This is a genomic window from Rossellomorea sp. NPDC071047 (assembly GCF_050270195.1).
GTDB lineage: Bacteria > Bacillota > Bacilli > Bacillales > Bacillaceae_B > Rossellomorea.
This window is the reverse complement of the sequence record NZ_JBNNJT010000004.1, coordinates 173015-403700: the sequence shown is the minus strand read 5'-3', so window position 1 is coordinate 403700 and position 230686 is coordinate 173015. Positions and strand designations below refer to the sequence as shown.

Below are 230686 nucleotides of genomic sequence, written 5' to 3'. Positions count from 1 at the left end.
CGATTGGAGAACATAATGGTGGCTACTCCGAACTTTCGCTCGACCCACGAGTGCTTCACAGTCACCTGCTGGATCCGGTCCCTATGGGTGACGTAGGTTTCGTTCAACCAGCCTCCCTTTCGAATTTGGACGGTTTGATCGTGGCGGGTGTAGCTTGTAAACCAGTAATCAAGGATTCTCAGGAGGATGGATACTCCAAAGACAATGCCTGCAATCCATATCCATTCCCTCTTAAGGATCCATAGGCCAACTACAGCAGCAATCGTCAAATAATACGGTTGGAAAAGCTTCAGCCAAAGAACCTTTAGTGGGAAGCGTTCCATCTCTTCTTTGATCGGGTAGTGGGGAAGGATGGTGTGCAGCATATCATAAGCTTCGCGTTTTGGCATAAAAGGATATAAAGAACTTATTTCCTCTTTTTCACCTTCAGAGGAGCCGGCACTGATCAACTTGATGGACACAAGCCCGAGTATCCTTTTCACGATGGATTGTTCCACTCTGACAGCTTGTACTTTATTCTTTGGAATCGAATAGCTGACCTCATTCCCTATCCCTTTTTCAATATAAATCCGTTCCTGTTCATCACTAATGACATAGTTTCCATACTTCATATACGTTTTGACAAAACCGATGAAGATGGACAGGATCATGGCAGCGAGAAAAAGAACGATCAGGATCCACACATGATCGAGCAAGTAGTGCCAGGCACTTTCTGCTGATTCTTCGATGGAAAAGAAATCGGCCAGATTGAAATAGATGGCACTCAGTATTGGGAATATCGCCAGGAAACTGAGTGAAGTGAAGGATGCTTTAATCAGGTCTTTCCTGGTTGCTTGGAAGTGTACCGTGCGTTCCGGCTTTATACCATCTTCTGATTCATCTCTGTTTTGCTTCTGTTCGAGATAAGATAAGATGCGATCCTTCTCTCCTTGTGTGATGACGGGAAATTGAAATTGGGCATTTTCTCCACTAGTCCCTGTTTCCATCGTTAAAGAAGTTAATCCAAACCAGCGATGAATGAACGTTGTATTGGACCTGTGGCTGTGGATCCGATCCCAGGAGACCGTGTTTTGTTTTTTAACGACCATCCCTTCTCTGAAGAGGATGGTTTTATTTCCTAATTCATATCGGTTGAAAAGCCACTTAGCAAAGATGGACATTACAGCCCCCACTGTGGCAACCAACAGGGCGTAGCGGCCCCATATCACCCACCCGGCTGTTGAATTCGCTTTAAGTAGGAACAGGAGGATATAGAACCCGAATAGGCCCTTCGCGGTCGATACTAATTCCACGATGATATAGGCTGGGTGATATCGTTTGGCAGTTTGGATCATGCTCCCATTTCTCCTTCCTTTGGTTCTTTATCCCGAATCTTTGCGAAGGTGGCAATTTCTGCTTTCAATATCTTCGCTACATTTGCCGGTATGGCAGGTATTTTGTGACTGGAGGTAGTAGTCCCGATTTCAAGGTCATAAAGGTCATAGCGCCGCATGATGGGTCCCTGCTCTGTCCGGACGTATTCCACTTTCTCCATGGGTATCAGGATATGCTGCTGCTGAAACTTCCCGAATTTCAACTGAACGAATTCCTGATCGACCTGATAGCGCCAGGTTCTTTGCAGGTAAATGGGTTCAATGACGATGGAGAAAATGGAAGAGACAATGAACAGCCCTCCAAGGATATAAAGGACGATCCCGATCCAGTCGTACCAATCGAATCGGTCACTGCATATTATCAGGGCTCCTATGATGAGCAGTGCTGTTGTATGCCCAATCGTGTTGGATATTCTCCACACTTTAGTGGCTTTTATTGATATGGTTTGTGTTGGTTCAGGTATGTTTATGTACATTTTTTCACCTCTGATTTAAAATACGTGTTTAATATAAGAAAAGTTTCAGAACCTGGAAAATAATAGTTGTGAAATAGGTTTCATTTTACAAAAATTGTGATACTTAATTAATAGTTCGTATTATTCATTGATAAATAATATATCGAATAGGTAAAAAGGATTACTTGCGTATACTAAAAATAAACAGATTCTATCATTCTGACAAAATTTCATCCATGTTATAGTTAAAAAGATTGGAAAATTTTATGAATAGTAATCAATTGAGGTGAAGGTCCTTGTCTTTATATTTTTACTACGGGTTGTTAAGGGAAAAACGTGAGCAACTTCAAAGGCTTCAGGCGTGTCAGAGCAAACTTCAAGGCAACAAACAGGAATTTTCAAGTTATCGGGAATCCATTACAAATCCTGAATTATCTGCATTCACATGGCAAGGGACGCTTGCAAATAAATTTGATGAAATAAGGTTTGAAGGAATGCTTCATTACTTTACAGATATTGAAAATAACCAGTTTAGTGAAGTGTTTTCTATGCTGAGCAGTAAGATGCAAACTATAAGAAGTGAAATCCAGGCGATTGAACAGACCATTCATAGGTTGGAATCTGAAGCTGAAGCAACAGTTGATTAGAAAGAAAAGTATTTAATATAGCGGGAGGTAGCTTGTATGGGTAATGAAATCAGAGTAGTGCAAGGTGAGATAGACCACCACCTTTCAAAAATTAAATCCTCTGCAGAATCTCTTCAACCGGATGTACCTAGTCACATTGGACATGAAAATCGCCTGGAAGTGGTAACAAAATTGAACGAGTTGAATCAAAGCATGGAACAGATGGTACAGAGTTATAAAGAATTGCTTATGCGAAATGAAGAATTGACACGACAGGCTGTCCAGGATATGGCGGATGCCGATCAGGAACTGTCTTCACATATCAAAGCCAGGTAAGGAGAGAAGTTGGGATGAAAACACTGGATGTCATGTCTCTGGATTCAGGAATAGAACAAGTGCTTCGAAAGTTAACCCAGCAAAAAGAACAGATGATCGAAATCGAATCAGCCATAAATGACTTTATTTCTCAAGATGCCTCTTTTAAAGGAAAAGGGGGTCAATCGATACGGTCTTTTTATCAGGATTCTCATCAATCCTTTCTGGAGTTCTATCAGCAAATGGTGACAACATATGAATCTACCCTGAAAGCTATTAAAAATGAATTACAAGGGTTGGAGCCAGCCCAAAATGGATATATACAGGAAAGCTTTTTACAGAATGATATGGAAAACGGATTGAATCGGGGAAGAGATGTGGTCATGGACTTAACAAGTGAGTCCAATGAAACGATTCAAAGTGTTCAGGATATCGTCTCCTTACCAAGATTACAAGACGGTTCCTTCCTTCAGCAGGTTCACGTTGCGAGGCAGCAAAAGGATCAAACCGTTGAAAAACTTCACCAGTTTGATCAAAGTCAGTCTGCTAAGCTAGAGCCAATCCAACAGGATGTCCACACGATGAACCAATACATTCACCAAATTCAAGGTCTCTTCTCCAACGGGAAAATCTCAATCGATACGTATCAGCCTAATAGCTGTTACAACCCTCAATATAAGGCTGAGAACGGGTCGACAAACCCTTATTTCGAGCTGACCAACAATCCCCGATTTGTCGAGAATGGGGTTGAAGCGGCTGATACGGTGAATGGACTGCAACCGGGATGGGATCCCACACCGACATTAGGGATCAATTTTGATCAGTGGCGAGATCAGCCGATTAATGCGGCGACGAATTTGGGTATTGCGACTGCTGCCGGGTATGGGGCGGCGAAAGGTGTGAACATTGCTCAAAAAGGATTCGGGGCAACCAAAAGTTATTATACGACGGCTCAAGGGAAAAGACGTGTTCGTGTTTCATTAACTAATCCTGAACTGATGGACTTTAAGAAAAATAACTATAGCGGGACCAACGCTACTAATTATCCTAAGCTTTATAAGTTAGTTGACCCCATGACAGGGATAAAACAATCCTTTAAATGGGCTGGAAATAAAATTGGATATATTGGAGTTGGAACTACTGTGGTCGGTGATGTTGTACATGGCATTCAACATGATCAATCAGCGAGTGAAATTGCGGGGAATGTTACAGGAGATGTTGCCGTAGCTGGTGCATCTATCGCATCATCAGCATATATCGGTGCACTAGCAGGTGGAGCTATCGGTGGCCCGGTTGGTTTGGCTGTGGGGGCTGTTGCAGGTGCTGCTGTTGGGATGATAACAACATCATTACTAAGTGATCTTAAATTTATGGATGTTGATAATGATGGTAAAGGAGATTCTATCGGGGACGCTATAAAAAAAGGTACCACTGGAATCATTGATAAAGTAGGATCTTGGTTTAGCTAGTCACACAGATTCCAATTATTGAGGTGAAAGATTTTGAAAAGACACGGAGATATTGATGATATTACATTGTCATATCTAAATAATATGCAGTTCCCTAAGGAGAACAGAAGAAATGTAATAGGGTTTTTATTAATACTTTTGGACTTTATAGGGTTACTGCCATTACTGAGCATCCCTTTTTTTGCGCCCTTTTTTTGGGCTGCACTGATTCCAATCATAGGTGTCCATCTATGGGCAATGCTTTATATATTCGCACCTTATAGATTTGAAAAATCTTACTATTTATTTATTGGTGTTTTTGGGGTTGTGAACACGTACGTATATTTCCTTGTTATTCAAAAGTTTTTGTATAAACATATTGGCGTAGAGAGCAGTAGCTACTTCTATATAGGGTTGCTTCTTATGATTTTATTATTGGTTTTCTTCCAGGTTTTCAATGTGAAAATGTTTTATTCAGGTACCTATGCCAAGCTTCAAAATGGGAAATCAAAGTTTAACATTACTCCTATAGTAGCTTTTTCAAGCTTTGGGTATGTGGTTGCACAGTTTCTTATGTCCTCTCTGGTTACGGACTCAGCCTTTATGATCGCATTGATTATCGCGTATTCGATTGTATCTATTGTCACTTCTTATTTAGCGACTTTTATTCATAGATTTATATACATACAAAAAAATTATGACAAGGTGCTGAAAGTGTATCCTGAGTTCGGGAAACCCAAATCATTAAGAAAATTCGGTTAAGGGGGATTATGATTGGCTAACTGGACATTAACTAACAAAGATTTATATTTACTTGTAAAAATGTTAGGTGGAAAAGTTCTGATAGGTATATCTAACCCTTTTCCAGATTACCGGGATGATGAATTAGAAGAAGAATGGGAAATGATGTTTAAAAAACTGCATAAGTTTGAACTGGTGGATCATATTGAAGGTGAACTAAAATTCGAGAATCAATTCATTGAAGCCATGTGGGTTATTGCAAGGAGCAATTTGGTGGCAGAGATTGTAACGGATCAGCTGGAACAAAGTATTTTCTACTTCAGTGACGATCAGGTCATCGAGTGCATGAAGGAGAATGAAACAAGTTATAAAATCTATACACACCCGGCTCCCGAATGGACCTTGAACGAAGTCATTTTTCCTAGAATGCTTATTGGTGTTGAAAATCGATCTATACGTTTAAATGATCTCTTATACATACTCCCAAGTGACTATCTTCTCTACTGTAAAGAACAAGCCATATTTAACCTTGATGAATTATCTTTAAATAATGGAATAGACCAAGATAGTTTAATAATCAAACAGTTTAATAGATCATTACAAAGGAAAATTCATACCACTCGATTAATGATATTCTTTAAAGATGAACTTGACTGGAATATTGAAGGTGTACATGTCCTCTCCTCACCCTCCTATAATTGGACATTAAGAATGGTCAGTAAAGACGGTATGGAGTGGTTGAGTACACGTCAGGCAACAGGAGAATCGTTAGTAAAAGAAATAGCTGGAGTTTTTGAGAGGGTAAAATTGAAAAAAGAAGTGAATTAGAAGGGTGGCTTAACATTGTTTTTAAAAAAGAAGGATACAGAGGATATTTTTTGTATAGCTGTCTTTCCAGAAAAAGAGTTAACGTTTGAGGAGCTAGACGAATATAGTGACAGGTTTGAAGAGGCGGGGAACATTGAGGTGGTTTCTGAGGTGAATCTATCAGAAAGAAATATAGAGATTCTATCAAAAAAATTCCCTGAAGCTGAAATATCTTCTCCAAGCTTTGCGGTGCTTAAGTTGGACAGGGATCGGATAAAAGAAGAGACAAAGAAAATGGAGAGAAAATTCAAGTGGAAAAAGCTTTTTAATTCAATTCCTCATGAAGAATATCTTATCGTCGAAACAAAAACCATGTTTGATTTCCGGTATGCCCTTCTTTATACAAGGGATGTTGAAAAAGTCGTTACTTTTTTAGAAAAACAAAATTAAATTTGAATGATGTTGTTAAAGGGGGATTGTTTAGTTGGAGCAAGAAAAAATAGATGGCATTACAATATCTTATTTGAAATTACAATCACCCCGAGAAAACAGAGGGAATATACTCGTGTTCTTTTTAATATTTCTGGATATCATAGGTGTGCTTTTCCTCTTAGGTGAACCAATGCTACCCATATTTTTTTGGTCTGGTATCATTCCGGTGATCTTAATTCATTTATGGGCAATTCAATATATTATTGCCCCTTATACATTCGAAAAATCATATTACTTTTTTTTCGGAGTGTATGGTGTCATTAATACCTTTGTGTACTTTTTAGTTATACTAAAATTGATATATGCCCATTTTCAAGTTAATGGAGTAGTGCCTTTGGTTATAGGGTTAATCATGTTTATATCCCTCCTTCTCATAATAAATTGGATGAACATCCATTTATTGTATTTCGGCACGTACTCGCGCCTTCAAAAAGGAGAGAAGATTGTAAACCTTTCCCCCATTACTGCAACCACAGGCATCGGCTATGTACTGGCACAGGTGATTCTATCGTCTTTCTTTGTGGAGTCTCTGAAAATACTTATTATCATAGGGGTTTTATCTTTACTCTCCGTGGCTACGGCTTTCTTCTCTACAAGCATTCATAAATATTTCTATATTAGAAAGAACATCGAAAAGGTCAAGCAGGTATATCCTCAATTTGGTCTGCCGAAAAGGCAGAGGATACAAGGATAAACTAGCTGCAAACGATTAGAGAAAATGCAAAGTGGCCCCTCTAAAATTCCGGAAAATAGAATAAATCTTAAAGACATGTCCATAATAAAACCAAATATCAGGAGGTGTGGACATGCCAAATCAAAATGATAACAAACTTAAAAAAATCCAATCTGAAAGTTTCAAACAAGGGAAATCTCAGGAAGAATACGCTGCCGAGCTTGAAATGAACAAGATGAAAAGCCAAAAAAGGAAGTAACCTCGGTCTACATAAAAGAGCCATCCCGATTTTTAACGGGATGGCTCTTTCCATTATAGCGATGATTTAATCACTTTTTTATAATAAAGTACCGATAATACACCAAAGATTGAATACAGAATCGTATATAACCCCATTACAATGATCATCGGTGTCCAAACCTCGGCACCGAACAGGAACCATCCGGATTGAACAGCGAAGTAACTGTGCAGCAGACCGATGAGGAGAGGGATTCCGAAGCTGAAGAGCTGCTTGGCTTGAATGCCTTTCAACAAGTCACCCTGAGTGAAGCCCAGTTTTCTTAAAATCGTATAGTTCGGTTTCTCATCTTCACTTTCGTCCATTTGCTTAAAGTACAGGATGCATCCGGATGTGATCAGGAAGGTGAGACCAAGGAACCCGACGATGAACATGATGAGTCCAATATTTTGTTTCTGTTCTGCTTTCATATCATACTGGGAATCGTTTGCCCATCCTTCGTCGAGGCTTAACTCATGAAAGAGGTCGTTTGCTTTCAAGATATCTTTTTCTTGTTCAATCGTCACCCCGATGTAGAGAGAAGATTCCTTCTGGATAGCAGGATCTAAATCATTCTTCAGGCGTTTGAATATATTGTCATCCACGATCACAACAGGTGAGCCCCCTGCTGTAAAATACCATGAAATCGGGTATTCATCCCTCATTCCCAAGTAATTAAGCTTGGTGACCTCCGTCTTTCCTTTCAGTTCCGTCACCCCTGAATCATGTAACGGAATGACCTTTTGAAGTAAGTCGCTATATCCTGTAAAGACCGTTTCGTCTTCTTTTACATCGACGCCTTCAACGTCTTTCTCGCTGATGACCGAGTTCGGCATGGCATCCAATGAACCGTTCAGTTCCCCAAATTCAGAGTCTGTAATGCCTTTCAGGTTGACCAACACTTCAATGACTTCGATTTCTTCCTTCTTGAATTCGATGCCATTGTCCAGTAGGGCATCTTTAAAGTGTTGGAAGTCTTGTGTATTTGTAAATGAAAAATCGGTCGGAACATTATTTTGAGCTGTTTTTTCAGCTGAGTAATAGCCGATATAGCTTAAGGATAATAAAGCGATAGCAAGAGCCGATACGGTCGTGATGATTGTCAATAGTAAGGCATTGGATTTCATCCTGAACATGATGGATGAAAGGGATAGTACCTCATTGATGTTCAAGTAGCCATCTTTCCTTTTTCGGATCACGTTGAAAATAAAGCTGACGGACCCTTTATAAAAAAGATACGTTCCGAGAATGACTGAGCCGAGTATAACTAGCATGGCTCCAAACAGTTGAGGCATGGTGGTGAAGTCCCCGCCAAACAATTTGGAAGATACGTAGTACCCCGAGGCAACCAGGATCATTCCCAAAATCCCGATGATGATCTCAAACCTGGACATTTTTTTAACTTTGGTTTCCGTTGATGAACGTACCCTGAACAGTGATAATATACTTTGCCTTTTAATAAATACAAAGTTCATCATCATGATCAGCAGGTAGATCGCGCAGAAAACAAGGATGGTCTGGATAAGTGCATGGGTTGAGAAGTGGAGTGTGGCGATTGCCTCGACCCCGGTTATTTTGAATAAGATCATGATGATCAATTTTGAGAAAGAGAATCCGATCAAGATGCCGAGTATCAATGACCCGAAATAAAGGATGAAGTTCTCCACGGTCAAAATACGAAAGATTTTATTTTTTGTCATGCCGATTAACTGAAATAATCCGATTTCTTTACTTCTTCTTTTAATAAAGAGCGTATTCGCATATAAAAGAAAAATAGAGACGATAGCGACAAGTAAAACGGAAGCCGCACGAACCGCTGCGCCGCCTTTGATGGATCCCTTTGTTGCATCCATGGATGGATCATACTGCAGGGTCACAAAGGCGAAGTAAAGCGCGACACTAAAGACCAGAGCAAATACATACAGATAATAATTCTTAATGTTTTTCTTCAGGTTTCTGAAGATGAGGGTATTAATGTTCATTCTGCACCCCGCCGAGCACCCCTTGGGTTTTCATGATGTCCTTGAAGAAGTGCTGTCTTTCCTGTTCGCCTTTATTTAATTGAGTATAAATTTGCCCGTCCTTGATGAAAATCACCCGACTGCAGTAGCTTGCTGCCACGGGATCATGAGTCACCATGACGATCGTCGCTTTCAGCTTATGATTTAACTCACTAAGCTTATTTAAGAGATCAGAGGCCGACTTTGAGTCAAGGGCACCTGTTGGCTCGTCGGCGAAAATGATGCTTGGTTCATGGATGAATGCCCGGGCGGCTGATGTACGTTGTTTTTGTCCGCCTGAAATTTCGTTCGGGTACTTATCTTTCAATTCAAGAATCCCAAGCTCTGAAGCAAGGTCATTGAATTTCTGGTCGGCTTCCTTTTTTGGTGTCTTTGTGATGGACAATGGCAGAAGGATATTTTCCTTCACCGTTAACGTATCGAGCAGATTGTAATCCTGAAAGATAAAGCCCAGGTGATTCTTTCGGAACTGTGCGAGCTGCTTTTCTTTCATCATCGTCATTTCATTGCTTTCAATCTTTATCGAACCCTCACTCACTTTGTCGATAGAGGAAAGGACATTTAAGAGAGTGGTTTTGCCGGAACCCGATGCCCCCATGATACTTACGAATTCACCTCTTTGGATCGACAGGTCGATTCCCTTTAAGACTTCCTGCTTATTGAATTTATTGCCGTAGCTTTTATGAAGTTTGGTTGCTTCTAATATCGTCATCGTGAAAAACTCCTTTGATTTGATACCCTTATTATAAAAAGCAGGAAGTTTCTTTTCCTTTTATTGTTCGAACAAAACAGAAAAGCATGTGACATTTTTGTCACACGCCGGTAAGTTGGACGAAATCATTCTTCTGGGGGAAGGTGAGGGTGACCCGGGTCCCTTCGCCTCGTTTAGACGTAACATGTATAGAAATCAGTAAAGGTTCTGAAACTCTTTTGGTTAAATATAATCCCATTCCGGTAGATGCGTGATCATTGTGCTCGATGGTCGAGGTGAAGCCTTTGTCAAAGATCCTCGGCAGGTCCTTGGGATCTATGCCTCTCCCGAAATCCTGGATTGTGACGACAGCTTTCCCGCCATGCTCTTCACTTTTAATAATTATATCCGATGACGCACTATATTTTACGGCATTGGTTAAAAGCTGTCTGATCATAAAAGCAAGCCATTTCGCATCGCTCAGCACTTCTGTGATATCCAGTTGAATGTCAAATCCAATACCCTTTTGAATACACCAGGATTGCAGCGTTTTTATTTCCTGAAATATAACTGTTTCAAGATCGGTTTTCTCGATATATAAATCATTCTCCATAAACGACATCCGTTTATGATGGAGCTGTTGATCCAGCAGAAGGTGGATCCGCAGCCATTCGTATTTTAATGGAGCCTTTAAAGATTGGTTCTCTAAACGCTCAATCATCAAATGCATGGCAGTCAGTGGGGTTTTCACTTCATGGATCCAGGAAAGGAGGTCATCCTTTTCCTGTTCGAGCAGCATTCGATTTTCAGATGCTGCCTTCCTCAGAAGGTTCGCCTGCTCTGATAAACTATCTGAAACGATTTCTTCAAATGGAGTATCGGGGGCATTCACTCCTGTAATATTGAGATTAGGATCCCATTCTTTTAGTCGTTTAAAGAAACGGGTTTCCTTCTGATATCGAATGAAAACGAAGACGATGAAAAAGAGCAGTGATATGAACACCATATAAAGGATCGGTTGTAGGGGGATGGCCGTATCGATATACGCAACGAAGATCCATAGCAAGTGAAGAGCGGTAAAGAACAATATCCAGCTTTTTCGTTCCCATAAGTATGTTCGGATCATGGTGACTCCTCTTCAATGGCCATATACCCTTGCCCCACTTTGGTTTCAATGAAGCGGCCCAATTCAATCTCTTCAAGCCGTTTCCGAAGTCGGTTCACATTGACGGTCAACGTGTTATCGCTGATGAACCGTTTATCATCCCAGAGGCTATTAATCAACGCATCCCTGCTGACAATCTTATTTTTCTGCTCAATTAGGAGCTTTAAGATGTACATTTCATTCTTCGTCAATTCGATGGCCCCCCGTTCATTGTCTATGGTGTTACGCTCATAATCAACCGTTGCCCCGCACCAGGTCTTGATGCTTATCTGCTCCGTGTTATAGTTGTACACCCTCCGAAGTGTCGCCTGTACCTTTGCGATCAGAACATCGAAATGAAAGGGCTTCTGGATGAAGTCATCTGCCCCAAGCTGCATGGACATCACCATATCCGTAGGGTGATCACGTGAGGATAGGAAAAGGATCGGCACATTGGAGTGTGTGCGGATCATCCGGCACCAGTGAAAACCGTCAAATTTGGGTAATTGGATATCAATGATCACAAGATCCGGTTTCACTTCGGTGAACTCCTGCATGACGTTATTGAAGTCCGCGATACCATATACATCATAGGACCACTGGGAAAGCCGCTCCTTGATTTCATTAAATAGGGTTGTGTCATCTTCGATTAGTAATAATTTCAATTTAGTCACCACACAATCTTGCTGTTTACATAAATTGTATAGGAAATTATATAGGTTTGCCATATGACTGAAGAAAGGAACTGTTTTATTTAGAAGTATTTTGATTATTTTAACAAAATATGGGTATTTAACTCCTAAAAGCAATTTACCGAATTGCATAAGAAAGGAATTAAATCATGAAGAAACTTCTAGGGTTTTCAGTGATAACGGCGGTTTTGTTAAGTGGATGTGGGGAAGTGCAGATTTCGATTAATAAGGACCAGGATGCGGAGTCCAAAGAGGCGGTCAGTAATAAGAATGATAATGACAAAGTAGAACTAATGAATGATGGCTCGGAAAGTGAAGAGATGACAGATGCTGATAAGCAAAAGGCTATTCTTCAATTCATCAACAAGGATATCTATAAGGTGGCAGAATATGAAGTCATCGCCTTCCAGTCACTGGCATCGGTTTCTGGTGTCAACTATACGGATGATCCAACCGTCTACAATGAGCTGATCAGCAACACCATTCCTGCCTACGAGAAAGCCTTGAAAGAAGCGATGGGTATTGAGGCGGAGATTCCTGAGCTTGAGGTAATGACTGACCGGATCGTAACGGCCACTCAAACTTTTTACGATGCACTCATTCTCGAAAAAAAGGCGATTGAAGATCAGGATGAAAGCTTGATTAATGAATCCAATGCTAAAATGGAGGAATATTACAAACTGGTGGAGGCTTACCATTCGGATATGAAACTTCTCGCAGAAGAATATGGTGTGACGTATGACTTGAATGAACCGAAACAAAATGTAGAGGAATTATAAAAATGAACAGATATTCTTTTAAGTTCATTCATTACACAAAGAGCCTTACTCTTAAATAAAGGAGTAAGGTTCTTTATGTTGACGAATACACCTTTTATAGAATTTCTTCTTAAGTTAATTTTTAAAAAATAAATGGTTTATAAAAGTAAAAATAAGGATATATAGTAAGTACTTGTAACTAATGAGTCGAATCCTTCAATAAGTAATCACCTATAAATGTTATTAAATGGAGAGTCTCTAGTCTTTTTTAGCACTATTTTCCTAATATCATCAAACGATTCTTATACCAAATGACCTGAAAGTGTTTATTCCTGTAGTTATAAAGTTTCCTTTTCGCTGTAAAAATTGTGTTTATATGTATGTTTATAATAGTATGATATTGGAAGTGTGGAAACAATTGTAATAAAAAGGATTTAGATGATAGAAAACGGGTTACATAGTTTACAAGGTTCATGTTTCTTATATGGGTATTCTGATTTGATATAGATGATTACCACCAACAATTTCAATTAAGGGAGAGGAATTACATGTCAGGAATTATTCGTGTTACCCCAGCAGAATTGATTAGTATGTCGAACCGATACACAAGTGAAAGCAGCCAAGTAGGAGAACAGATTTCACGCCTGGATAATATGATTTCTGAGCTTGAAGGTATGTGGGAAGGTGAATCAAGCCGCGCGTTTGGAGAGCAATACCAAACTTTACGCCCGTCATTCCTGCAAATGCAGCAACTGCTTGAAGACATCTCAATGCAATTGACTAGCACTGCTAAGTCTCTTGAAGATGCAGATGCTCAAATTGCCAATCAAATTCGCGGATAAGTTTATCCCCAACTATTTTAAACATGAAGGAGCGCTTATCATTATGTGGCGCTCCTTCCTTATGAGGTGAAACCCGACATGTATATAGAAATTACCATCGATTTAGGACATTATGAGGAGAAGAGCTTCGATCTTAGATTATCAAACTACCATACTGTTAAAAAACTGATCGATCTTGTGTGGCAGTCTCAGAAACTTACAACCGATCCCAGAGAGGGTTGTTGGATTCGGATTGTTAATAAACAAAAGGTGGTTCCCGGTCATGTAAGGTTGATAGATGCAGGAATTCATTCTGGAGATCGAATTGAAATATTATAAAGGAGACCAATAGAATGTCACAAAAAAGTGGATCATACTTACAAGAAAAGCTCGAAGCCGTTGTACATAAAAAAGAAAATAAGATGACATTTATCTTTCAAAAAGAAAAGATAAAATTGGATCAAATAGCGGAAATTCACTTCTTTAAGAACATTAACCCATCCATACAAAGAGAAATCACGATGGAAAATGATGAATTATGCATCGTGAATACCATACCTGACTCCTTCTCTTTTTATCCCCAATTAAAAGCGAATGAGAAAGAAAGGTTGATGTCTGCCTATCAACTGGTAGAGAAGGTACGGAACCATACCTTATCACGTCTCCATCTCATTATTTGTCCTGAAAATATTGTATTTGATCAGGGACTGACTCCCCACTTTATCCATTATGGTGTTAAGGAGAGTCTTCCCCCTTACGAAAAAGATGAAGATTTGTTGTTAAAACAGACAAAAGCTACTGTCGCAGCTATTGTGGATCGGCAGCATACATTTGATGAATACTTTAAGTTCAATGAAACGTTAAAATTGTCGTCAATGACTAAGGATGTTTTGGAGGCCGAAAGCATCGAACGTGTCGGAGAAGTGTTGAATCATTTTATAAAAGAGGCCAAAAAGTCTGATTCCCTACTTATGACTGTGAGTAAGAAAAAGTGGAAACTCAATCGTTATGTACTGCTCGGAATATCATTACTCTTAGTACCGGCAATTATTTACTCTATATATTCTCTATTCTTTATATTTCCCAAGCAGGAAAGGGTAGTAGCGGCTCAGGAGAGTTTTCTCCTAAATAAGTACAGCGATGTAGTAACTGAACTACAGCCTTATGAGGTTGAAGAAATTCCGAAGGTCACTCAATATCAACTTGCACTCTCATATATTATTAACGAATCCTTGACCGAAGACCAAAAAGAGAATGTACGAAATACTGTCTCCCTTCAATCAGATCCACTTTATTATGAGTATTGGATCAATATCGGAAGAGGAAAGGCTGAAGAAGCATTAGAAGCAGCCAGGTTCCTGGAGGACCGGGATTTAATTCTGTTTGGACTTCTTAAGTACCGAGAGCAGGTCAAGGCAGACGGAGATCTTGATAGCGAGGAAAGACAGCAGGAACTGGATGAGATTGAAAGTGAAATAGCTGAATACGAGGAAGAAATGAAAGCGTTGGAAGACGAACAGCCATCACAACCGGCACAAACAACGGAAGAACCGCAAGAGAATGAGGAAAAAAAGACACCTGAACAAAAACCGGCAGAGACTGATGGAGAGAGTTCCACCCCTCCAACTCAGCCTGATAAGAAGGAATCCTGACAAATAAACTAACAGGGGAGGTGAGCATATGTATGCCCTTTGGGTTTTTCACGATCATTACTATCAGTCAATCATGATTGAGGATGAAAATAAAAAAATTACATTAGGTCCACGATTGGAAGATTCAATCACGATTCTTTCGTTGCCATCTTCAGCCGAGGCCATTTTCGTAGAGCACTCTGGCGATACTTTCAAGCTATATCAAGACGGGAAAGAAGAAAGGATTCTTAAACCAGGCTGCAAAGAATCTTTGCTTGCAGGTGATAAAGAACTGCACATAATGGTCACGCCATTACCATTAAAGTCTCAAATCTATTATGTCGGTCATAAAGAAGAAATCAGTATATCTACTGAACAACCGGACGCAACCATTTATTATGAGAAAAAGGATCTCATTCAAACTTGTCATTGGTATAAAAATGGCGATGATGAATGGGTGATGGATGCTGATGAGGCGTCTTCGCTTTATCTAAACGGACATCAGGTCAAAGGGAAGCAAAAGCTTAAGGTTGGAGACATTTTATTTTCTCCTTTTTTAACTATTACCCTATTAGAAGATGATTTAATCGAGATACATAGTATCGATGATTATCAAACTGAATTAATGGCTTCAATACGTCCTACATCAGAAATGCAGAAGAAATATCCCAATTATCGCCGAACGCCACGCATGATTTATGATCTTCCTGATGATAAAGTTCAATTATCCTTTCCGAGTCAGGAATCGAGCGATACAAATCGCAGTTTATGGTTGATTATTCTTCCCCCATTGATGATGTTAATTGTCATGGCCATTGTAGCGCTCGTGATTCCACGTGGAATATTCATTATTATCTCAATGGTGATGTTTACAACCACTTTAGTAACGTCAACCGTACAATTCTTTAAAGATAAGAGTAATAGAAAGAAATCCAAGGAACGAAGGAAACGGATCTATACTCATTATTTGGAGAGTAAGAGAAAAGAACTTCAGGAGCTTGCTGAGAAACAGGCAGATGTTCTGCAATTTCACTTCCCTACTTTTGAAAGAATGAAGTATCTGACAGAGCAGCTTTCCGATCGTCTTTGGGAAAGGACCCTTGAAAGTCCGGACTTCCTCCAGTTTCGGTTAGGAAGTGGGGAAGTACCTGCAAGCTACAGTATTTCAGTGAATTCCTCCGATATGTCAAACCGTGAAATGGATGAGTTGTTGGAGGAGTCCCAGAAGTTAGAAATGGTTTATCGTGAGATTGATCAATTACCTGTTTCAGCGGATCTTCATAAAGGTGCAATAGGACTGATCGGTAAGGAATCCGTCTATAAAAATGAGATTCACCAGCTGATCGGGCAATTAGCGTTCTTTCATAGTTACCACGATGTACGGTTTGTCTATATTTTTCATGAGGAAGAGTATACGGATTGGGAGTGGATGAAGTGGTTACCACACTTTCAATTACCACAGTCCTTTGCTAAAGGGTTCATTTATAACGAGAAAACCAGGGATCAAATTCTTTCTTCCATATATGAGGTCCTTCGTGAAAGAGATATTGAAGAGGACTCAGATAAAGTACGTTTTTCACCACATTACGTTTTTATCATAACCAACCACCAGCTTATTTCAGACCATGTGATTCTCCAGTATTTAGAGGGGGAATATGCTCATTTAGGAATGTCCGTCATTTTCGCTGCAGAGGCGAAAGAGAGCTTGTCTGATAACATCCACACTCTCGTTCGTTATATCAATGACAAGCAAGGGGACATTCTGATTCAGGATAAAAAGGCGGTTAAGATTCCATTCGAAATGGATGAATACAATCATGAGGGCAATGAGCAGTATGCAAGAACCTTGCGGACTCTTAATCATCAGATCGGCATGACTAACTCCATCCCTTCAAGTGTTTCTTTTCTGGACATGCTTCGGGTGAGGGAGGTTGATCAGCTTCCCATTCAAGAGAACTGGCTATCCAGAGAATCAGCTAAATCCTTAGCAGTTCCCGTTGGTCTAAAAGGAAAAGAGGATATTGTCGAGCTGAATCTGCATGAGAAGGCCCATGGCCCCCATGGATTACTTGCCGGAACAACCGGTTCAGGGAAGAGTGAATTTTTACAAACGTATATTCTATCTTTAGCGGTCCATTTCCATCCTCACGAAGTAGCATTTCTATTAATCGACTACAAGGGTGGAGGAATGGCACAGCCCTTCAAGAATATCCCGCATTTATTAGGGACGATAACCAACATTGAAGGAAGTAAGAACTTCAGTACGAGGGCACTCGCTTCAATTAAAAGTGAATTGAAACGCAGGCAGCGCTTATTCGATCGTTACGAAGTGAATCATATCAATGACTATACACGCCTTTACAAGCAAGGCAAAACGGAAGAACCCCTTCCTCATTTATTCTTAATATCCGATGAGTTTGCTGAACTTAAGAGTGAAGAGCCGGAATTCATTAAAGAACTTGTAAGTGCAGCCCGTATTGGGAGGAGCTTAGGAGTTCATCTTATCCTTGCAACTCAGAAGCCTGGAGGAGTCATCGATAATCAGATATGGAGTAATGCCCGTTTCCGCGTCGCTCTTAAAGTACAGAATACGGAAGACAGCCGTGAAATCCTTAAAAATGGGGATGCAGCCTCGCTGACCGTAACAGGGAGAGGGTATTTACAGGTCGGGAATAATGAGGTGTATGACCTGTTTCAATCCGCATGGAGTGGAGCTCCCTATCAGGAGGAATCCTTTGAATCAGAGGATGAAGTTGCGATTGTTACGGATTTAGGGCTGATTCCGTTATCGGAAGTTTCGACTAATCCGAGCCACCAGAAAGAAATGGTCAGTGAAATTGACGCTGTCGTCGATCGAATTGAAGCTTTACAGGATCAGATGAAGTTAGAGAAGCTTTCCAGTCCATGGCTCCCTCCTCTTTCAAATCGCATCTACCGTACTTCATTTGCACAGAGAGAGGAGAATAAGATCTTACTTTCCATGATTGATGAACCTGAGAAACAGAGTCAGACCCCGTACCATTATGAAGTGATTGAGGACGGGAATGTCGGTGTCTTTGGATCTTCAGGGTATGGTAAGACTCAGACGCTAATCACCTTATTGATGGGGATGGCCACTCAATTTTCACCTGAGGAAGTTCATTATTATCTTCTTGATTTTGGGAACGGTGGCTTACTGCCTTTAAAGCAGCTGCCGCACACCGCAGACTACTTCCTCATCGATGAAGAAAGAAAGATCGAGAAATTCATCGGCATATTGGAAGATGAATTAGCCCGCAGAAAGCAGCTTTTCCAAAAGCAGGAAGTAAGCTCAATTAAAATGTATAACACCATAAGTGAAGAAAAACTTCCTCTCCTATTTGTAACAATCGACAATTTCGATTTGGTTAAAGAAGAGATGCAAGAGCTTGAGACGCAAATTAATCAATTTGCAAGGGATGGTCAGTCACTGGGAGTGTATATGTATTTTACAGCTACACGGGTAAATTCAGTCCGTCAATCGTTAATGAATAATTTAAAGACTAAAATTGTTCACTATCTGATGGACAGCTCAGAGGCTTATACGATGCTTGGGCGACTACCATTCACTCCGGAAGCCATTCCAGGTAGAGCGATCGTTAAGAAAGATACAGCTTTCTTTTCTCAAGTATTCCTTCCAACAGAAGGGAAGGACGATTATGAGCAGATGAATCTCCTGAAGGAAGAAATTCAGTTATTGAAAGAAAAGTATAAAGGATTAATGTCGCCTGATCCGGTGCCTATGCTACCGACAGAGTTGACGATGGTCAACTTTACCCAATATACAGATTCAGGCAGGAAAGAAGGGTTGCTTCCGGTTGGCTTAGACGAAGAATTAGTTAAGCCGGTGTATGTAAACTTTAAAAAGACGAAGCATTGTCTGGTATTGGGTCAGGCCCAAAAAGGAAAAACGAACGTCCTGAAGGTTTTAGCCAATACGGCGTTATTGCAGGATAGTGAGCATATTGCGATATTCGACTCCATTGACAGAGGACTTTCAAACTTAATGAAAGAAGAAAAAGTAGTCTATATGGAGAACAAAGAACATATCACAATGTGGCTTAATAGAGTGGAAGAATTATTTAGTGTAAGAGAAGGGCAATATAATCTGTCCATACAAAAGGGAAGTGCACTTCCATCCTTCTCACCTGTCATCCTCATTGTAGATGGTTATGCAAGGTTCCTGCAGAATCTGGATGCACTGCTTCAGGACAGAATTGTTAAGTGTATGAAAAATTATAGTCACTTAGGGTTCTGCATGATTGTTTCCGGAAACAACAGTGAATTAACAAAGGGATATGACACTTTAACAGTAGAAATGAAGCAGGTTCGTCAGGCTCTTGTCTTGATGAAGAAATCTGAACAAACCTTGTTCACGCTCAGCTATGATCGAAGAGAACCAGAAATTCAACCAGGATTTGGTTATTATGTAGAAAATGGTAAAGAAACTAAAATTCAAATACCACTTATGGTAACGGAAAGGAAAGTACACGCATGACAGAGAAAGTAAGCCTATTTAAACTCTTATTAGCGGTCATGATGATTCTTGCCACTCCTCTTCTTTTCTTCCGGTCAGTGGGAGAAAATCCTCTGAAAGTAAAAGAAAACGCTACTCAGTCCATCGCCATTGTGAACGAAGATGCCGGAACAGAATTGGATGGAGAGACGTTGGCATTTGGAGGGGATGTTACGTCCATTCTGGAGGATCAATCATCCTTTGAATGGTCAGTTGTAGGCAGAAGTGCAGGAGAAAACGGTCTTCAAAGCTCTAAATATGATGCCGTTGTGTATATACCTTCAGACTTCTCTGACAAAGTGATGACATATGATGAGGAAAGACCAGTAAAAACAAATCTTAATTATAAAGTTCAAACGCAACTGAATGCTGTAAATAAAGAAAAAGTCCTTTTAGAGATTGAAAGGGCTACTAAAAGAGTGAATAACAAGATGTCCTCACTCTATTGGAATTATGTATCGGCAGACATGGAGAATATCCGTGCTGAATTCGATGAAATCCTACAAAAAGAGCAGGCTTTCCAAGAAACGATGCTGTCATTCTATAAACCGAGCTCGAAAGATTTGGCCGGACAAATCCAACAACAGACCTCAATGCTTTCTAATTTACAGAACTCGATTCAGCAGGCAGACAGCCGTGCACCCGAGCAACAAAACACGCTTTCATCGTTTGAACAAAGTCTTTCCAGCTTTGTTGAATACGTCAACCAGTATAGAGAATATCAGGATAATCAAAAGCAATTACTCGCAGATATTCAATCACAATCGGTTGAAATGATCAACGCGTCAACTGAAAACCAGCAGCCAAGATATTTGAAAGCAAAATCGCTATTCTCAGAACAAAGTGAGTCCCTTGCTGCAGGAATGACCCAACTAAATAGTAATATGGAAACGAACCAGACGGTGTTTACAGATTTACAAGAACGCAGGTTTGAAGAAGTAGGAAGGCAGGTAGAAGATTTTTACTCATTCCAGGAACGGGTGTTGAACTTCTATCAGCAATTGCAGGACACCACGACCTTAAATAACCTGCAAGGAAGTATTTTTGAACTTAACAATAAGCTGGCTGAAGGTGACGGGGAGATTTTTAATCCACCCGCTCCTCCTGAAGTTCCTGAACCACCAAAAGACGGAGAGGAACCCGACCCTCAACAGGTCATCATTTCCTCTCAAGAAGGTGAGCCCGGGACAGGGGAACCAAGCGATCCCCCTCCTGCACCACCGAATTTAGATCCGGAAATAAGTGAACTGACAGCCATTTCAACAGAAATCGATGCGTTGAAAGAAACACTGACTAATTTAACAGAACCAACACCTGAAGCTATAACCGAGGCAGTTACCAATATTCAAACAATCAATGATCGCATCCTGCAGGTTCGAACGCAGCTGCAAGGAAAAAATAATAGCTCAGAAAATCCTCTGCAGGCTGAAGTGGATAGACTGTTGGGAGAAGTATCAAGACTTCTTGAAGATAATCAGACATTGATTGATAAAATCGATGAATTGACCAAGCAAGTTGAAACTCTTACAACAGAAAATCAAGAACTTAAAGATCAGGTTACGACATTGACTGAGACGAATGAAGCTTTGATTAACCAATTGGAGATGTTCTCTGACAATATTTCGAATATCGTTGACGAAATCGAGGATAAAGAAAGCTCCATCCTGAACTCAGCTGCATTATCTGAAAGTAGAAGAAACACACTATATGGTTATTTTTCTCGCGGGATTAATAACTATAAGCTTATGGATCTTCTACAATATTACTCTTACCTGGATCGGTATGAAGCGACTCTTAACAGTATGTTAACGGAGAATGGAGTAAAAGCTGCCGTTCTTCAGGATGAAGAGCTGAAAAATGAGGTAAATGAGATTCTGAAAGTAAGTCAGACTGAACAAGCGGAGTGGGAGCAGTTAAATACAGGGCTGCCGAATACAGAGGATGCTCTTAACACGCTTCAAGACTCATTTACCGTGTTTGCGGCAGAATACAACCAAACTCTTGATGATCAGCAATCTCAGCTTACAGAGAGCCTGAATGCGATCAATCAAGAAGCTACGAACGTTCTAAATCGTATACAACAGCCTGATCAAGCGGCTCCAACTCCGGTTTCAGGGGCTACAGGACCAGATTTAGTGGGGAACCAGAAGCAAATTGGAAGTGAAATTAAGTCTATCCATTCCTTCCTGGATACAGTGAGTGAGAGCCAAAATACAATTGTTTCCTACACAAATGAGCTTCAATCCAATGTATCCAATGTTCAAAGTGACGCGGATACACTGAATAATAAGTGGGCAACAAATGTAGCCTCCACTCAATTAATTCGTGATGATGTGTTTAGTGTACTGGGGAATGCGTTCGTTGACGGACAATCCAATGGTTATGTTTATGATTTCTTGACGAATCCTCTTAATGTAAACGGAGATGTCCCGGAAGAGAAGAAAGCAAGTGCCCTGCCACCAGTAGTGATTTTGTTTATTATCTTGTTATCCAGCTTGCTTATCGGATACACAAGCTATTACTTCCAAAATGCTCCCCTTTGGATTCAAGGGGTGATATTCCTACTGTTAAATCTCATTGTAGGGTTTGTTATTAGTCTTTATGGATTGGACATTTATCCTCTAGTTGAATCCCGTTCAGTTGAGTGGACGATCTTTACCATTCTTCTGCTATTAGCAGGATCAGGATTAATCCGTGTTGCTTTTGTCACACACCGGTTATTGGGCTGGTTTGTCGCTGTAGGACTGGTAGCACTGTTCGTGACGCCATTATTGGCATTAACAACACCTAATTTTACATTTAAAGACCCGATGTCCACCGTATACATGTCGATTCAATATGGATCAGACTCTTTATTTAATCAAGCTGTCATTGTACTGGGACTGATTGTTATCGGGTTAACCATCGTGCAGGTGATATTAGACAAACGCTCTAATAGAACATCTGATGAGGGCACGGAAGCGTATGAGGGGTAAAATACTGATTCAATTGTTATTAATAGGGGGCTTTGTCATCATGTTTGTGCCCCCTATTTCGGCCAATACAAACATTAAGGATTTAATCCCGAATGACTATCAAAACAATGATTTCAAAAAGAATACCGACCTCATCCATGACCAGACGCTCACAAATGAAAAGATAAAAATCCCTGAAGAACAAAAAAGTTTAACATTTGAAGGGATTTCCAGTAACAAATTGAACGATCTTACTGATAAGTTATTTAAAAGTGAGGAAAAAGATACAAATACAATTAAAGCAAAAGCAGAAAACCTGAAACTGTTTAGTCAATCCGAATCGGCGAGATTAGGGAACCTGGAGGAAAGAAGTCAGACTGGTTCCTCCCTCTCTATATTGATTGCTATGTTAGTAGGAATTTGTGTGTTCCTTCTTATCACTGTTATTGTCATTTGGAATAGAACGACTCAAGGAAGCAAAGGTTGATATGAAAAAGAAGAGGAGCCCGTTTTTTACGGGCTCCTCTTCTTATATTAATTTCTTCCTTCACTCATCATCGAATGCGTATGCCCCTCTGAATCCACAAAGAGCATCTTCCACGTTTCATACCATTCATCTAAAAACGTATTATTGGAGATGCAATTTCATTGACTGGAGAGAATCTACTGGACATAATACGTTTATATGATTAAACGTTTAAACTATAATTCGATAAGGGTGATAAATATGAAAGCCATGACCATAAATAAATACGGAAAAAATACCCCATTAGAGCTCACAGAGCTTTCTTCCCCGGAAATCGGTGAACGGGATATGTTAGTGGAGATTCATGCAGCAAGTATTAATCCCATTGATTTTAAAATAAGGGATGGTAAGGTAAAGATGCTATTGAACTACAAGATGCCATTGATGTTGGGGAATGATTTTTCGGGGAAGGTGATCCAAACAGGATCCAAAGTGAGCAAATTTCACATAGGGGATGAAGTGTACGGTAGGCCACGGAAGAATCGGATCGGAACGTTCGCAGAGTACCTTTCTGTCCATGAAGAGGATGTTTCATTGAAACCGGAAAACCTTACGTTTGAAGAAGCGGCGTCCCTTCCTCTGGTGGGTTTAACCACATGGCAGGCATTCCATGAAATCCTTCAGCTGAAATCTGACCAGAAGATCCTAATCCACGCCGGAGCCGGGGGAGTCGGGACTTTTGCCATTCAGCTTGCGAAGGAAATGGGGGCGTATGTCGCTACAACGGCAAGTGAAAAGGGGTTTGATTTAGTTTCCTCTCTCGGAGCAGATAGAGTCATCAACTATAAGGAAGAGCAATTTGAGGAGGTTCCAAACGAATATGATGCTGTGTTTGATACGTTAGGCGGTGATTCCCTTAATCGTTCGTTCCAAATACTCAAGCCTAATGGGAAAATCGTATCTGTTTCTGCAGTGCCAAACCGCAGATTTGCCGTAGAAAACAATCTTGGGCTTATAAAACGTCTCTTATTTTCTGTAGTTAGCAGAAATATAAGTGCTCTTGAAAAGAAGTTTAACGTAGACTATCACTTCTTATTCATGAAGCCCAGCGGGGAACAGCTGATGAAAATCAAACATCTTGTCGAAAAAGGGAGTATTCGACCTGTGATAGACAGGGTGTACTCCCTTGAAGAGGCTCAGGAGGCCATTCAGTACGTCGAAACGGGCAGAGCTAAGGGTAAGGTAGTCATTCAGGTGAAGAAGCCAAAATAACGCATTCTAACGACATGAGACCTATGAGCGACTTTGACATGTTGAATGTCGAGGTTTTTTTCGATTTTTTTGTTATCTTTTCCGTTTGACGAGTCCTTTTTGCTCCAATAGTTTCTTCAATTCATTTGATAATCTTTATCCTCTTTCATACCTGATAATTTTATTTTCATATCTACTAATAGATTTCTAGATAGCTATCATTTATCACCATTTTTTATGTAAAAAAAGTAGATTCCTAGATTCATAAAATAGTAGAATGAGCACAATTCTAAGTAAAAATATGTAAAAAAATTATAGTTTACAAAAATGTATACATGTAAACAAAAATGTATACTACTGTGTACGAAAATGTATACAAGTGTACAAATGCGTGTACTTGTTGATATATATGTATGTGTACAAATAATGTATACAACGATACAAAAATGTATACAAGTTCACCCTCTCTTAGCACCTGTATTCGATAGAAAAGTAGGATTGACCGCAGACGAGAAATTGTATACTCTGAGAGTAAGAGTTGAAATTTTTTGACAAATTCTCACTCATGAATGAAAGGATGATTTTAATGACGAATTCAAGAATTGCAGCCATTGATGTTGGTAATGATTCTTTAAAAGGTATTTTTGGGAAAATGGACGCTGAGGTGAATATTCCGAACGTCATCGCAAGGGATGTTGAAGACCGTCCTATCATCGGTATAGAGGAGCTGGATACACAGGACCCACTAGACGGCATACATATCCGTGTCCACTCCCCTGCTCTGCAAGACAATAATGCAATCTATCGTGTCGGAAATCTTGCGACAAAGAGCAATAACTCGACTGAACTGGATCCGGGAAGCAGTAAATCAGAAGAAGATCAAACATTGGTCATGCTGTTTGCTTCTATCGCTTTGGATGCAGCACGTAATGGATCAGATTTTAAAAGGAATAATAATGTAGTAGAAGCAAACTACACGCTCGGAACAGGTCTTCCCCTACGTGAAGTAAAGGAAGGAAAAGATGTTGGATATCGATCAAGATTATTAGGTTCGGTTCACCAGGTCGAGTTCCTTGTCACTCCACGCTATCAAGGCATCAAAGTAAATATTAAGTTTGATGAAGTGAAGGTGTATCCTGAAGGATTTGCTGCTTTTATCAACCTTGTGATGGACAATAATTCAAATATCATTAACAAAGATTTGGTTGACAAGCGCATCTTGATTCAGGATATTGGTGGATTATCAACAGATATCGCGGTCATCAAAGATCGAAAAGTAGACGATGATAAAGCCCAAGGATTTAACCTTGGTGTTTCTGAATCACTTGAATTAATCCGTGAGGAAATTCGCTCAAGACATGGCATTGAGCTCGACAGCCGACGCGATGTGGTAGAAATCATCACGAAGAAAAATGATCGTAATCATATTATGGTTAAAGGAAGTCGTACAAGCGTACACGACATCGTTGACCGTATTATGCTTGAACTTGCTAAGAAGCAATACCGTCACCTGCGTAATATGTGGCAAAAGAATTCTCAAACGGAAATCTGCTACTTCATTGGTGGAGGTTCAAGCGTCCTGAAAGAGTATATCAAAACGCTTAATAACAATCTTGATGGGTACAATATCGACTTCTTTGAAGATGAGAAGGAAAGCATTTGGATGATGGCCAATGCTTATTACAAGCTGATTGCCGACTTCTCAAGAAAAACTCAAAAACAACAATCCCAGAAAGAAGAACAAAAATTAGCGAAAACCAAATAGGGTGATGGTATGAATGGAAAAGGGATGTCGAGGGGACAACCGATTACGTTTCGAATTCCTTCAGATACACCTGATCATGTATTAAAGCATTTACAAAAGCTAAAGGAAACGGAAAAACGAAATTTCTCCAGTAAAATTGCAGAGCTAGTATTAAATGGAGTAAATGATACGATTTCCAAACAGAGAGAAGCCATTACGATCCCCCTTCCTAAGGGATTGGATAAATCCCAGCGTGACTGGTTGAAGCATGAACACTCCGAAGCGCTGTTGGGAAGTATCGTGTACCAATTGCTTTCAAACCCGGTTCGTACAGCCTCTCTTCTGGCTTCCTTAAGCAGCAATTCGTTGGATATTGATGAAGCTCTCTATCTTCAGGAAGAATCTGCAGCAAGTCACGATTCATCAAGGGAGTGGTCCCTTGATGAAGTGATGGATGATGCACAGGATGAAGATGTAATAGATGAGCGTTCTTACTCGACTGACGAAGAATTGGACAACTTTGACTGGGATAGTGCCATGAAGCCCCAGGAAACCGTTGAAGAAGAACCTAAAGAAGAAACGATGGAAGATCTCTTAGGCGATTTTCTTTCTCAAATGAATAAATAGGAAAAGAACCAGAAGCAAGCTGAAAAGCGTGATGCTTCTGGTTCTTTTTTATGCAAAGGTTTTTCAGGAGAATCATTTCCTCTCTCCTTCCCGATGAAAATCACATTCTGCCTTTGATTTCAACCCGATTTCTCCTTCAGAAAATGTAATCAATTTGTCTTATTTGAATTATTTTTTCTCCAAAAAACCTTACAAGCCATATACCTGTAAGAGAGAAATGTTACAGATTGAAAAATACATATTAAAACATGTATAAAAAATGGCAGTTTATTTCAAATGATTCCCATGACCTAGTTTACGGTGGGTACAAAAGGAGGTAAACACCGATTAAACCGAATATAAAACTTGCACCCAGTCATTGGCTACACCAATTAAGAGGAGAGATTCGATGAGTATTCAAAAAAGCAACGATAGCTCAAGTCTCGCAGAAGTAATTGATAGAATCCTGGATAAAGGAATAGTCATTGATGCATTTGCCAGAGTTTCCTTAGTGGGAATAGAAATTCTTACAATAGAAGCGCGAGTCGTCATTGCAAGTGTAGATACATGGTTACGATATGCAGAGGCAGTTGGGCTTTTAAGAGACGAAGTTCAAGAAGAAGGTTTGGCGAAGCAGGAAAACGAAAGAGGAACAGCGTTTAGCATTTAAACAAGTAAATTAAATATAGTTTTACTATTTTGGTAGAAAAGAGGATGGATATGGCAGAGACAAAAAGCAGTCAACAAGCAGAGGAAACGAAAAGCAATGAACAAAACGAAGAACAAACAGCTGAAAACAGACAATCCATGAATTATGCGATTATCGGTGGTGTGGTAGGAGCCGGTATCGGACTACTTTCAAATCCTGGTACAGGGAAGAAAGTCGTTGACAGTTTAGGGAAATCAGAAGTGATGAAAGCCGCAAGTAAAGAACTTAGAAGATCAGCACAGGAATTCCTGACAGAACAAGCCATTATTACGTTAAGACAATCCGCTACCGGATATATGAGCAAATTGGAAGGTGGCTTGCTTACACCAAAGAAGAAAAAAGAAGAGCTATCGGAAAAAACAGATGCAAAGGCAGATAGAGGCGAGAAGTCTTCCAATCAATCAGAAGAATTAGAAGAAATCAAAGAAGAAAACAAGAATTTGAATGAGCGTTTAGAACGTATCGAAGAAATGCTTAACAGCTTAGTGGAGTCTAAGAAATAATCGCATCCCCAAAGGGGGCATTACATGAGTAAGCCGATAAAAAAAGCAGTTGGCAAGATGGCTAAAAAAGCATACGATCATGCTCCAGAGCCCGTAAAAGAGAAAGTAAAAGATACGATGAAAGAGAAAGCGAAAGAAACATTTGTGAACAGTGTTGAAGGCGGTATTCAATCAAAGGCCAACGAAGCATCTGAGAAATTAGAGAAGGCGAAAGAGAAAAATGCTGAAAATGTTCATACCAAAGCTGAAGAAGCAAAGGAAAAAGTCCAGGATGTCCTGCTTTCCGTTCGGGAAAAGTTAGGAAATGCCAAAGAAGCAGGAGAAGAATTCCAAAAGAAAATCTCTTCATCAAATGATAAACAAACAAAAATGAATGGCGTGGGAAGTATTAAAGGAGCAAGTGACATCAAGAGTTCCTTTAACATCAAGAGTTCTACTGAAATAAAAAGTTCGGAAAATATTAAATCATCTAAAGACATTAAAACCATCTGTTCATAAGCACCGGAAGGAGAATAACAATTGGCTATTCAAAAAAGTAATAATAGTTCAAGTTTAGCAGAAGTAATCGACCGTATTCTTGACAAAGGTATTGTCATTGATGCATTTGCAAGAGTATCTGTTGTTGGAATTGAAATTTTAACGGTTGAAGCAAGGGTTGTCATTGCCAGCGTAGACACATGGTTACGATATGCAGAAGCAGTAGGCCTGCTTCGAGATGATGTAGAAGAAAACGGTCTTGCAACTCAACAAAATGAAAGAAGCTCCCAATTCAGCATTTAAGTAAAGTGGCAGTAAAAGAATGAGAGTGTGTTTGAAGGGGGGCCATTTTTGGCGCCCTCCCCCTTCATCTACAGTAGGAGGCGACTATGGTAATCAAAGAAATCATGAATAGTGTGACGGATTTCTTCAATGAACATGTAGCACCCGTTCATAAGATCACGTCGGTGGAGTTGACAGAAGAAGAAGGATGGAAGCTTCAGGTGGAGGTGATTGAAGAAAAAGAATATATGAAGAAATATGCTAAAGACGAAATGCTTGGAACGTATGATGTTCTTCTCAATAAAGAAAAGGAAGTCACATCATTTAAACGACGGGATATCCGTTACAGAAGTGCTATTGGACAGGAAATGTAGTGGATGAGCGAGTAGGAGGGAATTGTACGTGACGGTCTTAACAAAACGGATCAAAAAGGATAGCAGGGCATTAATACAAGACGATGAAACGAAAGAATTGCTTTCGCGTTCATTGCAATACCTTAAAGCTGGATATCCTGTACATTTTACAGGTCCTTCCGGAGCCGGAAAAACGTCTCTTGCACTGGCACTTGCCAAGAAGAGAAAAAGACCGGTGATGCTCATGCACGGAAATCATGAACTGAATAATAAGGATTTAATCGGTGATTTCACAGGTTATACAAGTAAAAAGGTGGTCGATCAATATGTTCGATCTGTTTACAAAAAGGATGAAAGTGTCACCGAGACATGGAGAGATGGACGATTACTGGAAGCAGTAAAGAATGGCTATACCCTTGTATACGATGAATTTACAAGATCACAGCCGACAACGAATAATATCTTTCTATCCATTCTGGAAGAAGGAATCATTCCTTTATATGGATCAAAGCTAACGGAACCATTTATTCGCGTACACCCGGAATTTGCAATCATATTTACTAGTAATCCTGCAGAATATGCAGGGGTTTATCAAACACAGGATGCTCTCCTGGATCGGTTAATTACCATTAACGTAGATTACAAGGGAGCAGAACAAGAGGCAAAGATTGTATCCGAAAAAGCAAACTTGGTTATGAGTGAAGCAAAAGCGATTACAAACCTAGTCTCTACATTACGCGATCAATGTACCAACGAAATGAACGGACCGAGCTTGCGTGCTTCCTTGATGATCGCAAGGCTCGCCATTGAATCAGACATTCCCATAGACGGTAAGGATACAGATTTTCAACGTCTATGTATTGATATAGCAGCACACAGTGTAAGTCGATGTATCGACGGAGAAAACCCACAACAAAAAGCAGAACAATTAATTATAGATGCATGTAAACAAATGAAGGTATCTGAGGAATAAAGGAGAGTTTCAAATGAGTAATGAAGAAATGGGAATTTATATATTCTGTGCCATTCAAACAGAAGAAGACGATCAATTTGGTTCCATTGAAATAGAAGGTGAGGAACGAGAGACGTTCACGATCAGATATAAAGACGCCGCTATGGTAGCAGCGGAAGTACCGATGAAAATATATCATCCCAAGAAGCAGAATTTACTCATGCATCAGGGTGCTGTATCAAGGGTGATGGATCAAAAGGATACGGTCATCCCGATCAGCTTCGGGAATGTATTTAAATCAAGAGACGACGTAGAGGCCCTCCTAGAAAACCTCTATCCTCAGTTTGAAACTCTTTTCCCGGCAATTAAAGGGAAAATCGAGCTCGGCTTAAAGGTTATCGGTAAAAAGGAATGGCTGGAAGCGATGGTCAAAGATAATCCGCAGGTAGAAAAAATAGCATCAGCCGTTAAAGGGAAATCTGAATCTGCCGGGTACTATGACCGCATACAGCTTGGAGGAATGGCTCAAAAGCTATTTGCTTCCCTGCAAAATGAAATCAAGGAGGAAGTCTATGCCCCCCTTGAGGAAGCAGCGGTGTCGGCGAAGGCAAATGACCCTTCAAGTGAGAAAATGCTACTCAACGCCTCTTTCTTAATTGATCGGGACCAGGAAGAATTGTTCGATCAAAAGGTCAATGAAGCCCATGAAAAATGGAAGGATAAGGTCGACTTTAACTACACCGGCCCTTGGCCCGCATACAATTTTGTCAACATACGCTTAAAGGTTGAGGAAGGCTGATGATTCATAAATTGGTGAGCGCACCAATTAATTTAGTCATAAAAGTCGGCGAAAAGATTAAAGAAGAAGCAGACAAAGAATTATACGACCTTCCTACCATTCAACAAAAATTGATTCAGCTTCAAATGATGTATGAATTAGGTGAAATTCCTGAGGAAGCATTCCAGGAAAAAGAAGATGAGTTACTAGCACGATATGAAATTGCGAAACAGATGGAAATGGAGCAATGGGAAGAACTAACGAAAAAGAAATAAGGGTGATCAGATGAGCGATTTACTTTATTTATACGGCTTAATCCCAACAAAAGAAGCAAATGAAAAATCCCTTCCCTCCATGAAAGGATTCGATGGAGAAGGTGAACTATATACGATTGAAATCGGTGAAGTGACAGCAATTGTCTGTGATCTGCCATCGAATGAATACTCAGAAGAGACCATTAAGGACAAAGTCGATAACGACATGGACTGGCTTCAGGAAAAGGCGTTTCATCATCACGAAACCGTCCTGATGGTTTCGAAGATGTATACCATCATTCCCCTGAAGTTCTGTACATTGTACAAGAACGAGGACAGCCTTAAGTCCACGATAGAAGGCAACCGAAACAAGCTGGAAACGACCTTTGAACAGCTGAATGGTAACGAAGAGTGGAACGTCAAAATCTACTGTGACGATAAGCTGCTGAAGGAACAAGTAAGTGAAAGCAATCCATCCATCGAAGCTAAAAGGAAAGAAATCAGCGAGTTACCAAAGGGCAGGCAGTTTTTTGAAAAGAAAAAAATCGATCAGCTGATCGATCGGGAGCTTGAAAACGAAAAGAATCGACTCTGTGAGGAGGTTCATGAAAAGCTGAAAGAACATGCGCTCCATGGAAATATCAAAAAAAATTGGAGTAAGGATGTCACAGGCCGACAAGAACATATGGCTTGGAATAGTGTTTTTCTCCTTCCAGTGTCCAATGTTGATGGATTTGTAGAGGAGATTAAGCAATACGAAGAAGAACTGGGACACGCAGGTTGGAAGATTGAAGCATCCGGCCCTTGGCCACCTTATCATTTTTCAAGTTTTTCTTAATCACAATATAAGGAATGAGAATTATGACAGTCAGAGAATCGATAGAGAACAAAGATATAGCCCTTATAGATATTTTAGATGTCATTCTCGACAAAGGTGTGGCGATAAAGGGAGATTTGATTATATCCATTGCAGGTGTCGACCTCGTGTATCTCGATTTGCGAGTGCTGATTTCCTCAGTTGAGACATTGGTTCAACACAAGCAGGGAACGCGTAAAACGGTAACGTCCGATCAATTCGATAAAGAAAGGGAGGGATTGATTCATGCAACAGGCCAGCGGGACAAATGGGCGAATTAATTTCGACCCGGAAAAAGCAGAACAAGGATTGGCACAGCTTGTATTGACCGTTGTAGAACTATTAAGGCAAATCGTCGAAAGACATGCCATGCGGCGTGTTGAAGGCGGTACTTTAACGGATGAACAAGTGGAGAATTTAGGCATAGCCCTAATGAACTTAGAAGAAAAAATGGAAGAGTTGAAAGAGGTATTTGGTCTTGATGCAGAAGACTTGAATATAGATCTTGGTCCTTTAGGGAGCTTAATGTAATGCCGATTAGGGAGGTTACATGATGGGAATGGAGCATCCGGTACAATCCAATACAATCGTGGATGTATTAGAAAAGATATTAGATAAAGGAGTTGTCGTGGCAGGTGATATTACGGTGGGAATCGCCGATGTCGAGCTGCTGACGATAAAGATCCGCTTAATCGTTGCTTCTGTAGATAAAGCAAAAGAAATAGGCATGGACTGGTGGGAAAATGATCCCTACTTAAGTTCCAAAGCCGCAGATAACAACACTAAAGCACTTGAAGAGGAAAATAAGAAATTACAGGAACGATTGGAATCGCTTGAAAAGAAACTGGATACGAACCGTCTTAACCAGGCGGAAACAAACTAATTGGAGGTTTTACCGATGGCAGAAAAAAATACGCAAAACACAACAGTTGAGAATCAAGGACAAGAAAAGAATTCAACAAACGAGAACAAGGCAAGAAGAAGTGGGCCTATCAAGAGAACCGTAGCAGGAAGTCTGTTGGGAGCAACTGTAGGATACCTGGCAACACCTGAAAACGGAAAGAAACTTTTAGATCGTATCGATCAAGAGAAAATCAAAAGCAAAAGCCTGGACTTCGGGAAAGCAGCAAAAGAAAGATCCAGAAAAGCGGCTGTGTCACTAAAATCATCAACAGCCAACCTGTTTAAGCGTGATAAAGATGAGGAAGCTTCTGAAGACGCGGAAACGGCCGTAAATTCAACTGAATCGAATAGCTCTGAAGAAGAAGAGTCCAACCAGGATTATGATGCCCTTAAACAGGAAAATGAGGAACTTCAGAACCGTTTGCAGCAATTAGAAGAGAAAATGAATCAAATTGCCGCGACACGTGAAGATGGAAGTGATGAAGACGAAGACGAAGACGAGGATGAAGAAGAAACCTCTTCTAGAAAGAAAGCTTCTAAAAAGTCTAAAGAAGTAGCGACAGATGAAGAGGATGAAGACGACGAAGACAGTAATGAAGATGAAAACGAAGAAGATGAAGATGATAGCGATGATGAGGAAGAAGCTTCTAGCAAGAAGAAATCAAACGGTAAATCAGGTTCTAAGGGGAAGAAACGTTCTACCCGCAAGACAAGCGCTAAAAGTAAAAAATCTGCTAAAAAAGATGATGATCAAGACGAAGATCAAGAAGAAGATACAACACTCTCTACCGAAGACGATACAGTAGCTTAACGTAAAAAGGAGATGTGAAGATGAGTTTAGAATCAGGTACAGGGAAGGATAGCATCTTAGAATTTTTTGTACAAGCATCAAACAAGCATGACTTTTCATTAGACATCACGTTAAATGTTAAAGGAGCCGTCATAACGGGTACACTCGTTTCCGCAAAGGAATACTTTGACTCATTGAGTGAAACCTTCGAGGATGGCAGTGAGGTAGCTCAAAAGTTGAGTGAAGAACTTGCCAGAGCCGGAGAATCTGTTGAAGAAAACCAAAGTGCTGAAGCCCATTTTGTTCACTTAAAGAACACAAAGGTTTATTGTGGCGACAGTAAGCCGACCCCTTCAAAAGGGAAGATTATGTGGCGAGGTAAATTAAGTGAGATTGATGGATTTTTCTTAGGGAAGATTTCAGAGTCGAAGAGTAGTAAGTAATAGGTGAAAAGCAAATGGCTTAATCGTCATTTGCTTTTTTACACCCAGAATAGTTTATGGCAGGCCGGGGTGGTTCCAGTCCTATGCGGAAACATCAGGCAGAGTATAGCTTGTATGACAGTTTATTACCCCCATTATTTCCCGGGAGAAGTAATTAGATAAATATCCATGCTTTCAAAAAGAGGTTTTTACCTTTTGAAAAACGGGTAAACAAACTATAACAAAGGAGGTTACCTTTATGAAACGTTTAATTGGAAGACTGATCAAATGGGGACCTATCATTTACCCGTTTTATAAGAAATATCGAAATAAAAGAAGACATAAAAAATCTATGACGTATTAAGAGGGCAGCCAACATTGGCTGTTTTTTTTATATATTTAAGGGCAAATGAAAAACCCCTGGAATCCAGGGGTTTCAGTGTTTTTAATGAGAAGTCTTTCTCATTCCTCTTAAGAGTAAGCTTAACAGGAATACAAAAATGATTGCTCCGAGTAAGGCTGGAATAATAGCGATTCCTGCAAGTGATGGTCCGAAGCTTCCCAGAAGCTCCCCGCCGATCCAAGCACCGATAATACCTGCGATGATGTTTCCGATGATTCCACCAGGAACGTTTTTACCTAATATAAGACCAGCTAACCAACCGATGATTCCACCTACGATTAAGTACAAAATAATACCCATTTTTCTTACCTCCAAGTAATGTTTTTTGTGATATGTTGTTACTGATTTAATTCCCTTTTATAGTGGAATTAAAACCTAATAGGTCGTCACTTGGAAGATTTTTTGCAAGATATACATGACATATTTAAAGGCAGGCAGTTTATCCTGATATTTCTCATATTTTACGGTGTAGGTGCCATTTTCGTTGTTCCAGATACTGTTGAAATACTGATCAATATTTGACATGGTTTTGCTGTCAGTTGGGGCCACGATCTTTATGTTTTCTTCTAAGTTATAATCATCCAGGTTTCTAGATGTGTAATTACTGGATCCTCCGATGACGGTACTCTCTTTTGCCCCTTTTATATATATGAACTTAGTATGGTATTGTTCCTTATTCGTGTTGTACCAGCGAATCGTAATATGATCATTGTCCAAGTTGTGCAGCTCTGATGCGATTGGCAGGTTGGGTAACCCGATCTTTTCCTGACCGAAGGCATTCTGATTGGGGTCCAATACTAATCGTACCTCTACTTCACGATCGGCAGCATTCCCTATGGCATCGATAATGTCCCGATCTGCAAGATAGAACATCCCGATCCAGATTTCGTCCCCTTTATTTGCTTTATTCATAGCATCTACGACACTCGTTTGAACTTTCTTTTCAGTAAGGATCTGTGCTTTAACGGAGGTCTCTGTAGAAGAAAGTTTATTAATTGACTGATCTAAGTCTTCCTCGGTAGGAAATGCCTCTGTGTTACCCCCTGAAAATGCAGCCACTGCCTTTTCGGCTTTCACCATGTCCTTAAGAATGTCCCCTTTGACTTTGAACCCCATGTTTGAGTGGAAACCGCTGGCGTCATGGGGGTTGGCGGAAAGAATAAGTCCCGTGTTCTCTGTTATCACGACTTTACGGTGATTTGCTTTTACATTTAATAGTTTCAAATACGATCTCATGGTTACCTTGGGTGCAGTTGAAGCCATTGGGTTGGGGAGCCAACCATAGCCATCCTGACCAAACCAGCCCAGTGCGGCCCTCCACACCCCTGAGTATAAAATGTTGGGATCCCTGAGGCGGTTTAAATCGGTGTAAATGACTTCAGCTCCAAGATCTTCTAAAGGTTCCAATTGTTCAGCGGTATGGGATCCATACGTGGTATTGACAACGTCACTGATGAAGACCACCTTCAAATCAGGTTTCTTTTTCATTTGTTGTTGAATCGTTTTCGATAATGTTTCACTGATTCTGGGGTAATCACGATCACCCTTTGTGTAACCATTTACTAAAAATAAGTCCAGAATAAGAAAATCCTCTGCTTCTTCTATGGTTCGATAGACTTCATCAAAGATCGAATGGTCATAGTGCTCTTTCCCGTCCTTTTGATATGTAAGGTCGTATAAGAACTCTACATCCTTTTCGGGTATGGTATAGATGTTGCCGGCATAGGATATCCCCGGGGGTAACGGCTTTACCCGGTGGTAAAACATGATGACTGTAAGGATCAAAATAATGACCCCTCCGATCCACCAGCTTTTCTTCTTATACCACTTTTTCTTTGTTTTCAATTGAATTCCCCTGTTCTACTGTTTTTTCTTACTATACCCTTAATGATAGCGGAGGAATCCATGAAGGCTAAGATGAGCACGGTTTTTTTACAAAGCTCTTCTCGCAAAGATTGTTTTTTTCTAGTATAGAATCTGCGAGGGCTCTGTCAACCAGTTTATGCTGGATAGTGAGGGGAACTGCTCCGCTTGCAGCTAGCGTTCGGCCGAGACTCCCCAGCTTACCCGAACGGGGTATCAGCACGCCCGTACTTCTGCAGGAGTCTGCGCTGTTCCCCTCTCGATATTTAACAAAATTTTCTCTACGGAGCTTCAAGGTGTGCAAGAAAACAAAGTTACTAATAAAATTCTTCTTTCTTATAAGGTAATCAATCTCTACTTACCTTAAATGAGATTGTTTGCTAAAATTCTTGTTTTAATTGTTTTCCATTTAAGGATTCATGCTTAGAAAGTTGATTGGAGTGGAAGGTTGCTCGACTCCTGCGGGAATAGCTGGACAGGTGAGACCCCGGAGGCGCAGCCGAGGAGGCTCACCGCCAGCCCCGCGGAAAGCGAGCATCCTGTAGCGGAAATCAACTATTACTTTCTCCCTCTACAATAAGCTACAATTTTTACGAAAAGAGCCTTTTATAAAAAATAGGTCCAGGCAAATATCTGCCTGGACCTGATCTTATTGGTGGTTGATTCTTTGGCGGTATAAAAACAATAGAAAAAGGGATAACGTCATTAATACGATCAACACAAGGAATGTATTCTGAAAGGAACTTACCGGAAATTCTGCTCCGCCCATCTCGACAATGATTCCTCCCAGAACAGACCCAGACGCACTTCCTACGAAATGGGTAAGCTGTTTCATGCCGATTCCTGAAGCAATCAGCTCCTTACTCATGACACGGGATACTTCGTTGGTCGTGCTTGACGAAAGACTTGAGAAGCCAAAGCTTGTAAACATATAAGCCAGCATAATCATGTATTCACTTTGGGGTGATAAGATATAAAAGAGGACGGTTGAAATGATCAGAAGGATATGTGCAAGGAACATCACCCTCATATTTCCATAATGATCAATCAGCCTTCCGACATAAATAGCTGCCACTGCTGACAGCATCGCACCCGGAAAGATAATGAATCCGACGGCTGTCGGGTTTTTACCAAATACATGCTGAAGCATAAGGGGCATGACGATTAAAATCGCAAAGTGAGTGGCAAAACCCAGGAAACTCATATATAAAATCTGACGGTATCCTTTGTCCCGAATCAAACTGGGTTGAATAAAGGGTAGTTCGATTTTATGGATCCGAATCCCCAATCCTCCAAAGAATACAACGGCACCTGCGAAAAAATACCAGTGGAAAGTTGAAATGAACAGCAGAAAGAACGTAATTCCGATTCCGGTTAAAAGGCCTCCCCATATATCAAAGTACCCTTTCCTGGTCGTCTCATCCGGCAGGAAGCGGTATAGGACAGGTATCATTCCAAGGACACATAACGTGATTAAAAATAAATAATTCCAACTTAAATAATCGGTAATCACGCCACCTACGACCGGCCCTAATCCAAAGCCCAGGGAAGAAGCTGAGGCAATCATAGCCAATGCCCGGCCGCGTCTTGCCATCGGGACAAATCGTCCTGCGAACACCATGGATAGCCCGGGAATGGCTGCAGCACCTGCCGCTTGGAATAAACGGGAGAGTAATAGCCAGGTAAAGCTATGAGCAAAGAAACCTATGAACGATGCAAGCCCGAAAATGGAAATGCCCAGGATAAGAAGCCTCCTGATAGGAATGTAGTCTGCCAGGCGCGTATATGTAATGGTGCAAATGGCGAGTACGATAGAGTATCCCGATACAATCCAGGCTCCTTCAGAAGGGGCTAAAGAGAAATCCTTTAAAACATTGGGGAGTGCTACATTAAACATGGTGGTATTCATGACAACCAGCCAGACGGTTAAGCTCAAGAACAGAATCGTCTTTGTATAGGAAGGAGATGCCTGTGCATGTGGTTCTGCATTCATTGTGACCACCTCCATAGAATATTTAGATACTCGAAGTAATATATCATAAAATGCGTGTATGTGAAATGAATTCGCTTTACAGTGAAAAAGTTTAATTTATACCAATTGGTCTATTATATAAGGAGAAAGGAAGAGGTGGATACGTATGTCAAATCTCAAGATAAAAGCTTTTGTATTCGATGCGTATGGAACGTTATTCGATGTTCATTCCGTCATAGAAAAATGCAACCAACTTTTTCCGGATAAAGGGGAACAAATTAGCCAGGTATGGCGTCAAAAGCAGTTGGAGTATAGTTTTTTACGTCAATTAATGGGCACGTATACGAACTTTTTTATGATCACTAAGGATGCGCTCCATTATGCCTGTAAGCAAGTAGGGGTTGACCTTACTGACGAAAAAGAAAAGGAATTGCTGGATGCTTATTTAGAATTAAACAACTATGAAGAAGTAGGGAGTGTATTGGAAGAACTGAAACCCTATCAAAAAGCCATTTTTTCCAATGGTTCCTTGGACATGCTTTCACCTCTGGTGGAGCAATCTCCCTTTGGGCATTTATTGGATGAGGTTTTGACAGTTGATGAAGTGAAACAGTTTAAACCGACCCCGATGTCTTACCAGCTTGTTCTTGAAAAGCTTGGGGTCAGAAGAGAAGAAGTATTGTTTATGTCCTCTAACCCATGGGATATTGCAGGTGCGACGAACTTTGGATTCTATACGGCTTGGATCAATCGTCAGGATAAAGTGATGGATGAACTAGGGGTGAAACCACACTTTGAATACAGGGATTTAACCGGTATTCTGGAACATATGAGTTAAGAAAAGGGGCGGAAGGTTTTAGCCCCTGTTTTTTTGTGCAAATGAATAGGCTACTGTGCCTTCCGCTTCCACAACAGTCTCGATTGCTTCAACTTCAAGAATCTTCCCCCTCCCTTTCTTTTAGAATTCATTGTATAGTACAGGTAGATTAATCGACTAAGAATGAATGGGAAATATAATTTTTTTGTAGGAATATCGGCTATGTATATCGAAATCTACTACGTAAATAAAAGGGAGGATGAACATGACTGAAAGGTTGATTCCTGTATCCGGCGTAGAAGTGGACTCTAAAACGAAATGCAAACATTACCGAACCCAAAAAGATATCATCGCGATTAAATTTAAGTGCTGTAACACCTATTATCCTTGTCATACATGTCATGACGAAGTGGCAGATCATGATCCTATCCTTTGGTCAAAGAACGAGTGGAATACGAAAGCAGTTCTTTGTGGTGAATGCAAAAACGAGTTAACCATTTTACAATATATGAATTGCCAATCTGTCTGTCCTCATTGTCGAGCCTCCTTCAACGCGGGGTGTCAGAATCATTATCATCTTTACTTTGAAGGATGAATTTTGGTGGGAAATCTATAACCGATGAGTGTTTCACGTGAAACGAAAGAGGTGAAGAAATTGGAACTGGCGACGTTTGCCGGGGGCTGTTTTTGGTGTATGGTCGAGCCTTTTGATGAGCAGGAAGGAATTATACAAATAGTATCCGGCTATACAGGAGGGAAACCCGCAAATCCGACATATAAAGAAGTGACCTCAGGGGAAACAGGACACTATGAAGCGGTAGAGGTCACGTTTGATCCTATTCAGTACCCTTATGAGAAACTGCTGGATCTATACTGGAAGCAAATTGATCCCACTGATTCAGGGGGACAGTTTAAAGATCGTGGTCACTCGTATCGTACAGCGATTTTTTATCATACAGATAATCAAAAAAAGCTTGCGGAAAATTCAAAACGAAAATTGGAACAGAGTGGCATTTTTGCAAAGCCTGTGGTGACGAAGATTCTACCTGCAAGCGAGTTTTATCCTGCTGAAGATTATCATCAGAATTTCTATAAGGAAAATGCTTTTCGATATGCTTTATATAAGCGTGGATCCGGGCGAGAAGATTTTTTGAAAAAGCATTGGCCAGAAGATCGATCCCATTTAAAGGAACAGCTGACAGAAATGCAATACTTCGTTACCCAGGAAAATGGAACAGAGCCACCTTATGAAAACGAGTATTGGGATAACACGGAAGAAGGTTTATACGTTGATATCGTTTCGGGTGAACCTTTATTCACTTCCAAAGATCAGTATGATAGTGGGTGCGGCTGGCCCAGCTTTACAAAGCCGGTCATGGATGCAAGTGTCAAAGAACACTATGACCTGTCGCATCGTTCGACCCGTATGGAAATTAGAAGCAGGGAAGCCGACTCTCATCTTGGGCATGTATTCAATGACGGACCTGGTCCTAAAGGTCTTCGTTATTGTATCAATTCTGCATCTTTACGATTTATTCCTAAAGAGAAATTAGAAGAAGAAGGCTATGGGGATTTTTTAATCTTGTTTAAAGCCAGATAAAAAGACATGGCAGCACAAGAGCCGCCATGTCTTTTTATCTTTTTATCTTTTCTTCAACCTTTTCCCAAAGATTCTCGATTCCCTGCACTCGCTTAATGGATGTAATGGTTCCCTGGTGCAAGCCCTCATGCCAGTTAGCGAAGGAAAGAACTTCACCTAAAGTGGTAAACGTAGTATGTTCACCAAGGACGAAAGGTTTCTCTCCTGTTTCGTCCAAACGACCGGAGAATGCCTCTTTCATCCTTTGAGGTTGCGCCTCCAATTTCTCACGAAGTTCCTTCAGTGTGGGCGGTGTGAGCGTATTCCAGGTGTCTGGGCTCGTATTGAAGCCAAATAGCTCTCCGTATTCAGGCGGAAGTGCTTTACGGTTGTTTTCCCCCACAAAGGAGAACAGCAGGTTTTCCTGAGAAAGTAGGATATGCCCTAAATTCCATCGGATTGAATTTCTGAATCCAGGAGGCATTTCATCCGCCTGCTGTTCTGTTGTCGCATCGAGAGCAGCGAGTGTGCGAAGCCGGATGAATTCCATTTGTTGAAATAACATTTGTTCTTGCATCATATATTCCTCCTATTCAATTTCTCTATAACGTATTCGAGGTTGGGATTGAGATTCCTCTACGAAAAGATGAACGGTTCAGGAGAAATAAAAAAAGAATAACCTGACGCAGTGTTACTGCCGGTTATTCTTCAATTTATCAGCTAGTCGTTACTAGTCTTGTGGTCGGTTTTTCTTCGTATTCGCTTGCCCGGTTGTAAACTCCACTAATTCAGAACTTGTTCGGTTTTGTTTAGCATTTGTATTACTTTGAGCATTACGGTTACCTTTTTTAGTACGTCCCATTCAGAATCCCTCCCAAAATAGTAACTCAAGCACTTATAGTTTAAGACATAATCGAGGAAATATTCTTCTGTGTATTGCGACAAAATATGTCAAATACTTTTAGGATCCGGTTTATTTCCCAGGCTATATTCGACAATAATCGGTAGTTTCTTTCCAGAGGTCCGTCCCTCAGTCGGTCACTTCAAACCTTGTAAGAGGTTTTTTCGCGGGTCCTTCTATCACTTCTCCATCAATGGAGAAGCGTGATCCATGACAAGGGCAGTCCCATGTGTGATCTCCGTGGTTCCATTCGGTTTCACAGCCGAGGTGGGTACAGGTGGTGTCTACGACGTGCAGCTTTCCTGTTTCATCCCGGTATCCTCCACAGCGTCGTCCATTGAGGTTCACGACGTCGCCTTCCCCTTTTTGGAGTTCCTCCGGCTTTTTAGTTGGTATTTGAAGCTTTCCTTTAATGAGTTGTCCAGCCACATTTATGTTCTCTTTGAAAAAATGTTTGATGCTGGGGTCGGCAACAAATCGAGAAGGAGTGTACACATCAGCATAAATATGATGATTGCCTAGAATTTGATCAGAAATAATCTGGCCGGCTAGTGTACCGGAAGTCATGCCCCATTTATTAAAACCGGTCGCTACAAAAATAGCAGGGTGCTTTTCCGTTAATTTCCCGATGTAAGGTACTTTATCTAATGTGATCAGGTCCTGGGCAGACCATCTGTATCGAATTTCTTCAATACCCAGGACTTCTTCCCCGAATTCCTGCAATGCCTCATAGTGATCCATTGTATCTTTTCCTTGCCCGGTTTTATGTTTATCCCCACCGATTAAAATGAGTTTTTCCCCATTTTCATCGTTTTCATAACGGAGGGAACGGGTGGGATCTTCTGCACTTAAGTACATGCCTCCCGGATAGTCCTTTTTCGCTTTTACTCCAAGGATGTACGAGCGTTCAGCATACATCTTTGTGAAATAAAAACCCATTCCATCATAAAAAGGAAAGTGAGAGCAGATGACAACATGCTCGCTATCCAGATGATATCCGTCTGAGGTCACAACTTGAGTGGAGTCTCCTTCGTTAATGGTTTTAGCCGCCGTACCTTCAAATATTTGACCGCCAAGTCCCGTATAAGAATCAATCAAGGCTTTAAGATATTTTAAAGGGTGAAACTGTGCCTGGTCTTTCATCACGATTGCGTTTTTAATGGATAGATCGATCGGGAGTTTTTCGATGAGCTCTCCCTTAATCTCTAACTTCTGATACGCCTCGTACTCCTTCTCGATTTTTGTGGCGGATTGGTCTGTAGTCGCGTAAACATACGAGTCCTCTTCTGTAAAATGACAATCTATATTTTCACTGGAAATCGTGTCTTTAATAAACTGAAGAGCCTTCGTTTGTGACAGATAGTATTTCTTTGCGAACTCTTCTCCAAAATGCTGGATGAGCTCATCATAAAGCAATCCATGTTGTGCGGAAATCTTAGCCGTAGTATGTCCCGTCGTTCCATTCAATAAGTGATCAGCCTCAATGAGAGCCACTTTTTTCCCGCCTTTAGCTAACAGATAGGCAGTGGTGATTCCCGCTATCCCGCCGCCAACGACGGTTACGTCCACTTTTATGTTTTTATCAAGCTTTTTAAATAGGGGGAGTTTGGTCGTTTCCCTCCAATAGGGCTCAGGTGTTTTAGAAAAAGCATTTTGGTGTTGTGTGTCCATATGAACGCTCCTTTATCTTTCTATTCCTTACCATTCTTTCCTGAAATGTAGAAAAAATAAGTCCGAAATAGGAAAAAAGAGAGACCGGGACAAAACTAAAGGACGCAGACATAAAGATGTACATTTACAGTGTCGGTTCTTAATCCCGCTAATGATTTCCGTGCAAGACTACGCTTTCCGCGGGTAGCCCGTTGCGGGGTCTCACATAAGCTACTCTTCCCGCAGGAGTCTTCGTCTTGCACTCCAATCAACCGCCGGAGAGAGCTGAAATCTAAATATACATTGAACAAATTAAAAACCCGACCTAATTTTCCTTCTAGGAGGCAAATCAGGTCGGGTTTTACTTAGACTAGAACACTTTTGTTTTAGCCTACCTTAATGGATATCTTTATGAATGTTCAAGAACAGAACCATATTTCTCGGCAGAATCAACGGTCTGTTTTAATAGCATGGAGATGGTGACAGGGCCTACTCCACCTGGTACAGGAGTAATCGCGCTCGCTTTTTCATAGCACGCCTCATAATCGATGTCTCCAACGTTCCCTTTATTATAGCCCGCATCAAGAACAACAGCACCGGCTTTTAACCAGTCTCCTTGAATGAAGTTAGGTTTACCTACTGCTGCCACCACGATATCTGCAGTAGAGAGAATGTCAGGCAGGTTCTCTGTATAAGAATGACATGTCGTCACCGTTGCGTTTCGATTCAACAGCATCATGGACACAGGCTTTCCAAGAATCGGGCTTCTTCCTACAACGACAGCGTGTTTACCTTCAAGAGACACACCGTAGTAATCGATGATACTCATGATTGCAGCAGGTGTGCACGATGGATATTCACCAAACCCCAATGAATTTTGACCGAAACCGAGGCTCGTGACTCCATCAACGTCCTTATTAATGGAAATAGCTTCAAAGGCAGCACGTTCATCAATATGTTGAGGTACAGGATGCTGCAAGAGAATCCCATGAACGGAAGAGTCTTGATTAAGCTCCTGGATCACGTCCAACAGTTCATTTGTTGTGGTTTCCTTAGGAAGATGAATTCTTCTTGATTCCATTCCGATCTTCGCGCAGGCATTACCCTTCATCTTCACATAGGTAGCAGAAGATGGGTCGTCTCCAACAAGTACCGTAGCAAGACATGGGGTAATACCATTCTCCTTTAATACAGCAACTCTCGACTTTAGGCTTTCTTTTACCTCAGATGCAACAAGTTTCCCGTCTAATACTAGTGGTTCCACTGCAATCCCTCCTGATTATAGTAAAAGAAGACAAGGGTATCCCCCTTGCCTCCTGCCCAGGCGAACGGCTAATGGCTAATGATTTATAAGATTCGCAGCTCCCTTGTGGTTGATTCCACATTTTCGCCAGTCACTGCTTTATTTATTTTCAATTTGATTATAACACGAATATAAATTATATATCTAGTATTAATGTTCGTGTTTTTGTGAAACTACATCAAAAGGCTGATAAGCTGCTACTTCTAATTTTCTATGTCACCAGACGCCATATTGACGATTTGTCGAAGGGAGATTTTTCATAAACTGTGAGTAACAAGAGTTAGGGAAGGGGAAATAAAGATGTTGAATAATAAAGTAGTCATGATAACAGGAGCCTCAAAAGGGTTGGGCAGGGCCCTTGCTATACAATGTGCCAAGGGAGGGGCAAAGCTTGCGATCTGTGCACGAATGGCTGGACCTCTTCTGGAGGTTGAGAAAGAATTGAAGGAGTTAGGGGCAGAGGTGGTAGCTTTGGAAGCCGATGTTTCTCATTCCAGGGATGTAGATCGTTTTGTTTCTGTAACGGAGGAAGTATTGGGGGGAGTGGATGTTCTTTTTAACAATGCTTCCGTATTTGGCCCTGGTCCGCGCTTGCTGGCTGATTACCCTGAAGAAGAATTTTTAGAGGTGCTAAGAATCAATGCATTGAACCCATTTTTAGTAACAAAAAGAGTCCTTCCTGGAATGGTCAGCCGGGGGAAAGGTTCAATCATAAATTTAACGTCAGAAGCGGGTAAAACAGGGTTTGCCGAGTGGGGAGCATACGGGGTTTCGAAATTTGCCGTCGAAGGATTGACTCAAACATGGGCCGATGAGCTGAGTGATACAGGGATACGGGTGAATATGGTCGATCCGGGGGAAATGGATACGGACATGCACGATAAGGCTGTCCCGGGATGTGATTATCCACTTGCGAACCCTAACGATCACCTTGACGTCTTTTTGTATCTGGCTTCCGACGCTTCAGAAAACGAAAATGGGAATCGGTTTGAAGCACAGGAATTTCAGTGGAATAGAGGTGGGAATAATGAATGAACTGGCTAAGACTTTTGATATCCCTTCCCATTTAAACGCATCGACCCCCATTGAGCTTCAAGGGTTCGAAAGAGACGAAGTAAAGCTGATGATGTTGAACCGGGAGACCGGTAAATGTGAACATACAAAATTCAAGAAGCTACCGGAATTTTTAAATAAGGGGGACGTACTTGTTTTAAACAACAGCCGTACCATTCCTGCAGATCTAAAAGGGAAGCAAGGAAACAGACATTTCGAAGTTCGTTTATCCAGAAAAATAGCTGATGACTGCTGGGATGCGCTTATCATTGGAGACTTCTATCAAGCGGGGGAACCGATTTGTTTTTCAGAGGAAGTCCAGGCCAGCATGATTGGTGAAGGAAGTGAAAAGCCATTGGTAAAATTGAAATTTAACAAGAGTGGTGTTGAGCTTTTTGATTTTATTTACCGAAACGGAGATCCGATCCGTTATGAATATATTGCTTCACCCTGGCCGCTTGATTGCTACCAAACCGTATATGGATCAGTCCCGGGGTCTGTGGAAATGACATCTGCCGGGAGGGCCTTTTCATGGAAGTTGATACAATCCTTGAAGAAGAAAGGAATTGAAATCGCGTTCATACAGCTTCACGCAGGCTTGAGCTATTATGGTGATGATCGTTGGCCGACTCCAAGAAATCATCCTGAAGAATACCATGTAGGTTCAGGGACAGTGGACAAAATCCTCAAGGCAAAGAATAGTGGGAAGCGGGTCATTGCAGTGGGTACTACAGTTGTTCGAGCCCTTGAAACCATCATGACGCAATATGGTCAGCTAAAGCCTGCTGAAGGGGTAACAAACTTATATATATCGGGGGACACCCCACTTCAACTCACAGATGGGCTCATTACGGGGCTGCATGAACCGGAAGCGAGTCATCTGGATCTCTTAAAGGCATTTATTTCAGAAGAAAAGTTATTGAACGCCTATCAAACAGCCCTATTAAAAAACTATAAGTGGCATGAATTTGGAGATATGAATGTAATTTTGTAAGGAGAATGGATATGAGGCTTCATCATATGGGGATGAATGTAAAGAGTTTATTGCGGTCGAAGGAATTCTATCAATCTTATTTTGGGTTTGATGAGGAAACGTATTTCGAGTGGGGTAGTGAGAAGATACTATTTATGATAAAGAACGATTGTCGATTGGAGCTCATCGAAGAACCTGGGGAGGATAACGGCTCGAAGCGGACATTTCTTCATATTGCCATGGCAGTCATCGATTTGGAGACGGAGGTTGGTCTATTAATGGAGAAAGGGTTAGTACCTGTTGAGGGCCCTGTTGTTCTTGAAAATGGCTGGAAAGTGGTCTTTTATTTTGGACCTGATGGGGAAATTATTGAGTTGGTTGAAGGGTAGAGGATTTTTTTGGTGAGCTGATCTGATTTCATGGAGAAATTTACTTTTTCAGCTTGGTTTCTATTGTTTTATCAAGGAAGAATGAGGATTTAAGTAATTTCAAAGTGTCCTCTGCTTTTTTTCGAGGTGCAGCTTAGTGAATCCCGCCGTTTTTCGTGGAAATCCGGCGGGAATTGTCATAAAACCAGCCGTTTTCAGTGAAAATCCAGCGTAAATCACAAATAATCCGGCCGTTTTACAAAATATGTAAAAGAAGAAGAGGGAATATACGGAATTTCCAACAGTAAATTATCCCCACCAACCCCATAGGTTTTATGAAATTTTTTTGTTTATTATTCTGTGATACAGTTATCCGGGTAATAAATGAAATGACTATGGTGTAGGAAGGGATTTTCATGAATAGAGAATTAGTTTTACGTTGGTCGTTCTTCTTTACTGGCCTCCTTGTACTTGCGTTTGGCATAAGCTTGACGATCAAAGGAAAAGACCTTGGAATCGGACCTTGGGATGTGTTTCATTATGGGCTCTTTTTGCAGCTCGGATTGACGATTGGTACATGGTCCATTATTGCGGGCTTTGTCATCTTGTTCGTGACGGGGATTGGAACGAAGTCATTCCCTAAAGTCGGTGCTTTTATTAATATGCTGTTAATCGGTATTTTCATAGATTTATTTAATTATGTACTTCCTGACCCCCAATCATTATTGGCACAGTCGATCGTGTTTGCTATTGGGATTGTGGTGATCGGGTACGGAATCGGACTATATGTGTCAGCTGACTTGGGGGCAGGACCACGTGACAGTCTGATGCTGCTCGTAGTTGAAAAGACGGGCTGGAAAGTTCAGTGGGTACGAAATGGAATGGAGATCATAGTGTTCTTCTTCGGCTGGTTACTTGGTGGTCCTGTCGGGATCGGGACGGTCATTATCGCACTGGGACTCGGTTCCATCGTTGGATTTTCATTACCTCAAAGTAAAAAGCTTCTTCACTTTTTCCTTATGAGACAAATGACAAAAAGAGACAATCCTTTAGCAAGCTGAGGGTTGTTTCTTTTTTTGTTTGGCTCTTTTCGCAAAGATTGTTGTTTTTTAGCATAGAATCTGCAAGGGCTCTGTCAACCAGGTTTATGCTGGATGGTGAGGGGAACTACTCCGCTTTCCGCGGACGTTCGGCCGAGCCTCCTCAGCTTCGCTTCCGGGGTCTCGGCACGCCCGTACTTCCGCAGGAGTCTGCGCAGTTCCCCTCACCATCTTTAATAGGATCTTTGTGACAGAGCTTCAAGGTGTACCGGAAAACAAATAACTAGAAAAAATAATTCTGCTTCATTAAGGCAATGAATCTCTACTTAACTTAAAAGAGAATGTTTGCTAGAAAGCTGGTTTTAATTGTTTTAGATTAAAGATTCATGCTCAGAAAGTTGATTGGAGCGGAAGGATGCTCGACTCCTGCGGGAATAGCTGGACAGGTGAGACCCCGGAGGCGCAGCCGAGGAGGCTCACCGCCAGCCCCGCGGAAAGCGAGCATCCTGGAGCGGAAATCAACTATTACTTCCTCCTCTACAATAGCAACAAACTATACGAAAAGAGCCTCTTGTTTAAAAGAGGTATTTTACCCGATATTAAAGAAGTATGAAGAGAGTTCTCAGAGACGGGAGATGTTTTGATTGAAGAATATACTGGATGATCAATTTAGTGAAAAGGAATCTGTTAAGAAATGAAAGAACTGGTAGACTACTGTTACCTTTGTCAAAAGCCTCTTTACTGTTTAGACGGGTTCTTTAACGGTGTACAAAAGGAGAACGGGAAAAGCAGTTGTTTTGAATGCGAAGAACAAAATAATAAAGGGGAGAAAAAGGATGGGGCATGAGTATTCAGATAAAATCATCACTCTATTAAAAAATCATCAAAATAGTGAAAATCGAGAAGCTATGGAAGCGTATATGAGGAATCAATTTCAGTTCTTTGGCATTAGGACCCCGGAACGTAATGCTTTATTACGGGACTTTCTGAAGAAACACGGTAAACCACAAGTAGAAGAATTGCCTGACATTGTTCGTTCCCTTTGGTCTGAACCGCAAAGGGAGTGTCAGTATTTCGCTCTTTCCCTTCTGGATAAACAATCCAAGCATTTAACGAAAGAGCACCTGCCACTTTTAGAAGAATTGATAACAGATAAATCCTGGTGGGATACGATTGATCACATTGCTCCCAATCACGTAGGAAAAATCTATCAAACGGAAGAAGATGACGCATACTTAGAGAAATGGATTCATTCCGATAATATGTGGTTGAATCGGATCTCTATTTTGCATCAATTGAAATATAAAGGAAAAACAGATCAGGATCGTTTGTTCAGGTACATATTGTTCCATAATGAATCAAAAGAATTTTTTATTCAGAAGGCAATCGGCTGGGCGCTCCGGGAGTATTCAAAAACGGATCCGGAAGCGGTTCAGCAATTCATCGAATCAGAAAAGCTGGCACCGTTAAGTATGCGGGAAGGAATGAAACATATACACAGAAGGGCTAAGGAAGGGAAAACAGTTGAAAAGTATTGAGTGTATGAAGAGTCTGGACATGACACTCAGCTAATTTAAGTAAGGGGGATTACTATTTTAAAATTAGGTATTCACCCCGTCCTCAATCTAGTATAAAGTAAGGACAGATATATGTGAGAGGGGTTAGGATATGAATTGGAATGATTGCATCGAGAGAACAAACACTCACTCTGTGAAATGGTCGTTTCCTGCCGAGGATGTGATTCCTATGTGCATTGCAGATATGGACTTTCAAGTGTCTCCTGCCATTGTAGAAGCCATGAATCGCAAGGCTCAGCATGGCATATACGGCTATACGACATTTAGTGATCGATACTTTGAGTCTGTCATTTCATGGTGGAAGAGACGCTTCCATATGGATATAGAGAAAGAGTGGATCAGCTTTAGCCCTGGAATCATTCCGGGCATCAATGTATTGTTATCCGTGTTAACGGAGCCTGGAGACGGTGTAATCATCCAAGATCCCGTTTATTATCCTTTTTACAGTACGATAGAGAACCATGGCTGCTCGGTAATGAAAAATACGTTGCTATATGAGGATGGAGAATACTCGATTGATTTTGACGATTTAGAAGAGAAGGCGAGTCATCCGAGAACGAAACTTCTCATTCTCTGCAGTCCTCATAATCCGGTTGGACGGGTATGGACGCAAGAGGAATTAATGAAAATAGGTTCGATCGCTAAGCGGCATGACCTATGGATCATTTCAGACGAAATGCATGGAGATCTGGTATACAAAGGACATGAACACGTTCCTCTGTTTAAAGGGGATGAAAGCTTAGTAGAGCGAAGCATTCTATGTGCGGCTCCAAGTAAGACCTTTAATATCGCGGGGCTTCAAACCTCCATCCTTCTCATTCCGAACAAAGACTTGAGAGATAAGTATAATGAAAAGCTTACGGGCTATGGACTGATGAGACCGAATGTGTTTGGAATTGAAGGAACAATTGCGGCTTATGAGGAAGGTGAACCTTGGCTTAATGAGCTATTGATGGTGCTTGAAGAGAATAAACAGTATGTACTGAATTATTTAGAGCAACACCTTCCAGAGGTGAAAGGCATTACCCCACAGGCTACACACCTTATTTGGATGGATTGCACGGAATTAGGCATGGCAGGTGAAGAGTTGTGTACGTTTTTCTTAGAAAAGGCCAAAGTGAAATTTGATGAAGGCTTTAAATTTGGTCAGAGCGGGCACACCTTTGTCAGAATGAACATTGCCTGTCCGAAAGAGCGGATCGATTTGGCACTAAGAAGAATCCACGAGGCGATTCTGGATTACAGGGTCAACCGTAACATCATGAAATAGAACAGAGGATGAACCAATGAGATGTAATTGGTTCATCCTTTTTCTTTATAAGAAATAAAGAACGAAAGCTCCGAGACTCCCTGATAGCAGAACATATAGTAACATCGGGACCACGGTTATCCGGATGATCTGACCTTCTTTTCCGCTAAGCTGAACGACAGAAGCAGCGGCTACTACATTCAGGACACATACCATGTTTCCAGCGTTGGCTCCAAGCACCTGTAAGGATAAAACCGTTTGCTGGTCTGCCCCGATTTGATCGGCGACACTAAATTGAAAGAGAGAAAACATCATGTTACTAAACGTAGCGCTCCCAGAGATAAATGATCCAAGGGCTCCAATGAGAGGAGCGACAAAGGGCCATCCTTCACCCGCTAACCCTGACACTAATGTGGCCAGTTCCATTGGCATACTCACTAAATCACTGTCGTTCACACCTGAATTAATGAAAATCCTTACCATTGGAACGGCAGCCATTAATGAAATGATACTTCCTTTAATCGTAAATAGAGATTGTCGGAAAGTCTCTTCGATTTGGAGCCTGTTCATTTTATGAATAAGGAATGTCAGTGCCATGACTAATAAAAAGATTGTACCCGGAAGGTAAAGCGGCTCAAACTGAGTGGAAATCTCTGTTCCTAAAATATTACTCCATCCCACTTTCACGCTTCTAAGCCACTCTTTAATAGGCAGAAGATCCAATCTCGTTAAAACCAGCAGGACAGCAACAAGCAAGTAAGGAATCCAAGCTAACCAAATCGGCATTTTCCTATCAGGGACGAATTCGGTCTTAGGTTCTTCCTGTGCTTCAAAGTCCCAAGTCTCATCGGGTAATAAGAAACCTTTCTTCGCTGCAGGAATGACGATCATCAACCCCACTAATCCACCAATGATGGAAGGAAACTCCGGACCTAAGAAAGTGGCTACAAGTAATGCAGGTATTGTAAACGATAGACCTGCAAAGAGGGAGAATTTCCACAGAACCAGTCCTTCCTTCCAAGAACGATTTTGACCGAAAAAACGGGTCAGCATCACAACAATCAAGAGAGGGATCAAGCTGCCGATGAATATGTCGATACTCATGGCCCGACTCGCTACGCCGCTTAAATAATCGATCATTGACTGAGCCCCTATCGCTTGTTCCACCTGACCTGCAAGGGTTCCTCCCTGTCTCAATCCTTGATCGATCCCTACCATAACAGGAGTACCGACCGCACCAAATGATACAGCACTGCTATCTGCAATAAGAGCGAGAGAAACGGCTGCGAGGGGCGGAAACCCTAACGCGACAAGTAATGGTGCTGCCAGGGCAGCAGGCGTCCCGAAACCGGCTGCACCTTCAATAAAAGAGCCGAATAACCAAGCGATTATGATGACCTGTACACGACGGTCCGGGGAAATCATAGAAAATCCATTGCGGATCGTTTCCATGGCACCGCTGTTTTGCAAGGTATTTAAAAGCAGGATCGCACCAAAAACAATCCAAAGTATAGTGAAAGCAATAATCATTCCCTCAACCGTGGCAGCACCGATCTGTATAAAAGGGACCTTCCAGAATACAAGACTTAAAATGACTGTCATTAAGAAGCTGACAGGCATCGCAACAGAAGCGGGTAACCGCAAAATAACAAGAAATATAAGAACGGCTAATACGGGAGTCAATGAGGTTAAGAGTTCAACAACAGACATTTCCATCACCTGCTTTAAGGTTATATATCTATTTTATTATATGTTTGTGAATAATTTCACAAACATATATGAATAATTTATGAAAGATGAAGAAAAGATAAGAGATTATTGTTTTTTTATAGGTTCTGTATCAATAAAATTCAGGTGAAGATAGGTTGATGTTTGAAATATACTCTATATATACTTCTATCCTTCATTAGCATTCAGAATGTAAAAGCACAGAGTGGATTGTAGCGGAAGGCACTTATCTCCTGCGGGCAATAGAGGAAAAGTCGAGACCCCACAGGGCAAAGCCCGAGGAGGCTCGACTTCCTCCCCGCGGAAAGGAAGTGCCTGGAGCGGAAAGGAACGGTCCATCTTTTCGCTCTATTCCTCATCCAAAAGTAGAAATGTTTTACTCGGGTGATTGCATGAAGTCCCATATAGAAACACAAACTAAAAGGATAAGATATATTTTGTCCATCACAAAAAAACATGTTAAACTAAGAATCAGAATAATCATTAGCAATTATAAAGAGTCAACTGATAAATGGTGTGTTTTTGGAGTGGACATTTGTTTTTAAAACGCTTACATAACAGGAGGATACGTATATGACTAGTAAAACATTAGATCATTTTTTACAGGAAAATCTTGAAGACCTTAAATCACGCGGTTTATATAATGAGATCGATCCATTACAAGGTGCAAACGGACCGGTGATTACGATCAATGATAAGAAACTTGTGAATCTTTCTTCTAACAATTATCTTGGACTCGCAACGGATGAGCGCTTGAAAAAAGTAGCGATCGAAGCAGTAAAAGAATATGGTGTAGGGGCTGGAGCCGTCCGTACAATCAATGGTACCCTTGATCTTCATGTGAAACTTGAAGAGAAACTGGCGAAGTTTAAAGGCACAGAAGCTGCCATTGCTTATCAGTCAGGATTCAATTGTAATATGGCTGCGATATCTGCGGTTATGGACAAGAATGACGCCATCCTTTCTGATGAATTGAACCATGCGTCGATTATTGATGGCTGTCGTCTTTCGAAAGCAAAGATTATCCGGTTTGGTCACTCAGATATGGAAGATCTTCGTGCGAAAGCAAAAGAAGCAAAGGAATCGGGTCAATACAACAAAATCATGATCATCACCGACGGAGTATTTTCAATGGATGGGGATGTATGTAAACTTCCTGAAATCGTTGAAATTGCTGAGGAATTTGATATCATGACGTATGTAGATGACGCTCACGGTTCGGGTGTCCTTGGAAAAGGTGCAGGAACGGTTAAACACTTTGGCCTGTCAGACAAAGTGGACTTCCAAATGGGTACGTTATCGAAAGCAATCGGTGTAGTTGGTGGATACGTGGCAGGAACTCAAAACCTGATCGACTGGTTAAAGGTCCGCTCACGTCCTTTCCTATTCTCTACATCCTTGACTCCTGCGGATGTAACGGCTTGTACAGAAGCCCTTGATCTCATCATGAACTCTACAGAGCTTCAAGATAATATGTGGGAAAACAGTCGTTATCTGAAAGAAGAGCTGACGAAGCTTGGCTTTGACATCGGAAACAGTGAGACGCCTATCACTCCGGTTATCATCGGTGAAGAGCAAGCGACCCAGGATTTCAGTAAACGCCTATATGAAGAGGGTGTTTATGCCAAATCCATCGTGTTCCCAACCGTACCAAGAGGAACAGGCCGTGTGAGAAACATGCCTTCAGCAGCACACACGAAAGACATGCTCGATCAAGCGATTAAAGCATATGAAAAAGTCGGTAAAGAAATGGGAATTATTTAACCCCCCTTAATAAATAACGTGATAGGGTCTGGCTATAAAAGTCAGCCCTATCTGTATGAATAATGAAATCATTCTATCACCATAGGAAAATGCAGGAGGAAAGACGATGAAAAAGATTTTAGTAACGGGTGCCTTGGGGCAAATCGGTTCTGAGCTCACCAATAAACTTCGTACTGTGTACGGTTCTGATAACGTCATTGCGACAGATATCCGGGAAACAGACAGCCCGGTCGTAACGGACGGCCCTTTTGAGCAATTAGACGTGACCGATGCCGAAAAAATGTTTGACATTGCCAAAACGAATAAGGTGGATACCATTATTCACCTCGCAGCTCTATTATCTGCAACGGCGGAAGCAAAACCGCTTCTTGCCTGGAATTTAAACATGGGTGGATTGGTAAATGCCCTGGAAGCAGCAAGAGAATTGGAATGTCAGTTCTTCACACCAAGTTCAATTGGAGCTTTCGGTCCATCAACGCCAAAGGATTCAACTCCACAAGATACCATCATGCGACCTACGACCATGTATGGAGTCAACAAAGTGTCAGGAGAACTTCTGTCTGATTATTACTTCACTAAATTTGGGGTGGATACGAGAGGACTGCGTTTTCCAGGTCTGATTTCATATGAAACCCTGCCAGGTGGCGGGACGACTGATTATGCAGTAGAAATTTATTATGAAGCAATCAAGAATAACCAGTATACTTCATACATCGGTGAAGGAACCCATATGGATATGATGTATATGCCTGATGCACTTAATGCGATCATAGACCTTATGGAAGCGGACGGTTCAAAGCTTGAGCACCGTAATTCCTTCAATGTATCTGCCATGAGCGTAGCACCTGAGGATATTGCAAAAGCAATCCGCGTACACCAACCGGACTTTACGCTTGATTATAGCGTAGACCCAGTTCGCCAAAACATTGCCGAAAGCTGGCCGAACGCCATAGATTCCAGCGCAGCCATGAACGAATGGGGCTTCAAAGCAGAATACGACCTAGCCAAAATGACCGCTGATATGTTAGAAAAATTAAAAACGAAGTAAACAGAAGGATCCCTGGGAAGCGATAGTTTCTTAGGGATCTTTTTTATTCCTTAATCTCTTTTATTTTGGTTTTTTCGCAAAGTTTGAGGCTATCTTAGATAAGAAAGTAGTAGTTGATTTCCGCTACAGGATGCTCGCTTTCCGCTCCAATCAACTTTCTCAGTATGAGTTTTTTAATGAAGTCACTAATTTTTTGAAAATAATATTATTAAAAAGATCAGTGGTCCATTTCCTTATAAGGACAAGTAATTCTGGTCTCTATTTGATTGTTTTGTCATCCTTTAGCCCTGTCACTAAAATTCTCTTATAGATGGTGAGGGGAACTGCGTAGACTCCTGCGGAAGTACGGGCGTGCCGAGACCCCGTTCGGCTAAGCTGAGGAGGCTCGGCCGAACGCTAGCTGCAAGCGGAGCGGTTCCCCTCACCATCCAGCACACACTAATTGGCAGAGCCCTGGCAGTTCCCAAGTTATTAAACAATAATCTTTGAGAAAAGAGATATTTTATAATACGACAAAATATGACAATAATTGATAGTGAATTGGAAAGAAAATGATATACTGAAACAGAATGAATAAATGAAACCAAGCTCCTTTTTGTGGAAAAAAATGGTGATAACCTATATAAATTGTGCTAAAATTCAGAAGTCTAAGGATTTTACATAAGGGGGATTCAGATGAGAGAAAAATTGAAAGTATTTGGGATACCTATAGGAATCATGCTTCTATTCATTGCTGCTTTATTCTTTCACCAGCTGTTGTTAGTGAAAGAATTACCTCAGCCGAACTGGAGCCGTTCACTACCATTAGATTACACATCAAAAGAGAGACCACAGGTGTTTCAAAACAATGGGGAACTATACATATCAAGTAAAGGGAAGATTCATGCCTTTACAATCAATGATGAATTGAAAGTAGAAGATGAAAGAGTCATTGATACCACTATTACCAGAGGGTATCCATTTTGGACCGATGGCAACGAATTCATCTACTATAAAGATGGAAATTTAGTTTCGACCCAGGACAAGAAAGATCAAATCCTTTCGAAAGAGATCACGGGTCTCGGAGCAAGCGCAAACGACATCTATTATTGGAGTAACGAACAACTATATGAATATAATGTTAAAGAAGGATCTTCTAGGGAAGTCTATACTTTCCCGTCTGAAATTTCCGAGATTCACGCAGGAGACAACGGAAGTGCCATCATTCAGGTTAAACAAGATGATACTCATGATTTCGTCTACTATATGAATGAAAGCCGTGAAGTAAGTGATAAGCCTTTTTTGCTAGTAAATACAGCACCCAATAAAAAGGTGGATGGTTTAACGTTTAAAGTAACAGACGAGCAGCTAACCTTACTGTACAATGAGAAATCACGAACACAAGGCACGCTTTCGTACAGTACATACATGGTGAAGGCTCCATTACTGGAACTTGGATCATCGATTTTAACCGGGAGTAAGGTTGAATTGGTAAATAAAGATACCGGAGAAAAGCTGGCAAGTGCCGGTGGAGTACAGTTTGTAAACGTTGATGGGAAAGAATCCGTGGTGTTCACTTCAGAAGGACAGCGTATTGGTGATAATGGTGCGATGAGCCTGTACGCCGCTCCTTTTCAAGATAAGGGGACTCTGGAGGGTTCTCCTCTTAGTACGACAAAGCATGTCACATATTCACCCGTGCAATTAACTGACGAAACACTGGTTTGGTTTAATTATGATGGTGGTACATATGAACTATACGGGGCGTCACAGAACGATCAAGTCGTTTCAGAAAGTACAAACTGGTCGAAAAGATCAGTGAAAGAGGCATTGAACAACGGAGTTCTCATGATGTTCAGCAGCCTAGTGACAGTATTGACATCCTTTTACTGGGTGCTTCCATCACTCTTTCTATTAATCTTACTGTATATATTCAGACCAAACGCGTTTGAAAAAGACGGGATCAGCTGGGCAGAATATGCATCGATCATCATTTTTATGCTGATGCCGATCAGCTACACAAGCAACGCTATGAACGCATATTTTTATCAAGTGGCACCGGAGTATTTAGTGTTTCCTGGAAGTGGCTACGCGTTATTATTGTTGATTAGTGTGATCACTTGGGTGATTTGGAAAATAGGACGGGACCCTGATTGGGGATCCTTTGCAGGTGCCTTTTACTTCATGGGAATCTATATTTTGTTCTATATTACCTCAATCGGTCCATATATATTTAACTTATTTTAACGAATAAAAGTATGAGTGGGACGGGTGACTTGGATGATGGAGAAAATGAATCATATGATAAAACATACATTCTACAACAAAATAATGATACTCATGGCTCTATTTATCTTACAGTTCGTCTTTTTACTCTTGATTGACAAGCCATGGAATGTAATCTCTGCCCTACTGGTAACGATTGTAGGGATAACGGTCCTGGCACACTTGTTAATAAAAGGGAAAACTTTTCTGGCAGAGCACCAAAAATTGCTGGAAGAAGAAAATCAGCTTTCCACTCTTCTTCACTCCCTGCCGGATTTTGTGTGCTTTAAGGATGGACAGGGCCGCTGGTTAAAGGTCAATCAATTTGGCAGAAAACTGTATAACCTTGAACGAATTGATTATGTGGGGAAGACTGACAGGGAATTAGGAGAGCTGGTTCCCTTTTTTAAAGACGCTTTCGATTATTGTGTTGACTCCGATGAACAATCTTGGAAAGCCGAAAAGGTAACAAGATGTGAAGAAGGCTTCTTTCTTCCGAGCGGTGAATACAAGACCTTTGATGTCATAAAAGTCCCGTTGTTTCATTCGAATCAGACACGAAAGGGATTAGTCATCATTGGCAGGGATATTTCTCAGCAGAAAATAGCAGAAGAAATGCTGTTAAGGAAAGAGAAATTATCTGTGGTCGGGGAGCTTGCGGCTGGAATCGCCCATGAGATCCGGAATCCCCTTACGAGCATCAAGGGCTTCATTCAACTGCTTGAAGAGAATGAACATGTATCCGAAAACTATCTTAATGTCATGTCCTCTGAGATGGATCGAATCAACCAAATTGTAGGAGAGTTACTCATTTTATCAAAACCTCAAATGAGGGAATACCAGGTCTTTGATATGAATGAGGTGTTAAACTATGTGATAAAGGTAATGAAGCATGAAGCAATCCTCAAAGGAATCACATTAAATGTTCAAGTGCCATCATCCTCCATACACGTATTTGGAGACAAGAATCAATGCGTACAGGTCTTTATAAATATTATAAAAAATGCAATCGAATCGATGGATGAAGGGGAAATCAGCGTCGACTGGAACGTTCTGAACGAAACGATCATCATCTCGATTCAAGATCAAGGGATGGGAATTCCACCTGAACGATTAAAGAGACTGGGAGAGCCCTTCTTTACCTTAAAAGAAAAAGGAATGGGACTCGGACTGACCATCAGTCAAAAAATCATTGAAGACCATAAAGGGTCTATACACATTGAATCAGAAGTGAACAAAGGAACAAAAGTAGAAGTAACCCTACCGGTGAAACATATATGAAGTTCAAGGCTGCCTCATTGTGATGCAGCCTTTACCTATGTATAAGGTAGAATAATTGGAATGGTTATGATGATTAAAAAGGGTTCTTCGCACCTCCATTATATAAGACCTAAGGATGGATTAACTATGAAGGTTGGAAAAAGGGATAACGGCTTGTAAGTAAAGCCTGTTTTCTAAAAGGTCGATGGTTCATAAGGGTTTAATAACATAACAATGGGTTTTTTTGATCATTTGTATATCTATCCATGTATATAAGCAGTATGAAGGTAGAAGCACAGAGTGGATTGTAGCGGAAGGCAATTGACTCCTGCGGGAAATAGAGGAAAGGTCGAGACCCCACAGGGCAAAGCCCGAGGAGGCTTGACTTCCTCCCCGCGGAAAGCAATTGCCTGGAGCGGAAAGGAACGGTCAATGTTTTGTTCATAAACGATCCCAACAAAAAACCCAGGTTCGAATTCGAACCTGGGTTTCTTTCATCAAAAAATCATATGAGCAATCGCAACAATGACAAGTAAAGTCAAGAATGTACGCTGTAAGAAGATGATCACTAAGTCCTTGAAATCAACCGGGATCTTAGAACCTAGTAACAGTCCACCAACTTCAGACATGTAGATCAATTGTGTTACAGATAAACAAGCAATCACAAAGCGTGTCAGCTCACTTTCAATTCCAGATCCAAAGATGGCTGGAAGGAACATATCGGCAAAGCCGACAAGGATCGATTGAGACGCTTCTGCTGCCTCTGGAATTTGAAGTAGCTCCAGTAAGGGAATAAGCGGCATACCGATATATTCGAAGAACTTTGTATTCTCGGCTACGATCAGCGCCGTTGTACCGATCGCCATAACAATTGGTGCAACCCCCATCCACATATCCAACACATTCTTCATTCCATCAGCGAAAAACTTAGAAGTACTATTGTTATTCTTCGCTTGAACAAGAGCTTGCTCGTATCCATATCCTACGCGGCTATAACCTTCTGGAATGACTTCCATCGTATTCTTGCCTTCTTGATCATTATAGTAAGTGTCAGGCTTACGGGATAATGGCGGGATTCGTGGTAGCACGATCGCGGCGATAATTCCTGAAATTGCTACTGTTATATAGAAAGGAATGAAGTATTTTCCGAGACCAACCTCAGAAATGACGACTAAACTGAAGGTAATGGATACAACAGAGAATGTCGTACCGATGATCGCTGCTTCCTTCTTCGTATAGTATCCTTCTTCATATTGCTTACTTGTCAGTAGCACACCGATTGTTCCGTCTCCTAACCAGGAAGCTAAACAATCGATGGAAGAACGTCCGGGCAAACCGAATACGGGACGCATCACTTTCGTTAAGAGAGCACCGAATAATTCAAGTAGACCGAAATTCAATAATAAAGGTAGAAAAAGTCCGGCAAATAAAAATACAGAGAATAGAATAGTGAGAAGTCCATCCGGATTTAATAGAAGTCCCCCCGTTGCGTCTGACCAGACCCATTCAGGCCCTAATTTAAATAGAGTCATGATCGCAAACACAGCACCCAGTACTCTGACAAAGACCCAAACAGGTCTTACATCGAACAGGCTTGTGAAAAACGGAGATTTTTCAATGAAAGCCGGGCGTACGAACTTAGTGATAAAAGTCCCTAATACGGTAAGGATGATTAAACCTGTCATGATCGCAGGTACATAGCTTCCAATCCAATCCTGCAGTAGTCCTGAAAGGATGGCGATTGGTATCGTGATTCCGTCTTCCTGTGGAATCGGAACCATAAAAAGAAAAATTCCCAACAGGGAAGGAATGATAAATCGTAAATGACTTGTTAATGTAAAGCGATGTTGTCGATTCATAAATTCACCTCAGATGTAGTTATAACGGAAAATGAAACATTATTCATTCTAATGCATACATATAAATTTGTCCATAAGAAGTTCCCACAAGGGAGATTATGCATTACCTAGCTGTTTTTCCCAAACGGTGTGAAAGTGAAACATTAAATTTTGAATGGTCGATCAAGTAAATGAATGTATACAAAGAAGAAAGCGCTATCTTTCAGTACCTCTCTATTTTACTAAAATTTTTAAAAATTTCAATTATAAGCTGAAAAACATTTTTATTTCTCGCATTTCGAGTAAAAGTCTGATGTTTGGGGGAATTATTACCTAAAAAAATTAATTAATTTTTTTGATAATGAGGTTTAAGTAGTATGAAAGAGGGTATAAAGAATTCATACCTTGGTAAGTCAGGAGTTGTAATCGATGACATCTTTAACGATACTTACGGAAGAACAATTGGCTAATGTCTATCAATTAGCACAGGAAGAAGGATTAGAAGAAGAATTTATTGAGATGTTAGAAGGGGAGCTGGAAAGAAGGGAAATCGCTCGATAGGACCAAGAAAAAAACAATGAAACTCCATACATAACGGCTGATCTCTTCCCGGGGGGGTCAGCCTATTTTTATTGTAATAAGCCAAAAATGCCTTAGAGAGTCTAAAGGCAAAGTCTAAACACTCTAAGGCACTTTTTGTTTTTTTTATAGGCTCTTTTCGTAAAGTTTGTTGCTATTGTAGAGGAGAAAGTAATAGTTGATTTCCGCTCCAGGATGCTCGCTTTCCGCGGGGCTGGCGGTGAGCCTCCTCGGCTGCGCCTCCGGGGTCTCACCTGTCCAGCTATTCCCGCAGGAGTCGATCATCCTTCCGCTCCAATCAACTTTCTGAGCATGAATCCTTAATGGAAATCAATAATAACAAGAATTTTAGCAAGCAATCTCACTAAAGGTAAATAGAGATGAAATTTCATTTTAAGGAAGAAGAATTAATTTTTTCTATTTATTTTTTTTCTTGCACACCTTGAAGCTCTGTCATGAAAAAACTGTTAAAGATGGTGAGGGGAACTGCGCAGACTCCTGCGGAAGTACGGTCGTGCCGAGACCCCGGAAGCGAAGCTGAGGAGGCTCGGCCGAACGTCCGCGGAAAGCGGAGCAGTTCCCCTCACCATCCAGCATAAACCTGGTTGACAGAGCCTGGCAGATTCTATGCTAGAAAACAACAATCTTTGCTAAAAGAGCCATTTTATAAGAATAGTAATCCAAGGGAAATGACGACTCCACTAATGACAAGGATAATGACGCAGTAACCCATAATATCTTTCGCTTTTAATCCTGCAATCGCTAAAGCAGGCAATGCCCAGAACGGCTGGATCAGATTGGTCCAGGCGTCTCCCCACGCGACAGCCATAGCGGTCTTAGCTACAGAAGCATCCAGTGTTTGGGCGGCATCAAGCATAATAGGAGCCTGGACTGCCCACTGTCCTCCCCCGGAAGGAACAAAGAAGTTCACGATCCCGGCGCTGAGGAAGGCGAAGAAATAAAAGGTCACATCATTTGAAATCGATACAAAAGCCTCGGACATGACGACAGCAAGACCAGATGCGGTCATCATTCCCATGATTCCTGCGTAGAATGGGAATTGAATGACAATCCCGCTCGCGCCTTTGATCGCTTCCTGAACAGCCGCAAGAAAGCGCTTCGGCGTCCCGTGAAAGAGAATGCCCAGGAATAAGAATAAAAAGTTGACGATATCTAAATTGAGGGCGAAACCGTTTTGAACAAAATATGAAAATAGGAACGCAATCCCGAGAACGGCAACAATGATGGATAAAATCATACTGTTTTCGAGACGCTCGGCAGGTGTCAATGCCCCTTTTTCAAGAGTGGCGGCAGTTTCATTGAAGATTTCAGGGTCTACGGTTACCGTCTCTTCTTTAGATGGCATCAGCATTCTGTTGATGATGGGAAGAACAACAAATAGAGCTAAAACAATCAGAACATTGAACGTAGCGAAGATCGTCTCACTTGTCGGGATGACTCCGATCATATCCTGGAATGGATGATCGGCTGTTGCAATGGATAACGGTATGGAACCCGAGAACCCTGCGTGCCAGACAATAAATCCGGAATAAGCACTGGCAATCAGCAATCGGTAATCGACACCTTTCACCCGTTTTGCCAACTCTTTCGCAAATAATGCCCCGATTACAAGCCCAAATCCCCAGTTGATCCAGCTGGCAATCATCGAAACGACAGTCACAATGACAATCGCGGAACCAGGTGACTTCGCAAATGAGGCCAGGAAACCAAGGAACCGTTTAAACAATGGACTGCTTGCCAGTACATACCCCGTAACAAGCACAAGGACCATCTGCATGGAAAAGGCAAGCAGACTCCAGAATCCGTTACCCCAATACTGAACCATTTCGAGGCTTGAACTTTCAGTGAAAATAAGACCAAATCCAAATACGGCCAGTGTTAAAATGACAACAAATAAAAATGGATCAGGCAGATAGCGTTGCATGATTTTGTTCGATAATGATATAAGTGCTTTCATCTTTTCATCCCCCTTATTTAATACACACCCTTTCTATTCTTCTATAATGATATATGAAAACCCTTTCAACATATGAAAATGATGTCCAAATCAAAAAACGCCTGACTCATTTTAAAGAGATCAGGCGCTTAAGCTTATTTCTTTATGGGTCGGGACGCTTCCTTCTTTTCTTTGCGCAGAAGTCTAAATAACGTCACACACATCAAGACAAGGATGACAGTGAATGGTAATGCAGAGACGAGAGAGGCGGTTTGTAAGCCTTCCAGTCCACTGGACACCAGTAAAACGGCGGCAATGGCGGCAATGAGCACCCCCCAGACGATTTTCACTATCATAGGAGGGTTCAAGCTTCCCTCCGTCGTCATACTGCTTAAAATATAAGTCGCTGAATCAGCAGATGTAATTAAAAAGGTAAAGATCAACAAGATGGAGATAACCGACAGGATCATGGTAAAGGGAAGTTCCCCATACGTTGAAAATAATGCACTCGTGACATCTTTGTTGACCCCTTCAGCAATGGAAGTACCATTAAATAAATCCAGGTGAAGAGCTGTTCCCCCAAAGACGGCAATCCACATAAGGGCAATCAGTGGAGGCACCACAAGGACTCCTATGATAAACTCCCTTATCGTTCTACCTCTTGATACCCTGGCGATAAAAGCACCTACAAATGGAGACCAGGCGATGGCCCATGCCCAATAGAAAATTGTCCAATCCTGTACCCATGTTCCTCCCTGATACGGCGTCAGACGTAAACTGTAGCGGATGAAGTTGGAAATATAGTCACCGATTCCAAGAGTGAATGTGTTTAATATAAAGACGGTCGGCCCGACGATGAATACAAATAGCATCAAGAAGAGCGCCAAGGATAAATTTACATTACTGAGCCATTTAATCCCTTTATCCAGGCCGGTTGTGGAAGATGCTAAATAAAGGATAAGCAGAATGAACACAATCAATAGTTGGGAAAGGGTGTTGTTACCCACTCCAAATACGGAGCTTAACCCCCCGTTTATTTGGAGAATCCCTAATCCCAATGAAGTCGCAACCCCCATGACGGTTGCGATGACAGCAAGGATATCGATGGTATTCTTAATCCCATTCACCCTCTTTTGTCGACCGATCATGGGAGAAAGAGAGGTGGAAACCAGACCATTCTCCCCTTTTCTAAATTGAAAGTAGGCAATGATCAATCCGACAATCGTAAAGACAGACCATTGACTGACCCCCCAATGGAAAAAGGAATAACCCATTGCAAGTCGGGCTGCTTCTTCCGTTTGCGGCTCTACACCTGGAATGGGGGTTTCAAAGAAATGACTCATCGGTTCAGCAATCCCCCAGAACACAAGTCCGATTCCAAACCCGGCTGAGAATAACATGCCAATCCAGGTGAAGAAAGGATATTGCGGTCGTTCATCATCCTTTCCCAATCGTATCTTCCCGTATTTACTTACCATAAGAAAAAATAGAAATAATACAAAGAAAAACACGGCAGCAAGATAAAACCATCCAAACGAATAGGTAGTGAAACCAAAGGCTGCATTTGCCCCTTTAGCAAAAAGTTTTGGAAAAGCAGCCCCAAACACAACCAAGATGGACACAATAATAGCTGAAATCCAAAACACTTTGTTTAAATATGTACGATTACCCATGAATAACCCTCCTGACATAGTAGACGAACGTCTTCTATATTTTCATACCCTAAATCTACAGGGTTATTCATTAGCAGGAGGTGGTTCAGTATAACTCGGGAAATGTTTCATGATACAATGGGTAAAATTATGAACATTAACAACAGGAAGGTGTCTACTTATGATTACATGTATCGCAACGGATATGGACGGAACGCTTTTAAATGAAAAACAGGAAATCAGCGAAGCCAACAAACAGGCTATCCTGGATGCGCAGCAGCAAGGAATAGAAGTCGTTGTTGCAACAGGGAGATCATATGAAGAAGCCCGCTATGTCATACAGGAGGCCGGCATCTCATGTGATATCGTTTGTGCCAATGGAGCAGAGATTCGAAATAAAAAGGGTGAAATCGTCTATCAGGCAGGCATTGAATCAGCACAAGCGAAAAAAATTGCAGCTGTCTTAAACGAAACCGGTATTTACTTTGAAATCTATACAGATCAGGGAACATACACCGAAAATTATGAAATGGGCGTTGAGTTGATTGTCGATATTTTCACGACAGCCAACCCTGAAGTATCAGAAGAGCAGGTGAGAAAAGCAGCCAAGGAACGATTTGATAAAGGTCATATCAAATTAGTAGAAGATTACGGGGTACTGTTCGAGGATGCTTCCCAACTTGTTTACAAATTCCTTGTTTTCTCATTTGATGAAAAGAAATTAACAGAAGCGAACGAAAAATTAAACCAAGTAACTGGCATCGCCATCAGCTCATCGGGTAAAGAAAACATTGAAGTGAATAGCCTTGAAGCACAAAAAGGAGTGGCTCTTCAAAAGCTTTTGAACGACAAAGGCCTTTCAGCAGAAAATGCCATGGCAATGGGTGATAACCTTAACGACCTATCCATGATGAAAGCTGTGGGAAGACCGGTGGCCATGGGGAATGCCCTGGATCAGATAAAAGAATTCTGTCCATTCATCACGGCAACAAACCGGGAAGACGGTGTCGCAAAAGCGATTCAGGAAGCTCTTCAACAGACGGCAAACTCATGAGAAAGTATTCCGTTGTCCATACTGGTTAAAAAAAGTGAATAAGGAGCTTGAATAAATGAGAAACCGAATCAGAAGTCGTTCGTTCTTATTCGTCATTGGTCTTAGCTTGCTGCTTAGTGCCTGCTCAATGGGACAGCCAGATGAACAACAGGAAGAAAGTGAATCCGTCAGTAAACCTAGTGTCGAAAGCAGCGTGGTCGCACAGAATCTCTCCATTCCCTGGTCGATTCAAAAGCTGGATGATGTATTCTACATCACCCAAAGGACCGGGGATATCATTGAAATAAAGGATGGCAGGAAAAGCGTTGTGAAAACCAATCTTTCAGAGCCATTATCCAACCGCCCTGAAGCGGGTTTACTGGGATTTGTGCTTCATCCCGACTTCAAGACCAATCAGAAGGCATATGCTTACTACACGTATGATGAATCAGGAGATCCATTCAACCGTGTCGTAGTATTGAAACGGACGGAAAATCAATGGAGCGAGGAAAAACTGTTGCTGGACAGAATCCCAAGCGGTCAATACCACCATGGTGGACGGTTGGAAATCGGTCCGGATACCAAGCTCTACATCACGGCAGGGGATGCCACTCAACAGGATAAGGCCCAGGACCTCTCCTTTCTTGGAGGGAAAATTCTTCGGATGAACTTGGATGGTGGAATACCAAAAGACAACCCATTTAAGAATTCTTACGTCTACAGTTACGGTCATCGTAATCCTCAGGGACTTGCATGGAACAAAGCTGGAGAGCTATATGAAACAGAGCACGGACCGAACGGATATGATGAAGTGAACCGTATCGAAGCCGGCAGCAATTATGGATGGCCGAAGATTACCGGGGATGAAAAGGAAGAGTCATTGATTTCTCCTCTCGCTCACTCCGGGGAACCTTCATGGGCCCCATCAGGAGCAGATTTTTGGAATGAAGATTTAGTGTTTGCTTCTCTCGCAGGTCAAAGTGTGAAGCGATTCGACCCTGAAACCGGCAAAGTATCGGACTTGCTGACAGGATTTGGTCGTATTCGGGACGTGCTTGTGGAAGGTGACACTCTTTACTTTGTATCGAATAACACGGACGGACGCGGGATCCCCCGGGAGAATGATGATAAATTGTATGGGGTTGATTTGAAATCATTGACGATTGAAGAATAAGATAGGAATACTTTCCTTAGCTTTGAGCCGGGTAGGTATTTTCGCAAAAAAATAACACGCTAAAGAGCGTGTTTATGAATTCTTATTCTCATCATTGTCTTTATATTTCAGAATAGCGATCACAAACATCCCAAAGCTGAGCATCAGAGATAATACTTCAAATGTATTCATGGATACATCGCCTCCTTACTCTAATGCTTCCCTGATCCAGGATTGTCCTATACGCTTCAAAAAATAAAAAAACATGAAACCACTGAAGTATAGGTTTCATGTTTTTTTGTCTTTATCTTGTTAAAACATCCAGTACATTTGACAGAAATACATCCTCATCGATGGCAACGGCAATCCGTGAACAGCCTGTCCCAAAGCAGTCTGTACTTCCCGGTCTGAAATCCGCGATGCTCAATCCGTTGGCATAGTTTTCTTCATGCTGTACGCGGATCGCCCTCTTCTCATAAGTGAACAGCCCATCGATGGCCGCGGCAGCCATGACGGCAGAGAGATCATGCTGTGGAGTCCCGGCTATGCCCGGCTCAAGCTGCTGATACGCTTCGTAATAAAAGTCCAGGATGGGTTTGATGGTCTGATCCAATGGGGTCCTTGCCCTGGAATGGATGAAATTCACTTGAGCAGGTGTTATAAGGGCCAACCTTGTGACATTCAGCGGGATCACTGTCAGATTCGGAGCATTTCTGCACACAATGTCCGCTGCCACTGCATCCCCATAAAAGTTTGCCTCTGCTACTTCTGTTACATTTCCCGGAACAAAAAATGCCCCTCCCATGATATAGGTTTCCTTCACCAGTGACATGACGTCAGGGCTCAAGAGCCAGGCGATGGCAAGGGATGTACACCTCCCCACACCAACAATCGTGAGTTCCCCGGGATTCTTCTTGATCAGTTGGAATAGCTTACTGAAATTGGTTTTGTTCCCATATCGTTCTTCGGGAATTGGAGGGGAGAGGGGACCAAGCCCTTCCACACCATGAATATCCGGGAAAAACTCGGGTTCCTCCCCATTAAGTGGCCGGGTGCTCCCCGCAATGACGGGAATTCCTTTTTGGCCAGCTAATTTCAGTAGATATGTTGCATTCCTATAGCTTTTGTTCCGGTCTGTATTACCGAATCCACTGACAATACCCACGACTTCGATGTTTGGGTCTTTCAAGGCATAGATCAGCGCAATCGCATCATCTATACCGGTATCTGAAAATAGAATGATTTTTTTAATAGAAAACACCTCCTAATATCATATATGTAGGAGGTGCGAAGATTGCTTGTTGTAATCACTAGATTCATCGATTTATTTGTTGGAGTCTGGTAAAAAGAACAATACTTAGCGATAGAAAAGTGAAAGTGATCCAATGCTGATGGTTCATCAAGAGGAGGGTCAAGCTGACGCAGCTCAGGAATATGGCAGCCCATCCCCCGATTATCTTAATCAATTCATATACCATCCGTCTATTTCCCATTATCATTAAACGATTTTGAAAGAGCATGAATGGCGAGTTCTAGCTGTTCCAACTTTTTCTCAAGTTTCACTAATAGAAAGAGTGTGACGGCAATGGGAAATCCGAAATTACCAAGTAATTGAACAAAAACCGAATAATCCATTAGTGCTCCTCCTTTATAGGGCAGGCTGGCCTGCTAGAGATTCAGTGCCTTCCCGATGCCTGATGCTATTGCGTTAGAAATTCCCGTGAGGAAGGTAGGGTCTTTTAAGAGATTGGTATCATTCACACTATCGATAAAGAGATTTTCAAGTAAAATCGCAGGCATGGCCGTTTCTCTCAATACGGCGAAGTTCGCTTCCTTTTGACCTCGGTCCCTTAATCCAAATCCAGTGAGGAACTTCATGACTTCTCCGTGCAGGACGTCCTGGCGTCTTCCTGTTTCCGAAGAGCTTGTACCGGGATAGATAAAGCTTTCAAATCCGGTGCCTCCACCTGCATTATGATGAAGGGAGACGAAGTAAGATGCTCCTAAGTTATTGGCGAAATCAGCCCGCTCCGACAGCTCTATAAAGACATCCGTTTCTCTGGTTAAACGCACATCAACGATATAATTTGCCTCCAATAATTGCTTCACCTTCAATCCGATCGTCAGGGTAAGATTCTTTTCCTGAAGTCCGTTTCCAATAGCGCCAGGGTCTGTTCCCCCGTGGCCGGGATCAAGTACGATGATTGGCATATGTTTTTCCCCCCTTTTCTTCTTAAGCCCAGTAATACGACCCGGCACCATACGGGTATTCGACCCGGCTGTCATTATGAACGAAGGTAGAATATTTGATTATCCCGCTGAAGCCGCATGTTTTAGCAACTTCCGCAACTTGGGCCGGTGTCTTTCCTGAGGGATCTACATCTGCTGCGATACCGTACGTATGCATACTGTTAGAGGCACCGCCGACATTTCGGTTATGTGTGATGCTTCTGAATCCGGAATTAATGACAACGGGTGGATTCCCCAGTTTTTTTCGAAGGGCCTCGAGCTTGTACATCAGTCTTCGTACATTCTCTCTTACCTGTGTCGAGCCGGTATTCCCTCCAGAGAAGCCGCTTCCGTCCTTTGAATAGAATTCACTGAATGCAAAGTTGACCGTCGATCCATCGCTGTCTTCTAGACTATTCAACAGGTTATGGGTTTGCGGTCCTGCAATTCCATCAGCAGAAAGACCGTACGCACTTTGGAATCGTTTGACAGCTGCTTCCGTTCCGGGTCCGAATGCCCCATCCACCGATACATAGGTTTTCGAAGGGGAACTTGCCGCCCAGCCGGCAACGCGGATTTGAAGTTCCAGTACATCGCTTCCTGAATCACCTTGTCGTAACGTTCGTGTCCAATTCATTCAACATCTCTCCCTTTATGGTTATAGGCAAAAGGATGAAGCGGAAGAAAGACCATCTCAATCTCTCTCACTCTTTGTTGTTTGCCTTACACTGTATAAAGAAGAGTTCTAAGGGAAAAAGACAACCTGCAGTCAAACATTTATTAAAAAGAAATACAGACAAAAAAAGGACAAGCGCCACAGGTTTGTGAGCACTTGTCCTATCTTTATTGTTCATTTATATCAAATAACCTTGGTACTTTTTCTAGTGAGTAATCCCGGACATACCGGATCAATTTGATCTTTAACTCCTGTTCGAGATCATCCCTATTTTCGACCCGGGTAAGATACAAGGATTTCTTGATCTTCGGTTCAAACGTCCGGATGACCTTCGTTTCATATTCCGAGTTGCCCTTCGCTTCTTTTATTAGATCATATAGAATTCCCATAGATTATGATTCTCCTTTTTCTAGAATGGATTTTAATAAGCGTAAAGCTTTTCGATGAGTTTTGGAGATCGCTTGTTGTGATACGCTCAGCATTCTTGCGATTTCAGTATCAGATAATTCCTGCACATAGGCTAAATCCAGGATATGCTTCTGTTTGTCGGTCAACGTTTTATAAGCCTGCAAGAGTTCTTCGTTCTCCACGCATTCCATTAAAGTCGAATAATTGGTAAAAAGCGCAATATCCGATGCCGGATCCGGAACAAGATCGACATACGATCCACCATCTTCATCCGCCTGGTTATCCAAGGTCAGAGGATGTCGTTCGCTATACTTTCTTGTATGTTTGTCAAAGTTCACACTGTGAAAATAAAGGGATGAACTGACGTAAGAGGTAAACCGGATATCAAAATAATGGGCTTTAAAAGCTTCGTTTAAACGTTCTTCCCTACATGCACTGGGGTGACGTAAAAAATTTTCGACTAACTTCTGGTTATCCGATTGACTGATAAAGGACTCAACGGCTTTATTCTGTTTGAGATGAGGATAATGACGATAAAATTCACTGACTAATGAATCCATTTTTTTCACCACCAATAGAACGTATGTTCGGTTTTAAAGTAAAAAAAAGAGGAGAAAGATCTCTCAGCTTTTACTTTATAAAGAAGTGGAAGGGGACCCTTTTCACAACCCTCTTCACTAATATCGTTCCATAGTACTATCTATTAAACCATATATTACAGAATGAAGTAAGTGATGAATGCACTAATTTTGCCTATTTATCCCTTATTAGCTGCAATTCTGATTTTAAAAAGGGGTTAGAGGGTATTTTATATAATATAGTATACAATGGTTCATTCTCTTTGAAAGGGAAGTGATGACGTGAGTGGTAAATGGATGTTCGCATTTCTTTTGGTGCCCTTATTACTGAATGGATGTACTGCAGACGGTCAGAGGAACGATCAAGATTCTACTGAAGTCAACTCTGATGTACCTGATGAAGAAACCGAACAGCCAGCAAACAAGATAGACGTTCTGGCTAACGATGAAAAGATTATAGAAATGTTAAAGAAGACCGGAGTCATATCGGAGGACGCCTCACATGAAGAGATTGAAAAAGCCCTTCAAAAATATCTCCAAGATAAAAACAGTGACCTGCTGAACAATGAAAAAGAAAAGAAAAAATATATTGAGGAGATCAAAAAGAAAATTCAAGAGGGCAGCTAGAAACCTAGAATGGGTTAACCGGGGCAAGGATAAAAATCCTTGCCCGTTCTTTGTTCAACCAAGGATCAGCGCATGACGCTTCCCCCTGAAATTTTGACCGATTCCCCGACAATGTTTTCGGCTGCATCACTTAATAGATAAACAATCGTATTTGCCACTTCAGTAGGGGAGGTAAGCCGTCCAGAAGGAATACTGTCTTTCGCGATCTCCAGTTGCTCCTCATACCTTCTGCCTTCACGTTCGCCTTTTGATTTTATTGCGCTTCTCCCCATATCGGTATCTACATAACCCGGGCAAATGGCATTTACTCTTACGTTGTGTTCAATCGCCTCATGGGCAAAGGATTGAGTGAATCCGATTACAGCAAACTTAGATGCACTGTATGCGCTGTTGCCATGAGTCCCTCTCAATCCTGACAGGGAAGAGATATTGACGATGGAACCACTTTTTTTATCTTTCATTTGGTTATAGACGGCCTGTGAGAGCTGGACCAGTGAGAAGTAGTTTAACTCCATGATATTTCTCAGGTCTTCCTCGGATAGACCCTCGACCATATCACCGCCGCCTATCCCGGCTGAGTTCACGAGACCAGTGATGGGGCCATGCTGGTTTCTCGCGGCTGATAGAAGATTTTTGCGATCTTCAGTGTTGGTAAGATCCGCTCTATATATGAAGACCTTGTCTGATTCCCGGCATTCATTTTTCAGTTGCTTCAGCTTCTCTTCATTTCTACCTGTAATCGTCACCCTGGCGCCTGCCTCGACGGCTATTTTCGCCGTTTCATACCCGATGCCGCCTGTCGCGCCTGTGATGAGGATATGCTGGTCTTTCAATGTGTTTTCGTGGAAAAGGAAACTCATTTTTTTTTACCTCCTAATGATGTATAGTAGGTTTTACCCGTTTGGGGAGGAGGAAAACAGGTGAAGATGAGGTGGGCTGTCGGTTTTGAAAATAAATTCTATGTTTTAAAAATAAATGGTGAAGAATTGAAAATAAAAATGTAAATTTGAAAATAAGTAGGGTGAAATTGAAAATAAAACCCTCATTCATGAGCAAGACGAATGAAAATCTGCTTCCAGTATCCATTTTCAGTCCCAATGGTCACTTTACAGCCAAAAAAAAGAACCCCAAATCTCTCATTTGGAGTCCTTTCTACACGTTTATCCCTTACCAATTCCATTCACAATCATCTGCACCGTCATGTCGATCTCCTTCTCGTCATCCCAATCGGCTTCAGGAAGGAAGAGGTACCGAACAAGCAGCAATCCGAAGATACTCGTGGCCGAAAATCGCACGACAGTGTATGAAGGCAGGTCAATGATCTGTCCCTTTTCTTTATAATGATCGACTAGCCTCACGAATTTCTCGATCACTTTTTCAGCGATATGCTCTTTGAATTGTTCCTTCAGCTCAGGATGAAAAGGGATTTCCTGTATCAAAATCTTAAATGCCGTCATATTCTCTTTCAAAAACTCCTGCCTATTCAAAATCATTGCTTTCAGGAAATCTTCATACCGATCATACTTCGCATCGAGCACTTTATTGAGATCCCGGATCACAAATGGAGCGATCAGCTTGGCCATCGTAGGGGATACAATCGAAAGAAGCAGGTCCTTCTTCGTTTTGTAATGCCGGAAGATGGTTCCTTCTGCGACGCCGGCTTTTTTTGCGATTTGACTGGTAGAGGTGGAAGCGTAGCCTTTTTCTGCAAACATTTCAATGGCTGCCTCCACGATTTTCTGTTGCTTTTCAGTCAGTGTTTCTTCTTGATCAAACAGCTGTTTAAATATATTCTTTTCCTCAGTCATGCTTTAAACCCCTAACTTGTCGTTCATTACTTACCTATATTTTACGGTATTTTCTGAGGGCTGCAACATTGAGAACGATAAAGAGTAGAGAAAACCCAATCAATACCGATAAGTTAAAAAGCAAATCCTCAAACGCAAATCCCCGAATCATCACATCTCTTAAAGCATCCGCAGCATAATAAAGAGGGGTGATTGGACCGATCCAGCTCAGCCATTCAGAGATTGTATCTAAATTGAATAACCCTGAAAAGAATATCTGTGGTACGACCACAATCGGAATGAACTGCATCATCTGTAATTCATTCTTGGCAAAAGCCGATAGCAATATCCCAAGCGTCAAGGCCGTGAATGATAATGAAACAATGATGATCAATACATTGAAAAAGCTTCCTTCCATCATCATATCCAAAACATAGATGGCATACCAGGAAATCAAGGAAGCCTGAAGGAGGGTGACGATACCGAAACCAAGGACATAGCTTACGACCATTTCCCAAATCTTGATGGGGGAAGCAAGCAACCTCTCAAGTGTGCCTGTCGTTCTCTCTCTCAGGAAAGATACCCCGCTGATCAAAAAGACAAAGAAGAAGACGAAAAAACCCAGAAGGACTGGTCCAAAGGAGTCAAACATCTCCATGTCCCCGCTTCCGTACACGTACTCAATCTGATCTGATAGCTTTTGAGAGTCGTCGGGAAACAACGATTGAATTTTTTTCATCACAGCCCCGTTGACAGTGGGGTCACTTCCTTCGATGACAATTGAAGGGGAAGTAGAGCTCTCGAATGATATATAGCCATCCAGCTCACCATTTTTAATATCTTTCATGGCCTTATCGGGACTCGCATAAGATTGAAACTCCTTCGTATCGAATTTCGCTTCCAGTTGCTGTGGAAGATCGACAATCGCCACCTTTGCATCGTAATCCTCAGAGTTAAATACGAGCGAAAGCATACTGAGTATCAATAATGGAGCTAAGAACATCAGAGCCAATGTTCGTTTGTCCCTGAGGAGCTGTTGAAGAATCCGAATGACAAAACCCCTAATCCGCAATGGAAACACCTCCATTTTTCAAAAATACCTCTTCAATCGAAGTTACCCCATACGTTTCTTTAATGGCATCAGGCGTATCGCTTGAAATGATTTCGCCATGCTGCAGGAGGCCCAAACGGTCACATCTTTCTGCTTCATCCATCACATGGGTTGTAATGATAAGGCTTCTGCCTTCTTCCTTAAGACGGTGAAAGCTATCCCATATTTCCTTTCTTAAAACGGGGTCGATCCCGACAGTCGGTTCATCTAAAAATAAGACTTCGGGATCATGTAAGAGGGCAATTGCAAGGGACAGTCTTCTTTTCATGCCTCCTGAATACTGATGAACAGGCTTATTAAGGTGAGCGAGAAGGTCGACGGTTGTCATCACTTTCTCAATTTGTTCGTTTCGTTCCGTTTTCCTTAATCCATAAAGAGATGCCATGAAAGATAAATTTTCCTTCGCAGTCAGCTCATCATATAGGGCATCTGATTGAGCCATATATCCGATGGTTGGGTACATCTCTTTTGCCTTCAGCTTGTTCCCTTTGAAGGTTACACTCCCTGTCGAAGGGGTTTCGAGACCGATCATTAGCTTGATCAAAGTCGTCTTGCCCGAGCCAGACGGGCCCAATAATCCATAGATATTTCCTCTCGGGATGTTAAGAGATACATTTTTTAACACTTCTTGAGAGCCGAATGACTTGGACAGCCCGTTCAATTGGATGATGGAATTCAATTGAATCACACCTTTCGAATGTTAGTAAGTGATTACTCACTCCTAATATAAAGTATGCCGAGTAATTTGTAAAGTGAGTAATCACTCACTCTCTGGTTATATTTATTCTATTCACAAAACGATCCCTTAGAAGAGCACAAGAAAAAAAGAGCTTGAGCAAAGCCCAAACTCATTTTAAAATCATTATTCTACTGTGTCATTTTCCCATTGATAACTCCAGAATCGCTCAACGGTCACCCATTTTAATGCTTCAGGGTCATTTTGCTGAATGCCTTTTTCTAAATCCTTGAGCATCCATGCTGTTTGGGAGATATGTGCCTTCATGGCATCAATTTTTTGATCTTTAACCGGTGTGATATCAACAAGGATATCAGGCTGTCCTAACGCTTCTTCGCAATTCTTGGAGAAGGCAAGGCAATGGAGCTTCGGTCTTGATGCTTTCGGAAGGCGTCGAACGGCACGAACGACGGCTCTTGCTGTTGCTTCGTGATCCGGGTGAACGGAGTAGTCCGGATAGAAGGTGATGATGAGTGATGGGTTCAATTCTTCAATTAGCTCAGTCACCATGTTGGACAGCTTTTCATCATTTTCAAATTCAAGGGTTTTATCCCGGTATCCCATCATGCGTAAATCCTGTATTCCCATCACATCGGCCGCTTTTTGCAGTTCTTTTTTACGAATCAGTGGAAGCGACTCTCTTGTTGCGAAGGGTGGGTTCCCCAAGTTTCTTCCCATTTCCCCTAATGTGAGGCAGGCGTAGGTTACGGGTGTTCCATTATTCACGTGAGTGGAAATGGTTCCTGACACACCAAATGCTTCATCATCGGGGTGGGGAAAGATGACAAGTACTTGTCTTTCTTTTTCCATTTTGACCTCTCCTTTTATATAGATTCAAGTGGTTTAGTTGAAAGGTGTAGGGCTGATTTCAAGGGCTACGGCCAGTTTCCCGTCGGCACCATGACCTGCAAGTAACAGGCGACCCTGTTCATCGAACTCATAATGAGTCAGGCCTTCAGCATAAATCCAGCCGATTTCAATTTTCAAACCGACACGGTAAGGTCCGTCCCCGATGATCTTCCCGTGCTCATAGTTGACTTTCGCGTTGCGGATATAGGCTCCGGCCGAAAAGAAGCCCTCATTGAAGTGAGACGCATAGGCTCCGTTGGTGGTTTCTAAATGTATATAAACGTCCTGACGTGCAAGCTGGGTAATGATTCCTTGCACATCAGCAATCTTGATTGGTTCCATTCTTTTTCCTCCTTAAATACAGAAAAGACTCTTAACCATTATGTACTATCTTACTAAAATTCATGAATGAATGCGAAAAGTATGATTGGGGGAGGGACGTGCTTTTTGGAAGGTCCGTCCCTCAAAAAAAGTGCCAGGCACGAGATCATTCATTCGTGCCTGGCACAAGCCGGTGATTATTTTTCAAGACGATTGTAAGCCCCGTGCATAACTGGTCCTACGTATTCGTTCAGTTTGAATCCGTGTTTGATGGCTGCCGTTACGAAGGTTTTCGCGTTTTGTACAGCTTCTTTCACGTCTTGTCCATTTGCAAGGTTAGAAGTGATGGCTGCTGCAAAGGTACAGCCAGCACCGTGGTTATACGTCGTTGCTACTTTCTCTTCTTCGAGGAGAGTAAAGTCGTTTCCGTCATAGAATAGATCAAGGGCTTTGTCATGTTGCAATTGCTTTCCGCCCTTGATGACAACATTTTTCGCCCCAAGGTCGTGAATTTTCTTTGCGGCTTCCTTCATTTCATCAATGGTTTTGATCGGGCCTGACCCGGCAAGCTGTCCTGCTTCGAACAGGTTAGGAGTAACAACGGTAGCGCGCTTGAGCAAATGCTCCCTCATGGCATCCGTTGTTTCAGGGTTTAATACTTCATCTTCGCCCTTACATACCATTACAGGGTCGATGACGACTTTATCCAATCCGAATGCATCGATTTTCTTCGCTGCAAGCTCAATGATCTCGACTGTACCAAGCATGCCTGTTTTCATTGCGTCGATTCCGACAGAAAGAACCGTTTCCAGTTGTGCTTCCAATGTATCAATGGATAATGGATGAACCTGGTGGTGCCAATGGTTGTTCGGATCCATCGTAACAACCGTTGTAAGAGCCGTCATGCCATACACGCCATGCTCCTGGAATGTTTTAAGATCAGCTTGGATCCCGGCTCCACCGCTTGTATCGGATCCAGCGATCGTCAGGGTTTTTTTCAATGTCATAGTTGCATTCCTCCTAAGAAAGTCACTCGTTATAATTGTAAAAGTCTGACTAAAGAATATAATAACGGACGGGTAAATACAAATTCTTTTGGCTATTACAAAAAAAGACGCCGGGAATGATATCCTCGACGCCTTTTTGGATTGGATGAATCGTTAAAGCTTAGAATGGTTTCGCATCATTACTTGTTGCTTCTTTGGAAGCGACGATGACAAGCTTTCCTTTATCTAGTTCTTCTTCATAGACATCTGCTTCTGCCTGGTTCATCCCCACTGACTTCATTTTCGAACGTAATTCATCTCCGCGGCTGTTGAATAGGTTACTCATGGATTCAATGATTCCTTGTTCTTTTATACCGGTTGATTCTGTATGGGTTGCTTCTGTGATATGTTCAGAACGATGTTTGTCATGGGCGAACACATAGATTTCATCTTTAGAATAACCTTCACTTGTAAACATTTCAATTTCTCTTTTCGCTTCCACCACATTTTCAGCAGTTTGAACTTTATACATAATTATTACCTCCACTTTTCATTTAATGTCTTGTCCTTTCTTTTCCCGGTTGTACAAAAATAAAACTTTCCATAATATAGAAATGCTTTTGAGAGAATAATTGTTTCCAAGATTCTACATTATTTCCTATAATAGAAGAGAGGAAGGTGAAGCATTTGACAAATCAATACAAGAAAATACAAGAAATTGAAGCACTTTTAGCAGATTTGAAAGCGAGTGAAAGAGAAACCGGTGCCTCTTTGGCGTTTGAAAATAGAAGCAGTAGACGTTTTCCGGCTTGGAAATTAACAACATCCATTCTGTCCTTTTGGAAACATAGAGTGTTGTTGATTCTCCTTCTTTTCATCCTATTAGTTGGAGGAGTATCCATAGGGGTCTATTCGTTGTTATCCGGATCCACCTTTACAGAGGAGAAGGGGGCGTTTGTCGAACGGATTCAAGAGATGAGTTCCCTGGCCACGGCTCAAGGGTTTATAAAGGCCGTCATCGAGCAGGAGGATAATCAATTATTCGGGAAAGACATCAATACGGATATACCCGGGACAAAACGTAAGCTTCTGATGGTGGTCCCTGGAACCGTCCTGGCAGGAGTTGATTTACAGGGAATCGATGAAGACGATATTGTAGTTGATGAAGAGAAGAAAGAAATTCAATTAACCCTGCCACGTGCTGAGATTCTCCAAGACCCTTCCATTGATACTGAGAACATTAAGACCTTCTCCGTAGAAGGGATTTTCAGAAATGATGTGGATTGGAACGAAGGGTTTGCTCTTGCGGAAGTGGCAAAGGACCAAATCAGTCAGGAGGCGGTTGAGCAAGGGTTGCTTCAAGCCGCGGAAAAAAACGCAGAGAAATCGTTGAAGGGTTTCTTTGTGCAATTGGGCTACGACATTACGATTCAATTTCAGGACTAGAAAGGATGTCTAACAGTGACAAAGATTTTCCAAAACGATTGGGCAGACATTCTGGAAGGTGAACTTCAGAGGGAGTACTATCAGACCTTGAGAGAATGGCTTAAAGGGGAATATGAAACGAACACGACGTATCCTTCCATGCATGACATCTATAATGCTTTTCATTACACAGCATACGAAGATGTGAAGGTTGTATTGCTTGGACAAGATCCGTATCATGGACCGAATCAGGCAGAAGGTTTAAGCTTTTCGGTCAAAAAAGGAGTCAAGATCCCGCCGTCGTTACGAAATATGTACAAAGAGCTTCAGGATGATATCGGATGTCCGATTCCTGCCCATGGATCACTTGTAAAATGGGCAGAGCAGGGTGTCCTGCTGTTAAATACCGTCTTAACCGTACAAGATGGGAAGGCACACTCCCACCGTGGAAAAGGGTGGGAACCATTCACGGATCATGTCATCTCGATCCTCAATGAACGAGAGAAGCCGATGGTGTTTATTTTATGGGGGAAACCTGCTCAGTCGAAGCAGGCCCTCATCGATTCTTCCAAGCACTATATCGTGACGGCTCCTCATCCGAGTCCTTTATCTGCACACCGGGGTTTCTTTGGAAGTAAACCATATTCACAAACAAATGAGTTTTTACGGAAACAAGGGATAAACGAGATTGACTGGTGTATCGAATAACCGAATGTTTCACGTGAAACAGTGTATAGCCCCTCGTATGTGGAGGGGTTTATTTTGTAGAAGGGGGGCGCCAAATGATAAATGAGAAGCGTATCAACTGCTTTCAATGTCAATATTTTTATACAACTTGGGAACAGGCTCATCCCCGTGGGTGTAAAGGCTACGGGTTCAAAACGAAAGCCATGCCTTCACTGGTGGTTTTCCAATCCTCAGGAAGTCCCTGCATGAAATTCAAGCCTAAAGTGAAATGACGACGAGAAGATATTTGCGAAATCCTTCATTTAGAATTAGGATAGTGATGTAGGTACAACAGAGGAAGTACATATTGTATGTAATCACGTACGGAAAGACTTGTGGAAGGAGTCATCAATTGTGAATATCCCACATCAATCATTAATAAAGAAAATGGAACATGAGCTCGGAAAAGCAAAATCAGCCGAAAAGTCACAGCAAATCCGTGAGCATGTGTATTCAATAAAGGCTCTATGTGAAGTTTTGTTAGAGGAAAACCACGGGGCAGCTACTGCAGCACCTTCGTTTCAACCTCAACAAACAATGCCATATTTACAGGAATCACAACCGAGTCAGAAGCCTGTCACCATCCAGAAAGAAGAGCCTATGGAAACGGATGACGGAGCGAATGGAAATTCATTATTCGACTTTTAATCACTAAGTGAACGAAAGAACAGGAGGGCCATCATGAAAACATTTATCATTATCGGAGCTATCAACGCCTTTTTATCAGTCGCTTTAGGAGCTTTCGGTGCCCACGCATTGGAAGGGAAAATCTCACAGAAGTATATTGATATTTGGAATACCGGAGTTCTCTATCAGATGTTTCACGCCATCGGAATCATCATTGTCGGGGTACTGATGGGGAATGTGACACCAACCTCATTACTGTCCTGGTCCGGCTGGCTGATGCTGATCGGAACGATTTTATTCTCAGGAAGCCTATATGTACTGAGCCTGTCCGGAATTAAGGTACTTGGAGCAATCACACCACTTGGCGGCGTCAGTTTCTTGGCAGCATGGGTGCTTCTGATTGTCTTTGCAGCGAAAACGTTATAAAAAAGATACCCTGACAGAAAAAATCTTCCTGTCAGGGTATTTTTTTTATCGCTGGGAATAACTTTGCATAGAGCCTCCAGCTCCATACGGATATTCATATTCAATTTCTTCATCAAATGTAATGTAGTCTAAGTAAATCATTGGGATGAGGTATCTGGTCCCCGTTTGTGGATCACTAAGGATAAGGTGATCCCGGCCAGCGGCTTCAATGATTCCTTTGAAAACCTTCGCATTCCATTCCTTATTGTTTTCAAACGTAGTGTAAACAGTCGCTACTTTTCCTTTGTTCAAGCGAAGAATATTCTCGATATACGATTCTTCAATCGGCAGCATCCCCTGAATGTTTTGAGTAGGGGCTGGAGCATTCGTCGGTGAAGGTACCTGGAAACCTCCACCACCTTGCTGTTGGGGATAATACTGTTGACCCTGAACTTGCCCTCCTCCGTAATACTGACCATATGGATTATACCCTTGCATATACGGGTTTGATTGTTGATTCGCCAAACCGAATACCTCCTTTTAATAAAGTTAGAATACTTTCGGACAGTCTCTTTGAGCAGGCTGATGGAAACAACGGGACTTCAAGAAGTTTCACTTCCTTCTCGTGATAAGGAATAACAGCCACCTCACTTTAGAAGATGCTATATATCTCACTATTTCATGTCTATGTAAGGGGAGAAAAATATATTCGTTCGTTTTGTGAATGAGGGAGACGAACTTTTTTTATAAAAGTTCTTTTCGTAAACATTGTGTCTTTGCATAATTTCCCAAAAATGAATTTCTGTTTTAGATGAGGGGTAGTGTGAAAATAGGGACCGCTACTTTCCGCTCCAGGCACTTGCTTTCCGCGGGGAGGAAGTCGAGCCTCCTCGACGTTCCGTCTGTGGGGTCTCGACCTTTCCTCTATTGCCCGCAGGAGTCAAGTGCCTTCCGCTACAATCCACTCTGTGCTTCTCCTAATGACAGGTGGCCAAAACAAAAAAAGCTCCTATTGTAGAAATATTGAGCGTTTGTTCCCCCAATAACTATCTACAAAGAAGTAATAGAAAATTTTATGTTAACTCATAAATAGAGGTATCCTTGAACTATCTTTCAAATGAACCAAACAATGCTTCCACCGAAAATGAACTCATTTAAAGAGAGCAGTAGACCGTTTTCTATATTAAGCTCTGTCATGAATTTTTTTATGGATGGTGAGGGGAACTGCGTAGACTCCTGCGGAAGTACGGACGTGCCGAGACCCCGGAAGCGAAGCTGAGGAGGCTCGGCCGAACGTCCGCGGAAAGCGAAGCAGTTCCCCTCACCATCCAACACACGCTTGTTGACAGAGCTCCAGGCAGGTCTTATGTTACAAAACAACCATCTGAAAAGAGCCTAAAAAAACGACAAGCCACAAGGACTTGTCGTTTATCAGTATATTTAGTTCACGTGAAGGAATTTTGCAATTCCTTCTTCTTTTAATAGGTTACCTACATAGAAGGTACCGAATTCGCCGTAGCGTGCACTTACTTCATCAAAACGCATTTCGTATACAAGCTTTTTGAATTGAAGGACGTCGTCAGCAAATAGGGTCACACCCCACTCGTAATCATCAAAACCAACAGAACCTGTGATGATCTGTTTGACCTTGCCTGCGTATTGGCGGCCGATCATTCCATGACTTCTCATCATGTCGCGACGCTCTTCCATCGGCAGCATGTACCAGTTATCATTTCCCTGGCGACGCTTGTCCATCGGATAGAAACAGATATGATTCGCTTTCGGAAGGATCGGGTAGATGCGCTCCTGTACATATGGATTATCATAAGGATCACCCTCAGATGGCATATAGTTGCCAAGTTCCACTACAGAAACATAAGAGTATGTCGGAATCGTGAATTCAGCGATCTTCAGCTTGTTGAATTCATTTTCCAGCTCATTTAATTCTTCCATTGTAGGACGAAGGATCATCAGCATGAAGTCTGCTTTTTGACCAACGATCGTGTAAAGAGCGTGACTTCCTTCTTTCGCATCCTGCGTGCTGTTTAACTTATCTAAGAAACGGTGGAATTCAGAAATCGCCGAGGATCTTTCTTCACTCGGAAGCATCTTCCAGGACGTCCAATCCATCGCGCGAAAATCATGCAGGGAATACCAACCATCTAACGTTTGTGCCGGTTCTGCCATCGTAATCACTCCTTAAAGTACTTTTTCCAACTTTACTATATCATAGTTTGGCCCTGGAGTAAGAATACAAAACCCAATGTCGTTAAAATGGCACAAATGGTGGATAGGCAAGGGATATCTGGAACACACTATCCTCGTAGATTATTACATGGGCTTAGGGTTGTAGAAGAAAGGGTAATAGGAAATAGGAATTATTAGAAAACAAAGACTTTTTCTGTGAAACCGATATCATTTCTCCTTTTCCTTGAATTCCTATATGAGAAGAGTATTCTAAGATTGGATATGTATAAATCAAGGAGGTTCCTCTATTGAGCAACTTATTTACAACATTAACTGATAAAGTAAAAGGTAAAGAGTTAAAAATCGTTTTCCCTGAAGGTACAGACGAGCGTATTCTAACAGCAGCCTCCCGTTTAGCGGGGGACGGCATCTTGACGCCGATCGTAGTCGGAAACGTGGACGAAGTCAATGCAAAAGCCGACCAGCTAGGTGTGAAGCTTGCCGGTTGTGACGTTGTAGACCCGGCATCATTCTCTGGAATGGACGAGCTTGTGAAGGCATTCGTAGAGCGCCGTAAAGGAAAAGCTTCAGAAGAAGATGCGAAAAGAATCCTCTTAGACGGAAACTATTTCGGAACGATGTTTGTATACACAGGCAAAGCTCACGGTCTCGTAAGTGGAGCGGCTCATTCGACAGCTGATACGGTACGCCCGGCTCTTCAAATCATCAAAACAAAAGAAGGCGTCCGCAAAACGTCCGGTGTCTTCATCATGGTACGTGAAGAAGAGAAGTATGTATTCGCAGACTGTGCGATCAATATTTCACCTGACAGCCAGGATCTTGCTGAAATCGCAATCGAAAGTGCGAAAACAGCTGAAATGTTTGACATCGATCCACGAGTGGCAATGCTAAGCTTCTCTACAAAAGGTTCGGCTAAATCACCGGAAACGGAAAAAGTGGTTGAAGCCGTTTCGGTTGCAAAAGAAAAAGCACCGGAATTGACTGTCGACGGTGAATTCCAATTCGATGCAGCATTCGTTCCATCTGTTGCAGAGAAAAAAGCACCGGGTGCCGACATCCAGGGTAATGCGAACGTATTCGTATTCCCGAGCCTTGAAGCAGGGAACATCGGATACAAAATCGCCCAACGCCTAGGAAACTTCGAAGCAGTAGGCCCGATCCTTCAAGGATTGAATGCACCTGTGAACGATCTTTCACGTGGCTGTAACGAGGAAGATGTGTACAAGCTGGCGCTGATTACGGCTGCTCAGGCTCTGTAATTTTATAGATGCTGTGAAAGAAGCCGGAACCTTTAGGGGTTCGGCTTTTTTTCGTATGTGTGTGCCCCTTTGGTGCTTGGCATTTTGTGATATAATGAGTTCGCATGTTGTAAGTGAAGGAGAAGCGTTATGGATAAGGAAAAAGCGTATGCACTGCTTCGTCAAGATAGATGGAGAGTGATTGATCAATCTAGCTTGGGACCGATGTTCGGGGCCCTTCAGTCGTTTGCCATGGATGATACGTTGTGCACGGCAGTTGGAGCAGCTCAGTCAGACCCGACGGCACGCTCATGGGTTCACCATCAAACGGTCGTACTGGGCATTCAGGATACAAAGTTGCCGTTTCTTTCTGATGGCTTGAAAGTATTGGAAGAAGAAGGCTATCAATATATTGTAAGAAACTCCGGAGGCCTTGCCGTTGTATTGGATGAAGGAGTATTGAATCTATCATTGGTTTTCCCCGATTCTGAAAAAGGAATCGATATTAACCGTGGCTATGATGCCATGTGGTTGCTTGTTGAGGATATGTTCAAGGACTTTGATGTGAAGATCGAGGCGAAGGAGATCACGCAGTCCTACTGTCCTGGAAGTTATGATTTGAGTATCAATGATCAGAAATTTGCGGGTATTTCTCAACGAAGGATTCGAAATGGGGTAGCCGTACAGGTGTACCTCTGCGTCAATGGAAGTGGTGCTGGACGAGCGAAGCTGATTCAGCGTTTATATGAGACAGGGTTGAAGGATGGAACGACGAAGTTCACATTTCCTGTTATTGATCCTGAAGTGATGGCCTCTTTATCGGAGCTGCTTGGAGTCGAATTATCGATTCAAGATGTGATGCTCAGGTTCCTGCAGTCGTTGAAAGGATTCAGCGGTGAATTTTATAGCAGTGCCCTTCAAGGGGAAGAGTACGGAATGTATGAAATGTATTATCAGAGAGTCGTTGATCGGAATGAGAAGTTTTTAGGATAGAAAGATAAGCTGGACTTCGATTGGTTTGGAGTCCGGCTTTTTTGGTTTTGTGGGAAATGGTTAATAATGGTAAAATACGCATAAAATAAAAAAACGACGCAATAACCTCTCATTTTGACGCATAAAAAGAAAAAATGACGCATAAATCAAAAAAACGACGCAATTACGACTCCTCTCTACTACTTTCCAAGCACCAATTCCTATCGTGAGAACAATTTTTAGCGTGTGAGCCTTATTTTCATCTGAAAAGGTCTTAAAGTAACTGTATTTTTACAAAAAAATAAATCTTTTGCATTCTTTTAGTTTTGTAGAAAAAGGTTTGTTCATACATTCACAAGCTCTTCGGAACCCCTTTATACTCTAAAGCCTTCCTACAATCCCTACCTCTAAACCATCAACAAGGCACTATACTGTCACAACCCAACTAAAAAAACCAGCACGCCCAAAGGCGCACTGGTTGGGAACAACATTATTCAGCTACTTTTTCTAGATTGCCGTTACGATCCATTTTGAAACGTGGGGCTTTGGCATCGTCTTCATCGAATAGAACAAGCTTTCTGGCACGGTTCATGATTTGCATAAGTGTCTCGTAGTCTTCCTGCATCGTGACGGAATTGTTTTCAAGAGCTTTGACTTTCTTTTCAAGCTCGCTGTTTTCTTTTCTGATTTCAGCGATTTCCTGCTTCAATCTCTGATTCTCAATTTTTACATAGTCGGAATTCATGTTGGTGTGAGCCAGATTTTGCAGGAAGGCAATGACTTTCTCGAGTGTCACTTCACCTTTTAATCCTGAAGGCTTCACCACATGGTTAGCGGCAGGCGCCTGCTGTGTGACGTAGGCGGGTTCCTCGCTTGCTTCCATTTCGTATTTCGGGGCTTCTTCTTCGGAGTCTTTCCCCAGCTGTTCCGTTTCCGGCACATAGTTCTCGTACTCAGCGAATTCCATTTCTTCTTCGGCTTCAGACATTGATAGAGACATAGCATCTAAATCTTCGAATGAAGGCGTTGGTGGCTGATACAATAGCTTTTTCTTGCCGCCCTGATCTTTACCGAGGATGCGGTGGCGCTGTTTGCGTTGTTTTTTTGCTAGTTGAAGAGCTTTCTCATATTGGTGACGCACCACTGCGTTCCAGCGGAATCCGCATGCGGCAGATGTGCGGTTCAGTTTGTCCCCGACTTCTTCAAAGGCATTTAATTGTGTGCTGCCTTCCCGTACATGACGTAGGACCGTTTCTGCCAATAATAAATCATTTTCTTCCGTCCAGGCATCCTGTCTAGTTTTCATCATCATTTCATCTCAACTCCCATAGTTTTCTTAAATGATTCGTTGGTTAAAGGATGGACAGTTTTATAGGTTTTTATACGAATATGTTAAATTTATTTTTTGTCTGCTAGTTTCGTTGTATAAGTGGGCTTCCTATAAGCTGGAAATGATGTTCTCTTGCAAAACATTGCAGAAAACTGTATTCTATAAATCGATGTTTACGACGAATAGAATTCATTTCAATAGATAGAAAGGGTTGTTGACAGATGGCAAACGAATTTCGTGTTTGCGATGATTGTCAGGCCGTTAACCTCAAGACCTTGATTCCCAAATTAAAAGAAATCGACCCGGACGCACCGATCGATATTGCGTGTCAATCCTATTGTGGTCCAGGACGCAAGAAGACATTCGCTTTTGTGAATAATCGTCCTGTAGCGGCGTTGACGGAAGAAGAACTGATGGAAAAAGTAATCAAGAAAATAAAGAAATAAAGGAAAACTTCCAGTGAGGGAGTTTTTTCTTTTCTGCTGAATAAAAAAATATAGGTTTGGCTCTTCTTGGAAAAGGAAACTAGTTAGAGGGTAGAGAATAAGTAGGGAAAGCGCAGGTTTTTGTCAAGCGTGCCAGAAAGCTGAAATTTTTCTGAAGGAAATGGAACGCTTGGCACCGATCATTCAGAAGCCAATTACCTATTTTTTTCGACAAAATTCGAGATGAATACCAGGATAAAAGTCGCTATAATAGAAATATGCTAGTTTAGGAAGAGGGTAGAAGATGGAGTATGCCAAGCAGAAATTACATGAAGAAAAAGTATTTAAAGACCCTGTTCATCGGTATGTTCATGTAAGGGATCGCGTGATTTGGGATTTGATTGGAACGAAAGAGTTTCAACGACTTCGCAGGATCAGACAGCTGGGAACCACTTACCTGACCTTTCATGGTGCCGAGCATAGCCGGTTCAATCATTCTCTTGGCGTGTATGAGATCATCCGACGAATCGTGGACGATGTCTTCGCAGGCAGACCGGAGTGGAATCAGGATGAGCGGTTATTGTCCCTTTGCGCTGCGCTATTGCATGATCTTGGGCATGGACCGTTCTCCCACTCCTTTGAAAAAGTGTTTCACCTGGATCACGAGCACTTCACTCAAGCCATCATCTTAGGGGATACAGAAGTGAATGAGGTTCTAACGAAAGTGGGTCCTGACTTTCCGAAGCATGTAGCGGAAGTGATAGCGAAGACGTATAAGAACAAGCTGGTTGTCAGCCTGATTTCAAGTCAAATCGATGCGGACCGAATGGATTATTTGCAGCGTGATGCTTATTTTACCGGAGTCAGCTACGGTCATTTCGATATGGAGCGAATTCTTCGTGTTATGAGACCCCGTGAGGACCAGGTAGTGATCAAACAGAGCGGAATGCATGCAGTGGAAGACTATATCATGAGCCGCTATCAGATGTATTGGCAGGTATATTTCCATCCGGTCACCCGGAGTGCTGAAGTGATTTTAACGAAGATCCTACATAGGGCGAAGGAGCTTCATGAAGAGTATTACTCTTTTAAGCAAAGCCCGATCCATTTTTACTCCCTGTTTGAAGAAGAGGTTTCACTCCAGGATTATTTAAAGCTGGATGAAGCGGTCATCATGTATTATTTTCAAATTTGGCAGGAAGAAGAGGATCCGATTTTACGGGACTTATGCGAGCGGTTCATGAACCGAAATTTATTTAAGTACGTGGAATTTGATCCGGCGAAGGAATATAAGAAGCACAGTGAGCTTGAAGTTCTGTTTAAAAAAGCGGGGATCGATCCTGACTATTATTTAGTGGTGGACTCATCTTCAGACCTTCCATACGATTTCTACAGACCAGGCGAGGAAGAAGAACGGCTCCCCATTCATCTGTTAATGAGGAATGATGAGCTGCGCGAGTTATCGAGGCAATCGGATATCGTCGATTCTATTTCCGGAAAACGCCGAACCGATCATAAATTATATTATCCAGTGGATTTACTATATGACGAATCAACAAAGAAAAATATTAAGAGACAAATACGTACGATTCTAGAACTAACATGACAACCGACACAATGAGGATCTACAGACGCAATACTAGGAGTAGGAGATGACGTACATTGTTGAAAGATCATGCAAAACTAATGAGTGCTTTCTTAGCCTCAGGTGAAGTGGTGGGAAGAAAAAAGCTTCAGAAGATGATATTCATCGCGAAGAAGCTTGAATTCCCGTTTCAGGAAAAATTTCAGTTCCATTTTTATGGACCATACTCGGAAGAGCTTACCCTAAGGGTTGAAGAGCTCTGCAATATGGGGTTCATCTCCGAGGTGAAGGAGAAAAAGGGTGGATATTATCAATATCGGTACACCGTCACCCAAGAAGGGGAAGATTTCCTGCAAATATATGAAAAAGAAATGCCCTGCTTAGAAGATTGCCTGACGGATATGAACGTTCAATCAGCACGCTTTCTTGAACTTGTTTCGACAGTATTATATTTTGATAGCCTTCCTAAAGAAGAAGTCGTGGAGAAAGTATTCACGCTTAAGAGCAAGCAGAAATATACAACAGAAGAAATCGACGAAGCCTTCACATACATTGAAGGATTAAAAATGAAAAAAATCGTCCAATAAAGGGCGTTTCATATGAATGGCGGGGATCACTCGAAATGGGTGATCCCCTTTTAAATGAACAAAAAAATCGTCACTCATGAGCGTAACGATTTTCATCACTTTATTTAGGTGTTTGATCCATTTTTTCTATAATCTGATCAAGCTTTTCTTCAATTTGTTTATCATGCTTCCACTGCTGGGTCCTTCGATTTCTAAAACTTTTCGCAACCATGAAAGCGACCACCACAATGGCTGCCAGGAAAGCCATCATGAACAATTGGAAGAGTACATCACCAGTATTTATGTCCATTTCACTCCATCCTCTCCATAGGGGTTTGGTATATCGTATTCATCAAAGTGAGGATTTACCCCTTTTTTACGTTTAAGTAGGCTTCATAGCCGAATGTGATGACCAGTCCGGTAAAGAAGGTGAAAGCTGAGGAAAAGAGGTCCCTGCCTAATATCAATGAAGACATATAGTTAACGAAGAGTAACCCCATATATGTATAGAATCCCAGTACGGCACTTTTGTTCCAGTTGGTCTTTTCTTTAGGGGACATGGGTTTGAAGAATTTCATATGAGCGCTCCTTCGTATAGAATACAATTTGAGCCTGCGATCGGTCTGATGGCAGGCTTGTTGTCCTTAATTCTTATTGATCACTGAGTCTCTTACCGCCGACTGCATAGTGACCTTTCGTCATTTCTTCAATGAAGACAACGATTTTTTCTTCAGGTGCTCCGGTTGTTTCGCTTACTGCTTCGGTTACTTTTTCGACGAGGGCGCGTTTCTGTTCTTCTGAACGGCCTTCGAGCATTTTTACGGTGATATAAGGCATTATGGTTCGCTCCTTGCATATGGATTTGGTACAATCTGTGGTAGGCATGATCGTTTAGCCCACCTTTTAAATGTAAAGGGTAGGGGATGTGAGAGCAAGCTTCTTATGGTGGGAAATTGGAATTGTTCTATAGAGTGGTCATGAAGGCAGGAATTTTTCTGTATACTATGGAATAAGAAAGTAAAACATTTTTTTAAAGGAGTACATACTTTGGATACATTTAGCTCTCTTTTTGAGTCCATTTCCGTCTTTCGGTTGGAAGAGCTTCCGTTTGTGGTGATTGCCCTGGTCATGGCCTTTACGGTTCATGAGTTTGCCCATGCATTTGTGGCATACAAATTTGGTGACACGACAGCGAAGGATCAGGGAAGGCTCACGTTAAATCCGATTCAACATCTGGATCCCCTGGGAACCATATTGATTTTAATTGCGGGGTTTGGCTGGGCGCGTCCTGTGCCGGTCATGAGATCCCGATTTAAAAACCCCCGTTTGGCAGGGGTATTAGTTTCAGTGGCAGGTCCGCTGAGTAATTTCTTACTAGCATTCATTGCATTTGGATTTTTTTATTTTTTTGTAGGAGTGACTGGTGGAGTCGGGGTTCCTCCCTTTGTCATCGATCTCCTGCAGATGATTGTGTATCTGAATGTGTTGTTATTTGTATTTAATCTGCTGCCGTTCCCCCCACTGGATGGGTACCGGATCATAGAGGATTTATCACCGAATCATATCAGGGCAAAAATGACTCAGTACGAACAGTATGGAGTCGTATTATTTCTGATCATCGTGATAACACCCCTTGATGAGTATACGATCTGGCCGCTGTTACAAGGCGGGATGACAGCAACAAACCAGGCTTTCAGTGCGATATTTACAACTGTTTTTTCAGTCTTTAGCTAAGAATGTCAATGAGAAGGAGTGAAGATACATGGAAAAGAAAAAGAACATAGGGTTCAATATCATCAAAAGTGATCCTACTGACGGCCACGGTGGCTATGGGGTAGGCTCATTAAGTCTTGATAATGTTTCCCCGGTGATGATTGATGTCGAAGAAGGGGAAGCGACGATTGAAATCGGAGCGATGCATGCCAGGAGCCCGATTGAAAAAGGGATTAAATTCACGAATAATCGGGAAGATTCAGCAGGCGGTAAGCCTTACTGGTTAATCTGGATAACCATCGACCGTATGGAAAATGGACCATACTACGCGGGTGTGACGGCTTGTGAGCTGGTCGTAAACCGTGAGAAGCGCAGAGGATACAAGTCCATGCCGGAGCATGTGAATAATATGGATAAATCGATTAAACGTAAAATTGTCCTCGATCAACTGGACGACAAATCGAAAGGGATTCTCACTGACTTCCTGAAGAAACATGATGAGGGTATGTGGGAACGCTCAAAAGGCGAACTAAAGGAAGCTTTAAAAGTTTAGAAACCTAGAAAAAACTTCTTTTGTGAACAAACTATGACATTTTTTTGAATATGTCGTTCACATCTTGCCCTTATGCTTGAAAAAAAGTACACTTAAATCACAGTTTGCACATAAACTAGGACATGAAAAACCACGGGTTCGCACAAACCCGTGGTTTTTCGTTTTTTTATAGAGATTTAGGGTTATTCTATCAAAAGATCCAATCCTTAACCTTTTCGTACCAAGGCTTATCTTCTTTTTTTGCTGGCACCTTTTCTTTTGGTGTTTCTTTTTCACCTAAATGTTCATGGCAGTACTCAGTAGGTTCGGTTCCTTTTACGAAATAAGTGAAGCGCTGGACGGGACAATCCTCTGTAGCAAGTAATCCGTTATGAGGATTCACGGCTACACCGACGACGCCTTTCGTCGGCTTGAAATTTTTGACGGGTTCATCTTTCAGGGCTTCCTCCATGAAATTCACCCAGAGTTTCTTGGCCAAATATTTATCGTCGACCAGGGAGATTTCTTTTTCTTTGTCATATCCGGTCCACACCCCTGCTGTGAGCTGAGGAGAGTAGCCGATCATCCAGTTATCTGTGTTGGTGGTACCTGATTTTCCGGCATAGGGACGGGTGGCGTCTTTCCGGATCTGGATCCCCGTTACCGTTGAGTAATCATTGAGCTTTGGATCAAATATACCACTCAGCATATGCGTCATGACATACGCTTGATCAGGGTCCAAAACTTGTTCTTTTTCAGATTTATTTTCGTAAATGACGTTACCGGACCAGTCTTCCACTCGAGTAATGAATACCGGTTTGACCCTATAGCCTCCGTTAGCGAAGATATTGTAAGCGTTGACCATATCGATGACTCTTGCCCCTGATGTACCGAGTGCAGAAGAAGGATACTTTTTTACCTTTGTCGTTAATCCAAAGGTATCCTGTGCTGTTTTCGTTAATGTATCTTGACCAATGAACAGGTGAGTCTTCACTGCGTACACATTATCTGAAAGAGCTATGGCCTGGGCGAGGGTGATGTCATCCCCAGCATATTTATTGTTGTAGTTGTGAGGTGTGTATTTCGCTTTGCCATCATCAAATGTGAATGAAGTCAGCTCACTTTTCATCGTTGTAGATGGGGTGAAGCCATGCTCCAGGGCAGAATAATACAGGAGCGGTTTAATCGTGGATCCAGGCTGACGAATGGCCTGAACCGCACGATTAAACGGGCTTTCCTCATAGCTTCTTCCTCCGACTAGCGCTGTTACATGACCGTTCTTTGGGTTCATTGATACAAATCCCAGCTGAATATCAGATTCATCAGGGATTTGTTCCTTCACGACTTTTTCTGCGACTTTTTGATGGTCGGGATGAAGGGTTGTATATACCTTCAGTCCGCCCATTTCAATGGTCCGCTCTTCGATGCCTAAGTCAGAGCGCAGAATACTTTTCACAACGTCTTGAAAATAAGGAGCCGTTTCTGCCTTATGGTGTGCATGCTCGCCTGTAATTTTGATGGGAGTCGCCTTAGAAATGGCCTGTTGTTCTTTAGTAATGAAGCCGTCCTCGGTCATGGACTTAAGGATCAGTTCCTGTCGCTTCTTGGCGTTCTCCATATTGGCGACGGGTGAATAGTACGTCGGTGCCTTCGGAATTCCCGCAAGCATTGAAGCTTCGGCTATGGTCAATTGGTTGGCGTCCTTACCGAAATAGTATTGACTTGCTGCCTGGACCCCGTAGGCTCCGTGGCCATAGTAGATGGTATTTAAATAGCCTTCCAGAATCTCTTTCTTCGAATAGTTCATTTCGATACGAATCGTATAGAGGGCTTCTGAGATCTTTCTTTTCCATGTCTTGTCATGGGATAAAAATAGATTACGAGCATACTGCTGGGAAATGGTACTGGCTCCTTGCACCTTTGCCATGGCTTTCAAGTCGGCAAGTGCTGCTCCCGCCATCCGTTTGATATCAAAGCCATAGTGCTGATAGAAGCTTTTGTCTTCAATGGAGATGGTCCCTTCGATGAGCGCAGGGGAGATTTCTTTCAGGCTCACCCAGTATCTTTTCTCTCCTGTATTCGTTTCCCCTATAACCGAACCGTCCTCACCGTAAAGCAAAGTGGATTGAGGCACGGCAAGCGGAGGGGGCCCCTGAATTTTAGCGTATATTAAAATTCCGATCAGCCCGGCAAGAATCAGGACCGAAACCAATAAACCTGCAACCACTGCCAATCTGGCATATTTTTTTGTTTTCTCCATCCGTGCCATCAGTTCCATACCTTCCCCACCTTCTCCTCCCGAGGTCCGCTCATCTTTAGGGACGGACCCTTAGTATGTATTGGACAATAGTAAACATCCTATATTATGTTTAGCGTATAGTATCAGTATGAAAAGTTTTGCGAGTTTTTAAACGTCAAAGATTTAGAAAAAAATTTCACTTGAAATTTTGCTAGATTCCACTATACTTTTTCTCATGTTTGTATTTATCATGATAGGGAAGGATAAAAATGACGTCTTTTGCGGACGTTTTTATAAATAAGAGTAAAGCCCGTTATGTCAGGCTTTAGCTTAACTAAGTGATCTATTTTGTCCTGAGATGAACGTGTGAAAACTCAAACTAGTGGTATATGATTTTTACAGAGAAGAACGGAAATTGCGGGAAAACCGATAAAAAACAAGAAGGGAAGTTGAAAAAATGAGTGGACTTTGGTACACAGAAAAACAAACAGAAAACTTCGGAATCACGATGAAAATCAAGAAGACTTTACATACAGAGCAAACGGATTTTCAATATCTTGAAATGGCAGAGACAGAAGAGTGGGGTAACATGCTATTTCTTGATGGAATGGTGATGACAAGCCAAAAAGACGAGTTCGTATATCACGAAATGGTAGCGCACGTGCCTTTATTCACGCACCCTAATCCTGAGAAGGTATTGGTTGTCGGTGGCGGAGACGGTGGCGTCATCCGTGAAGTGTTAAAGCACCCAAGCGTGAAGAAAGCGGTTCTTGTTGAAATCGACGGAAAAGTGATCGAGTACTCCAAGAAGTATCTTCCGGAAATTGCTGGAGAGCTGGAAAACGAGCGTGTTGACGTACAAGTGGACGATGGCTTCATGCACATCGCGAAAAGTGAAAATGAATATGACGTCATCATGGTTGACTCGACTGAGCCGGTCGGTCCAGCTGTAAACCTATTCACAAAAGGTTTCTATGCAGGAATTTCGAAAGCACTGAAAGAAGACGGAATCTTTGTCGCTCAATGTGATAACCCTTGGTTCAAAGCGGATCTTATTCGCCAGGTACAAAGCGATGTAAAGGAAATCTTCCCGATTACACGTCTGTACACAGCGAATATCCCGACATACCCAAGCGGCCTGTGGGCATTCACGATCGGTTCGAAAAAGCACGATCCAATCGAAGTGCCGGAAGACCGTTTCCATGACATCGAATCTAAGTACTACACACCAGAACTGCACAAAGCAGCATTCGCTCTGCCTAAATTCGTTAAAGACTTAACAAAATAAATTTGAGGGACGGACCTTAAAATTTATTGAAAATAGTTCAAATCCAACAGGGACGGACCTCGGGAGGTGCTATGCACCTCCTGGAGGTCCGTCCCTCTAAAAAGAGAGGTTGAAGAGTATGCGTTTTGATGAGGCTTATTCAGGTAATGTGTTTATCAAGAGTCACCCTTCGTATGAGGATAGCCAGGTGGTTCTTTATGGTATGCCGATGGATTGGACGGTAAGTTACCGCCCGGGATCCCGTTTTGGTCCGGCTCGTATCCGCGAGGTGTCGATCGGCTTGGAAGAGTATAGTGCGTACCTCGACCGTGAGCTTGAAGAAGTGAAATTCTTTGATGCCGGGGACATCCCATTGCCATTCGGTAACCCGCAGCGAAGCATCGATATGATTGAAGACTATATCGACGGTCTTCTAGGAGACGGGAAAATCCCATTTGGAATGGGTGGAGAGCACTTGGTCTCATGGCCGGTCATGAAAGCCGTCGCTAAGAAATACCCGGACCTTGCCATCATTCATATGGACGCTCACACGGATCTTCGTGAAGAGTATGAAGGAGAGCCATTATCCCACTCCACTCCGATCCGCAAGATCGCCGAGCATATCGGACCGAAGAATGTCTATTCATTCGGAATCCGTTCCGGAATGAAAGAAGAATTCCAATGGGCGAAAGAAAACGGCATGCACATTTCGAAATTTGAAGTACTAGAGCCATTGAAGGAAATTCTTCCGCAGCTGGCTGGTCGTCCAGTGTACGTGACGATTGATATCGATGTATTAGACCCTGCCCACGCTCCTGGTACAGGAACCGTGGATTGCGGAGGGATTACGTCTAAAGAATTACTGGCATCGATCCATGCGATCGCTCACTCTGACGTGAATGTAGTAGGTGCAGACCTTGTAGAAGTTGCTCCAATCTATGATCCGTCCGAGCAAACAGCCAATACAGCAAGTAAGCTGATTCGCGAAATGCTCCTTGGATGGGTAAAATAAATTCCCCAGGCCTCTTCTAAATGACAGAAGAGGCTTTTCTTTTACCATAAATCCGCTTACATCCACTCCGGAAGATGAAAACTCCCCGTGTTCCATTGCAATTTCCCACAATACTTCTTATACTTAATTAGTTAGAAGGAAGGGACGTCTAAAAGAGGGACGGACCTATCACTTGATCGGACCCTAAAATAGAAAAGGATGTGAGTGGTTTGACGGCAAAAACAGATTACACCCCTGTCAAAGTTCACTTGAAAACCAAAATCACAATAGGAGATGAAAGTGACTCTTTTGAACTGGTATCATTTGGTCGATACTACGAAAAAGGAGATGCCGTTTTCCTGAAGTACGATGAGGTGCAAGAGGAAGGAACCACCCATACGATTGTTAAAGTCTCGGATCAACAAGCTCTCATTCTCAGAAGCGGTGCAGTGAAAATGAGAATGGCCTTTAACGAACGGGAGGAACAAAATGGTTCTTATGAAAGCCAGATGGGTACTCTCTTACTTACAACCAAAACAAAGAAACTTTCACATACACAAAGTGACTCAATACTTGAAGGGGATTTCAACCTTTCTTACGAGTTAAAGATGCAAGACAGTCCAGTAGGGGATTATGTTATGTCCATTCACTATAAGGAGGAAGCATAGCGATATGAATATTGTCGAAAAAGTACAAGAAAACCTGAAATCCGAAATCAAAGCAGCGGTCCTGAAAGCGGGACTCGCAACAGAGGATCAGATCCCTGATGTGATTCTAGAAATTCCAAAAGAAAAATCACATGGTGATTACTCTACCAATATGGCGATGCAGCTTGCACGCGTAGCGAAAAAAGCGCCGCGCATGATTGCAGAGGACATTATGGCGAACTTCGACCAGTCCAAGGCATCCATCGAAAAAATGGAGATCGCGGGACCTGGATTCATTAACTTCTACATGAACAATGAATACCTGACCGACTTGATTCCATTGATTCTTGATCAAGACCAGCAATATGGTCAATCAAACGCTGGGAATGGGGAGAGAGTGAACGTGGAGTTTGTATCTGCCAACCCGACAGGCGACCTTCACCTTGGACATGCCCGTGGAGCGGCGGTTGGTGATTCCCTATGTAACGTTCTTGAAAAAGCAGGCTATAAAGTCACGCGTGAATACTACATCAATGATGCAGGAAATCAGATCCATAACCTGGCTATTTCAGTGGAGGCCCGTTATTTCCAAGCTCTTGGAGAAGACAAAGCGATGCCTGAAGATGGATATCACGGGGCGGACATCATCGGAATCGGGAAGAAACTGGCGGAAGAATTCGGTTCGAAATATGCGGAAGTAAGTGACGAAGAGCGCTACAAGTTCTTCCGTGAGTACGGACTGAAGATCGAAATGGCCAAGCTTCAAAAGGATCTGGAAATGTTCCGTGTGCCATTCAACGTGTGGTACTCTGAAACATCCCTCTACGAAAACGGAAAAATTGATGCTGCGTTAAAAACATTAAAAGACAATGGTCACGTTTATGAAGAAGACGGCGCGACTTGGTTCCGTTCGACTGAACTTGGGGATGACAAAGACCGTGTGCTCATCAAGAATGATGGAACGTACACATACTTGACTCCGGATATTTCCTATCACCAGGATAAATTCGAACGCGGACACGATGTGCTGATCAATATTTGGGGTGCTGACCACCACGGATACATCCCTCGTATGAAAGCGGCGATTGAAGCACTTGGCTTTGACCGTGAAAAATTAGAAGTAGAAGTGATTCAACTGGTTCACCTTTATAAAAATGGCGAGAAGATGAAGATGAGTAAGCGTACAGGTAAAGCAGTCACTTTACGTGAGCTTGTAGAAGAAGTCGGCCTGGATGCAGTACGTTATTTCTTTGCCATGAGAAGTGCTGATACGCATATGGACTTTGACCTGGACCTTGCTGTGTCTCAGTCAAACGAAAACCCTGTGTACTACGCTCAATATGCCCACGCGCGTATTTGCAGCATTCTTCGTCAAGCAGAAGAGCAGGGACTTGCTTCAGAAGATAAGATCGACTTAAAGCTGATCGGTACGGAAAAAGAAGTGGATTTACTGAAGAAATTAGGTGAATTCCCACAAATGGTCGCCGATGCTGCGGAGAAACGTACACCTCACCGTGTGGCGAACTACATTAACGACCTGGCATCAGCTTTCCACAGCTTCTACAATGCCAATAAGGTTCTTGATGAAGAAAACCGTGAACTTACAACGGCTCGTCTGGCTCTTGTAAAAGTGGTTCGAGTCACATTACAAAACGCTCTTGCATTAATCGGAGTTGCCGCTCCGGAAAAAATGTAATGACGATAGATGAAAAAGGTCCGTCCCTCGGGGTGGACCTTTTTCTTATATTTCTCCAGCTTTAACGTATAATAAAAGTAGACATATCGTTCAGGAGGATGTTATGAAAACAGTTATTTTAGCGATTGTGACCGGCTTCTTGGTTGGTTTTATTTTTGCTCTATTTAAACTTCCGATCCCTGCACCGCCTGCCTTGGCCGGGATTGCAGGAATTGTAGGCATTTATCTTGGATTTAAAGCCTTCACAGCGATTCAGCCTTGGATTGAATCGGTCTTTAAATAAAATTTACATAGGAATCGATTTCAGGAACCGGCAGCTTCCAATGCCCTTGAAAGTTACCGGTCCCTGGAATAAAAAAAGACGAACAATAGCGTGTTCATCTTTTTTGCCTTTACCATTCCAATGCCCCGCCACTAATCCGCTTCACTCCCCGGATCGATGAGAGATCCTCTATCAGCTTCAGCATGGCCAGATCCTTATGCTTTGCTTCAATCATAAAGTCAACGTCCTGATCAAACGCCTTGAGTGTTCTGAAAAACCCCTCAACGAAGCCCGCATCGACCAAATCAGCGTGAGAGCGGAATGCTTTTTCCGATTTCGGCGAGGAAATATGTATTTTGGGAACCAAATCTCTCTTATTCCATGTGGCAAAAATCGGTTCAAGATAATCTTCCAGAGGCTTCTCACTAAGGTTGGCCTCGTGATGATGGATATCGAGGACCATGGGGATGTTTTCTTTTAGACAAACACCTAATGTTTCTTCAACTGTATAGGTTTTGTCGTCATTCTCCAGAGTCATGATCTCTTTCACATCAGTCGGGAGGCTTTTCAAATTCTCATGAAAGCGTACCAGCGTTTCTTCCTTATCGCCATAGCTTCCACCGATATGAATGTTTATGACGGAGCTATCCTCAATCCCCATATATTCAAGCATCCGGTAATGATAAACCATATCCTTTACGGCGTTGTCAGTGACATGTTGCTTGGGACTGGTGAATAAAGTGAACTGATTGGGGTGAAAACTTGCCCTGATCCCAAAGTTCTTGATTAGATCCCCAAGCTCTTTCCATTCGTCTTTAAAGGGGGAATGGAAGTCCCATTCGACTTCGGGATGAGTGGCTAAAGGAACGAGTGAGCTTGATAGCCGGTACAATTCAATTTCGTGAGCTGCACAAAGATATAGAATGCGCTTTGTATGCGCCAGATTCAACCTCGTAACTTCTTTCAGGCGATCCATCCGTTCTTCTTTTGGCAGCTCTGTATATCGTTTGTAGGTCATGGTTTTGGCAGGGCTCGCGTCCCATAAGGAGAGGGAATTAGCAACGAACCCCAGTCTGACTTTCATGTGATATCCTCCTAAAGCAAGATTGAAATGGATGAAGCGACACGCTCTTTAATACGGGTGAGCAAGGAAACATTTGCAAGATCGCTTTCGCTCAGCATGTCGGATGCTTCCATATCTTTTGCCATTTCTTTTTTTAATGTATGGATAAATTCTTTGTCGTAAATAAGGTTGTTGATTTCAAGATTGATAAAGAAACTTCTTTTATCAAAATTGGCCGTGCCTAAATCACAGAAATAGTCGTCTACAATCATTACCTTGGCATGGTAAAATCCGTTCATAAATTGATACACCTTTGCCCCTTTAGCCAGTAGGGTTCTAAAGTAAGGGAACGCGGCCTCCTTTACCAACATATGATCGGCATTATTTGGAATGATGATCCTTACAATGACGCCCCGATCCAAGGCATCACATAGTGACTCCATTAAAATGGGGGTGGGGATGAAATAAGGAGTCCCGATGATGACTTCCTCCTTGGCTTCATCGATGAACTTACTGAAGAAATCCTCGATATTCACCCCTTCTGTCGGGAAAATCTGATGTGTAATGCTTCCTATTTCAGCCGGAGGAAAGTATTTCCTTTCGTCTTTCAGGTCCTTTTTCGTCCCCCTGAACCAATCGATGCAAAATTCTGTTTGTAAATCGTGAACACCTTCACCCTCTAAACGGAGATGATAATCCCTCCAAGGGGACAGCTCGGGTATGTCATTTTCATCAATATATTCTTTCCCGACGTTATAACCGCCCAAATACCCGATCACCCCGTCAATGACCGTGATCTTCCGGTGATTCCGCTGTTGGGAGGAGAAGAATAAGAAGGGGAGACTCACTTTTTGACAGAAGGCCACTTCCACACCGGCGTCACGCAGCATTCTCACTTTTGATTTAGGTACATTATGACTCCCGATCTGATCCATTAACAGGCGGACCTCTACGCCTTCTTTTGCTTTATCCTTCAATAATTCCATAAACCGTAAAGCAAAATGGTCATCTTGTACGATATAGAATAAAACATGAATGGAAGACTTGGCTTCTTTCATTTCTTTAAACATCTGATCAAAAAGCTCGGGACCTCTGGAAAATAATTTAATATTGCTATTTCGCTTTTCATAATCTCTTCGTGTCCGTGTCCGGATGAAACGACTTCTGCCCAGCTTAAAGTCGATCATTAACCAGCCTATGACTACAACTACTATGAACAGTAGGATGAACCACCACATATAATCACTCTCTCATCTGCATTGACATTAGTATGTCCTTAAATCTTATCTACTTTGCACTCTTTCTTTACCTTAAATGATTCCTATTGAAACCTGTAGGGGGTACAAAAAGTCCTGGTTACTTCCGACGAATGAATGACTATTCATGTAAAGGTTTTCATTTTTCTTGGTGAAAACCATTGACTGAATGCTCATTCATAATATAATGGATATATGAACTATTCAGAATATTAATTTGGTTTGTAAAAGTTTGAACAAAGGGGAAGTTCAATCGAACCAAAGAAGGGGGAGTGTTTTTCAATGAATGGGTTACTCATTCTCAATTGGGTTGCATTTATTCTTGTGACCGTTTACGCACTTAGTCTGTTTGTGTATGTAGTAAAGACGAGAATTGAATATATTAAGCTCGGTAAGAAGGTGGAGTTCGACCAGCGATTCAAAGAACGATTCCAGAAGATCGTGGTCAATGTCTTCGGACAAAAGAAGCTCTTGAAGGATAAGAAGAGTGGAGCGATCCACGTCATGTTCTTCTACGGCTTCATATTAGTCCAATTCGGAGCCATCGATTTCATCTGGAAAGGACTGGAACCAGGGAGTCACTTACCGTTGGGGCCATTATATCCCGGATTCACGTTCTTCCAGGAGCTTGTCACACTCATGATCCTGGTAGCGGTTGTTTGGGCCTTCCACCGCCGCTATGTGGAGAAGTTGGTTCGTTTAAAAAGAGGATTTAAATCAGGATTGGTTCTCCTATTCATCGGGGGATTAATGCTATCGGTTCTTGTAGGGAACGGAATGGGCCTTATCTGGCACGGCGAAGAGCTTGCCTGGACAGAGCCTGTAGCGTCACTTATTGCAGGAGCGCTTGGGGCCATTGGAGAAACAGCTTCCATCGTCATCTTCTATGTAGCCTGGTGGATTCACCTGCTATTCTTACTGGCATTCCTTGTATATGTTCCACAATCCAAGCACGCTCACTTAATCGCGGGTCCTGCGAATGTCTACTATAATCGATTAGACAACCCTGGAAAGCTGAAGCCCATCGACTTTGAAGATGAGTCAGCCGAAAGCTTCGGGGTAGGGAAAATTGAAGAATTCACGCAACATCAAATGATCGACTTCTACGCTTGTGTGGAATGTGGTCGTTGTACGAATATGTGTCCTGCCACAGGGACAGGGAAAATGCTTTCCCCAATGGATTTAATCGTGAAACTGCGTGATAACCTGACGAATCATGGTGCAGTGGTAACGCAGAAAAAACCGTGGGTGCCGACCTTTGCATTCAATGGCACGAAAGGGAATCAGCTCGCCATGGCGAGCGCCACTCAAGCAGCAGAAGAAGCGGCTGCTGGAGCTACGTACAGTCCTAGTCTGATCGGAGACGTCATCACAGAAGAGGAAATCTGGGCATGTACAACGTGCCGTAACTGTGAAGACCAATGTCCGGTCATGAACGAGCACGTGGACAAAATCATCGACCTTCGCCGTTACCTGGTCCTGACAGAAGGAAAGATGGACGCAGATGCACAACGCGCTATGCAAAACATCGAACGCCAGGGGAATCCTTGGGGTCTTAACCGTAAAGAACGTGAAAACTGGCGTGAAGCGAGAGAAGACGTTCATATTCCTACGGTGAAAGAAATGAAAAAAGCGGGAGAAGACTTCGAATACTTATTCTGGGTCGGATCCATGGGTTCATTCGATAACCGCAGCCAGAAGATCGCGTTATCCTTTGCCAAGCTGCTGAATGAAGCAGGCGTGAAATTCGCAATCTTAGGTAACAAAGAGAAGAACTCCGGTGATACACCGCGCCGACTCGGTAATGAATTCCTATTCCAGGAGCTTGCCGGTCAAAACATCGCCGAATTTGAAAAGAATGAGATCAAGAAAATTATTACGATCGATCCGCATGCGTATAACATTTTCAAAAATGAGTATCCGGACTTCGGTTTGGAAGCGGAAGTGTATCACCATACGGAGCTTCTGTATGACCTGGTAAAAGAAGGGCGTCTGAAGCCGAAATACGAAGTGAATGAAACGATCACCTTCCACGATTCCTGTTACCTGGGACGTTACAACGAAGTATACGATCCACCACGGGAAATCCTGAAATCGATCTCCGGCGTGAAATTGGTTGAAATGGAACGTAACCGCGAAAAAGGCATGTGCTGTGGAGCTGGTGGAGGACTTATGTGGATGGAAGAAGACGCAGGCCACCGCGTGAACGTTTCCCGTACAGAGCAGGCACTTGAGGTCAGCCCATCGGTCATCAGCTCGGGGTGTCCATACTGCCTGACAATGCTATCTGATGGAACGAAAGCGAAGGAAGTAGAAGAAACCGTCTCTACTCAGGATGTGGCAGAAATCCTTGAAAAAGCGGTATGTGGCGATCAAAAAGATCAGCCGGCAGCTTCGTAAAAAGAATATTATCTGTTTTATAATGAAAAGTCTGCTTCTCAGTAGTTGAAGAATCGGGAGTGAAACAAAAGCCTCTATCTGCGTTTCACTCCTATTATTTTCCTACAATAATAAATTTAATAGAAAAATAAAAACTTTCTAAAAAATCATTACGTTCTAACCGAATATGAAGTACAATAAAGGTATATAAGGGACAAAAACTGTCCCTTCTCTTTTGGGGACTGGTTGAGCGAGCGTTCAGTCGAATATGGTGAGTCCTATTTTTTTAAGAGCAGTTGAAAGCGTATACAATTTGTTTTTGTCGAATCAAATCATTCAGATATAAAGGAGAGCGATTGAGATGGGAAAAACGGTTATTTTAGATGGAGCGAGAACGCCATTCGGTAAATTTGGTGGAAGCTTAAGCAGTTTTACAGCTTCAGAGCTTGGCGGTTTTGCTGTGAAGGAAGCCCTGAAGCGATCAGGCATAAATGGTGAAGAGGTAGAGGAAGTGATCCTCGGATCTGTATTACAAGGGGGGCAGGGACAGATCCCTTCCCGACAAGCATCACGTCATGCCGGATTACCGTGGAATGTCAAAACGGAAACCATCAACAAAGTGTGTGCTTCAGGAATGCGAAGCGTGACAATGGGTGACCAGATCATCCGTGCAGGTGACGGCGAAGTCATCGTGGCGGGCGGAATGGAATCCATGTCAAATGCACCGTACATCCTTCCGAAAGCTCGCTGGGGCTTCAAAATGGGGGATTCCCAGGTGAAGGACTTAATGGTTCATGACGGATTGACGTGCAGCTTCAACAATGTCCACATGGGAACGTACGGAAATGAAACAGCAAAAGAGTTCGAATTATCAAGAGAAGAGCAGGACGGGTGGGCGCTTAGAAGCCATGAACGTGCTCTGAAAGCGACAGACTCAGGTGTTCTGGGGGAAGAAATCGTCGCGGTGGAAGTACCGCAGCGTCGAGGGGAACCAATCGTAGTCAGTAAAGATGAAGCCCCACGCAAAGAAACGTCCATCGAAGCTCTGGCCAAATTAGGTCCTGTCTTCGGATCGGAAGGAACGATCACAGCTGGGAACGCACCAGGGGTAAATGACGGAGCGGCTGCCATGGTTCTCATGAGTGAAGAGAGAGCCGTAAGAGAAGGGAAGAAGCCATTAGCTACCATCCTTGGACACACAGCAATTGCCGTTGAAGCAAAGGACTTTCCGAAAACACCGGGACTCGTCATCAATGAACTGCTGAAGAAAACGGGCAAATCACTTGAAGAAATCGACCTGTTTGAAATTAACGAAGCATTCGCAGCCGTTGCCCTGACAAGCGGGAAAATCGCCGGGTTAGATCCGGAAAAAGTCAACGTGAACGGTGGAGCAGTCGCCCTTGGTCATCCGATCGGAGCAAGCGGAGCGCGTATCATCCTGACACTGGCTTATGAACTGAAGCGTCGCGGAGGCGGAATCGGAATAGCGTCGATCTGCAGCGGCGGCGGTCAAGGGGATGCGATTATGATTGAGGTGGCGAAGCAGTAGATTATCAGGCGCAAAGTTGCCAGAGCAGGTTTGCCTGTAGGGTGTACCAGTCTACAAAATGGATTCAGCTGCTGAATTTTCGAAATGAATCAGCTGCTGATTTCGCGGCATATTTCAGCAGCTGAAGTAACACCAATAATCAGCAGCTGAACAACTGAACAAAACAAATCCATATTAAAACTAAACCAACTAGATTACTAGTGTTAGCTATAACAAAGGGGAGAATATCATGAACATCAAAAAAGTAATGGTCATCGGGGCGGGACAAATGGGATCAGGGATCGCTCAAGTATGTGCGCAAGCAGGATTCGATGTCTACCTGAACGATTTGAAAGCAGAATTTGTACAAAAGGGAATCGGCGTGATCACAAAGAACCTGACACGCGCCGTTGAAAAAGGAAGAATGTCAGAAGACGATAAAACAGCTACAGTGAACCGTTTAACGGCTTCAACCGATATACACGACGCGAAGCAAGTAGACCTTGTCATCGAGGCAGCGGTTGAAAACATGGATATCAAAACAAAAATCTTTGCTCAACTGGATGAAATAACACTGGAGCACACGATCCTTGCTTCTAACACTTCTTCACTCCCGATTACTGAAATCGCTGCAGCGACGAAGCGTCCCCAGCAAGTGATCGGAATGCACTTTATGAACCCGGTACCGGTTATGAAGTTGGTTGAAATCATCCGTGGCCTTGCGACGACTGATGAAGTGTATCAAGTGATCGAAGACATGACGAAATCTCTCAACAAAGTACCCGTTGAAGTAGAAGATTTTCCTGGATTCGTCTCTAATCGTATCCTTATGCCGATGATCAACGAAGCGATCTATACGCTGTATGAAGGGGTCGCGAGTAAAGAGGCGATTGATGAAGTGATGAAGCTCGGTATGAATCATCCAATGGGTCCTCTTACTCTGGCAGATTTCATCGGACTTGATACGTGCCTATACATCATGGAAACACTGCACGAAGGCTTCGGTGATGACAAATATCGCCCATGCCCGCTACTTAGAAAATATGTGAAAGCCGGCTGGTTAGGTAGAAAAACAGGGCGCGGCTTCTATTCATACGAGTAACAACGACGAACATCAGGGAGGAACCATTCATGGAGTTACGATTTACGGAAGAGCAACAGATGATGAGAAAAATGGTACGGGATTTTGCTGAAACGGAAATCCAGCCGTTTATCGAGAAGATGGAAGAAGGGCAATTCCCGAGGGAGATTTTGAACAAAATGGCGGAACTCGGGTTGATGGGAATCACGATCCCTGAGAAATATGGCGGCTCTGAAATGGATTTTACATCCTATATCATTGCCATACATGAGCTGTCCAAAGTAAGCGCAACCATAGGGGTGATCCTGTCTGTGCATACTTCAGTGGGAACAAATCCGATTCTTTATTTCGGAAACGAAGAACAAAAACAAAAGTACCTTCCCAAGCTTGCGACCGGGGAATATTTAGGCGCTTTCTGCCTGACGGAGCCTAGTGCGGGATCGGATGCGAAAAGCTTGAAAACGAAAGCCGAAAAACGTGACGATCACTATGTATTAAATGGCTCAAAAGTCTTTATTACAAATGGTGGCGAAGCGGATACGTATATTGTCTTTGCCGCAACGGATGCGTCAAAAGGGAGCCGGGGAGTATCAGCCTTCATCGTAGAAAAGGATACACCGGGACTTGTAATCGGAAAAGACGAACATAAAATGGGTCTCCATGGTTCGAGAACGGTTCAGTTGACCTTTGAAGATATGAAAGTCCCGGCTGAAAACCTTCTAGGTCAAGAAGGGGAAGGCTTCAAGATCGCCATGGCGAATCTCGATGTCGGCAGGATCGGGATCGCAGCGCAGGCGTTGGGAATTGCTGAAGCGGCTTTCGACTACTCCACAGCTTATGCCAAAGAACGCGTACAATTCGGTAAGCCGATCGCAGCCCAACAGGGGATCGGATTCAAGCTTGCAGATATGGCGACGGCTGTTGAAGGGTCGAAGCTTCTTGTGTACCGGGCTGCCAATCTTCGTTCGAACAATATCTCTTGTGGAAAAGAAGCAAGCATGGCAAAGTTATTTGCTTCAAAAACAGCGGTTGAAGTGTCGACCGAAGCGATCCAGGTTTACGGTGGGTATGGTTATACAAAAGAATATCCGGTTGAGCGTCTGTTCCGAGATGCGAAGGTGACGGAGATTTATGAGGGTACGAGTGAGATTCAGAGAATGGTGATTGGGAAAAATTTGTTGGTTTAGTGGGCTTGGATTCTTGGAGAGGTGTATTCGTGCACACGTTCTGAAGCGTGTCAGGCACCTGATATAGATTGCGGTGTTTCGTGGCGTAAAGGGGTTTGTTGCTTTGCTTGCATCGTAAGGGTGCCAGACCCGGTATGAAGTAGATTATAGGAGGAATTGAGATGAATTTTAAGTTATCGGAAGAGCATGAAATGATACGTAAGATGGTGCGTGATTTTGCGCGGAATGAGGTGGCGCCGACTGCTGCCGAGCGTGATGAGGAAGAGCGCTTCGATATGGATTTATTTAAGAAGATGGCTGAGCTTGGGCTTACGGGGATTCCTTGGCCGGAAGAGTACGGTGGGATCGGGAGTGACTACCTGGCATACTGTATCGCAGTAGAAGAGTTATCAAGAGTGTGTGCGTCTACAGGAGTGACTCTTTCCGCTCATACGTCTTTAGCAGGATGGCCTGTGTATAAATTCGGTACAGAAGAACAAAAGCAGAAATACCTTCGTCCAATGGCACAGGGTGAAAAAATCGGGGCTTACGGATTGACCGAGCCGGGTTCAGGATCTGATGCAGGCGGTATGAAAACGACGGCCCGTTTAGAAGGTGATCATTACGTATTGAACGGCTCTAAAATTTTCATCACGAACGGTGGGATCGCCGATACGTATATCGTATTTGCTTTGACAGATCCTTCTCAACGCCAGCGTGGAACGAGTGCATTCATCGTTGAGGCAGACTTCGAAGGGTTCTCTGTTGGAAAGAAAGAGAAGAAGCTGGGAATTCGTTCATCTCCAACGACTGAGATCGTGTTTGAAGACTGTAAGGTACCGAAAGAAAATATGCTTGGGAGCGAAGGCGATGGATTCAAGATTGCCATGATGACTCTTGATGGCGGACGGAACGGAATCGCGGCTCAAGCAGTCGGGATTGCCCAGGGAGCCCTTGATGCGTCTGTCGATTATGCAAAAGAGCGTGAGCAATTCGGGAAGCCGATTGCAGCGAATCAGGGAATTTCATTCAAGATTGCCGATATGGCGACGTCCATCGAAGCTTCCCGTCTATTAACCTATCAAGCTGCCTGGTTGGAGTCAGAAGGTCTTCCGTACGGAAAAGAATCGGCGATGTCGAAGCTGATGGCCGGGGATACAGCGATGAAAGTGACAACGGAGGCGGTTCAGATCTTTGGTGGATATGGTTATACGAAAGACTATCCGGTAGAGCGTTATATGCGTGATGCGAAGATTACTCAGATTTATGAGGGGACGCAGGAGATTCAGAGATTGGTTATTTCGCGGATGGTGACGAAGTAGGAATTTGATTGGGGCCTCGTGTGTGGATTTTTTAAGAGGATCTCCTGGTCGTCCTGAAGCGTGTCAGGCACCCGATAGGTTCTACTATGCTTCATAGCGTAAAGGGGTTCTTATCATCGCTTGCGTCTTTAGGGTGCCAGACCCGGTCTGTATAGATATGTGGTTAGAGAGAGAGGACCTTCTGCTTTGTTGGGGGATAGAGCAGGTGGCTTTTGTAAGAGGGATCAATGGGAGAAATGGATAGTAAAGGCGGTCGGTTGTTGTGAATAAGAAGAGGGAAGTTCATGCTTCGGTTAAGGATGAGCGTTTGGTAGAAAAGCGGCGTGATCAGATGATTCGTGGGGCCGTCTCTCTATTTAAACAAAAGGGGTTTCATCGCACCACGACTAGAGAGATCGCAAAGGCCGCCGGATTTAGTATCGGAACGCTATATGAATATATTCGGACAAAGGAAGATGTCTTGTATTTAGTGTGTGACAGCATCTATGAGCAGGTTCGGCTGGAGCTTGAGGAGCTGGATGTCGGAAAAGGGACACTTGAGAGCTTAAGGCTTGGCATCGCTCATTATTTTAAAGTGATGGATCGTATGCAGGATGAAGTCCTCGTCATGTATCAGGAGGCGAAATCCTTATCGAAGGACGCCCTTCCGTATGTACTGCGTAAAGAACTTGAAATGGTGGGGATGGTGGAAGATCTCATCATAGGCTGTGTCGAGAGTGGAAAGCTTGTGCTTGATGAAGATCAGATCCACATGCTGGCTCAAAATGTATTCGTCCAGGGACAGATGTGGGGATTCCGTCGTTGGGCGCTTCAGAAGCGGTTTACACTCGATGAATACATCAATCTTCAAATCGAACTCACTTTTGCAGGCGTCATAGGGTTTGAAAAACAAGGGAGAACAGGGGGAGTAATATGAGCACGGTTGAAATTTATAAACCAAAGCACCATGTTCGTTTTGTCACGGCTTCGAGTCTGTTTGACGGACATGATGCGTCGATCAACATAATGCGTCGGATTATCCAGGCAAGCGGGGCAGAGGTTATCCATCTGGGTCATAACCGCTCCGTGGAGGAAGTCGTCAATGCCGCGATTCAAGAGGATGTACAGGGAATCGCGATTTCGTCCTACCAGGGCGGACACGTTGAATACTTCAAGTATATGTACGACCTTTTGAAAGAAAGAGGAGCGTCTCATATCCGCATTTATGGCGGTGGTGGGGGAGTGATCATCCCACGTGAAATCAAAGAGCTTCACGAATATGGGATTGCCCGTATCTTCTCACCGGAAGACGGTCGTAAGCATGGTCTTCAAGGGATGATCAACAACATGATCGAAGAGTGTGATTTCCCGACGATCAAGGGAAGCGTGAATCAAGAGGTAGAAAAGCTTTCGACCGGCAATGTGAACACGGTTTCGAAGCTGATTTCACTTGCAGAGTATCAAGTCGGAGCGAATGAAGAAGTGGCGGCGACGGCCCAGACCGTTTTTTCTGAAATAAAGAACTTAGCGAAAAAAGTTCCTGTCCTGGGGATCACAGGAACAGGTGGAGCAGGGAAGAGCTCCCTGACGGATGAGCTGATCCGTCGTTTCATCAATGAGCTTCCTGAAAAGAAGATCGCGATTCTATCCATCGATCCTACGAAACAAAAAACAGGCGGAGCCCTTCTTGGGGACCGCATCCGTATGAATGCCATCTTCAATCCTCGCGTCTATATGCGAAGCCTCGCTACCCGTGGGTCGAAAACAGAGCTTTCACTGGCCATCAAGGATGCCATCAATGTGGTCAAGGCGGCAGGCTATGATCTGATCGTCGTTGAAACAAGCGGGATCGGTCAGGGGGATGCGGAAATCGCTGAAATCTGTGATATGTCCATGTATGTGATGACAAGTGAGTTCGGTGCTCCGTCCCAGCTTGAGAAAATCGATATGATCGATTTTGCCGATCTTATCGTCATCAATAAATTTGAGCGTAAAGGCTCGGAGGATGCAAGACGCCAGGTCCAGAAGCAGTATCAGCGCAGTCACTTGCTTTTTGATAAAGACTTAGATGACATGCCCGTATACGGAACGATCGCCAGCCAGTTCAACGATCCAGGTACAAACGCGTTGTTCGCTGCGATCGTCGAAACTGTGAACAAGAAAATGGAACTGGATTGGAAAACGGGCTTCTCCAAAGACGTGGACGTGGAAAAGCAAAATGTCATCATTCCAAACAATCGCCGTTATTATCTGCGTGAGATTGCGGAAACGGTCCGGAACTATCATAAAAAAGCCGAAGAGCAGGTGAACCTCGCCCGCAGATTGTTCCAATTGGAAGGGGCAATCGAAGCCCTTAACGAAAAGGAAACGAATGATGGGGTCCTCACATCTCTTCAGACATTGAAAGATGAAATCGAAAACAAATTAACAGCCGAGTCGAAACAGATTTTACAAAAATGGGATGGGTTAAAAGAAACCTATAGCAAGGATCAATTCATCACAAAAATCCGTGATAAAGAAATCGTCACTGAATTAAAGACTAAGAGCTTATCGGGACTCGATATTCCGAAAGTTGCCCTTCCAAGATACAAAGACTACGGACAGATTCTGGATTGGGTATACAAGGAGAATGTTCCAGGTTCGTTCCCATACACAGCAGGAGTATTTCCATTTAAACGAAAAGGGGAAGATCCGAAGCGCCAGTTTGCCGGTGAAGGGACTCCTGAACGGACGAATCGCCGTTTCCATTATCTTTCTAAGGATGATGATGCGAAACGCCTGAGTACAGCCTTTGACTCTGTAACCTTATATGGTGAAGATCCGGATCACCGCCCTGATATTTACGGTAAGGTCGGAGAGAGCGGCGTGAGCATCTGTACACTTGAAGACATGAAAAAGCTGTACGCCGGCTTTGATCTATGTGCGCCTTCTACATCTGTATCTATGACGATCAATGGTCCGGCACCGATCATCCTTGCCATGTATATGAATACGGCCATCGATCAGCAGATCCGCATGAAGGAAGAGGAGCTTGGCCGAGTCCTGACAGTGGAAGAATACGTGGAAGTGAAGGAACAAACGCTGCAGGTCGTCCGTGGAACGGTGCAGGCAGATATTTTAAAAGAAGATCAAGGACAAAATACTTGTATCTTCTCGACTGAATTTGCCCTTCGCATGATGGGTGACATCCAGCAGTACTTCATCGATCATAAAGTACGTAACTATTACTCTGTATCGATTTCCGGCTATCATATCGCTGAAGCGGGAGCGAACCCGATCTCACAGCTTGCCTTTACGCTTGCGAATGGCTTCACCTATGTAGAGTATTATTTGAGTCGTGGAATGGATATCAATGCGTTTGCACCAAACTTATCCTTCTTCTTCTCGAACGGACTCGACCCTGAGTATACAGTGATCGGACGTGTGGCCCGCCGCATTTGGTCAACGGTGATGCGTGATAAATATGGCGCCAATGAAAGAAGTCAAAAGCTGAAGTACCATATTCAAACATCCGGGCGTTCTCTTCATGCCCAGGAGATTGATTTCAATGATATCCGTACGACGCTTCAAGCCTTGATGGCCCTGCAGGATAACTGTAACTCCCTGCACACCAATGCTTATGATGAAGCGATCACGACACCTACAGAGGAATCGGTCCGCCGTGCCATGGCGATTCAGATGATCATTACGAAAGAACACGGATTATCGAAAAATGAAAATCCACTTCAAGGATCGTTCATCGCAGAAGAGCTGACCGATTTGGTGGAGGAAATGGTTCTGACAGAATTTGATCGCCTGAATGATCGAGGCGGCGTTCTTGGATCGATGGAAACTCAGTATCAACGAGGCAAAATCCAAGAAGAATCCATGTACTACGAAATGAAAAAGCATTCCGGGGAACTTCCGATCGTAGGAGTGAACACGTACCTGAACCCAACTCCACCTTCAGAGGAACAAATGGACAGCATGGAACTTGCACGTGCAACGAAGGAAGAGAAAGAAACACAAATTCATAACCTTCGAGACTTCCAATCACAGCACAAGGACAAAGCTGAAGAAGCACTGACCCGCTTAAAACAAGCAGCCGTGAACGGAGGAAACATCTTTGAAGAACTCATGGAAACAGTAAAAGTAGCCAGTCTCGGCCAAATAACACGCGCCCTCTACGAAGTAGGCGGGCAGTACCGTCGTAATATGTAACAGATATTGAAGAAGATGAGACTACTGTAGAAGTGCAGTGGTCTCTTTTTCTAGATACCTCTTCTACAGGGGGGTCAATAAACATATCAATAACTCTAGGGCAAATAACGAAATAGGTTTAAAAAGTCCATAAACAGTCTATCCTTTAAACAAAATCAACCAATTTTTAACACGAACTTAATAGTAGTCGGTTATCATTTCCTATATAATGAGAATTGTCAGATAAGTGAGAGGAAGAACGATACATACGTTTGGATGTGAGACTGTGAAGACCATTTTTCGTTATATACTATTAGCCACCATCATATTTGTTGCCATACTTCTATATCAATTGCAATTAGGAGCGATTCCTTTTTTTCTACTCTCTTTCTATCTTTTCTATGAAGCGTTCCGTGTGATTCGAAACGGTGAAAAAGAGGAGAAATGGGAAAGCGGCAGACCCTCCTGACCCCAGTTGTGAAAAAAATGCAACAAAATCCAGATAGGTATAGCATAAAGTCTTTTCTATTGTTTATAATGATGAATATGGTTAAAATTGATAATGGAGAATTTTTGCCCTTTTTTACTCTACTTAGTAGAGTGTGAAATAGAGAAAGGAAGTGCGTTAATTGAGTCTTAAGCAGTTATCCAAAGAAGAATTACGTCAAACATCATTCATTGAGCTGGCACACGAGATCTTAACAGAGAAAAAGAAAGCCATGCCTTTCGAAGACATAGTCAAAGAAATTAAAGGTTTGCTTGAAATCTCTGAAAAAGAGGTTCGCAGCCGCTTACTTCAATTCTACACGGACCTTAATGTCGAGGGACGTTTTATTGCCATGGGCGATAATAGTTGGGGATTAAGAGAATGGTATCCGGTGGATCAAATCGAGGAAGAAACGGTTCCAACGATGAAATCCAGCAAAAAGAAAAAAGCAAAGAAGAAAGACGACGAAGATTTAGATCTTGATGATTTCGATGATCTGGACGATGAAGATCTTGATTATGATGATCTTGATGATACGGACGATGACGATGATTTGACAGATGACGACGACGATGTAGATGTTGAAGATGCAGATGAAGATCTGGACATCGATGAAGACGATGAAGAACTTGAAATCGATGAATTCGATGAGGTCGATGATGAAGAAGACGATGAAGATTTAGAAGAGGAAGAGGAAGAGAAATAATCCCTTCTGCCAGAATGGCTCCCCGCAATGCTACTTGCCTTCGGGGAGTTTTTTATGTGTTAGAAATGATTGAAAATTCTATTCTTATTCTGTGCTTGACTTCTTCTGCGCAGGAAGGTAGTATTTTATTTGGGCTCCCTAAAAAGGGACGAATAACGTATATCACGCTCCCCTTACATGATTGTAAGCGGGGCGTTTTTTGTTTTTATAAGAAGAAAGCTACAACATGACAAGGTTTTATGTGCGGCGGATTGATTCTTTAAAGACCCCTTACATCTTGACGTATCTTGATATTAAGAGGCTGTCTTTTAGCTGGTGTATGCAGATGAATTTATTTAAAGAGAATGGACTTGTCCTTCTTTGAACAAGATAAATTCATAACATACCTACAATAGACACCCTCTACTTTTTTTGAACCAAACTTACTTTGAAGGGGGACATATACATGACTAAGTATATTTTCGTAACAGGCGGCGTAGTGTCGTCACTAGGGAAAGGGATCACAGCAGCGTCCCTTGGAAGACTATTGAAAAACCGTGGAGTGAGTGTCACGATCCAGAAGTTTGATCCATACATCAACGTGGATCCGGGAACGATGAGTCCCTATCAGCACGGTGAAGTATTCGTAACAGATGACGGTGCGGAAACGGATCTTGACTTAGGTCACTATGAGCGTTTCGTTGACATTAACCTGACGAAATACAGCTCTGTCACAACAGGTAAAATCTATTCAACTGTATTGAAGAAAGAGCGTCGCGGTGATTATCTTGGTGGTACTGTACAAGTTATCCCACACATCACAAACGAAATCAAAGAACGCGTATACCGCGCTGGACGCGAGACGAATTCAGATGTCGTAATCACGGAAATCGGTGGAACGGTCGGGGATATCGAATCTCTTCCTTTCCTTGAAGCCATTCGCCAGATCAAGAGCGATGTAGGCCGTGACAATGTGATGTACATCCACTGTACTCTTGTTCCTTACATCAAAGCAGCGGGTGAAATGAAAACAAAACCGACTCAGCATAGCGTAAAAGAGCTTCGCAGTCTAGGTATCCAGCCAAATGTCATCGTCGTTCGTACAGAAATGCCAATGACTCAAGACATGAAAGACAAGATCGCGTTATTCTGTGATATCGATAAAAATGCCGTAATCGAAGCAATGGATGCAGACACCCTATACTCTGTACCACTTGCTCTTCAGGATCAAAAGCTTGATGAAATCACATGTCAGCACTTGAAACTGAACTGCCATGAAGCAGATATGACCGAGTGGAATGAACTCGTAGATCGAGTGAAAAACCTGTCCCGTAAAACAAGAATCGCCCTGGTAGGGAAATATGTTGAGCTTCAGGATGCGTATATCTCAGTAGTGGAAGCCCTTCGTCATGCCGGTTATCATTTCGATAGCGACATCGAGGTAAGATGGTTGAACTCTGAGCTGATCGACAGCGCAAACGTAGCAGAAAAACTGGCAGATGTAGATGGAATCCTTGTACCAGGCGGTTTCGGTGACCGTGGAGTAGAGGGGAAAATCGCTGCCACTCAATATGCCCGTGAAAACAAGGTACCTTTCCTTGGAATCTGCCTTGGAATGCAGCTGGCATCTGTAGAATATGCGCGTAATGTACTTGGTTTGGAAGGAGCTCACTCAGCAGAGTTGAACCCTGAAACGCCATACCCTGTCATCGACCTTTTACCGGAACAAAAGGACATCGAAGATCTTGGTGGAACACTGCGCCTAGGACTATACCCATGTAAGCTGACAAAAGGTTCAAAAGCCTATACAGCCTACGATGGAGAAGTGGTTTACGAGCGCCACCGCCACCGCTTCGAATTCAACAATCACTACCGTGAGCAAATGGAAAAAGCCGGCTTCATCTTCTCAGGCACAAGCCCTGATGGCCGTCTTGTAGAAATCATTGAGCTAAGCGACCACCCATGGTTCGTCGCATCTCAATTCCACCCTGAATTCACATCACGCCCGACACGTCCACAGCCTCTATTCAGAGACTTCGTGGAAGCGTCACTTGCGTATGGTGAGAAATAAGATTTGATTTTGGAACTGCTCTCCCTGGTTTGGGAGGGCGGTTTTTTTATTTTATATGGTGCAGGTGTCCGATTTTTAAGGGGGATATGAATTTATCGACCGTTATTGAGATTTATCAACCGTCAATCCGAAATATCGACCGTTATTCAATTTTATAAACCGTATTTTCAATATATCAACCTAATTTTCAGGATATCGACCGTTCTACAATAAACGACAAATTTCGTGAATCTCCTCTTTATTCCTGTCTAGAAAATTTTCCTAAAAAGAATATTGACAATATTCCCACATATCGTTAATATATCGTTTATAGCGCATGCGAACTATATCAAATTTCATATTCTCTTATAAAGAGTTGGCAGAGGGACTGGCCCGATGACGCCCGGCAACCTACCGTTTAAGCGGAAAGGTGCTAAAACCTGCAGGAAGAATTTCCTGAGTGATAAGAGTACGTTTATTTATACATAAACCTCTTTTCTCTTGGGAAAAGGGGTTTTTTATTTGCAAAGACTGTTTTCGTAAACTTAGTTGCTTTTAAAGGGAAAGTGCTGGTTGATTTCAGGGCTCCAGGCGCTCGCTTTCCGCGGGGCGTGAGTTGAGCCTCCTCGGGCTTTGCCCTGTGGGGTCTCAACTTTCCCGCTATACCCGCAGGAGTCGAGCACCTTCCGCTCCAATCAACTCTAAGCATGAGTCATGAAAAATAGACAAATATAAATACCTACAAGACAGAAAAACTGCATTTTTCAGATGTACGGAGGTCGATAATAGCTTTTAAAGTAGAGATGCTTTTTAGATTTCTCTGTCCTACTGAGCTCTGTCTCACCATCCAGCACATACTGGTTGACAGAGCCTTTGCAGATCCCGGTTTTAAAACAACAACTATCTTTATGAAAAGAGTATTAAAAAAAATTGAGGCAAATCACCTCGGGAGGAGAAAAGAACGATGAAAAAAGCAGCATCAATACTCGTATTACTCGCACTTATTCTCAGTTTAGTGGCTTGTCAGCCAAAGGTTTCCCAGGAGGCGGACGCAGACAGTGGAGATAAGAAGGAAGCAACTTCCGATCATCCGTTAGCCAATAAAAAGATCGCACTTATTATGCAAATCAATTTAGGGACTTTTTCCGCTCAATACATAGAAGGTGTCAAAGAGCAGGTGGAAAAGTTTGGAGGAAAGGTTCAAGTATTTACGTCTGAAGGAGACCTGGCAAAAATGTCTTCCAACCTGGATGCGGCCATCAATCAAAAGTTTGATGGGATCCTCATCGATCATGGAACGAAGGAAGCGCTGCAATCAGGGGTGGAAAAGGCGAAGGAACAAAACATTCCGGTTGTCGTGTTTGATGCGGATGTTGCTTCAGAAGAGGTGACCGTGCTCGAGCAGGGGGACCAACAAATGGCTGAACAAACCTTGACGAAGCTTTCAGATGAGATTGGCGGCAAGGGGGAGATCGTGAAGATTTGGGTTGCAGGATTTGCCCCGATGGAAAGACGCCAAGTGGCCTATCAGCAATTTTTAGAAAAAAATCCTGATATTAAAGAGGTGGCGGCCTTTGGAGCGGCTACTCAGAATACAGCACTGGATACACAGGCACAAATGGAGGCGATTCTGAAACAGTATCCGAACAAAGGGGACATCGATGCTGTCTGGGCAGCCTGGGATGAATTTGCAAAAGGTGCCGTCCGGGCAATCGAAGCAGCAGGGAGAGACGAAATAAAAGTCTATGGAATCGACATGAGTGATGAAGACCTGCAAATCATTCAAAAAGATGGAAGCCCGTGGGTTGCTTCAGCAGCAGTTGACCCGAAAGATATCGGCCGCGTGCAGGTCCGTTTCTTATATCAGAAGCTGGGTGGCCAAGAAACGCCTGAAAAAGTAAAGCTTGAGCCGGTCTTTATTGAAAAGGAAGCATTGCCTGAAGAAACGATCACGACCGATCAATTACACGAGCATGTAGATGGCTGGGGAGCAAGTGAGCAAGGCTATACAGATGAATTGAAAAACCTTGAAGGATCGTTCACAGAGTAGAAAGGAGTTAGAAACGATGACGTCTCCACTGTTAGAAATGATTGATATCAATAAAACCTTCTCAGGAGTGAAAGCCCTAAAGGCTGCAAGCTTCGATGTGAAAGAGGGAGAGGTTCATGCTGTGTTGGGGGCGAATGGCGCAGGGAAAAGCACGATAATGAAGATTTTATCAGGAGCCTATGTACAGGACAGCGGAGACATCATCCTTCACTCCGAAAAAAGAGACTATCAATCTCCGAAAGAAGCGAAGGAGCATGGCATCCATTGCGTATACCAGGAAGTGGACACGGCCATTGTCCCGGAACTTTCTGTAGCGGAAAATATCGTCCTTGATCAGTTCTCACAAAAAGGCTCCTTCTTTATTACCAAAAAGTCATTAAAGAATGAAGCGTGGGTGGCACTTAGACGAATTGGGGCAGAAGCGATACCCCTCTGGCAGCCGGCGTCACACTTAAGTCTCGCTGAAAAGCAGCTGGTGCTCATTGCCAGGAGCCTGCTTCAAAAAGCGAAAGTATTGATTTTGGATGAACCAACGGCACCTCTAAGTTCATCTGAGACGGAAAAATTATTCCGTGTCATAGAAGATTTAAAGAAAGAGAGAGTAGGGATCATTTTTATCTCTCACAGGCTTCCTGAAGTATTTCAGCTTTCCGATCGCATCACAGTCATGAGAGACGGGGAGACCGTTGGAACGTACGGAACATACGAAACAACCTCGCAGAAGATCATCGACGCCATGCTTGGAGGAACATATAGAGAAGAGTTTCAGAAAAGAGGACTTCCGATTGGTGATACGCTTTACGAAGTGAGAGGACTAAAAGACGGTCAAAAGGTGAAGGATGTCCATTTATCCGTTAAGGCAGGAGAAGTAGTCGGAGTGGTCGGGCTTGTGGGAGCGGGGAAAACCGAGCTTGCCAAAGCTTTATTTGGAGCATCTCCTGTAGAAGCTGGTGATCACTTTCTCAAAGGAAGAAAGCTTCGGATTCACTCTCCTCGAGACGCGGTCCAAAATGGATTGGCGCTCGTCCCGGAAGAAAGACGAAAAGAAGGATTGTTCATTCATGAATCCGTTCAGCACAACTTGAGCTTCCCTTCATTAAGAAAAGTCTCCAACTGGTTATGGATCAACGGACGCAAAGAACGTGAGCTGGCTCGTGAAAAAATCCAATCCCTTGGAATTAAAACCGCTTATGAAGGAATCCAGGCCAACTTTTTAAGTGGGGGAAATCAGCAAAAGGTTTCAATCGGAAAGTGGCTATCTGATGAAGCATCGGTGTTTTTATTTGATGAACCGACGAAAGGTGTGGACGTGGGAGCGAAGAAGGAGATCTTCTCCCTGATTCAATCCCTTGCAGAAAAAGAGAAGGGCATTCTCTATTTTTCCTGTGAAATTCAAGAAATTCTGGCGATCTCGGACCGGATACTCGTCATGTATGATGGACGGATTGTGAGAGAACTGACAAAAGAAGAAGCAACTCAAGAACGTATATTGTTTTATGCTTCAGGAGGGACCCAAGCGAATGAAAGGCAAGCTAATCGACTTACTATTTAAATACGGTGCCATCGTATTGATGGCTGCAATTCTTCTATTTTTTAGCTTATATAACCCATTTTTCTTTACATATGGAAATCTATCAGACATTCTCCGCTCGATTTCCATCGTCACATTGGTTGCCATCGGGGTCACTTTTACCCTCGTCGTCGATGGCTTTGACCTATCGGTGGGATCGACGGTATCCCTGTCTACTGTTGTGACAGCTTCTTTGATGGTCTGGTATGAAGCCCCGTTGTGGATCGTGCTCCTTGTTCCATTGTTGGTGGGAGCGGGAGTCGGGTTATTCAATTCGCTATTGATCGTGAAGTTTGGAATTCCGGATTTGCTTGCAACATTAGGGGCCATGTATATCATTTCAGGTGTTCATCGGACGTATACAGAAGGATACTCGATCTACAATAATATGCCGATGACAACTGGTGGGACAGCCCCTGGGGAATTTTCCGAAGCATTCCTCTGGATCGGCCAGGGAAAGTGGCTCGGATTGCCGGTACCGGTATGGATCATGCTCGTGCTGGTCGGAATCGTCTATGTGATCATGCATTTCACGAGGTGGGGAAGGATTTTGTATATGACAGGAGGCAACGCGGAAGCATCACGCTTATCTGGTGTCAGAGTGACGAGGGTTAAATTGATTGCCTACGTTCTCTCAGGTATATTCGCATCGATTGGAGGAATCCTGTTCACGGCCCGGGTCGGATCAGGGCAAATGGATGCCGGTGCCCCGCTCCTGATGGAAGCAGTCGCCGCGGTGTTTGTCGGCTTTTCCGTCTTGGGTGCTGGGAAACCGAATATCCTCGGAACCTTCTTTGGGGCAGCGTTGATCGGAGTCATGCTGAATGGATTGACGATGATGAATCTACCATACTATGCATTTGAGATTATTAAAGGAAGCGTGCTGGTATTGGCATTGGCGGTGACGTATGTGCATGCCAGGAAGGTGCGTGGGGCTTGAACTCGTTGAGGGGAGAGGTGCCTTTTAATGGTGCCTCTCTTTTTTGTGTGTGAAAATCAACCTTTAGTGCCACATGGAATCCAGTAGAAAGGTTATAGACCGTTATTCGGATTTATCAACCTTCATTTGAATATATCGACATTCATATCGTTTTATCAGGCGTTCTTTCATTATATCAACCATATTTTCAAGATATCGACCGTTCTACAATAAACGACAAACTTCACGCGCATCTCTCAGACTATATCCATGAAAAAAACCCGCCCCCAACCAGGAACGGGTCTATCTACTATTCCTCATACTCCTCCAACATCTCACGGATCACGAACCCCAGGGCGAAATAAAGATAAAGGGCCGCCATGCTGGAAGGAAAGCTCACCCGCTCACCGATCTCATCACCTGGAAGCATGCCCTTGATCAATTTTGTATCTAAATGAACATCGGCTATGTCCACCAGATTCTCTTCTCCCTCTACCAATCCAGAGACGGCCACGAACGGCACACCTTCATCAGCCAGTTTTTTTCCTAACTCTACGGCATCCTCATCAGTTGAAAAGCGGCTGACGACTAATACACGATCAGCTTCCGTCAGCCCGGTGGAAACATCGTATCTTTTAGCGGAAGGAAGAGGTTCAGCGCCAAACAAGGCCTCGGCTGTGACAGCCTCCATCTCCCCGTGGCCCTTAATATAGATATTTCCTTGTCCGATGGCGGCTTGGGCCAGCAGGCGGGCACCGTCTTCGATTTCGAATTCCTGCTTATCATAAATGCGTTTGAACAGTCCGGTTAACTGTGTTGTGAACATTTTTATCATGGAATAAACTCTCCTTATATATTTAGCTTCGACATTTGTCATCGTAACGCTTATTATAAAGGGGAAAAAGGTCTTAAGTAAAATCTTGATTAGAAGCAGGATTTTTTACAGTAAAAAGAGAATTAGTAATAAATATACATTTATTAGCCGGTTAGTTAGCTCAGTAATACATAACTTACTTTAATATGAAGGGGATTGGGATGGATGAACGAGAAAATTCTTATTGTAGACGATCAATTTGGTATTAGGATTCTATTAAATGAAGTGTTACAAAAGGAAGGCTACCAAACATTTCAAGCAGCGAACGGAATCCAGGCTCTTGAAATTGTAGATCAGCATTCCCCTGATTTGGTTTTGCTGGATATGAAGATCCCAGGTATGGATGGGATCGAAATTTTGAAGAGAATGAAGCAGAAGGATGCAGATATCCGCGTCATTATTATGACAGCGTACGGGGAACTGGACATGATTCAGGAAGCAAAGGATCTGGGAGCGCTTACTCACTTTGCGAAGCCGTTTGACATCGACGACATCAGGCAGGCCGTGAAACAATATATTCCAGCTTGATAGTATTATTTGAATAGTGAAAATAGTAGTATTTTTAACAATTCGCCTCTGCAGTTGGTAAAATCAATTCTGTTTTGGTATGATACAAGTGAAATTGTAAACAATGTCACATGGTGCTATAAATAACACCGCCATTTCTACTAGAATGGTTCACTGACTGAATAAAAGGAGGAAATTACTATGCCTTTAGTTTCAATGAAAGACATGCTAATTCAAGCAAAAGAAAATAGCTATGCAGTAGGTCAATTCAACCTGAATAACCTTGAGTTCACTCAAGCGATCCTACAAGCTGCTGAAGAAGAAAAATCACCTGTCATCCTTGGTGTTTCTGAAGGGGCAGCACGTTACATGAGCGGTTTCAAAACAGTTGTGAAAATGGTCGAAGGTCTTATGGAAGACTTAAACATCACAGTACCTGTTGCGATTCACCTGGACCACGGTTCAAGCTATGACAAATGTAAGGAAGCAATCGATGCAGGTTTCACTTCTGTCATGATCGACGCTTCTCACGGTCCTTTCGAGGAAAACATCGAAATCACTTCTAAAGTGGTTGAATATGCTCACTCTAAAGGTGTTTCTGTCGAAGCTGAGCTTGGAACTGTAGGTGGACAAGAGGATGACATAGTGGCAGATGGCGTTATCTATGCAGATCCTAAAGAGTGTCAAGAATTAGTAGAGCGTACTGGTATCGATACACTTGCTCCTGCACTTGGTTCTGTTCACGGTCCTTACAAAGGTGAACCGAATCTTGGATTCAAAGAAATGGAAGAAATCGGTGCAGCGACTGGAGTACCTCTAGTACTTCACGGTGGTACTGGAATTCCGACAAAAGACATCCAAAAAGCGATTTCTTACGGAACAGCGAAAATCAACGTAAACACTGAAAACCAAATTGCTTCAGCAAAAGCGGTACGTGAAGTACTTGCAGCTGACACAGAAGTATATGATCCACGTAAATACATGGGTCCTGCCCGCGAAGCGATCAAAACGACAGTTGCTGGCAAAATGCGCGAATTTGGTTCTTCTAACCAAGCTAAATAGTAGGTAATGTTTGGAAAGTTCTTCTTGATAGATTACAGGCTTTCCGAATGTGGTAGAAATAGAATGAAGCTGTAGGATGGGACTGGCACCAGGAAAGGGTTGATACCTTTTTGGGTCAGTCCCTTCCGTTCATTAAAAGATGATTGAAAATTTTGTCGAAAATGGGGTATAGTTAATGAAATTTTTCATAGACACAGCAAACATGAGTGAAATCAAGGAAGCATTTGAATGGGGTATCATTTCAGGAGTGACAACGAATCCATCGCTTGTAGCGAAAGAAAAGAACGTGACTTTCGAAGACCGATTAAAGGAAATCACGGACTTAGTCCCTGGTTCCGTAAGCGCTGAAGTCATCGCGTTAGATGCTGAAGGCATGATCAAGGAAGGCAGGGAGCTTGCGAAGATCGCGCCGAACATTACGGTGAAGCTTCCAATGACACCAGATGGTCTGACGGCTGCATCTACTTTTGCTAAAGAAGGGATCAAGACAAATGTCACGCTGATTTTCAGTGCGAACCAGGCGCTTTTAGCGGCTCGTGCCGGAGCGACATACGTGTCACCTTTTTTAGGAAGGTTAGATGATATCGGTCATGATGGACTGGAGCTGGTCTCCCAGATCGCTGAAATCTTCGCGATTCACGGACTGGAAACAGAAATCATTGCGGCTTCGACCCGTCATCCACAGCATATTACGGAAGCTGCCTTAAGAGGGGCTCATATTGCGACAGTGCCTCTGAAAGTGTTGAAGCAATTGTTCCAGCATCCCCTGACGGATAAAGGAATCGATGCTTTCCTGAATGATTGGAATAACCGCTGAACCTAAGTCAATTGGTCCAGCAAAAAAAATTCTTTTATCCTATACATGTTTTGACGAATTATGTATACACTAGTAGACAATACCTCTTAGAACGTCTTCTTTTGGAAAAATAATCCTTTTTGTTTTTGATGTGCGGGGTCTGACAGCCATTGGGGCTTCCTCATCAATAAACAGTGGAAGGGAGTTTAATATGGAAAAGCTAAAAATTGCAGGAGGTTATCCACTTGAAGGGACCATTAAAGTCAGTGGGGCCAAAAATAGTGCGGTAGCCTTGATCCCGGCAACCATTCTTGCTGATTCACCAGTCACAATCGAAGGGTTACCAGACATCTCTGATGTGCGGACACTGAAAGATCTATTAGAAGAGATCGGTGGTTCCGTCAACTTGGAAGATGGGGATATGAGTGTAGATCCAAGTCAAATGGTGTCCATGCCTTTGCCAAGCGGGAAGGTAAAAAAGCTTCGTGCTTCTTATTATTTAATGGGAGCGATGCTTGGACGATTCAAAAAAGCGGTCATCGGATTACCGGGTGGATGTCACCTTGGTCCACGTCCGATTGACCAGCATATTAAAGGCTTCGAGGCTCTCGGAGCGGAAGTGACGAATGAACAAGGTGCTATTTATTTGCGTGCCGACGAATTAAGGGGTGCACGTATTTACCTTGATGTCGTCAGTGTAGGAGCAACAATCAACATCATGCTTGCCGCTGTACGCGCAAAAGGCAGAACGATCATCGAAAATGCGGCAAAAGAACCTGAGATCATTGACGTAGCGACATTACTAAGTAACATGGGTGCGAAGATCAAAGGGGCAGGAACCGACGTGATCCGTATCGATGGTGTGGACGAGCTTCACGGCTGCCGTCACACAATCATCCCTGACCGAATTGAAGCGGGAACGTTCATGATCCTTGCAGCAGCAGTCGGTAAAGGTGTACTTGTTGACAATGTCATCCCGTTACATATGGAATCGGTCATCGCCAAGCTGCGTGAAATGGGCGTTCCTGTTGAAACAAACGACGACCAGATCTACATCGGAAGAGCGGACAAGCTCAAATCCGTTGATGTAAAAACATTGGTATATCCAGGTTTCCCAACAGATCTGCAGCAGCCGTTCACGACATTATTGAACAGGGCAGAAGGTTCTGCTGTCGTAACGGACACCATCTATTCAGCCCGCTTCAAGCATATCGATGAACTGAGAAGAATGAATGCGACGATCAAGGTAGAAGGTCGCTCCGCCATCGTCAATGGACCTGTACAATTACAAGGTGCCAAAGTGAAAGCAAGTGACCTGCGCGCAGGCGCGGCTCTTGTAATCGCCGGCTTAATGGCAGAAGGAATCACTGAAGTGACCGGCCTCGAGCATATCGACCGAGGATACAGCGACCTGGTTGCCAAACTCGAAGGCCTGGGAGCCACAATCTGGCGTGAAAAGATGTCAGCTGAAGAATTGGAGCAGATGAAGTCATAGTTACAGTAAAACTTTATAGCTTTCGTGAAATTGTTGCTTTTACTCTTATGTTTTGAGGTAAAGCATTAAATATCTAAGTTGATTGGAGCGGAAGGTGCTCGACTCCTGCGGGAATAGCGGGAAAGTTGAGACCCCACAGGGCAAAGCCCGAGGAGGCTCAACTCACGCCCCGCGGAAAGCGAGCACCTGAAGCGGAAATCAATCACTACTCGCTGTTGGTGAACAGCCACTTACTTTTCTGGAAATATTCACTGTATTACCAGAAATTTTCGGCTGAAATGAACCATTGTGTCCTACTTTTTTCGAAAAAAAGTCTCTCTAATCGTTTCAATGTGTTACAATAAATCTGTTAATATGTTATACAATTAAAGAATATTGTAAAACAAAAGGGAATACGGGAGGCTATATACATGGAAAGAAGTTTATCAATGGAGCTTGTTCGAGTAACAGAAGGGGCTGCCCTTGCATCAGCCCGCTGGATGGGTCGCGGTAAGAAGGATGAGGCGGATGATGCTGCAACCTCTGCCATGCGCGATGTATTCGATACAGTACCGATGAAGGGGACAGTTGTCATCGGTGAAGGTGAAATGGATGAAGCTCCAATGCTTTATATCGGTGAGAAACTAGGGACAGGCTATGGTCCACGTGTAGATGTGGCCGTCGATCCGTTGGAAGGAACGAATATCGTTGCTTCCGGAGGCTGGAATGCACTGGCGGTACTCGCGGTGGCAGACCACGGAAACCTACTGAACGCACCGGATATGTATATGGATAAAATCGCAGTAGGACCAGAAGCGGTTGGGGAAATTGATATCAATGCTTCTGTTATCGATAATTTGAAAGCCGTTGCAAAAGCAAAGAACAAGGACATCGAAGACGTAGTTGCAACCGTCTTAAATCGTCCTCGTCATGAGCATATCATCCAGCAGTTGAGAGAAGCGGGAGCGCGCATCAAGCTGATCAATGATGGTGACGTAGCAGGAGCTATGAACACAGCATTCGATCATACGGGTGTCGATATCTTATTCGGATCCGGTGGGGCTCCAGAGGGAGTACTTGCTGCCGTTGCGCTGAAATGCTTAGGCGGAGAAATCCAAGGAAAGCTTTTACCACAGAACGATGCCGAGCTGCAGCGCTGTATAAGCATGGGGCTGGATGTGGACAAGATCCTTCGAATGGAAGACCTCGTCTGCGGTGACGATGCGATCTTTGCGGCAACAGGTGTAACGGACGGCGAACTGTTAAGAGGTGTTCAGCTTAAAGGGACATACGGATTGACTCATTCAGTCGTTATGCGTGCGAAGTCTGGGACTGTCCGCTTCATAGACGGCCGTCACAGTCTTCAGAAAAAACCAAACCTGGTCATGAGATAATAAATAGATATAAGTAACATTGAGAGAGAAACCAACTCTTCTTAATAAGAGATGAGGGATGGGCAGAGTGTCTTACCATTTCTGCCCATGATCACTCTTATCACTCACTTTTTTTCTTCATAGGTGAAAAAATGCTGCCTATCTACAAATTTACCTTCCTTTTTTTACCCAGTCATTGATTCTTGATTAAAAGTATGGTTACAATAGATAAGGTTTTTATCTTCAGCATTTTTTCTATTAGTTTATGCTTCAACATATTTCTTCATTTTTAGAAAAATCTACCCTTCTTTTTATATATTTTAGGTAGGACAAATTAATAAAGCGTGGTGTCATGATGGAAGAGTTAACAATCTCTAGCTTAGAAAATATGAAGCTTAAAGAGCTTTACGAGCTAGCCAAACAATACAAAGTTTCCTATTATAGTAAATTAACAAAAAAAGAATTGATATTCGCCATCCTAAAAGTTCGTGCAGAACAAGAAGGCTTCTTCTTTATGGAAGGGGTTCTTGAAATCATCCAATCAGAGGGGTTCGGTTTCTTACGACCGATCAACTATTCTCCAAGCTCTGAGGATATTTATATCTCTGCGTCCCAGATCCGCCGTTTCGATCTTCGTAACGGAGATAAGGTATCGGGAAAGGTGCGCCCTCCGAAGGAAAACGAGCGTTATTTCGGACTGCTTCATGTTGAAATGGTCAATGGAGAAGAGCCAGAATCTGCGAAAGAACGTGTCCATTTCCCAGGTTTGACGCCTTTATATCCTGACCGTCAAATGAAACTTGAGACAACACCAAACAAAATCTCCACGCGTATCATGGATCTTATAGCGCCTGTAGGTTTTGGACAACGTGGATTAGTCGTAGCTCCACCTAAAGCTGGTAAGACGATGCTGATTAAAGAAATTGCGAACTCGATCACAACGAATCATCCTGAAGCGGAATTAATCATTCTTCTGATCGATGAGCGTCCAGAGGAAGTAACGGATATCGAACGTTCGGTCGAAGCAGAAGTCGTAAGCTCAACATTCGATGAAGTGCCGGAAAACCACATTAAAGTGGCAGAACTCGTTCTTGAACGCGCCATGCGTTTAGTGGAACACAAGCGTGACGTCATTATCCTGATGGATAGTATCACTCGTTTGGCCCGTGCGTATAACCTGGTCATCCCTCCAAGTGGACGAACTCTTTCCGGGGGTATCGATCCTGCTGCGTTCCACCGTCCGAAACGATTCTTTGGTGCTGCACGTAACATTGAAGAAGGCGGAAGCTTGACCGTTCTCGCAACAGCGTTAGTGGATACAGGATCCCGTATGGACGATGTGATTTATGAAGAGTTCAAAGGAACAGGAAACTTAGAACTTCATCTTGATCGTTCCCTTGCTGAAAGACGTATCTTCCCGGCCATCGACATCCGTCGTTCCGGAACTCGTCGAGAAGAACTTCTCATCAAACCGGATCACCTTGAAAAGCTATGGGCGATTCGTAAAGCGATGTCCGATCAGCCTGATTTCGCAGAAAAGCTTATGCGCAAGCTGAAGCAATCAAAGACGAATGAAGAGTTTTTCAATGTGTTGACAGAAGAGTCGAAGAAGCGTTAATCTAGTAATCGAATGATTGGAACTATGTCTGTAACTTCCAATTTTACAGGTTGCAAATATCATTTGTCCTTGTTATAATAGTGTCAATGTGTTTTAAAAAATGGATGTGGTAAGGGGCTGGCTATAACTCTCATGCTTATGCTCATATCACATATATCTTCGTAATAAATTACTCTGTCTCAGATGATTCAGGGCGGAAGGAGATGAAAGAAATGAAATCAGGAATTCATCCTAAGTACAACACGATCAAAGTTAGCTGTGCTTGCGGTAACGAATTTGAAACTGGTTCTGTAGCGGAAGAAATGCGCGTTGAGGTATGTTCTGAATGCCATCCATTCTACACAGGACGTCAGAAATTCGCTGACGCTGGTGGACGTGTTGACCGTTTCAACAAAAAATACGGTCTTAAAAATCAACAACAATAATGAAGAGTCAGAAGGCCGCATCCAACGCCTTTGTGCGTAGGTGCTAATCCTTCTCTTCTATTAGAAAAACAGGCAAGGATCTTCTGCTTGCCTGTTTTTTATTCTCTTTAAAGCAAATGGTTGAAGAAATAGAGGCAGTTCCAATTGAGCTGTGCCTCTTTTTTTCTGCCAAATTACTGATACTTGAGCATTTTTCCCGTACATAAAGGAATGCTTTATACTAAAGAGTAGTCCGTTTTTACTAACAGTCAGACTGTTTTATTATAGAATATTGCATAAGGAAGGAGAGGCGCTTTCGTGTATGTCATGAAACAAACGGGTTGGGTAGAAGTCATTTGCGGCAGCATGTTCTCAGGAAAATCCGAGGAACTGATCCGCCGGGTAAGACGCACTCAATTTGCTAAACAAAAAATTGCTGTGTATAAGCCAAAACTAGATAATCGCTATAGCGATGAGTCGGTTGTATCTCATAATGGTACCTCTGTCATCGCCAAAGCAGTAGAGGGTTCAAATGTGATCCTCGATGATCTGAATCCAGAGGTGGATGTCGTTGCTATTGATGAGGTTCAATTTTTTGACGAAGGCATTGTAGAGGTCGTCCAAAAATTAGCAAACAGTGGATATCGTGTCATCATAGCAGGACTCGATCAGGATTTCCGCGGAGAACCATTCGGTCCGATGCCGGACTTAATGTCCATTGCCGAACAAGTGACAAAACTTCAAGCGGTTTGTGCAGTATGCGGCTCTCCGGCAAGTCGAACACAACGATTAATCAATGGCGAACCAGCCTGCTACGATGATCCCGTCATCCTGGTTGGTGCATCTGAAGCCTATGAGCCAAGATGCCGCCATCACCATGAAGTTCCGACAGGGATGAGTGTTACACCTGATATGGTGAAGGAAGTTTAATTAATATCAATGAAAAGTCCCATGTTTGGGGCTTTTTTTTATTTCTGGTTATGGGCATTTGCCGAGTCTTGCCATCACTTTTGTATGAATAAGCACTTTCCTGTGGGAAATCCTAAAAGCAGGAGGTGTGAAACCATGAAAAAATTAGTATTAGTTTTATCCTTTACAGTATTCTTCATTTTAATCACCGCGTGTGGAGTGAATCAGGAATCCGAATTTGGTAGGCACGAGGATCAAAATGGGACACGATTCATTGATAATCGAAAAGATGATATGAATGATCGTCAAGATAGAAGCGTCAGAAATACGACAAATGAGAATCCGAACTTCCCTAACCTGACGAACTCACCAGGCACAACATCGACGACCACGGGTGTGTATGAAGATAAGGCACGAGAGGTTGTGAAGGAGTATTCCAATTTCGAGCCGGATGAAGTATGGATCAATGGCGAACAAATGTGGGTGACGGCCCATACCCAAAATGAAATGAGTATGGCTGAAACGGATAAAGAAGAAGCGATGTTAAAAGAGAGACTGGAAAAAGCCATTCCAAAGTACGATATAAATGTAAAAATTACCGAAAGATAATAAAGTGCAAGCAGGTCTGGATGCTGATCTGCTTGCCTTCTACATATGATCCACCGGTTTATGCCTCCTGCCCATTCCCGATCTTCCTTGTGTTTACATACACCATATAATATAATTATACTGTTATGGACTAAAATTGAGGTGAATAGCTGTGTTCGATCGTTTACAAGCAGTGGAAGATCGCTATGATAAGTTAAATGAACTATTAAGTGATCCAGAAATTGTGAATGACCCAAAGAAGCTAAGAGATTATTCGAAAGAGCAATCAGACATCCAAGCAACGGTAGAAGCATATCGAGAATATAAAGAACTTACTGGTCAGTATAAAGACGCTAAGGCGATGCTGGATGATAAGCTTGATGCTGATATGCGTGAAATGGTGAAAGAAGAAGTTTCCGAGCTTGAAGAACAAATTGAAGCATTGGAAGCCCGCCTGAAAATATTATTGATCCCGAAAGACCCGAACGATGATAAGAACGTAATCATGGAGGTCCGGGGTGCTGCAGGTGGAGATGAAGCAGCCCTGTTTGCCGGTGACCTATACCGTATGTACAGCCGCTACGCAGAATCACAAGGTTGGAAGACCGAAGTGATGGAAGCGAATTCGACTGGCGTTGGTGGATATAAAGAAATCATCTTTATGATCAACGGAAATGGCGCATTCTCCAAAATGAAATACGAAAACGGGGCACACCGTGTGCAACGTGTACCTGAAACAGAATCCGGCGGACGTATCCATACCTCGACCGCAACGGTTGCCTGCCTGCCGGAAGCGGAAGAAGTCGAAGTGGATATTCACGATAAAGATATCCGTGTCGATACCTTCGCATCCAGTGGCCCGGGAGGACAAAGTGTCAATACAACCATGTCTGCTGTCCGTCTGACTCACATGCCGACAGGTGTAGTCGTGTCATGTCAGGATGAAAAGTCACAAATCAAGAACAAAGAGAAAGCAATGAAAGTATTGCGTGCCCGCGTTTACGATAAATTTCAACGTGAAGTACAAGCTGAATACGATGCAAATCGTAAATCAGCCGTTGGTACAGGTGATCGTTCCGAGCGTATCCGTACGTACAATTTCCCACAAAACCGCGTAACGGATCATCGTATCGGATTGACGATTCAAAAGCTTGACCAAATTCTTGAAGGAAAGATGGATGAAGTCATCGATGCGTTAATCATCGAGGATCAATCCAAACTTCTTGAGAGACTGGAAGAATAATGACGTCTGTTACCATATTTGAAGCCCTAAAATGGGCTTCTTCTTTTTTAATCGAAAATGGCCGTGATGAAAATGTGGGAGAAATCTATTTGCGGCATTTAGTGGGGATGTCCCGTTCAGAGCTGTTGGCTGAACAGCGGAGGTCCGTCCCCGGGGAAAAGTGGGAAGAATTCCAGGATGGCATTCGCCAGCATGTCGGTGGAGTACCGATTCAGCATATAATCGGGGTTGAGGAGTTCTATGGTCGGGAGTTTGTGGTGAATGAGCATGTGCTGATTCCAAGACCTGAAACGGAAGAACTGATCTATTATGGAATGCAGAAAATGAAGGGTCTGTTTGGTGATTCGGACACTAGTTTGCAGGCTGCTGATGTTGGAACGGGTAGTGGGGCGATTGCGGTTACGTTGAAGCTTGAGGCGGATCGTTTCCCTCTTGATATGATGGCTGTTGATATTTCTCGTGAAGCGCTGGCTGTTGCCCGTGAAAATAGTGAGAGACTCGGAGCTGAGGTTCGCTTTTTTGAAGGGGATTTACTGCAGCCTTTCATTGAAGAAGGCGTGAAGCTTGATATCCTTTTATCGAATCCACCATATATTCCACTGACAGATCGTGAAATGCTATCAGATGTAGTCGTTGGTCATGAACCTGAACTGGCTTTGTTTGGCGGCGAAGATGGCTATGACTTGTACAAGAGATTAATGGACGAACTGCCGTTGATCATGAAGGAAAAATGTCTGATCGGTTTCGAAGTCGGAGTCGGTCAGGGAGAGACAGTGGCTGATTTACTTCGGAATACATTCCCTGGTGCAGAAGTAGAAGTCGTTCATGATATCAACGGGAAAGATCGAATGGTGTTTTGTGAGAGAAAATAAGAATGTGAGCCCTCGATTCGTATGATCGGGGGTGTTTTTTGTTGAAAAAGAGTCAGTTTTGGGATGAATGCAGGCATTGTCAGCTTGGATATAAAAAGTTGTTTTCATTATTTATCTCTGTGAAAGATAGATTCTAAGAAAGTTGATTGTAGCGGAAGGTGCTCGACTCCTGCGGGAAAAGCTGGACAGGTGAGACCCCGGAGGCGCAGCCGAGGAGGCTCACCGCCAGCCCCGCGGAAAGCGAGCACCTGGAGCGGAAATCAACCAGCACTCGCTTTTTTAAAAGCAACTATATTTTCAAAATTGAAATTCAGCAGATTTTCCAAACAAAATGTTATTTTACTAGTTTAAGATTTCCCCCTTTTGACCAGACTGTTTTACTGAGGGGGAGAGGAAATGAAAACAAAACATACGGTTTTATTGTATATCTTGATTCTATCATTAGGAACGATTCTAAGTTTATATATACCAAAGCAGGAACTGGCGGCTCAGGAGACGATGGTGATTCCGGAAGAAGCGATTCGACTGCGGATCCTGGCAAATAGTGATTTGGAGCAGGATCAAAATGTGAAGAGACTCGTCCGTGATGAAGTAAATAAAGAGATTACGAATTGGGTGGCGACTCTTACATCACAGGATGAAGCGAAATCAGTGATTCAAGCAGGCTTGCCGCAGCTTCAGCAGATTGCAGAAGAGGTTGTCGCTGAGCAGGGTTTGGATCAATCGGTGAAAATTGATTTTGGAAAAGTTGAGTTTCCTACCAAATTATACGGTCAGTATCTGTACCCGGCAGGAGAGTATGAAGCGGTGTTGATCACACTTGGTGCAGGAGAAGGGGCAAACTGGTGGTGTGTTCTTTATCCTCCTCTATGCTTCCTTGATTTCTCGACTGGAAATGCGGTAAGAAGTCCCGGGTTTGAAACGAAAGTGGAAGCGAGCGGGAATGAGGTTACTGAAGTGGATCCAGAAGATGAAGTGGTTGCAGAGATGGATTCGAATACTGAAGAAGTAGAAACGCAATCTCCTGAAATCGTCATGGAAGATGTTATTGCTTATAAAGAGGTTGAGATGGAAACAGTGGAAGCGGCAGCAACGGAAGAGACAGTAGTGGTTGAAGTGACTCAAAAAGAGGAACTTCCCGTAAAAGAAGAGATTGAAACGGAGACAGCACAAGAAGAGCCAGTCTTCGTCGAAGAAGGAGAAGAGGAAGAAGTAGAGGTTCGGTTCTTCGTAGTCGATTTTTTCAAAGGATTATTCAATAAGTAAAATGTAAGGCTTCATCCACCTGAGATGGAGCTTTTATTATGTTCGAAGGAAATCTATCGTTCTAGTATTTTTTCGCATCAATTTGTTCTATTCTCTTTTTCCCTTCATACATTAACACTAGGGGATGATAGAAAAGGGAGGATGAATTATGATGTTAAAAGTGATTCGCCAAGCAACACAGGAAGATATCCATGAAGTTGTAGCCTTCTTAATGAAAGCAGGATTGAGCACAGAAGGCATTAAAAATAGCATTGATTGCTTTTTAGTAGTAGAAGACTCGGACAACCAGCTAATTGGGACTCTCGGTATTGAGGTCCAAGAGAAGATTGGGCTCCTTCGCTCCCTTGTTGTGACTTCATCTTTTGAAAGTGAAGAATTGTTTGCTCTTTTCCAAGAAATATTAACATTGGCCAAAGAAAAAGAACTTACTCGTCTTTACTTGATCTCCAATCGAAAAGCGTCGCTGAACTTCTTTGACCTTCTGGGTTTTCAACAGGAAAAGGAGCCTTTTGTGGATGAGTTGCAGAAGTTTGTGCATGCACAAAAGTTATCCACAGTGGATAACTGTATTACGATGAGGCTTGACCTTTAGGTTGATAGGAGGATTTCGACAAATTCCAACTAGAATAAATTATTTTGCTATAGCACTCTGCTAGTAGACTGAATCATTTTTATTGAAAAATGATTCAGTTTTTTTATGTGAAAAATTCGACAAAATGCGTGAAGTCCCGATCACTAACGTAAATATCTCTTTTTTCAGAATTATTCACACCATCCACAGGTTTATCCACAGTCTGTAGAGTATTAATCGTCTTTTGTGGACAATACTTGAGAATTTGTGGGGTTTCTTTTATACTTTCAAAAGAGTAAAGTAGTTGAACGCTTGTTAATTCTGTATCTATACACAGAAATGAGTGTTGATAATAGAAGGTGGATGACGGAAATGATGAAACATTGGATTGTGGAAAGTGATGTGGATAACAATGAAAGTTATCCACAAATTGTGGATGCAGCGAAGGTTCTTCAACAGAATGAAGTGGTGGCATTCCCGACAGAGACGGTTTATGGTCTTGGTGCCAATGCGAAATCGGATGAGGCTGTGGGGAAAATCTTCGAAGCGAAGGGAAGACCATCGGATAATCCACTGATTGTCCACATATCAAATATAGATCAGCTGGATGAACTGGTGGAGGGGGTTTCTGATGATGCAGCGAACCTCATCGATGCTTTCTGGCCGGGTCCTTTAACGATTATTTTTGAAAATAAGGAAAACGTACTTTCTGAAAAAGTAACAGCGGGATTGCCCAGCGTAGGGATCCGGATGCCTGATCACCCAGTAGCCCTTGCAATCATTGAAGCGTCAGGGCTCCCGATTGCGGCCCCAAGTGCCAACCGCTCGGGAAAACCAAGTCCGACAACGGCTCAGCATGTCATCGAAGATTTGGAAGGCCGGATCGCAGGAGTGGTCGACGGGGGTGAAACGGGTATCGGTGTGGAATCGACGGTAGTGGATTGTACAGGACCAAGCCCGATGGTTTTACGTCCAGGAGGAGTCTCGGTCGAACAGCTGGAAGAAGTACTCGGTAGAGTGGATGTAGATCCTTCTTTAAAAGAAGGAAAGGGGGCTCCGAAATCCCCGGGCATGAAATATACGCACTACGCACCTGATGCTCCTGTGTATTTAGTGGATGGTACGAGGACAGATCTTCAGAAATTAGTGGATAACAAAAAAGCAGAAGGTCTCAAAATTGGAGTGTTAACAACGGAAGAATTCATGGATGACTACTGTGCAGACGTCATTCTCTCGGTTGGACGAAGAGAGGACCTGACAACAGTAGCCCGAAATCTCTACGATACACTGCGTGCTTTTAATAAAAAGGACGTGGATATCATTTTCGCTGAAATGTTTCCCGAAGAAGGGGTCGGACTGGCGATTATGAACCGGCTTCAGAAAGCTGCCGGTTATCGTGTGATAAAAAAATAATCGTTAGCCCTATGGTTTTTAGAGAACTGTAGGGTTTTTTTGTGGGAGTCAATAATAACCAATCTTCAAACCCATTTACCATTCTAATTCCCTTTGGACGTGCATAAATTTGTTCTGTAGGCATGTCCGGAGGGGGAAAAACAAAAATGACAACGATAATTGGTGAACTGATTACCTTGATGTTAATGGCATTTGCTCTTGGTATGGATGCCTTTTCGATTGGAATCGGGATGGGGATGTTTCAGCTGAGATTAAAGCAGATCTTCTATATAGGATTGGTTGTCGGAATCTTTCACGTCTTGATGCCCATGCTCGGGATGATGACGGGGAAATTTTTATCAGAAACGTTCGGTGCCTTTGCGGGGTATGCCGGCGGGCTCCTTTTGATTGTGTTAGGAATACAAATGTTCATGTCCAGCTTTAAAGAAGAGGAGACGACGCTCATTTCCCCGGTAGGGTTTGGTTTATTGCTCTTTGCTTTGAGTGTAAGCTTGGATAGCTTTTCGGTTGGGTTGACCTTAGGGATATTCGGTGCCAGAACTGCGGTTGCCCTCTTCTGTTTTGGAATAGCGGCGACGGTGTTGACATGGGCTGGTTTATTGTTAGGGCGTAAATTTCAAGGGGTGATCGGGACGTATAGCGAAGCTCTTGGGGGAAGTATTTTGTTTGCGTTTGGGATTAAGTTACTGTTGCCGTTGTGAAAGGAAAATAATGAGTTTTGAGGTCAAGGTCCGTCCCTCATAGGGTGGACTTTTTTCAATTTCTAAGTGAATGAGCTAGGTGAGGTTTGGAAAATATTTTATAATAGGTTGTAAGGAGGATGACGTGATGAATATTTTATTTGTTTGTACGGGAAATACGTGCCGAAGTCCTATGGCAGAGGCTGTTTTGAAGCATAAGGGTGCAGGGAGATTTGATGTGAAATCTGCAGGTGTTTTTGCCATGGACGGAAGTGATGCGTCATTTCAGACTAAAGAAGTGCTGAAAGAGAACGATATAATACATAGACACCAATCGAGTTCGCTTACGAGAGAGAACCTGGATTGGGCTTCCTATATTTTTACGATGACGTCGAATCATAAGCGGGCAATTGTGGATCAATATCCACATGTGGCGGACAAAATTTTCACATTGAAAGAATTTGTCCAAGAGAATCCTGCAGATTTGGATGTATCGGATCCGTACGGGGGAAGTGTGGACATCTATAGACATACATACAGAGAGCTGGATTCATTGATTGAGGAGTTAATCAAAAAGCTGGGTTGAGACAGGGAGAGAGAAAGAATGGGGAAAGAGAGAAGCTACAAATCAGGTCTTAGAAAGAAATTGGTTTTCTTTATCACGCTTCTTGCCGTGGTGACGTATTCCACAAGTGCACTTTTTATTTATTTTATCAAACCTACTTTTGCACCGGACATGAACGAACTTTTATTTACGAGCATGACGCTTGGTATGGGTGTGTTCTGGTCAGGTGTGCTTGCTTTTTTTGCAGCGGGATTCATCGTCAAACCACTTCAGCGTTTGGAACAGGCTGCGTTGAAAGCGGCTGAAGGGGACATTGCCGTTGAAGTGGAGGTGCCGAAGTCGGATGATGAAATCCGGTCACTCGCATTGGGGTTCAATCGTATGTTGCATAATTTGCGCGACATGGTGTCCAGTATCGACGAAAATTTCACGAAAACGAATTCGAATGTCATCGAGTTGTCGAAAGCATCGGAATCAGCTTCCATTCAAGCGGATTCCATTTCCAAAACGATCAGCGAAATTTCAGCAGGTGCCGAAAGCTCGGCGATGGCGATTCAAACGACGGCTGAATCTGTTGAGGACGTGATCCGGATCGCGCAGGAAGTACAGAATCACTCCAAATCATCAGAACAAATGTCCAAGCATATGGTGACGGAGCTTCAAGGAAGCAAGGAAGTCATTCATTCCCTGGTAGAAGGCATCAGTCGACTTGCAAGAGGAAATGAAGATTCCTTGGACGCCGTTCGCCGATTGGAAGACAATGCGAAAAAAGTGGAACAGATCATTCAATTGGTCGGGGATATCGCGAACCAGACCAATCTTCTCGCCTTAAATGCCTCCATTGAAGCGGCACGTGCAGGAGAGCACGGTAAGGGATTTGCAGTTGTCGCCGAGGAAGTCCGCAAACTGGCAGATGAAAGCGGCAAGGCCGTTCAAGGCATCTCGGACCTTATCAAAAACATTCAAACTGAGGTTGGAAATGTAGTTGGACAAATCACCACTCAAGTGGACTCTGCAAATTCTGAAGTGAAAAAAGGGACACAGACAAATGAGATGATTGAAACAATGACCAAAACGATACATGAAGTAGCGGATGCCGTTCAAAATATTTCCGTTCTTGTAGATCAGCAAATGGCCAGCATTCAGTTGACTTCCCAACAATCACAGGAGGTTGCGGCCATCGCAGAAGAAACCTCCGCGGGGGCGGTGGAAGTGTCAGCCTCCACTAAAGAACAAGCGGCTGTGATGGGTGATGTAGAGAAGCTGGCGCTAAATCTGAAAGAGCAGGCAGAATCATTGAAGGGTACGATCACGCGTTTTCATTTGTAACATAGAAGGACATGAGGGACGGACCTCATGTCCGCTTTTTATTGTTGACCGGCTTTCGACTCATTCCCTCAAAAAACAATCCGAAAAACTTTATATAATCATGAGTGTGTGGCAAAATAATACGTATCAAAGGCTATAGGGAGTGTGATTAATTATGAAAATTGCAATTGCATCCGATCACGGCGGGGTAAATATACGGGAAGAAATCAAATCATTACTGGAAGATCTGGGCCTCGAATATGAGGATTTCGGTTGTGAGTGTGGAACATCCGTTGACTATCCGGACTATGCGGTGCCTGTTGCGGAAAAGGTAGCCAGCGGTGAATTCGATCGCGGCATCCTGATTTGTGGAACAGGAATTGGTATGAGCATTTCAGCTAATAAGGTCAAGGGAATCCGTTGCGCACTTGTACATGATGTGTTCAGTGCAAAAGCAACGCGTGAGCACAATGACAGCAATATGTTAGCCATGGGTGAACGTGTGATTGGACCAGGACTTGCGCGTGAAATTGCAAAAACGTGGTTAGTGACAGAATTTGAGGGTGGCCGCCATGCCAACCGTGTAGGGAAAATCACGGCATACGAAGACAAACAATAGGGAGTGGATTTCATGGAAATCGCTCAAATGAAGGAAGAACTGCAAACGATCCTGCAAGATTTCAGCGAACAGGTACCAATGAAAAAAGGACAATTGTTTGTTGTGGGATGCTCAACATCAGAAGTGATGGGGGAGCGGATCGGAACATCGGGAACGATTGAAGTAGCGGAAATGATTTTTGATGAGTTAAAAGGATGGGCAGATTCCATAGGTGTCTCGCTTGCTTTTCAATGCTGTGAGCACTTAAATCGTGCCATCGTTTTGGAAAGAGATGTTGCAGAAAGAAAAGGCCTGGATGAGGTCACGGTCATTCCTGTACGAAAAGCAGGAGGGGCGATGGCGACCCAAGCGTACCATTCCTTTGAAGATCCCGTCATGATCGAGCATATTAAAGGTGACGCAGGCATCGACATCGGGGATACCTTTATCGGCATGCACCTGAAACACGTAGCCGTCCCGATTCGGGTATCACAGAAAAGCCTAGGCGAAGCCCACGTCACCCTGGCCAAAACCAGACCGAAACTCATCGGCGGAATCAGAGCCGTATACGAATAGAATCATCAATATGAAGAAGGTCCGTTTCTCTTGTTTGAGGGACGGACCTTTAATTCGGTGTTGGCATAATTCCATTTGTGAATCCCGAACTATAAAGGGAGGCATGGAGAATATGATTATGATAAAGGTAAGTGGAGGAAAAGGGGAGAGGATAATAAATTATCAGTACGTATTCACCTCCATTCGACAAGGATAGTCATAATGCTGCTTTTAGGGGCATGGAAGAAAGCGGTGAAGGTGTTTGTGAATAACATCACACGAGGTCCGTCCCTCAAAAAATGTTCTAAACACGAACATTACGTTTTGACTAGAGGTTTTTATTTCGCGTTTTGCTGAATCGTGTTAGAATGAGAGTGAATGAATCAATGAGGCACCTAGAGCAGTTGGGCCTATGAATTAAAGGGGGATATGTATGAGTAAGATTGCCAAGCAAGATCCGGAAATTTATGCAGCGATTCAAGATGAATTAGAGCGTCAACGAACAAAAATCGAGTTAATTGCATCTGAAAACTTTGTCAGTGAAGCGGTTATGGAAGCACAAGGTTCCGTCCTGACAAACAAGTATGCAGAAGGGTACCCAGGTCGTCGCTATTATGGTGGCTGTGAGCATGTGGACGTAGCTGAGAATTTAGCTCGCGATCGTGCGAAGGAACTATTTGGGGCAGAACATGTAAACGTTCAGCCTCACTCAGGAGCACAAGCCAATATGGCAGTCTACTTCACGATCCTCGAACAAGGTGACACGGTTCTTGGAATGAACTTATCTCATGGTGGACATCTGACTCACGGAAGTGCCGTCAACTTCAGTGGAATTCAATATAACTTCGTAGAGTATGGTGTGGATGAAGAGAAGCACCTGATTAATTACGAAGATGTTAGACAAAAAGCGTTAGAGCACAAGCCAAAGCTGATCGTAGCAGGAGCAAGTGCCTACCCAAGAGCGATCGACTTCGCTAAATTCCGCGAAATCGCAGACGAAGTGGGAGCCTACCTAATGGTGGATATGGCTCATATCGCTGGTCTTGTGGCGGCCGGTCTTCACCAGAACCCGGTCCCTTATGCAGACTTCGTGACAACAACGACTCACAAAACATTGCGCGGACCTCGAGGCGGTATGATCCTATGCAGAGGAGAATTCGCAAAGAAAATTGACAAGTCTATTTTCCCTGGAATCCAAGGCGGCCCGCTTATGCACGTAATCTCAGCTAAAGCTGTTGCTTTCGGTGAAGCGCTGCAGGATTCTTTCAAAGGCTATGCGCAGAACATCATCGACAACGCGAACCGTTTAGGCGAAGGTCTTGTCAAAGAAGGAATCAATCTTGTATCAGGCGGATCTGATAACCATCTATTACTGATCGACCTGCGTTCACTGGGACTGACTGGTAAAATCGCAGAGAAAGTGCTTGATGAAATCGGGATCACCGTCAATAAAAACACGATTCCATTCGATCCGGAAAGCCCATTCGTAACAAGCGGTGTCCGTATCGGTACAGCAGCAGTTACATCAAGAGGCTTTGGACTCGAGGACATGGATGAAATTGCTGCCATCATGGCTCTGACTCTTAAGAACCATGAAGACGAAGCGAAACTGGAAGAAGCACGCAAACGTGTCATCGACCTTACGAGTAAATTTGAATTATATCCTGAAAGATAATAAATGATGACCTCTTCACCAGGGACGGACCTGGTGGAGAGGTTTTTTTGGTGGGGAATTAGTAGGGAAGTAGATTTTCAAATATATAGTTGTCGATTTTAAAGTGATTTTGAGGGGAATCCGGCCGTTACTCGAAGAAATCCGGCCATTTTTGGCGATAATCCGGCCATTTTCCGAAAAAATCCAGCCATTTTTTCAGAGAATCCAGCGGCTTTTCAAAAAAAATCCGGCCGATTCAGGCATTAATCCAGCCGATTAACATAATTAACCAAATCTCATCGGGTTCACTCCAGCTCACATGTCGTTATCCCACACCCATCATCTCAATTCTAACGATTCCATTACACTTCCTATCTCATGTTGCTCTTAAATTGTCTTTTATGTACAATAGTCTGAGGTGTAAAGGAAGTAGACAAACTATTTTTACATAAAATCGAATTTAAAGGAGAGAGTCGAATGGGCAAAGTATATGTATTTGATCATCCGTTAATCCAACACAAATTAACGTTTATTCGTGATAAAGAAACAGGTACGAAGGAATTTCGTGAGCTTGTTGATGAAGTAGCGACATTGATGGCGTTTGAAATCACCCGTGATTTACCGTTAGAGGATATTGACGTGGAAACACCGGTAAGCAACGCCAAGGCCAAGACTCTAGCAGGTAAAAAATTAGGGATCGTTCCTATTCTGCGAGCAGGATTGGGAATGGTCGACGGAATCCTTAAATTGATCCCGGCTGCAAAAGTGGGACACGTTGGTTTATATCGTGACCCGGAGACTCTTAAACCAATTGAATATTACGTAAAGCTTCCAAGTGATGTGGAAGAGCGTGACTTCATCCTGGTCGACCCGATGCTAGCGACAGGTGGATCTGCCGTTGAAGCCATCAACTCATTAAAGAAGCGTGGTGCCGTAAGCATCAAGTTCATGTGCCTCGTTGCATGTCCTGAAGGGGTGGACGCAATCAAGGAAGCGCACCCTGACGTTGACATCTTCATCGCGGCTCTTGATGAGAAGCTGAATGAAAAAGGCTACATCGTTCCTGGTCTAGGGGACGCAGGAGATCGTTTATACGGTACAAAATAATTTGAAATAAACAGGAAAGCCGGATTATCTATAATTGATAACCCGGCTTTTCTATTTATATAACGCCAAAATTCCTACTGTTATTTAGTTGGAAGTATTTACATTAAATTCAAGGGTTACTCATAAAATGAATTTTCTATATAATGGAGGGGCATGTGAAGGTAGATCTATGGATACGTGAGAGCAGTCGGCTCCGATTTTCGATATGTCCAGCTCCGGGGGCTTGGGGCTCGAGGTCATAAGCCAAGCCGATCAAAAAGGCAAAGAACGCCTTTCCGGTCGACTCGCCTTATGCTTGTCACCCCAGGGCGAGCCCCCTCCGCTTTTCGGTATGTCCAGCTCCGGCGGGTAGTCCCTCGAGGTCACAACTGAAAAATCCCAAAAGGCAAAGAACGCCTTTAGGGATTTCCCAGTTGTGCTTGTCGGGCCTGACCAACCCGCCTCCGCTTTTCGACATGTCCAGCTCCGGGGGCTTGGGGCTCGAGGTCATAAGTCAAGCCGACCAAAAAGGCAAAGAACGCCTTTCTGGTCGACTCGCCTTATGCTTGTCCCCCCAGGGCGAGCCCCCTCCGCTTTTCTTGTAAATGTGTTAAAAATGTGAACAATCTGGAAACGCGTGGATAGGTTGTGAACTTTTTAACTTGAACTCATTGACATAGATTATACCCTATTGTATGCTTACAAAGGGTATCAAATGATAAGGTTTTCACAAGGGTTGAACCCGTATGGAAACGGTTTTTCATCATTTGTACAGTGTGAACGATTTTCCACTAAATCACATGTGTGGAGATGAAAAATATGCGTCAAAATGATCGACGCCCGTATCAATCGATGGTCTTGTATTCTGCAATTCTTTCCCAGCTTGTTGGTTCTATTTTAATAGGGATCTTCGGCGGGAGATGGTTAGATGGAATATGGAGCACCACACCACTTTTCTTAATTATTGGACTACTCCTTGGGCTCGCAACAGGAATCTACACCATGCTCCGTACAGTCCAACATTTCAATTCGGGAGATTAATGTATGCCAGAACTTCAGCAATTGTTTAACAGGCATCGTAAGTACATATTTTTCCTCCTTTCCTTTTACGTCCTCGGTTGGGGTTTTACTTCCTATCAGTCTATTTTCCTTGGGCTTATTTTGGGGACAGGCATCAGTCTGTTTAGTCACTGGCTGATCATGAGGAGAACCGTGCGATTCGGTGATGCAGTAGAATCTGGTCAAAAGGTTCGATCTTTAGGAACCTTCTCAAGGATGGCAGGTGCGGCCTTTGCAGTCATTATTGCAACGGAATACCCTGGGCACTTTCATCTCCTGAGCGTCATTATGGGATTAATGACAATTTACCTTGTCATTATGATAGATTATTTTATTCAGCAGCTTTTAGCTCATAAATAGCGGGGAAGAGAGGTGAATTTCATTGCATCATGAAAATCCTACAGCCGAGTTTCTAGGGTTAACTTTTAACCTGGCGAACGTTCTGATGATCACAGTGGCTAGTGCCGTTGTTTTCCTAATCGCCGTTCTGTCAACTCGTAGACTGGCCATGAAACCGACCGGAGTGCAAAACTTTATGGAATGGGTCATGGACTTTGTCAAAAATATCGTGAAAAGTAATATGGATTGGAAAACAGGTGGTCGTTTCCATCTCCTTGGACTTACTTTACTCATGTACGTTTTCGTATCAAACATGTTAGGACTTCCGTTCTCGGTAGTCATTGACCACGAATTATGGTGGAAGTCACCAACAGCGGATCCAGTTATCACTATGACCCTGGCGGTTATGGTCGTTGTGTTAACGCACTATTATGCAATCAAGATGAAAGGCTTCGGTGAATACGGTAAAGACTTCTTCAGACCTATGTCGTTCTTATTCCCGCTGAAGATCATTGAAGAATTTGCCAACACACTAACGCTTGGTCTTCGTCTTTACGGTAACATCTACGCTGGGGAAATCCTGCTTACATTACTGGTAGGAAGCCTCGCACACATGGGAGCAGCCGGATTACTGGGTGCCATCATCCCAACGATTGTATGGCAAGGTTTCTCAATCTTTGTCGGCGCAATCCAATCATTTATTTTCGTTATGTTAACGATGGTTTATATGGCTCACAAAGTCAGCCTGGACCATTAATATATACCCTGTTCAAAATTGAACAAAACTACTCAAAACATTTTTTCATACATTTAAAGGAGGAAATTCAGAATGGGTCTTTTAGCAGCAGCAATTGCAATCGGTTTAGCAGCACTAGGTGCAGGTATTGGTAACGGTCTTATTGTTTCACGTACAGTAGAAGGTATGGCTCGTCAACCGGAAGCTCGTGGAATGCTTCAAACTACAATGTTCATCGGGGTTGCGTTAGTAGAGGCGATTCCTATCATCGCAGTAGTTATCGCATTCATCGTAATGGGTCAATAATAGCAGTTTGAAGTTCAAGATGGCGAAGATCATTCGATAAGAACCTTCGCCATTCCTTTATGTTTAGTACTTAAGAACATGTGACTATGAATGGTACGGCATATGCCGTTATTGTACAGCTTTCTTTATAGAAGGCATTGACTCTTGAAGGGAGTGAAACCGCGTGCTTACAAACGCATTTGTCCTTGGAGCTGGTGGCGGCTTTACAGGTGGAGATATCGTATTCCAGCTTGCTATGTTCCTTATCCTTCTTGCGTTATTGAAGAAGTTTGCTTGGGGTCCTTTAATGGGCATCATGCAAGAGCGTGAGAATCACATTGCAGGCGAAATCGAAGCGGCTGAACAAAGCCGTCAAGAAGCAAATAGGAACTTAGAAGAACAGCGTCAACTTTTAAAAGAGGCTCGTCAAGAAGCGCAAGCGATGATCGAGAACTCTAAGAAGCAAGGCGTTGAGCAACGTGAACAAATCATCATTGCCGCTCGTCAAGAATCTGAGCGCTTGAAAGAGTCTGCGAAACGTGAAATCGAGACGCAGAAAGAACAAGCAATGGCAGCATTACGCGAGCAGGTTGCTTCACTATCTGTTCTGATTGCATCGAAAGTGATTGAAAAAGAACTTTCTGTTCAAGATCAACAGAAGCTGATCAACGATTATATTAAAGAGGCAGGAGAAGAGCGATGAGCTACTCTACAGTCGCAAAACGCTATGCGTTAGCTCTTTTCGATATTGCCAAAGAACACAATCAATTAGAAGCGATTGAACAAGAGCTTCGTGCAGTGAAATCCGTTTTTATCCAAAATAAAGAATTAAGTATTCTTTTGGAAAATCCGAAGTTTTCGACGGATAGGAAGAAAGACATGTTGAAAGAAGCGTTCTCTACTGTTTCAGTACCAGTATTGAATACACTGCTTCTTATGACTGATCGTCATCGTGAAGATCAGGTAGTGGGCGTTGTCGATGCATTCATCGAGCTTTCTAATGAAGCTAGAGGAATCGCAGAAGCAAAGGTGTACTCCGTACGTGCTTTAACAGAAGATGAGAAGACAGCAATCTCAGCTTCTTTTGCTAAGAAAATTGGGAAACAATCATTAAGAATTGAGAATGTGATAGACGAGAGTATACTTGGCGGGATTAAGCTCCGTATCGGCAACCGTATTTATGACGGAACACTTGCCGGCAAGTTGGATCGTCTTGAGCGTGAACTAGTTCGTTAACTTTCGTATAAATGAGGGGTGAAATTCATGAGCATCAAGGCGGAAGAAATCAGCGCGCTGATAAAAAAGCAAATTGAAAACTATCAGTCTGAGATGAAAGTAAGCGATGTAGGTACAGTTATCCAAATCGGTGACGGTATCGCTCGTGCTCATGGCCTCGACAATGTCATGGCTGGAGAGCTTGTTGAATTTTCTAACGGTGTCATGGGTATGGCGCAAAACTTAGAGGAAAACAACGTAGGTATCATCATTCTCGGACCATTTAAAGACATTCGTGAAGGCGATGAGGTTCGTCGTACTGGACGTATCATGGAAGTTCCAGTAGGACAAGAATTGGTAGGTCGTGTTGTAAACTCACTTGGACAACCAGTTGATGGATTAGGTCCAATTGCGACAACGAAAACACGTCCAATCGAAGGTGGAGCACCTGGTGTTATGGATCGTAAATCCGTACACGAGCCACTTCAAACTGGTATCAAAGCGATCGACGCTCTTGTTCCAATCGGTCGTGGTCAACGTGAGTTAATCATCGGAGACCGTCAAACAGGTAAAACATCTGTTGCAATCGATTCGATCTTAAATCAAAAAGATCAAGACATGATCTGTATCTATGTTGCGATCGGACAAAAAGAATCAACTGTACGTAATGCAGTTGAAACGCTTCGTAAGCACGGTGCCCTTGATTACACAATCGTTGTAACGGCATCAGCTGCTTCACCAGCTCCAATGCTATTCTTAGCACCATACGCTGGTATCACAATGGGTGAAGAATTCATGCATAGCGGCAAGCACGTTCTTGTTGTATATGATGATCTTTCTAAGCAAGCATCTGCTTACCGTGAGCTTTCATTATTATTACGTCGTCCTCCAGGCCGTGAAGCATTCCCTGGTGACGTATTCTACTTGCACTCTCGTTTACTCGAGCGTGCTGCGAAATTAAGTGATGCAAAAGGTGGAGGTTCCATCACAGCATTACCATTCGTTGAAACACAAGCAGGAGATATCTCCGCTTACATTCCAACAAACGTTATCTCCATCACTGACGGACAGATTTTCTTACAATCTGACCTATTCTTCTCCGGTGTTCGTCCGGCGATCAATGCAGGTCTTTCCGTATCACGTGTTGGTGGATCCGCACAAATCAAAGCGATGAAGAAGGTTTCCGGTACACTGCGTCTTGACTTAGCGGCATACCGTGAACTTGAAGCATTTGCTCAGTTCGGATCAGATCTTGACAAAGCGACACAAGCGAAACTGAACCGTGGAGCACGTACTGTTGAAGTACTTAAGCAGGATCTTAACAAACCACTTAATGTTGAAAAACAAGTTATGATCTTCTATTCATTAACAAAAGGTCATTTAGATGATATTCCAGTAACAGATATTCGTCGTTTCGAAGGTGAATTCCTAAGCTGGTTAGATCACAACCATACAGAACTGTTAGACCATATCCGCACAACAAAAGGTCTTCCTGAAGACGATGCAATGGTCGCTGCGATCAACGAATTCAAGAAGACATTTGTAAAGTCTGAGTAATTGCATATGACGTCGGTGTTCATTCTGATGACACCGGCTGATTATTCTATTATTTAGTTGGTTCTAGTGAATATGACTAACATTTTAAAAGGGTGGTGAGAACCAGTGGCATCGTTACGCGACATAAAAACTCGTATTACATCTACGAAGAAAACCAGTCAAATTACGAAAGCAATGGAAATGGTCTCTGCCTCTAAATTGAACCGTGCTGAATCGAATGCGAAAGCCTTCGTCCCATACATGGAGAAAATTCAGGAAGTCGTTGCTTCCATTTCCCTTGGTAGCACAGATGTAACGCATCCGATGCTAGTCTCCCGCCCCGTAAAAAAAACCGGCTACTTGGTCATTACATCTGACCGCGGTTTGGCGGGGGCTTATAACTCGAGCGTCATTCGTGCTGTAAGTAATGCGATTAAAGAGCGTCACAGCTCAAAAGATGAATACGCCATTATTGCGTTAGGTCGTATTGGAAGGGACTTCTTCCAAAAACGAGGCGATAATGTAGTGGAAGGTATTGTAGGGCTACCAGATCAACCAAACTTTGCAGACATTAAAGACATTGCCAACAAGGCAGTCAGCATGTTCTCTGATGGTGCTTATGATGAGCTTTACATGTACTACAACCACTATGTCAGTGCCATTCAACAAGATGTTACCGAGAAGAAGGTTCTTCCTTTAACGGAGCTCGATTCTTCTTCATCGAACTTAACTTCTTATGAGTTTGAGCCTAATGCTGAAGAAATTTTGGAAGTGTTGCTTCCTCAATATGCTGAAAGCTTGATTTACGGAGCGTTACTTGATGGTAAAGCCAGCGAGCACGCGGCTCGTATGACAGCAATGAGAAGCGCAACAGACAATGCGAAAGAAATCATTAACAGCCTTACACTTTCTTATAACCGTGCGCGTCAAGCAGCGATTACCCAAGAAATTACGGAAATCGTCGGCGGGGCAGCAGCACTCGAATAGAAATGACATTCCGGCTTGAGTGCCGGATTACAACATAGTTTTGTCGTCAAAAGCTAGTTAGGAGGGAAAGAGATGAACAAAGGACACGTTCTTCAAGTAATGGGTCCAGTTGTCGATGTCAAGTTCGCTAATGGCCAACTTCCTGATATCTACAACTCATTAAAGGTCCAAATTGCAGATAGAGCTGAACTTACATTAGAGGTTGCCCTTCACCTAGGTGATGATTCTGTACGTACAATCGCGATGGCTTCCACAGATGGTTTACAACGTGGAGCTGACGTGCTTGATACAGGAGCACCAATCTCTGTACCAGTAGGGGATATCACATTAGGTCGTGTATTCAACGTTCTAGGTGAATCAATCGATTTAGACGAGCCTCTTGCAGCAGGTATCCGTCGTGATCCAATTCATAGACAAGCACCTACATTTGATCAGCTTTCTACAGAAGTTGAGATTCTGGAAACAGGTATTAAAGTAGTAGACTTACTTGCTCCTTACATCAAGGGTGGTAAGATCGGTCTATTCGGTGGTGCCGGTGTTGGTAAAACCGTATTAATCCAGGAGCTTATCAACAACATCGCTCAAGAGCACGGTGGTATCTCTGTATTCGCCGGTGTTGGAGAGCGTACTCGTGAAGGAAATGACCTTTACCACGAGATGAGCGACTCTGGCGTTATCAAGAAAACAGCGATGGTATTCGGACAAATGAACGAGCCGCCAGGTGCGCGTATGCGTGTTGCCTTGACGGGTCTTACAATGGCTGAATACTTCCGTGATGAGCAAGGTCAAGACGTACTTCTGTTCATCGATAACATCTTCCGTTTCACGCAAGCAGGTTCAGAGGTTTCTGCCCTACTAGGCCGTATGCCATCTGCCGTTGGTTACCAGCCGACACTTGCTACTGAAATGGGTCAATTGCAAGAGCGTATCACGTCAACTAACGTAGGTTCTGTAACATCGATCCAAGCGATCTATGTACCTGCCGATGACTACACGGATCCGGCTCCTGCTACAACTTTCGCTCACTTGGATGCAACAACGAACCTTGAGCGTAAGCTTTCTGAAATGGGTATCTATCCTGCGGTAGATCCATTGGCATCAACTTCCCGTGCTCTTTCTCCGGAAATCGTAGGAGAAGAACACTACAGCATCGCTCGTAATGTTCAACAAACATTACAGCGTTATAAAGAACTTCAAGATATCATTGCGATCCTTGGTATGGATGAGCTTTCTGATGATGATAAGCTGACGGTACACCGCGCTCGTCGTGTACAATTCTTCTTATCTCAAAACTTCCACGTTGCAGAACAGTTCACTGGACAAAAAGGTTCTTACGTTGAAGTGAAAGACACTGTTAAAGGATTCAAAGATATCCTTGACGGTAAATACGATCACATTCCTGAAGATGCGTTCCGTCTAGTAGGTCCGATTGAGGATGTATTAGCAGCAGCTAAAGAAATGGGCGTAGAGGTATAATTAGGGACCAGGAGGGAAGAAAATGAAGACATTAAAAGTCAATATTGTCACTCCCGATGGCCCAGTGTACGATTCAGAAGTGGAAATGGTGAGCACGAAAGCTCAAAGCGGTGAGCTTGGAATCTTACCTGGACACATTCCGATGGTTGCTCCACTACAAATCGGTGCGGTTCGCCTGAAAAAAGGTGGCAACACTGAGCTTGTAGCTGTCAGTGGCGGATTCTTAGAAGTACGTCCTGAACAAGTGACAATTCTAGCACAGTCTGCTGAAACAGCAGAAGCTATCGATGTACAACGCGCGAAAGAAGCAAAAGGCCGCGCAGAAGACCGCATGCAGGCACAACGCGACGACGTAGACTTCCGTCGTGCCGAACTCGCTCTAAAGCGTGCCATGAACAGAATTAACGTTTCCGAACGTAACTTCTAATCAAACATCAAAATCACCCTTTCCTTTTGGAAGGGTGGTTTTTTTGAATAGAGGGACGGACCTCTATTAGAAAGTTTAAAACAGTTACCAAATCAACTTTGTCCTATTGTAAGTCCTATAAAGAACGGGCTGAATTTCCATATCCCAACTCAACTAAAAATTTTGTGAATTTCCATATGTCGTTACAGAATTATGTGGTAAAATGGACTTTGTGCGTCGAAATGATTAGTAGGAGTGAGAAGAGTGATAGAAAGCTTTGGCCAGCAGGCCCTTATCAGCATGCTCGTGCATCTATTTATATTCGGGATCACATTTTGGTCTTTGCAATCCATCCAGTTAGACAAGCTCCTCAAGAAAAATCGAGTCGCTCAAGGGAGACTATTGTATATCCTACTAACGATCGCGATCGGCTCGGCCGTAAGCCGATTTTTACTGGATTATTACCTGTGGTCTCAAAGCTTGCCCGTTTTCTTTGAATAAGTAGAGCTTCTGACAAAAAATAGGTCTTCCTGCATGTTTTCAACAGGGCCTGTTTTAAGTAAGATTAATTTTGTGCTCGTTCCTTTGTGAAAAAGTTTCAAAGTGAAACGCTTTCATGTAACAGCCTGCCGACAACTCAATATTTGTAAAAAGATGACGACAATTTTCAAGTATGTTCTTCTCCTATTCGGACAGACTTTTAGGTAAGGGGAGGAATGGAAAATGACTCGGTATCTTTACATTATTTTAATCTTTTTTGTTGGATTAGGTTTTCTTCCTGTTATTAATGGGAACAACACTATCGAAGCCAATCATTTATTAGACATTGAAAAGCTTGACCAAGCCATAGTTCATTCTCAAGGTCGGATAACTGAATGGTCTCTATATGCAAGAGAAAACAAAAAAAGCTTCACGAATAAAGGGTTTGCCAAATATAGTACTACTATGCAAGAAAGATTTTCTGATTTTGAGTGGGTGACGAAAAAGTCAGCTGAAGAGATAATGGTTGTGGGACAACGTCAGACGTCTCACGGGGAAGAAACCATTAAGTTGCAGCACACCCTCACAAACAAGCAGTCCGTTTCGTATAGTATGTATGAAATGCGCGGAGATCAGAAAGTGTTGGGAGAAAAGACGAAGCATTATATCAAGACTGAGTTTATCCCAAATATGGAAATCATTTTTACTACTAAACCTATGATTTTCTCTTGTATAAAAGGCGAATTCAATGATAAGCTTGAGAAAGTTTTGTCGAATCAGGCTGTCGAACTAATGTCGAAATTAGACGCAAAAGAACTGGAATCACTTAAAGAAGAAGACTTTTATTCCATTTCAGCTTACTCGGAACAAATGTCACGGACTATACCAACAAAAAATGATGATATGAATATACAACTAGGTCTACGGAAAAGCGGAATGGGCGCTAAGACAACCTTTGTGATTGGCACACCCATCCTAATTATTGAATATTAATATAGAGAAATTGGACGCGGAGGGGAATACTCTTGGAAAAAATTATCGTCCGCGGCGGTCAGCGTTTAAGCGGTACAGTGCAAGTTGAAGGAGCAAAGAATGCCGTTTTACCAGTCATCGCTGCTACATTATTAGCAAGTGAAGGAAAAAGTGTCATTAAAAACGTACCACCACTCTCCGATGTATATACGATTAATGAAGTATTACGTCATTTAAATACAGATGTAGAGTTTAACCAAGGTGAAGTCATCGTGAATGCATCAAGAGAGTTGTTTGTGGAAGCACCGTTCGAATATGTTCGAAAAATGCGTGCATCCGTTCTTGTAATGGGATCATTACTTGGACGTACAGGTAAAGCACGTGTTGCACTTCCTGGTGGATGTGCGATTGGATCAAGACCGATTGACCAACACTTAAAAGGTTTCGAAGCAATGGGAGCAAAAGTGAAGGTAGGAAATGGTTTCATCGAAGCTGAAGTAGACGGAAGACTGAAAGGTGCCAAGGTTTATCTGGATTTCCCAAGCGTTGGGGCGACAGAAAACATCATGATGGCTGCAGTCCTTGCAGAAGGAACAACAATCCTTGAAAACGTCGCAAAAGAGCCTGAAATAGTCGACTTAGCCAACTTCCTGAACAAAATGGGAGGAAGCGTAGTGGGTGCAGGTACTGGAACGATCCGTATCGAAGGTGTAGACCGTCTATACGGTGTCGAGCACAGCATCATTCCTGACCGTATCGAAGCGGGAACTTTCATGGTTGCTGCTGCCATCACTCAAGGTGATGTCCTTGTAAAAGGTGCGATTCCAGAACATTTATCTTCATTAGTTGCCAAGATGGAAGAAATGGGTGTTACGATCATCGATGAAGAAGAAGGTCTTCGTGTCATTGGACCGGAGAAATTAAAATCTGTCGATATCAAAACAATGCCTCATCCTGGTTTCCCAACAGACATGCAATCTCAAATGATGGCATTACTTCTAGCAGCTGACGGCACAAGCGTCATCACTGAAACAGTTTTCGAAAATCGTTTCATGCATGCTGAAGAATTCCGTCGTATGGGAGCAGACATTAAGATTGAAGGCCGCTCTGTAATTATGAACGGACCAACGCCTCTTCAAGGAGCAGAAGTGGCTGCAACGGACTTACGTGCAGCAGCAGCTCTTTCGATCGCAGGTCTGGTAGCAGACGGTTACACTCGAGTGACAGAACTGAAGCATCTAGATCGTGGATATGTGAACTTCCATCAGAAGCTTGCAGGCTTAGGTGCCGATATCGAGCGTGTGAAAGAAGTAGAAGAAACACCTGTTTCTGAGCAAGACATGATTAAAGATGCGTAAGCATTAGATAGAAAGGTGAGCTTTTCTTTTATAGAAGAGCTCGCCTTTTTGTTTGGGCTGAGAATCGGGCTGGGCGTTATTGTTCGGTAATTTTTGGTAAAATAAGTATAACTGCTGGATTATTGTCAGAAACGGCTGAATTTTTCGTGAAAATGGCCGGATTTTAATCCAAAACGGCTGGATTTTCAGCAAAAACCGCTGGATTTGCAATGGGCCATCTTGAAATATCGTCAAAATCAGTAGAGAAATAGCTTGAGACGTTTGAAAATGAGATGAAAACATCGTTTATTTTCAATTATGGAGTATTTGTTTTCAAATTTTCACTTTTATTTTCAATTCTGACACATTTATTTTCAAAATTCAGATTTTATTTTCAAAAATGTATCGGCTCATCAACACACTTCATTCCTTATTCCAAATTCACCATTCCAAAACGTCAAAATCACTCTTAAAAGATTCATAATTGCTTGTCCACTACCATACATATGAAAGAGAGTGGAGAAGTGTGCTAGGACATTCTCCTATTTAATCTTTCATTGGAGGCCGCGAACATGAAGCATTTGAAACCAGTACTGATCATCTTCTCAATCTTTATCAGCATCATCTTTATTGTCCCTACTCTTCTCGTGCTCCCATTTTCATCAGAAAAGGAAACGGCAAACTTAGACGAAAAACTGAAAAATCCGCCATCCGTCGAAGAGCTGGCGAACTCGGTTGAGGTAGCGGTTTATCGCTCCAACCAGGACCTGATCGAGAAACTTCCTTTGGAGCAGTATGTAGTAGGGGTAGTAGCTGGTGAAATGCCTGCAGACTTTGAAAAGGAGGCTTTAAAAGCTCAAGCCCTTGCAGCAAGGACGTATATTGTGAATCAGCTTTTACTTGAGGACTCCACTGTTCCGAAGGGGGCCGATGTGACAGATACGGTCTCTCATCAGGTATATAAGAACCAGAAGGAGCTTGCTGGCCTCTGGGGTGCCGACTATGACTGGAAGGTCAAGAAAATATCCGAAGCGGTGCTTGAAACGATGGGGCAGGTGCTGACCTATGATGGTAAGCCCATTACGGCAGCCTTCTTCTCAACGAGTAATGGTTACACAGAAAACTCAGAGGCTTACTGGCCGAATGAATATCCATATTTAAGAAGTGTCGAAAGCCCTTGGGACTCGGCGTCACCCAAATACGAAGATCAAAAGGTTATCCCGATCAAAGAGTTTGAGCAGAAACTGGGCGTAACCCTGCCAAAGGATGGCTCGGTAGGAACGATCACATCAAGAACAGAAGGCAAAAGGGTAGCGAGTGTTGAAATAAACGGCAAAGGATTCTCCGGCCGTGATATAAGAGAAAAGTTAGAACTGAGATCTTCAGACTTCACCTGGTACCTGAAGGATGATCATATCGTCATTGCTACAAAAGGATATGGCCACGGAGTCGGTATGAGCCAATACGGAGCAAACGGAATGGCGAAGGAAGGCAAGGATTATCAAGACATTGTTACGCATTACTATAAAGACGTCAAAATAACAGAGTCAGATAAACTGCTGCAGAAAGTGACAGCACAAAGATAATAAAAAGGATTGAGTCTATAAGGTCAAGGTGACCAGACTCAATCCTTTTTTAAATAGGCTTCAAGCTTCTTCATCTTTCTCGTTAATGGATGATCAGGGTTTTTAAAGTAAGTCCGGTTCACAATCCAAAAAAGGACAGTGACTCCGATCAAATCCTTGGCAGCATCAATCATCGTTGCCGACCGATACGGAACGAAGGATTGATGAATCTCATCCACAAAGCCATAAAAGATCGCAATCAACGCAACGGTGAAATTCAAAGTGAATCGAAGCTTTCCATGGGCCAACAGAGCGACTACAAATAATCCATATAAAATACCGAATTCGATTAAATGAAGAGATTCTTTAATAAAACGATCCAACTGATTATCAGGGAAACGAATGACGGCATCATCCGGATTACTCGACATAATCCAAATAAGTATCATATAGAGAAAAGGCGCAGCTGTCAGCACATATTTCAGTAACTTCTTCATATGCAGCTCGTCCTTTCTGTTTTTTAATATTGTATCATGCAGGACAGTGATTTCTTTATCATAAATAAATCATTTGGTCAGATCTTTAGATTGTTATTTTAATGGCTGTGTAAAAAATCGAATCTCAGAAAGTTGATTGTAGCGGAAGGCCCTCGACTCCTGCGGGAATAGTGGGAAAGTTGAGACCCCACAGGGCAAAGCCCGAGGAGGCTCAACTCACGCCCCGCGGAAAGCGAGCGCCTGTAGCGGAAATCTCTGTGAAAATACGAAAAGCGCTTTATTAAAAAAAAGTTTCATCTTATTTTTAAAATCATACATATTTTCCATCCCTTTGTCGAAAGATAAGAATTAAAAATTTTTTTTGCGAATGTGTATATATTTTCTGAATTCTGTTCAGAATGATTGCTGAGGTGATGAAAATGAGAGAGGAAGAAAAGAAACAACCTTCTCAAAACTTTTTGAAAAGACGTTGGGCATACCCAGCAATCTATTTAGCAAGTGCAGCAATCATTATCACGGGGATTCTGTGGTACCAGGCAGGAAATGATGTAAACGAGAAAGCCAAGGATTACAGCTATGATGGAGTTCCTACTGACAATGAGTTCAACCAGCCTGCAGAAGAAGTCAATCGTTCATTGGAAAACTTTGTAATGCCTGTTGCGAGCCCTGAGGACACAGTCATCGAAAAACAATTCTACGATACTGAAGCATCAGCGGAAGAACAGGAAGCTGCCCTAGTCGTTTATGGTAACATGTATTATCCGAACCAAGGAGTCGACATCTCTAAAGATGGAAAAGAATTCGATGTTCTGGCTGCCATGAGCGGTACAGTCACAAAGGTTCAAGAAGATTCCCTACTTGGAAACACGATTGAAATCGAGCACAGCAAAGGAATCGTTACTCGTTATCAATCAGTGAAAGACTTTGAAGTCGCGGTTGGAGATGTAGTAGATCAAGGACAAGCTATCGCTAAAGCAGGTAAGAGCTTATTCAATGAAGAAGCTGGCGTTCACGTACATTTTGAAATTCGTAAAGCAAATGTAGCAGTGAATCCACTGGAGTACTTCAATAAGTCCCTTGCAACACTTCAAGAAGCGCAATTAGAAGACAAGAAGGTTTCAGGTGAACAGCCGGATGCTGAAGCTGCACAGGAAAACGCAGCTGAAGATCAAGCTAGCGAAGACAAAGCCACTAAAGACAAAGCAACAGAAGACAAAGCAACTGAAGAAAACGGTGCTGACGATGCAGCTGAAGAAAAACCGGAAGCTGAGCAAAAGCCGAAACAAGAAAATGCTGATCAAAAAGACGACGCAGCCGATAATGGCTCTGACGTAAAAGACGAAGAATAATCATATAGATGAAGAAAGACTGACCGGTGATTTACGGTCAGTTTTTTTGTTTTCAGATCTATTCCAATTGTGGCCACATTCATATAAAAAAATTTCCTCGGAAATTCGACAAAGGGATTATTTTACTGGGAAAGTATTTCCATACCGTTCCGTTCTACTAATGCAATACCATTTTTCAATATCTTTATTTTAGTAAAATGATTTATTTATAAAGAGAAAGATCTAATACAGATTTGTCGTTTTTTCTTTATTGACCAGGCTTTTTCCAAAAAAGATAATGAGGGCATGAATGAAATTTCAGAAAATTTAATCTTTATTAATGGGAGGACGTGTGATTAAGGAGACACCTACAAAATCAGGAGGTGAAAAGTTGCTTTACTTCATTGCGATTTTACTCATAACAGGAGGAAGTATTTTTCTTGCACTGAGAAAGAAGCGGGCTTTCTTCTTAACCATTCCATTCTTGTCTTTATTCATTTACTTTATTTTTCAAATCGCCATGGTCCCGATTCCGTTTTTAGATACCGTGAAATTTATTTTCAGTTTAAAATAATGAGCTTGAAAAGGGGTTACATAAATGAAGAAGATCGATAGAGCAAAAGCGGACCAGTATTTTAAAGAAAAAAACCGTTATATGGCAATGTATTTAGTGATTTGGCTCGTCTCTTCCTTTGGGGTCGTGCTGTTTGCTGAAAGCCTGTCAACGATCACACTCAATGGCTTTCCGTTTCACTACTTTATGGGTGCTCAGGGGTCCATTGTCATTTTCATCATCTTACTCTACGTAAATGCGAAGGTAAGCGATGGAATCGATAAAAAGTATGGAATCGATGAAAGTAAAAATGAACAGATCAGTTACGGAAAAACACTGGATCATTAAAAGGCTTCAACCAAATATAGAGCATAGCAGGGGGAAACGATAAATGGATACTCAGTTTTTAGTATCAACGTCGATTATTCTGTTGACGTTTGCGTTATATATCGGAATTGCTGTTTATAACAAAGCGAAAGCAACATCGGACTTCTATGTAGCAGGACGTGGCGTACCGCCGATCTTCAATGGGATGGCTATCGGGGCCGATTGGATGAGCGCTGCATCATTCATTGGACTGGCTGGTACCGTCATGATCCTCGGGTATGATGGACTTGCCTACATAATGGGGTGGACGGGAGGATATTTGCTGTTAACCTTCTTACTTGCCCCACAGCTTAGGAAATATGGGCGCTATACGGTACCGGAATTCATCGGGGATCGTTATAACAGCCACACGGCCAGGGTCATTGCCGCGATCTGTACGATCATTATCAGTTTCACGTATAGCATCGGTCAGCTATCGGGTTCAGGCGTCGTAATCGGACGTTTATTCGAAATCGATGCCAAAGTCGGTACGATGATCGGGGTTGTCCTCATCGCGTTCTACGCAGCTTTCGGGGGGATGAAGGGGATCACGTGGACGCAGGTTGCTCAGTATGTTGTTCTTATAATCGCTTATTTAATTCCTGTTATATTTATGTCCCTTCAAATTACCGGAAACCCCGCACCATGGATTTCCTATGGGGAACTGGTAGGGAAAATCGGGGAGCTCGATCGGGAGCTTGGGGTCTCGGAATACTTTGCTCCTTTTACAAACGGTACGAAGTGGCAGTTCATGGCTCTCATGTTTACGTTGATGGCAGGGACCGCAGGACTTCCACACGTAATCGTTCGGTTCTATACGGTTTCTACGATGAAGGCGGCTCGATGGTCAGGAGCATGGGCCCTTCTTTTCATCGGTCTTCTCTATTTATCTGCACCTGCCTATGCAGCATTCTCCCGCTTCATTTTAATGACAAAGGTAGCGGGAAGCCAAATCAGTGACTTGCCTTCCTGGACGAAATCCTGGGTGGATACGGGGAAATTACAGGTCGCAGACGCAAATGGGGATGGAATCCTTCAGTGGAAGGAAATTATCATCTCCAATGATATCGTGGTCATGGCCACACCGGAAATTGCGAATTTAGGCGTATTCGTCATCGGTCTCGTTGCTGCTGGTGCCATGGCAGCGGCGTTATCGACAGCAGGCGGACTGATGATTGCAATATCGTCTTCCTTTGCTCATGATATTTACTACCGTGTATTCAAGCCGAACGCGACGGAGAAGAATCGTCTGGCTGTTGCCCGTTGGTCGATCGTCATCGCGACGGTGCTCGCCGGGATCGTGGCTCTTAATCCTCCAGGGGTTATCACCCAGATCGTCGCCTGGGCCTTCGCACTGGCGTCCGGAACGTTCTTCCCGGCTCTCTTACTCGGAGTATGGTGGAAACGCTCGAATGCCCAAGGGGTCATTGCAGGGATGCTCGTAGGGTTAGGAGTAACCCTTACGTATATCTTCCTGGCAAGATCGGGAGTCACCCTATTTGGCATCATTGATACGGGGGCAGGAGTATTTGGCGCAACGGCAGCCACCATTGCCAATATCGTCGTGTCACTTATAACGAAAGCACCTTCTCAAAAGATTCAGGAAGAGGTAATGGATCTCCGTTACCCGGAACAAATGACCTTCAAGGACGGAGAAGTTTGGGTGAACGACGATGTCGACTTCAAAGCCTGACGGATCATTTCAAGAAGCTGTACTCCTTCATCCCTTCTTCAAGGGGATGGAGCGGAGTACGGCTCTTTCCCTTTTTACTGAGTGTAAGCGGCTTGAGGTGGGAAAGCTTTCTACCATTCTTAAAAGCTTTGAACATCGTCTGGGACTCTATCTTGTTGTGAAGGGAGAAGCAGAAGTTGTTGTGACAAAGGAAAAAGAAGAGATTCTCGAGATCATTTCGAAGGACGGGATTGTTGGTTTATCGAGTCTGTACTCTGTATTGAAAACAGATGTGGAGGAGAGTGTGTATTCCTCGGTTGAGGTCAAGGCGAAGGAGGACTGCCTGCTCTGTCTCGTTCCGTATACTAGTTTGCAAAACTATTGGAATGAACCTTATTTGAAGAATTTTTTATTGGAGGAAACATCGAAACGACTTCAGGATGTTTATTTTTCTTTGTCGCAGCAAGTGGGAGTGGCGCACGGGCTTGAAGAGCGGACGACGATTCTTAAGCGGGTAAGTGATGTCATGACGAATGCAGTCGTAACGGTCAGGAGTGATGATTCCCTGGAGGATGCAGCTCGGGCCATGGGAGAAAAACGGGTCAGCTCTGTCATCATTCTGGAAAACAACCGCATTGCAGGAATCCTGACAGAAAGAGACCTCGTCTCCAGATGCCTTGCAAGGTCCGTCCCTCTCACTAAACCGGTAAACATGGCCATGACCCCCAACCCAACCGTCATTACCCGTGACGCCTACCTGTATGAAGCCCTCGCCGCCATGATCGACCACTCCATCAAACACCTGCCCGTTGCCGGGGACAAGGAGAGGGACGGACCTATCGTCGGCATCATCACCCTCCACGATGTAATGAAAGCGAACCATATAGGAACGCTAACGAGCGCAAGAAAGCTTGAGAATAAAGATTTCCCCCTGGAAAAGGTTAAACCTACGGTAGAATCGATGCTTACGAGCCTTTGGCAAGCACAAGCTCCTGTGCTTCACATACTCGATTTCATGTCGGGACTATTCGATCGTATTTATCAGCGTATCTTAAGGCAGGTTGAGGAAGAATTGCTTCAGGAAGGACGGGAAAGCCCATGCTCGTATGCTTTTTACGTCATGGGCTCAGCAGGAAGGAAAGAGCAGTTTATGCTGACCGACCAAGATCATTTCCTGGTTTATGAAAAATATAGTAAGGAAGCGTTGGAATATTTCTGTGATTTTGCTGATAGAGTCGTCATGGCATTAGAAAAGGCAGGACTGCGTCTTTGTGACGGAGGAATGATGGCGAACCAGAAAACGTGGACAGGGAGTATGGGTTCCTGGCAGGAAAGACTGAGAGAATGGTCTGTCCATTCGTCCGAAGAAACCCTGTTGAAGGTACAAAACTTCTTATCTTACCGTTTTTCATTTGGGGATATAGCACTCCATTCAACATTTGAAGACGTGATAAAAGAGCAGCTCCGCAGTGCGAAAATATTACTGGTACGGCTGGCTCAAGTCGAAAAAGCCAAGCCGGTTCCAGTCCTTCACTCCTCCATCCGTTCGATATTAGGTATGGATCGAAAAACAGTATCCATCAAGAAAGACATTCTGTTTCCTTTTCATCATGCTTTGCAGATCTTGAACGCTGCTCATGGGAATACCTCCGGGTCGACAAAAGAGAAGCTGGACTTCTTGAAAGAAAAACGTTCAATTTCGTCGGAGTTTGCAGAAGATTTATCCGAAGCATTCCAGGAAATCATGAAGCTCTATATAGAGTTAAAGCGGAAAGCTCAGGGGGATACGGTACACCTTTCCTCACTCACCACCCGCAAAAAAGAAAACCTATACAAGAGTGTGAAAACGATTCGTGAATTTCAACAAATGATGCTGTCTCATTACTCTTTAACATAGAAGGGATGTGAAGATCTTCATTTTTTCAAAGAAAAAGATCGAATGTCCGCTGAACTATGATTCAGTCCCCTTAAACAGAAAAATCGAAGACCTGAAGTTTGTTGTCTTTGATACGGAAACGACAGGATTCCGCGTTGGAGCGGAGGACCGCCTGCTGGAAATCGGAGCGGTTATAGTAGAAGGGTATGAGGTAAAGGAAAACATCACATTTCAGACATTTTCCAATCCTCATCGACTCATTTCTCAGGAAATAATCCAGCTGACGGGAATTCAATCAAAAGATGTCGAACAAGCGCCGGAAGCAAGGGATGCCATCCATGACTTCTTCGCTTTTTTAGAAGAGAATGCCGTGAATAGTCTGGTTGGGCACTATGTAAGCTTTGATGAACTCGTGCTGAAGAGTGAACTGAAGCGGGCCGGACTTCATCTGCAAATGGCACCGAGCCTGGACACGCTTAATTTAATCGGATATCTTTCGCCCTCATATGATATGAGAGATCTTGAGCGGTATGCCCAGTTATTCGGAACCAGGTTGTACCCGAGACATCGTGCGTTAAACGATGCCCTTATGACGGCTTATTTGTTTGTGGAATTATTGGAGCTGTTGAGAGATCGAAAGGTGGAAACCTGGGGGGAATTGGTCCGGGTCAGCCGGGGTAATGGGTGAAGGGTGATGCATATCGGATACATTCCCGTGGACGATTTAACTCCGGAAACCAAGTGAAGGTACGTCCCTAAGAGTGATTTTTCAGAAAATTAACCTCGAACCTTGTCCTTATTGTGTTTTTTGTGCATATATGTGGGCACAAGCTAATAAAATGATACAAACCTATCAAAATAGAGAGTGTTTGAGGTGAGGAATCGTCGTTATATCATTGATCATTAGCTGAATATTTGTTTATATGTTGTAACATCAGAAAGCTGCTGTGGTTTAAATAAGGCTTTCTGCCGCTTGCACATGGGTATTTGTATGAGAGCGGTCTATACTATTTCATTGATGCGAAAGCGAGTCTCATTTCACACTTCTCACATCCAATTTAGGGAGGTCGAGTGGTGTGCACGATTACATCAAAGAGAGAACAATCAAGATTGGTAAGTATATCGTGGAGACGAAAAAAACTGTTCGTGTAATTGCGAAGGAGTTTGGCGTATCCAAAAGTACTGTCCATAAAGATCTAACAGAACGACTGCCAGAAATTAATCCAGAACTCGCAAATGAAGTCAAAACAATACTTGATTATCATAAATCTATCCGGCATCTACGAGGTGGAGAAGCGACGAAGCAAAAATACAAAAAAGAAGAGCTCCACAGCTAACCAAAATACGCCAAGCCCCAGAAAGATGGGTCATGCTTGGTGTGTTTTTGTTTTTGGGGGAAATGAAGCGAAGCAATTTTGCCTGTTGAATTTTCGTCTTTTTTTAACAGTTAAATATTGATTGGAATTCACCTGTCAATAATCTTCCAAAGATCAACAGTCTAATAAGTACGGTATTTTAACAGGTGAAAGAAAATATATATTGTACCAGGTACAATTCTGCTCCGATGTACCAGGTACAAAACCACCCCATCCCGCCCAACTTCACCAAACCTTAACGCTCCTGTAACAATCCACACCAATACTCCTATACTTTTCCAATTAAATAACAAACTCAATACATTTTTTTGACAAATAATAGCTCCCTTCGACATATTTATGGTAAAATAATTAATTAGGTGAAAGTTTTGACTTAACGTTTTTACGTAATGACATTAAGATGAAACCATAGATGAAATATGATGATGAATTTGTAAAAGAAGAAGGGAGAAACACAAGATGTTCGCGAAAGATATTGGGATTGATCTTGGTACGGCTAATGTTTTAATTCATGTTAAAGGAAAAGGGATTGTCCTGAATGAGCCTTCGGTTGTGGCTTTGGACAAAAATACAGGCAAGGTATTAGCGGTAGGAGAGGAAGCTCGTCGAATGGTTGGGCGTACTCCTGGAAACATTGTGGCGACTCGTCCGTTAAAAGACGGGGTCATCGCTGACTTTGATGTAACAGAAGCAATGCTGAAGCATTTTATCAATAAATTGAATGTAAAAGGGTTTCTTTCTAAACCAAGAATCTTGATTTGCTGCCCAACGAACATCACAAGTGTTGAGCAAAAGGCGATCAGGGAAGCGGCTGAAAAGAGCGGTGGTAAGAAGATTTATTTAGAAGAAGAGCCTAAGGTCGCTGCGATCGGAGCAGGGATGGATATTTTCAATCCAACAGGAAACATGGTCGTGGACATCGGTGGAGGAACAACGGATGTTGCGGTTCTTTCCATGGGTGACATCGTGACGAGTCAGTCCATCAAGATGGCCGGTGATAAATTTGACCATGAAATCCTGAACTATATTAAAAAAGAGTACAAGCTTCTGATCGGGGAGCGTACAGCGGAAGATATCAAGGTGAACATCGGGACGGTATTCTCAGAAACATTAGATGAAGATCGAAAAGAAATGAGCATCCGTGGCCGTGACATGGTTTCTGGTCTGCCACGCACGATTACGGTGACATCAACGGAAATCGAAGGGGCCCTTCGTGAATCAGTGGCAGTGATCGTACAAGCTGCCAAGAATGTTCTTGAAAAGACTCCACCGGAATTATCAGCGGACATCATTGACCGCGGTGTTATTTTAACAGGAGGGGGAGCACTTCTTCACGGAATGGATACCCTTCTTGCAGAAGAACTGAAAGTACCGGTTCTCATTGCAGAAAACCCGATGGATTGCGTAGCGATTGGGACAGGGTTAATGCTTGAGAATATCGATAAAATTTCCAGAAGAAGCATTATATAATTTTTTTATAAAAATATTGCACCAGTCATCCGATATAAAAACGGCAAAGTTATGAGGTGAAAAATATGTTTCGCGGATTTTATACAGTGGCATCAGGAATGCTTTCGCAGCAGCGCAAGACTGAAATGTTAACGAATAATATGTCGAATGCGAATACACCGGGTTTTAAAGCAGATCAGGCATCGATGCGGGCGTTTCCGGAAATGCTCATGGAGCGGATGGATTCCACGTCGATTCCGACAGAGAACAAATTATCCCTTCCATTCAATCAAAAAGTGGGAGCCCTCAATACGGGCGTGTATATGCAGGAAACAATCCCTTCCTTTTTACAGGGTGATCTTCAGGAGACTGGAAGAAGCCTGGACATTGCGCTACTGGATGTATCGATGCCGGCCAATGAAGAAGCGGGATCGGTGTTTCTGGCGGTTGAAGGTGCGGATGGAAATCCCCGCTATACACGAAATGGGAACCTGACTGTGAATGGAAACGGATTTCTCACGACGAACAGTGGTTTTTATATTCTGGATGAAAATGGCGAGCGTATTCAATTGGACAGTGACCGGTTCACTGTTGGGGAAAAAGGTCAGATTCTTGTCGATGAAAATATTGTGGCTACTTTGGGTGTCGGCTATTCAGAAGATCCGAACCGACTTGTGAAACAGGGAGACGGGCTTTTTGCAACGGAAGGAAATGTGCCTCTTCCTGATGCCTATGAAGAAGCCGATGTTTCTTTTACCACCAAGCAGGGATTCCTTGAAAGGTCCAATGTCGATGCATCCCGTACGATGACGGAGATGTTATCTGCGTACAGAGCCTTTGAAGCGAATCAGAAGGTCCTCCAGGCGTATGATCGAAGTATGGAAAAAGCAGCCAACGAAATCGGTCGTGTCAACTGATAGTTAAAGATTGTAAATGAATTTCGTCACTATATACCTTATAATAGGGGGGAACACGTCATGAATCGAACGATGATTACAGCAACCAACACATTAGGTCAATTGCAGAAACAGATGGACATGATTGGTCATAATCTGTCGAACGCAGATACAAATGGATACAAGCGCCGGGAAGCGACATTCTCAGAGTTACTTGTGCAGCAGGTGAACAATCAGCGGGTGGAAGAGTTTGAAACAGGCAGACTTACCCCTCTTGGAGTACGGGAGGGCAGTGGCGCGAAGCTTTCACAATCTCAACTGATCCTGAACCAGGGTTCCTTGAAATCAACGGGTCGCTCGCTGGATTTTGCTTTAACCAGTGGGGGTCAGTTCTTTAAAGTCCTTGCTCAAGATGACAATTCAAGTGCCGTGCGCTATACGAGAGACGGAGCATTCTTTGTCAGTCCAACCGGGAATGGGGAAGCGACGCTCGTGAACGGAAGCGGATTACCGGTCCTGGATGAGAACGATAATTATATTACATTTTCAGAAGATGCGTCTTCTTTCCAGTTAGGGGATAATGGGATCCTTACGGTTACGGGTGCAGGCGGCGTAGAAGAGAAATTCAACCTGGGGATTGTCACGGTTGAAAAGTCTCAATTTCTACAGCAGTTTGGCGGTAATCTGTTAGGGTTTGCAGAGAACCTGGACGAACTCGGGGTTACGGAAGATGAAGTCGTAACGAATGTCGTTGGAGGAGCACGCTCTGATATTTCAATGGTTCAGAATTCATTGGAGGCCTCGAACGTTGATATCAGCAAAGAAATGACGGACATGCTGAATGTCCAACGATCATATCAATTTCAAGCCCGCTCGATCTCCCTTGCAGATCAAATGATGGGCCTTGTAAATGGGATACGCTAAAAGGAGTTAAATGCTATGAGTGAAAAAGAGCTACTACAAGAAGAAAAAACGACAAGAGAATCAGTAAAAGCAGAAAAGAAAGCCAAGCATAAGGACGAATCCAAACCTGCGCGCTGGGTACGTGTCCGCATGCTGCCAATATGGCTCAGAATCCTTCTGTTCATCCTCCTTCTTGCAGGAAGTCTCGTACTGGGTGCCATCATCGGCTTCGCAGGCATCGGAGACGGCAAAGCAGCCGACGTCTTCAAAGCAGAAACCTGGCAGCATATCATTGACATCGTGATGAAAAAATAACTTCTTTTTACTTTTTGAGGGACGGACCTCGATATATTTAGCTTTTGGCAATGAATCCTGATATAGTAGGGTTTCGTTGCGGATGGAGCTTTGTATTCGAGGTCCGTCCCTCTTTTCGTAACAGAAAAATTTCCAGCCGGTTATCATCAAATATAACTAAAATCAAAGCAGGATTGCTCTCTTAGTAAAGGGACGATCCTTTTTTAATGGAATCTAGAGAGGGACGGACCTCGAGTTTGTTCTCTTTTGGATAACAAACCTTGATATACAAGGATTTGCAAAGCAAAGGGAGTTGTTTTCGAGGTCCGTCCCTCTCCTGTTGCTATTACCCGCCCAATTTCTGTACAATAAGGTGTACATACATATTGGTAGGAGGAATTTTGAATGCTTGATATTAATGGAATTAAAGAGATCATTCCCCATCGTTATCCGTTTTTGTTGGTGGATAGAATCCTTGAGGTGGAAGAAGGTAAGAAAGCGGTTGGGATTAAGAATGTGACGGCGAATGAGGAATTCTTCAATGGGCATTTCCCTGATTACCCTGTAATGCCTGGTGTATTAATTGTTGAAGCACTGGCTCAGGTCGGAGCCGTGGCGATGTTGAAAGTGGAGGATAACCGCGGACGATTGGCTTTCTTCACTGGTATTGATAAATGCCGTTTCAAGCGTCAAGTAAAGCCGGGGGACCAGCTGAAACTTGAAGTCGAAATGATCCGTTTTAAAGGGCCGATCGGTAAAGGAAAAGGCGTGGCGACGGTTGATGGAGAAGTCGCTTGTGAATTAGAAATGATGTTCGCTTTAGGAGACAAACAATAAAAATTGAGCAAACTGGGTTTGTTGTGATTCGTTCACTTCAAGCCCATTTTTTGGTTATACCTCTTCACATGCTCAAAATCAATTTCGCCTAAAAAATTTCACTCAATATGCAAGTAAATTCATTTTCAGGGAATGCTAACGAAAGACCAAAGTATCGGTCTTACATTAACTAACATACACGTTAGAAAGGAGTAATACATCATGAGCAAAAAATTATTATCCATTCTTGGTGGATCAGCACTTGCTGCCATGCTTCTTGTAGGATGTAACGCAAATCAGGAGCCACCTCCGGAAGATGAGGCACCAACAGAAGAAGAAGTGCCGGAAGATGATGGCATGAACGAAGATAACGGGGACATGGGTGAAGAAAACCTCCCTGAGACAGAGGACAAAAACGAGCAAGGCGACAAAGATGCAGCGAAGGATAATAACACACCTGAAGAAGACGCTGTAGAAGATGATAAGGATATGCAGGATCAGGATAAGAAGGACGAGTAGTCATTTCAACGTACAGAGGCAGCTTAGTGTTGTCTCTGTTTTAATTTTTGAATCATACTCCCACAAAAAAAGAGAAGATGTAATTCCTAATGGGTTTCTTTAAGGAGATTAGAAGACAAAATGATTGATCTTCACACCAAAGGTTAACTTTTTAGTGAATTCTTATAGCCTCAATAATATATCGTTCGGATGAAGCACCAATAAAGGTAAAAGGATAGCAAGTAGAAAGAGTCAGAATTTCCTTGGGACGGGTTGCCCGAATAACCGACGTGTCACTTTCATCTACAATATAAGTTTTAAAAATTTCATAGGAGAAGGTTCCCATGGGCATAACTATGGAAAGTATATCTCCGTGCTCGAGTTCACCAATATTTCTGAATACCGTATCCCTATGCCCGGCCAAAAATATTTGATCCTTCTGTTCCGGTAGTGACGTTGATGAATAATGACCTACCCCTTTCTTTAGTTCCTCCCCATCGGTTCCTTCAATGATTGCTACATCCCTTTCCAGTCTTGGAATATGTAAAACCCCAATGACATCCCCTTTTTCAAAGTGGTAATCAATTGAAGTTTGAGAGGATGTGATTGGTTCTGAACTCTTATGTACTGAAGAATTTTCCATAATACTTGCTTTTGCTTTCTCCAGAGCTTCATTTTCCGCTGCATCGTTACTTTTCATCTGAAGGAATGAATATATGACAAAAGAGAGCCCGCTAGATAAAATAAGTATCCCCAACATTAGAAAAACCTTTCTACTCATGATGTTTCCTCCTTTTATACTGAAAAAAAGAAAGAAATTCGTGGAATTCCTCTTTCGTTAAGCCCTGGTGAATGGCCTTCTCTAGTGGTTCAACCCATTCCTCATCTAAAAAAATTTTACTCTTATCAGATGAAAGAATATTTTCTAAAGAAGTATCTAAAGTAAGAGCGATTTTTTTGAGAACCTTAATGGAAGGATTCTTTTGAATTCCTCTTTCAATAGAACTTATATATGATTTAGAAACATTTGAATGATGAGCAAGCTCGTTTATCGTTAACCCTTTTAGTTCACGAAGATCTTTAATCTTATCACCTACCATATCGATAACTCCTTCACAATTCATTTAATTCATTATATAGAACAATTTTTATTTTATAAAGTACGAAATAAAGTGAATTCTAAAGGAATAAAGAGGAAAGTATCGATAACTACATTTTTTGAGGGGTATTTCAATATTTTTGAAGATTTTCATTTTACAAGTGAAATCTTATAATGAGTTAAGGTGTTCTTTAAAAAGAACAAATTTGTGGGTTCTGGGAGATGAAAAAAATGAATCAAAAAAGAATCGTCGTAATGTTATTAATCTTATTTTTTATCTCTGGAATAATGAATCATAAAACGTATGCAAATGAAGTAGATATCATATTAATACCTAACGAAAATTTCTTATTTAATATTTCGAACATGAAGCCGGGTGATTGGGCAGAGAGGGAATTGAAGATTAAAAATGGCGGGGAGAAAAATTTTAACTACTCCATTCGCGTCGATAATAAACAATCTGACAGGAAACTATTTAACGAATTGGAATTGAAGGTGTTTGAAGGAGATAAATCCAATTTAATCTATGATAATCAATTAAAGAATTTCAATGGGTTTAAGCCAAAGCAATTAAAAAAAGGTGCGACTGACAGTTTATTTTTCCGGGTTGAAATGCCATATGAATTAGGGAATGAATTTCAGCAAACATCAGCATATTTTGAAATCGTGATTGTAGCATCTGAAACTACAACGACTACGCCTCCAGAGGATTCTAATGATCCGGTAAAGCAACCAGACAGTAATGATAAGCCCACCCCGATAAACACGGGAACAAATGAAACCCAATCTTCGCCAATATCATCACAAGGCCCAAAACTACCTAACACTGCAACCAACCTTTACCTGCTATTAACGGTAGGTTTTATATTAACTACAACAGGATTAGCACTAATATATGTAAATAGACGTTTATCTAAGAATAAAGAAACATAACCTGAATGAAGAGGTGACCCCATGTACAAAAAAATATGTAGACGATGTACAAGACCATCTTATAGTAGCACTGAAACGGGAGAATGGGTTTGTCCTACCTGTAAATTTGACTTATCCGATCAGCCATTCTATGATTCTAGTAATTACCAAAATATTAATGATAAAGTCCTTCCTCTTAAAAGGAAGTTAGAGGCATATAAAAATAGCATGAATTCGTAGTTTTTCGACAAAGATCAACATGCTTTTACACGATTTATTAATCGCAACATAGTTATATTTTTGTAAATGTCAGATTATAGTCGAATGTGTAGGAAAAAAGTGTAAATTAAATTAACAGAATTGACAAAAAACAACAAATACCCTGAAAGTTTATTAGTATAATCGAATTAGTTCGAAGGGAAGAGTCAGATAAAGGCAAACTTATTGAAAAATAAGGACGCAAAGTCACAGATCTAAGGTGGGAAAGTAGGCATATCTTCATAAATATCATGAATATAATGAAAAGAAAATATTGATGAAGAAGGTGTGTTTATTTGATAACTATGATGGCTGGATTGCCTGGAATACATACATGTATTTTGGGAGGGTATTTATATTGACAAATCGTGAACTTGATCTTGAATGGATGGAACTAATTAAACAAGCCTTAGACGCCGGAATTTCTAAATCAGAAATCAGAGAATTTCTTCAAAACCATCCCCAGGAAGTGAAATCAGAGTATAAAGTGATTTAATTAAATAAAGTCTTGCGAATCCCTCGCAAGACTTTATTTATTGCCTAATTTCCACTTATTAAACTCAATGAACTCACGGAACTGCTCTTTTGTAATACCGGAATCCATAGCTTCTTCTGCAATCTTAAGCCACTCATGATCGATATTTTGATCATCTGGTAGATCGTGTAAAAGAGCATCCATCGGAATCCCTAAAGCAGCTGAAACTTTCTCAAGGAATTGAATAGAAGGGTTTTGTTGAAGGTTACGCTCTATTGAACTCAAATAAGACTTTGCAACACCGGCTTTATCAGCAAGCTCTGTCATGGACATGCGTTTTTCTTGTCTGTATTTCTTTACTCTTTCTCCAATCACAAGAGAACACCTACCTAAGAACTTCAATTAAGAAGTCACAATATTAAATACAATTATATCATAATGACTCATACGGATATTACATAATTTCGCACAATTAGACGCTCGGTTTTGCCGTTGCTGGAATCCTTGGCTTCGATACCATTTTCTCACGGAATTCCCGGATGAGTTCTTCCCCCGAATATCCTTTTTGCACTAAGTCATCAAGGAGTAATTCTGCATATTCATTCCGCTGTTTCTTCAATTTACCCTCAAACATAATACTGATATGCTCATCCATCTCTTTAATACAACGGATTGTAGTCATGAAAGCAGCAGGATCATTGGCTTTATGGGAAATCACGACCTGGATTTCCAAATCTTCCTTGCTTTGCTGAGCCTCTTGAAAGAACTCGATATATTCATTGGACAAATATGTTTCGACAAGCCACGTACTCTGTCCATCCTCTTTATTAATAATCAGACCGTCCACTATCTCAAAGTCATGCAGTTCATCGTTCTCCACTACTTGCAGTGAAATAACTTTAAAGGTTTTCATGAACGAACATCTCCCATTTAAAGGTTTTATAAAATTATATCATAGTAGGAATTGTTTCCCTAACAAATTCCCCGATGAAAAAAAAGGACGAAAGATGCAATTTTGTGATTTTGAACCTGATTTTGAGAGAAAAGTTGAAAATCTCCCTAGGCGAATTTCCGAAATTCAAGCCATTTTTGCCTCGAATTTCGGAAATTCACGATTTTACAGGATGAGACAGAAGATTGTAAGATGAAAGCAGCTTAAGAGAAAGGAGGAAAGAATTCATTGATCAACCAAGTGACCCTCGTTGGAAGGCTTACCAAGGATCCTGAAACAAGAAAAACATTGGAAGGGAAATCGATACTTAACGCTACGATAGCTGTGAATCGTAACTACAAGAATCAAAAAGGCCAAATTGATACAGACTTTGTGCTCTGCACCGTATGGAACCGGGCTGCAGACAATATGGAGAAATACTGCCGGAAGGGATCTGTCGTTGGAGTGACCGGTCGCATTCAAACCCGCTATTATGATAATGATCAGGGAAAACGGACGTATGTAACCGAAGTCGTCGCTGAAAATGTCCGGTTCATGGACAGCAGAAGGGAAACTGCGGCGGATGGCCCCGAGCCAAGCAAGAAAGAGCCAATCGAATTACCATTTTAATATTTTTTAAAGGGAGATGGAGTTGTGGCCACACTGCAAGATCTTGAACAAAAAATTGACAGAATGGAAAAATTAACAGAAGACCTCATCAAAAAAGTAGCAAGAGCGAACGTGGAAAATTTCTATTTATCTCAACGGGTGACAGCCCTAGAGCAAGGATACGAATACCCCAATCCAGTCTTGAAGACCTCGTCATAAGTAATAAAACCTCACCCAGAATTCTTTCCATACGAACAATCCAACCAATCTTATAAGCAGCTGTCTCAAAATCCAATGGTCATCGCAACACGCCTCAAACATACCTCATTAGAAATAAACAAGTGTAGCAGTGAATCAAGTAAGCAGTCGTTCCCCTTATTGTCTTCATATAGAGTCGGTTTCCTTTTGGGAGGCCGGCGTTTTTTTTGATTTTCAAGAGTACGATTGGAATAGCCCCAACAGGAATAAAGAAGCCTCCTACCATCATGAGGTAAGAGGCAAATATAACGATTAAAATCAATACAACTATTCCAACACCAACAACGACTCCAATTCCTGATCTGACAATTCCGTAACCCATTGATCACTGCGGATGATTTCGTCATTCAATGCCTGCTTTTTCGTCAGCATGGCATCTATTTTTTCCTCCAGTGTACCTGAAGAGACAAGCTTATGAACATGGACGAATCGCTGTTGTCCGATCCGATAAGCCCGGTCGGTCGCCTGATTTTCTACCGCAGGGTTCCACCAGCGATCGTAGTGGACGACGTGGTTGGCTGCGGTCAGGTTCAATCCGGTTCCGCCTGCTTTCAGTGACAATAGGAATACTGGGAAATCACCATTCTGGAATTTTTCCACGAGCTCATCGCGTTTTCCTTTTGCCATGCTACCGTTCAGGAATGGGACATCGACGTTGAATTCTTCTTTCATCACTTCCTGGATCATTTCACCCATTGAAATATATTGAGTGAATATCAGGCATGCTTCGCCAGACTCGAGAGCGGTTTCCACGATGTCCTTCAGCTTCTGCATTTTCTCAGAGCGGGAGAGGATCGATTTTGGATCCGGTTCTTTTAAATAAAGAGCAGGGTGGTTACATAGCTGCTTCAGTTGATTGAGCATTTGCAGGATTAATCCTTTTCGCTCAAATCCACTCAGTGTTTCAATTTTAGCTAGAGTATCTTTCACCAGCTGCTCATATAATGCCGCCTGCTCAGTGGTCAGGTGACAATACTCTTTCTGCTCCAGCTTTTCAGGCAGATTCAATTCCACTTCTGGATCTTTCTTCGTTCGACGCAATAGGAACGGCTTGATTTTTGCCTGAAGCTCTTTGACCTTTTCTTCGGATTCATCCTTTTCAATCGGCGCAATATAGTTTTTCTGATACTGCGTGAATCCACCAAGGTACCCGTGGTTAAGGAAATCAAAGATCGACCATAGTTCGGACAACCGATTCTCCATCGGGGTCCCGGTCAGCGCAATATGATGCTTCCCGCTGAGTTTACGGATCGCACGTGATTGTTTCGTATTGGCATTCTTGATATTTTGCGCCTCATCAAGGGAAATCGAAGTCCAGACGACTTCAGATAATTCTTCAAAGTCGATGTGGGACAAGCCGTAAGAGGTGAGGACCACATCTACGCCTTTGATCTCCTTGGCAAATTGTTCGCCTTTCGTCCGGGTCGGTCCATAATGAAGGTGAACCAACAAGTCCGGAGCAAATTTCTCCAACTCACGCTGCCAGTTTCCGAGAACGGAGGTAGGGGCAACGATCAGGGAAGGTGTTTTCGGTTTCTCGGTTTCTTTTACATGCTGCAGGTACGTAATCAGCTGTACCGTTTTTCCAAGTCCCATATCATCAGCAAGACAAGCGCCAAAGCCGAATTTTCGTAAAAAGAGCATCCAGCTCATCCCCAGCTGCTGATAAGGACGGAGCTCGCCGATAAACGCGTCAGGTGTTTCCGTTAATGGAATCGAGGACACATTTGTCAGCTGATGGATCATCTTTTTCATCGATCGATTGAGTTCAAGCTGGATCTTGGCATATTTATAAGGATCATGCTCGTCGTCATCAGGCTCAATATCCGATTCATCGGAATCGCGGGGAACAAGTTCCTGCTCCAGCATATCCTGGATCGAGATCCCTTCCTGCTTCGCTTTCGTCATCATTTGCTGAATACGGCGAATCATGGCAGGATCAAGCTTCATCCACTGACCGCGGATCTTTACCAAGCGGCGCTGATTATCGACGAGCTGATTAAAGTCATCCTCTGACAGATTGACGCCGTTCATGGATAGTCTCCAGTCGAAATCAAGCATGGCATTCAAGCCTACGAATGAAGGGCGATAGCTTGTGTCCGTGTTTTTAAGCTTGGCTTTGACCAGCACCTGGGCATCCTTCATCGCTTCCCACCAGGACGGGAGGAGGATTTCAATATCCAAGTCGATGAGCTTCTCACTTAATACGGATAGGAAATCCCAGGCATCGTGCTCACCAAGGGCTGTACGGAGGGAACCGTCCACATCGCGCAGGATCGGCATCATCTTCATCCACCGTTCCTGTTCTTCAGATACATCAGGCAGATGCTTTTTCCAGGAAGGGGGGACTGTATCTTCAGCCAGTGAAATGACGCGATTCGTTTTCTTACGGTCTCTGAGGATCGTCTCAAGCTCCCACGACTCATCCTCATCAAGCGGCTCAGAGATCCTCAGACCGATCGAAAACGGAAGTTCCTCATCCTCACCGGCAATCCACTCACTCCAACGCTTTTCATCGAAGTACGCATCCAGCTCTTCAGACGTAAGCGTACTTTCCTTCAGCTTCTGAATTCTCTTCATCGCACTCGAGCCACCCGAAGCCATCACCTCATTCAACGCACCCTGAAACCAATTTTCCGTTAATGATTTGAGGGACGGACCTCCATCAGGAAGCTCTTCTTCCCAAAACTCGTCGTTGAAATTAGACCATACTTCTTCAGGGATATGGAACTGCAACCCTTTTTCCTGCCATTCCTCGAAACGGGGCAGCCAGCGACCGGCTTCCATCGCTTCGTAGATCACAGGGGCAATCGCAATACATGCCTGCCCGGTTTCGTCCCAATCCCATTGGATCATGCTGCTGAAATGCTCACCGGCTAATAATGTAAGCAGTTGCCACTGAGTCACCGCAATCCCGATTGTGGAATCCTCAAGGAGGGTCCCGTAGTAACTCTCTTCATGCCAAAGAAACAACTGACTCTTCCATTCTTTTGGAGGCAGAAGTTTGCCTTCGTCGTTTTCCGCAGTGATGAAGAAACGGTCTTCATATTCAGTTGTATTGACGTTGATTTTTACGGAAGACAGTTTAAGCATCGATTAACTTACCCTTTCTGCACTCTTCTTGGAACGCACGTAATCGCTTGTATTTATCTAAAATGTAGGGGAGATACACATCCCATTTGTCTGTTTTCTTCGTCTTTTTATAAATCGTCCGGATCTTTTTCATGTAACGAACCGCAAGCTTATAGCTGTCCCGATTCTTCTGATCGATCGCATCCATCACCCCGGCGTAATAGATCGGAAGGGCAAGCTCAGGTGCTTCCTTCGTCACGTCCCGGAGGCCCATGCCTTCCATTTCCTGAATACTGTAGCTCATGTACTTTTGCAGCTCAACCCATTCACGATAGGCCTTCGCGCTGATCAGATACTCATTGTACGAGAAGAAGCTGTACGGAAGCATGGATAGAAGAAGTTCATTCACAAGGGAGCTGTCCTTTTCCATCAGCCAATCCATAGGCAGGATCCGCACAAACCATCGTACGAATCGGGTAGCTTCATAATAATCGAGGGTCTCAAGGTGATCCGGCATTCTCGATAAAATATTGCGGACCAGGAAGAAGCCGACTTCGTAACGCTTCCCTACGAAAAATTTGCGCAGCCAGAATTCACTGAACGCGACGAGCTCCGTACCGAGTTCATCCACCACTTCACTTGCCTTGTTCAGGTCTTCAAGGAGTAAATATTGATGGAGGATGGCGACGTTGTAAAAAGTAGAATCCTGCGCGCTGCTTTCTTCTAAACGCGCAACCTCTTCACGTCGCCACGACTTGTGTTTGAACAAGTAATACCATAGGAAGCGGTATACTTCGGCTTTCATCATCGTACTATTTTCGGTGGAATCACTCATCTCGATCGTCTGCTTTTTCAAAAAGGCGATGTACGGATCGAAGCTGAACGGCATGGCGTGAACCGACAGTTTCTCAACCGCGTCTTCCATTTCCCCTAACAGAAAATCATACATGCTGTACTGCTCTCGGCTCAGCTCTACATTCCTCTTTTGTAAATAAAGATCGATGTGAATCGACAAAAAGAAGGTAGCAAAGAGCTGGTATAGAGGCTTCCATTCCCGTTCGAATGGAGCTTCCTTCATGAATCGTTTTGTTATATTTTGAACGAGGACATCCATCAAATAGGGCTGTCTTTCAAGTAACTCCAAGTCTTCCTGCTTGAGGATAGAGTTAAAGAATTGCCACCATTCATCCGGCGTGTTTCCCCGTGTTTTCCGTTCATTTAATAGATCGCTTGCTTTCTTTAGAGCACCGGTACTGCTGTGCTTTTTCAATAAATCGTCCAAAGACTGTGATTCCTGAGTAGCAGGCTGGGACTGATTCCGCCAATTCTGGATCCACTCACTGACCCGTCCAACTTTGTTATATAGCATAAAAAAGGTTGCCATTTGATGCCGGCACCAACTACCTTGAGGACACGAGCACTTACTTAAAAGGGGAAACGAAAAATTCAGCTCGAGGGTGACAGGCGTCACATCCTGCACCTCGGCCGTCACTTCTTCATCACGGACCTTTACGTTCGAAACCAGATTTTGACGGAACAAAAGAAGGCCCTTCGAAACGACATTCTTGCTCTCGTCCTGATTCGGGTCCAATTCACCCTGTATCGACTGACTCATGGGAAGTAACTTATCCTTCAACTCCTGAATACGAATCGACATCAACCAACCTCTCCAATCTATAAAATCGCATTCTTTTATTATAACGCAAAAGGAGGGGGAAAAGGAACATGGTGCGGGGGAAGTGGTGGAAGAGTGTGAGGTGAGGGTGGGGGAGTTTGTCGAATTGTGTAGTGGGCGGTGTGGTTCGTTGGGAGGCAGAGTGGGATTGGAGCGTTTGGGACTTGAGAGGGGGAGTTGATAATATATTGGACGAAGTCGATAATATAACGTGAAAGTCGATAATAAAATAGGCAAAGTCGATAATATATGGTACCAACTCGATAATAAAACCCTTAAAGTCGATAATAAAATTTGAAACTGAGTAAAAAATGTTGTCTGGCTCCGGTCGTTGGGATGGTTTTGAAAATAAAATGTGCGATTTTGAAAATAAATCCTGAAAGTTGAAAATAAAATGCTCAAAGTTGAAAATAAAACCCGAAAGTTGAAAATAAAACCTCAAAACTTGAAAATAAACAGTCCAGATCCCATTCAAAACCTACCCAATCCCCGACTTACTCCTCCACATGTACATAAAAAGTCTCCCCATCATACACATTCACACTCTTCAACCTCACTTTCCCCCCATTTTCCCAATAAAAATCCTTATTTTCAGGAAAACGAAGCTCAACGCCCCCGCGCTTCACCACCATTTCAGGATTTTTCGAGGTCCGTCCCTCGATCTTCACCTGAAAACCTCTCTCACGATAATATTCCGAACCATCTACATACCAGGAGGCAAGTTCGCCGGAAGTTAATGAAAATCCCAGGTGCTTAGAAATCACTCTCGGTATATCGGTGTTTTCGATAAGACCCACAGGCTTCTCTGGGCCATATGCATATAAAAAGACATCCTCACCTGTGTGTCCATGTGTGGTAAAGCCCAGATTGGCCCGCTTCGCCAACAGCTTCACCATTTCATCCTCTAAATCCTCTGCTTTTTTTGAAGCATCCTCCATCGCACAGAATTCTTTTTTACTCAAAGTCCCTAACCCATAGCTTGAAAGGACCTCTTTTAAATTTGAACGATCCTCCTTAAGTTGAGAAACGGCACCTTTAACCGTGAGCTCAGCTTTTCGCAAAGGCTCCACAAACTTCTCAACAGGCTGATTTTTATAATCCCCGTTTGTACCCTGATTCCCAAGTGTAAGCCCGCTATTCCCGTGATCGGTCACGGCAACCACCATCGTATTACCGTCCTCGCGAGCGAATGCCAAGGCCTCTCCAACGGCGTCATCAAAGCTCAATACCTCACTGATCATTCCTACTGGATCATTTTTATGAGCGGCCCAATCCACTTTACTGCCTTCGACCATCAAGAAGAATCCCTTATCACTTTGAGAAAGGCGCTGGATGGCCGCACGAGTCATCTCTGCAAGTGAAGGTTCATCAGGCTTTAACGACTTCCTGTCCATTTCATAGGCAATGTCCTCTTCAGCAAACTGACCCCATAATTTAGAAGAGCCTTTTCTTTTTAGAAGTCCGTCCCTCGTCCGAACCAAATCATAACCCTCTGAGCCGATGACCTCGACGAGATTTTCTCCGTCCTCGCGACTGACTTCTTTCGTTTTAAGCATGCCGTCATCGTTTTTCACGTGGTCTTTTGATTTCGGTTTCAGCCAGGCGGCACCTCCACCTAAGATAACATCCAGACCCTGGTACACCTGTTGTTCGCCGATATCTCCAAATTCTTCACGGTTCAAGACATGGGAAGTGAATGCAGCCGGGGTGGCATGCTGGACAGGGGAGGTAGCTACGATACCAGTCTTGTAACCGGCCAACTTTGCACCTTCAAGGACGGTCAAAACGGGACGTCCATCCGGGTTCATTCCTATGTAATCAGGTTTTGTCTTCATACCGGTGGCCATGGCCGACCCGGCTGCGGCGGAATCGGTAATCGCGGACTGAGCTGAATACGTCCGGGCGCCGCCTACCAGAATCTTATCCAATTGAAGGTCCGTCCCTCGATACCATCGTGCCAATGTGACGATGTCGGAGTTGGTGCCGTCCATGATCATGAGGATGACGTTTTTTTTGGGTGGGGTTGGGGCTGCGAATAGGCAGGTGGATGGGAAGGAGAAGGCCAGGAGGGAGAGGAGAATGGTTAGGATGATGAGACGTTTTAGTGTATTCATGGTGAGCGCTCCTTTTCTGAAGTGGTTAACCGATAGTATTTGTTGGTTGAGAAGGAGTATGTATAGAAAATGAAGTGCCTTCATTAACACATGTAGTCGAAAAAAAGTCGCATCTAAACCTATCTGGCTTTAGATGCGACTAATCCCATTATTTTCGTTCTAATATTCCAATTAGCAGGTTTTCTAAAACCGTCGGACGATCTACTTTCTTCAACTCACGCAATTTGATTTTATTCCAATCAATGCCCGTTACGAAAGGAGTACCGTTCTCTAAAGCAGGAATGTCCCCTGGATAGACAATGTAGTATTCCCCAGCCTTCACGCCTGACTTGATTTGTTGCTGTCCATTTACCTGGAGTCCTGTTTCAACTTTCCGCTTTTCAACGGTTCCTTTATCAGTGAGAATCCAGATAAACTTAGAAGAGCCTTCTTTTTCAATGGCAGTCACGGGCAAGACAAATGCACCTTTTACTTCTTCCGTAATGATCGATAGGAAAACATGGTGACCGGGTAGAAGCTTATTTTCAGTGTCCTGAATCTTCACTTCCACAGGATACATGCTATCCATTTGCAAGTGCGGATCGTTTTTTGGAAGGGTGGCAACACTGGTCACGATTCCTTTTTGAGTCTTTTTTTCGCTATCCGATTGGACATTCGCGCTCATATTTTCCTCTACCGTCATAATTTCTTTTTCCGTTAGATCAGTCGTTACAATCGTCGCCTGGGAGGCAATCGTAATCAATGGATTATCTATCGCATGAGAAAGATTTTTGATGGTCCCGTCCACACTGCTTTGCACCGTTAACGTTGTTTCATACGATTCGATATCAGAAATTTGGCGCTCAAGATTATCGATTTGATTTTCCAAACGGTCAATTTCTAATTCTTTAGCGGCGATTTCTTTTTTTATATTGTACTCCGACTGAAGCGCACTGGCGTCAATCGGAATTTCTTTATCTTCAGTTGAAGTCGAAGGAAGGGACGATTCAAGACTTTCCAAATCATCGATATTGTCTTCAATACTCTCAATTTCATCTTCCAATTGCTCTACTTCTGATTCCAGAACACTTTTTTGCTGTGTTTGATCGGTTACTTCATATTCATAGAGTGGAGTCCCGGATGTCACTTGATCTCCCTCTTTAACCAGGAATTTCTTGAAGGAGCCAAATTCGTCGTTGAAATAAATGTAGCTTTCCTCTTCAGATACAACGACCCCCGGTTTCGGGAGTTCTTTAACCAAATCGTCTTTACCGCTGATCTCCCAGTTGGCTACCCGGACTTCGCGGTCGACCTTGCTGTTCGCTTTTTCAATTAGATATGTATTTGCACCAACAAACAAAAGAGAGAGTGTTAAAGTACTATAAAAAATGGTTCTTCTTTTCATCATGTTCACAGCCTTTAGAAAGTTAAATTAAGGTTGATATGTTTAAGAAAGCGAGTAGTGCGTTAAGAGACCACAAGAATAAATTAGTTAAAAGAATGACTAACCAGATGATCCAGTTTTTTTGGTTGGTTAATTGTTTGATACCTTTGTATTGAATGTAGAAAACCCAAACTTTAAAAAGGGAGAAACTTCCCATTAAATAGATGACATACGACTTTGATGTTATATATTGGGTAATTACCCCTAAAGAGAGTGGTGAAGAGTACCATTCGAGTGAAAAGAATAGGGATAATGGTATATAGGTGAGTTTTTCAAGTAATAAAATGATTAAGACCAGACCTTGAGTGATAACCAGTTTACGGTATTCACCTTCATTGGATATTGTCCAGAAGATTAATGATGAAAAAAAGAGAATGATAGCTGCATAAAGCATTCCAGCTAACAGCCTGCCTAAGAAAAATAAAAATTTCTCCAACTCGAATACAGTTGGGGATAGCTTCGTCATTTCTTTAGACAAAGGGTCCATTCCGATCCCGAAAGACGAGATCAATCCAAATATAACAATGGATAATAGGAAGAGAAATGAGACTCGTTTCTTAAAACCTTTTAATGCCTCCATCTCATTGAGTTGATAAAAGAAGATTGATGGTTGTTTCAAACCACTGAAAAGTCTGACTTCTCTATGCATAAAATGTTGTCCTCCAACTTGAATAGATTCCACCTCTCATTCTATCGAAAATCATCGAACTTTTCCATAAATTGTAGAACGAATTAAGAAATAAAATAAAAAAGCGTCGAATGGACGCTTTTTGTCAGCTTATGCTTGATAGGTTAGGTAGGTAGTCCCTGCTATTAGTAGAATCGTAATAATAACGAAACTTACATATGTAACTACTTTCTGCGTTTTCTTCTTTCTCATTGCCTCTTCCGGTGTTAAAAATGCCATTATAAAAATCCCCCTTTTCCCGACTTGAAGCTGCTAGACAATAACGAACGTTAATTTTTCCCCATACCAACATTTTATCGGAAATATATGCTAATAATTAATAGGTCTTTAAGCCTATTTAAATTGATGGATGTCGAAAAATATTTGTAGAATTTTGTATATATATGGTAATATAACTAGTAATTGATGTTTGAACTTTCGTATAATAGTGTAATAAAGTGATAGAAACTGTTTTATATTGTAGGAGGTTGTCTTTTTTGAAAGGAAACGTAAGCAAGGAACAATATGTTCTCTCTGTTATCCAGAAAGCGTATGACAAGGGTCAGCAAGGTGACATGGATACAGATAAAATGATCGATTGGTTAAAACAAGAATTACAGACTGGATATGCATTAAAACAAAAAGCGCTGTAGAGTCCTTGATGGGAATCTCAGCGCTTTTGGTTTATATATGGAAGTATTTGTTTCTATAATCTGAATGACAATAATTCTTTCCGCTTATGATTTAAAGATTGAACGGTGTTATCCAGCTCCTTTATTTGAAGGGAGAGTGTTTTGTTCCTGATTCGAATCATTCTTGAAACCTCATCCGGGTTGGGACCTCCCTGGATATTTCTTATTTTAATAAAATATTCCGGGGAGATGATTTTCTTCCATTCTTCATCGGACAATGAAATATTGGTATATTCTTGAATCATTTTATTGATCTCTTCAATGTTCCAGTCGTAAAGTTCTTTTTGATGCTGAATCGTTTTTTTGGAAATGAAACTGGCGATGGAATGTGCTTTCCGAAATGGAATTTGGTAATCCCTTGAAAGGGTATCAGCGAGCTCGGTAATCGTAATGCTGGATTTTTTAGACATTTCTTTTGCATGATCCTTGTTTACTTTTAAAGTGGCGATGACCGCATACATAAGCTTTAAGACACGGTTTGCGTTGTTGAAAGCACGATAGAGGTGTGGCTGCAGGTCATCCTCTGTATCAACGATGTCACCGAACGGAGTGTTATGCACCATGTTCATTGCGGCAAGGGCATCCCCATAGGCACTGCTTGCAATGGAGCGGGAATGTTCGATGGACACCGGGTTTCTTTTTTGAGGCATGATACTGCTGACTTGCACATATGGATCTGCCACAAGAAACGTCCCGAACTCCCTCGTGACATGTTGAAGGAAGTCCTGGATCCACCTGCCTGTATTGACCATACAAGTCATAAGGGCTGTAGCAGTTTCTAATAAATAATCAGCTCCTCCAATCGAATCGTATGAGTTTTCAATGATTTGATCAAAACCCAACAATTCACGTGTGCGTTCACGGCAGATGGGAAATCCGGTAGTCGTGAGGGCAGCCGCTCCCAATGGAGACTGGTTCACGGTTATATAGGCCGCTTGCAGGCGTTTAATATCTCTTTGTAACACATCGTATATGGCTAAGAAATAATGCCCCAGTGTGGTAGGCTGTGCCGGCTGGGTATGTGTGTATCCCGTCATATACGTTTCTGTGTGCTGTTCTGCTTGAGACAGCAGCACTTCACTTAATTGATTGGACGTTCTTAGAAGGTGCAGGAGGTGCTCCCTTAATACTAGGCGGTACATGGCCACACCCATATCATTCCGGCTTCTTCCGATGTGGATCTTCCCTGCCAGTTCCTCGCCGATTTCCTCGCCGATTTTGGCTTCCATCATAAAGAACAGGTCTTCAAATTGGGGCTGATAGCAGACTCCTGCGACCTCTGTTTCTGCGACACGATTAATTCCCTCCAGCATCTTTTTCGCCTCGTCCTGTGAAATGATATCCTGCTCGGAAAGCATGATGACATGTGCCCGATGGATATCAAACATGACATGAAACAGATAATCCCTCTGGTCGTTAAATACAGGCATCAACAGCTCTTCCACATACGTTTTACCTGGAAAAGAGCTGCCTTCATTTTTAATGAAATCTTCTAAATTGATCATTCTTTCAACTCCGATTCTAGGATAATGATTTTTCAGCTTTCACACCGAAAAACTTATTTGAAATGAACAGAATGACAGCGATGATGGCGATTTGAATCATTCCGTAAGCAGCAGCCTGCCCCATATTAAACATGCGAAGCTGATTCATGATTTCAATGGAAATAGGGCGGTTGGATATGGTGTAAAGCAATACGGATGTTGGAAATTCTCCGACGGATTCTACGAAAGCGAGGAGTGTCCCGGCTAGGACTCCTGGCATGATGATAGGCAAAATCACTTTTCTAAACGTATAAAACCATTTCGCCCCTAAGCTTCTGGCAGCTTCTTCAATCGAGTCATCGAGCTGTTCCAGGACGGCATTGGTTGAACGGACGACCAATGGGATATGCCTGATGAAATAGGCTAACGGCAGGATCCAGAACGTGCCGACAAGAATGTTTCCGAAAGAAAAAATAGTCGGCTCGTTAAAGGCGAAAATCAAGTTCATCCCGATAACGGTGGCAGGAAGTGCCCAAGGGATCATCACTAATATATCGACAAAGCTCTTACCGACAAATTTCCGCTTCACTAATAAGTAAGAGGTCAATACCCCGAAAACAAGGTTCCCTGCTGTTGCAATGAACGAAAGGATCAAACTATTTTTGAGCGGCTTAAATATATTCGGGTCCTCAAAGAGTAACCGGTAATTTTCGAAATTAAAAACACTTGGATATGTCTGCCATGTCCATGTACCATCGGGAACAAGAGAGAGAAGCAGTATGGTGAAGTGAGGCAGGAGAAGAATAACGACTCCGACAACACCTGCAGCGACCAATGTCCACTTCATAAATGGATTCTTTACTTCACTGCGATGAGCACCGATCCCCTTTGAAGCCATACGATAATCTTTCCGATTCTGATACCATCTCATGAAAAGTAAGAAACTGATGGATACAATCGACAGGATGACAGATTGTGTAGCGGCGACTTCCATATCGCCGTTTATCTTGGAAAAATAAATTTGTAAACTTAACACGCGGAATCCGCCTGCCAATAGAAACGGAGCACTGAAGGATGCCATTGAAATCATAAATACCAGCAATGAGGCAGCAACAATCGCTGGAGTCAATAATGGAAAGGTCACCTTCCAAAAGACTTTAAATCGATTGGCCCCCAGGTTAAAGGCAGCTTCCTCTAAGGATGGATCAATTTTATTGATAGCCGAAGAGACAGTCATATAGAAATACACATACATGGTGTATGCGTGTACGATCAAGATTCCGGAAACACCACCGATCTTAAAGGGAACGTCCTTCAATCCGAACAAATCTTTGATGGCGTTCGGGATTAATCCCGTTTCACCGTATAAAAACATAAAGGCCATGACCCCGACCAGGGAAGGGAGGACGATGGGCATAATGGCGGCGGTTGAAAAGAAATTGCGACCAGGAAAATCATAGCGATTAAATATAAAGGCCAGTGGAATTCCGATCAGGGCAGCGACTAAAACACTTAAAACTGAAATATAGACAGAGTTCCATAAGGCTTCCAAATTTGTTTTCGATTCCTGAGTGAAAAAGTCTGTATAGTTTTCAAATCCTATGCTGCCGTTTTTGTTCAAGCTTTCCAGGAACGTCCGCAATGAAGGATAAAGCACATAAGCAATCAACACCAGGAGTACAGGCAGCAGCAGCCATAGAGTTAAGCGGGTGTCCCGATTTTTGATCATGGGGCATCACCGCTGATCACTGGTATGAGGCGCATATGCTCTTTAGGTAATTCAACCTGGATTTCATCACCTGGTTGAAGTTTATTAGAAAGAAGAGTATTCAATGTATGAACCTGTAGGAGCTGCTGTTCTACTTCAATCTGGACGTTAATGACTGACCCGAAGAAGTGAACTTCCTTAACGATTGCTCTGAACACATTTTCACTTTCACTATATTGCTCCACAAGCTTTATCGCTTCAGGACGGATTGAGAGGGCGATGTCTCCTTGTGCATTCATTTCTTCAATGGCGGGATTGTTATGTACTGCAATCTCTTTGGTGATCGTGCCGCTTTTTGCTGAGACATAAGCATTATCTTCCTCGACACGATTAAGAGTAACAGGCAATAGATTAATCTCCCCGATAAAACTGGCGACAAAGTCGTTGGCAGGTTCATTATAGATTTCAGTGGGCGTCCCTACCTGATGGCATACACCAAAGTTGAAAACAGCAATCCGGTCACTCATGGAGAGGGCTTCTGCCTGATCATGGGTCACGTAAATAGTGGTAATGTTGTATTCTTTCTGTAACCTGAGGATCTCACTTCTCATTTCGTCACGAAGCTTGGCATCCAGATTACTGAGTGGCTCATCTAACAGAAGGATTTCCGGTTCAATCACCAATGCACGAGCTAACGCGACACGCTGCTGTTGACCTCCGCTTAATTGACTCACTTGACGTTCGGAATATTGTTCAAGTCTGACTTTATTTAAAACATCTTTAACCCGGGCCTTTACTTCTTTAACAGCCAGCTTTCTGACTCTTAACCCGAAAGCAACATTTTCAAATACCGTCATGTGAGGAAAGAGGGCATAGTTTTGGAATACCATGCCCGTATTTCTTTTTTCAGGAGGTACACGCGTCATGTCCTTTTCACCAAAACGGACGACACCTTTAGTAGGATAGTAGAATCCGGCAATCATCCTGAGGGTAGTTGTCTTACCACAACCGCTTGGACCAAGGAAGGTAAAGAATTCCCCGTCCTTGATATCCAAGTTTAATTGATCAACTGCTACAACCTTTCCAAAGGCTTTTTGGACATTATCTATTTTTATCGACGCCATACCGGTTACACTTCCTATTCTTTGATTTCTTTCTCTCCGTTTTTGATGTTTTCATCCCAATGCTTCATCCACTCATCACTCTGCTCCTGGAATACTTTCCAGTCGATGTCCATACTCTTGATTTCAGTTTCTGTAATCCACTCAGGAAGTCCCTCGATATCGTTTCTCGTAGGAATGCGATAGAATTCTTCTGCCAGGATCTTAGCTGCTTCAGGTGTATTAACAAACTCATAAAATGCTTCTGCAGCTTTTGGATGAGGAGCGCCTTCAACAAGTGCAATCCCCTCTGTCAGAACAGGTGTCCCACTTTCAGGGATGATAAATTCGAATGGATAGTTCTTGTTTTCTTTTAACATAACGACATCCGGCATTGCCCAGACAGAAAGGGCGCCTTCGCCTTTAGCGACCTTGTTGTACATCATTTCCGGGTTAGCTGAATATTCCTTTGTGTTTGCGTCTAATTTCTCGAGCCACTCATATCCTTTAGCCGGATCATTGGAATCTTTATAATCACGATAAATCATCGCCGAGAAGATCGTTCTCATCGTTCCGGAAGCAAGAGGATAACGAATGATGATTTCGTCTTTCCACTTAGGATCCAATAATTCATCCCAGTCTTTCGGTGCTTCTTCTTTAGAGATTTCTTTGCTGTTATACATGATCACTTCCGGAGTCTGGCTCGTACCGGACCAGTTCCATTCAGGATCATGAAAGCCTTCATCTAAGCTTGACGCATAGGATGGTTCATAAGGTTTCAGTAATCCTTCGTCTTTCGCTTGATCAAAGTTTGTGGAAGGAGCCCCCCACCAGACATCTGCTTGAGGGTTATTCTTTTCGGAACGGATCCTGTCCAGGATTTCTTGTGACCCCATATCGAGCCATTCAACGTCTACATTGTATTTTGCCTCGAATTTCTGTTCGAATTTTGAGAGGATGTCTTTTCCATGAGGAGAGTACACAACAATCTTTTCTTCAAGCTTGTTTTCTTTTTCATCCGAGCTGCTTGAACTTGAGCCTTGTTCTGATCCGCCACAAGCTGAAAGCAATAAAGCAGCTGATAGAGAAACCGTTGTCATCATCGATAATTTCTTGTTCAATTTCATGAAAAATCCCCCTTGTTATCAAAAATTAATCATACCCTCGTGCTCGCGTAAAAACAGTGAAACTGCACCTAATACACCAACATTTCCCCCTAATTGTGAAACCTTCAATTCTACTGAACTTGGAAGATACTGATCTACCATTTTCCGTAATCTTGGAAGGATAAAATCGGATGACTTTAAAACACCACCTCCTAAAATGATGACCTCTGGATTTAGTAAGCTTGCTGCGTTGATGATTCCGTAGCCAAGGTGGTCAATCGCATCATTGACGACGGAAAGGGCTGTCGGGTCCCCGGACTTTGCCAGATTAAAAGCCGTTTCCCCGGATAACTCTGTTTGTTTGGCTTCTTCATAAGCCGGATGATCAGGTTTCTCCAATACCAGGGTTGTAAGTTTATGTCCAATGGACTTGCCGCCGGCTACACTTTCCAGATAACCATACCGATGAAACATCGGTTTAAAGTCATTCTGAAGGTCATCTTTATCTGTCACCATATAACCGATCTCCCCTGCGGCGTTGGAGTGTCCCCTGTAAAGCTGGTTATTGATGATGATGCCGCTTCCGATCCCAGTCCCCACGGCCATGAATAGAACGTGGCGATTGTTTTTTGCGCTTCCGACCCACTGCTCCCCAAGTGCAGCAACATTCACATCGTTGTCCACGTGGATGGGGAAGGAGAAGTGTTTTTCAGCTTCTGAAAGAATCGGGTATCGAATCCAATTGAGGCTGGGAGCTTCAAGTACTACCCCGTTTTGTGTGATTCCCGGTACACCGATGCCCATTCCTAATACGTCGTTGGTTTGGATTTGTAGATGATCAAGCATTCGGAAGACATCTTTTGCGATTTGCTCCAAAAGGCCTGTCTGCAAATAGTGTGATGTAGAAAAACTCTTTGAATGAATGATATTTCCACTTAAATCAGAAATGATCGTTTTCACTTTTGTACCGCCAATATCGGTTCCAATCACATAGGCGGCTTTTTCATTGAAAAATAGCTGAATCGGCTTTCTTCCTCCTTGAGAAGAAGAGGGACCTATTCCTTTTTCATAGATCCATTTTTCTTTTATCAATTCATCCACAATTAATGAGATGGTCGGCTTACTCAAGTTCATTTGTGCAGCAATTTCCGCCCTGGAAATAGGGGAGTTTTCTTGAATGCACTGAAGTACTCTTTTTTTATTCAACGATTTCATCTGCATAGGTGCACCTCTTAAACTCATTGCATCACGGCCTTCTTTATTTTGGTTAGTAAAGTTTACTAATTAACAAGAAATATACCTTATTATGGAATAAGTTACAACAGTTATTTTAATTTTATGATAATTTAAAATACTAATATGACAACAGTTTGAATTTTCTGTAAAATAGTTATTTACATTATTATCCTTGTGTGATACTAATTAGGAGAGGTTACTAGGTTTAGTTGGTTAGGTAATTTAACTAACATACTAAAGACCTATGTCGAAAGGGGTGGGAGTTGCAGTTATACGTTTGACCAAAATTCCTGAAAATGAAAGGGGTTACATGAATGAGGTTTTTGAGCTATTTACTCTCACTATTGCTGGTGCTTTCTTTTTTACCTCTTAGTGGTGTCGTTCATTCAGAAGAGCATGATGTTGAGTTATGGAATGCCGTCAAACCTTTGAATACGACAGTTACGTTTTTAAACACAGGGGCTCACCCTGATGACGAACGAAGTGATTTCCTTGCATATTTATCCAGAGGTCTTGGTGTGAAAACCTCAAGCTTAATTGCGAATAGAGGAGAGGGCGGCCAAAATGAAATTGGTCAGGAGCTCGGGAATGCCCTTGGAATCATTCGCTCCAGGGAAATGATCGAAGCCGCCAAGATTACTGGAGTAAAAGCCTACCACCTCAGTGAAACCACCTCAGATCCGATTTACGACTTTGGGTTTTCTAAAACCCCAGAAGAAACGTTGGAAAAATGGGGTGAAGAGCTCACATATGAAAGACTCATCCGATTCATCCGGACCTACCAGCCAGATATTTTAATGCCATCCTTCAGAGACTCCGACTCCCAACATGGACATCATCGCTCCATCACCATACTTAGTCAACGGGCGTTTGAGGACGCTGCAAATCCAGACATATTTCCAGAACAACTAAAAGAAGGCTTGTCTGTTTGGCAGGTGAAAAAGTTTTATTTGCCTGCTGAATCAAAAGAAACAGCCACTACATCCATAGAAATCGGGGATTACGATCCCATTTATGAGATGTCTTATCCGCAAATAGGGGAAGAATCCCGCTATATGCATAAAAGCCAGGGAATGGGGAATGAGATCGGTGTGGCCCCGAGACAGACTCACTTGGAATTAGAGAAAAGTTCTGTAGAAACCACAGGCACTGATGAATTGTTTGAAGGAATTCCCTACGATTTTAAAGAGTGGGCAGAAGAAATGCCTAAAGGTGAGAAATCTCTCAAGGTTCACTACGCTAAGTTTCAAAAGAGCTTAGAAGGGATCATTTCAAGCTATCCTGATCGAGATGAAACGTTCGGAAAAGCGCAGAAAGCATTGAAAGAAGTAGAGAAAATTGAGAAGAAAACCGAGAAATCCAAGCTTGATGAACAACTGAAGAAAGACTTGCTTCATAAAATTTCCTTGAAGAAAGAGCAGCTGAATACGGTAAGTTTTGTTGCTTCGGAATTAAGTATCGACGCCTCTGCGGAAACGACCGTATTGACAAGGGGGCAAGAGGTGCAGGTGAAAGTTCAATTAGCCAACCAGGGAGAAGAGAAGCTGAAAAAAGCGGAAGTCGAGCTCGTTACACCGGAAGATTGGGTTGTTGAGAGCGGTGGAAAAGCGGTTGACCTCAAGCCTGGTGAGGAACGTGAAGTGGTATTTAACGTTGAAGTTCCGGGTGATGCCGAGTATTATCATGCATACGAAGAACCGGCAATTCAGGCTAAAGTAAGCTTTGAAGCAGCAGGATCAAAAACGACCCACGTTCAAAATCTGAACGGGACCATTGCTGTCTTACCTGACGTAAGCATCACCCTTAACCCGGAAGATATCGTGGTCAATAGAGCTGATGTACAAGATGAAATTCCTGTGGTCGCGAAGGTGAAGAACTATCGTGATGGAGCCACTTCTTCACAGGTATCGTTAACGGTTCCAGAGGGTTGGAAGGTATCCCCCAAAGAGGTGACGGTTCAATTCGATGAGTCACAGGAAGAGAAAGACGTATCCTTTACACTAAGTCCGCCGGAAGGCATCGGTGAAGGGAATTTCGAGGTAGATGCACAAGCCGTCGTGGGCGGTCAAACCTTCTCCTCAACGGTTCAGGAAATAAGCTATGACCATATAGGGACATTTTATTACCTGTACGATTCCAAAGTGAACGGAGTTGCGTTTGAATTGCTGACTCCTGAAAATCTGAAAGTTGGTTACATCGAAAGTGGCTTTGATAAAGTGGCAGACTATCTTCGCAATGTGGGAATGGACATCACATCACTTACAGAAGATGATTTAGCTTCAGGAGATCTTAGTCAATACGATACGATCGTGACAGGGATCCGTGCTTATTTATCGAGGGAAGACCTGGCGGCGAATAATCCGCGTCTGAAAGAGTATGTAGAAAACGGTGGGCATCTGGTTGTTCAGTATCATAAACCGAACGACGGATGGGATGAAAATACTACAGCACCATATCCATTAACCATTGGAAACCCGTCGATCCGCTGGAGAGTAACCGATGAAAACGCGGCAGTCACGGTATTGCAGCCTGAATCACCATTATTTAACTACCCTAATACCATTACCGGATCGGATTGGGATAACTGGGTACAAGAAAGAGGCTTGTACTACCCGATGGCCTGGGATGACCGCTACGAGACCTTTGTCCGTATGGCAGACCCGAATGAAGAACCATTCGACGGAGGAATCCTCATGACCGAATACGGAGAAGGAACCTACCTATACACCAATCTCGTATTCTACCGCCAAATCCAAGGCGGAGTCCCCGGAGGCTACCGAATCTTCACCAACCTCCTAAGCTACGGCCAAAACTAAGAGAGGGACGGACCTTCGTTTTTTTCGTACTGTGGTGGAGAAGTGTGGTAACTCAGCGTTAACGTGATTTGATGTGCAGAGAAGGACTGTGCAAGGAGTACTTGTAGTGCTTGTAGGGACGGACCTATAGCAAGGGGGTGTTTCTTTAGAAACCCCGATTTCAAAAGGTATATCAATCCATTTGAGGTGATTGGAGGTCCGTCCCTCTAATCACCACTAACTACCAATCTTTCATCATCTGGTAGAGATGGTTGACTTGGGTGATGAATTTATCTTTGCGTTTTTCTGTGAAGTAGGTAAGGGAGGATAGGGTTCGTTTGAATTTAGGGTGATCTTGAAGGATCTTCAGGATTTCCCTATTTTCTTCGTATTCGAAGTTTTCTCTTAGAATCATAGGATTGTGACTATTACGAGGACTGACACTTTCCTCGCCGTACATAATTCGGTTCATCTCATGGGTAGGGATTTTATAGACTTCTTTAAAGGTAAGGAGCATTTTATACGGGATGTCCCTTGTACCATTTTCATAGTTTGATAACGTACTCTGATTGATATTTAAACGAATGGCGGCTTCTCTTTGAGTAAGCTCCAATATATCATTCCGATAATGCTTTAACTCTATATGTAAGTCCATTCTTATCACCGACTATCCCTTTTTTCTTCAAGATAAAGGTTTTAAGTGTTTTTAACGGCAAATTACACGATATGAAATACTAATATTGATTACAAATATAAATAATTTGGAAAAGGTATACAAAATTACAATAAAACGTATTAAAATGTAAATATAATTGTAATTTTGTCGAATTGGGGGTAAAGGTGGAAGATAGAATGGGAGATCAGAACAAAGGGAGAAAGATTAGCGTTATAGGCGTCACAAAACCCGATTTAACGGGAAAGGTCAAATGGGTACCTTTGAGGCAAGAATCAAATCTGGTATTCAGTACTAAAAATAACGGCAAACAGCGTGTGATCTACTACTCTCAAAATAGCTTTACCGGCGAGGGAACGAACAGGAAAGATTTCCTACTAATAGATAGAAGAGAAGAGTAAAGATGAGGGAGGGACCTCTAAAGTAGAACTTGACAACAAGCAGCCTCATTTAACGCCTTTTGTAAAATTCAAGAGGTCCGTCCCTTAAAAAAAGAGGATTTTGAGGAGTTGTGTCGAATAGGTAGTTGTACGAAATTTAGCTGTATCAAGTGAAGGAGTGATGTTATGGTTCGAACGCCTCGGGATTGGTGTCCGGGAGTCACTTATCATGTGACAGCGAGAGGGAACCGGAAGCAAGACTTGTTTCATGACATTGAAGATCGAAAGAAGTATTTATCCTACTTGCAGGACACGAAAGACAAGTATCCTTTTACCATCCACGCTTACTGTTTGATGTCCAACCACATTCATCTTCTGATCGAAACCCATGACGTTCCACTCCAGCAGATCTTCAGAATTATTCATACCCGTTATGCCATCTATTTCAACAAAAAATATGATTATGTCGGACATGTCTTTCAAGGCAGATATGGCTCAACCAAGATTGATACCCCTGCCTATTTTATTAAGGTCAGCAGATATATTCACCAAAATCCTGTCAAAGCCAAACTCACCGTCGTCCCCGAGTATTACCCCTGGAGCAGCTACCCCTCATATGTTCATTCCATCGACAACCCGCTCCTTTCAAAGGAGAGGACCTTGGTATATTTCCCGGACTCAGAAGTGAAGCTTTATAAAGAATATGTAGACGACAAAGAAGAAGAGAAGGAGGACCTAAACAAGGAATTTGACGAAAATACAATTAAAATTGTAAAAAAATAAAATATTTTTGTAAAAATTTAAAGGATATTAGTTGTTTATGTCGAAAATCATGTTTGTAGGACCAAATTCCTATAACGAGGAGGAGGAAAAATGAAAAAAGACTTTATATTGGTGTTTGAGGATTTCCATGTTTCAAAGAGGAGTATCAAAAAATCGAAAAAACATTTAGTGGTCTTTCAAGGCCAGCATTATTACAATAAGTTAGTCGTTGTGAATCAGCCGCCGGGATTTTCCCATGCACTCGAAAGCATTATGTACTCCGATAAGATACTTGAAACAGTTGGTTTTACCACCTTGTTTGCCGTTCCAATCGATCGTAATCATACCATCCCATTTAAGTTTGTCCGTATTGGTGACAACACACCAAAGGATTGTAAGGTTGTACTCGAAAAGCGGGTTGGAGTGGAGCAACTGAATATACGACCTTTATATCCTATGGATGACCGTCTCTCTAATGAAGACAAACAGGATATTCTGTCTTACCTGAGCCTGAAGTCCGATGATGGAACCGTCACCTATCTCATGAACAACCCCCAAGTGTTCAAAGGAAAAGGCAAAAAACAAGAAGAGTAAAGGAGGAATGAGGCGAACCTAAATTGAATAGGTACGTCTTTTTTTATTGAGGGACGGACCTCCAAGCGTTTAAGCTAGTCAACACTTCCTAAGTCCTGCCTGAGAGGCTCTCCAAAACCCTTTACCACGCTACCAAACTACCTCTCTAAGTTTCTAAAATCACCACTTTTTTCGTTGACCTCTTTTGAATCAGACCATACAATATAAGTAGTTATTAGTATTTTTAGAATTTTCATGTAAGGTGCGAATGCCACTTGGATAAGACAGATCATACTCGTATCGGTAAGAACGCCATGCTTCTTCTCCTCGTAGACAAAGAGGAAGAAGAATGGAATCGTCATTTCAATGAACTGAATTGGAGTTACTGCACCGGGAAGATCGGCTCCATGGACAGTCAGAAAATCGTGGCTGCGATTGAAACGGCAGCAAAACGAAGTGATCTTGTCCGTGAAGATTTGTACCGTGAAATGCATGCCCTATATCACGCAATTATGGAGGCTTTAACGGGTGTGACCCGGGGCCATACGCAATTAGGTGAGGTTCTGCGCACAGTGGGATTGCGCTTCTCTGTTGTACGGGGGACTCCATATGCAAGTAAAGATGAAGGCGAATGGATCGCAGTAGCGTTATATGGAACGATTGGTGCGCCAATTAAGGGGTTGGAGCACGAGACAATCGGACTTGGAATTAATCATATTTAAATAATCTAGAGCCTAGAGATATTAGTTGAAAGGAGGCTCGACCAACGGCAGAAGTCTGTCTTTGGTCGAGCCTCTTTTTGTATGGAATTTTGGGGTCAGGTTATTAGGGAGTGGACTGTGCTGTTTTGAAGGTCCGTCCCAGAGTGGTTTAAAGCGTTAAAGAATGAAACAACAAACATAGCGATTTAGAGGGGTTTAGCCATACTGAGGTTGTGAAGAGGCAACTTATGGAGGTCCGTCCCTAAAAATATGAAGAGGTGATTGTAATGGTGGAGTTGACGGGTTGTAGTTTGAGTTTGGATGAGGCGAAGAGGGTTATTTATGGGAACGAGCAGGTGGAGCTTTCGCCGGTTAGTATGGAGCGGGTGCGGAAGAGTCGTGAGGCGGTTGAGCGGATTGTGAAGGAGAAGCGTGTGGTGTATGGGATCAATACGGGCTTTGGGAAGTTCAGTGATGTGTTGATTGATGCTGATGATGTGGAGGAGCTTCAGCTGAATTTGATTCATTCACATGCTTGTGGAGTGGGTGATCCATTTCCGGAAAACGTTTCACGTGCCATGCTTTTACTGAGATGCAACGCTCTTTTAAAAGGGTATTCAGGTGTTAGGCCAGTGATCGTCGAAAGACTAGCGGAGTTCTTGAATAAAGGAATCCATCCTGTGGTCCCGCAGCAGGGTTCATTGGGAGCAAGCGGAGACTTAGCGCCACTTTCCCATTTAGCTCTCGCGCTGATGGGAGAAGGCGAAGTCCACTATCAAGGTGAGGTACATCAAACCCTTCCTGTCCTTTCAAAAGAAAACATCTTCCCGATCCAGCTTCAGGCTAAAGAAGGGTTGGCACTCATCAATGGAACTCAGGCAATGACGGCAATGGGCGTCATCGGGTACCTGGAAGCTGAAGAACTTGCTTTCCAAAGTGAGATGATTGCGAGTCTGACTATGGAAGGGCTTAGAGGAATCATGGATGCCTTTGACGAAGATATTCATTTAGTAAGGGGCTATCCTCAGCAGGTCGCAACGGCCAAAAGAATCCGGGATTACCTGGAAGACAGCAAGCTGACAACGAAACAAGGAGAGCTCAGAGTCCAGGACGCATACTCGTTACGTTGCATCCCGCAGGTTCACGGAGCATCATGGCAGGCGCTTGATTATGTAAAAGAAAAGCTGGAAATCGAAATGAACGCCGCAACCGATAATCCTCTCATTTTCGATGACGGGGAAAAGGTCATTTCAGGGGGGAACTTCCACGGACAGCCAATCGCCTTCGCCATGGATTTCATGAAGATTGCTGTAGCTGAGCTTGCCAACATTTCAGAAAGACGGATCGAACGACTCGTGAATCCGCAGCTGAATGATCTGCCGCCGTTCCTGAGTCCGCAACCAGGACTCCAATCCGGTGCCATGATCATGCAATACTGTGCGGCATCACTAGTATCCGAAAACAAAACACTCGCCCATCCAGCGAGCGTCGATTCCATCCCGTCATCCGCCAACCAGGAAGACCACGTCAGCATGGGAACCATCGGATCGCGACATGCCTACCAAATCTTACAGAACACAAGAAGAGTCCTGGCCGTCGAACTGATCTGCAACCTGCAGGCAGCAGAACATCGAGGGACGGACCTCATGGCAAGCAAGACACGACAATTTTATGAAGCAGCGAGAAAGGTCATCCCTTCCATCACTAAGGACCGGATCTTCTCGAAAGATATAGAAAAAGCCAACCAGTGGCTGCAACAAACAACGTTAAGCACACTCATCAAACCAACCAAAACAAAGGAGGAAACAACAAATGGTTAAGGCAAACAAACGCATCGTACAAATTAAAACAGGGACGGACCTTGAATGTAAAGGATGGGAGCAGGAAGCGGTCCTGCGCATGCTCTATAACAATCTCGATCCAGAGGTAGCTGAGATTCCGGAAGATTTGGTCGTTTACGGTGGTATCGGGAAAGCGGCCCGTAACTGGGAGTCCTTCGACGCAATCGTTCACACGCTCAGAAACCTGGAAAACGATGAAACCATGCTTGTTCAATCCGGTAAGCCGGTTGGTGTGTTCAAAACCCATAAAGCAGCTCCAAGAGTTTTACTATCCAACTCGGTCCTTGTACCAAAATGGGCAAACTGGGAGCATTTCCATGAGCTTGATCAAAAAGGCCTCATGATGTATGGCCAAATGACGGCTGGAAGCTGGATCTATATCGGGACACAAGGAATCCTGCAAGGGACGTATGAAACGTTCGCAGCACTTGCGAAGAAACATTTCAACAACTCCCTTAAAGGTACGATCACTCTAACTGCGGGTCTAGGGGGAATGGGTGGAGCACAGCCACTAGCCGTCACCATGAACGGTGGAGTCGTGATTGCAGTAGACGTTGATGCAGAACGTATCCAAAAGCGCCTCGACACGAAATACTGTGATGTGAAGACAGATTCCATCGATGAAGCGTTAATGATGGCCTATGAAGCACGCGATCAAGGCAAGCCACTTTCCATCGCATTACTTGGAAACGCGGCAGAGTTTCATCATGAACTTTTAAAGAGGAATGTCCAAATTGATATCGTTACTGACCAAACATCAGCCCATGATCCTTTAAATGGCTATGTACCAGAGGGGTACTCGCTCACAGAAGCGGCAGAGCTTCGCAAACAGGATTCGAAAGCCTACACGACGCTTTCACAAAAGAGCATGGCCAAACATGTGGAGGCAATGCTTGAGTTCCAGAATAGAGGATCGATTGTATTCGACTACGGTAACAACATCCGTCAGGTAGCGAAGGATGAAGGGGTCGACAATGCCTTTGATTTCCCTGGCTTCGTTCCAGCCTACATCCGTCCATTATTCTGTGAAGGAAAAGGACCATTCCGATGGGCGGCTCTGTCAGGAGACCCAGAGGATATCTATAGAACAGATCGCTTGATCAAAGAGCTTTTCCCTGAAAACGAAGCACTGAATCGCTGGATCGATATGGCCCAGGAGCAGGTTGCTTTCCAAGGGCTGCCTTCACGAATCTGCTGGCTTGGATACGGTGAGCGTGTGAAGATGGGTCTTGCCATCAACGAGCTCGTCAAAAACGGAGAATTGAAAGCGCCAATCGTCATCGGACGTGACCACCTGGACTGCGGATCCGTTGCTTCACCGAACCGTGAAACCGAAAGCATGAAAGACGGCAGTGACGCAGTAGGAGACTGGGCGATCCTTAATGCCCTCATCAACACAGCAGCAGGCGGCTCCTGGATCTCCTTCCACCACGGTGGCGGAGTAGGAATGGGCTACTCACTGCACGCTGGAATGGTGGTTGTAGCAGACGGGACGGACCTTGCGCAGGAAAGACTAGAACGCGTGCTCACAACAGACCCTGGAATGGGCGTCATCCGCCACGTGGACGCAGGCTATGACATCGCAGAAAAAACAGCTGAAAAACACAACATCCACATCCCAATGAACAAAGGAGGAGAATAATATGACCGCAGAAAAACACTTCGACACCATCATCGACAACATCGGACAACTCCTGACAATGGATCACGGGGACGGACCTCTCAAAGGGGGGGAAATGAGTAAACTCAAGGTTTCAGAGCATGCGGCCCTTGCCATCAGGGACGGACTTGTCGCATGGATCGGAACCCACGAAGAAGCGCAATCCCTCAAAGCAACGGAACGAATCGATGCAGAAGGTAAGCTTGTGACACCAGGTCTTGTTGACCCGCACACGCACCTGGTCTTTGGCGGCTCACGTGAACACGAAATGGCCCTCAAACAGCAGGGTGTACCATACTTAGAAATCCTGAAACGCGGGGGAGGCATCCTATCAACCGTGGGTGCTACCCGTGAAGCATCAGAGGAAGAGCTGCTCACTAAGGCGCGCTTCCACTTAAACAGAATGATTTCATACGGAGTCACAACGGTCGAAGCGAAAAGCGGCTACGGCCTTGACCGCCCAACCGAACTAAAACAGCTGAGAGTAGCCAAACAACTGAACGAATCGCACCCGGCAGACATCGTCTCCACATTTCTTGGGGCACACGCGATCCCACCGGAATTCAAAGGCCGCTCCGATGAATTTTTAACGGAAATGCTCGAGCTACTGAACGATATCGAAAAAGGACAGCTGGCTGAATTCGTCGATATCTTCTGCGAAACAGGGGTATTCACTGTCGAACAGTCCCGCGAGTTCCTGAAAAAAGCAAAAGAAAAAGGCTTCTCCGTCAAAATTCATGCCGACGAAATCGATCCACTCGGCGGAACGGAAATGGCAACCGAAATCGGGGCAACAAGCGGAGACCACTTAGTTGGCGCATCCGAAAAAGGTATCCAGGCACTGGGCGAGACGGACACCATTGCGGTCCTCCTGCCAGGCACGTCCTTCTATCTGAACAAAGGCAAGTTCGCCAACGCAAGAGGCATGATGGAAGCGGGAGCGGCAGTCGCCTTGTCAACAGACTTCAACCCGGGAAGCTCACCAACAGAGAATCTGCAGTTCATTATGAACCTTGCTTCCCTGCAATTGAAAATGACCCCGGAAGAAATCTGGAATGCCGTCACCGTCAACGCAGCACATGCCATCAACAGGGGTGACTCAGCAGGAAAGCTTGCAACAGGCCGAAAAGCCGATATCGTCCTATGGGATGTACCAAACTATCATTACGTACCGTATCACTACGGGGTGAACCACACCCACACCGTCATGAAAAACGGCCGGATTATCTACCGCAAGGAGAAACTTCATGAGCACATTTCAGCACATTAAGCAGGCGGGGAAAGCTCAATTCAAAGACCGCTACACAACCAAAGTAGCAGAGCTCCTGACACCTTGGGAAGAGGGGAAGAAAGGGGACATCGCCATCATCGGTGCTCCCCTCTCCAAACCTTCCATCTCCCACTCAGGGGCAAGCTTTGCACCTGACGCAATCAGAAGATGCCTGAACTCGTTTACGACGTACAACATCGAAAGAGGAACGGACCTCCAAGAAGACAAGAAAACCATCATAGACTTCGGCGACATCACCATGCACCCGACATCGATAGAAGAGTCCCATCAACGAATCTATGAATCAGTCAAAGATGCTACCAACACTAACGCAGCACCCTTCACCATCATCCTTGGAGGCGACCATTCCATCACCACATCAACGGTGAAAGCCATCAAGGAAACGAAGGGGACAGTGGGTATCATTCAATTCGATGCCCATCATGACCTGCGTAACACAGAGGACGGAGGTCCGACCAACGGCACACCGTTTAGGAGATTAATAGAAGAGGGACATATCAAAGGTGAACACCTGATCCAAATTGGCATCCGAAACTATGCAAACGCGAAAGCCTATTATGACTATGCTATCGAGCAGAGTGTGACGGTGTATACGATGAAGGACGTCAGACAACAACCGATCGCAGAACTTATCCAAGGCGCCTTAGCCCAACTAGAACCCAAAGTCGACACCATCTACCTCTCCGTAGACATGGATGTCCTCGACCAGGCATATGCCCCAGGCTGCCCGGCGATTGGTCCAGGAGGGATGCACCCGGACACCTTAACGGATGCGATTCGAACTGCACTCCAACACCCAAAAGTCACGACCATGGACATCGTAGAAATCGATCCAACCCTCGACATTAGAGACATGACGAGTAGAATCGCAAGCCTTCTAATCATAAATTCACTTATTTAACTAATACGAAGGTCCGTCCCTCACCACTTTAAAGCGGTGAGGGACGGACCTTTAATGTTCTGGTAAGGCTAACTTCTTTGTGTTTAGTTATCATCTATTATTCATTCTTATGTTGATCCCGAGAACATACATCATCTTGAATGAATTGTTAAGAAGCAATAGACGGATACATTATTTATTTGTGCCATCGGAATTTTCAAAAACATCCCCAAAAATGAGACACCTTAATTCCGACAAGCGTCTAATTCAAGAATAACTTACAAAAATGTAAAAAAATTCATTAAACTATAGCGGATGGGGAACGGACCTAGGTATAATGAGGGCTTGGAAATAGCGTCCATCCAGCCTAATCAAGGGGGATATAAAATGGGAGAAGTGTTACAGCATGAGAAGAGGGGAGTGATGCAGATGGAAGTAAGTGGGGAAAGGTTGATTGAGAATTTGATTGACGAGTATGAAGCACAGGTCACAAAATTGGTGTATTTATATGTGAAAGACTGGTCAGCTGCTCAGGATATTACACAGGAGGTATTCATTAAAGCATTTCATGCTCTCCATCAGTTCAACCAAAAATCCTCGTACAAAACGTGGATTTACAGAATAGCCATTAACCAGTGTAAAGATTATAAACGCTCAGCTTATTTCAGGAAAAATATGATCGTGAATAAATTCCATAGCATTCTTAATAAAGAGACGGGAGTCACCCCGGAACAAGAAATCATACAAAACGAAGAAAATGATTCTGTCGCATCTCATATATACTCCTTGCCCATGAAATATAGAGAAATCATTTTATTATACTACTACGAGGAATTATCGACCCAGGAAATCGCTGATATGCTGGGGATTAACCCTTCAACGGTCCGGACGAGGTTAGATCGCGGAAGAGAAAAGCTGAAGAAAACAATGGAAGGGAGGTTTCCCAATGAATAAGGACCCTTTGCACAATTTGAAGAATGAAATAGAACGGGAAGTATTCAAGAACACCGACCCTGTCAGTCAAAAAAGAGCCATTATGACGAAGATAAGGAGTGAAAAACAAAAGAAGTCATCGCCAAAATCTATCTTCATCAATCTAGGTGTTTCTATATGTATCATCATGATTCTTTCTATTCTAAGTTCCAGTTTTCTGTTTAAGGATAACCTGGTGAAGGAAAACGATAAAGAGGAGTCTAGAGATCAATTCACGTTTATACCTAATGACAATGCAGATGAACAAATAAAAGATGAAAAAGCTATAATCAGGAAATCCGCAAAACCAGTTGATCGCGTAAATGAGAATGAAGGACAAGAAGAAGGGATAGAAAAGTCAGAAGAAGGGCCATCTGTTAAAAATGAACAGGAAAACAAGCCTGAAAAGGTGGATGTACCACCTTTAAATCCCTTTGACCTGTCTATCATCCTAAGTCACCCGGATGAATTTAAGCGTGAAGCGAAGAATGGAACTTTCATAGGGACTTCTTTTACCATAGGAGATTCTGTTGACGAGATACAGGAGTTATACAAGGATACGTATGAAGATATCAACATTATGAAAGGTCATAAAGATTATGATCGGATTAACAATTATCTACTCCATTTTCTTCAAGATGAAAAGAAGCTGTTACAGATTCGCTCTAATATCAGCCCTGTATACAAACTGGATCAAGTTATCGAGACGCTTGGTGAACCGTATTATTTTTATAATGTGATGGAAGGCGTTTATACTGCGGATTTTCACTACGGCGAATATATTGTTGAAATGCAGTTAGACGGTCTTAACAAACTTAAACCAAATACGGCTGGCGAGATTCAAACCATTGATCGCGGATCGTATATTACATCAGTGGCACTTCTTAAGAACAAAGGAGGTGCGGATTATTTAAGTAAGGATATTCAGTACCTTGGCGAGGAAGAAGTGGTAGATTTTCGAAAGGAATGGTTCAACGAAGCGAGAGACTATATCGTGCAAAATACAGTATCTCACGCAGTCATCCAACACTCTCAACAGGACCCGTTGGAATTTAACATCGTAGTCCCGCAGGAGACACCAGAGGACGAAATGAGAGCGATAGCAAATCAATTCCTGAAGAGATTGACGGAAGTTTCGAACGAAGCAATCGAAGAAGGAACAATATGGAATGATTATACCTATGTTATCCATATTGAGAATAGTATAGACGGTTATTACGATACGGGATTGAGCAATTCGAAAAGTACTCATGAAGGGGGTTATCCAGACATCAATTGGACCGGTGATTTAAGCTCCATTGAGTAAGGTCCGTCCCTCACATAAGAACTTTGGCATATGCCAAAGTTCTTTACGTATGTATGAGAAGCGTGAAACATATATGCAGTTCAAACTTCATTAAAAAAAGATAGTGGCAGGAGTTTTGTTAAGAAAAGGTGAAATGAATCGTAGGTAAGATTTTATGAAAATGAGGAATCATTATGATTGAAGCACTTATAGGCTTATTATGTGCCATGCTCTTCCTGCTCCTATCATCCATAATCGTTGCAGTAACTCCGGCATATTTGATTAAAAAGAAATTAACCTATGAAAAGAGGGTAGTAGTGGAGGCAGTGTTATGGGGCTTATGCTCAATGGTGGTATTCATACTCAATCTACCATACTTTTTAATCAATTCATTTGCCTGCGCAGCCCTTACAATCAACGCATTGAAATTATTTGCCCTTCCAGTATTGCGCATGTTGAAACGCACGAATAAAAGAAGGTATATCGTTTTGAGACGATTTATGAGGAAATGTTAGAATGGCAGATGCAAAAAGAGGCAGCCCAGATGGGATAGCCTCTTCAATCTAAACAACATTTAATTACTAATTCTTTCCTGCGTCATGTCATAACCAGAATGAATTTCTTTCATCCCGATCACTTTCAGAAAGTGGCGGAGCTTGTTCATGCAGGATTCCCCAAGGTCACCTGCGATTTCGAACTGATCAATGACGGCACACTTCTCAACTTTAGAAGTTGTTACGCTTTGAGTTTTACGATACTCCACATGGTTGTTAATGGCGTACGTGGATACCATGGCTTGCCCGACCTTACAATCACCTTTGGAAAATTCGAATTGGAATTGGATCGACATATCCAAGTCCGAGTATAGAGGATTTACTTTCATGCTTATGCTTTTCATCATGAAGCCCCCTTTCTTTTATTGTACTTTTATCCTACCAAAATTCATTAGAGAAGGTATTTGGCACCACAAAGCAATACAGGGGATATTGGTTTTGAAATCTCCTCAATAGATCACTTTTTCTCCATTTATATAACTCCGGGCATATTCTTAAAAGAATATTTATGATGGAGAATCGCCATGCGAAAGAAGGCTAGTTCCAAAATCACATTCCTGCCAAAGTTCTCTTTAAATGAAGGAAATGGACACAAAAGAATAGAATATCATATATCAGAAGGAAGCGAATTTCAAGAACATCAGGTTTGATGAAAGTTTGAAACGGTATAGTCAGTGAGGAGTCTTACGTTTATACTGGTAAAGTTGTCCTATTAAAATGCACTATATAAAAATATCGTTAAGTAATGAGAGGGAATGGGGAAAAGAAAACGAAGCCGCTAGAGGGTCATGGTTACGTTTCTTTCTAGTGTTATGAATGTATAGACGGATGGTTACATAGTGTCAAAAATACCAGTTTTGAAAAAGCAATGGTGTAAAAGTCAGGGAGGCTATATAAGATCGTTCTCCCTTTCGACAATACCTTGATTATCAAGCAACAAAAGTGAAAAATCCCTCGCTTTTTGATTAATGGTAGGGAAAACTTTCTAGACATATGCTTAAAAGAATATAGTGCGAGTGTAAATTCATATTATAATGAAAAAAAAGCCTCCTGCGTTTGAAGGCTTGTCATCTCTCTAAGTTGGGGTATTAGTAAACAGATGGAAGTTCTTTAGAGTAAACAGAAGGTAATTCAGCCGCATTCTCAGTAGGGGCTTTGTACACAGATGGAAGCTCTGCTACAACTTTAGAGTAAACAGAAGGTAGTTCGGCCACTACATTTGGAGTCGAGTATACAGAAGGTAGTTCAGCTACATCATTAGATGGTGCTTTAACTGCTGCGAAAGCTCCAAGAAGTAAGACAGAAGCAGTGACAATTGTAAGAAAACGTTTTTTCATAGGTATTTCCTCCCTTTTTCAAAGTGAAAGTTTTTGGGTATGATTGATTAAAAGATTGTTAACTATATTAAAGCATATTTAACAAATGCATACATCCCGATTCTAGGGGCTTATTCACCAATTTAAGTGATGAAAGATAAGCCATACGGCTGATTATAATGAAAAATATAATTATAGGAATATTTTTTCTTAGGGGAGATTCACATGGACTTTAGTATCGTAGGTCAAAAAATAAAAGAACTACGTAAGAATATAGGTCTTTCACAGGAAGAGCTGGCAGAAGGGATTTGTACCCAGGCTCAGATAAGTAAAATCGAAAAAGGAGATGTCTTTCCTTACGCATCGACGTTGTTTCTAATATCCAGGAAGCTTGGAGTAGACGTTAACTACTTTTTTGATATAGGAATGACTCCTCGACTTGATTATGTTCTAGAGGTTGGAAGACAGCTGCAAATCGCGAGAAGAAATATGGACTACAAAGAAATGAAAGAAGTGGTCACAGCTGAAGAAGAAAATCCTTTATTCTTTAATAATAACAGAAATTTGCAACTTCTGAAGTGGCATAAAGGAATTTATCAATTTGAACTTGATAAGGATCTCGAGAAAGCAGAAGAAACACTTCGCAAATCCATTTCTTTAACCCACACCACGGATAAAATTTGGACAGAAAGAGAAATTGAAATTCTGTTAACGATAGGAGTCATGTATTTCGAAGAAGGAATCTTTGAACGGGCATCAGAGATCTATCAGGAAGTGAAGTCGCATATTGAAGCACTGCCTCACTTAACGGACTATACGATCAAAACGAGGCTCTACTATAATATTGCCAGAGTATTAACGAGACTGGAAGATATTGATCAATCCACGAAGTACTGTAAAGATGCCATCGACTGGTGCATCCTAAAGGACAATATGTACCTCCTGGGAGAACTTCATTATCACATCGGCTACAACTATGAACTGCAAGGGAAAGTCTCAGCAGCCGAGAAATACATGCAAAAAGCACTCATCGTCTTCGAACTTCAGGGAGACGACAAATTCATCCAATACATCCGTCGGAAAATAGAAAAATTAACGATTTAGGGACGGACCTCCATTCATTCTTTTAAATAAACAGGATTTGAGTGACGGATTATGAACAAAAGACAAAAGTTGTGGCTTAAAATAAGCGGATCTTTCTTCATTATCGGACTTGTCATCATGGTGATCGCAGCGTATTTTCTTATCCAATCCGTAAGAGAGAACTTCTACCAAAAAGCATTTGATAAGAGATATGATTTCACTTCATTGGAAGAGGATGGGATGATCGATGCAGTCCAAGTCTTTCATGGGGTGAAAATCAATACCTTTGGACAAAATGAAAGCGATCCTCCAACAATCATCCTGGAAATCAATGATGAAGAGGAAGCAGAGCTGAAAGGCTATAAGGTAAATCCTGATGAAGAAGGCATGAAACCTTATTCCGACGCGATTCTATATAAGCAGATGACAGATAAACAAACAGGAAAAGAAGAGTTCATAGTCAGCTTACAAACAACTCCTGCAAATGAGAACGATTCAACCACCAAGTACAGAACGTACACAATCAATGAAAATGGAATCATAAAGAAGAGTGATTTTACGTCAGATACCAAATCAAAGCTTGAGACCCAGTGGATTAGAGGCATATCGAAAGAAACACAGGGATATTATACAGACTTACCTTACCAGGACGGTGGAGCATCGTCCTTACTGTTTCTCTCTCTGATCGGCGCCCTGTTTATGGCAGGTGGCTTCTGGGTGGGGAGATCCATAATAATTAAGGATAAAGGAGCAGCCGCTTAAACATGGGCTGTTCTTTTTATTTTCCGTGGATGAGAGTACCGATAAAAAAACCAGCCCCGCAAACCAGGGCTGGCATCATCATCATTCATTCAAATCCAAATGATCCTTCAAATCACTCTGAACTTTTTGTTTCTCTTCTTCAGGAACGATGTAGTAGTAAATACCGCCCAGTTTGGTTCCCTCACCGGCGATTTGACTTTGAGAAATATCCGCAGTCGCACTCTTGTAGTTTTTCTGGATATCAACCATTTCATCAAGTGTTAAATTGGTCTTTACGTTTTCACCAATGGCTCCGAAGATATCGCCGTAATTCCATAGAGAAGATACACTCGCACCTTCTTTAATGACCGCCTCGATGACTTGTCGCTGTCTTGCCTGGCGGCCGAAGTCCCCGCGGGGATCTTCGTAGCGCATACGGGAATAGGCAAGAGCTTCTTTACCGCTAAGTTTTAATGCACCTTCTTTAAACGTATACCCCTCGTAGTTGAAAGTAAAATCATTCTGAACGGTTACCCCGCCGACAGCGTCAACAATATCTCTGAATCCTTCCATATTGATCTTTGCATAGTAATCTATCGGTATATCCAGGAATTCTTCAACTGTATCCATCGTCATTTCTACTCCACCAAAAGCATAGGCATGGTTGATTTTGTCTTCCATTCCTTTACCTACGATATCGACGCGAGTGTCACGAGGGATGCTCATCATTTTAGTCGTTTTCTCATGAGGGTTCACAGTCACAACGATCATAGAGTCAGATCGGCCTCTATCACCGTCTCTTTCATCCACACCTAATAGTAATACGGAGAATGGGTGCTTCTCATTGAACTTTACTTCCTCTGTCCGCTTCTCAGACTTCGGTCTGTCAATTTTCTCGTTCATCGTTTCAGCCGTTTTATTCAGTGAATGATAAATGGAATATGCATATCCTCCACCAGCTAACAATAATAGGATAAAGACAATCCCAACGACTTTCGGCCACTTGCGTTTTCTTTTTTTGTTATGTTTATCTGCTCTCAATATATATCCCACCTATAAATAATGAATTTTACACATATGAAAAATATACTAGAAATAAAGGCAAAAGGGAATACATTAGTAAAATTTTGTCTCTTTTTGTCAGAAGCATCAGAAAACGGGATTGAATTGTCAGGTGACCCTCAACAGGTTGGGTTTATTTGGTATTATTAGAGTAGAGAAAACATAAGGAGGGAATCAATTGATCAAAAAAACCGCCATAACCATTTTACTTATCATCCTTGCATTCAGCCTGGTAAGACTGGACACAGCTAAGGCAAATGTAAACCGGATCAGTGGAGAAAATCGCTTCGATACAGCTGTGGAGATTTCATTTCGGGGATGGGTTAAATCCGACACTGTTGTGCTGGCAAACGGACAAACGTTTCCCGATGCTCTTGCAGGGGGACCGCTGGCTTATAAAATGAGCGCACCGATTCTACTAACCTACAAAAATCGTCTGCCTTCTGAAACAAAAGAAGAAATTGAGCGTTTACAGGCAAAGCATATATACATATTAGGTGGAACCGGCGCAATCGATGCAACCATTGAAAACGAATTGAAAAAGAATAATATCAAGATTACAAGAATCGGAGGAGCCGACCGCTTCCAAACGGCTGCCAAAATCGCCGGATACTTACCTTCCAAGAAGGCAATCGTAGCAAACGGACGAAACTTCCCGGATGCATTGGCAGTGGCTCCATTTGCCGCCAAGAATGGTATTCCGATCGTACTGACGGAATCCAGTACTCTGCCTTCATCCACCAAAAAGATAACAGATCAAAAGGCAGAAACCATAATAGTCGGAGGTAACGGAGTGATCTCTGCGAATGTCGAATCAAAGCTCCCAAGCACAACCAGATATGGCGGAATCGACCGCTATGATACCGCCAGGAACATCATAGAAGGGCTTCCAATGGAAAAGGAAAGAGCTTATGTAGCAACGGGGACAAACTTCGCAGATGCCTTATCGGGGTCAGTACTGGCAGCGAAAGAAAACTCACCTATAATATTAGTGAGAAAAGAAGCTATTCCTTCACCAATAAAAAAACTGCTAAACTCTTATGACTCATTCCGCATTCTTGGAGGGGGCAACGCCGTTTCATCAGTTGTCGAGGAGAAACTGACAGGAAGCTTGGAAGAGTTCCGTTTCCAAGGAGTTCATGTCAATGCTACCGAAGAATTGCTTCGCTCTTCCTTGGGTGATCCCCGGCGAATCGATGAAAGCAGATTCAGCTTTGATTGGTATGTTTATAATCAGGATCCCAAGAAGTACATCCAATACGGCATATTCAAAGGGGTCGTTGTGGCTGTCTATTCAAATTCGGATAGCTGGTTATCCCAATCAGGACTTAAGCTTGGTCTGAGCAAAACAGAAGTAGAAGCCAAAATGAACCAAATAGGCGCCAGTCATAATCAGGCCAACGATTATGATTACGATGAAATGCTTATACGTACCTACTATGATAAAAATGATGGGAATACCCTTTCCGGCATCTTACTCATGAGAGAAGATTTCACGATAACCAATCCGGACGTGAACGAAACAGAATTAAGAAACAGCATGGAGAAGCAGATTCTCGACCAGGCAAATGCATTACGGGCAAGACATCTAGTGGCTCCTCTTCAGGCAGATGTAAAGGTTCAAGAAGTAGCAAGAGCCCATAGCAAAGACATGGCCATTAGAAACTTCTTCAGTCATAATAACCCCGATGGTCTATCATCCTTTGAAAGAATGGACCGGGCGGGAATCTCTTACTCATCAGCGGGGGAAAACATCGCCGCGGGTCAATTCAATGCCATTGATGTCCATGATGCCTGGGTAAACTCATCCGGTCACCGTAAGAACATCCTGAGTCCCCTCTTCAAACAACTGGGTACAGGAGTATACTTCGGCGGTGAGTACGGGGTTTACTATACACAAAATTTCTATACACCATAAAAAGAACCCGGTGACATTTGAGTCATCGGGTTCTGCTATTCTACAATTCATAAAATCTCTTAAATCCATCAAACTTCGATTTCCAATAAGAGTTACTTAAGCTTGTAACCTGGACACCATTGTCCCCGGCATGAATGAATTCATTATTTCCGATATAAATGCCTAAGTGAGAAATGCCTTTTTTATATGTATTTTCGAAGAATACAAGGTCACCCGGCTGAGGTGAATTCACGTAATAGGAGCGACTGTAGTATCCTTCACTGGATAGACGCTTTACACTTTTAGCACCGGCTTCTTTAAAGACGTAATAGATGAAGCCGCTGCAATCAAAGCCGCCGACCGATGAGCCTCCCCATACATAAGGGGTTCCCATATGAGACGTTGCCTCACTTAATAATTTATCAACGGAAAAGGACGAAGATTGATTTGGGGACGAAGCTGGCGGCTTGACTGCCTGAGACGTACCCTTCACTTTCAGAACCTGTCCGATACGCAGGAAATCACTTGAAAGATTATTCCAATTTCTTAAGTCACTTACACTCACACCGAATGCTGCACCAATATGAGACAGAGTATCCCCCGACTTAACGGTATAGCTTGTCATTGAGCTGTCCGGTTTAGTAGGAGCTGGTTGCGTCGGTGCCGGACTGACAGGCTGAGCGCCTGATTTCGACACTTTCAGTACTTGTCCAATCGATAAGAAATCGCTCGAAAGTCCATTCCAACTTTTTAATTGGGCTACCGTTACACCAAACTTCATCCCGATATGGGACAATGTATCTCCCGACTGTACCGAATAGCTCGTCATGGCGCCATCCTGTTTAGGTGGAGCAGGAGCTGGTGCCGGACTGCTCGGTGCAGGCGTAGCACCGGATTTGGATACTTTCAACACCTGTCCGGGATAGATCAGATGATTACTCAAACCATTCCAGCTCATTAAATCAGCAAGGGAAATCGAATGCTTTCCGGCAATCTGTCCTAATGTATCTCCGGACTTGATTGTGTACGTTTTAGCAGATGATTGACCTGAGTTCTGCTTTGGTGGCGCTTGTGGAGCCTGTGCACCGCTCGCGGCAACCTTCAATACCTGATTAGGGAAAATCATCTCCGACTGCAGTTTGTTCCAACTCTTTAAGTTGGCAACGCTTGTGTCATATTTGTTTGCGATCAGCCAAAGGGAGTCGCCTGACTCCACCTTGTGAGTGCTTGCCGAGGCATAGCTAACAAACGAAGACGAGAGAACAGCCGTAGCTGCTACAGAAACCAATGTCTTTTTCACGTACACTTCTCCTTTATTGTCATAGTTTGATAGATAATACCGTCATTTTATCACATAATTTGGCGGAAAAAACTAAAATATTCCTTAAATAGTAAAAATTTATTTCTTTTCTACTAGGAAGTCGATGATTCCTTTGGCCCAGACAGTGTGTCCCTGCTCATTGGGACTGCTTACATCATCCAGATACGTTTTGATTTCTTCATCTTCTACATCGGGCCAGTTAGACCAGTGGTCGATAAACGGAATATCATTCTCTTCAGCGTACTCTTGAATCTCGGTAACCTGTGCTGCATAATTCGCCGGCTGATAGATAGGCTGAGGAGGGGTAAGGACGAATGCGGATCCTGGTGATGACTCTTTTACTTCATCTATAATTGTTCCGATGCTTTGAAGAGTGTCCTCAATCGTAACATTTCCATTATCTATGAACACAAACGGCTCAAAAATGACGAGCCCGGGCTGTAATTCCCCAACTTCTTCATATCTTTCCTCTCGAACGAACTCAAGTGTAGTGGTTTCAAAGGAAAGACTTTCGATTGAAACAGTGTCCCCGTATTCTTCTTCTAAAGCTTCCGCTACCTTGTCATTCCATCCCTCTTCAATGGAATCCATTTCGGTTGACCCCATTAAAACAATATTGAAGGGTTCTCCAGCTTCCAGCTTTTCTTTATAAAGAGAACGGGCATCTTCCGGCCAATTGACTGTAGTAGATAGATACTCCCCTTCCTCTGTTCCAAGGGATGTTGGTTCACTCTTATCAGATTCACCTTGTTCCTCTGAACTTGAAGACGAATCCGCAGACGTTGAGTCCGACGTCATCGACTTCCAGTGAAGATTCCCGTACACGATAACCCCACCACATAATATAAGTAGGAAAAAAATAAAGACTTTTTTCATTACGAACCTCCTATGAATATTGAACTTGGAAAATGGAACCAAATCCGGATAGCCCCTTCCAATAATAAACAATCTATTGTTTAATAGATATGTAACAAAAGATTTCAATTCTATTAAAATTATGACAAGATTCCCTAAAAATAACAAGAACTTATGATATAATATGACGAGATTTTTATTTTTGAAGAAATTTAGGAGGCTATCATGGAAGAAACCATCAGTTTAAAGGAGCTCATTCAGACGTTGAAGAAACGCATGAGTCTCATCATCATACTGACCCTTATGGCAGTATTGGTAAGTGCGGCCATCAGCTATTTTGTCCTCACACCAATCTATCAATCGTCCACTCAATTGCTCGTGAATAAATCGAAAGACGACCAACAGTCATTTAATGTAGGGGAAGTGCAAACAAACCTGCAGTTAATCAATACGTATAATGTCATTATGAAGAGCCCGGCTATTCTGGATATTGTTATTGATGATCTTAAGTTAGATATGACCACTGGGGCACTAAATGAAAAAGTAACGGTTCAAAGTGAAAAGGATTCCCAAGTCGTGAACATCTCCGTTCAGGATGAAGATCCTAAACAGGCAGCAGCCATCGCGAATAAGATTGCCGAAGTATTTCAAACAGAAATTGTGAAGATCATGAATGTCGATAATGTAAGCATTCTTGCAAAGGCAGAACTTGGAGAAAACCCATCTCCGATTAAACCTCAACCACTATTAAATATCGCGATTGCACTGGTAGTCGGATTAATGGCAGGTGTAGGACTTGCTTTCTTATTAGAATTCTTGGATAACACAGTGAAAACAGAGCAGGACATCGAGAAAGGTCTCGAGCTCCCTGTACTAGGGGTAATCCCGACGATTACCGACAGTGAATTTCAAAAGGTAGCTCATCGCCAGGAAAGAACGTCAAGACGCAGAGGTGAAAGTGTCGGTGTTTAATAAACAGAAGAAATCAATGAACGCAAATACACGTAAGCTAATAGCGAAAGTCAATCCGAAGTCACCTGTATCGGAGCAATTTCGTACGATACGTACGAATATTCAATTCTCATCCGTCGATCAGGAATACCGATCGATTATGGTATCATCTGCAGGTCCCGGAGAAGGGAAGTCCACAACGGCTGCGAACTTAGCCGTAGTCTTTGCCCAGCAGGGGAAGACCGTCCTCCTGGTCGATGCTGATATGAGAAAGCCAACCGTTCACTATACGTTTAACTTCCCGAACACGACGGGATTAACGAATATTCTATCGAGACAAGTGACCCTAAAGGAAGCTGTTAAAGACAGCGGCGTGGATAAGCTTCATATTCTTTCAAGCGGTCCGGTGCCTCCTAATCCGGCAGAGCTTCTAAGTTCAAGAGCAATGGAGAACTTCTTTGAAGAAGCATATAAAGAATACGACTTGATCATATTTGATACGCCACCAGTACTGGTAGTTACAGATGCACAAATTATGGCTAACCAGTGCCATGGAAGCATCCTAGTCGTTTCAAGCGGGAAAACAGAAATGGATCCGGCAAAGAAAGCGAAGGAGCTTCTTCAATCGACAAAAGGAAAGCTGTTAGGATGCGTGCTTAATAATAAGAAAGCTTCAGAAACAGACTATTATTACTATTACGGAAATTAAATAGAATTCGACAAAATTCACCTCTTTACAAATATACCTAGTGGTGTAAAATGGTAGTCGTTGTAATAATAAGTCGAAAGAACTAGAAAAAGGGGGAGTTAGTAATGATTGACATTCATAGCCATATCCTGCCCGGGGTTGATGACGGAGCCAATACGATCTACGACAGTATCGATATGGCGAAACAGGCTGTCTCAGAAGGGATCCATACAATCATTGCGACTCCTCATCACCGTAATGGGAAATACGACAACGTGAAGTCTGACATCCTTCCACTTGTGAAAGAAGTGAATGATCGTTTTAAAGAAGAGCAAATCAACCTTGAAGTTCTACCCGGTCAAGAGTCCCGCATTTATGGTGAAATTTTAGAAGATTACCAAAAAGGTGACATCTTGCCATTAAACCAAGTATCCCAATATCTTTTCATAGAATTTCCGTCTAGCTCAGTTCCAAGGTATGCTGAAAAGCTTCTCTATGATATTCAGGTAACGGGTCTGACGCCGGTCATTGTTCATCCCGAACGAAATGCAGAACTGATCGAGCGACCTGAAAAGCTATATAAGCTTGTACAAGGGGGAGCCGCTACGCAACTGACAGCCTCCAGCCTTACAGGATACTTCGGCAAGAACATCCAGAAGTTCTCACAACAAATGATCCAAGCCAACCTGACCCACTTCATCGCATCAGACGCACACAATATACATAATCGCACCTTTAAAATGGAAGAAGCAATGGATTATATAGAGAAGAAGTATGGAATAGACATGGTCTATTACTTTACCGAAAATGCAGAGATATTAGTAGATGGGAAAACAATCTATAAAGAGATTCCTGAAGAGATTAAAAAGAAAAAATTCTTGGGGATTTTCTAATGGAATCAATCATGAAATAGAATCCTAAGGTACTATTGTCGTTGGTAAATTGGAGAAATAAGTTGCACACAGACAACAGTAGAATTTTGGGAATGTCTCCTTACCGTTATCATTGGAGGCACTCGGTCACGCCGTGGGTGAAGAGGAAACTTTGCCTTAGACGCTTGTCGTCAATGGTGGGATGTGAGGAAGGGTTAGATGCCCACATTTACTATTTTATTAGAAAGAAGTAAAGAAAAACAATGAAAACGCTTTATTTATCAGTTAGTTAAGGTTCCAATTGGATACCTAATGAAAAAACATTTGGAAATTGTGTTTTTTCATTAGGTATTTATTATGTCGTAAATAAGAATTCAAGAGAAAAAGGAGAAGGTTATGAATATAGCAGTAGTTGGTACAGGATATGTTGGGTTAGTAACTGGTACTTGTTTATCAGAGATTGGTCACCACGTGACATGCATAGATATAGATGAAGCAAAGGTCAATTCAATGAGAAAAGGGATTTCCCCGATCTATGAACCAGGCCTGGACGAATTGATGAAGAAGAATATTGAAAACAAACGTTTAGCCTTCACGACCAAACATTCTGAAGCGTTTCAATCAGCTGATGTTATATACATAGCAGTGGGAACTCCTGAAAAAGAGGATGGATCGGCTAATCTTGCTTTTGTTGAGCAGGTAGCGATCGACATCGCAACCGGAATCACACATGATGTAGTTGTCGTCACGAAAAGCACCGTGCCGGTTGGAACGAACCATTGGATCAAAGAAACGATTCAAAAGCACCTAGTTCATCCGGTGAAAGTAGAAATCGTCTCGAATCCAGAATTTCTACGGGAAGGTGCAGCCATCTATGATTCTTTCCACGGTGACCGAATCGTTGTAGGAGCAGACAATCCTATTGCAGCGGATGTCATTGAAGAAATTAACAAACCATATGGTATCCCAGTATTCAAGACTGATATTCGCAGTGCTGAAATGATCAAATACGCTGCCAATGCATTCTTAGCAACAAAGATCAGTTTTATCAATGAGATCTCGAACATATGTGAAAGAGTAGAAGCAAACGTTGAAGATGTAGCAGTTGGGATGGGATTAGATAACCGTATCGGCTCACAATTCCTAAACGCTGGAATTGGGTATGGAGGTTCATGTTTCCCAAAAGATACTAAAGCACTTGTACAAATCGCCGGAAACGTAGAATACGAGTTCGAATTATTAAAAGGTGTCATCGAAGTTAATAAAAAGCAGCAAAGCATCCTATTAACGAAACTGCAAGATCGTTTTGGTAGCTTAGAAGGGAAAAAGATTGCTGTCCTAGGCTTAGCATTCAAACCTAACACGGATGATATGCGAGAAGCAGCCTCCATCCCAGTGACAAGCCATTTAATCGAGCAAGGAGCTAACGTCATAGCTTACGATCCGGTAGCGATGGAACAAGCCAAGAAATTCATTCATCCAAACGTATCCTTTGCGTCATCAACCGAAGAAGCCTTAAAAGATGCCGACGCAACACTCATCCTAACAGAATGGTCCGAATTCAAAGATCTTAATTTAAACACATTCAAATTAACCATGAAACAGCCAATTATCTTCGATGGGCGTAATTGCTATGACATCGAAGTGATGCATAATAAAGGGATCGAGTATTACTCAATGGGGAGACCAGCTGTAAATACTAGAGAAAAAGCTGGCGTATAAAAATTAGAGGGGGACTAGAATATGAAAAAAGTAAGAAAAGCCATCATTCCAGCGGCAGGATTAGGAACTCGCTTCCTGCCGGCTACAAAAGCAATGCCGAAAGAAATGCTTCCAATCGTAGACAAACCAACGATCCAATACATAGTAGAGGAAGCCATCGCATCGGGTATTGAAGACATCATCATTGTAACGGGTAAAGGAAAGCGTGCAATTGAAGATCACTTCGACCTAGCTCCTGAACTAGAAAGAAACCTAGCAGAAAAAGGAAAACTGGAATTACTAGAAAAAGTTCAACACTCAAGCAACCTAGTAAACATTCATTATATTCGCCAAAAAGAACCTAAAGGATTAGGACATGCAGTTTGGTGTGCACGTAACTTTATTGGAGACGAGCCTTTCGCAGTTCTACTTGGGGATGACATTGTCGTAAGTGAAACTCCTTGCGTCAAACAACTCATCAATCAATATGAAGAAACTGGATCTTCCGTCATAGGTGTACAAACGGTTGAACACAACCAAACAAACCGCTATGGAATTATTGATCCAGCTACAAAAGAAGATAGAAGATATCAGGTTAATAACTTCGTAGAAAAACCAGCATTAGGAACAGCTCCGTCAAACCTAGCAATCATGGGACGTTACTTACTTACACCAGAAATCTTCGGCTTACTAGAAAATCAAGAAACTGGAGCTGGCGGAGAGATTCAATTAACAGATGCCATCCAAAAATTAAATGAAACTCAAAAAGTGTATGCATATGATTTCGAAGGCAAACGTTACGACGTTGGTGAAAAACTTGGTTTCGTAAAAACAACCATTGATTTTGCACTAGAACATGAAGAAATCCGCGATTCAATCCTAGAGTATATGAGTTCCTTAGTAGAGGAAAACAAAAAAGTAGAAATGAAGTAAAGGCAGGTAAAATAGATGGCAAACCTAGCTGAACAAGATTTTTTATATACTCAATCTGGCACAAAAGTGAAAATGAAGGATTCAAGATTCTATCTAACTCAGAAAAGAATCATAGATATCATTGGGGCTTCAATCGGTGTGTGTTTACTTAGTGGACTATTTTTAATTGTAGCTATTCTTATCAAAATAGAAGATCCCAAAGGTCCAATATTTTTTAGCCAAAAACGAGTTGGGAAAAATGGCAGAGAGTTTAATATGTATAAGTTTCGTTCAATGGTGGCCGATGCAGAAGAACGGTTATTTGAACTTCTAAAGCTCAACGAGACGACAGGAGCCATGTTCAAGATGAAAAATGATCCTCGAGTCACAAAAATAGGAAGGTTCATTCGCAAGACGAGCATTGATGAACTTCCTCAATTGTTTAATGTGCTAAAAGGTGAAATGAGCCTGGTAGGTCCTCGTCCACCACTAATTAGAGAAGTGGCGGAGTATACAAGTTATGACAAACAGCGTCTACTAGTTACACCAGGCTGTACTGGACTATGGCAAGTAAGTGGTCGGAGTAATATTGGCTTCAATGAAATGGTTGAATTGGATTTGAATTATATTAAAAAAAGAAATACATGGTTTGATATAAAGATAATCTTCAAAACAGTGTTATTATTATTTGGTTCGAAAAATGCATACTAAGGGTGGAGGTTAACAATGAGAAAAGATTCGAAGATTTATGTTGCAGGACACAGAGGATTAGTTGGTTCTGCTATTCTAAGAAAATTACAATCGGAAGGTTATACGAATCTACTATATAGAACGAGTAAAGAGCTGGATTTAAGAGACAAAGGTAAAGTGGATCAGTTTTTTCAAGAGGAAAAACCTGAATACGTATTCCTGGCGGCTGCGAAAGTTGGTGGAATTGTTGCAAACAATGAATACCCTGCAGATTTCATTAGAGACAACCTGTTAATACAAACGAATGTCATTGATGCTTCTTATCGAAATAATGTAGAAAAACTATTATTTCTAGGAAGTACTTGTATCTATCCTAAAATGGCTCCTCAACCTCTAAAAGAAGAATATCTTCTTACTGGAGAATTAGAACCCACAAACGAACCATATGCTATTGCGAAAATAGCAGGAATTAAAATGTGTGAATCATACAATCGTCAATATGGTACGAAGTACATCTCTGCCATGCCAACCAACTTATACGGGGAAAATGATAATTTTGATTTACAAACTTCTCACGTATTACCAGCACTACTTCGTAAATTCCATGAAGCGAAAGAGACAAATGCTCCTTTTGTTGAAATGTGGGGAACAGGTACCCCTAAACGTGAGTTTCTGTACTCAGACGATTTAGCAGATGCATGCCTATTCCTTATGGAAAACTATGAAGGTAATCAAATTGTGAACATTGGTGTCGGTGAAGACATCGCCATTAAAGAATTAGGCGGAAAAATTAAAGCTGTAGTGGGATATGAAGGAGACATTCAATTCGATACCACAAAGCCAGATGGAACACCACGTAAGTTAGTGGATGTTACAAAAATAAATTCCATAGGGTGGAAAGCATCTACATCCCTAGAAGATGGATTACAAAAAGCATACCAATGGTTTCTAGAAAACGAACTAACAACTACAAAATAATTGTCGAAATAGATGGAGGACTAACATGAAAAAAGCATTAATTACTGGAGTAACAGGACAAGACGGATCTTATTTGGCGGAATTTTTATTAGAAAAAGGGTATGAGGTACACGGTGTTATCCGACGTTCTTCTTCTTATAACCAAGAGCGCTTAGAAGATATTATGTCCGCAGAGGAAGCAGATGCGTTAGTAAATAATCAAAATTTCCATCTTCATTATGGGGATGTAACGGATGCTTTAAATGTTACCAGATTAGTTGGGGATATCAAACCCGATGAGATTTATAACTTAGCAGCTCAATCACATGTTCGAGTTTCCTTTGATATGCCTGGCTATACTCTAGATGTTGATGCCAAGGGTACTTTGAATATTTTAGAAGCAGTACGTATTCTAGGATTAACTGATAAAACCCGAGTTTATCAAGCATCAACTTCTGAACTATACGGAAAAGTTCAAGAGGTACCACAAAAAGAAACAACTCCTTTCTATCCAAGGTCTCCGTACGGAGTGGCTAAAATTTATGGATTCTGGATTACTAAAAATTATCGTGAATCTTACAATATGTTTGCGGTAAACGGTATTTTATTTAATCATGAATCTGAGAGACGTGGAGAAACATTCGTTACCCGTAAAATTACATTAGCTGCTGCACGTATAGCACAAGGAAAGCAAGAGAAACTGACGTTGGGTAATTTAGATTCGTTGCGTGACTGGGGTTACGCTAAAGATTATGTTGAATGTATGTGGTTAATCCTTCAACATGACAAACCGGAGGATTTTGTTATTGCAACAGGAGAAATGCATACAGTTCGTGAGTTTGTAGAGTTAGCTTTTAAACATACAAATATAGAAATTGAATGGGCAGGAAATGGACTTGAAGAAAAAGGAATTAATAAGGCGACTGGTAAAGTGGTTGTTGATATTGATCCAAAGTTCTTCAGACCAGCGGAGGTTGATCAACTATTGGGGGATCCAACAAAAGCAAAAACTTTACTTAAATGGAATCCTACAAAGACTTCCTTTGAGGAGTTAGTTCAAATCATGGCTGAAGAAGATCTGAAGAAAGTAGAAAAAGAAGAGAAGAAAAAAATAATGTTCGATTAAAAAAGATATAGCCTAGCTGAAAAAAGCTAGGCTATAGACTTTTGGTATCTTTTCCACAGGAGGGAAGAGCAACTTGAGAAAAATAGCTAGGCTAAACAATACTCTAGCTAATACAGGCTGGCTTTTTGTTGACAAAATTTTAAGGATGTCAGTCAATTTAATTATTAGTGTGTGGATTGCAAAATATTTAGGGCCTAAGAACTTTGGACTGCTAAATTATGCCTTATCAATAATAATGATTGTTTCAGCGGTAACCCCATTAGGGCTAGTTGGAATAGTGGTAAGAGATTTAGTAAAACAACCTAATAAGAAAAACGTAATCTTAGGGACATCATTCAGCTTAAGATTAATAAGTAGTATTATTGGTTTCTGCCTATTAATGATTTTGGTATGGTTCAATAATGATGATACAACTACAAATTACGTTTTACTAATATTGGCTTTTTCTGTTTTATTTCAACCTTTAGAAATTATTGCTATTTGGTTCGAATCCGAAGTTAAAAGTAAATATACGGTAATCTCAAAGGGCATTGTTTTTGCTATTATTTCAGCTTTAAAACTTTTGAGTATTATACTGAATTTAAATCTAATTATTATTGCCTGGATTTTTTCCTTAGAATTAATATTGGGATCGATATCCTTATTAATAATATTTCTTTATAAAAAGAATTCAATGCGAGTATGGAGTTTTAACAAAAGTATTGCAATAGATATGTTAAAACAATCATGGCCATTAATCTTTTCAAGTATGGCAGCTATTATATATATGAAAGTTGACCAGATAATGTTGAAACACCTAGTTGATGAAGTCGCAGTAGGTATTTATTCTGTAGCAGTTAGGTTAACAGAAGCGTGGTATTTTATTCCTATTGCTATAGTTTCTTCATATTTTCCTAAACTGGTAAAAGATAAAATTGAATCAAAAGATAAGTACTTTAAAAACTTACAGAAATTGCTCGATTTACTCTTCGTAATGTCATTTACACTGGCTATTGTGACATCTTTTTTATCAGGTTATGTGATAGACTTTTTATTTGGTGAAGAATACATAGAATCGGCAAATGTACTATCAATACAAATCTGGACTGGTGTATTTGTGTTTTTAAGGACATTATTGAGCAAATGGTTAATAAATGAAGGGTTATTGATTTATTCCTTAGTTAGCCATGGTTTAGGTGCGGTAAGTAATATATTGTTAAATCTAATACTTATTCCAAACTATGGAGCTACAGGAGCATCAATTGCCACTTTAATATCTTATAGTGTGTCAACCTATTTGTTTTTATTTTTATCTAGAAAAACCTTTCCACTGGCAAAGTTAATGACAAAATCACTTTTAATTTTTATTAGAATTATCAAGCTATCTAGGAAGTGAAACAGTGACAAAAACAATCTCATATAAAGAAAAAATTAGAGATCAGAAACAGCAATTTAAATTCTTTCTATTAAAAACAATTTCAAAGTATCCTCTTCTATGCTCCTTTTATTATGTTGTTAATAGTAGTTTTAGAAGAGAACATCACTCAGTGATTAATGGGAAATATAGATACCACTCTAATCAAGAAGGAGCTGTGTACAAACTTAGACGTAATATCCACAGAATTGAAAAAGGTCTAATTATGATACCAAGAAGAGATAATTTTGCTACCTCCTATATTGAAGAAACGATTGAAGCTTTTGAGATTTTATCAAAAGAGAAGTCCATGGTAGACGATTCTACTTTTAACTGGTTCAATGATGTATTAGAAGAATACTTTAAAGTTACAGGTAACCATCCAAATATTATTAAAATGAGGGAGAAATATAGCTTAATAATTTCAAACTTAGAATCTGATGAAAGAGTGAATAGATCAATACCTTACTTAAGAAATTTAGGTGAAAAACCAAAAGTTACAATTAATGAATTTATTGATTTATCTATTTTAAGGAGATCAGTAAGGTTTTTTGAAGATAAAAAAGTTCCTCGAGAAATGATTGATAAAGCAATTTATGCTGCTGGATTATCACCAAGTGCTTGTAATAGACAACCATATAAGTTTAGGGTGTTTGATGACCCTAAACTGGTTTCGGAGATTGCTGAATTACCAGGTGGCACAGCTGGATATAGAGATAATATACCTGTAATTGTTGCAGTAACAGGTGAATTAGGAGCTTACCCATTTGAAAGAGATAGGCATGTTATTTACATCGATTCATCCCTTGCAGCAATGTCGTTCTTATATGGGTTAGAAGTTCAAGGGATAAGTTCATGTATAATTAATTGGCCAGATGTAGAGCATAGGGAAGCTAAAATTGCTGAGTTTCTAAATTTAGAAAAAGACGAGAGAGTAATTATGTTAATTGCACTGGGGTTTCCTAATAAAGACGCGAAAGTACCATTTTCATCAAAGAAAAATTTAAATACTATCAGGAGGTATAACTAAATTGAAGATTGAATTAAAAGGTGTGAACTTTATTAATAAAGGCGCCGAACTTATGTTGTTATCAGTTTTAGATAGGTATTCTGAAACGAAAGAGATAAACTTTACTGTTTCGCATTTGACCGGGATGTATCATAAGAGGGCGAAATTAGGTTTATATCAAAAGTTTTGGATTAATAAGATTAATAACCAAGGCAATATATTAATAAACAATCTGATTCCTAAGAAATTCGAGCAGGTTTTTGGTATTACTCCAATAAATACTATTGATGCTGTATTTGATGTTTCAGGATTTGCTTATAGTGATCAATGGGGAACAGCTCCTATAAAGGAAATGGCACAATACTATAAAAACATGAAAAAACTTGGCAAAACAATTATTTTGTTACCGCAAGCATTTGGACCTTTTGAATTAAAAAATAATAAAAAGTATATGAAGGAAATTATAGATAATGTAGATCTTATTTTTGCAAGAGATGAAGTTTCATATAAATATTTGAGACAAATTTCCGAATCGGATAAAATTCAGATGGCTCCTGATTTTACTAATTTAATCAGGCCAAAGTTACCTAATGATGTAGATAAATTCAAAGGGAAAACTTGCATCATTCCAAATTATCGTATGATTGATAAGGGTGACGATCCAAATAAGTATATTGATTCGTTATGTTTAATTGTAAAAAACTTACAAAAAAACAACGCTCCTTTTTTCTTTTTAATACATGACACCGGTAAAGATTTAGAACTTGCACAACAGGTAATGAGAAAAACAGGTTCTAAATTTCCTATATATACTGAAGATGACGCGTTAGTGATAAAAGGTATAATCTCCTGTTGTAATTTAGTCATTAGTTCAAGGTTCCATGGATTAGTAAGTTCTTTATCACAAGCAATTCCGTCTATAGCAATCGGTTGGAGCCATAAATATGAAATGCTCTTTAATGACTATAACTGTAACGAGATGATCTACTCAACTGATGAAGATCTAAGTGAATTAGAATTAAAAATTAATGATAGTCTTAATAATAGCTTTGCAAAAAGTATTAATGTAAAGCTAGAAGAGGCATCTATTGTCCAAAAAGAAAAATCTTTAAAAATGTGGAATCAAGTTGAAGATTTGTTAAATATAAAAACAGTTAAAGAGATGGTTAAATGAAAATTTTGCATATTGCAAGTGGAGATTTAGATTCAGGTGCCGGAAAAGGCACCTATTGGCTTCATAAAGGGCTAATAAAAAATGGCATACAATCTTCAGTTCTAGTACAAAAAGGGAAGTATGAAGAAAAAGAAATTTTAGTATCTAGAAAAAGCAAAATTGATAAAGTAAAGCATAGATTACGATATGAAATTGATAAATTACCTACTAAATTTTATAGGAACAGAGATAAATATATATTTAGTACAGGTGTAATTGGTGAGGATATAACGAAATATAAAGAATATAAGGAGGCAGATATTGTTCATTTTCACTGGATAAATAGTGGTTTTATTGATATGAAAACTTTTTCAAAAATTAAAAAGCCAATTGTTTGGACACTTAGGGACATGTGGCCATTTACTGGTGGATGCCATTACTCTAATAACTGTATGGGCTACACAACAGGATGTGGTAATTGTACTCATTTAAGCAGTGGTAATGAAAATGATTTATCTAGATATATTTTAAATAGAAAAGAAAAATTTTTTCAGCAAAACTTATATTTAGTGGGCATAAGTAAATGGATAAGCGATTGTGCACAAGAAAGTAAATTATTCAGTAATCATAGTGTTCAATTTATTCCGAATTGTATTGACGAAGATATGTTTTTTCCTGAAGATAAAGTCTCCGCGAGAAAGGAATTAGGGTTTAGTGAAAATAAAAATCTTATATTATTTGGAGCCATTAGCGCTGGGGATGTTAGAAAAGGAGGGCACCTTCTAAAAAAAGCACTTGAAAAGCTTCCGAATAAAAAGGAGTGCGAATTAATTATATTTGGTAATAGATCTGAAGAATATAATAATTTAGGTATTGTTACAAAGCAATTTGGGTTTGTTAAAGACGCTAATACTTTAAGAAAGTTATATTCTGCAGCGGATGTTTTTGTTGCACCATCTTTACAAGAAGCGTTTGGAAAAACAATTGCAGAATCTATTGCATGTGGGACGCCTGCTATCTCAATTATTGGGAGCGGACCAGATGATATTATAATCAATGGTCAGAATGGGTATCTAATAAAACCCGAAAGTGCAGAAATTTTATTAGCACTAGAACGATTGTTAAAAAATAAAGGTATATTTAATGGTAAACAGATGTATTTAGATATGAAAAATAGATTTGGAAAAAAAAATGTTTCAAATCAATATGCGAATTTATACTCTGAAATTTTAAGGGATAAAAAGTAGTTAGAGAGAATCAATTCTTCTTATATTTTCTAAAATAAACGTTAGGTTGGTTGTGAAATGGAAAAAGTATTTCTAGCTGATAATATATTTACTGGACACCATAAGATTTATTTAGACACATTAAAAAGTATCTATTACACTGAAAATGTTTCTAAAGAACTGAGTTTTTCTAATAATAAATTTAGTTTTGATTATTATTTTTGTCGAAGGGACTTTATAAATTTAGTTTATGAAAGATCCCAAAAAAAGAGTAATTCAAATGAAGATATAATACATTTTTTATACTTGGACAACCTTTATACCAACCCTTCAAGTTTAAAGAAAATAAAAGATTTTAAGATAGTAGGAACATTACATCATTATCCTCAAAATAAAATTAAAATGAAATTATTTAAACATTTCTCTGAAAAGCTAGACAAAATTGTAGTCCATTCCGAATATATAAAACAAATATTAAGTAAAGAAAACATACTTAATGTAGAGGTAATTGACTATCCAAGTTTTTATGACTATAGATCTTTACCTAATAAAGTAAAATTAAAAGAAGAGATGATGATACCTAAAGATAAAATAATAATATCTGCATTAGGTGGTACTCGCTATGACAAAGGATTAGATCTTTTACTAGAAAGCTTTAAGTTGATACCAACTAAAATGAAAAACAGGATTCTTTTAAATATTGTAGGAAAAGAAGAGGATTTTTCAAAAGAATATATTAGGGAGAGAGCTATTAAGTACAATATTGAGTACAGAACTGATTTGGGATATGTTAACGATAAAGATTTCATGTCTAATGTAGTAGTAAGCGATTTAATAATTTTACCTTATCGTAGTATTTTCACAGGAAATAGTGGACCTATGACAGAAGCAATAGTAAACCATATTAAAGTTTTAGGCCCAAGTTCTGGTAACATTGGATATTTAATAGACAAATATAATTTAGGTATAACATTTATTCAAGAAGATATAGTATCACTAGCTAAAGCTTTGATATACTTTCTTGAAAATAATTCTGAAGTCAATAGTGATTTTCACCAAAGGGTTACTATAGAATCCTTTGTAAGGAGTTACAAAGATGTCTATGAAAATTTATAATATTAAATTACTTGGGAGTTACAATGCTACTTAGAAAATATGAAAATCAAATAATAATAGTCTTAGCAATATCTTTAATATTTAGTTATGCAATTGAAGCAATAATATCTCCAAATTTAGATTTAACATTGCCTATTCTGATTTTCACTACTTTATTTGTTATTCTTGGAATCCTTATAACAAGTAGAATAAAAAAATTTCATGTTGAAGATGGAATACTTTTTATTTTTATAATTTATATTTTACTGCACTCCATTTTTATTACTAATATCATTTCAACAATGCATATTATTTTAGGTTCCTTAATTGCTTATTATATTGGACGTATTATTAACATTAAAGATACAAATGATTTTTTGTTTTTTAGAAAAATAACAAATATATACGGCTATATTTTAATTTGTTTTATAGTTTTTAATTATTTTAATAGTATTTCTCAATACCGTGTGACTGTAGGTTCAACACACCCAGTAGCAATTGGTGAGTTATTAGGTCTTTTTGTAATAATTAATTTTCTTAGTCCTAATGGAGTAAATAAACACCTTATCGGAAGATTAAATGCTTTTATTGGATTAGCTACTATGCTTTTTATTGTTGGAAGTAGAGGAGCGTTTTTTTCTGTTATATTATGTATATTTGTTATATTAATGATGTTGGCTTCTAGTAAGGGAAAATTATTCATTTTAGTTTCAGCTATTTTATCACTGTTTTTTTACAATTTTGTTACTACGAGCATGTACGTAATAAGTAAGTTTCCAACAATTTCTAGGTTTTCTTTTAAGAATATACTTAATGATCCGTCTGTAACTGGTTCAAGCCAATACGTAGGACGATTTGATGTATATAAAGAAAGCTTACAGTTATTTGAAGGGAACTTTTTATTTGGAGCTGGATTAAAATCAGTATATTCTCATAATATATTTTTAGAGCTTCTAGCTACAACAGGTTTATTGGGTTTTCTAATTTTATTTTTATTTTTTCTATTAATAATAATTAAAAGCTTTAAAATCACCAATAACCAAACAGCTTATTGGTTAGTAGCATTATTCTTTTTTGTCTTTATTTACAGACAAACTAGCTTTGCATTAGATACCTCGAAGAGTGTGTTTCTCTTTGCAGGGATTTTAATAACTTTATACTATGATAGGTTAAAAGTAAGAAGAGAATATGAGTAAATATGGAGGAATAGGTATTGAAAACAGCAGTAATACTTTTTGTGTTCAATAGACCATTACACACTTCTAAAGTTCTTGCTGGATTAAAGAAAAATTCAGTAGAGAAATTATATGTCTTCTGTGATGGACCAAGAAATAGTATTGATTTTGAAAAAGTAGAAGAAGTAAAAGAGTTAGTTAATAGTATAAATTGGTGTCATGTAGAATTAACTGCACATAACAAAAATAAAGGTCTGGCTCAATCTGTAATTGATGGTATAACAGAGGTAGTTAATTTAGGATATGATAGTGTTATTGTTCTAGAAGATGATTGTGTACCTAAAGAGGGTTTTATTAATTATATGAAAAATGCACTGAATTTTTATGAAAATGATGACGAAGTCATGCATGTTTCAGGGTTTGGCTTACCAATTAATAAACATACCAAAGCTGATACTTACTTTACACCTTACCCCTGCTCATGGGGATGGGGAACATGGGCAAAATATTGGAATAACTGTGATTTTAATAATACACAGCGCTATAAAAATCTATTGGCTGATAAGAGAATGATAGAAAAATTCAACTATTCAGGGGAAGCTTTTTCTGAGTTTTTACAAATGCAACTTGATGGACATGTGAATTCATGGTTAATTCGTTGGTATTTTTATATTTTTGAGAACTCGGGAAGATGTGTGTGGAGATATGAATCTTTAATTGAAAATAAAGGTTTTGACGGTAGTGGAGTTCATAAAAATAAACTTGATAGATTTAATCAGAAAGCTAAAAATACTGTGTTATCAAATTCGAACTATAAATTTGAAGTTAATAAAACTTATAATAAAGGGTTGATTAAAGAATTCAGAAGACATTTTATGGGGAAGAAACTAATTGAAAAAATTAAAACTACAATATATTTAATTACTGGAAAAATAGTAGGGAAATAGAGGTGTAAACAAATGAACATTCCTTTTAGGACTTTTAGTATTAAGAATAAACAAAGGATTTCATTGTTTTCATTTGTTAGCCGCAATTCAATGCTTGAAAAGAATATTGCAATTAAGCGGTTTTGTAAATTGAAAAATATTACTATTGGAAAATATAGTTACATTGCAAATAACACACATATAATAAATTGTAAAATAGGCAATTATTGTTCCATTGGCCCCTCTGTTAAAATAGGGTTAGGGAAACATCCTACAAATAGATTCTCCACTTCACCTCTTTTTTATAGTCTTAATAATCCATTTAGAATAAAGTTAGTTGACAAAGAAGACTTTGAAGAGTTTGAGGAAATAATAATTGGTCACGATGTTTGGATAGGGGCGAATGCAATTATTTTAGACGGGGTAAAAATAGGAAATGGAGCAATTATAGCTGCAGGAGCAATTGTAACTAAAGACGTTTCTGCATATTCTATAGTTGGAGGAACACCTGCAAAAGTTTTAAAATATAGATTTTCTAACGAAGTCGTGGAAAGAATTATTCAAAGTAATTGGTGGGAAAAAGATATTAAGGATCTATCCAAGTATAAAGATTCATTTTCAAACATAAATTTGTTCTTGGAAAAATCAAATAATTTAAATGAGGAAATTTTTAATGATTAACAATAGAAAAAAGATTGTTTTCGTAATAAATTATTTTTACCCTGATTACGCTTCAACAGGTCAATTAATGACAGAATTATGCCGAAATTTACAAAAAGACTTTGACATTACAGTCATAGCAGCACAACCAGGATATGCAGGGGAATATACTAAGAAAACAAAAGTAATTGAAGAAGATTATTTGGAGAATATAAAAATAATACGTCTTAGTTTACCAGAGGTTGACAAGACTTCTAAGCTTAGTCGAGTAAAATATATATTTTCTTATTTTTTCTTAGCAAATATTACTCTTGTGAAAGAGAAGAATATCGATGCAATTTATACAATATCGCAACCACCTGTCTTAGGAGGTTTGATAGGAACAATCGGAAAATTTTTTAAGCGTTCCAAACATATCTATAACATTCAAGACTTTAACCCTGAGCAAGCAATGGCAGTAAGTTATACAAATAAGCAAATTATTTTTAACTGGGCTAAAAAGATAGATAAATTGAACTGCAGTTATTCTGATTGTGTAATTGTTGTAGGAAATGACATGAAGCAGACACTTGAAAAACGCTTTGAAGATAAGAGTGTTCCCAATCATGTAGTTATTAATAATTGGACAGATGAAGATGAGATTAAACCAATTTTCAAAAAAGACCCTATTATAAATAAATTCCTACTAGAAAATGGTTTAGGGAATAAGTTTATTGTCATGTATTCTGGAAATATTGGACTTTATTATGATCTTGAAAACATAATAAAAATATCTCAACACTTTAAAGAATACGAAGATCTTGCCTTTGTTTTTATAGGTGAAGGCGCAGTGAAGTCAGAAATGCAGTCATACATTGAAGAAAATACTATTAAAAATGTTCATTTCTTACCGTATCAACCAAAGGAATTTATTAAATATTCTTTGAATGCAGCAGATGTTCATTTAGTAGTAAATCAAAAAGGTATTAAAGGTGTTTCTGTACCAAGTAAAATATATGGTGTTATGGCAGCAGGTAAACCGATTCTTGGAGTACTGGAAAAAGATAGTGAGGCTGAAATTCTTATCTCCGAAAGTAATTCTGGTCATGTTGTAGAGCCTCAAGATTATGAAGGAATAATTAATAAAGTAGAACACTTTTACCAAATGGATAAGGAAGAATTAAATAATTTAGGTAATAACGGTAGAAATTATTTAGATAAATACTTAAAGAGAGATATCTCTATTAATAAATATCGAGAAACATTATATGAAGTTCTAAACTCATAGTGAGATATCTTGTGAAAAACAGACCGATTTTCAGGTCTGTTTTTTTGTGTGAAAGGAGAAAAAATATGAAATTAGTATTGTTATCAGGAGGATCAGGGAAGCGATTATGGCCACTTTCAAATGATACTCGTTCAAAACAATTCTTAAAAGTATTAGAGGGTCAAGAATCAAATAATCAATCCATGGTTCAAAGAGTCTGGGGACAACTTGAAACGGTAGGGTTAAGTGATTCAGCTGTTATTGCAACTTCCAAGATGCAGCGAGATATGATTCATAGTCAGTTAGGAACAAATGTCCCTTTAATTATTGAGCCAGAACGTCGCGATACATTTCCTGCAATTGCTCTTGCTGCATCATACCTTTACTCAGTTGAAAATACATCTTTAGATGAAGTAGTTTCAGTACTTCCTGTCGATCCGTATGTAGATGATATTTTTTTTGATAGAGTTAGAGAGTTAGAATCAGTTCTAGAAGAGTCCGATGCTGACCTTGCTCTAATGGGTGTTACCCCTACTTATCCATCTTCAAAGTACGGTTATATTGTCCCTCAAGAAAAAAGTAACAAAGAGTATTTTAAGGTAGGTAGATTTACAGAAAAGCCTAGTGAAGAGAAAGCACAGTCATTAATTGAAATGGATGCACTTTGGAATTGTGGTGTATTTGCGTTCAGGTTAAGTTATATTTTAGATATTTTAAAAGAAAAAGGTCTTTCAACAAACTATGAAGAGCTAAGTCTAAGTTATAATCAACTCCCGAAAATCAGCTTTGATTACGAAGTGGTAGAAAATGCGAATCATATTGTTGCTCTACCTTACAAGGGGTACTGGAAAGACCTTGGTACTTGGAATACATTGACCGAAGAAATGGCAACGAATCAAATTGGAAAAGGAATACTTTCGGAAGACAATGTGAACACACATTTAGTAAACGAACTGGATATCCCCGTGACTGTCATAGGAGCTAAGGATCTTGTTGTAGCTGCTAGTCCGGATGGGATACTTGTAGCGGACAAGGCCTCTAGCCCCAGAATAAAGGAATACATCGGTGGAATCACACAGCCCCCAATGTACGAAGAACGTATCTGGGGTTGGTCACGGGTCCTAGATTACGCCAAGTATGAAGATGGTCCAGAAATGGTTACAAAGCGAATTTGTATTCATGCTGGTAAAAACTCAAGTTATCATTATCATAATTTAAGAGACGAAGTGTGGACCATTGTAAAAGGTGAAGGTGAGCTAGCTTTAGATGATCATCTTACACGAGTAAAAGCAGGGGATACCATTCATTTACCTGCGGGTAGGAAACATGGAATAAAGGCTCTTACAGATATGGAATTTATTGAAGTGCAATCAGGTGTAACGATTACGGAAGAGGACTTTACCCGTTTGTATTTTACTTGGGAAGAAGTACTTGAAAACTTCCAAGCTTCAAAATCAAAAATGATTTCTTATTAAGAAAAATACTAAGTTAAGAGCCGGGTGAGAATATGGATTCGAAAAATAATTACTCAAGATGGATTAGTTATCCTGATTTAGATATAGAATTAAAGAATCAATTATTAGATATAGAAAATAATGAGCAAGCAATCGAAGAACTCTTTTATAAGTACCTTGAATTCGGTACTGGAGGAATTCGAGGAGAATTAGGTCCTGGAACCAACCGTCTCAACATCTATATGATTCGTAAAGCAACAGAAGGGTTAGCTAGATTTATAGAAGTGAAAGGAACTGGTGCGAAAAATCAAGGCGTTGCTATTGCCTATGATTCCCGTCACAAATCTCCCGAGTTTGCTTTGGAAGTGGCAAAAACTCTCGGAAAGCATGGGATTAAGTCATACTTGTTTGACGAATTGCGTCCAACTCCGGTTCTTTCATTTGCGGTCAGGCATCTAAAGGCTTTTGCAGGTATTGTGATAACAGCTAGTCATAACCCATCTGAATATAATGGATTTAAAGTATATGGACCAGATGGAGGACAAATTCCACCTGAGACGGCTGACCAATTAATTCAATATGTAAATGGTGTCGAAAATGAACTTAAAGTCGAAGTTGTGGATGAATCAGAGTTAATAAGAGATGGAACTCTGACGTATATAAGTGAAGAAGTAGATAAGGCTTATCAAAAAGAATTACTAACGATTCGCCAAAATGCAATTGTTATAGAAGAAGCTTCTGACTCTCTTAAAATTGTTTTCACTCCTCTTCATGGTACGGCTAATATTTCAGTAAGAGAAGGTTTAAGTAATTTTGGATTCAAGAATATCACTGTTGTAAAAGAACAAGAATTACCGGATCCTAATTTCTCAACAGTAACGTCTCCGAACCCGGAAGAGCATGCAGCTTTTGAATTGGCCATTCAGTATGGTGAGAGAGAAAATGCTGATATCTTGATGGGAACGGACCCTGATACAGATCGATTGGGCGTTGCCGTAAAGAATGCTGAAGGTAAATATGAAGTGCTAACAGGTAATCAACTGGGAGCAATGATGCTCCATTATCTATTGACTCAGCAAGAGGTAAATGGAACATTACCTGAGAATGGAATTGTGATTAAAACAATTGTTACCTCTGAAATTGGAAGAGTTATTGCAGAAAGCTTTGGCATTCCAACTCTTGACACTCTAACGGGCTTTAAATTTATTGGAGAGAAAATTCAACAGTTTGAAAAATCTGGAGAGCATAAATTCTTGTTTGGTTATGAAGAAAGCTATGGTTACCTTATTGGAGATTTCGTACGTGATAAAGATGCTGTACAGGCGGCTATTTTTGCTGCAGAAGTTGCAGCATATTATAAGTCCCAAGAGAAGTCTTTGTATGATGGACTAATGGAGATATTTGAAGAGTATGGATACTTTAAAGAATCTCTTCAGTCTTTAACGCTTAAAGGGAAAGCGGGAGCAGAACAAATCGCTGAAATTCTTGCAGACTTCAGAAGTACTCCTCCTGCAGAGATTGCTGGTATAAAGGTGAAGGCAATAGAAGATTATAAGACTTCTAAGAGAATGTATCCTGAAAGCGGTAATAAGGAAACAATCGATCTTCCAAAATCGAATGTCATCAAGTATTTCTTACAAGATGGTTCTTGGTTCTGTTTACGCCCGTCAGGAACGGAGCCGAAAGCTAAGTTTTATTTTGGTGTTCAAGGGGTTTCGCAAAAGGATAGTCAAGTGAAACTTCAAAAGATAGAACAAGATGTAATGGAAAGAGTAAACAAAATCATTACTGTAAATAGTTAATGAAGCAGTACTTATCCGCTTGATCTTAAGTAAAAGACCTTAAAGAATGAATTTTCATTTCTTTAAGGTCTTTTTAGTAATTTATATCATATTATTTTCACTAAGGGACTTGAGGTGGAATCTCTTGTAATCAATTCGGACGAAATCAATATCTCCTGAAAAGGCTCCCCTTTATTA

At 42.1% G+C, this 230686-nt stretch carries 231 protein-coding genes and 3 riboswitches (2 of these 234 cut by a window edge); of the genes, 166 read left to right on the top strand and 65 right to left on the bottom strand.

Annotated features, from left to right (window positions below; all coding sequences use genetic code 11):
- Both ACQKFO_RS16250 and ACQKFO_RS16245 read right to left on the bottom strand, forming a co-directional pair.
- On the bottom strand, positions 1 to 1334 hold the 5' portion of the coding sequence (locus tag ACQKFO_RS16250) for a PH domain-containing protein (RefSeq protein ID WP_427599956.1). The gene continues 97 nt to the left of window position 1, outside the view; only the first 1334 of its 1431 coding nucleotides appear in the window; its start codon is at positions 1332 to 1334; its stop codon lies off the left edge, out of view.
- Positions 1331 to 1849 carry a PH domain-containing protein gene (locus ACQKFO_RS16245; RefSeq protein WP_427599955.1) on the bottom strand — a complete coding sequence of 173 codons (519 nt, stop codon included), beginning with the start codon at positions 1847 to 1849 and terminating at the stop codon, positions 1331 to 1333. The genes ACQKFO_RS16250 and ACQKFO_RS16245 overlap by 4 nt, the downstream gene beginning before the upstream one ends.
- Before the next feature lie 275 nt (positions 1850 to 2124).
- Here ACQKFO_RS16245 and ACQKFO_RS16240 point away from each other — a divergent pair, with 275 nt between their 5' ends.
- From ACQKFO_RS16240 to ACQKFO_RS16205, 8 genes are all read left to right on the top strand, one after another.
- Positions 2125 to 2475 (top strand): YwqH-like family protein, encoded by a 351-nt coding sequence (locus tag ACQKFO_RS16240; RefSeq protein ID WP_427599954.1) that lies wholly within the window; start codon positions 2125 to 2127, stop codon positions 2473 to 2475.
- A 36-nt stretch (positions 2476 to 2511) separates the two neighbouring features.
- Positions 2512 to 2790, top strand: a complete 279-nt coding sequence (locus ACQKFO_RS16235) for a YwqI/YxiC family protein (protein WP_113969358.1) — start codon at positions 2512 to 2514, stop codon at positions 2788 to 2790.
- A 14-nt stretch (positions 2791 to 2804) separates the two neighbouring features.
- Positions 2805 to 4238: a ribonuclease YeeF family protein gene (locus tag ACQKFO_RS16230; protein WP_427599953.1), complete on the top strand. Its 1434-nt coding sequence runs from the start codon at positions 2805 to 2807 to the stop codon at positions 4236 to 4238.
- 402 nt (positions 4239 to 4640) lie between these two features.
- Positions 4641 to 4979 carry a hypothetical protein gene (locus ACQKFO_RS16225; protein ID WP_427599952.1) on the top strand — a complete coding sequence of 113 codons (339 nt, stop codon included), beginning with the start codon at positions 4641 to 4643 and terminating at the stop codon, positions 4977 to 4979.
- A gap of 12 nt (positions 4980 to 4991) precedes the next feature.
- Positions 4992 to 5786: a hypothetical protein gene (locus ACQKFO_RS16220; RefSeq protein WP_427599951.1), complete on the top strand. Its 795-nt coding sequence runs from the start codon at positions 4992 to 4994 to the stop codon at positions 5784 to 5786.
- 15 nt (positions 5787 to 5801) lie between these two features.
- The gene (locus ACQKFO_RS16215) at positions 5802 to 6215 is read left to right on the top strand and encodes a hypothetical protein (protein WP_427599950.1); all 414 of its coding nucleotides are present in this window, start codon (positions 5802 to 5804) and stop codon (positions 6213 to 6215) included.
- 376 nt (positions 6216 to 6591) lie between these two features.
- Positions 6592 to 6951, top strand: coding sequence for a hypothetical protein (locus ACQKFO_RS16210; RefSeq protein WP_427599949.1), 360 nt, complete (start codon positions 6592 to 6594; stop codon positions 6949 to 6951).
- A 112-nt stretch (positions 6952 to 7063) separates the two neighbouring features.
- Positions 7064 to 7189, top strand: a complete 126-nt coding sequence (locus tag ACQKFO_RS16205) for a hypothetical protein (RefSeq protein ID WP_258549627.1) — start codon at positions 7064 to 7066, stop codon at positions 7187 to 7189.
- 53 nt (positions 7190 to 7242) lie between these two features.
- On the opposite strand, the gene ACQKFO_RS16200 is transcribed toward ACQKFO_RS16205, so the two are convergent.
- The 4 genes from ACQKFO_RS16200 to ACQKFO_RS16185 all read right to left on the bottom strand — a co-directional run bounded on the left by ACQKFO_RS16200 (position 7243) and on the right by ACQKFO_RS16185 (position 11728).
- On the bottom strand, positions 7243 to 9189 hold the full coding sequence (locus ACQKFO_RS16200) for an FtsX-like permease family protein (RefSeq protein ID WP_427599948.1): 1947 nt from the start codon (positions 9187 to 9189) through the stop codon (positions 7243 to 7245).
- Positions 9179 to 9940, bottom strand: a complete 762-nt coding sequence (locus ACQKFO_RS16195; RefSeq protein ID WP_427599947.1) for an ABC transporter ATP-binding protein — start codon at positions 9938 to 9940, stop codon at positions 9179 to 9181. Before ACQKFO_RS16195 ends, ACQKFO_RS16200 begins: the two co-directional genes overlap by 11 nt.
- 100 nt (positions 9941 to 10040) lie before the next feature.
- Complete coding sequence (locus tag ACQKFO_RS16190) at positions 10041 to 11045, bottom strand: sensor histidine kinase (RefSeq protein ID WP_427599946.1); 1005 nt, start codon at positions 11043 to 11045, stop codon at positions 10041 to 10043.
- Positions 11042 to 11728 (bottom strand): response regulator, encoded by a 687-nt coding sequence (locus ACQKFO_RS16185; RefSeq protein ID WP_427599945.1) that lies wholly within the window; start codon positions 11726 to 11728, stop codon positions 11042 to 11044. Before ACQKFO_RS16185 ends, ACQKFO_RS16190 begins: the two co-directional genes overlap by 4 nt.
- A gap of 176 nt (positions 11729 to 11904) precedes the next feature.
- Between ACQKFO_RS16185 and ACQKFO_RS16180 the strand changes: the two genes are divergently transcribed.
- From ACQKFO_RS16180 to gvpU, 24 genes are all read left to right on the top strand, one after another.
- The gene (locus tag ACQKFO_RS16180; RefSeq protein ID WP_427599944.1) at positions 11905 to 12534 is read left to right on the top strand and encodes a hypothetical protein; all 630 of its coding nucleotides are present in this window, start codon (positions 11905 to 11907) and stop codon (positions 12532 to 12534) included.
- A gap of 527 nt (positions 12535 to 13061) precedes the next feature.
- The gene (locus tag ACQKFO_RS16175; RefSeq protein ID WP_034764875.1) at positions 13062 to 13355 is read left to right on the top strand and encodes a WXG100 family type VII secretion target; all 294 of its coding nucleotides are present in this window, start codon (positions 13062 to 13064) and stop codon (positions 13353 to 13355) included.
- A 78-nt stretch (positions 13356 to 13433) separates the two neighbouring features.
- Entirely contained in the window at positions 13434 to 13673 is a 240-nt protein-coding gene (locus ACQKFO_RS16170) for an EsaB/YukD family protein (RefSeq protein WP_427599943.1), read from the top strand.
- Between the two features lie 14 nt (positions 13674 to 13687).
- Complete coding sequence (gene essB, locus ACQKFO_RS16165; RefSeq protein ID WP_427599942.1) at positions 13688 to 14986, top strand: type VII secretion protein EssB; 1299 nt, start codon at positions 13688 to 13690, stop codon at positions 14984 to 14986.
- Positions 14987 to 15014: 28 nt separating this feature from the next.
- A complete protein-coding gene (gene essC, locus ACQKFO_RS16160; protein ID WP_427599941.1) occupies positions 15015 to 19481 on the top strand; it encodes a type VII secretion protein EssC in 4467 nt (1488 codons plus the stop codon).
- Positions 19478 to 22474 carry a type VII secretion protein EsaA gene (gene esaA / locus ACQKFO_RS16155; RefSeq protein ID WP_427599940.1) on the top strand — a complete coding sequence of 999 codons (2997 nt, stop codon included), beginning with the start codon at positions 19478 to 19480 and terminating at the stop codon, positions 22472 to 22474. Before essC ends, esaA begins: the two co-directional genes overlap by 4 nt.
- Positions 22464 to 22940 (top strand): type VII secretion protein EssA, encoded by a 477-nt coding sequence (essA, locus tag ACQKFO_RS16150; RefSeq protein ID WP_427599939.1) that lies wholly within the window; start codon positions 22464 to 22466, stop codon positions 22938 to 22940. Before esaA ends, essA begins: the two co-directional genes overlap by 11 nt.
- A 240-nt stretch (positions 22941 to 23180) precedes the next feature.
- Positions 23181 to 24191: an NADP-dependent oxidoreductase gene (locus ACQKFO_RS16145; protein WP_427599938.1), complete on the top strand. Its 1011-nt coding sequence runs from the start codon at positions 23181 to 23183 to the stop codon at positions 24189 to 24191.
- 565 nt (positions 24192 to 24756) lie between these two features.
- Positions 24757 to 25935 carry a ParM/StbA family protein gene (locus ACQKFO_RS16140; protein WP_427599937.1) on the top strand — a complete coding sequence of 393 codons (1179 nt, stop codon included), beginning with the start codon at positions 24757 to 24759 and terminating at the stop codon, positions 25933 to 25935.
- 9 nt (positions 25936 to 25944) lie between these two features.
- Positions 25945 to 26541 (top strand): hypothetical protein, encoded by a 597-nt coding sequence (locus ACQKFO_RS16135; RefSeq protein WP_427599936.1) that lies wholly within the window; start codon positions 25945 to 25947, stop codon positions 26539 to 26541.
- 388 nt (positions 26542 to 26929) lie between these two features.
- A complete protein-coding gene (gene gvpA, locus ACQKFO_RS16130; protein ID WP_060674023.1) occupies positions 26930 to 27190 on the top strand; it encodes a gas vesicle structural protein GvpA in 261 nt (86 codons plus the stop codon).
- Positions 27191 to 27240: 50 nt separating this feature from the next.
- Positions 27241 to 27732, top strand: a complete 492-nt coding sequence (gvpT, locus tag ACQKFO_RS16125; protein ID WP_427599935.1) for a GvpT/GvpP family gas vesicle accessory protein — start codon at positions 27241 to 27243, stop codon at positions 27730 to 27732.
- Positions 27733 to 27756: 24 nt separating this feature from the next.
- Positions 27757 to 28230: a gas vesicle protein GvpQ gene (gene gvpQ, locus ACQKFO_RS16120; protein WP_427599934.1), complete on the top strand. Its 474-nt coding sequence runs from the start codon at positions 27757 to 27759 to the stop codon at positions 28228 to 28230.
- 21 nt (positions 28231 to 28251) lie between these two features.
- Positions 28252 to 28512 (top strand): gas vesicle protein GvpJ, encoded by a 261-nt coding sequence (gvpJ, locus tag ACQKFO_RS16115; protein WP_034764908.1) that lies wholly within the window; start codon positions 28252 to 28254, stop codon positions 28510 to 28512.
- 86 nt (positions 28513 to 28598) lie between these two features.
- Positions 28599 to 28865, top strand: coding sequence for a gas vesicle protein GvpO (gene gvpO / locus ACQKFO_RS16110; protein WP_427599933.1), 267 nt, complete (start codon positions 28599 to 28601; stop codon positions 28863 to 28865).
- Between the two features lie 28 nt (positions 28866 to 28893).
- Positions 28894 to 29817 carry a gas vesicle protein GvpN gene (gene gvpN, locus ACQKFO_RS16105; RefSeq protein ID WP_427599932.1) on the top strand — a complete coding sequence of 308 codons (924 nt, stop codon included), beginning with the start codon at positions 28894 to 28896 and terminating at the stop codon, positions 29815 to 29817.
- 13 nt (positions 29818 to 29830) lie between these two features.
- Positions 29831 to 30595 (top strand): GvpL/GvpF family gas vesicle protein, encoded by a 765-nt coding sequence (locus ACQKFO_RS16100; RefSeq protein ID WP_427599931.1) that lies wholly within the window; start codon positions 29831 to 29833, stop codon positions 30593 to 30595.
- Positions 30595 to 30849 (top strand): gas vesicle protein GvpG, encoded by a 255-nt coding sequence (locus tag ACQKFO_RS16095; protein WP_148970609.1) that lies wholly within the window; start codon positions 30595 to 30597, stop codon positions 30847 to 30849. Before ACQKFO_RS16100 ends, ACQKFO_RS16095 begins: the two co-directional genes overlap by 1 nt.
- Positions 30850 to 30859: 10 nt before the next feature.
- On the top strand, positions 30860 to 31666 hold the full coding sequence (locus ACQKFO_RS16090; RefSeq protein ID WP_427599930.1) for a GvpL/GvpF family gas vesicle protein: 807 nt from the start codon (positions 30860 to 30862) through the stop codon (positions 31664 to 31666).
- Positions 31667 to 31689: 23 nt separating this feature from the next.
- A complete protein-coding gene (locus ACQKFO_RS16085; protein ID WP_044340208.1) occupies positions 31690 to 31965 on the top strand; it encodes a gas vesicle protein in 276 nt (91 codons plus the stop codon).
- Positions 31931 to 32215 carry a gas vesicle protein K gene (locus ACQKFO_RS16080; RefSeq protein WP_034764925.1) on the top strand — a complete coding sequence of 95 codons (285 nt, stop codon included), beginning with the start codon at positions 31931 to 31933 and terminating at the stop codon, positions 32213 to 32215. The genes ACQKFO_RS16085 and ACQKFO_RS16080 overlap by 35 nt, the downstream gene beginning before the upstream one ends.
- A 22-nt stretch (positions 32216 to 32237) precedes the next feature.
- Entirely contained in the window at positions 32238 to 32567 is a 330-nt protein-coding gene (gene gvpJ / locus ACQKFO_RS16075; RefSeq protein WP_148996483.1) for a gas vesicle protein, read from the top strand.
- 15 nt (positions 32568 to 32582) lie between these two features.
- Positions 32583 to 33398: a GvpT/GvpP family gas vesicle accessory protein gene (gvpT, locus tag ACQKFO_RS16070; RefSeq protein ID WP_427599929.1), complete on the top strand. Its 816-nt coding sequence runs from the start codon at positions 32583 to 32585 to the stop codon at positions 33396 to 33398.
- A gap of 20 nt (positions 33399 to 33418) precedes the next feature.
- On the top strand, positions 33419 to 33820 hold the full coding sequence (gvpU, locus tag ACQKFO_RS16065) for a gas vesicle accessory protein GvpU (RefSeq protein ID WP_427599928.1): 402 nt from the start codon (positions 33419 to 33421) through the stop codon (positions 33818 to 33820).
- A 424-nt stretch (positions 33821 to 34244) separates the two neighbouring features.
- Here the strand turns inward: gvpU and ACQKFO_RS16060 are convergent, their stop codons facing one another.
- From ACQKFO_RS16060 to ACQKFO_RS16050, 3 genes are all read right to left on the bottom strand, one after another.
- The gene (locus ACQKFO_RS16060) at positions 34245 to 34502 is read right to left on the bottom strand and encodes a GlsB/YeaQ/YmgE family stress response membrane protein (protein WP_098438646.1); all 258 of its coding nucleotides are present in this window, start codon (positions 34500 to 34502) and stop codon (positions 34245 to 34247) included.
- 75 nt (positions 34503 to 34577) lie between these two features.
- Entirely contained in the window at positions 34578 to 36047 is a 1470-nt protein-coding gene (locus tag ACQKFO_RS16055) for a phospholipase D family protein (RefSeq protein ID WP_427599927.1), read from the bottom strand.
- 667 nt (positions 36048 to 36714) lie between these two features.
- Complete coding sequence (locus ACQKFO_RS16050) at positions 36715 to 38058, bottom strand: MFS transporter (RefSeq protein ID WP_427599926.1); 1344 nt, start codon at positions 38056 to 38058, stop codon at positions 36715 to 36717.
- Positions 38059 to 38203: 145 nt separating this feature from the next.
- Between ACQKFO_RS16050 and ACQKFO_RS16045 the strand changes: the two genes are divergently transcribed.
- The 3 genes from ACQKFO_RS16045 to msrB all read left to right on the top strand — a co-directional run bounded on the left by ACQKFO_RS16045 (position 38204) and on the right by msrB (position 40454).
- A complete protein-coding gene (locus tag ACQKFO_RS16045) occupies positions 38204 to 38875 on the top strand; it encodes a haloacid dehalogenase type II (protein ID WP_427599925.1) in 672 nt (223 codons plus the stop codon).
- Between the two features lie 244 nt (positions 38876 to 39119).
- On the top strand, positions 39120 to 39449 hold the full coding sequence (locus ACQKFO_RS16040) for a CHY zinc finger protein (RefSeq protein WP_427599924.1): 330 nt from the start codon (positions 39120 to 39122) through the stop codon (positions 39447 to 39449).
- Between the two features lie 24 nt (positions 39450 to 39473).
- Positions 39474 to 40454 (top strand): peptide-methionine (R)-S-oxide reductase MsrB, encoded by a 981-nt coding sequence (msrB, locus tag ACQKFO_RS16035; RefSeq protein WP_427599923.1) that lies wholly within the window; start codon positions 39474 to 39476, stop codon positions 40452 to 40454.
- A gap of 34 nt (positions 40455 to 40488) precedes the next feature.
- Here msrB and ACQKFO_RS16030 read toward each other — a convergent pair whose 3' ends face one another.
- The 4 genes from ACQKFO_RS16030 to ACQKFO_RS16015 all read right to left on the bottom strand — a co-directional run bounded on the left by ACQKFO_RS16030 (position 40489) and on the right by ACQKFO_RS16015 (position 44248).
- Positions 40489 to 41013 (bottom strand): DinB family protein, encoded by a 525-nt coding sequence (locus ACQKFO_RS16030; RefSeq protein WP_427599922.1) that lies wholly within the window; start codon positions 41011 to 41013, stop codon positions 40489 to 40491.
- 150 nt (positions 41014 to 41163) lie between these two features.
- The gene (locus ACQKFO_RS16025) at positions 41164 to 41295 is read right to left on the bottom strand and encodes a hypothetical protein (protein ID WP_262372000.1); all 132 of its coding nucleotides are present in this window, start codon (positions 41293 to 41295) and stop codon (positions 41164 to 41166) included.
- Between the two features lie 168 nt (positions 41296 to 41463).
- Positions 41464 to 43005: an FAD-dependent oxidoreductase gene (locus tag ACQKFO_RS16020; RefSeq protein WP_427599921.1), complete on the bottom strand. Its 1542-nt coding sequence runs from the start codon at positions 43003 to 43005 to the stop codon at positions 41464 to 41466.
- A gap of 388 nt (positions 43006 to 43393) precedes the next feature.
- Positions 43394 to 44248: a bifunctional 5,10-methylenetetrahydrofolate dehydrogenase/5,10-methenyltetrahydrofolate cyclohydrolase gene (locus ACQKFO_RS16015; protein ID WP_427599920.1), complete on the bottom strand. Its 855-nt coding sequence runs from the start codon at positions 44246 to 44248 to the stop codon at positions 43394 to 43396.
- A gap of 47 nt (positions 44249 to 44295) precedes the next feature.
- A riboswitch (ZMP/ZTP riboswitch) is annotated at positions 44296 to 44392 on the bottom strand.
- Positions 44393 to 44587: 195 nt separating this feature from the next.
- Here ACQKFO_RS16015 and ACQKFO_RS16010 point away from each other — a divergent pair.
- The 6 genes from ACQKFO_RS16010 (at position 44588) to ACQKFO_RS15985 (ending at position 50568) form a co-directional block, all read left to right on the top strand.
- Positions 44588 to 45322, top strand: coding sequence for an SDR family NAD(P)-dependent oxidoreductase (locus ACQKFO_RS16010; protein ID WP_427599919.1), 735 nt, complete (start codon positions 44588 to 44590; stop codon positions 45320 to 45322).
- On the top strand, positions 45315 to 46334 hold the full coding sequence (locus tag ACQKFO_RS16005; RefSeq protein WP_427599918.1) for an S-adenosylmethionine:tRNA ribosyltransferase-isomerase: 1020 nt from the start codon (positions 45315 to 45317) through the stop codon (positions 46332 to 46334). Before ACQKFO_RS16010 ends, ACQKFO_RS16005 begins: the two co-directional genes overlap by 8 nt.
- An 11-nt stretch (positions 46335 to 46345) precedes the next feature.
- A complete protein-coding gene (locus ACQKFO_RS16000) occupies positions 46346 to 46702 on the top strand; it encodes a VOC family protein (protein ID WP_427599917.1) in 357 nt (118 codons plus the stop codon).
- Positions 46703 to 47097: 395 nt separating this feature from the next.
- Complete coding sequence (locus tag ACQKFO_RS15995) at positions 47098 to 47742, top strand: YczE/YyaS/YitT family protein (RefSeq protein ID WP_427599916.1); 645 nt, start codon at positions 47098 to 47100, stop codon at positions 47740 to 47742.
- Between the two features lie 815 nt (positions 47743 to 48557).
- Positions 48558 to 49259 carry a DNA alkylation repair protein gene (locus tag ACQKFO_RS15990; protein WP_427599915.1) on the top strand — a complete coding sequence of 234 codons (702 nt, stop codon included), beginning with the start codon at positions 48558 to 48560 and terminating at the stop codon, positions 49257 to 49259.
- Positions 49260 to 49389: 130 nt separating this feature from the next.
- On the top strand, positions 49390 to 50568 hold the full coding sequence (locus ACQKFO_RS15985) for a MalY/PatB family protein (RefSeq protein WP_427599914.1): 1179 nt from the start codon (positions 49390 to 49392) through the stop codon (positions 50566 to 50568).
- 45 nt (positions 50569 to 50613) lie between these two features.
- On the opposite strand, the gene ACQKFO_RS15980 is transcribed toward ACQKFO_RS15985, so the two are convergent.
- Positions 50614 to 52257, bottom strand: a complete 1644-nt coding sequence (locus tag ACQKFO_RS15980; protein ID WP_427599913.1) for an L-lactate permease — start codon at positions 52255 to 52257, stop codon at positions 50614 to 50616.
- A gap of 591 nt (positions 52258 to 52848) precedes the next feature.
- Between ACQKFO_RS15980 and ACQKFO_RS15975 the strand changes: the two genes are divergently transcribed.
- The 4 genes from ACQKFO_RS15975 to ACQKFO_RS15960 all read left to right on the top strand — a co-directional run bounded on the left by ACQKFO_RS15975 (position 52849) and on the right by ACQKFO_RS15960 (position 58612).
- Entirely contained in the window at positions 52849 to 54039 is a 1191-nt protein-coding gene (locus ACQKFO_RS15975) for a glycine C-acetyltransferase (RefSeq protein WP_315635258.1), read from the top strand.
- A 106-nt stretch (positions 54040 to 54145) separates the two neighbouring features.
- Positions 54146 to 55087: an L-threonine 3-dehydrogenase gene (locus tag ACQKFO_RS15970; RefSeq protein WP_427599912.1), complete on the top strand. Its 942-nt coding sequence runs from the start codon at positions 54146 to 54148 to the stop codon at positions 55085 to 55087.
- 675 nt (positions 55088 to 55762) lie between these two features.
- Positions 55763 to 57313, top strand: coding sequence for a hypothetical protein (locus tag ACQKFO_RS15965; protein ID WP_427599911.1), 1551 nt, complete (start codon positions 55763 to 55765; stop codon positions 57311 to 57313).
- 54 nt (positions 57314 to 57367) lie between these two features.
- The gene (locus tag ACQKFO_RS15960) at positions 57368 to 58612 is read left to right on the top strand and encodes an ATP-binding protein (RefSeq protein WP_427599910.1); all 1245 of its coding nucleotides are present in this window, start codon (positions 57368 to 57370) and stop codon (positions 58610 to 58612) included.
- A gap of 476 nt (positions 58613 to 59088) precedes the next feature.
- Here the strand turns inward: ACQKFO_RS15960 and ACQKFO_RS15955 are convergent, their stop codons facing one another.
- On the bottom strand, positions 59089 to 60450 hold the full coding sequence (locus ACQKFO_RS15955; protein ID WP_427599909.1) for a YjiH family protein: 1362 nt from the start codon (positions 60448 to 60450) through the stop codon (positions 59089 to 59091).
- A 408-nt stretch (positions 60451 to 60858) separates the two neighbouring features.
- Between ACQKFO_RS15955 and sda the strand changes: the two genes are divergently transcribed.
- Positions 60859 to 60990: a sporulation histidine kinase inhibitor Sda gene (sda, locus tag ACQKFO_RS15950; RefSeq protein ID WP_113969300.1), complete on the top strand. Its 132-nt coding sequence runs from the start codon at positions 60859 to 60861 to the stop codon at positions 60988 to 60990.
- A gap of 682 nt (positions 60991 to 61672) precedes the next feature.
- Here sda and ACQKFO_RS15945 read toward each other — a convergent pair.
- Positions 61673 to 62986, bottom strand: a complete 1314-nt coding sequence (locus ACQKFO_RS15945) for a short-chain fatty acid transporter (protein WP_427599908.1) — start codon at positions 62984 to 62986, stop codon at positions 61673 to 61675.
- A 134-nt stretch (positions 62987 to 63120) separates the two neighbouring features.
- Positions 63121 to 64638 carry a BCCT family transporter gene (locus ACQKFO_RS15940; protein WP_427599907.1) on the bottom strand — a complete coding sequence of 506 codons (1518 nt, stop codon included), beginning with the start codon at positions 64636 to 64638 and terminating at the stop codon, positions 63121 to 63123.
- A gap of 160 nt (positions 64639 to 64798) precedes the next feature.
- On the opposite strand from ACQKFO_RS15940, the gene ACQKFO_RS15935 reads away from it, so the two are divergent.
- Positions 64799 to 65671, top strand: coding sequence for a Cof-type HAD-IIB family hydrolase (locus ACQKFO_RS15935; RefSeq protein WP_427599906.1), 873 nt, complete (start codon positions 64799 to 64801; stop codon positions 65669 to 65671).
- A 55-nt stretch (positions 65672 to 65726) separates the two neighbouring features.
- The gene (locus ACQKFO_RS15930; RefSeq protein WP_427599905.1) at positions 65727 to 66824 is read left to right on the top strand and encodes a PQQ-dependent sugar dehydrogenase; all 1098 of its coding nucleotides are present in this window, start codon (positions 65727 to 65729) and stop codon (positions 66822 to 66824) included.
- Between the two features lie 72 nt (positions 66825 to 66896).
- Here the strand turns inward: ACQKFO_RS15930 and ACQKFO_RS15925 are convergent, their stop codons facing one another.
- The 7 genes from ACQKFO_RS15925 to ACQKFO_RS15895 form a co-directional block, all read right to left on the bottom strand.
- Positions 66897 to 66995 (bottom strand): putative holin-like toxin, encoded by a 99-nt coding sequence (locus ACQKFO_RS15925; RefSeq protein ID WP_220154059.1) that lies wholly within the window; start codon positions 66993 to 66995, stop codon positions 66897 to 66899.
- Between the two features lie 112 nt (positions 66996 to 67107).
- A complete protein-coding gene (locus ACQKFO_RS15920) occupies positions 67108 to 68064 on the bottom strand; it encodes a nucleoside hydrolase (protein ID WP_427599904.1) in 957 nt (318 codons plus the stop codon).
- Positions 68065 to 68285: 221 nt separating this feature from the next.
- A complete protein-coding gene (locus ACQKFO_RS15915) occupies positions 68286 to 68438 on the bottom strand; it encodes a YvrJ family protein (protein WP_148970640.1) in 153 nt (50 codons plus the stop codon).
- A 33-nt stretch (positions 68439 to 68471) separates the two neighbouring features.
- Positions 68472 to 69014 (bottom strand): N-acetylmuramoyl-L-alanine amidase family protein, encoded by a 543-nt coding sequence (locus ACQKFO_RS15910; RefSeq protein WP_427599903.1) that lies wholly within the window; start codon positions 69012 to 69014, stop codon positions 68472 to 68474.
- Positions 69015 to 69036: 22 nt separating this feature from the next.
- Positions 69037 to 69669 carry a D-Ala-D-Ala carboxypeptidase family metallohydrolase gene (locus ACQKFO_RS15905; RefSeq protein ID WP_148970642.1) on the bottom strand — a complete coding sequence of 211 codons (633 nt, stop codon included), beginning with the start codon at positions 69667 to 69669 and terminating at the stop codon, positions 69037 to 69039.
- Between the two features lie 206 nt (positions 69670 to 69875).
- Positions 69876 to 70097 carry a hypothetical protein gene (locus ACQKFO_RS15900; RefSeq protein ID WP_427599902.1) on the bottom strand — a complete coding sequence of 74 codons (222 nt, stop codon included), beginning with the start codon at positions 70095 to 70097 and terminating at the stop codon, positions 69876 to 69878.
- A 3-nt stretch (positions 70098 to 70100) separates the two neighbouring features.
- Positions 70101 to 70676 carry a sigma-70 family RNA polymerase sigma factor gene (locus ACQKFO_RS15895; RefSeq protein ID WP_148996299.1) on the bottom strand — a complete coding sequence of 192 codons (576 nt, stop codon included), beginning with the start codon at positions 70674 to 70676 and terminating at the stop codon, positions 70101 to 70103.
- A gap of 300 nt (positions 70677 to 70976) precedes the next feature.
- Between ACQKFO_RS15895 and ACQKFO_RS15890 the strand changes: the two genes are divergently transcribed.
- Entirely contained in the window at positions 70977 to 71321 is a 345-nt protein-coding gene (locus tag ACQKFO_RS15890; RefSeq protein WP_427599901.1) for a hypothetical protein, read from the top strand.
- A gap of 65 nt (positions 71322 to 71386) precedes the next feature.
- On the opposite strand, the gene ACQKFO_RS15885 is transcribed toward ACQKFO_RS15890, so the two are convergent.
- The 8 genes from ACQKFO_RS15885 to ACQKFO_RS15850 all read right to left on the bottom strand — a co-directional run bounded on the left by ACQKFO_RS15885 (position 71387) and on the right by ACQKFO_RS15850 (position 77643).
- The gene (locus ACQKFO_RS15885; protein ID WP_427599900.1) at positions 71387 to 72181 is read right to left on the bottom strand and encodes an SDR family NAD(P)-dependent oxidoreductase; all 795 of its coding nucleotides are present in this window, start codon (positions 72179 to 72181) and stop codon (positions 71387 to 71389) included.
- 300 nt (positions 72182 to 72481) lie between these two features.
- On the bottom strand, positions 72482 to 73129 hold the full coding sequence (locus ACQKFO_RS15880; RefSeq protein WP_427599899.1) for a TetR/AcrR family transcriptional regulator: 648 nt from the start codon (positions 73127 to 73129) through the stop codon (positions 72482 to 72484).
- A gap of 34 nt (positions 73130 to 73163) precedes the next feature.
- On the bottom strand, positions 73164 to 74180 hold the full coding sequence (locus tag ACQKFO_RS15875; protein ID WP_427599898.1) for an ABC transporter permease: 1017 nt from the start codon (positions 74178 to 74180) through the stop codon (positions 73164 to 73166).
- Complete coding sequence (locus ACQKFO_RS15870; protein WP_427599897.1) at positions 74170 to 74898, bottom strand: ABC transporter ATP-binding protein; 729 nt, start codon at positions 74896 to 74898, stop codon at positions 74170 to 74172. Before ACQKFO_RS15870 ends, ACQKFO_RS15875 begins: the two co-directional genes overlap by 11 nt.
- 183 nt (positions 74899 to 75081) lie before the next feature.
- Positions 75082 to 75765 (bottom strand): bacillithiol biosynthesis deacetylase BshB2, encoded by a 684-nt coding sequence (gene bshB2, locus ACQKFO_RS15865; protein ID WP_427599896.1) that lies wholly within the window; start codon positions 75763 to 75765, stop codon positions 75082 to 75084.
- A gap of 33 nt (positions 75766 to 75798) precedes the next feature.
- On the bottom strand, positions 75799 to 76146 hold the full coding sequence (locus ACQKFO_RS15860) for a YojF family protein (RefSeq protein WP_427599895.1): 348 nt from the start codon (positions 76144 to 76146) through the stop codon (positions 75799 to 75801).
- Between the two features lie 176 nt (positions 76147 to 76322).
- Positions 76323 to 77132 (bottom strand): pyridoxine/pyridoxal/pyridoxamine kinase, encoded by an 810-nt coding sequence (gene pdxK, locus ACQKFO_RS15855; protein WP_427599894.1) that lies wholly within the window; start codon positions 77130 to 77132, stop codon positions 76323 to 76325.
- Positions 77133 to 77292: 160 nt separating this feature from the next.
- On the bottom strand, positions 77293 to 77643 hold the full coding sequence (locus ACQKFO_RS15850; RefSeq protein WP_427599893.1) for a general stress protein: 351 nt from the start codon (positions 77641 to 77643) through the stop codon (positions 77293 to 77295).
- A 146-nt stretch (positions 77644 to 77789) separates the two neighbouring features.
- Here ACQKFO_RS15850 and ACQKFO_RS15845 point away from each other — a divergent pair, with 146 nt between their 5' ends.
- The 5 genes from ACQKFO_RS15845 (at position 77790) to ACQKFO_RS15825 (ending at position 80315) form a co-directional block, all read left to right on the top strand.
- Positions 77790 to 78557 carry a DUF4230 domain-containing protein gene (locus ACQKFO_RS15845; RefSeq protein WP_427599892.1) on the top strand — a complete coding sequence of 256 codons (768 nt, stop codon included), beginning with the start codon at positions 77790 to 77792 and terminating at the stop codon, positions 78555 to 78557.
- A 15-nt stretch (positions 78558 to 78572) separates the two neighbouring features.
- Positions 78573 to 79244 (top strand): uracil-DNA glycosylase, encoded by a 672-nt coding sequence (locus ACQKFO_RS15840; RefSeq protein ID WP_427599891.1) that lies wholly within the window; start codon positions 78573 to 78575, stop codon positions 79242 to 79244.
- Positions 79245 to 79318: 74 nt separating this feature from the next.
- Positions 79319 to 79495, top strand: a complete 177-nt coding sequence (locus tag ACQKFO_RS15835; RefSeq protein WP_427599890.1) for a uracil-DNA glycosylase — start codon at positions 79319 to 79321, stop codon at positions 79493 to 79495.
- 121 nt (positions 79496 to 79616) lie between these two features.
- A complete protein-coding gene (locus ACQKFO_RS15830) occupies positions 79617 to 79910 on the top strand; it encodes a YwdI family protein (RefSeq protein WP_427599889.1) in 294 nt (97 codons plus the stop codon).
- Between the two features lie 33 nt (positions 79911 to 79943).
- Positions 79944 to 80315, top strand: coding sequence for a DUF423 domain-containing protein (locus tag ACQKFO_RS15825; RefSeq protein WP_113969283.1), 372 nt, complete (start codon positions 79944 to 79946; stop codon positions 80313 to 80315).
- A 45-nt stretch (positions 80316 to 80360) separates the two neighbouring features.
- On the opposite strand, the gene gerQ is transcribed toward ACQKFO_RS15825, so the two are convergent.
- Both gerQ and hemQ read right to left on the bottom strand, forming a co-directional pair.
- Positions 80361 to 80792 (bottom strand): spore coat protein GerQ, encoded by a 432-nt coding sequence (gene gerQ / locus ACQKFO_RS15820; RefSeq protein ID WP_427600002.1) that lies wholly within the window; start codon positions 80790 to 80792, stop codon positions 80361 to 80363.
- A gap of 942 nt (positions 80793 to 81734) precedes the next feature.
- Positions 81735 to 82481, bottom strand: a complete 747-nt coding sequence (gene hemQ / locus ACQKFO_RS15815; protein ID WP_427599888.1) for a hydrogen peroxide-dependent heme synthase — start codon at positions 82479 to 82481, stop codon at positions 81735 to 81737.
- 308 nt (positions 82482 to 82789) lie between these two features.
- On the opposite strand from hemQ, the gene pta reads away from it, so the two are divergent.
- Together pta and ACQKFO_RS15805 are read left to right on the top strand one after the other, a co-directional pair.
- On the top strand, positions 82790 to 83761 hold the full coding sequence (gene pta, locus ACQKFO_RS15810; protein WP_427599887.1) for a phosphate acetyltransferase: 972 nt from the start codon (positions 82790 to 82792) through the stop codon (positions 83759 to 83761).
- Positions 83762 to 83890: 129 nt separating this feature from the next.
- Positions 83891 to 84733 carry a lipoate--protein ligase family protein gene (locus tag ACQKFO_RS15805; protein ID WP_427599886.1) on the top strand — a complete coding sequence of 281 codons (843 nt, stop codon included), beginning with the start codon at positions 83891 to 83893 and terminating at the stop codon, positions 84731 to 84733.
- A 469-nt stretch (positions 84734 to 85202) separates the two neighbouring features.
- On the opposite strand, the gene ACQKFO_RS15800 is transcribed toward ACQKFO_RS15805, so the two are convergent.
- The gene (locus ACQKFO_RS15800) at positions 85203 to 86018 is read right to left on the bottom strand and encodes an RsfA family transcriptional regulator (protein ID WP_427600001.1); all 816 of its coding nucleotides are present in this window, start codon (positions 86016 to 86018) and stop codon (positions 85203 to 85205) included.
- A gap of 245 nt (positions 86019 to 86263) precedes the next feature.
- Between ACQKFO_RS15800 and ACQKFO_RS15795 the strand changes: the two genes are divergently transcribed.
- The 3 genes from ACQKFO_RS15795 to ACQKFO_RS15785 all read left to right on the top strand — a co-directional run bounded on the left by ACQKFO_RS15795 (position 86264) and on the right by ACQKFO_RS15785 (position 88639).
- A complete protein-coding gene (locus tag ACQKFO_RS15795; RefSeq protein ID WP_034765044.1) occupies positions 86264 to 86488 on the top strand; it encodes a DUF1450 domain-containing protein in 225 nt (74 codons plus the stop codon).
- A 283-nt stretch (positions 86489 to 86771) separates the two neighbouring features.
- A complete protein-coding gene (locus ACQKFO_RS15790) occupies positions 86772 to 88073 on the top strand; it encodes an HD domain-containing protein (protein ID WP_148970660.1) in 1302 nt (433 codons plus the stop codon).
- Between the two features lie 56 nt (positions 88074 to 88129).
- A complete protein-coding gene (locus ACQKFO_RS15785) occupies positions 88130 to 88639 on the top strand; it encodes a YwgA family protein (protein ID WP_427599885.1) in 510 nt (169 codons plus the stop codon).
- Positions 88640 to 88739: 100 nt separating this feature from the next.
- Here ACQKFO_RS15785 and ACQKFO_RS15780 read toward each other — a convergent pair whose 3' ends face one another.
- The 3 genes from ACQKFO_RS15780 to ACQKFO_RS15770 all read right to left on the bottom strand — a co-directional run bounded on the left by ACQKFO_RS15780 (position 88740) and on the right by ACQKFO_RS15770 (position 89455).
- The gene (locus tag ACQKFO_RS15780; protein WP_427599884.1) at positions 88740 to 88928 is read right to left on the bottom strand and encodes a DUF4083 family protein; all 189 of its coding nucleotides are present in this window, start codon (positions 88926 to 88928) and stop codon (positions 88740 to 88742) included.
- Positions 88929 to 88983: 55 nt separating this feature from the next.
- Positions 88984 to 89196, bottom strand: a complete 213-nt coding sequence (locus ACQKFO_RS15775) for a hypothetical protein (protein ID WP_427599883.1) — start codon at positions 89194 to 89196, stop codon at positions 88984 to 88986.
- Positions 89197 to 89269: 73 nt separating this feature from the next.
- On the bottom strand, positions 89270 to 89455 hold the full coding sequence (locus tag ACQKFO_RS15770) for a 2-hydroxymuconate tautomerase (protein WP_034765056.1): 186 nt from the start codon (positions 89453 to 89455) through the stop codon (positions 89270 to 89272).
- A 291-nt stretch (positions 89456 to 89746) separates the two neighbouring features.
- Here ACQKFO_RS15770 and ACQKFO_RS15765 point away from each other — a divergent pair, with 291 nt between their 5' ends.
- Positions 89747 to 90352 (top strand): site-2 protease family protein, encoded by a 606-nt coding sequence (locus ACQKFO_RS15765; RefSeq protein WP_113969431.1) that lies wholly within the window; start codon positions 89747 to 89749, stop codon positions 90350 to 90352.
- 28 nt (positions 90353 to 90380) lie between these two features.
- The gene (locus ACQKFO_RS15760) at positions 90381 to 90884 is read left to right on the top strand and encodes a YwhD family protein (RefSeq protein WP_427599882.1); all 504 of its coding nucleotides are present in this window, start codon (positions 90381 to 90383) and stop codon (positions 90882 to 90884) included.
- Positions 90885 to 91074: 190 nt separating this feature from the next.
- On the opposite strand, the gene ACQKFO_RS15755 is transcribed toward ACQKFO_RS15760, so the two are convergent.
- Positions 91075 to 93141 (bottom strand): transglycosylase domain-containing protein, encoded by a 2067-nt coding sequence (locus ACQKFO_RS15755; protein WP_427599881.1) that lies wholly within the window; start codon positions 93139 to 93141, stop codon positions 91075 to 91077.
- 418 nt (positions 93142 to 93559) lie between these two features.
- Here ACQKFO_RS15755 and speE point away from each other — a divergent pair, with 418 nt between their 5' ends.
- The 5 genes from speE to ACQKFO_RS15730 all read left to right on the top strand — a co-directional run bounded on the left by speE (position 93560) and on the right by ACQKFO_RS15730 (position 97986).
- Positions 93560 to 94390 carry a spermidine synthase gene (speE, locus tag ACQKFO_RS15750; RefSeq protein ID WP_044340587.1) on the top strand — a complete coding sequence of 277 codons (831 nt, stop codon included), beginning with the start codon at positions 93560 to 93562 and terminating at the stop codon, positions 94388 to 94390.
- 118 nt (positions 94391 to 94508) lie between these two features.
- On the top strand, positions 94509 to 95381 hold the full coding sequence (gene speB, locus ACQKFO_RS15745; protein ID WP_044340586.1) for an agmatinase: 873 nt from the start codon (positions 94509 to 94511) through the stop codon (positions 95379 to 95381).
- Positions 95382 to 95590: 209 nt separating this feature from the next.
- Positions 95591 to 96028: a DUF1934 domain-containing protein gene (locus tag ACQKFO_RS15740; protein ID WP_427599880.1), complete on the top strand. Its 438-nt coding sequence runs from the start codon at positions 95591 to 95593 to the stop codon at positions 96026 to 96028.
- Between the two features lie 4 nt (positions 96029 to 96032).
- A complete protein-coding gene (gene argS, locus ACQKFO_RS15735) occupies positions 96033 to 97703 on the top strand; it encodes an arginine--tRNA ligase (RefSeq protein ID WP_427599879.1) in 1671 nt (556 codons plus the stop codon).
- Positions 97704 to 97806: 103 nt separating this feature from the next.
- On the top strand, positions 97807 to 97986 hold the full coding sequence (locus ACQKFO_RS15730) for a XapX domain-containing protein (protein ID WP_148970668.1): 180 nt from the start codon (positions 97807 to 97809) through the stop codon (positions 97984 to 97986).
- A 109-nt stretch (positions 97987 to 98095) separates the two neighbouring features.
- Here the strand turns inward: ACQKFO_RS15730 and uvsE are convergent, their stop codons facing one another.
- Positions 98096 to 99049, bottom strand: coding sequence for a UV DNA damage repair endonuclease UvsE (gene uvsE, locus ACQKFO_RS15725; RefSeq protein WP_427599878.1), 954 nt, complete (start codon positions 99047 to 99049; stop codon positions 98096 to 98098).
- 11 nt (positions 99050 to 99060) lie between these two features.
- Positions 99061 to 100266: a cardiolipin synthase gene (gene cls, locus ACQKFO_RS15720; protein WP_427599877.1), complete on the bottom strand. Its 1206-nt coding sequence runs from the start codon at positions 100264 to 100266 to the stop codon at positions 99061 to 99063.
- Between the two features lie 300 nt (positions 100267 to 100566).
- Between cls and ACQKFO_RS15715 the strand changes: the two genes are divergently transcribed.
- The 13 genes from ACQKFO_RS15715 to ACQKFO_RS15655 all read left to right on the top strand — a co-directional run bounded on the left by ACQKFO_RS15715 (position 100567) and on the right by ACQKFO_RS15655 (position 119700).
- Positions 100567 to 102684, top strand: coding sequence for a 4Fe-4S dicluster domain-containing protein (locus ACQKFO_RS15715; RefSeq protein WP_427599876.1), 2118 nt, complete (start codon positions 100567 to 100569; stop codon positions 102682 to 102684).
- Positions 102685 to 103024: 340 nt separating this feature from the next.
- On the top strand, positions 103025 to 104212 hold the full coding sequence (locus ACQKFO_RS15710) for an acetyl-CoA C-acetyltransferase (RefSeq protein WP_427599875.1): 1188 nt from the start codon (positions 103025 to 103027) through the stop codon (positions 104210 to 104212).
- A 229-nt stretch (positions 104213 to 104441) separates the two neighbouring features.
- Entirely contained in the window at positions 104442 to 105293 is an 852-nt protein-coding gene (locus ACQKFO_RS15705) for a 3-hydroxybutyryl-CoA dehydrogenase (RefSeq protein ID WP_427599874.1), read from the top strand.
- A gap of 29 nt (positions 105294 to 105322) precedes the next feature.
- Positions 105323 to 106459, top strand: coding sequence for an acyl-CoA dehydrogenase (locus tag ACQKFO_RS15700; protein ID WP_427599873.1), 1137 nt, complete (start codon positions 105323 to 105325; stop codon positions 106457 to 106459).
- A gap of 161 nt (positions 106460 to 106620) precedes the next feature.
- Entirely contained in the window at positions 106621 to 107760 is a 1140-nt protein-coding gene (locus ACQKFO_RS15695; RefSeq protein WP_159363102.1) for an acyl-CoA dehydrogenase, read from the top strand.
- Positions 107761 to 108022: 262 nt separating this feature from the next.
- Complete coding sequence (locus ACQKFO_RS15690; RefSeq protein ID WP_427599872.1) at positions 108023 to 108676, top strand: TetR/AcrR family transcriptional regulator; 654 nt, start codon at positions 108023 to 108025, stop codon at positions 108674 to 108676.
- Positions 108673 to 111939, top strand: a complete 3267-nt coding sequence (gene icmF, locus ACQKFO_RS15685) for a fused isobutyryl-CoA mutase/GTPase IcmF (protein ID WP_427599871.1) — start codon at positions 108673 to 108675, stop codon at positions 111937 to 111939. The genes ACQKFO_RS15690 and icmF overlap by 4 nt, the downstream gene beginning before the upstream one ends.
- A 265-nt stretch (positions 111940 to 112204) precedes the next feature.
- Entirely contained in the window at positions 112205 to 112387 is a 183-nt protein-coding gene (locus tag ACQKFO_RS15680; protein ID WP_427599870.1) for a hypothetical protein, read from the top strand.
- 160 nt (positions 112388 to 112547) lie between these two features.
- Complete coding sequence (rpoE, locus tag ACQKFO_RS15675) at positions 112548 to 113111, top strand: DNA-directed RNA polymerase subunit delta (RefSeq protein ID WP_427599869.1); 564 nt, start codon at positions 112548 to 112550, stop codon at positions 113109 to 113111.
- 445 nt (positions 113112 to 113556) lie between these two features.
- Positions 113557 to 115161 carry a CTP synthase gene (locus ACQKFO_RS15670; protein ID WP_148996323.1) on the top strand — a complete coding sequence of 535 codons (1605 nt, stop codon included), beginning with the start codon at positions 113557 to 113559 and terminating at the stop codon, positions 115159 to 115161.
- 342 nt (positions 115162 to 115503) lie between these two features.
- Positions 115504 to 115610, top strand: a riboswitch (SAM riboswitch).
- A gap of 494 nt (positions 115611 to 116104) precedes the next feature.
- Complete coding sequence (locus ACQKFO_RS15665; protein ID WP_427599868.1) at positions 116105 to 117190, top strand: sugar ABC transporter substrate-binding protein; 1086 nt, start codon at positions 116105 to 116107, stop codon at positions 117188 to 117190.
- Positions 117191 to 117206: 16 nt separating this feature from the next.
- Positions 117207 to 118742 carry a sugar ABC transporter ATP-binding protein gene (locus tag ACQKFO_RS15660; RefSeq protein ID WP_427599867.1) on the top strand — a complete coding sequence of 512 codons (1536 nt, stop codon included), beginning with the start codon at positions 117207 to 117209 and terminating at the stop codon, positions 118740 to 118742.
- Positions 118711 to 119700: an ABC transporter permease gene (locus tag ACQKFO_RS15655; RefSeq protein ID WP_427599866.1), complete on the top strand. Its 990-nt coding sequence runs from the start codon at positions 118711 to 118713 to the stop codon at positions 119698 to 119700. The genes ACQKFO_RS15660 and ACQKFO_RS15655 overlap by 32 nt, the downstream gene beginning before the upstream one ends.
- A gap of 289 nt (positions 119701 to 119989) precedes the next feature.
- Here ACQKFO_RS15655 and ACQKFO_RS15650 read toward each other — a convergent pair whose 3' ends face one another.
- The gene (locus tag ACQKFO_RS15650; RefSeq protein ID WP_427599865.1) at positions 119990 to 120514 is read right to left on the bottom strand and encodes a DUF2529 domain-containing protein; all 525 of its coding nucleotides are present in this window, start codon (positions 120512 to 120514) and stop codon (positions 119990 to 119992) included.
- Between the two features lie 204 nt (positions 120515 to 120718).
- Here ACQKFO_RS15650 and ACQKFO_RS15645 point away from each other — a divergent pair, with 204 nt between their 5' ends.
- From ACQKFO_RS15645 to spoIID, 35 genes are all read left to right on the top strand, one after another.
- Positions 120719 to 121081, top strand: coding sequence for a response regulator (locus ACQKFO_RS15645; RefSeq protein ID WP_148971206.1), 363 nt, complete (start codon positions 120719 to 120721; stop codon positions 121079 to 121081).
- Positions 121082 to 121261: 180 nt separating this feature from the next.
- Complete coding sequence (fdaB, locus tag ACQKFO_RS15640) at positions 121262 to 122122, top strand: class IIb fructose-bisphosphate aldolase FdaB (protein ID WP_427599864.1); 861 nt, start codon at positions 121262 to 121264, stop codon at positions 122120 to 122122.
- Between the two features lie 175 nt (positions 122123 to 122297).
- Complete coding sequence (gene fsa / locus ACQKFO_RS15635) at positions 122298 to 122939, top strand: fructose-6-phosphate aldolase (protein ID WP_397553698.1); 642 nt, start codon at positions 122298 to 122300, stop codon at positions 122937 to 122939.
- Between the two features lie 190 nt (positions 122940 to 123129).
- Positions 123130 to 124413, top strand: coding sequence for a UDP-N-acetylglucosamine 1-carboxyvinyltransferase (locus ACQKFO_RS15630; protein WP_427599863.1), 1284 nt, complete (start codon positions 123130 to 123132; stop codon positions 124411 to 124413).
- A gap of 410 nt (positions 124414 to 124823) precedes the next feature.
- A complete protein-coding gene (glpX, locus tag ACQKFO_RS15625) occupies positions 124824 to 125786 on the top strand; it encodes a class II fructose-bisphosphatase (protein ID WP_034765120.1) in 963 nt (320 codons plus the stop codon).
- A 334-nt stretch (positions 125787 to 126120) separates the two neighbouring features.
- On the top strand, positions 126121 to 127383 hold the full coding sequence (gene rho / locus ACQKFO_RS15620; RefSeq protein WP_044340561.1) for a transcription termination factor Rho: 1263 nt from the start codon (positions 126121 to 126123) through the stop codon (positions 127381 to 127383).
- A 212-nt stretch (positions 127384 to 127595) separates the two neighbouring features.
- On the top strand, positions 127596 to 127808 hold the full coding sequence (gene rpmE / locus ACQKFO_RS15615; RefSeq protein WP_034765123.1) for a 50S ribosomal protein L31: 213 nt from the start codon (positions 127596 to 127598) through the stop codon (positions 127806 to 127808).
- Positions 127809 to 128105: 297 nt separating this feature from the next.
- On the top strand, positions 128106 to 128717 hold the full coding sequence (locus ACQKFO_RS15610) for a thymidine kinase (protein ID WP_148996330.1): 612 nt from the start codon (positions 128106 to 128108) through the stop codon (positions 128715 to 128717).
- Between the two features lie 135 nt (positions 128718 to 128852).
- Positions 128853 to 129305 carry a hypothetical protein gene (locus ACQKFO_RS15605; RefSeq protein ID WP_427599862.1) on the top strand — a complete coding sequence of 151 codons (453 nt, stop codon included), beginning with the start codon at positions 128853 to 128855 and terminating at the stop codon, positions 129303 to 129305.
- Positions 129306 to 129456: 151 nt separating this feature from the next.
- Positions 129457 to 130527, top strand: coding sequence for a peptide chain release factor 1 (prfA, locus tag ACQKFO_RS15600; RefSeq protein ID WP_148996332.1), 1071 nt, complete (start codon positions 129457 to 129459; stop codon positions 130525 to 130527).
- Complete coding sequence (prmC, locus tag ACQKFO_RS15595) at positions 130527 to 131399, top strand: peptide chain release factor N(5)-glutamine methyltransferase (protein WP_427599861.1); 873 nt, start codon at positions 130527 to 130529, stop codon at positions 131397 to 131399. Before prfA ends, prmC begins: the two co-directional genes overlap by 1 nt.
- Before the next feature lie 396 nt (positions 131400 to 131795).
- Positions 131796 to 132665, top strand: coding sequence for a stage II sporulation protein R (gene spoIIR / locus ACQKFO_RS15590; RefSeq protein WP_427599860.1), 870 nt, complete (start codon positions 131796 to 131798; stop codon positions 132663 to 132665).
- A gap of 148 nt (positions 132666 to 132813) precedes the next feature.
- Positions 132814 to 133257, top strand: a complete 444-nt coding sequence (locus ACQKFO_RS15585; RefSeq protein ID WP_427599859.1) for a GNAT family N-acetyltransferase — start codon at positions 132814 to 132816, stop codon at positions 133255 to 133257.
- Positions 133258 to 133608: 351 nt separating this feature from the next.
- Positions 133609 to 134649, top strand: a complete 1041-nt coding sequence (locus ACQKFO_RS15580) for an L-threonylcarbamoyladenylate synthase (protein ID WP_427599858.1) — start codon at positions 133609 to 133611, stop codon at positions 134647 to 134649.
- Between the two features lie 146 nt (positions 134650 to 134795).
- A complete protein-coding gene (locus ACQKFO_RS15575) occupies positions 134796 to 135350 on the top strand; it encodes a manganese efflux pump MntP family protein (protein ID WP_427599857.1) in 555 nt (184 codons plus the stop codon).
- Between the two features lie 127 nt (positions 135351 to 135477).
- A complete protein-coding gene (locus ACQKFO_RS15570; RefSeq protein ID WP_427599856.1) occupies positions 135478 to 135915 on the top strand; it encodes a low molecular weight protein arginine phosphatase in 438 nt (145 codons plus the stop codon).
- Between the two features lie 18 nt (positions 135916 to 135933).
- Positions 135934 to 137223, top strand: coding sequence for a methyl-accepting chemotaxis protein (locus ACQKFO_RS15565; RefSeq protein ID WP_427599855.1), 1290 nt, complete (start codon positions 135934 to 135936; stop codon positions 137221 to 137223).
- A gap of 154 nt (positions 137224 to 137377) precedes the next feature.
- Complete coding sequence (rpiB, locus tag ACQKFO_RS15560) at positions 137378 to 137821, top strand: ribose 5-phosphate isomerase B (protein WP_427599854.1); 444 nt, start codon at positions 137378 to 137380, stop codon at positions 137819 to 137821.
- 12 nt (positions 137822 to 137833) lie between these two features.
- Positions 137834 to 138376 (top strand): TIGR01440 family protein, encoded by a 543-nt coding sequence (locus ACQKFO_RS15555; RefSeq protein ID WP_427599853.1) that lies wholly within the window; start codon positions 137834 to 137836, stop codon positions 138374 to 138376.
- Between the two features lie 412 nt (positions 138377 to 138788).
- A complete protein-coding gene (glyA, locus tag ACQKFO_RS15550; protein WP_427599852.1) occupies positions 138789 to 140030 on the top strand; it encodes a serine hydroxymethyltransferase in 1242 nt (413 codons plus the stop codon).
- A 456-nt stretch (positions 140031 to 140486) separates the two neighbouring features.
- Positions 140487 to 141116, top strand: coding sequence for a uracil phosphoribosyltransferase (gene upp, locus ACQKFO_RS15545; RefSeq protein WP_034765147.1), 630 nt, complete (start codon positions 140487 to 140489; stop codon positions 141114 to 141116).
- 798 nt (positions 141117 to 141914) lie between these two features.
- A complete protein-coding gene (locus tag ACQKFO_RS15540) occupies positions 141915 to 142136 on the top strand; it encodes an AtpZ/AtpI family protein (protein ID WP_113969237.1) in 222 nt (73 codons plus the stop codon).
- A gap of 3 nt (positions 142137 to 142139) precedes the next feature.
- The gene (locus ACQKFO_RS15535; RefSeq protein ID WP_427599851.1) at positions 142140 to 142514 is read left to right on the top strand and encodes an ATP synthase subunit I; all 375 of its coding nucleotides are present in this window, start codon (positions 142140 to 142142) and stop codon (positions 142512 to 142514) included.
- Positions 142515 to 142536: 22 nt separating this feature from the next.
- Positions 142537 to 143250, top strand: coding sequence for a F0F1 ATP synthase subunit A (gene atpB, locus ACQKFO_RS15530; protein ID WP_427599850.1), 714 nt, complete (start codon positions 142537 to 142539; stop codon positions 143248 to 143250).
- 72 nt (positions 143251 to 143322) lie between these two features.
- On the top strand, positions 143323 to 143535 hold the full coding sequence (gene atpE, locus ACQKFO_RS15525) for a F0F1 ATP synthase subunit C (RefSeq protein ID WP_044339990.1): 213 nt from the start codon (positions 143323 to 143325) through the stop codon (positions 143533 to 143535).
- A gap of 163 nt (positions 143536 to 143698) precedes the next feature.
- On the top strand, positions 143699 to 144217 hold the full coding sequence (locus ACQKFO_RS15520) for a F0F1 ATP synthase subunit B (protein ID WP_427599849.1): 519 nt from the start codon (positions 143699 to 143701) through the stop codon (positions 144215 to 144217).
- Positions 144214 to 144750, top strand: a complete 537-nt coding sequence (locus ACQKFO_RS15515) for a F0F1 ATP synthase subunit delta (RefSeq protein ID WP_427599848.1) — start codon at positions 144214 to 144216, stop codon at positions 144748 to 144750. Before ACQKFO_RS15520 ends, ACQKFO_RS15515 begins: the two co-directional genes overlap by 4 nt.
- Before the next feature lie 27 nt (positions 144751 to 144777).
- Positions 144778 to 146286 (top strand): F0F1 ATP synthase subunit alpha, encoded by a 1509-nt coding sequence (gene atpA / locus ACQKFO_RS15510; protein ID WP_148971186.1) that lies wholly within the window; start codon positions 144778 to 144780, stop codon positions 146284 to 146286.
- 105 nt (positions 146287 to 146391) lie between these two features.
- Entirely contained in the window at positions 146392 to 147252 is an 861-nt protein-coding gene (locus ACQKFO_RS15505; protein ID WP_427599847.1) for a F0F1 ATP synthase subunit gamma, read from the top strand.
- 72 nt (positions 147253 to 147324) lie between these two features.
- Positions 147325 to 148728 carry a F0F1 ATP synthase subunit beta gene (gene atpD, locus ACQKFO_RS15500; protein WP_113969230.1) on the top strand — a complete coding sequence of 468 codons (1404 nt, stop codon included), beginning with the start codon at positions 147325 to 147327 and terminating at the stop codon, positions 148726 to 148728.
- A 22-nt stretch (positions 148729 to 148750) separates the two neighbouring features.
- On the top strand, positions 148751 to 149155 hold the full coding sequence (locus tag ACQKFO_RS15495) for a F0F1 ATP synthase subunit epsilon (RefSeq protein WP_044339984.1): 405 nt from the start codon (positions 148751 to 148753) through the stop codon (positions 149153 to 149155).
- 243 nt (positions 149156 to 149398) lie between these two features.
- Positions 149399 to 149635 carry a DUF1146 family protein gene (locus ACQKFO_RS15490; RefSeq protein ID WP_113969228.1) on the top strand — a complete coding sequence of 79 codons (237 nt, stop codon included), beginning with the start codon at positions 149399 to 149401 and terminating at the stop codon, positions 149633 to 149635.
- Positions 149636 to 149857: 222 nt separating this feature from the next.
- Complete coding sequence (locus ACQKFO_RS15485) at positions 149858 to 150607, top strand: YwmB family TATA-box binding protein (protein ID WP_427599846.1); 750 nt, start codon at positions 149858 to 149860, stop codon at positions 150605 to 150607.
- 32 nt (positions 150608 to 150639) lie between these two features.
- Positions 150640 to 151944 carry a UDP-N-acetylglucosamine 1-carboxyvinyltransferase gene (gene murA, locus ACQKFO_RS15480; RefSeq protein ID WP_427599845.1) on the top strand — a complete coding sequence of 435 codons (1305 nt, stop codon included), beginning with the start codon at positions 150640 to 150642 and terminating at the stop codon, positions 151942 to 151944.
- A 551-nt stretch (positions 151945 to 152495) separates the two neighbouring features.
- Entirely contained in the window at positions 152496 to 153509 is a 1014-nt protein-coding gene (spoIID, locus tag ACQKFO_RS15475; RefSeq protein WP_427599844.1) for a stage II sporulation protein D, read from the top strand.
- A gap of 38 nt (positions 153510 to 153547) precedes the next feature.
- Here spoIID and ACQKFO_RS15470 read toward each other — a convergent pair whose 3' ends face one another.
- Positions 153548 to 153985 (bottom strand): VanZ family protein, encoded by a 438-nt coding sequence (locus tag ACQKFO_RS15470; RefSeq protein ID WP_427599843.1) that lies wholly within the window; start codon positions 153983 to 153985, stop codon positions 153548 to 153550.
- Positions 153986 to 154404: 419 nt separating this feature from the next.
- Here ACQKFO_RS15470 and ACQKFO_RS15465 point away from each other — a divergent pair, with 419 nt between their 5' ends.
- From ACQKFO_RS15465 to ACQKFO_RS15405, 13 genes are all read left to right on the top strand, one after another.
- Positions 154405 to 155334, top strand: coding sequence for a peptidoglycan DD-metalloendopeptidase family protein (locus ACQKFO_RS15465; protein WP_427599842.1), 930 nt, complete (start codon positions 154405 to 154407; stop codon positions 155332 to 155334).
- A 370-nt stretch (positions 155335 to 155704) separates the two neighbouring features.
- Positions 155705 to 155887, top strand: a complete 183-nt coding sequence (locus ACQKFO_RS15460; protein WP_427599841.1) for a hypothetical protein — start codon at positions 155705 to 155707, stop codon at positions 155885 to 155887.
- Between the two features lie 24 nt (positions 155888 to 155911).
- The gene (locus tag ACQKFO_RS15455) at positions 155912 to 156214 is read left to right on the top strand and encodes a DUF4212 domain-containing protein (protein ID WP_148971179.1); all 303 of its coding nucleotides are present in this window, start codon (positions 155912 to 155914) and stop codon (positions 156212 to 156214) included.
- A 43-nt stretch (positions 156215 to 156257) separates the two neighbouring features.
- The gene (locus ACQKFO_RS15450; protein WP_427599840.1) at positions 156258 to 157925 is read left to right on the top strand and encodes a sodium:solute symporter family protein; all 1668 of its coding nucleotides are present in this window, start codon (positions 156258 to 156260) and stop codon (positions 157923 to 157925) included.
- Positions 157906 to 159801: a DUF294 nucleotidyltransferase-like domain-containing protein gene (locus ACQKFO_RS15445; protein ID WP_427599839.1), complete on the top strand. Its 1896-nt coding sequence runs from the start codon at positions 157906 to 157908 to the stop codon at positions 159799 to 159801. The genes ACQKFO_RS15450 and ACQKFO_RS15445 overlap by 20 nt, the downstream gene beginning before the upstream one ends.
- Before the next feature lie 7 nt (positions 159802 to 159808).
- Positions 159809 to 160468: a 3'-5' exonuclease gene (locus tag ACQKFO_RS15440; protein ID WP_427599838.1), complete on the top strand. Its 660-nt coding sequence runs from the start codon at positions 159809 to 159811 to the stop codon at positions 160466 to 160468.
- A gap of 388 nt (positions 160469 to 160856) precedes the next feature.
- On the top strand, positions 160857 to 161117 hold the full coding sequence (gene spoIIID / locus ACQKFO_RS15435; protein ID WP_032086905.1) for a sporulation transcriptional regulator SpoIIID: 261 nt from the start codon (positions 160857 to 160859) through the stop codon (positions 161115 to 161117).
- Between the two features lie 498 nt (positions 161118 to 161615).
- On the top strand, positions 161616 to 162626 hold the full coding sequence (locus tag ACQKFO_RS15430; RefSeq protein ID WP_113969218.1) for a rod shape-determining protein: 1011 nt from the start codon (positions 161616 to 161618) through the stop codon (positions 162624 to 162626).
- A 65-nt stretch (positions 162627 to 162691) separates the two neighbouring features.
- Positions 162692 to 163522 carry a flagellar hook-basal body protein gene (locus ACQKFO_RS15425; protein WP_427599837.1) on the top strand — a complete coding sequence of 277 codons (831 nt, stop codon included), beginning with the start codon at positions 162692 to 162694 and terminating at the stop codon, positions 163520 to 163522.
- A 60-nt stretch (positions 163523 to 163582) separates the two neighbouring features.
- Entirely contained in the window at positions 163583 to 164425 is an 843-nt protein-coding gene (locus ACQKFO_RS15420) for a flagellar hook-basal body protein (RefSeq protein ID WP_427599836.1), read from the top strand.
- Positions 164426 to 164440: 15 nt separating this feature from the next.
- Positions 164441 to 164719, top strand: a complete 279-nt coding sequence (locus tag ACQKFO_RS15415; protein ID WP_427599835.1) for a DNA-directed RNA polymerase subunit beta — start codon at positions 164441 to 164443, stop codon at positions 164717 to 164719.
- Between the two features lie 384 nt (positions 164720 to 165103).
- Positions 165104 to 165535 carry a 3-hydroxyacyl-ACP dehydratase FabZ gene (gene fabZ, locus ACQKFO_RS15410; RefSeq protein ID WP_427599834.1) on the top strand — a complete coding sequence of 144 codons (432 nt, stop codon included), beginning with the start codon at positions 165104 to 165106 and terminating at the stop codon, positions 165533 to 165535.
- Positions 165536 to 165736: 201 nt separating this feature from the next.
- Positions 165737 to 166033 (top strand): hypothetical protein, encoded by a 297-nt coding sequence (locus ACQKFO_RS15405; protein WP_427599833.1) that lies wholly within the window; start codon positions 165737 to 165739, stop codon positions 166031 to 166033.
- Between the two features lie 151 nt (positions 166034 to 166184).
- On the opposite strand, the gene ACQKFO_RS15400 is transcribed toward ACQKFO_RS15405, so the two are convergent.
- Positions 166185 to 166793 (bottom strand): class D sortase, encoded by a 609-nt coding sequence (locus ACQKFO_RS15400; protein ID WP_427599832.1) that lies wholly within the window; start codon positions 166791 to 166793, stop codon positions 166185 to 166187.
- Positions 166786 to 167112, bottom strand: a complete 327-nt coding sequence (locus ACQKFO_RS15395; RefSeq protein ID WP_427599831.1) for a helix-turn-helix domain-containing protein — start codon at positions 167110 to 167112, stop codon at positions 166786 to 166788. Before ACQKFO_RS15395 ends, ACQKFO_RS15400 begins: the two co-directional genes overlap by 8 nt.
- Before the next feature lie 230 nt (positions 167113 to 167342).
- Between ACQKFO_RS15395 and ACQKFO_RS15390 the strand changes: the two genes are divergently transcribed.
- Together ACQKFO_RS15390 and ACQKFO_RS15385 are read left to right on the top strand one after the other, a co-directional pair.
- Positions 167343 to 168044 (top strand): hypothetical protein, encoded by a 702-nt coding sequence (locus ACQKFO_RS15390; protein WP_427599830.1) that lies wholly within the window; start codon positions 167343 to 167345, stop codon positions 168042 to 168044.
- 403 nt (positions 168045 to 168447) lie between these two features.
- Positions 168448 to 168606, top strand: a riboswitch (cyclic di-GMP riboswitch).
- Positions 168607 to 168639: 33 nt separating this feature from the next.
- Complete coding sequence (locus ACQKFO_RS15385) at positions 168640 to 168777, top strand: anti-repressor SinI family protein (RefSeq protein WP_427599829.1); 138 nt, start codon at positions 168640 to 168642, stop codon at positions 168775 to 168777.
- 33 nt (positions 168778 to 168810) lie between these two features.
- Here the strand turns inward: ACQKFO_RS15385 and ACQKFO_RS15380 are convergent, their stop codons facing one another.
- Both ACQKFO_RS15380 and ACQKFO_RS15375 read right to left on the bottom strand, forming a co-directional pair.
- Positions 168811 to 169131 carry a helix-turn-helix domain-containing protein gene (locus tag ACQKFO_RS15380; protein WP_427599828.1) on the bottom strand — a complete coding sequence of 107 codons (321 nt, stop codon included), beginning with the start codon at positions 169129 to 169131 and terminating at the stop codon, positions 168811 to 168813.
- 97 nt (positions 169132 to 169228) lie between these two features.
- A complete protein-coding gene (locus ACQKFO_RS15375; RefSeq protein WP_427599827.1) occupies positions 169229 to 169669 on the bottom strand; it encodes a YwpF-like family protein in 441 nt (146 codons plus the stop codon).
- A 267-nt stretch (positions 169670 to 169936) separates the two neighbouring features.
- Here ACQKFO_RS15375 and ACQKFO_RS15370 point away from each other — a divergent pair, with 267 nt between their 5' ends.
- Both ACQKFO_RS15370 and ACQKFO_RS15365 read left to right on the top strand, forming a co-directional pair.
- Positions 169937 to 170317, top strand: coding sequence for a single-stranded DNA-binding protein (locus tag ACQKFO_RS15370; protein ID WP_427599826.1), 381 nt, complete (start codon positions 169937 to 169939; stop codon positions 170315 to 170317).
- A 24-nt stretch (positions 170318 to 170341) separates the two neighbouring features.
- Entirely contained in the window at positions 170342 to 170515 is a 174-nt protein-coding gene (locus ACQKFO_RS15365; protein WP_427599825.1) for a hypothetical protein, read from the top strand.
- Positions 170516 to 170821: 306 nt separating this feature from the next.
- Here the strand turns inward: ACQKFO_RS15365 and ACQKFO_RS15360 are convergent, their stop codons facing one another.
- The 6 genes from ACQKFO_RS15360 to ACQKFO_RS15335 all read right to left on the bottom strand — a co-directional run bounded on the left by ACQKFO_RS15360 (position 170822) and on the right by ACQKFO_RS15335 (position 179745).
- On the bottom strand, positions 170822 to 173647 hold the full coding sequence (locus tag ACQKFO_RS15360; protein ID WP_427599824.1) for a DEAD/DEAH box helicase: 2826 nt from the start codon (positions 173645 to 173647) through the stop codon (positions 170822 to 170824).
- Positions 173640 to 175283: an SWIM zinc finger family protein gene (locus ACQKFO_RS15355; RefSeq protein ID WP_427599823.1), complete on the bottom strand. Its 1644-nt coding sequence runs from the start codon at positions 175281 to 175283 to the stop codon at positions 173640 to 173642. The genes ACQKFO_RS15360 and ACQKFO_RS15355 overlap by 8 nt, the downstream gene beginning before the upstream one ends.
- A 512-nt stretch (positions 175284 to 175795) precedes the next feature.
- Entirely contained in the window at positions 175796 to 177415 is a 1620-nt protein-coding gene (locus ACQKFO_RS15350; RefSeq protein ID WP_427599822.1) for an alkaline phosphatase, read from the bottom strand.
- 148 nt (positions 177416 to 177563) lie between these two features.
- Positions 177564 to 178802: an efflux RND transporter periplasmic adaptor subunit gene (locus ACQKFO_RS15345; RefSeq protein ID WP_427599820.1), complete on the bottom strand. Its 1239-nt coding sequence runs from the start codon at positions 178800 to 178802 to the stop codon at positions 177564 to 177566.
- 19 nt (positions 178803 to 178821) lie between these two features.
- Positions 178822 to 179487 carry a hypothetical protein gene (locus tag ACQKFO_RS15340; protein WP_427599818.1) on the bottom strand — a complete coding sequence of 222 codons (666 nt, stop codon included), beginning with the start codon at positions 179485 to 179487 and terminating at the stop codon, positions 178822 to 178824.
- A gap of 129 nt (positions 179488 to 179616) precedes the next feature.
- Positions 179617 to 179745, bottom strand: a complete 129-nt coding sequence (locus tag ACQKFO_RS15335) for a hypothetical protein (RefSeq protein WP_299744173.1) — start codon at positions 179743 to 179745, stop codon at positions 179617 to 179619.
- A 257-nt stretch (positions 179746 to 180002) separates the two neighbouring features.
- On the opposite strand from ACQKFO_RS15335, the gene ACQKFO_RS15330 reads away from it, so the two are divergent.
- Complete coding sequence (locus ACQKFO_RS15330; RefSeq protein WP_427599816.1) at positions 180003 to 180158, top strand: hypothetical protein; 156 nt, start codon at positions 180003 to 180005, stop codon at positions 180156 to 180158.
- A gap of 53 nt (positions 180159 to 180211) precedes the next feature.
- On the opposite strand, the gene argH is transcribed toward ACQKFO_RS15330, so the two are convergent.
- Genes argH through ACQKFO_RS15305 form a run of 5 tightly spaced genes read right to left on the bottom strand, consistent with a single transcriptional unit; the run spans position 180212 to position 186816 of the window.
- Positions 180212 to 181702, bottom strand: a complete 1491-nt coding sequence (argH, locus tag ACQKFO_RS15325) for an argininosuccinate lyase (RefSeq protein WP_427599814.1) — start codon at positions 181700 to 181702, stop codon at positions 180212 to 180214.
- Positions 181703 to 181718: 16 nt separating this feature from the next.
- Positions 181719 to 183410 carry an ABC transporter permease gene (locus tag ACQKFO_RS15320; protein WP_427599812.1) on the bottom strand — a complete coding sequence of 564 codons (1692 nt, stop codon included), beginning with the start codon at positions 183408 to 183410 and terminating at the stop codon, positions 181719 to 181721.
- Entirely contained in the window at positions 183407 to 184513 is a 1107-nt protein-coding gene (locus ACQKFO_RS15315; RefSeq protein WP_427599810.1) for an ABC transporter ATP-binding protein, read from the bottom strand. The genes ACQKFO_RS15320 and ACQKFO_RS15315 overlap by 4 nt, the downstream gene beginning before the upstream one ends.
- 14 nt (positions 184514 to 184527) lie before the next feature.
- Positions 184528 to 185616, bottom strand: coding sequence for an extracellular solute-binding protein (locus ACQKFO_RS15310; protein ID WP_427599808.1), 1089 nt, complete (start codon positions 185614 to 185616; stop codon positions 184528 to 184530).
- Between the two features lie 18 nt (positions 185617 to 185634).
- Entirely contained in the window at positions 185635 to 186816 is a 1182-nt protein-coding gene (locus tag ACQKFO_RS15305) for an ROK family transcriptional regulator (RefSeq protein WP_427599806.1), read from the bottom strand.
- Between the two features lie 329 nt (positions 186817 to 187145).
- Between ACQKFO_RS15305 and ACQKFO_RS15300 the strand changes: the two genes are divergently transcribed.
- The gene (locus ACQKFO_RS15300) at positions 187146 to 189647 is read left to right on the top strand and encodes an NEW3 domain-containing protein (RefSeq protein WP_427599804.1); all 2502 of its coding nucleotides are present in this window, start codon (positions 187146 to 187148) and stop codon (positions 189645 to 189647) included.
- A gap of 220 nt (positions 189648 to 189867) precedes the next feature.
- Here the strand turns inward: ACQKFO_RS15300 and ACQKFO_RS15295 are convergent, their stop codons facing one another.
- Positions 189868 to 190281, bottom strand: a complete 414-nt coding sequence (locus ACQKFO_RS15295) for a helix-turn-helix domain-containing protein (RefSeq protein ID WP_427599802.1) — start codon at positions 190279 to 190281, stop codon at positions 189868 to 189870.
- 197 nt (positions 190282 to 190478) lie between these two features.
- Between ACQKFO_RS15295 and ACQKFO_RS15290 the strand changes: the two genes are divergently transcribed.
- From ACQKFO_RS15290 to ACQKFO_RS15240, 11 genes are all read left to right on the top strand, one after another.
- Complete coding sequence (locus tag ACQKFO_RS15290) at positions 190479 to 190700, top strand: hypothetical protein (protein ID WP_427599800.1); 222 nt, start codon at positions 190479 to 190481, stop codon at positions 190698 to 190700.
- Between the two features lie 165 nt (positions 190701 to 190865).
- Entirely contained in the window at positions 190866 to 191462 is a 597-nt protein-coding gene (locus ACQKFO_RS15285) for a transposase (protein ID WP_427599798.1), read from the top strand.
- Between the two features lie 90 nt (positions 191463 to 191552).
- Positions 191553 to 192035 carry a hypothetical protein gene (locus ACQKFO_RS15280; RefSeq protein WP_427599797.1) on the top strand — a complete coding sequence of 161 codons (483 nt, stop codon included), beginning with the start codon at positions 191553 to 191555 and terminating at the stop codon, positions 192033 to 192035.
- Positions 192036 to 192289: 254 nt separating this feature from the next.
- Positions 192290 to 192736 (top strand): hut operon transcriptional regulator HutP, encoded by a 447-nt coding sequence (gene hutP / locus ACQKFO_RS15275; protein WP_427599795.1) that lies wholly within the window; start codon positions 192290 to 192292, stop codon positions 192734 to 192736.
- Between the two features lie 266 nt (positions 192737 to 193002).
- Positions 193003 to 194535, top strand: coding sequence for a histidine ammonia-lyase (gene hutH, locus ACQKFO_RS15270; RefSeq protein WP_427599793.1), 1533 nt, complete (start codon positions 193003 to 193005; stop codon positions 194533 to 194535).
- Positions 194528 to 196198, top strand: a complete 1671-nt coding sequence (gene hutU, locus ACQKFO_RS15265) for a urocanate hydratase (protein WP_427599792.1) — start codon at positions 194528 to 194530, stop codon at positions 196196 to 196198. The genes hutH and hutU overlap by 8 nt, the downstream gene beginning before the upstream one ends.
- A gap of 1 nt (position 196199) precedes the next feature.
- Positions 196200 to 197486, top strand: a complete 1287-nt coding sequence (hutI, locus tag ACQKFO_RS15260) for an imidazolonepropionase (protein ID WP_427599791.1) — start codon at positions 196200 to 196202, stop codon at positions 197484 to 197486.
- Complete coding sequence (hutG, locus tag ACQKFO_RS15255) at positions 197464 to 198408, top strand: formimidoylglutamase (RefSeq protein WP_427599789.1); 945 nt, start codon at positions 197464 to 197466, stop codon at positions 198406 to 198408. The genes hutI and hutG overlap by 23 nt, the downstream gene beginning before the upstream one ends.
- A 366-nt stretch (positions 198409 to 198774) precedes the next feature.
- Positions 198775 to 199341: a sigma-70 family RNA polymerase sigma factor gene (locus ACQKFO_RS15250; RefSeq protein ID WP_427599787.1), complete on the top strand. Its 567-nt coding sequence runs from the start codon at positions 198775 to 198777 to the stop codon at positions 199339 to 199341.
- Positions 199334 to 200665, top strand: a complete 1332-nt coding sequence (locus ACQKFO_RS15245) for a hypothetical protein (RefSeq protein WP_427599786.1) — start codon at positions 199334 to 199336, stop codon at positions 200663 to 200665. Before ACQKFO_RS15250 ends, ACQKFO_RS15245 begins: the two co-directional genes overlap by 8 nt.
- Positions 200666 to 200838: 173 nt before the next feature.
- Entirely contained in the window at positions 200839 to 201159 is a 321-nt protein-coding gene (locus tag ACQKFO_RS15240) for a hypothetical protein (RefSeq protein WP_427599785.1), read from the top strand.
- A gap of 59 nt (positions 201160 to 201218) precedes the next feature.
- Here ACQKFO_RS15240 and ACQKFO_RS15235 read toward each other — a convergent pair whose 3' ends face one another.
- Positions 201219 to 201542 carry a hypothetical protein gene (locus tag ACQKFO_RS15235; protein WP_427599783.1) on the bottom strand — a complete coding sequence of 108 codons (324 nt, stop codon included), beginning with the start codon at positions 201540 to 201542 and terminating at the stop codon, positions 201219 to 201221.
- Positions 201543 to 202286: 744 nt separating this feature from the next.
- Positions 202287 to 202535 (bottom strand): hypothetical protein, encoded by a 249-nt coding sequence (locus tag ACQKFO_RS15230; RefSeq protein ID WP_427599782.1) that lies wholly within the window; start codon positions 202533 to 202535, stop codon positions 202287 to 202289.
- A 204-nt stretch (positions 202536 to 202739) separates the two neighbouring features.
- Between ACQKFO_RS15230 and ACQKFO_RS15225 the strand changes: the two genes are divergently transcribed.
- Positions 202740 to 203618: a helix-turn-helix domain-containing protein gene (locus ACQKFO_RS15225; protein ID WP_427599780.1), complete on the top strand. Its 879-nt coding sequence runs from the start codon at positions 202740 to 202742 to the stop codon at positions 203616 to 203618.
- Between the two features lie 51 nt (positions 203619 to 203669).
- On the top strand, positions 203670 to 204359 hold the full coding sequence (locus tag ACQKFO_RS15220) for a hypothetical protein (RefSeq protein ID WP_427599778.1): 690 nt from the start codon (positions 203670 to 203672) through the stop codon (positions 204357 to 204359).
- Positions 204360 to 204440: 81 nt separating this feature from the next.
- On the opposite strand, the gene ACQKFO_RS15215 is transcribed toward ACQKFO_RS15220, so the two are convergent.
- Positions 204441 to 205379: a LytR family transcriptional regulator gene (locus ACQKFO_RS15215; RefSeq protein WP_427599777.1), complete on the bottom strand. Its 939-nt coding sequence runs from the start codon at positions 205377 to 205379 to the stop codon at positions 204441 to 204443.
- A gap of 199 nt (positions 205380 to 205578) precedes the next feature.
- On the opposite strand from ACQKFO_RS15215, the gene ACQKFO_RS15210 reads away from it, so the two are divergent.
- Positions 205579 to 207318 (top strand): cell wall-binding repeat-containing protein, encoded by a 1740-nt coding sequence (locus ACQKFO_RS15210; RefSeq protein WP_427599775.1) that lies wholly within the window; start codon positions 205579 to 205581, stop codon positions 207316 to 207318.
- 40 nt (positions 207319 to 207358) lie between these two features.
- On the opposite strand, the gene ACQKFO_RS15205 is transcribed toward ACQKFO_RS15210, so the two are convergent.
- Together ACQKFO_RS15205 and ACQKFO_RS15200 are read right to left on the bottom strand one after the other, a co-directional pair.
- A complete protein-coding gene (locus ACQKFO_RS15205; RefSeq protein ID WP_427599773.1) occupies positions 207359 to 208597 on the bottom strand; it encodes a LysM peptidoglycan-binding domain-containing protein in 1239 nt (412 codons plus the stop codon).
- Between the two features lie 99 nt (positions 208598 to 208696).
- On the bottom strand, positions 208697 to 209494 hold the full coding sequence (locus ACQKFO_RS15200) for an SGNH/GDSL hydrolase family protein (RefSeq protein WP_427599771.1): 798 nt from the start codon (positions 209492 to 209494) through the stop codon (positions 208697 to 208699).
- A gap of 204 nt (positions 209495 to 209698) precedes the next feature.
- On the opposite strand from ACQKFO_RS15200, the gene ACQKFO_RS15195 reads away from it, so the two are divergent.
- From ACQKFO_RS15195 to ACQKFO_RS15105, 19 genes are all read left to right on the top strand, one after another.
- Positions 209699 to 210445, top strand: coding sequence for a YveK family protein (locus ACQKFO_RS15195; protein WP_044339940.1), 747 nt, complete (start codon positions 209699 to 209701; stop codon positions 210443 to 210445).
- 16 nt (positions 210446 to 210461) lie between these two features.
- Positions 210462 to 211133 carry a CpsD/CapB family tyrosine-protein kinase gene (locus ACQKFO_RS15190; protein ID WP_427600000.1) on the top strand — a complete coding sequence of 224 codons (672 nt, stop codon included), beginning with the start codon at positions 210462 to 210464 and terminating at the stop codon, positions 211131 to 211133.
- 104 nt (positions 211134 to 211237) lie between these two features.
- On the top strand, positions 211238 to 212005 hold the full coding sequence (locus ACQKFO_RS15185) for a tyrosine-protein phosphatase (protein ID WP_427599770.1): 768 nt from the start codon (positions 211238 to 211240) through the stop codon (positions 212003 to 212005).
- A gap of 375 nt (positions 212006 to 212380) precedes the next feature.
- On the top strand, positions 212381 to 213706 hold the full coding sequence (locus ACQKFO_RS15180; RefSeq protein WP_427599769.1) for a UDP-glucose dehydrogenase family protein: 1326 nt from the start codon (positions 212381 to 212383) through the stop codon (positions 213704 to 213706).
- Positions 213707 to 213727: 21 nt separating this feature from the next.
- Entirely contained in the window at positions 213728 to 214618 is an 891-nt protein-coding gene (gene galU / locus ACQKFO_RS15175; RefSeq protein WP_427599768.1) for a UTP--glucose-1-phosphate uridylyltransferase GalU, read from the top strand.
- Between the two features lie 72 nt (positions 214619 to 214690).
- Positions 214691 to 215308 (top strand): sugar transferase, encoded by a 618-nt coding sequence (locus ACQKFO_RS15170; RefSeq protein ID WP_427599999.1) that lies wholly within the window; start codon positions 214691 to 214693, stop codon positions 215306 to 215308.
- Positions 215309 to 215323: 15 nt separating this feature from the next.
- Positions 215324 to 216265: a GDP-L-fucose synthase gene (gene fcl / locus ACQKFO_RS15165; protein ID WP_427599766.1), complete on the top strand. Its 942-nt coding sequence runs from the start codon at positions 215324 to 215326 to the stop codon at positions 216263 to 216265.
- Positions 216266 to 216290: 25 nt separating this feature from the next.
- Positions 216291 to 217370, top strand: coding sequence for a GDP-mannose 4,6-dehydratase (gene gmd / locus ACQKFO_RS15160; protein ID WP_427599764.1), 1080 nt, complete (start codon positions 216291 to 216293; stop codon positions 217368 to 217370).
- 73 nt (positions 217371 to 217443) lie between these two features.
- Positions 217444 to 218745 carry a flippase gene (locus ACQKFO_RS15155; RefSeq protein WP_427599762.1) on the top strand — a complete coding sequence of 434 codons (1302 nt, stop codon included), beginning with the start codon at positions 217444 to 217446 and terminating at the stop codon, positions 218743 to 218745.
- Between the two features lie 4 nt (positions 218746 to 218749).
- Positions 218750 to 219793: a nitroreductase family protein gene (locus tag ACQKFO_RS15150; protein ID WP_427599760.1), complete on the top strand. Its 1044-nt coding sequence runs from the start codon at positions 218750 to 218752 to the stop codon at positions 219791 to 219793.
- Position 219794: 1 nt separating this feature from the next.
- Positions 219795 to 220946, top strand: a complete 1152-nt coding sequence (locus ACQKFO_RS15145; RefSeq protein WP_427599758.1) for a polysaccharide pyruvyl transferase family protein — start codon at positions 219795 to 219797, stop codon at positions 220944 to 220946.
- Positions 220943 to 222172, top strand: coding sequence for a glycosyltransferase (locus ACQKFO_RS15140; RefSeq protein WP_427599757.1), 1230 nt, complete (start codon positions 220943 to 220945; stop codon positions 222170 to 222172). The genes ACQKFO_RS15145 and ACQKFO_RS15140 overlap by 4 nt, the downstream gene beginning before the upstream one ends.
- Before the next feature lie 57 nt (positions 222173 to 222229).
- Positions 222230 to 223267 (top strand): glycosyltransferase, encoded by a 1038-nt coding sequence (locus ACQKFO_RS15135; RefSeq protein WP_427599755.1) that lies wholly within the window; start codon positions 222230 to 222232, stop codon positions 223265 to 223267.
- Positions 223268 to 223290: 23 nt separating this feature from the next.
- Positions 223291 to 224442 carry an O-antigen ligase family protein gene (locus tag ACQKFO_RS15130; RefSeq protein ID WP_427599753.1) on the top strand — a complete coding sequence of 384 codons (1152 nt, stop codon included), beginning with the start codon at positions 223291 to 223293 and terminating at the stop codon, positions 224440 to 224442.
- Between the two features lie 17 nt (positions 224443 to 224459).
- Complete coding sequence (locus ACQKFO_RS15125; RefSeq protein ID WP_427599751.1) at positions 224460 to 225368, top strand: glycosyltransferase family 2 protein; 909 nt, start codon at positions 224460 to 224462, stop codon at positions 225366 to 225368.
- Positions 225369 to 225380: 12 nt separating this feature from the next.
- Entirely contained in the window at positions 225381 to 226028 is a 648-nt protein-coding gene (locus ACQKFO_RS15120; protein WP_427599749.1) for a CatB-related O-acetyltransferase, read from the top strand.
- The gene (locus ACQKFO_RS15115; RefSeq protein WP_427599748.1) at positions 226021 to 227274 is read left to right on the top strand and encodes a glycosyltransferase family 4 protein; all 1254 of its coding nucleotides are present in this window, start codon (positions 226021 to 226023) and stop codon (positions 227272 to 227274) included. Before ACQKFO_RS15120 ends, ACQKFO_RS15115 begins: the two co-directional genes overlap by 8 nt.
- Before the next feature lie 65 nt (positions 227275 to 227339).
- Complete coding sequence (locus tag ACQKFO_RS15110; protein ID WP_427599747.1) at positions 227340 to 228728, top strand: sugar phosphate nucleotidyltransferase; 1389 nt, start codon at positions 227340 to 227342, stop codon at positions 228726 to 228728.
- Positions 228729 to 228760: 32 nt separating this feature from the next.
- On the top strand, positions 228761 to 230509 hold the full coding sequence (locus ACQKFO_RS15105) for a phospho-sugar mutase (RefSeq protein WP_427599745.1): 1749 nt from the start codon (positions 228761 to 228763) through the stop codon (positions 230507 to 230509).
- 86 nt (positions 230510 to 230595) lie between these two features.
- Here the strand turns inward: ACQKFO_RS15105 and ACQKFO_RS15100 are convergent, their stop codons facing one another.
- A protein-coding gene (locus ACQKFO_RS15100; RefSeq protein ID WP_427599744.1) for a LacI family DNA-binding transcriptional regulator crosses the window boundary here: on the bottom strand, positions 230596 to 230686 show its end. It continues 932 nt past the right edge of the window; the window shows 91 of its 1023 coding nt (coding positions 933–1023); its start codon lies off the right edge, out of view — the gene reads right to left on this strand; it ends in the stop codon at positions 230596 to 230598.

Bases quoted from the DNA above. Each gene is read 5' to 3' on its own strand.
- ACQKFO_RS16245 (WP_427599955.1), bottom strand. From the start codon at position 1,849: ATGTACATAAACATACCTGAACCAACACAAACCATATCAATAAAAGCC.
- ACQKFO_RS16235 (WP_113969358.1), top strand. From the start codon at position 2,512: ATGGGTAATGAAATCAGAGTAGTGCAAGGTGAGATAGACCACCACCTT.
- ACQKFO_RS16230 (WP_427599953.1), top strand. From the start codon at position 2,805: ATGAAAACACTGGATGTCATGTCTCTGGATTCAGGAATAGAACAAGTG.
- ACQKFO_RS16225 (WP_427599952.1), top strand. From the start codon at position 4,641: ATGATTTTATTATTGGTTTTCTTCCAGGTTTTCAATGTGAAAATGTTT.
- ACQKFO_RS16205 (WP_258549627.1), top strand. From the start codon at position 7,064: ATGCCAAATCAAAATGATAACAAACTTAAAAAAATCCAATCTGAAAGT.
- ACQKFO_RS16200 (WP_427599948.1), bottom strand. From the start codon at position 9,189: ATGAACATTAATACCCTCATCTTCAGAAACCTGAAGAAAAACATTAAG.
- ACQKFO_RS16195 (WP_427599947.1), bottom strand. From the start codon at position 9,940: ATGACGATATTAGAAGCAACCAAACTTCATAAAAGCTACGGCAATAAA.
- ACQKFO_RS16190 (WP_427599946.1), bottom strand. From the start codon at position 11,045: ATGATCCGAACATACTTATGGGAACGAAAAAGCTGGATATTGTTCTTT.
- ACQKFO_RS16180 (WP_427599944.1), top strand. From the start codon at position 11,905: ATGAAGAAACTTCTAGGGTTTTCAGTGATAACGGCGGTTTTGTTAAGT.
- ACQKFO_RS16175 (WP_034764875.1), top strand. From the start codon at position 13,062: ATGTCAGGAATTATTCGTGTTACCCCAGCAGAATTGATTAGTATGTCG.
- ACQKFO_RS16170 (WP_427599943.1), top strand. From the start codon at position 13,434: ATGTATATAGAAATTACCATCGATTTAGGACATTATGAGGAGAAGAGC.
- essB (WP_427599942.1), top strand. From the start codon at position 13,688: ATGTCACAAAAAAGTGGATCATACTTACAAGAAAAGCTCGAAGCCGTT.
- essC (WP_427599941.1), top strand. From the start codon at position 15,015: ATGTATGCCCTTTGGGTTTTTCACGATCATTACTATCAGTCAATCATG.
- esaA (WP_427599940.1), top strand. From the start codon at position 19,478: ATGACAGAGAAAGTAAGCCTATTTAAACTCTTATTAGCGGTCATGATG.
- essA (WP_427599939.1), top strand. From the start codon at position 22,464: ATGAGGGGTAAAATACTGATTCAATTGTTATTAATAGGGGGCTTTGTC.
- ACQKFO_RS16145 (WP_427599938.1), top strand. From the start codon at position 23,181: ATGAAAGCCATGACCATAAATAAATACGGAAAAAATACCCCATTAGAG.
- ACQKFO_RS16140 (WP_427599937.1), top strand. From the start codon at position 24,757: ATGACGAATTCAAGAATTGCAGCCATTGATGTTGGTAATGATTCTTTA.
- ACQKFO_RS16135 (WP_427599936.1), top strand. From the start codon at position 25,945: ATGAATGGAAAAGGGATGTCGAGGGGACAACCGATTACGTTTCGAATT.
- gvpA (WP_060674023.1), top strand. From the start codon at position 26,930: ATGAGTATTCAAAAAAGCAACGATAGCTCAAGTCTCGCAGAAGTAATT.
- gvpT (WP_427599935.1), top strand. From the start codon at position 27,241: ATGGCAGAGACAAAAAGCAGTCAACAAGCAGAGGAAACGAAAAGCAAT.
- gvpQ (WP_427599934.1), top strand. From the start codon at position 27,757: ATGAGTAAGCCGATAAAAAAAGCAGTTGGCAAGATGGCTAAAAAAGCA.
- gvpO (WP_427599933.1), top strand. From the start codon at position 28,599: ATGGTAATCAAAGAAATCATGAATAGTGTGACGGATTTCTTCAATGAA.
- ACQKFO_RS16100 (WP_427599931.1), top strand. From the start codon at position 29,831: ATGAGTAATGAAGAAATGGGAATTTATATATTCTGTGCCATTCAAACA.
- ACQKFO_RS16095 (WP_148970609.1), top strand. From the start codon at position 30,595: ATGATTCATAAATTGGTGAGCGCACCAATTAATTTAGTCATAAAAGTC.
- ACQKFO_RS16090 (WP_427599930.1), top strand. From the start codon at position 30,860: ATGAGCGATTTACTTTATTTATACGGCTTAATCCCAACAAAAGAAGCA.
- ACQKFO_RS16085 (WP_044340208.1), top strand. From the start codon at position 31,690: ATGACAGTCAGAGAATCGATAGAGAACAAAGATATAGCCCTTATAGAT.
- ACQKFO_RS16080 (WP_034764925.1), top strand. From the start codon at position 31,931: ATGCAACAGGCCAGCGGGACAAATGGGCGAATTAATTTCGACCCGGAA.
- gvpJ (WP_148996483.1), top strand. From the start codon at position 32,238: ATGGGAATGGAGCATCCGGTACAATCCAATACAATCGTGGATGTATTA.
- gvpT (WP_427599929.1), top strand. From the start codon at position 32,583: ATGGCAGAAAAAAATACGCAAAACACAACAGTTGAGAATCAAGGACAA.
- gvpU (WP_427599928.1), top strand. From the start codon at position 33,419: ATGAGTTTAGAATCAGGTACAGGGAAGGATAGCATCTTAGAATTTTTT.
- ACQKFO_RS16060 (WP_098438646.1), bottom strand. From the start codon at position 34,502: ATGGGTATTATTTTGTACTTAATCGTAGGTGGAATCATCGGTTGGTTA.
- ACQKFO_RS16050 (WP_427599926.1), bottom strand. From the start codon at position 38,058: ATGAATGCAGAACCACATGCACAGGCATCTCCTTCCTATACAAAGACG.
- ACQKFO_RS16045 (WP_427599925.1), top strand. From the start codon at position 38,204: ATGTCAAATCTCAAGATAAAAGCTTTTGTATTCGATGCGTATGGAACG.
- ACQKFO_RS16040 (WP_427599924.1), top strand. From the start codon at position 39,120: ATGACTGAAAGGTTGATTCCTGTATCCGGCGTAGAAGTGGACTCTAAA.
- msrB (WP_427599923.1), top strand. From the start codon at position 39,474: ATGAGTGTTTCACGTGAAACGAAAGAGGTGAAGAAATTGGAACTGGCG.
- ACQKFO_RS16030 (WP_427599922.1), bottom strand. From the start codon at position 41,013: ATGATGCAAGAACAAATGTTATTTCAACAAATGGAATTCATCCGGCTT.
- ACQKFO_RS16025 (WP_262372000.1), bottom strand. From the start codon at position 41,295: ATGGGACGTACTAAAAAAGGTAACCGTAATGCTCAAAGTAATACAAAT.
- ACQKFO_RS16020 (WP_427599921.1), bottom strand. From the start codon at position 43,005: ATGGACACACAACACCAAAATGCTTTTTCTAAAACACCTGAGCCCTAT.
- ACQKFO_RS16010 (WP_427599919.1), top strand. From the start codon at position 44,588: ATGTTGAATAATAAAGTAGTCATGATAACAGGAGCCTCAAAAGGGTTG.
- ACQKFO_RS16005 (WP_427599918.1), top strand. From the start codon at position 45,315: ATGAATGAACTGGCTAAGACTTTTGATATCCCTTCCCATTTAAACGCA.
- ACQKFO_RS16000 (WP_427599917.1), top strand. From the start codon at position 46,346: ATGAGGCTTCATCATATGGGGATGAATGTAAAGAGTTTATTGCGGTCG.
- ACQKFO_RS15995 (WP_427599916.1), top strand. From the start codon at position 47,098: ATGAATAGAGAATTAGTTTTACGTTGGTCGTTCTTCTTTACTGGCCTC.
- ACQKFO_RS15990 (WP_427599915.1), top strand. From the start codon at position 48,558: ATGGGGCATGAGTATTCAGATAAAATCATCACTCTATTAAAAAATCAT.
- ACQKFO_RS15985 (WP_427599914.1), top strand. From the start codon at position 49,390: ATGAATTGGAATGATTGCATCGAGAGAACAAACACTCACTCTGTGAAA.
- ACQKFO_RS15980 (WP_427599913.1), bottom strand. From the start codon at position 52,257: ATGTCTGTTGTTGAACTCTTAACCTCATTGACTCCCGTATTAGCCGTT.
- ACQKFO_RS15975 (WP_315635258.1), top strand. From the start codon at position 52,849: ATGACTAGTAAAACATTAGATCATTTTTTACAGGAAAATCTTGAAGAC.
- ACQKFO_RS15970 (WP_427599912.1), top strand. From the start codon at position 54,146: ATGAAAAAGATTTTAGTAACGGGTGCCTTGGGGCAAATCGGTTCTGAG.
- ACQKFO_RS15965 (WP_427599911.1), top strand. From the start codon at position 55,763: ATGAGAGAAAAATTGAAAGTATTTGGGATACCTATAGGAATCATGCTT.
- ACQKFO_RS15960 (WP_427599910.1), top strand. From the start codon at position 57,368: ATGATAAAACATACATTCTACAACAAAATAATGATACTCATGGCTCTA.
- ACQKFO_RS15955 (WP_427599909.1), bottom strand. From the start codon at position 60,450: ATGAATCGACAACATCGCTTTACATTAACAAGTCATTTACGATTTATC.
- sda (WP_113969300.1), top strand. From the start codon at position 60,859: ATGACATCTTTAACGATACTTACGGAAGAACAATTGGCTAATGTCTAT.
- ACQKFO_RS15945 (WP_427599908.1), bottom strand. From the start codon at position 62,986: ATGAAAGCACTTATATCATTATCGAACAAAATCATGCAACGCTATCTG.
- ACQKFO_RS15940 (WP_427599907.1), bottom strand. From the start codon at position 64,638: ATGGGTAATCGTACATATTTAAACAAAGTGTTTTGGATTTCAGCTATT.
- ACQKFO_RS15935 (WP_427599906.1), top strand. From the start codon at position 64,799: ATGATTACATGTATCGCAACGGATATGGACGGAACGCTTTTAAATGAA.
- ACQKFO_RS15930 (WP_427599905.1), top strand. From the start codon at position 65,727: ATGAGAAACCGAATCAGAAGTCGTTCGTTCTTATTCGTCATTGGTCTT.
- ACQKFO_RS15925 (WP_220154059.1), bottom strand. From the start codon at position 66,995: ATGAATACATTTGAAGTATTATCTCTGATGCTCAGCTTTGGGATGTTT.
- ACQKFO_RS15915 (WP_148970640.1), bottom strand. From the start codon at position 68,438: ATGGATTATTCGGTTTTTGTTCAATTACTTGGTAATTTCGGATTTCCC.
- ACQKFO_RS15910 (WP_427599903.1), bottom strand. From the start codon at position 69,014: ATGCCAATCATCGTACTTGATCCCGGCCACGGGGGAACAGACCCTGGC.
- ACQKFO_RS15905 (WP_148970642.1), bottom strand. From the start codon at position 69,669: ATGAATTGGACACGAACGTTACGACAAGGTGATTCAGGAAGCGATGTA.
- ACQKFO_RS15900 (WP_427599902.1), bottom strand. From the start codon at position 70,097: ATGGGAATTCTATATGATCTAATAAAAGAAGCGAAGGGCAACTCGGAA.
- ACQKFO_RS15895 (WP_148996299.1), bottom strand. From the start codon at position 70,676: ATGGATTCATTAGTCAGTGAATTTTATCGTCATTATCCTCATCTCAAA.
- ACQKFO_RS15885 (WP_427599900.1), bottom strand. From the start codon at position 72,181: ATGAGTTTCCTTTTCCACGAAAACACATTGAAAGACCAGCATATCCTC.
- ACQKFO_RS15880 (WP_427599899.1), bottom strand. From the start codon at position 73,129: ATGACTGAGGAAAAGAATATATTTAAACAGCTGTTTGATCAAGAAGAA.
- bshB2 (WP_427599896.1), bottom strand. From the start codon at position 75,765: ATGGAAAAAGAAAGACAAGTACTTGTCATCTTTCCCCACCCCGATGAT.
- ACQKFO_RS15860 (WP_427599895.1), bottom strand. From the start codon at position 76,146: ATGGAACCAATCAAGATTGCTGATGTGCAAGGAATCATTACCCAGCTT.
- pdxK (WP_427599894.1), bottom strand. From the start codon at position 77,132: ATGACATTGAAAAAAACCCTGACGATCGCTGGATCCGATACAAGCGGT.
- ACQKFO_RS15850 (WP_427599893.1), bottom strand. From the start codon at position 77,643: ATGTATAAAGTTCAAACTGCTGAAAATGTGGTGGAAGCGAAAAGAGAA.
- ACQKFO_RS15835 (WP_427599890.1), top strand. From the start codon at position 79,319: ATGATAAATGAGAAGCGTATCAACTGCTTTCAATGTCAATATTTTTAT.
- ACQKFO_RS15825 (WP_113969283.1), top strand. From the start codon at position 79,944: ATGAAAACATTTATCATTATCGGAGCTATCAACGCCTTTTTATCAGTC.
- gerQ (WP_427600002.1), bottom strand. From the start codon at position 80,792: ATGCAAGGGTATAATCCATATGGTCAGTATTACGGAGGAGGGCAAGTT.
- hemQ (WP_427599888.1), bottom strand. From the start codon at position 82,481: ATGGCAGAACCGGCACAAACGTTAGATGGTTGGTATTCCCTGCATGAT.
- ACQKFO_RS15805 (WP_427599886.1), top strand. From the start codon at position 83,891: ATGGATAAGGAAAAAGCGTATGCACTGCTTCGTCAAGATAGATGGAGA.
- ACQKFO_RS15800 (WP_427600001.1), bottom strand. From the start codon at position 86,018: ATGAAAACTAGACAGGATGCCTGGACGGAAGAAAATGATTTATTATTG.
- ACQKFO_RS15795 (WP_034765044.1), top strand. From the start codon at position 86,264: ATGGCAAACGAATTTCGTGTTTGCGATGATTGTCAGGCCGTTAACCTC.
- ACQKFO_RS15790 (WP_148970660.1), top strand. From the start codon at position 86,772: ATGGAGTATGCCAAGCAGAAATTACATGAAGAAAAAGTATTTAAAGAC.
- ACQKFO_RS15780 (WP_427599884.1), bottom strand. From the start codon at position 88,928: ATGGACATAAATACTGGTGATGTACTCTTCCAATTGTTCATGATGGCT.
- ACQKFO_RS15775 (WP_427599883.1), bottom strand. From the start codon at position 89,196: ATGAAATTCTTCAAACCCATGTCCCCTAAAGAAAAGACCAACTGGAAC.
- ACQKFO_RS15770 (WP_034765056.1), bottom strand. From the start codon at position 89,455: ATGCCTTATATCACCGTAAAAATGCTCGAAGGCCGTTCAGAAGAACAG.
- ACQKFO_RS15765 (WP_113969431.1), top strand. From the start codon at position 89,747: ATGGCCTTTACGGTTCATGAGTTTGCCCATGCATTTGTGGCATACAAA.
- ACQKFO_RS15760 (WP_427599882.1), top strand. From the start codon at position 90,381: ATGGAAAAGAAAAAGAACATAGGGTTCAATATCATCAAAAGTGATCCT.
- ACQKFO_RS15755 (WP_427599881.1), bottom strand. From the start codon at position 93,141: ATGGAACTGATGGCACGGATGGAGAAAACAAAAAAATATGCCAGATTG.
- speE (WP_044340587.1), top strand. From the start codon at position 93,560: ATGAGTGGACTTTGGTACACAGAAAAACAAACAGAAAACTTCGGAATC.
- speB (WP_044340586.1), top strand. From the start codon at position 94,509: ATGCGTTTTGATGAGGCTTATTCAGGTAATGTGTTTATCAAGAGTCAC.
- argS (WP_427599879.1), top strand. From the start codon at position 96,033: ATGAATATTGTCGAAAAAGTACAAGAAAACCTGAAATCCGAAATCAAA.
- ACQKFO_RS15730 (WP_148970668.1), top strand. From the start codon at position 97,807: ATGAAAACAGTTATTTTAGCGATTGTGACCGGCTTCTTGGTTGGTTTT.
- uvsE (WP_427599878.1), bottom strand. From the start codon at position 99,049: ATGAAAGTCAGACTGGGGTTCGTTGCTAATTCCCTCTCCTTATGGGAC.
- cls (WP_427599877.1), bottom strand. From the start codon at position 100,266: ATGTGGTGGTTCATCCTACTGTTCATAGTAGTTGTAGTCATAGGCTGG.
- ACQKFO_RS15715 (WP_427599876.1), top strand. From the start codon at position 100,567: ATGAATGGGTTACTCATTCTCAATTGGGTTGCATTTATTCTTGTGACC.
- ACQKFO_RS15710 (WP_427599875.1), top strand. From the start codon at position 103,025: ATGGGAAAAACGGTTATTTTAGATGGAGCGAGAACGCCATTCGGTAAA.
- ACQKFO_RS15705 (WP_427599874.1), top strand. From the start codon at position 104,442: ATGAACATCAAAAAAGTAATGGTCATCGGGGCGGGACAAATGGGATCA.
- ACQKFO_RS15700 (WP_427599873.1), top strand. From the start codon at position 105,323: ATGGAGTTACGATTTACGGAAGAGCAACAGATGATGAGAAAAATGGTA.
- ACQKFO_RS15695 (WP_159363102.1), top strand. From the start codon at position 106,621: ATGAATTTTAAGTTATCGGAAGAGCATGAAATGATACGTAAGATGGTG.
- icmF (WP_427599871.1), top strand. From the start codon at position 108,673: ATGAGCACGGTTGAAATTTATAAACCAAAGCACCATGTTCGTTTTGTC.
- ACQKFO_RS15670 (WP_148996323.1), top strand. From the start codon at position 113,557: ATGACTAAGTATATTTTCGTAACAGGCGGCGTAGTGTCGTCACTAGGG.
- ACQKFO_RS15665 (WP_427599868.1), top strand. From the start codon at position 116,105: ATGAAAAAAGCAGCATCAATACTCGTATTACTCGCACTTATTCTCAGT.
- ACQKFO_RS15660 (WP_427599867.1), top strand. From the start codon at position 117,207: ATGACGTCTCCACTGTTAGAAATGATTGATATCAATAAAACCTTCTCA.
- ACQKFO_RS15655 (WP_427599866.1), top strand. From the start codon at position 118,711: ATGAAAGGCAAGCTAATCGACTTACTATTTAAATACGGTGCCATCGTA.
- ACQKFO_RS15650 (WP_427599865.1), bottom strand. From the start codon at position 120,514: ATGATAAAAATGTTCACAACACAGTTAACCGGACTGTTCAAACGCATT.
- ACQKFO_RS15645 (WP_148971206.1), top strand. From the start codon at position 120,719: ATGAACGAGAAAATTCTTATTGTAGACGATCAATTTGGTATTAGGATT.
- fdaB (WP_427599864.1), top strand. From the start codon at position 121,262: ATGCCTTTAGTTTCAATGAAAGACATGCTAATTCAAGCAAAAGAAAAT.
- fsa (WP_397553698.1), top strand. From the start codon at position 122,298: ATGAAATTTTTCATAGACACAGCAAACATGAGTGAAATCAAGGAAGCA.
- ACQKFO_RS15630 (WP_427599863.1), top strand. From the start codon at position 123,130: ATGGAAAAGCTAAAAATTGCAGGAGGTTATCCACTTGAAGGGACCATT.
- glpX (WP_034765120.1), top strand. From the start codon at position 124,824: ATGGAAAGAAGTTTATCAATGGAGCTTGTTCGAGTAACAGAAGGGGCT.
- rho (WP_044340561.1), top strand. From the start codon at position 126,121: ATGGAAGAGTTAACAATCTCTAGCTTAGAAAATATGAAGCTTAAAGAG.
- rpmE (WP_034765123.1), top strand. From the start codon at position 127,596: ATGAAATCAGGAATTCATCCTAAGTACAACACGATCAAAGTTAGCTGT.
- ACQKFO_RS15605 (WP_427599862.1), top strand. From the start codon at position 128,853: ATGAAAAAATTAGTATTAGTTTTATCCTTTACAGTATTCTTCATTTTA.
- prmC (WP_427599861.1), top strand. From the start codon at position 130,527: ATGACGTCTGTTACCATATTTGAAGCCCTAAAATGGGCTTCTTCTTTT.
- spoIIR (WP_427599860.1), top strand. From the start codon at position 131,796: ATGAAAACAAAACATACGGTTTTATTGTATATCTTGATTCTATCATTA.
- ACQKFO_RS15585 (WP_427599859.1), top strand. From the start codon at position 132,814: ATGATGTTAAAAGTGATTCGCCAAGCAACACAGGAAGATATCCATGAA.
- ACQKFO_RS15580 (WP_427599858.1), top strand. From the start codon at position 133,609: ATGATGAAACATTGGATTGTGGAAAGTGATGTGGATAACAATGAAAGT.
- ACQKFO_RS15575 (WP_427599857.1), top strand. From the start codon at position 134,796: ATGACAACGATAATTGGTGAACTGATTACCTTGATGTTAATGGCATTT.
- ACQKFO_RS15570 (WP_427599856.1), top strand. From the start codon at position 135,478: ATGAATATTTTATTTGTTTGTACGGGAAATACGTGCCGAAGTCCTATG.
- ACQKFO_RS15565 (WP_427599855.1), top strand. From the start codon at position 135,934: ATGGGGAAAGAGAGAAGCTACAAATCAGGTCTTAGAAAGAAATTGGTT.
- rpiB (WP_427599854.1), top strand. From the start codon at position 137,378: ATGAAAATTGCAATTGCATCCGATCACGGCGGGGTAAATATACGGGAA.
- ACQKFO_RS15555 (WP_427599853.1), top strand. From the start codon at position 137,834: ATGGAAATCGCTCAAATGAAGGAAGAACTGCAAACGATCCTGCAAGAT.
- glyA (WP_427599852.1), top strand. From the start codon at position 138,789: ATGAGTAAGATTGCCAAGCAAGATCCGGAAATTTATGCAGCGATTCAA.
- upp (WP_034765147.1), top strand. From the start codon at position 140,487: ATGGGCAAAGTATATGTATTTGATCATCCGTTAATCCAACACAAATTA.
- ACQKFO_RS15540 (WP_113969237.1), top strand. From the start codon at position 141,915: ATGCGTCAAAATGATCGACGCCCGTATCAATCGATGGTCTTGTATTCT.
- ACQKFO_RS15535 (WP_427599851.1), top strand. From the start codon at position 142,140: ATGCCAGAACTTCAGCAATTGTTTAACAGGCATCGTAAGTACATATTT.
- atpE (WP_044339990.1), top strand. From the start codon at position 143,323: ATGGGTCTTTTAGCAGCAGCAATTGCAATCGGTTTAGCAGCACTAGGT.
- ACQKFO_RS15515 (WP_427599848.1), top strand. From the start codon at position 144,214: ATGAGCTACTCTACAGTCGCAAAACGCTATGCGTTAGCTCTTTTCGAT.
- atpA (WP_148971186.1), top strand. From the start codon at position 144,778: ATGAGCATCAAGGCGGAAGAAATCAGCGCGCTGATAAAAAAGCAAATT.
- atpD (WP_113969230.1), top strand. From the start codon at position 147,325: ATGAACAAAGGACACGTTCTTCAAGTAATGGGTCCAGTTGTCGATGTC.
- ACQKFO_RS15495 (WP_044339984.1), top strand. From the start codon at position 148,751: ATGAAGACATTAAAAGTCAATATTGTCACTCCCGATGGCCCAGTGTAC.
- ACQKFO_RS15485 (WP_427599846.1), top strand. From the start codon at position 149,858: ATGACTCGGTATCTTTACATTATTTTAATCTTTTTTGTTGGATTAGGT.
- spoIID (WP_427599844.1), top strand. From the start codon at position 152,496: ATGAAGCATTTGAAACCAGTACTGATCATCTTCTCAATCTTTATCAGC.
- ACQKFO_RS15470 (WP_427599843.1), bottom strand. From the start codon at position 153,985: ATGAAGAAGTTACTGAAATATGTGCTGACAGCTGCGCCTTTTCTCTAT.
- ACQKFO_RS15465 (WP_427599842.1), top strand. From the start codon at position 154,405: ATGAGAGAGGAAGAAAAGAAACAACCTTCTCAAAACTTTTTGAAAAGA.
- ACQKFO_RS15455 (WP_148971179.1), top strand. From the start codon at position 155,912: ATGAAGAAGATCGATAGAGCAAAAGCGGACCAGTATTTTAAAGAAAAA.
- ACQKFO_RS15450 (WP_427599840.1), top strand. From the start codon at position 156,258: ATGGATACTCAGTTTTTAGTATCAACGTCGATTATTCTGTTGACGTTT.
- ACQKFO_RS15445 (WP_427599839.1), top strand. From the start codon at position 157,906: ATGTCGACTTCAAAGCCTGACGGATCATTTCAAGAAGCTGTACTCCTT.
- ACQKFO_RS15430 (WP_113969218.1), top strand. From the start codon at position 161,616: ATGTTCGCGAAAGATATTGGGATTGATCTTGGTACGGCTAATGTTTTA.
- ACQKFO_RS15425 (WP_427599837.1), top strand. From the start codon at position 162,692: ATGTTTCGCGGATTTTATACAGTGGCATCAGGAATGCTTTCGCAGCAG.
- ACQKFO_RS15420 (WP_427599836.1), top strand. From the start codon at position 163,583: ATGAATCGAACGATGATTACAGCAACCAACACATTAGGTCAATTGCAG.
- ACQKFO_RS15415 (WP_427599835.1), top strand. From the start codon at position 164,441: ATGAGTGAAAAAGAGCTACTACAAGAAGAAAAAACGACAAGAGAATCA.
- fabZ (WP_427599834.1), top strand. From the start codon at position 165,104: ATGCTTGATATTAATGGAATTAAAGAGATCATTCCCCATCGTTATCCG.
- ACQKFO_RS15405 (WP_427599833.1), top strand. From the start codon at position 165,737: ATGAGCAAAAAATTATTATCCATTCTTGGTGGATCAGCACTTGCTGCC.
- ACQKFO_RS15400 (WP_427599832.1), bottom strand. From the start codon at position 166,793: ATGAGTAGAAAGGTTTTTCTAATGTTGGGGATACTTATTTTATCTAGC.
- ACQKFO_RS15395 (WP_427599831.1), bottom strand. From the start codon at position 167,112: ATGGTAGGTGATAAGATTAAAGATCTTCGTGAACTAAAAGGGTTAACG.
- ACQKFO_RS15390 (WP_427599830.1), top strand. From the start codon at position 167,343: ATGAATCAAAAAAGAATCGTCGTAATGTTATTAATCTTATTTTTTATC.
- ACQKFO_RS15375 (WP_427599827.1), bottom strand. From the start codon at position 169,669: ATGAAAACCTTTAAAGTTATTTCACTGCAAGTAGTGGAGAACGATGAA.
- ACQKFO_RS15360 (WP_427599824.1), bottom strand. From the start codon at position 173,647: ATGCTTAAACTGTCTTCCGTAAAAATCAACGTCAATACAACTGAATAT.
- ACQKFO_RS15355 (WP_427599823.1), bottom strand. From the start codon at position 175,283: ATGTCGATTCGTATTCAGGAGTTGAAGGATAAGTTACTTCCCATGAGT.
- ACQKFO_RS15350 (WP_427599822.1), bottom strand. From the start codon at position 177,415: ATGAATACACTAAAACGTCTCATCATCCTAACCATTCTCCTCTCCCTC.
- ACQKFO_RS15345 (WP_427599820.1), bottom strand. From the start codon at position 178,802: ATGATGAAAAGAAGAACCATTTTTTATAGTACTTTAACACTCTCTCTT.
- ACQKFO_RS15340 (WP_427599818.1), bottom strand. From the start codon at position 179,487: ATGCATAGAGAAGTCAGACTTTTCAGTGGTTTGAAACAACCATCAATC.
- ACQKFO_RS15335 (WP_299744173.1), bottom strand. From the start codon at position 179,745: ATGGCATTTTTAACACCGGAAGAGGCAATGAGAAAGAAGAAAACGCAG.
- argH (WP_427599814.1), bottom strand. From the start codon at position 181,702: ATGATCAATTTAGAAGATTTCATTAAAAATGAAGGCAGCTCTTTTCCA.
- ACQKFO_RS15320 (WP_427599812.1), bottom strand. From the start codon at position 183,410: ATGATCAAAAATCGGGACACCCGCTTAACTCTATGGCTGCTGCTGCCT.
- ACQKFO_RS15315 (WP_427599810.1), bottom strand. From the start codon at position 184,513: ATGGCGTCGATAAAAATAGATAATGTCCAAAAAGCCTTTGGAAAGGTT.
- ACQKFO_RS15310 (WP_427599808.1), bottom strand. From the start codon at position 185,616: ATGAAATTGAACAAGAAATTATCGATGATGACAACGGTTTCTCTATCA.
- ACQKFO_RS15305 (WP_427599806.1), bottom strand. From the start codon at position 186,816: ATGCAGATGAAATCGTTGAATAAAAAAAGAGTACTTCAGTGCATTCAA.
- ACQKFO_RS15300 (WP_427599804.1), top strand. From the start codon at position 187,146: ATGAGGTTTTTGAGCTATTTACTCTCACTATTGCTGGTGCTTTCTTTT.
- ACQKFO_RS15295 (WP_427599802.1), bottom strand. From the start codon at position 190,281: ATGGACTTACATATAGAGTTAAAGCATTATCGGAATGATATATTGGAG.
- ACQKFO_RS15290 (WP_427599800.1), top strand. From the start codon at position 190,479: ATGGGAGATCAGAACAAAGGGAGAAAGATTAGCGTTATAGGCGTCACA.
- ACQKFO_RS15285 (WP_427599798.1), top strand. From the start codon at position 190,866: ATGGTTCGAACGCCTCGGGATTGGTGTCCGGGAGTCACTTATCATGTG.
- ACQKFO_RS15280 (WP_427599797.1), top strand. From the start codon at position 191,553: ATGAAAAAAGACTTTATATTGGTGTTTGAGGATTTCCATGTTTCAAAG.
- hutH (WP_427599793.1), top strand. From the start codon at position 193,003: ATGGTGGAGTTGACGGGTTGTAGTTTGAGTTTGGATGAGGCGAAGAGG.
- hutU (WP_427599792.1), top strand. From the start codon at position 194,528: ATGGTTAAGGCAAACAAACGCATCGTACAAATTAAAACAGGGACGGAC.
- hutI (WP_427599791.1), top strand. From the start codon at position 196,200: ATGACCGCAGAAAAACACTTCGACACCATCATCGACAACATCGGACAA.
- hutG (WP_427599789.1), top strand. From the start codon at position 197,464: ATGAGCACATTTCAGCACATTAAGCAGGCGGGGAAAGCTCAATTCAAA.
- ACQKFO_RS15250 (WP_427599787.1), top strand. From the start codon at position 198,775: ATGGGAGAAGTGTTACAGCATGAGAAGAGGGGAGTGATGCAGATGGAA.
- ACQKFO_RS15245 (WP_427599786.1), top strand. From the start codon at position 199,334: ATGAATAAGGACCCTTTGCACAATTTGAAGAATGAAATAGAACGGGAA.
- ACQKFO_RS15240 (WP_427599785.1), top strand. From the start codon at position 200,839: ATGATTGAAGCACTTATAGGCTTATTATGTGCCATGCTCTTCCTGCTC.
- ACQKFO_RS15235 (WP_427599783.1), bottom strand. From the start codon at position 201,542: ATGAAAAGCATAAGCATGAAAGTAAATCCTCTATACTCGGACTTGGAT.
- ACQKFO_RS15230 (WP_427599782.1), bottom strand. From the start codon at position 202,535: ATGAAAAAACGTTTTCTTACAATTGTCACTGCTTCTGTCTTACTTCTT.
- ACQKFO_RS15225 (WP_427599780.1), top strand. From the start codon at position 202,740: ATGGACTTTAGTATCGTAGGTCAAAAAATAAAAGAACTACGTAAGAAT.
- ACQKFO_RS15220 (WP_427599778.1), top strand. From the start codon at position 203,670: ATGAACAAAAGACAAAAGTTGTGGCTTAAAATAAGCGGATCTTTCTTC.
- ACQKFO_RS15200 (WP_427599771.1), bottom strand. From the start codon at position 209,494: ATGAAAAAAGTCTTTATTTTTTTCCTACTTATATTATGTGGTGGGGTT.
- ACQKFO_RS15195 (WP_044339940.1), top strand. From the start codon at position 209,699: ATGGAAGAAACCATCAGTTTAAAGGAGCTCATTCAGACGTTGAAGAAA.
- ACQKFO_RS15190 (WP_427600000.1), top strand. From the start codon at position 210,462: ATGAACGCAAATACACGTAAGCTAATAGCGAAAGTCAATCCGAAGTCA.
- ACQKFO_RS15185 (WP_427599770.1), top strand. From the start codon at position 211,238: ATGATTGACATTCATAGCCATATCCTGCCCGGGGTTGATGACGGAGCC.
- ACQKFO_RS15180 (WP_427599769.1), top strand. From the start codon at position 212,381: ATGAATATAGCAGTAGTTGGTACAGGATATGTTGGGTTAGTAACTGGT.
- galU (WP_427599768.1), top strand. From the start codon at position 213,728: ATGAAAAAAGTAAGAAAAGCCATCATTCCAGCGGCAGGATTAGGAACT.
- ACQKFO_RS15170 (WP_427599999.1), top strand. From the start codon at position 214,691: ATGAAGGATTCAAGATTCTATCTAACTCAGAAAAGAATCATAGATATC.
- fcl (WP_427599766.1), top strand. From the start codon at position 215,324: ATGAGAAAAGATTCGAAGATTTATGTTGCAGGACACAGAGGATTAGTT.
- gmd (WP_427599764.1), top strand. From the start codon at position 216,291: ATGAAAAAAGCATTAATTACTGGAGTAACAGGACAAGACGGATCTTAT.
- ACQKFO_RS15140 (WP_427599757.1), top strand. From the start codon at position 220,943: ATGAAAATTTTGCATATTGCAAGTGGAGATTTAGATTCAGGTGCCGGA.
- ACQKFO_RS15135 (WP_427599755.1), top strand. From the start codon at position 222,230: ATGGAAAAAGTATTTCTAGCTGATAATATATTTACTGGACACCATAAG.
- ACQKFO_RS15130 (WP_427599753.1), top strand. From the start codon at position 223,291: ATGCTACTTAGAAAATATGAAAATCAAATAATAATAGTCTTAGCAATA.
- ACQKFO_RS15120 (WP_427599749.1), top strand. From the start codon at position 225,381: ATGAACATTCCTTTTAGGACTTTTAGTATTAAGAATAAACAAAGGATT.
- ACQKFO_RS15115 (WP_427599748.1), top strand. From the start codon at position 226,021: ATGATTAACAATAGAAAAAAGATTGTTTTCGTAATAAATTATTTTTAC.
- ACQKFO_RS15110 (WP_427599747.1), top strand. From the start codon at position 227,340: ATGAAATTAGTATTGTTATCAGGAGGATCAGGGAAGCGATTATGGCCA.
- ACQKFO_RS15105 (WP_427599745.1), top strand. From the start codon at position 228,761: ATGGATTCGAAAAATAATTACTCAAGATGGATTAGTTATCCTGATTTA.